The sequence below is a fragment of the Pseudomonas sp. Pse1 genome (genome assembly GCF_024519635.1).
GTDB lineage: Bacteria > Pseudomonadota > Gammaproteobacteria > Pseudomonadales > Pseudomonadaceae > Aquipseudomonas.
Genome location: NZ_JALJRO010000011.1, coordinates 1 through 223,389, shown reverse-complemented (window position 1 = coordinate 223,389; position 223,389 = coordinate 1). Strand labels below are relative to the sequence as shown.

Annotated in this window: 193 protein-coding genes, 1 tRNA gene and 1 pseudogene; 79 read left to right on the top strand and 116 right to left on the bottom strand. The window is 62.2% G+C overall.

The window, feature by feature from the left end; all coding sequences use genetic code 11:
* Positions 1-344 (bottom strand): contractile injection system protein, VgrG/Pvc8 family (locus NR126_RS17955; RefSeq protein ID WP_256830762.1); only part of this gene is annotated, 344 nt, incomplete at its 3' end.
* A 137-nt stretch (positions 345-481) separates the two neighbouring features.
* Here NR126_RS17955 and NR126_RS17950 point away from each other — a divergent pair.
* Entirely contained in the window at positions 482-664 is a 183-nt protein-coding gene (locus tag NR126_RS17950; protein ID WP_256830761.1) for a hypothetical protein, read from the top strand.
* 355 nt (positions 665-1,019) lie between these two features.
* On the opposite strand, the gene NR126_RS17945 is transcribed toward NR126_RS17950, so the two are convergent.
* Entirely contained in the window at positions 1,020-2,183 is a 1,164-nt protein-coding gene (locus NR126_RS17945) for a DUF1624 domain-containing protein (protein WP_218424808.1), read from the bottom strand.
* Positions 2,184-2,372: 189 nt separating this feature from the next.
* Between NR126_RS17945 and NR126_RS17940 the strand changes: the two genes are divergently transcribed.
* Complete coding sequence (locus NR126_RS17940) at positions 2,373-3,710, top strand: OprD family porin (RefSeq protein ID WP_372826785.1); 1,338 nt, start codon at positions 2,373-2,375, stop codon at positions 3,708-3,710.
* A gap of 12 nt (positions 3,711-3,722) precedes the next feature.
* Here the strand turns inward: NR126_RS17940 and NR126_RS17935 are convergent, their stop codons facing one another.
* The 6 genes from NR126_RS17935 to NR126_RS17910 all read right to left on the bottom strand — a co-directional run bounded on the left by NR126_RS17935 (position 3,723) and on the right by NR126_RS17910 (position 11,849).
* Positions 3,723-4,163: a CBS domain-containing protein gene (locus NR126_RS17935; RefSeq protein ID WP_027616257.1), complete on the bottom strand. Its 441-nt coding sequence runs from the start codon at positions 4,161-4,163 to the stop codon at positions 3,723-3,725.
* 183 nt (positions 4,164-4,346) lie between these two features.
* Positions 4,347-4,739: a nitrite reductase small subunit NirD gene (nirD, locus tag NR126_RS17930; RefSeq protein WP_027616256.1), complete on the bottom strand. Its 393-nt coding sequence runs from the start codon at positions 4,737-4,739 to the stop codon at positions 4,347-4,349.
* Positions 4,739-7,300 (bottom strand): nitrite reductase large subunit NirB, encoded by a 2,562-nt coding sequence (nirB, locus tag NR126_RS17925; RefSeq protein ID WP_256830760.1) that lies wholly within the window; start codon positions 7,298-7,300, stop codon positions 4,739-4,741. Before nirB ends, nirD begins: the two co-directional genes overlap by 1 nt.
* 513 nt (positions 7,301-7,813) lie before the next feature.
* Positions 7,814-8,737, bottom strand: coding sequence for a homocysteine S-methyltransferase family protein (locus NR126_RS17920; RefSeq protein WP_027616254.1), 924 nt, complete (start codon positions 8,735-8,737; stop codon positions 7,814-7,816).
* Positions 8,734-9,783 carry a glycine betaine ABC transporter substrate-binding protein gene (locus NR126_RS17915; protein ID WP_372826776.1) on the bottom strand — a complete coding sequence of 350 codons (1,050 nt, stop codon included), beginning with the start codon at positions 9,781-9,783 and terminating at the stop codon, positions 8,734-8,736. The genes NR126_RS17920 and NR126_RS17915 overlap by 4 nt, the downstream gene beginning before the upstream one ends.
* A 14-nt stretch (positions 9,784-9,797) precedes the next feature.
* Positions 9,798-11,849 carry an ATP-binding cassette domain-containing protein gene (locus tag NR126_RS17910; RefSeq protein ID WP_256351139.1) on the bottom strand — a complete coding sequence of 684 codons (2,052 nt, stop codon included), beginning with the start codon at positions 11,847-11,849 and terminating at the stop codon, positions 9,798-9,800.
* A 448-nt stretch (positions 11,850-12,297) separates the two neighbouring features.
* Between NR126_RS17910 and NR126_RS17905 the strand changes: the two genes are divergently transcribed.
* Positions 12,298-12,945: a helix-turn-helix domain-containing protein gene (locus NR126_RS17905; protein ID WP_027616251.1), complete on the top strand. Its 648-nt coding sequence runs from the start codon at positions 12,298-12,300 to the stop codon at positions 12,943-12,945.
* 26 nt (positions 12,946-12,971) lie between these two features.
* On the opposite strand, the gene NR126_RS17900 is transcribed toward NR126_RS17905, so the two are convergent.
* Complete coding sequence (locus tag NR126_RS17900) at positions 12,972-13,472, bottom strand: hypothetical protein (RefSeq protein ID WP_081786271.1); 501 nt, start codon at positions 13,470-13,472, stop codon at positions 12,972-12,974.
* Between the two features lie 457 nt (positions 13,473-13,929).
* Here NR126_RS17900 and NR126_RS17895 point away from each other — a divergent pair, with 457 nt between their 5' ends.
* Positions 13,930-16,080: a TonB-dependent siderophore receptor gene (locus NR126_RS17895; protein ID WP_256830758.1), complete on the top strand. Its 2,151-nt coding sequence runs from the start codon at positions 13,930-13,932 to the stop codon at positions 16,078-16,080.
* Between the two features lies 1 nt (position 16,081).
* On the opposite strand, the gene NR126_RS17890 is transcribed toward NR126_RS17895, so the two are convergent.
* From NR126_RS17890 to NR126_RS17840, 11 genes are all read right to left on the bottom strand, one after another.
* Positions 16,082-17,491, bottom strand: coding sequence for a cytosine permease (locus NR126_RS17890; RefSeq protein WP_256830757.1), 1,410 nt, complete (start codon positions 17,489-17,491; stop codon positions 16,082-16,084).
* A 46-nt stretch (positions 17,492-17,537) separates the two neighbouring features.
* Positions 17,538-18,278, bottom strand: a complete 741-nt coding sequence (locus NR126_RS17885; protein WP_027616248.1) for a TorF family putative porin — start codon at positions 18,276-18,278, stop codon at positions 17,538-17,540.
* Between the two features lie 101 nt (positions 18,279-18,379).
* Positions 18,380-20,122, bottom strand: coding sequence for an amidohydrolase (locus NR126_RS17880; RefSeq protein ID WP_256830755.1), 1,743 nt, complete (start codon positions 20,120-20,122; stop codon positions 18,380-18,382).
* 189 nt (positions 20,123-20,311) lie between these two features.
* Entirely contained in the window at positions 20,312-21,307 is a 996-nt protein-coding gene (locus NR126_RS17875) for a helix-turn-helix transcriptional regulator (RefSeq protein WP_027616246.1), read from the bottom strand.
* 217 nt (positions 21,308-21,524) lie between these two features.
* Positions 21,525-22,430 carry a transporter gene (locus NR126_RS17870; protein ID WP_256830754.1) on the bottom strand — a complete coding sequence of 302 codons (906 nt, stop codon included), beginning with the start codon at positions 22,428-22,430 and terminating at the stop codon, positions 21,525-21,527.
* A 39-nt stretch (positions 22,431-22,469) separates the two neighbouring features.
* A complete protein-coding gene (locus tag NR126_RS17865) occupies positions 22,470-23,531 on the bottom strand; it encodes an NADH:ubiquinone reductase (Na(+)-transporting) subunit F (protein WP_105755941.1) in 1,062 nt (353 codons plus the stop codon).
* Positions 23,532-23,541: 10 nt separating this feature from the next.
* On the bottom strand, positions 23,542-23,901 hold the full coding sequence (locus NR126_RS17860; RefSeq protein ID WP_256830753.1) for a phenol hydroxylase subunit P4: 360 nt from the start codon (positions 23,899-23,901) through the stop codon (positions 23,542-23,544).
* 58 nt (positions 23,902-23,959) lie between these two features.
* On the bottom strand, positions 23,960-25,474 hold the full coding sequence (locus tag NR126_RS17855) for an aromatic/alkene/methane monooxygenase hydroxylase/oxygenase subunit alpha (protein ID WP_027616242.1): 1,515 nt from the start codon (positions 25,472-25,474) through the stop codon (positions 23,960-23,962).
* A gap of 33 nt (positions 25,475-25,507) precedes the next feature.
* A complete protein-coding gene (locus NR126_RS17850; RefSeq protein ID WP_027616241.1) occupies positions 25,508-25,777 on the bottom strand; it encodes an MmoB/DmpM family protein in 270 nt (89 codons plus the stop codon).
* A complete protein-coding gene (locus NR126_RS17845; protein ID WP_256830752.1) occupies positions 25,774-26,769 on the bottom strand; it encodes an aromatic/alkene monooxygenase hydroxylase subunit beta in 996 nt (331 codons plus the stop codon). The genes NR126_RS17850 and NR126_RS17845 overlap by 4 nt, the downstream gene beginning before the upstream one ends.
* Positions 26,770-26,788: 19 nt before the next feature.
* Entirely contained in the window at positions 26,789-27,034 is a 246-nt protein-coding gene (locus tag NR126_RS17840; RefSeq protein ID WP_027616239.1) for a phenol hydroxylase subunit, read from the bottom strand.
* A gap of 361 nt (positions 27,035-27,395) precedes the next feature.
* On the opposite strand from NR126_RS17840, the gene NR126_RS17835 reads away from it, so the two are divergent.
* Positions 27,396-29,081 carry a sigma-54-dependent Fis family transcriptional regulator gene (locus NR126_RS17835; protein ID WP_027616237.1) on the top strand — a complete coding sequence of 562 codons (1,686 nt, stop codon included), beginning with the start codon at positions 27,396-27,398 and terminating at the stop codon, positions 29,079-29,081.
* A 42-nt stretch (positions 29,082-29,123) separates the two neighbouring features.
* Here NR126_RS17835 and NR126_RS17830 read toward each other — a convergent pair whose 3' ends face one another.
* The 3 genes from NR126_RS17830 to NR126_RS17820 form a co-directional block, all read right to left on the bottom strand.
* A complete protein-coding gene (locus tag NR126_RS17830; protein WP_027616236.1) occupies positions 29,124-29,474 on the bottom strand; it encodes a BON domain-containing protein in 351 nt (116 codons plus the stop codon).
* An 81-nt stretch (positions 29,475-29,555) separates the two neighbouring features.
* Complete coding sequence (locus NR126_RS17825; RefSeq protein ID WP_027616235.1) at positions 29,556-30,059, bottom strand: VOC family protein; 504 nt, start codon at positions 30,057-30,059, stop codon at positions 29,556-29,558.
* Between the two features lie 57 nt (positions 30,060-30,116).
* On the bottom strand, positions 30,117-30,521 hold the full coding sequence (locus tag NR126_RS17820; RefSeq protein WP_027616234.1) for a hypothetical protein: 405 nt from the start codon (positions 30,519-30,521) through the stop codon (positions 30,117-30,119).
* Between the two features lie 179 nt (positions 30,522-30,700).
* Here NR126_RS17820 and NR126_RS17815 point away from each other — a divergent pair, with 179 nt between their 5' ends.
* The 4 genes from NR126_RS17815 (at position 30,701) to NR126_RS17800 (ending at position 32,800) form a co-directional block, all read left to right on the top strand.
* Complete coding sequence (locus NR126_RS17815) at positions 30,701-31,234, top strand: AAA family ATPase (RefSeq protein ID WP_027616233.1); 534 nt, start codon at positions 30,701-30,703, stop codon at positions 31,232-31,234.
* Entirely contained in the window at positions 31,231-31,743 is a 513-nt protein-coding gene (locus tag NR126_RS17810; protein WP_256830751.1) for a GNAT family N-acetyltransferase, read from the top strand. The genes NR126_RS17815 and NR126_RS17810 overlap by 4 nt, the downstream gene beginning before the upstream one ends.
* Entirely contained in the window at positions 31,744-32,253 is a 510-nt protein-coding gene (locus tag NR126_RS17805) for an HIT family protein (protein WP_256830750.1), read from the top strand.
* A 100-nt stretch (positions 32,254-32,353) separates the two neighbouring features.
* Positions 32,354-32,800, top strand: coding sequence for a c-type cytochrome (locus tag NR126_RS17800; RefSeq protein WP_256830749.1), 447 nt, complete (start codon positions 32,354-32,356; stop codon positions 32,798-32,800).
* Positions 32,801-32,985: 185 nt separating this feature from the next.
* Here NR126_RS17800 and metC read toward each other — a convergent pair whose 3' ends face one another.
* A complete protein-coding gene (gene metC / locus NR126_RS17795; protein ID WP_256350811.1) occupies positions 32,986-34,161 on the bottom strand; it encodes a cystathionine beta-lyase in 1,176 nt (391 codons plus the stop codon).
* Between the two features lie 133 nt (positions 34,162-34,294).
* Here metC and NR126_RS17790 point away from each other — a divergent pair, with 133 nt between their 5' ends.
* Positions 34,295-35,179 carry a LysR substrate-binding domain-containing protein gene (locus tag NR126_RS17790; RefSeq protein ID WP_256830748.1) on the top strand — a complete coding sequence of 295 codons (885 nt, stop codon included), beginning with the start codon at positions 34,295-34,297 and terminating at the stop codon, positions 35,177-35,179.
* A 143-nt stretch (positions 35,180-35,322) separates the two neighbouring features.
* Entirely contained in the window at positions 35,323-36,249 is a 927-nt protein-coding gene (locus NR126_RS17785; RefSeq protein ID WP_256830747.1) for an AEC family transporter, read from the top strand.
* Here the strand turns inward: NR126_RS17785 and NR126_RS17780 are convergent.
* Genes NR126_RS17780 through NR126_RS17760 form a run of 5 tightly spaced genes read right to left on the bottom strand, consistent with a single transcriptional unit; the run spans position 36,246 to position 38,723 of the window.
* Complete coding sequence (locus NR126_RS17780; protein WP_256830746.1) at positions 36,246-36,806, bottom strand: nucleotidyltransferase family protein; 561 nt, start codon at positions 36,804-36,806, stop codon at positions 36,246-36,248. The two genes, NR126_RS17785 and NR126_RS17780, sit on opposite strands and share 4 nt — an antisense overlap.
* A gap of 2 nt (positions 36,807-36,808) precedes the next feature.
* Positions 36,809-37,516 carry an RES family NAD+ phosphorylase gene (locus NR126_RS17775; protein ID WP_256830744.1) on the bottom strand — a complete coding sequence of 236 codons (708 nt, stop codon included), beginning with the start codon at positions 37,514-37,516 and terminating at the stop codon, positions 36,809-36,811.
* On the bottom strand, positions 37,510-37,914 hold the full coding sequence (locus NR126_RS17770; RefSeq protein WP_027616226.1) for an antitoxin Xre-like helix-turn-helix domain-containing protein: 405 nt from the start codon (positions 37,912-37,914) through the stop codon (positions 37,510-37,512). Before NR126_RS17770 ends, NR126_RS17775 begins: the two co-directional genes overlap by 7 nt.
* A 57-nt stretch (positions 37,915-37,971) precedes the next feature.
* On the bottom strand, positions 37,972-38,406 hold the full coding sequence (locus NR126_RS17765) for an MAPEG family protein (RefSeq protein WP_256830743.1): 435 nt from the start codon (positions 38,404-38,406) through the stop codon (positions 37,972-37,974).
* Positions 38,403-38,723: a DUF2834 domain-containing protein gene (locus NR126_RS17760; RefSeq protein ID WP_256830742.1), complete on the bottom strand. Its 321-nt coding sequence runs from the start codon at positions 38,721-38,723 to the stop codon at positions 38,403-38,405. The genes NR126_RS17765 and NR126_RS17760 overlap by 4 nt, the downstream gene beginning before the upstream one ends.
* Before the next feature lie 121 nt (positions 38,724-38,844).
* Here NR126_RS17760 and NR126_RS17755 point away from each other — a divergent pair, with 121 nt between their 5' ends.
* Positions 38,845-39,654, top strand: coding sequence for a helix-turn-helix domain-containing protein (locus NR126_RS17755; RefSeq protein WP_256830741.1), 810 nt, complete (start codon positions 38,845-38,847; stop codon positions 39,652-39,654).
* Positions 39,655-39,796: 142 nt separating this feature from the next.
* Here NR126_RS17755 and NR126_RS17750 read toward each other — a convergent pair whose 3' ends face one another.
* The 3 genes from NR126_RS17750 to NR126_RS17740 form a co-directional block, all read right to left on the bottom strand.
* Positions 39,797-40,063 carry a pentapeptide MXKDX repeat protein gene (locus tag NR126_RS17750; protein WP_027616222.1) on the bottom strand — a complete coding sequence of 89 codons (267 nt, stop codon included), beginning with the start codon at positions 40,061-40,063 and terminating at the stop codon, positions 39,797-39,799.
* Between the two features lie 62 nt (positions 40,064-40,125).
* Positions 40,126-40,839: a molybdopterin-dependent oxidoreductase gene (locus NR126_RS17745; RefSeq protein ID WP_256830763.1), complete on the bottom strand. Its 714-nt coding sequence runs from the start codon at positions 40,837-40,839 to the stop codon at positions 40,126-40,128.
* Between the two features lie 74 nt (positions 40,840-40,913).
* Entirely contained in the window at positions 40,914-41,549 is a 636-nt protein-coding gene (locus tag NR126_RS17740; protein WP_256830740.1) for a cytochrome b/b6 domain-containing protein, read from the bottom strand.
* 202 nt (positions 41,550-41,751) lie between these two features.
* Between NR126_RS17740 and NR126_RS17735 the strand changes: the two genes are divergently transcribed.
* Positions 41,752-42,147: a PaaI family thioesterase gene (locus NR126_RS17735; RefSeq protein WP_027616219.1), complete on the top strand. Its 396-nt coding sequence runs from the start codon at positions 41,752-41,754 to the stop codon at positions 42,145-42,147.
* A gap of 79 nt (positions 42,148-42,226) precedes the next feature.
* On the opposite strand, the gene NR126_RS17730 is transcribed toward NR126_RS17735, so the two are convergent.
* From NR126_RS17730 to NR126_RS17720, 3 genes are all read right to left on the bottom strand, one after another.
* Positions 42,227-43,513: an ATP-binding protein gene (locus NR126_RS17730; protein ID WP_256830739.1), complete on the bottom strand. Its 1,287-nt coding sequence runs from the start codon at positions 43,511-43,513 to the stop codon at positions 42,227-42,229.
* Complete coding sequence (locus tag NR126_RS17725) at positions 43,514-44,221, bottom strand: response regulator (protein WP_027616217.1); 708 nt, start codon at positions 44,219-44,221, stop codon at positions 43,514-43,516.
* A 155-nt stretch (positions 44,222-44,376) separates the two neighbouring features.
* A complete protein-coding gene (locus tag NR126_RS17720; protein ID WP_027616216.1) occupies positions 44,377-44,985 on the bottom strand; it encodes a tRNA-(ms[2]io[6]A)-hydroxylase in 609 nt (202 codons plus the stop codon).
* A 226-nt stretch (positions 44,986-45,211) separates the two neighbouring features.
* On the opposite strand from NR126_RS17720, the gene NR126_RS17715 reads away from it, so the two are divergent.
* Positions 45,212-46,078, top strand: a complete 867-nt coding sequence (locus tag NR126_RS17715; RefSeq protein WP_256830738.1) for a universal stress protein — start codon at positions 45,212-45,214, stop codon at positions 46,076-46,078.
* A gap of 115 nt (positions 46,079-46,193) precedes the next feature.
* Here the strand turns inward: NR126_RS17715 and NR126_RS17710 are convergent, their stop codons facing one another.
* Positions 46,194-46,664, bottom strand: a complete 471-nt coding sequence (locus tag NR126_RS17710; protein WP_027616214.1) for a DUF1289 domain-containing protein — start codon at positions 46,662-46,664, stop codon at positions 46,194-46,196.
* Positions 46,665-47,140: 476 nt separating this feature from the next.
* Here NR126_RS17710 and acnB point away from each other — a divergent pair, with 476 nt between their 5' ends.
* Positions 47,141-49,741 (top strand): bifunctional aconitate hydratase 2/2-methylisocitrate dehydratase, encoded by a 2,601-nt coding sequence (acnB, locus tag NR126_RS17705; RefSeq protein ID WP_027616213.1) that lies wholly within the window; start codon positions 47,141-47,143, stop codon positions 49,739-49,741.
* Between the two features lie 50 nt (positions 49,742-49,791).
* On the opposite strand, the gene NR126_RS17700 is transcribed toward acnB, so the two are convergent.
* Entirely contained in the window at positions 49,792-51,438 is a 1,647-nt protein-coding gene (locus NR126_RS17700) for a SulP family inorganic anion transporter (protein WP_027616212.1), read from the bottom strand.
* Between the two features lie 118 nt (positions 51,439-51,556).
* Complete coding sequence (locus tag NR126_RS17695) at positions 51,557-52,837, bottom strand: HAAAP family serine/threonine permease (protein WP_027616211.1); 1,281 nt, start codon at positions 52,835-52,837, stop codon at positions 51,557-51,559.
* A 673-nt stretch (positions 52,838-53,510) separates the two neighbouring features.
* On the opposite strand from NR126_RS17695, the gene NR126_RS17690 reads away from it, so the two are divergent.
* The 5 genes from NR126_RS17690 to NR126_RS17670 all read left to right on the top strand — a co-directional run bounded on the left by NR126_RS17690 (position 53,511) and on the right by NR126_RS17670 (position 57,775).
* A complete protein-coding gene (locus NR126_RS17690; RefSeq protein ID WP_256830737.1) occupies positions 53,511-54,035 on the top strand; it encodes a DUF4822 domain-containing protein in 525 nt (174 codons plus the stop codon).
* A 102-nt stretch (positions 54,036-54,137) separates the two neighbouring features.
* Positions 54,138-54,578, top strand: coding sequence for a hypothetical protein (locus NR126_RS17685; RefSeq protein ID WP_081786269.1), 441 nt, complete (start codon positions 54,138-54,140; stop codon positions 54,576-54,578).
* 212 nt (positions 54,579-54,790) lie between these two features.
* On the top strand, positions 54,791-55,756 hold the full coding sequence (locus NR126_RS17680) for a 2-hydroxyacid dehydrogenase (RefSeq protein WP_256830735.1): 966 nt from the start codon (positions 54,791-54,793) through the stop codon (positions 55,754-55,756).
* Positions 55,757-55,901: 145 nt separating this feature from the next.
* Complete coding sequence (locus NR126_RS17675; RefSeq protein WP_027616208.1) at positions 55,902-56,969, top strand: phosphotransferase family protein; 1,068 nt, start codon at positions 55,902-55,904, stop codon at positions 56,967-56,969.
* 38 nt (positions 56,970-57,007) lie between these two features.
* Complete coding sequence (locus NR126_RS17670; RefSeq protein WP_256830733.1) at positions 57,008-57,775, top strand: SDR family oxidoreductase; 768 nt, start codon at positions 57,008-57,010, stop codon at positions 57,773-57,775.
* Positions 57,776-57,910: 135 nt separating this feature from the next.
* Here the strand turns inward: NR126_RS17670 and NR126_RS17660 are convergent, their stop codons facing one another.
* A complete protein-coding gene (locus NR126_RS17660) occupies positions 57,911-58,474 on the bottom strand; it encodes a helix-turn-helix domain-containing protein (RefSeq protein WP_027616206.1) in 564 nt (187 codons plus the stop codon).
* A 227-nt stretch (positions 58,475-58,701) separates the two neighbouring features.
* Here NR126_RS17660 and NR126_RS17655 point away from each other — a divergent pair, with 227 nt between their 5' ends.
* Genes NR126_RS17655 through NR126_RS17630 form a run of 6 tightly spaced genes read left to right on the top strand, consistent with a single transcriptional unit; the run spans position 58,702 to position 64,768 of the window.
* The gene (locus tag NR126_RS17655) at positions 58,702-61,617 is read left to right on the top strand and encodes a monovalent cation/H+ antiporter subunit A (protein WP_027616205.1); all 2,916 of its coding nucleotides are present in this window, start codon (positions 58,702-58,704) and stop codon (positions 61,615-61,617) included.
* The gene (locus NR126_RS17650; RefSeq protein ID WP_003202835.1) at positions 61,617-61,961 is read left to right on the top strand and encodes a Na+/H+ antiporter subunit C; all 345 of its coding nucleotides are present in this window, start codon (positions 61,617-61,619) and stop codon (positions 61,959-61,961) included. The genes NR126_RS17655 and NR126_RS17650 overlap by 1 nt, the downstream gene beginning before the upstream one ends.
* Positions 61,958-63,643 carry a monovalent cation/H+ antiporter subunit D gene (locus tag NR126_RS17645; RefSeq protein ID WP_256830731.1) on the top strand — a complete coding sequence of 562 codons (1,686 nt, stop codon included), beginning with the start codon at positions 61,958-61,960 and terminating at the stop codon, positions 63,641-63,643. Before NR126_RS17650 ends, NR126_RS17645 begins: the two co-directional genes overlap by 4 nt.
* A complete protein-coding gene (locus tag NR126_RS17640) occupies positions 63,640-64,128 on the top strand; it encodes a Na+/H+ antiporter subunit E (RefSeq protein ID WP_027616203.1) in 489 nt (162 codons plus the stop codon). The genes NR126_RS17645 and NR126_RS17640 overlap by 4 nt, the downstream gene beginning before the upstream one ends.
* Positions 64,125-64,403: a K+/H+ antiporter subunit F gene (locus NR126_RS17635; protein WP_027616202.1), complete on the top strand. Its 279-nt coding sequence runs from the start codon at positions 64,125-64,127 to the stop codon at positions 64,401-64,403. Before NR126_RS17640 ends, NR126_RS17635 begins: the two co-directional genes overlap by 4 nt.
* Positions 64,400-64,768: a Na+/H+ antiporter subunit G gene (locus NR126_RS17630; protein ID WP_027616201.1), complete on the top strand. Its 369-nt coding sequence runs from the start codon at positions 64,400-64,402 to the stop codon at positions 64,766-64,768. Before NR126_RS17635 ends, NR126_RS17630 begins: the two co-directional genes overlap by 4 nt.
* A gap of 1 nt (position 64,769) precedes the next feature.
* Here the strand turns inward: NR126_RS17630 and NR126_RS17625 are convergent, their stop codons facing one another.
* The 4 genes from NR126_RS17625 to NR126_RS17610 all read right to left on the bottom strand — a co-directional run bounded on the left by NR126_RS17625 (position 64,770) and on the right by NR126_RS17610 (position 67,091).
* A complete protein-coding gene (locus NR126_RS17625; RefSeq protein ID WP_027616200.1) occupies positions 64,770-65,207 on the bottom strand; it encodes a DUF3995 domain-containing protein in 438 nt (145 codons plus the stop codon).
* A gap of 96 nt (positions 65,208-65,303) precedes the next feature.
* Positions 65,304-66,317, bottom strand: coding sequence for an ABC transporter substrate-binding protein (locus NR126_RS17620; RefSeq protein WP_105754907.1), 1,014 nt, complete (start codon positions 66,315-66,317; stop codon positions 65,304-65,306).
* Positions 66,318-66,437: 120 nt separating this feature from the next.
* On the bottom strand, positions 66,438-66,641 hold the full coding sequence (locus tag NR126_RS17615) for a hypothetical protein (protein WP_027616198.1): 204 nt from the start codon (positions 66,639-66,641) through the stop codon (positions 66,438-66,440).
* On the bottom strand, positions 66,642-67,091 hold the full coding sequence (locus NR126_RS17610; protein ID WP_033865878.1) for a hypothetical protein: 450 nt from the start codon (positions 67,089-67,091) through the stop codon (positions 66,642-66,644). It abuts the gene before it with no gap.
* 429 nt (positions 67,092-67,520) lie between these two features.
* Here NR126_RS17610 and NR126_RS17605 point away from each other — a divergent pair, with 429 nt between their 5' ends.
* Positions 67,521-67,769 carry a hypothetical protein gene (locus tag NR126_RS17605; RefSeq protein ID WP_105754909.1) on the top strand — a complete coding sequence of 83 codons (249 nt, stop codon included), beginning with the start codon at positions 67,521-67,523 and terminating at the stop codon, positions 67,767-67,769.
* An 80-nt stretch (positions 67,770-67,849) separates the two neighbouring features.
* Here the strand turns inward: NR126_RS17605 and NR126_RS17600 are convergent, their stop codons facing one another.
* Both NR126_RS17600 and NR126_RS17595 read right to left on the bottom strand, forming a co-directional pair.
* The gene (locus NR126_RS17600) at positions 67,850-68,065 is read right to left on the bottom strand and encodes a hypothetical protein (protein ID WP_027616195.1); all 216 of its coding nucleotides are present in this window, start codon (positions 68,063-68,065) and stop codon (positions 67,850-67,852) included.
* 245 nt (positions 68,066-68,310) lie between these two features.
* Positions 68,311-68,715, bottom strand: coding sequence for a TraR/DksA C4-type zinc finger protein (locus NR126_RS17595; protein WP_027616194.1), 405 nt, complete (start codon positions 68,713-68,715; stop codon positions 68,311-68,313).
* A gap of 364 nt (positions 68,716-69,079) precedes the next feature.
* On the opposite strand from NR126_RS17595, the gene NR126_RS17590 reads away from it, so the two are divergent.
* On the top strand, positions 69,080-69,691 hold the full coding sequence (locus NR126_RS17590) for a glutathione S-transferase (protein WP_256830730.1): 612 nt from the start codon (positions 69,080-69,082) through the stop codon (positions 69,689-69,691).
* A 53-nt stretch (positions 69,692-69,744) separates the two neighbouring features.
* Here NR126_RS17590 and NR126_RS17585 read toward each other — a convergent pair whose 3' ends face one another.
* Positions 69,745-70,818, bottom strand: a complete 1,074-nt coding sequence (locus NR126_RS17585) for a diguanylate cyclase (protein WP_256830729.1) — start codon at positions 70,816-70,818, stop codon at positions 69,745-69,747.
* Positions 70,819-71,010: 192 nt separating this feature from the next.
* Here NR126_RS17585 and NR126_RS17580 point away from each other — a divergent pair, with 192 nt between their 5' ends.
* The 3 genes from NR126_RS17580 to NR126_RS17570 all read left to right on the top strand — a co-directional run bounded on the left by NR126_RS17580 (position 71,011) and on the right by NR126_RS17570 (position 74,924).
* Complete coding sequence (locus NR126_RS17580) at positions 71,011-72,465, top strand: NAD(P)/FAD-dependent oxidoreductase (RefSeq protein WP_256830728.1); 1,455 nt, start codon at positions 71,011-71,013, stop codon at positions 72,463-72,465.
* 19 nt (positions 72,466-72,484) lie between these two features.
* Positions 72,485-73,414, top strand: coding sequence for an alpha/beta fold hydrolase (locus tag NR126_RS17575; protein ID WP_256830727.1), 930 nt, complete (start codon positions 72,485-72,487; stop codon positions 73,412-73,414).
* A gap of 115 nt (positions 73,415-73,529) precedes the next feature.
* Positions 73,530-74,924, top strand: a complete 1,395-nt coding sequence (locus NR126_RS17570; protein WP_256830726.1) for a VOC family protein — start codon at positions 73,530-73,532, stop codon at positions 74,922-74,924.
* A gap of 265 nt (positions 74,925-75,189) precedes the next feature.
* Here the strand turns inward: NR126_RS17570 and NR126_RS17565 are convergent, their stop codons facing one another.
* From NR126_RS17565 to gabT, 10 genes are all read right to left on the bottom strand, one after another.
* Positions 75,190-75,768: a hypothetical protein gene (locus tag NR126_RS17565; RefSeq protein ID WP_027616188.1), complete on the bottom strand. Its 579-nt coding sequence runs from the start codon at positions 75,766-75,768 to the stop codon at positions 75,190-75,192.
* Between the two features lie 135 nt (positions 75,769-75,903).
* The gene (locus tag NR126_RS17560; RefSeq protein WP_105754914.1) at positions 75,904-76,974 is read right to left on the bottom strand and encodes a lipocalin-like domain-containing protein; all 1,071 of its coding nucleotides are present in this window, start codon (positions 76,972-76,974) and stop codon (positions 75,904-75,906) included.
* A complete protein-coding gene (locus NR126_RS17555) occupies positions 76,964-79,441 on the bottom strand; it encodes an FtsX-like permease family protein (RefSeq protein WP_256830725.1) in 2,478 nt (825 codons plus the stop codon). The genes NR126_RS17560 and NR126_RS17555 overlap by 11 nt, the downstream gene beginning before the upstream one ends.
* Complete coding sequence (locus NR126_RS17550) at positions 79,438-80,109, bottom strand: ABC transporter ATP-binding protein (RefSeq protein WP_027616185.1); 672 nt, start codon at positions 80,107-80,109, stop codon at positions 79,438-79,440. Before NR126_RS17550 ends, NR126_RS17555 begins: the two co-directional genes overlap by 4 nt.
* A 77-nt stretch (positions 80,110-80,186) precedes the next feature.
* Positions 80,187-81,530 carry an OprD family porin gene (locus NR126_RS17545; RefSeq protein WP_027616184.1) on the bottom strand — a complete coding sequence of 448 codons (1,344 nt, stop codon included), beginning with the start codon at positions 81,528-81,530 and terminating at the stop codon, positions 80,187-80,189.
* 66 nt (positions 81,531-81,596) lie between these two features.
* Complete coding sequence (locus tag NR126_RS17540) at positions 81,597-82,802, bottom strand: DUF1624 domain-containing protein (protein WP_105754916.1); 1,206 nt, start codon at positions 82,800-82,802, stop codon at positions 81,597-81,599.
* Between the two features lie 27 nt (positions 82,803-82,829).
* Positions 82,830-83,600: a DUF4198 domain-containing protein gene (locus tag NR126_RS17535; protein ID WP_256830724.1), complete on the bottom strand. Its 771-nt coding sequence runs from the start codon at positions 83,598-83,600 to the stop codon at positions 82,830-82,832.
* A 363-nt stretch (positions 83,601-83,963) separates the two neighbouring features.
* Complete coding sequence (locus NR126_RS17530; protein ID WP_027616181.1) at positions 83,964-84,452, bottom strand: Lrp/AsnC family transcriptional regulator; 489 nt, start codon at positions 84,450-84,452, stop codon at positions 83,964-83,966.
* A 45-nt stretch (positions 84,453-84,497) separates the two neighbouring features.
* Positions 84,498-85,154, bottom strand: a complete 657-nt coding sequence (locus NR126_RS17525) for an HAD family hydrolase (RefSeq protein ID WP_105754950.1) — start codon at positions 85,152-85,154, stop codon at positions 84,498-84,500.
* Between the two features lie 96 nt (positions 85,155-85,250).
* A complete protein-coding gene (gabT, locus tag NR126_RS17520; protein ID WP_256830723.1) occupies positions 85,251-86,543 on the bottom strand; it encodes a 4-aminobutyrate--2-oxoglutarate transaminase in 1,293 nt (430 codons plus the stop codon).
* Between the two features lie 274 nt (positions 86,544-86,817).
* Here gabT and NR126_RS17515 point away from each other — a divergent pair, with 274 nt between their 5' ends.
* Positions 86,818-87,744 (top strand): glyoxylate/hydroxypyruvate reductase A, encoded by a 927-nt coding sequence (locus NR126_RS17515; protein ID WP_105754919.1) that lies wholly within the window; start codon positions 86,818-86,820, stop codon positions 87,742-87,744.
* Positions 87,745-87,865: 121 nt separating this feature from the next.
* Here NR126_RS17515 and NR126_RS17510 read toward each other — a convergent pair whose 3' ends face one another.
* The 12 genes from NR126_RS17510 to NR126_RS17455 all read right to left on the bottom strand — a co-directional run bounded on the left by NR126_RS17510 (position 87,866) and on the right by NR126_RS17455 (position 102,094).
* Positions 87,866-88,945 (bottom strand): tartrate dehydrogenase, encoded by a 1,080-nt coding sequence (locus NR126_RS17510; protein ID WP_027616177.1) that lies wholly within the window; start codon positions 88,943-88,945, stop codon positions 87,866-87,868.
* A 26-nt stretch (positions 88,946-88,971) separates the two neighbouring features.
* Entirely contained in the window at positions 88,972-90,429 is a 1,458-nt protein-coding gene (locus NR126_RS17505) for an NAD-dependent succinate-semialdehyde dehydrogenase (protein WP_256830722.1), read from the bottom strand.
* Positions 90,430-90,674: 245 nt separating this feature from the next.
* The gene (gene argE / locus NR126_RS17500) at positions 90,675-91,832 is read right to left on the bottom strand and encodes an acetylornithine deacetylase (RefSeq protein ID WP_256830721.1); all 1,158 of its coding nucleotides are present in this window, start codon (positions 91,830-91,832) and stop codon (positions 90,675-90,677) included.
* The gene (locus NR126_RS17495) at positions 91,829-92,983 is read right to left on the bottom strand and encodes an FAD-binding oxidoreductase (RefSeq protein WP_027616174.1); all 1,155 of its coding nucleotides are present in this window, start codon (positions 92,981-92,983) and stop codon (positions 91,829-91,831) included. The genes argE and NR126_RS17495 overlap by 4 nt, the downstream gene beginning before the upstream one ends.
* A complete protein-coding gene (locus tag NR126_RS17490; protein WP_027616173.1) occupies positions 92,980-94,371 on the bottom strand; it encodes an NAD(P)/FAD-dependent oxidoreductase in 1,392 nt (463 codons plus the stop codon). Before NR126_RS17490 ends, NR126_RS17495 begins: the two co-directional genes overlap by 4 nt.
* Positions 94,353-94,661 carry a (2Fe-2S)-binding protein gene (locus tag NR126_RS17485; protein ID WP_027616172.1) on the bottom strand — a complete coding sequence of 103 codons (309 nt, stop codon included), beginning with the start codon at positions 94,659-94,661 and terminating at the stop codon, positions 94,353-94,355. The genes NR126_RS17490 and NR126_RS17485 overlap by 19 nt, the downstream gene beginning before the upstream one ends.
* Positions 94,658-96,499: an ABC transporter ATP-binding protein gene (locus NR126_RS17480; protein WP_027616171.1), complete on the bottom strand. Its 1,842-nt coding sequence runs from the start codon at positions 96,497-96,499 to the stop codon at positions 94,658-94,660. Before NR126_RS17480 ends, NR126_RS17485 begins: the two co-directional genes overlap by 4 nt.
* A gap of 1 nt (position 96,500) precedes the next feature.
* Positions 96,501-97,376, bottom strand: coding sequence for an ABC transporter permease (locus tag NR126_RS17475; protein ID WP_027616170.1), 876 nt, complete (start codon positions 97,374-97,376; stop codon positions 96,501-96,503).
* A complete protein-coding gene (locus NR126_RS17470) occupies positions 97,373-98,329 on the bottom strand; it encodes an ABC transporter permease (protein ID WP_027616169.1) in 957 nt (318 codons plus the stop codon). The genes NR126_RS17475 and NR126_RS17470 overlap by 4 nt, the downstream gene beginning before the upstream one ends.
* A 45-nt stretch (positions 98,330-98,374) precedes the next feature.
* Positions 98,375-100,012: an ABC transporter substrate-binding protein gene (locus NR126_RS17465; protein WP_027616168.1), complete on the bottom strand. Its 1,638-nt coding sequence runs from the start codon at positions 100,010-100,012 to the stop codon at positions 98,375-98,377.
* Positions 100,013-100,107: 95 nt separating this feature from the next.
* The gene (locus NR126_RS17460) at positions 100,108-101,382 is read right to left on the bottom strand and encodes an FAD-binding oxidoreductase (protein WP_027616167.1); all 1,275 of its coding nucleotides are present in this window, start codon (positions 101,380-101,382) and stop codon (positions 100,108-100,110) included.
* A gap of 43 nt (positions 101,383-101,425) precedes the next feature.
* Complete coding sequence (locus NR126_RS17455; RefSeq protein ID WP_027616166.1) at positions 101,426-102,094, bottom strand: haloacid dehalogenase type II; 669 nt, start codon at positions 102,092-102,094, stop codon at positions 101,426-101,428.
* 638 nt (positions 102,095-102,732) lie between these two features.
* Between NR126_RS17455 and NR126_RS17450 the strand changes: the two genes are divergently transcribed.
* The 3 genes from NR126_RS17450 to NR126_RS17440 all read left to right on the top strand — a co-directional run bounded on the left by NR126_RS17450 (position 102,733) and on the right by NR126_RS17440 (position 106,062).
* Positions 102,733-103,587 (top strand): GNAT family N-acetyltransferase, encoded by an 855-nt coding sequence (locus NR126_RS17450; protein ID WP_256830720.1) that lies wholly within the window; start codon positions 102,733-102,735, stop codon positions 103,585-103,587.
* A 60-nt stretch (positions 103,588-103,647) separates the two neighbouring features.
* Complete coding sequence (locus NR126_RS17445; RefSeq protein ID WP_256830719.1) at positions 103,648-104,355, top strand: cupin domain-containing protein; 708 nt, start codon at positions 103,648-103,650, stop codon at positions 104,353-104,355.
* A 243-nt stretch (positions 104,356-104,598) separates the two neighbouring features.
* Positions 104,599-106,062 carry an aldehyde dehydrogenase family protein gene (locus NR126_RS17440; protein WP_256830718.1) on the top strand — a complete coding sequence of 488 codons (1,464 nt, stop codon included), beginning with the start codon at positions 104,599-104,601 and terminating at the stop codon, positions 106,060-106,062.
* Between the two features lie 98 nt (positions 106,063-106,160).
* Here the strand turns inward: NR126_RS17440 and NR126_RS17435 are convergent, their stop codons facing one another.
* Together NR126_RS17435 and NR126_RS17430 are read right to left on the bottom strand one after the other, a co-directional pair.
* Positions 106,161-106,787, bottom strand: coding sequence for a response regulator transcription factor (locus NR126_RS17435; RefSeq protein ID WP_256830717.1), 627 nt, complete (start codon positions 106,785-106,787; stop codon positions 106,161-106,163).
* A gap of 4 nt (positions 106,788-106,791) precedes the next feature.
* Complete coding sequence (locus NR126_RS17430) at positions 106,792-108,609, bottom strand: PAS domain S-box protein (protein WP_256830716.1); 1,818 nt, start codon at positions 108,607-108,609, stop codon at positions 106,792-106,794.
* Positions 108,610-108,824: 215 nt separating this feature from the next.
* Between NR126_RS17430 and NR126_RS17425 the strand changes: the two genes are divergently transcribed.
* Together NR126_RS17425 and NR126_RS17420 are read left to right on the top strand one after the other, a co-directional pair.
* Positions 108,825-110,447, top strand: coding sequence for an acyl-CoA synthetase (locus NR126_RS17425; protein WP_105754927.1), 1,623 nt, complete (start codon positions 108,825-108,827; stop codon positions 110,445-110,447).
* An 83-nt stretch (positions 110,448-110,530) separates the two neighbouring features.
* Positions 110,531-112,303, top strand: a complete 1,773-nt coding sequence (locus NR126_RS17420) for an acyl-CoA dehydrogenase C-terminal domain-containing protein (protein ID WP_256830715.1) — start codon at positions 110,531-110,533, stop codon at positions 112,301-112,303.
* Between the two features lie 125 nt (positions 112,304-112,428).
* Here the strand turns inward: NR126_RS17420 and NR126_RS17415 are convergent, their stop codons facing one another.
* The 20 genes from NR126_RS17415 to NR126_RS17320 form a co-directional block, all read right to left on the bottom strand.
* On the bottom strand, positions 112,429-113,286 hold the full coding sequence (locus NR126_RS17415) for a CsgG/HfaB family protein (protein WP_027616158.1): 858 nt from the start codon (positions 113,284-113,286) through the stop codon (positions 112,429-112,431).
* 30 nt (positions 113,287-113,316) lie between these two features.
* The gene (locus NR126_RS17410) at positions 113,317-113,736 is read right to left on the bottom strand and encodes a curli assembly protein CsgF (RefSeq protein ID WP_027616157.1); all 420 of its coding nucleotides are present in this window, start codon (positions 113,734-113,736) and stop codon (positions 113,317-113,319) included.
* Positions 113,733-114,131, bottom strand: coding sequence for a curli production assembly/transport protein CsgE (csgE, locus tag NR126_RS17405; RefSeq protein WP_027616156.1), 399 nt, complete (start codon positions 114,129-114,131; stop codon positions 113,733-113,735). Before csgE ends, NR126_RS17410 begins: the two co-directional genes overlap by 4 nt.
* A gap of 12 nt (positions 114,132-114,143) precedes the next feature.
* Positions 114,144-114,677 carry a type II secretion system protein gene (locus NR126_RS17400; RefSeq protein WP_027616155.1) on the bottom strand — a complete coding sequence of 178 codons (534 nt, stop codon included), beginning with the start codon at positions 114,675-114,677 and terminating at the stop codon, positions 114,144-114,146.
* Entirely contained in the window at positions 114,652-115,026 is a 375-nt protein-coding gene (locus NR126_RS17395; protein WP_027616154.1) for a type II secretion system protein, read from the bottom strand. Before NR126_RS17395 ends, NR126_RS17400 begins: the two co-directional genes overlap by 26 nt.
* 4 nt (positions 115,027-115,030) lie before the next feature.
* Positions 115,031-115,504 (bottom strand): type II secretion system protein, encoded by a 474-nt coding sequence (locus NR126_RS17390; protein ID WP_027616153.1) that lies wholly within the window; start codon positions 115,502-115,504, stop codon positions 115,031-115,033.
* A 3-nt stretch (positions 115,505-115,507) separates the two neighbouring features.
* A complete protein-coding gene (locus NR126_RS17385) occupies positions 115,508-117,331 on the bottom strand; it encodes a secretin N-terminal domain-containing protein (protein ID WP_105754929.1) in 1,824 nt (607 codons plus the stop codon).
* The gene (locus NR126_RS17380) at positions 117,328-117,846 is read right to left on the bottom strand and encodes a hypothetical protein (protein ID WP_256830714.1); all 519 of its coding nucleotides are present in this window, start codon (positions 117,844-117,846) and stop codon (positions 117,328-117,330) included. The genes NR126_RS17385 and NR126_RS17380 overlap by 4 nt, the downstream gene beginning before the upstream one ends.
* Positions 117,846-118,394 (bottom strand): GspMb/PilO family protein, encoded by a 549-nt coding sequence (locus tag NR126_RS17375; RefSeq protein ID WP_256830713.1) that lies wholly within the window; start codon positions 118,392-118,394, stop codon positions 117,846-117,848. Before NR126_RS17375 ends, NR126_RS17380 begins: the two co-directional genes overlap by 1 nt.
* A complete protein-coding gene (locus tag NR126_RS17370; protein ID WP_027616149.1) occupies positions 118,381-118,926 on the bottom strand; it encodes a pilus assembly protein in 546 nt (181 codons plus the stop codon). The genes NR126_RS17375 and NR126_RS17370 overlap by 14 nt, the downstream gene beginning before the upstream one ends.
* A 1-nt stretch (position 118,927) precedes the next feature.
* Entirely contained in the window at positions 118,928-119,731 is an 804-nt protein-coding gene (locus NR126_RS17365) for a hypothetical protein (RefSeq protein ID WP_027616148.1), read from the bottom strand.
* Positions 119,712-121,418 carry a GspE/PulE family protein gene (locus NR126_RS17360; protein ID WP_256830712.1) on the bottom strand — a complete coding sequence of 569 codons (1,707 nt, stop codon included), beginning with the start codon at positions 121,416-121,418 and terminating at the stop codon, positions 119,712-119,714. Before NR126_RS17360 ends, NR126_RS17365 begins: the two co-directional genes overlap by 20 nt.
* A gap of 71 nt (positions 121,419-121,489) precedes the next feature.
* Complete coding sequence (locus tag NR126_RS17355) at positions 121,490-122,026, bottom strand: response regulator (protein WP_027616146.1); 537 nt, start codon at positions 122,024-122,026, stop codon at positions 121,490-121,492.
* Positions 122,027-122,246: 220 nt separating this feature from the next.
* On the bottom strand, positions 122,247-123,215 hold the full coding sequence (locus tag NR126_RS17350) for a peptidylprolyl isomerase (RefSeq protein ID WP_027616145.1): 969 nt from the start codon (positions 123,213-123,215) through the stop codon (positions 122,247-122,249).
* A 14-nt stretch (positions 123,216-123,229) separates the two neighbouring features.
* Positions 123,230-124,789 carry an ABC transporter substrate-binding protein gene (locus tag NR126_RS17345; RefSeq protein ID WP_256830711.1) on the bottom strand — a complete coding sequence of 520 codons (1,560 nt, stop codon included), beginning with the start codon at positions 124,787-124,789 and terminating at the stop codon, positions 123,230-123,232.
* A 9-nt stretch (positions 124,790-124,798) separates the two neighbouring features.
* The gene (locus tag NR126_RS17340; protein ID WP_027616143.1) at positions 124,799-125,437 is read right to left on the bottom strand and encodes an SCO family protein; all 639 of its coding nucleotides are present in this window, start codon (positions 125,435-125,437) and stop codon (positions 124,799-124,801) included.
* On the bottom strand, positions 125,434-126,081 hold the full coding sequence (locus tag NR126_RS17335; protein ID WP_256830710.1) for an SCO family protein: 648 nt from the start codon (positions 126,079-126,081) through the stop codon (positions 125,434-125,436). Before NR126_RS17335 ends, NR126_RS17340 begins: the two co-directional genes overlap by 4 nt.
* Before the next feature lie 14 nt (positions 126,082-126,095).
* Entirely contained in the window at positions 126,096-128,045 is a 1,950-nt protein-coding gene (locus NR126_RS17330; protein WP_256830709.1) for a cytochrome D1 domain-containing protein, read from the bottom strand.
* A gap of 32 nt (positions 128,046-128,077) precedes the next feature.
* Positions 128,078-133,942 (bottom strand): manganese-oxidizing multicopper oxidase MnxG, encoded by a 5,865-nt coding sequence (gene mnxG / locus NR126_RS17325; protein ID WP_306218890.1) that lies wholly within the window; start codon positions 133,940-133,942, stop codon positions 128,078-128,080.
* Positions 133,943-134,150: 208 nt separating this feature from the next.
* Positions 134,151-134,756, bottom strand: coding sequence for a lytic transglycosylase domain-containing protein (locus tag NR126_RS17320; protein WP_027616139.1), 606 nt, complete (start codon positions 134,754-134,756; stop codon positions 134,151-134,153).
* A gap of 196 nt (positions 134,757-134,952) precedes the next feature.
* On the opposite strand from NR126_RS17320, the gene gspG reads away from it, so the two are divergent.
* The 4 genes from gspG (at position 134,953) to NR126_RS17300 (ending at position 137,462) form a co-directional block, all read left to right on the top strand.
* Positions 134,953-135,387, top strand: a complete 435-nt coding sequence (gene gspG, locus NR126_RS17315) for a type II secretion system major pseudopilin GspG (RefSeq protein WP_027616138.1) — start codon at positions 134,953-134,955, stop codon at positions 135,385-135,387.
* A gap of 14 nt (positions 135,388-135,401) precedes the next feature.
* Positions 135,402-136,589, top strand: a complete 1,188-nt coding sequence (locus NR126_RS17310; RefSeq protein WP_105754935.1) for a type II secretion system F family protein — start codon at positions 135,402-135,404, stop codon at positions 136,587-136,589.
* A 99-nt stretch (positions 136,590-136,688) separates the two neighbouring features.
* Positions 136,689-137,144 (top strand): hypothetical protein, encoded by a 456-nt coding sequence (locus NR126_RS17305; RefSeq protein WP_256830707.1) that lies wholly within the window; start codon positions 136,689-136,691, stop codon positions 137,142-137,144.
* Between the two features lie 99 nt (positions 137,145-137,243).
* On the top strand, positions 137,244-137,462 hold the full coding sequence (locus NR126_RS17300) for a DUF2970 domain-containing protein (RefSeq protein ID WP_027616136.1): 219 nt from the start codon (positions 137,244-137,246) through the stop codon (positions 137,460-137,462).
* Between the two features lie 9 nt (positions 137,463-137,471).
* On the opposite strand, the gene NR126_RS17295 is transcribed toward NR126_RS17300, so the two are convergent.
* Complete coding sequence (locus tag NR126_RS17295) at positions 137,472-138,533, bottom strand: ABC transporter substrate-binding protein (protein WP_372826732.1); 1,062 nt, start codon at positions 138,531-138,533, stop codon at positions 137,472-137,474.
* A gap of 547 nt (positions 138,534-139,080) precedes the next feature.
* On the opposite strand from NR126_RS17295, the gene NR126_RS17290 reads away from it, so the two are divergent.
* Together NR126_RS17290 and NR126_RS17285 are read left to right on the top strand one after the other, a co-directional pair.
* Entirely contained in the window at positions 139,081-140,739 is a 1,659-nt protein-coding gene (locus NR126_RS17290) for a nitrite/sulfite reductase (protein WP_027616134.1), read from the top strand.
* On the top strand, positions 140,723-141,217 hold the full coding sequence (locus NR126_RS17285) for a DUF934 domain-containing protein (RefSeq protein ID WP_027616133.1): 495 nt from the start codon (positions 140,723-140,725) through the stop codon (positions 141,215-141,217). Before NR126_RS17290 ends, NR126_RS17285 begins: the two co-directional genes overlap by 17 nt.
* Positions 141,218-141,264: 47 nt before the next feature.
* Here NR126_RS17285 and NR126_RS17280 read toward each other — a convergent pair whose 3' ends face one another.
* Positions 141,265-145,095 carry a dermonecrotic toxin domain-containing protein gene (locus tag NR126_RS17280; RefSeq protein WP_256830705.1) on the bottom strand — a complete coding sequence of 1,277 codons (3,831 nt, stop codon included), beginning with the start codon at positions 145,093-145,095 and terminating at the stop codon, positions 141,265-141,267.
* A 185-nt stretch (positions 145,096-145,280) separates the two neighbouring features.
* Positions 145,281-146,303, bottom strand: a complete 1,023-nt coding sequence (gene sohB, locus NR126_RS17275) for a protease SohB (RefSeq protein ID WP_105754938.1) — start codon at positions 146,301-146,303, stop codon at positions 145,281-145,283.
* A 207-nt stretch (positions 146,304-146,510) separates the two neighbouring features.
* On the opposite strand from sohB, the gene NR126_RS17270 reads away from it, so the two are divergent.
* From NR126_RS17270 to NR126_RS17250, 5 genes are all read left to right on the top strand, one after another.
* A complete protein-coding gene (locus NR126_RS17270) occupies positions 146,511-147,221 on the top strand; it encodes a histidine phosphatase family protein (protein WP_105754939.1) in 711 nt (236 codons plus the stop codon).
* Between the two features lie 51 nt (positions 147,222-147,272).
* On the top strand, positions 147,273-147,587 hold the full coding sequence (locus NR126_RS17265) for an SCP2 sterol-binding domain-containing protein (protein WP_027616129.1): 315 nt from the start codon (positions 147,273-147,275) through the stop codon (positions 147,585-147,587).
* 125 nt (positions 147,588-147,712) lie between these two features.
* The gene (locus tag NR126_RS17260) at positions 147,713-148,573 is read left to right on the top strand and encodes a LysR family transcriptional regulator (protein WP_256830704.1); all 861 of its coding nucleotides are present in this window, start codon (positions 147,713-147,715) and stop codon (positions 148,571-148,573) included.
* Positions 148,574-148,675: 102 nt separating this feature from the next.
* Positions 148,676-149,827, top strand: coding sequence for an SRPBCC family protein (locus NR126_RS17255; RefSeq protein WP_027616127.1), 1,152 nt, complete (start codon positions 148,676-148,678; stop codon positions 149,825-149,827).
* Complete coding sequence (locus NR126_RS17250; RefSeq protein WP_256830703.1) at positions 149,827-150,924, top strand: SMP-30/gluconolactonase/LRE family protein; 1,098 nt, start codon at positions 149,827-149,829, stop codon at positions 150,922-150,924. Before NR126_RS17255 ends, NR126_RS17250 begins: the two co-directional genes overlap by 1 nt.
* A gap of 85 nt (positions 150,925-151,009) precedes the next feature.
* Here NR126_RS17250 and NR126_RS17245 read toward each other — a convergent pair whose 3' ends face one another.
* From NR126_RS17245 to NR126_RS17235, 3 genes are all read right to left on the bottom strand, one after another.
* A complete protein-coding gene (locus NR126_RS17245) occupies positions 151,010-151,249 on the bottom strand; it encodes a DUF465 domain-containing protein (protein WP_027616125.1) in 240 nt (79 codons plus the stop codon).
* 121 nt (positions 151,250-151,370) lie between these two features.
* Positions 151,371-153,485, bottom strand: coding sequence for a PAS domain-containing sensor histidine kinase (locus tag NR126_RS17240; RefSeq protein WP_256830702.1), 2,115 nt, complete (start codon positions 153,483-153,485; stop codon positions 151,371-151,373).
* 143 nt (positions 153,486-153,628) lie between these two features.
* Positions 153,629-154,318: a GntR family transcriptional regulator gene (locus tag NR126_RS17235; protein ID WP_027616123.1), complete on the bottom strand. Its 690-nt coding sequence runs from the start codon at positions 154,316-154,318 to the stop codon at positions 153,629-153,631.
* Between the two features lie 140 nt (positions 154,319-154,458).
* Between NR126_RS17235 and NR126_RS17230 the strand changes: the two genes are divergently transcribed.
* The 7 genes from NR126_RS17230 (at position 154,459) to NR126_RS17200 (ending at position 161,819) form a co-directional block, all read left to right on the top strand.
* Complete coding sequence (locus NR126_RS17230; protein ID WP_027616122.1) at positions 154,459-155,547, top strand: ABC transporter ATP-binding protein; 1,089 nt, start codon at positions 154,459-154,461, stop codon at positions 155,545-155,547.
* A 3-nt stretch (positions 155,548-155,550) separates the two neighbouring features.
* Positions 155,551-156,468, top strand: coding sequence for an ABC transporter permease (locus NR126_RS17225; RefSeq protein WP_027616121.1), 918 nt, complete (start codon positions 155,551-155,553; stop codon positions 156,466-156,468).
* Positions 156,465-157,253, top strand: coding sequence for an ABC transporter permease (locus NR126_RS17220; protein WP_033865875.1), 789 nt, complete (start codon positions 156,465-156,467; stop codon positions 157,251-157,253). Before NR126_RS17225 ends, NR126_RS17220 begins: the two co-directional genes overlap by 4 nt.
* Before the next feature lie 38 nt (positions 157,254-157,291).
* Positions 157,292-158,344, top strand: coding sequence for an extracellular solute-binding protein (locus tag NR126_RS17215; protein ID WP_027616119.1), 1,053 nt, complete (start codon positions 157,292-157,294; stop codon positions 158,342-158,344).
* Between the two features lie 88 nt (positions 158,345-158,432).
* On the top strand, positions 158,433-159,629 hold the full coding sequence (locus NR126_RS17210; protein ID WP_256830701.1) for an amidohydrolase family protein: 1,197 nt from the start codon (positions 158,433-158,435) through the stop codon (positions 159,627-159,629).
* Positions 159,626-161,116, top strand: coding sequence for an amidohydrolase family protein (locus NR126_RS17205; RefSeq protein WP_256830700.1), 1,491 nt, complete (start codon positions 159,626-159,628; stop codon positions 161,114-161,116). The genes NR126_RS17210 and NR126_RS17205 overlap by 4 nt, the downstream gene beginning before the upstream one ends.
* A gap of 19 nt (positions 161,117-161,135) precedes the next feature.
* Positions 161,136-161,819 (top strand): flavin reductase family protein, encoded by a 684-nt coding sequence (locus NR126_RS17200; protein WP_027616116.1) that lies wholly within the window; start codon positions 161,136-161,138, stop codon positions 161,817-161,819.
* Between the two features lie 53 nt (positions 161,820-161,872).
* Here NR126_RS17200 and NR126_RS17195 read toward each other — a convergent pair whose 3' ends face one another.
* The 5 genes from NR126_RS17195 to NR126_RS17175 form a co-directional block, all read right to left on the bottom strand.
* Positions 161,873-164,971: an error-prone DNA polymerase gene (locus NR126_RS17195; RefSeq protein ID WP_256830699.1), complete on the bottom strand. Its 3,099-nt coding sequence runs from the start codon at positions 164,969-164,971 to the stop codon at positions 161,873-161,875.
* Positions 164,947-166,362 carry a DNA polymerase Y family protein gene (locus tag NR126_RS17190; RefSeq protein ID WP_256830698.1) on the bottom strand — a complete coding sequence of 472 codons (1,416 nt, stop codon included), beginning with the start codon at positions 166,360-166,362 and terminating at the stop codon, positions 164,947-164,949. The genes NR126_RS17195 and NR126_RS17190 overlap by 25 nt, the downstream gene beginning before the upstream one ends.
* 7 nt (positions 166,363-166,369) lie before the next feature.
* The gene (imuA, locus tag NR126_RS17185) at positions 166,370-166,987 is read right to left on the bottom strand and encodes a translesion DNA synthesis-associated protein ImuA (RefSeq protein WP_256830697.1); all 618 of its coding nucleotides are present in this window, start codon (positions 166,985-166,987) and stop codon (positions 166,370-166,372) included.
* Entirely contained in the window at positions 166,987-167,604 is a 618-nt protein-coding gene (lexA, locus tag NR126_RS17180; protein ID WP_027616112.1) for a transcriptional repressor LexA, read from the bottom strand. Before lexA ends, imuA begins: the two co-directional genes overlap by 1 nt.
* A gap of 327 nt (positions 167,605-167,931) precedes the next feature.
* Entirely contained in the window at positions 167,932-178,674 is a 10,743-nt protein-coding gene (locus NR126_RS17175; RefSeq protein WP_256830696.1) for a peroxidase family protein, read from the bottom strand.
* A 668-nt stretch (positions 178,675-179,342) separates the two neighbouring features.
* Here NR126_RS17175 and NR126_RS17170 point away from each other — a divergent pair.
* From NR126_RS17170 to NR126_RS17155, 4 genes are all read left to right on the top strand, one after another.
* Positions 179,343-181,079 (top strand): type I secretion system permease/ATPase, encoded by a 1,737-nt coding sequence (locus NR126_RS17170; RefSeq protein WP_027616110.1) that lies wholly within the window; start codon positions 179,343-179,345, stop codon positions 181,077-181,079.
* 6 nt (positions 181,080-181,085) lie between these two features.
* The gene (locus tag NR126_RS17165) at positions 181,086-182,426 is read left to right on the top strand and encodes an HlyD family type I secretion periplasmic adaptor subunit (RefSeq protein WP_105754949.1); all 1,341 of its coding nucleotides are present in this window, start codon (positions 181,086-181,088) and stop codon (positions 182,424-182,426) included.
* A 1-nt stretch (position 182,427) separates the two neighbouring features.
* Positions 182,428-183,756, top strand: coding sequence for a TolC family outer membrane protein (locus NR126_RS17160; RefSeq protein WP_027616108.1), 1,329 nt, complete (start codon positions 182,428-182,430; stop codon positions 183,754-183,756).
* 440 nt (positions 183,757-184,196) lie between these two features.
* Positions 184,197-187,289, top strand: a complete 3,093-nt coding sequence (locus NR126_RS17155) for an Ig-like domain-containing protein (protein ID WP_256350818.1) — start codon at positions 184,197-184,199, stop codon at positions 187,287-187,289.
* Positions 187,290-187,355: 66 nt separating this feature from the next.
* Here NR126_RS17155 and NR126_RS17150 read toward each other — a convergent pair whose 3' ends face one another.
* The 3 genes and pseudogenes from NR126_RS17150 to NR126_RS17140 all read right to left on the bottom strand — a co-directional run.
* Positions 187,356-188,003: a hypothetical protein gene (locus tag NR126_RS17150; protein WP_027616107.1), complete on the bottom strand. Its 648-nt coding sequence runs from the start codon at positions 188,001-188,003 to the stop codon at positions 187,356-187,358.
* Positions 188,004-188,593: 590 nt separating this feature from the next.
* Entirely contained in the window at positions 188,594-189,349 is a 756-nt protein-coding gene (locus tag NR126_RS17145; RefSeq protein WP_256830694.1) for a hypothetical protein, read from the bottom strand.
* Between the two features lie 543 nt (positions 189,350-189,892).
* A pseudogene (locus NR126_RS17140) lies at positions 189,893-190,060 on the bottom strand (OprD family outer membrane porin); the annotation flags it as partial.
* A gap of 249 nt (positions 190,061-190,309) precedes the next feature.
* Between NR126_RS17140 and NR126_RS17135 the strand changes: the two are divergent.
* Complete coding sequence (locus NR126_RS17135) at positions 190,310-190,426, top strand: hypothetical protein (RefSeq protein ID WP_371321422.1); 117 nt, start codon at positions 190,310-190,312, stop codon at positions 190,424-190,426.
* A gap of 106 nt (positions 190,427-190,532) precedes the next feature.
* On the opposite strand, the gene NR126_RS17130 is transcribed toward NR126_RS17135, so the two are convergent.
* Complete coding sequence (locus tag NR126_RS17130) at positions 190,533-191,420, bottom strand: Dyp-type peroxidase (RefSeq protein ID WP_027616105.1); 888 nt, start codon at positions 191,418-191,420, stop codon at positions 190,533-190,535.
* A 53-nt stretch (positions 191,421-191,473) separates the two neighbouring features.
* Positions 191,474-192,517 carry an AraC family transcriptional regulator gene (locus NR126_RS17125; RefSeq protein WP_256830693.1) on the bottom strand — a complete coding sequence of 348 codons (1,044 nt, stop codon included), beginning with the start codon at positions 192,515-192,517 and terminating at the stop codon, positions 191,474-191,476.
* 251 nt (positions 192,518-192,768) lie between these two features.
* Between NR126_RS17125 and NR126_RS17120 the strand changes: the two genes are divergently transcribed.
* Positions 192,769-193,719: a transporter gene (locus NR126_RS17120; protein WP_027616103.1), complete on the top strand. Its 951-nt coding sequence runs from the start codon at positions 192,769-192,771 to the stop codon at positions 193,717-193,719.
* Between the two features lie 9 nt (positions 193,720-193,728).
* Here NR126_RS17120 and NR126_RS17115 read toward each other — a convergent pair whose 3' ends face one another.
* Positions 193,729-193,875 carry a hypothetical protein gene (locus NR126_RS17115; RefSeq protein ID WP_177433293.1) on the bottom strand — a complete coding sequence of 49 codons (147 nt, stop codon included), beginning with the start codon at positions 193,873-193,875 and terminating at the stop codon, positions 193,729-193,731.
* Between the two features lie 130 nt (positions 193,876-194,005).
* Here NR126_RS17115 and NR126_RS17110 point away from each other — a divergent pair, with 130 nt between their 5' ends.
* Positions 194,006-194,362 (top strand): hypothetical protein, encoded by a 357-nt coding sequence (locus tag NR126_RS17110; protein WP_256830692.1) that lies wholly within the window; start codon positions 194,006-194,008, stop codon positions 194,360-194,362.
* Positions 194,363-194,366: 4 nt separating this feature from the next.
* Here the strand turns inward: NR126_RS17110 and NR126_RS17105 are convergent, their stop codons facing one another.
* From NR126_RS17105 to NR126_RS17085, 5 genes are all read right to left on the bottom strand, one after another.
* Positions 194,367-195,797 carry a sigma-54 dependent transcriptional regulator gene (locus NR126_RS17105; RefSeq protein WP_027616102.1) on the bottom strand — a complete coding sequence of 477 codons (1,431 nt, stop codon included), beginning with the start codon at positions 195,795-195,797 and terminating at the stop codon, positions 194,367-194,369.
* A complete protein-coding gene (locus tag NR126_RS17100) occupies positions 195,772-197,259 on the bottom strand; it encodes a HAMP domain-containing sensor histidine kinase (RefSeq protein WP_256830691.1) in 1,488 nt (495 codons plus the stop codon). The genes NR126_RS17105 and NR126_RS17100 overlap by 26 nt, the downstream gene beginning before the upstream one ends.
* A gap of 107 nt (positions 197,260-197,366) precedes the next feature.
* Positions 197,367-198,422, bottom strand: coding sequence for an SCO family protein (locus tag NR126_RS17095; protein ID WP_256830690.1), 1,056 nt, complete (start codon positions 198,420-198,422; stop codon positions 197,367-197,369).
* A gap of 18 nt (positions 198,423-198,440) precedes the next feature.
* Positions 198,441-201,248 carry a multicopper oxidase domain-containing protein gene (locus tag NR126_RS17090; protein WP_256830689.1) on the bottom strand — a complete coding sequence of 936 codons (2,808 nt, stop codon included), beginning with the start codon at positions 201,246-201,248 and terminating at the stop codon, positions 198,441-198,443.
* Positions 201,249-201,421: 173 nt separating this feature from the next.
* Positions 201,422-202,876: a sensor histidine kinase gene (locus NR126_RS17085; protein ID WP_372826781.1), complete on the bottom strand. Its 1,455-nt coding sequence runs from the start codon at positions 202,874-202,876 to the stop codon at positions 201,422-201,424.
* A 333-nt stretch (positions 202,877-203,209) separates the two neighbouring features.
* Here NR126_RS17085 and NR126_RS17080 point away from each other — a divergent pair, with 333 nt between their 5' ends.
* From NR126_RS17080 to NR126_RS17070, 3 genes are all read left to right on the top strand, one after another.
* On the top strand, positions 203,210-203,677 hold the full coding sequence (locus NR126_RS17080) for a curlin (RefSeq protein ID WP_027616098.1): 468 nt from the start codon (positions 203,210-203,212) through the stop codon (positions 203,675-203,677).
* A gap of 31 nt (positions 203,678-203,708) precedes the next feature.
* Positions 203,709-205,160: a curlin gene (locus NR126_RS17075; protein ID WP_027616097.1), complete on the top strand. Its 1,452-nt coding sequence runs from the start codon at positions 203,709-203,711 to the stop codon at positions 205,158-205,160.
* A gap of 73 nt (positions 205,161-205,233) precedes the next feature.
* Positions 205,234-205,542: a hypothetical protein gene (locus NR126_RS17070; protein ID WP_256830688.1), complete on the top strand. Its 309-nt coding sequence runs from the start codon at positions 205,234-205,236 to the stop codon at positions 205,540-205,542.
* Between the two features lie 154 nt (positions 205,543-205,696).
* On the opposite strand, the gene feaR is transcribed toward NR126_RS17070, so the two are convergent.
* Genes feaR through paaY form a run of 3 tightly spaced genes read right to left on the bottom strand, consistent with a single transcriptional unit; the run spans position 205,697 to position 208,243 of the window.
* Positions 205,697-206,614, bottom strand: a complete 918-nt coding sequence (feaR, locus tag NR126_RS17065) for a transcriptional regulator FeaR (RefSeq protein WP_027616095.1) — start codon at positions 206,612-206,614, stop codon at positions 205,697-205,699.
* Positions 206,615-206,668: 54 nt separating this feature from the next.
* Complete coding sequence (paaX, locus tag NR126_RS17060) at positions 206,669-207,592, bottom strand: phenylacetic acid degradation operon negative regulatory protein PaaX (protein WP_027616094.1); 924 nt, start codon at positions 207,590-207,592, stop codon at positions 206,669-206,671.
* 54 nt (positions 207,593-207,646) lie between these two features.
* A complete protein-coding gene (paaY, locus tag NR126_RS17055; RefSeq protein ID WP_027616093.1) occupies positions 207,647-208,243 on the bottom strand; it encodes a phenylacetic acid degradation protein PaaY in 597 nt (198 codons plus the stop codon).
* 349 nt (positions 208,244-208,592) lie between these two features.
* Between paaY and paaF the strand changes: the two genes are divergently transcribed.
* From paaF to paaZ, 14 genes are all read left to right on the top strand, one after another.
* Positions 208,593-209,366, top strand: coding sequence for a 2,3-dehydroadipyl-CoA hydratase PaaF (gene paaF, locus NR126_RS17050; protein ID WP_027616092.1), 774 nt, complete (start codon positions 208,593-208,595; stop codon positions 209,364-209,366).
* 49 nt (positions 209,367-209,415) lie between these two features.
* The gene (paaG, locus tag NR126_RS17045) at positions 209,416-210,207 is read left to right on the top strand and encodes a 2-(1,2-epoxy-1,2-dihydrophenyl)acetyl-CoA isomerase PaaG (RefSeq protein ID WP_256830685.1); all 792 of its coding nucleotides are present in this window, start codon (positions 209,416-209,418) and stop codon (positions 210,205-210,207) included.
* A 3-nt stretch (positions 210,208-210,210) separates the two neighbouring features.
* Positions 210,211-211,728, top strand: a complete 1,518-nt coding sequence (gene paaH / locus NR126_RS17040; RefSeq protein ID WP_256830683.1) for a 3-hydroxyacyl-CoA dehydrogenase PaaH — start codon at positions 210,211-210,213, stop codon at positions 211,726-211,728.
* Positions 211,721-212,170, top strand: coding sequence for a hydroxyphenylacetyl-CoA thioesterase PaaI (gene paaI / locus NR126_RS17035; RefSeq protein WP_027616089.1), 450 nt, complete (start codon positions 211,721-211,723; stop codon positions 212,168-212,170). Before paaH ends, paaI begins: the two co-directional genes overlap by 8 nt.
* The gene (pcaF, locus tag NR126_RS17030; protein WP_256830681.1) at positions 212,163-213,374 is read left to right on the top strand and encodes a 3-oxoadipyl-CoA thiolase; all 1,212 of its coding nucleotides are present in this window, start codon (positions 212,163-212,165) and stop codon (positions 213,372-213,374) included. The genes paaI and pcaF overlap by 8 nt, the downstream gene beginning before the upstream one ends.
* A gap of 101 nt (positions 213,375-213,475) precedes the next feature.
* Complete coding sequence (gene paaK / locus NR126_RS17025; RefSeq protein WP_027616087.1) at positions 213,476-214,801, top strand: phenylacetate--CoA ligase PaaK; 1,326 nt, start codon at positions 213,476-213,478, stop codon at positions 214,799-214,801.
* A gap of 320 nt (positions 214,802-215,121) precedes the next feature.
* On the top strand, positions 215,122-216,111 hold the full coding sequence (gene paaA, locus NR126_RS17020) for a 1,2-phenylacetyl-CoA epoxidase subunit PaaA (RefSeq protein WP_027616086.1): 990 nt from the start codon (positions 215,122-215,124) through the stop codon (positions 216,109-216,111).
* A gap of 28 nt (positions 216,112-216,139) precedes the next feature.
* A complete protein-coding gene (gene paaB, locus NR126_RS17015; protein ID WP_007943393.1) occupies positions 216,140-216,421 on the top strand; it encodes a 1,2-phenylacetyl-CoA epoxidase subunit PaaB in 282 nt (93 codons plus the stop codon).
* A gap of 8 nt (positions 216,422-216,429) precedes the next feature.
* Positions 216,430-217,191 (top strand): 1,2-phenylacetyl-CoA epoxidase subunit PaaC, encoded by a 762-nt coding sequence (paaC, locus tag NR126_RS17010; RefSeq protein ID WP_256830679.1) that lies wholly within the window; start codon positions 216,430-216,432, stop codon positions 217,189-217,191.
* Positions 217,178-217,711, top strand: a complete 534-nt coding sequence (gene paaD, locus NR126_RS17005; protein WP_027616084.1) for a 1,2-phenylacetyl-CoA epoxidase subunit PaaD — start codon at positions 217,178-217,180, stop codon at positions 217,709-217,711. Before paaC ends, paaD begins: the two co-directional genes overlap by 14 nt.
* 33 nt (positions 217,712-217,744) lie before the next feature.
* The gene (gene paaE / locus NR126_RS17000; protein ID WP_256830678.1) at positions 217,745-218,821 is read left to right on the top strand and encodes a 1,2-phenylacetyl-CoA epoxidase subunit PaaE; all 1,077 of its coding nucleotides are present in this window, start codon (positions 217,745-217,747) and stop codon (positions 218,819-218,821) included.
* A gap of 181 nt (positions 218,822-219,002) precedes the next feature.
* Positions 219,003-219,311, top strand: a complete 309-nt coding sequence (locus NR126_RS16995; protein WP_256830677.1) for a DUF485 domain-containing protein — start codon at positions 219,003-219,005, stop codon at positions 219,309-219,311.
* The gene (locus NR126_RS16990; RefSeq protein WP_027616081.1) at positions 219,308-220,948 is read left to right on the top strand and encodes a cation acetate symporter; all 1,641 of its coding nucleotides are present in this window, start codon (positions 219,308-219,310) and stop codon (positions 220,946-220,948) included. The genes NR126_RS16995 and NR126_RS16990 overlap by 4 nt, the downstream gene beginning before the upstream one ends.
* 31 nt (positions 220,949-220,979) lie before the next feature.
* Complete coding sequence (gene paaZ / locus NR126_RS16985; protein ID WP_027616080.1) at positions 220,980-223,034, top strand: phenylacetic acid degradation bifunctional protein PaaZ; 2,055 nt, start codon at positions 220,980-220,982, stop codon at positions 223,032-223,034.
* A 133-nt stretch (positions 223,035-223,167) separates the two neighbouring features.
* On the opposite strand, the gene NR126_RS16980 is transcribed toward paaZ, so the two are convergent.
* Positions 223,168-223,244 (bottom strand) — tRNA-Asp (locus NR126_RS16980).
* Positions 223,245-223,389: the final 145 nt, after the last annotated feature.

Below are 223,389 nucleotides of genomic sequence, written 5' to 3'. Positions count from 1 at the left end.
CGCGGTTGCAGGGTGACCGAATAGCGCGCCTCGTCGCGGCTGGCGGATAGGCGCTGAAAGCCGGTGATCACCCCATAAAAGGTGCGCAAAAGCGTGGACACCGGGGTTTGAAAGAACACGAGATTCTTCACCGGTGGCGCGTGCAAGCTGAACCAGGCACGCTGATTGAGCACCTGCTCGACGCTGATGTCCTGCTCGGTGCTGGTGAATTCGATGGTGTAGAGGAAGGGCTGGCTCAGGCCTTCGACGCCGTCGAAAGTGAGGACGTCGATGGGGGCCTGAAGATTGTTGATTTCGAGGGTGTGGCGGCTGTGGTTGTAAAATACACGCGGACTGCTGGACACAATTCGTACTTCCCTGGACTGGTTTAGAGTGCTCGGGAAGGACGTTTCCCACCCCCGATAAAGCGCTGGAAGGCTTTCACGAAGGGGATAACTGTGGGTATCAGACGATTCGGTTTGGTGTGTAGGATGGCTCTTTAATGGATGTCACAGGATCACGGCATCGTCTTCAATTTGCGCTAAAAGCGCGCTTCGTTGCCTCCACCTCTGCTGTCCATCACTCCGAATTTCGCGCTCATACAGCAATCAATGTCCTGCTTGATGAGGAGCACATTGAATATCATCAGGCACAAGAAGGCTTTGGCTTTGGCTTTGGCTTTTGATCTTGATCTTGATCTTGATCCACCCGCCCCTTTCGGAAGGCTGAGCGCAGGTATTCATCCGGGGGAAGCGCGTAGCGCGCTGCGGCGCAGCCGCAGTCATCGAGAGGAGGTGCCAGCGAAGCCAACCGGCGGCGATGACCCACGGATGGATGCCGGAGCGAAGGGACCCCGAGCCTTAGCGAGCGGCCGGACGCTGGGGCAAGCCTTTTTTGCTTATTTTTTTGCTGGGCCCGCACACAAAAAATCTGACAGTCCCAAAAAAAGTGAGGCGCCGTAAGGGCGCAACCATAAGCGGCCGTTACCCCAGGAATGGATATGTACATAAACGGGATGTACACCGGAAAACCCTACCCTCTCAAAAATACTTCAACCACCGCAAATCCCTGCGCCGCCCCTTCAACCGCGAAAACCACCGCACCGGCAGGTACAACCCCACCGCCAACCCCACCGCCACCAGCCAAACCCACCCCATCGAATCAAAGCCAAAGTAACTCCCCTGATTCAACCCAAACCCCGCCACCGCTGCCAGATAGGCAAACTTCAGCACATACAAATGCAGCAGGTAGAAAAACATCGGCGCCGAGCCGAACACCGTCAGGGCGAGGATCCAGCGGCTGTTCTGGCGGCGCTCGAACCATAGCAACAACAGCAGCCCAAGACTCAAGGTCAAGGTGAGAAACAGCAGCGACGGCGGATACTTGGTGATGTTGAAAAAACTCATCAGCGTCTGCCCCACAGCATCCGCCGACACCCACGGCTTCTCGCCATACCCATTGAGCAGGCGCAAACCGACAAAACCCGCCAACCCGCCCAATCCAGCCACCAGCAAGGCGCGCTGACGCCGCGAGGCATCGACACCCTGGGCAAACCACGGACCGAGGGCATAGCCCAAACCAATCACCCCGATCCACGGCAGCAGCGGATAGGACGTGCGCAAGCGCAAACCGTCGCCCAACTCGATCCAGCCGCGATCATGCAGCACCGCCCACGGTACGTGCATCGCCGACTCAAGACCGAAGTGCAGACCGTCCAACAGGTTGTGCCCGGCGATGATCAGCAGGCTGAGCACCAGCAACACCGCGCGCGGCAGCCAGACCATCGCCGACAAGGCGAGCATGCTCAGGCCGATGGCCCAGATCACTTGCAGGTAGATCACGCTCGGCGGGAACTGGAAGGTCCAGGCGAAGTTGACCAGGGTGATTTCCAGCAGCACCAGGAACAGTCCGCGCTTGAACAGGAAGGTACTGACATCGGCCTTGCCGGCGTATTTCTCGCCATACAGGTAAGCCGACAAACCGGTGAGCAGGACGAACACCGGCGCGCACAAATGCGCCAGGGTGCGGCTGAGGAACAGTTCGGGTTCGGTGCTGGTGATGTCCATCGGGTCGCTGACCTGGCGATGCAGGAAAAACGTTTCGCGCACGTGGTCGAGCAGCATGAACAGAATCACCAATCCCCTCAGGGCATCGATGGACAGCAGCCGGGTGGCGGCAATGGGGCGAAGGACAGCAGAGGTCATGGGCATTTCACAACGCAGAAGGTGAAGGAAGTGGCCTGCAGGCCATAAAGCTTGCAAATTTACGTAATAGTATTACATTACGCAACCTATTCGAAACCCCGTCGATCGCCAACCGGAGGCTCTAGCCCCTGCCCCATGGCGATTCAGAGACTGCCGGCGGGGTCTGCAAGGAATCTCGTTGTGCCCAGAATCAACCGCTTCGCCCTGCCACTCGCCCTGGCTGCTCAAACCACTTCGCTGTCTGCGGCACCCTCCCAGGAACAGAGCCAGGGCTTCATCGAGGACAGCACCTGGAGCCTGCTCAATCGCACCGTCTACGACCACCGCGAATACCGCAACGGCGCGCGCAATAACGCCGCACGCAATACCTACAAACCGCGCAGCGAACGTAACGGTTATGCCGAGGAATGGGGTTACGGATTGATGGGCAGCCTGCAGTCGGGCTTCACCCAGGGCCTGATCGGCGTAGGCCTCGACGCCCATACCTACTACGCCCGCCAACTCGACAGTGGCGGCGGCCGTGCTGGCAAGGCGCGCTTGCTGGGGGTCGACAACGAGGGTTATCCCAAGGACCAGTTCGCCCGAGGCGGCGCAGCATTGAAGTTGCGTGCATCGAAGACCACCCTGAGCTACGGCGAACAACGGGTGAAAACCCCGGTCTTCAGTTCGTCCGACAGCCGCCTGCTGCCGGAGACCGCCACCGGGATTTTCATCAACAGTCAGGAAATCAGCGGGCTGAAAATGGTCGGCGGACACTTCACCGAAAGCACCGACCGCAATGCCTCGAGTCACGACCAGGGGTTCGTGGTCAATTATTCCAATGGCCGACAGGGCAATGACTTCGATCTCGCTGGGGTGGTCTACGACGGTATCGATGGCCTGTCCACCAGCCTCTACACCTCGCGCTATGCCGACAACTGGCGCCAGCATTACCTGGGTAGCAGTTACAGCTACAGCCTGGGAGGCGACCAGTCGCTGTCAGTCGATTTGAATCTGTACCGCACCCAGGACACCGGCCGGGCCTGGTCGGGCACTATCGACAACACCACCTGGAGTTTGCTTTCCAGCTACCGTAACGGCGCCCACACCTTCAGCCTTGGCTACCAGAAGGTCGATGGCGACAGCCCTTTCGACTATGTGACCCGTGGGGCGATTTTTATCACCAATGCCTTGCAACTGTCGGACTTCAACGCGCCGAACGAGCAGTCCTGGCAGGCCCGCTACGACCTCGCCATGCAGGCTTTTGGTTGGCCGGGGCTGGTGCTCAGTGCCGCTTATGTGCGCGGCAGTGGGATCGATGGGCGTCACGTCGACCCGGCCGGCGGCTACGCCTACCTCGGTTACGGCCAGGGCGGCAAGCACTGGGAGCGTGATCTGGAAGCACGTTACGTGGTGCAGAGCGGCCCGGCCAAGGACCTGACCCTGTCGCTGCGGCATAACTTGCACCGCGGCAACACTGCCCAGGCGGAACTCGACACCGATCAGATTCGTTTGGCGGTCGAGTATCCGTTGAGTGGGATGTTTTGATCGCGGTGTCGATCAATCGCCGCGAATGTAATGCTCCAGCTGCTGGATCAGCCTGGCCTGTTCAACGCTGGCTTCCTTGACCAGGTCGCCAATCGACAGCAGGCCGATCAGTTGTCCGGCTTCCAGCACCGGTAGATGACGCAGGTGGCTGTCGGTCATGACCGCCATGCAGCGCTCGATGCTCTGCTGGCTGTCGGCGGTGACCACCGGCGAACTCATGATTGCGCGCACCGGCGTGCCCACTGACGAACGCCCCTGCAACACCACCTTGCGCGCATAGTCGCGTTCGCTGATGACCCCGACCACCTGCCCCGCCTCGATCACCGGCAAGGCCCCGACGTTTTTCTCGGCCATGATTTTCAGCGCATCGAGCACCATCGCCTCGGGGGTAATGCTGTGCACCTGGCGGTTCTGTGCGGCCTTGAGCTTGAGCAGTTGTGCGGCTGTTTTCATACCTGACTCCCGTGTTTTTAGGGCGATGATGCGGGCATTCTGGATGTTCGCGGCGCTCTCTGGTTCATCGCGAGCAGGCTCGCTCCTACAGGGGGTGCAGCGCCCGCACAGCTCGTGTGTCCCCGAAAATCTGTAGGAGCCGCCCGGGCAGCTCCCACAGAAAGCAGAAAGCACTGAGCAGTGTCAGCTTCGCACTGCCCCAACCTGCACCACCCCATCCTGCAACCGTACCGGCCACACACGCAAACGCTGCTGCGGGTGTTCCAGGCAGTGGCCGTCTTCCAGGCGAAAGTGCTGTTTGTACAGCGGCGAGGCGACCACCAGGTCGCCCTTAAGGTTGGCGATCAGGCCGCGGCCGATGACGTTGGCCCCCGACTGCGGGTCGTGGTTGTCGATGGCGTACAGGGTGCGACCCTCGGCATCGGGCAGGTAGAACAGCGCCACCTGGTCGCCATCGAGCCACACCACGACCCCGGAATTGCTCACCAGATCCTGCTCGCGGCACACCGCCTGCCAAGCGGTGGACGGTTCGATCACAGCTAGGGTTTCGACACGCTGGGAAGTGGACAGGCTCATCAGACAGACTCCTCGGTGACAGGGATAAGGTTGAGTTCAGCAGCCATGATCGGCCGACGCTGCCCACGCTCCTCGACAAAATGGATGGCCGGGTCGGCGCGGTCGTCGTTGACGAAGGTGCGGAAACGCTTGAGTTTTTCCGGGTCCTTGAGGGCGTTGGCCCACTCGCATTCGTAGCGGTCGACCACCAGTTGCATCTGCGACTCGAGCTCGTCGCCCAGGCCGAGGCTGTCGTCGAGGATCACCTGCTTGAGGTAGTCGAGACCACCTTCCAGGCTCTCGCGCCAGACCGAGGTGCGCTGCAATTTGTCGGCGGTGCGGATGTAGAACATCAGGAAGCGGTCGATGTAGCGAATCAGGCTGGCGTCATCCAGATCGGTGGCGAACAGCTCGGCATGACGTGGGCGCATGCCGCCGTTGCCGCAGATGTACAGGTTCCAGCCCTTCTCGGTGGCGATCACTCCGACGTCCTTGCTCTGCGCTTCGGCGCACTCGCGAGTGCAGCCCGAGACCGCGAACTTGAGTTTGTGCGGCGAGCGCAGGCCCTTGTAGCGATCCTCGATCAACAAGGCCATGGCCACGCTGTCCTGCACGCCGTAGCGGCACCAGGTGCTGCCGACGCAGGACTTCACCGTGCGGGTCGATTTACCGTAGGCGTGGCCGGTCTCGAAACCGGCCTCGATCAGCTCACTCCAGATTTGCGGCAACTGATGCAACTGGGCGCCGAACAAGTCGATGCGCTGGCCGCCGGTGATTTTGGTGTAGAGGTCGTATTTTTTTGCGACTTGACCGATCACGATCAGCTTGTCGGCGGTGATTTCGCCGCCAGCAATCCGCGGCACCACCGAGTAGGTGCCGTTCTTCTGCATGTTGGCCATGAAGGTGTCGTTGGTGTCCTGCAACGGCACCAGCGAGGCGTCCATGATCGGCTGGTTCCAGCACGACGCGAGGATCGAACCCACCGCCGGCTTGCACACTGTGCAGCCGGTGTGACCACGGCCGTGACGCGCCAGCACTTCTTCGAAACTCAACAGGCCCTCGACCCGCACCAGCCCATAAAGCTCCTGGCGGGTATAGGCGAAATGCTCGCACAGGCTCTTGTCGACACTGACGCCACGGGCGATCAGTTCGTGTTCGAAAACCTGTTTGAGCAGCCCGGCGCAACCACCACAACCGGTGCAGGCCTTGGTCTGTGCCTTGAGTTGGCCGAGGTCGCTGCAACCGCCATCGATGGCCGAGCAGATAGCGCCCTTGCTGACGTTGTGGCAGGAACAGACCATCGCCGCATCGGGTAAGGCGCCGGGGCCGAGGGTCGGTGCGCCGGCCGAGGACGGCAGGATCAGGCTGGCCGGTTCGGCGGGCAAGGCGATGCCGTTCTGCGCGTATTGCAACAAGGTATCGTAGTAGCTGTTGTCGCCCACCAGCACCGCGCCGAGGACGTGCTTGCCGCTGGCGTCGACCACCAGCCGCCGGTAGCTGGCGCTGGCCTCGTCGATGAACTGGTAGCTGCGCGCGCCCGGGGTGTGGGCATGGGCGTCGCCGATGGAACCGACGTCGACGCCGAGCAATTTCAGCTTGGTCGACATGTCCGCGCCGAGGAACGGCTCGGCCGGCTGCTCGCACAACTGCGCGGCAACGTTGCGGGCCATTTGGTAGCCGGGGGCGACCAGGCCGAACAGGCTGCCGTTCCAGGCGGCGCATTCGCCTATCGCGTAGATGTCCGGGTCGCTGCTCAGGCACTGGTCGTCGATCACCACCCCACCGCGCGGGCCGATTTCCAGCGCGCACTGACGGGCCAGATTGTCCTGCGGACGAATCCCGGCGGAGAACACGATCAGGTCGGCTTCCAGGTGCTGCTCGTTGGCAAAATTCATCCGGTAGCGGTACTGCTCGCCGGCAGTGATCGACTGGGTGGCGCAAGACAGGTGCACGCCAACGCCGAGCCGTTCGATCTGCGCTTTGAGCGCCTGGCCACCGAGTTCATCCAGTTGCACCGGCATCAGGCGCGGCGCGAACTCCACCACATGGGCTTCCAGGCCCAGGCTCTTGAGGGCGTTGGCCGCCTCCAGGCCGAGCAGCCCACCGCCAACCACCACGCCACGGCGGGCGTTACGGGCGGCGGCGCGGATCGCGTCGAGGTCGGCCAAGGTGCGATAGACCAGGCGCGAGTCACCGGCAGCACCTTCGACTGGCGGCACGAAGGGAAAGGAGCCGGTGGCGATGATCAGCTTGTCGTAGGCGGTGGCCCCTTGCGCGGTGAGCACCTGGCGGGCGGCGCGGTCGATCTCCAGCACCGGCACGCCCAGGTGCAGGGTCACCCCCGGCGTCTGGTACAGCGCCGCCGCGGACAGCGCCAGCGACTCGGCATCGCGCCCGGTGAAATACTCGGACAGGTGCACGCGGTCGTAAGCGCGCATCGGCTCTTCACTGAAGACGTGCAATTGATAGTGCTCAAGGGCACCGCGCTCGATCAACTGTTCGACACAGTGGTGACCGACCATGCCATTGCCGATCACGATCAGCGTTTGCGAGGAGTTCAACGGGGCAACATTGGGGTTCATAGGTAGCACCAGGTCACTGTTCAAAAGCCAAAAAAAAACGCCTGAAACCTTGCGGTTCCAGGCGTCTTTGCCTGTTCGTCTGCGATGCCGCCGGACTGCTGTGCCCGGCTTGTCGCTGTTGCCCACGACCTCTGCGGCCAATCGATCGTCGTTGACCGAGGGGGCTGCCCACTCGACTGTGTTCGCGGTGGGCCTGCGGGAGGTGTTGCAGCGTTTGTGCCAGTTTTATGAGCGAGTGCTTTCGAACTGGCTGCGAAGCCCGTAGAGCGGCCTTTCCGGGGAATTGGCGGGTGCGCGAAGCGAGTTGCCAATCCCGGCGCTGACCCTGCGGCGTGGCTTGGCTTAGTGCACGGATGAGGGGGGCGGCTTTATAACAGTGCATCCGTAGGGGATTTTGCGGTGACCACAGATCTTAGGATCGACCTAGAATCTAATGGGAGCCTGCTAGCGATTCAGACACCTGGGGGTGTCAGACCCACCGCCTTCGCTGGCAAGCTCCTACAGGGTCGTACATCAATCCGGCACATCACCAGAAAAAGCTCCCTGCAAATGCCGATGCAACTGTTCGATATGCTCCGGCCCGATGCCGCAGCAGCCGCCAACGATACTGGCCCCCGCCGCGACCCAGGTCCGCGACCACTGCAGGTAAGGTTCCGGGCCCAGGTCGGCGCGGATCTCCAGCAAGGTGCTATTGGCCTTGGCGTCTTCAGCCACGGCCGGGAAGGCATTGGCGTAGACCCCAAGCTCGATGTCCAGGCCCAGCGCCTTGACCACCTTGCCGGCCTCGGCCAGTGCCGCGCCCATGACTTCCGGCTGGCTGCAATTGAAGAGCACCGCCGCAGCCCCCAACCCCGCCGCCACCCGCACCGCCTCGGCCACCGGCTCGCCGGAACGCAGGCGCGGCGGTTCGCCGAGGTCATCGCTCAAGGTGAACGACAGCCACAATGGCTTGCTGTCCTCGGACAGAGCTTCGGCCACCGCCTCGACCTCGGCGATGGAGCTCTGGGTTTCCGCCAGCCAGACGTCGACATAGGCCCGTAGGCCGGCGATCAACTGGCGATGGATCGCCACCGATTGCCGGTGATCGAACAAGTCCGGGCGATAGGAACCGAGGGCCGGCGGTAGCGAACCGGCGACACTGACCACCTCGCCACTCTGGGTCGCCGCCTGCCGCGCCAGGCGCCCCGCCCGCTCGGCCAACGCCAGGCCATGTTCGGCGAAACGCTGCTCGCCGATATGAAAGGGCACCACCGCGTAACTGTTGCTGGTGATGATCCGCGCTCCGGCACGGATAAACGCCTGGTGCGCCTGGAGCACGTACTGCGGCGCCTCGATCAAGGCCAGCGCCGACCATTCCGGCTGGCGGAACGGGGCGCCGATGCGCGCCAGTTCCCGGCCCATGCCACCGTCGAGTAACCGCAAGGAAGGCTGGCTCATGGGATCGCACTCACTTTCGGCGCCGCGCCCGACAACCATTGATCCACGGTACTGGCATGGTCCTGGACCCACGCCTTGGCCACCACATCCGCCGGCTGCTGCTCTTTTTCGATCTTGAGGATCAGCTCGTTGAGCTGGGCCGGGTCGATGGCGACATTACGCAGGAACTCGGCAATTTTCGGCGCCCGCTGTTGCAGGGCGGCGGAAGCCAGCACGTGGACCCGAGCATCCGGGAAGGCGCAGGTGATCTGACTCTTGTTCAGCCAATCAGGATCGACCGTCGGGCTGATGAATTTCCAGCAACCGTCAGCCTTGTACAGTGGGTCGCCCTTCTTGTTGTCCTGGGCGTAACCGTCGAACGCCGGCTCTTCGAGGCGACGCAGGTCGTACGCGGAGAAGATCCAGTCCGGGGTGTAGGCATAGAACACCACACCGCGTTCGGCCTTGTAGGCGCTGGCCAGTTTCGAGTAAGTCACCGAGGCTTCCGTGGAGACCGCCTCAAACTTGTCGGCAAAACCATAATCCTTGGCCTTGATCTGCCCGATGTAGGTCGACTCCCAACCGGCTGGGCCCACCAGCAACTGCGCCTTGCCACCGCCCAGCGGCTCGAAGAATTTCGCCACTTCGGGCTTCTTCAGGTCATACACTGACTTGACCCCGTACTTGTCCTGCAAGTAGCCCGGGATGTAGAAGCCCTGCTCGCCCGCATAAGGATGGACGTTGGGCACCAGCGTTGGCTTGGCGCCAGTGACGTATTTGGCCCAGGCTGCCGACTGGTTGGGCAACCAGATGTCGGTCAGCACATCCACCGAACCATCGCCCTTGGCCGCTGCGCTCAACAGCACCGCGACGTCGCCGGCCACGTACGAGACATCGCCATCGAGACGGCTGCTGATGACCTCGCCGAGGATGTTCTGGATCGCGATGGCACCGGTCCAGTTCTGCTCGCCAATGACGATTTTTTCCTTGGCCAGCAACGTCTGTGGAGCCACCAGGGCGGCCAGTAATGCGACGGCACCCAGGGTGCGTGATAAGGGTTTGTTCACGATAAGCCTCACGTTCAGGAGTAGGTCGGGGCTTGCTTGCGCAAGCTCGATTGAATGATTCGATCCGGGATCAGCGCGCACAGGACAATCGCTGCGCCGGCGAGCATGCCCTCGCCGCCCTTGATGTTGCGCAACGCGGTCATCACGTCGTAGCCCAGGCCACCGGCACCGATCAGGGCGGCGACCACCACCATCGACAGGCTCATCACCAGGGTCTGGTTGATGCCCAGCAACAACGAGCGACGCGCCAGCGGCAGTTGCACCTTGATCAGGGTTTGCCAGGGGCTGGCGCCGTGGGCGACCGCCGCCTCGACGGCATCCTTGGGGACTTCCTGAATGCCCAGTGAGGTCAGGCGAATCATCGGCGCCAGGGCGAAGATCACCGTGGCGATCACCGCCGGGGTCTTGCCGACCGAGAAGAACGCCACGGCCGGGATCAGGTACACGAAGGTCGGCAGCGTCTGCATCACGTCCAGCAACGGCGTAATCAGCCGGCGTGCCAACGCGCGTTTCGCCAGCAGGATGCCGGTGGGCACGCCGAGCACCAGGGCAATCAGCACCGAAGAACCGACCAGCGCCAGTGTCGCGATAGTCCTGTCCCAGAAGCCGAACAGGCCGATATAAAGCAGCGCGAGACTGCTGGTCAGCGCCAGTGCCAGGCCCGCCGAGCGCCAGGCGAGGAACACCAGGGCCAGCGCCGCGACCGGCCACGGCAGCCAGCCGAGGACATTTTCGATGCCTTCGATCACCGTGCGCACCGCGACGATGACCCCGACAAACGCGCCCTCGAACGTCACCTGGGACCAACTGATGAATTGATCGATGCTCTGCGCCGTCAGCAGCAGTAGCTGGCGGTTGGCCGGGAACTGAAGTAAGGCGCCACTGGTATCCGGGGTGATCACCCGCCAGACCACCAACGCCTGGCTGACCAGCAGCACCGTTAATGGCAACAGCCAATTGCTCGGACGGGCGCGCAACGGCTGGGCACTCAGCGACAGCGCGGTCCAGCGACTGGCGAGCAGCAGCAATGCGCCGATCAGCACCGGCAACCAGGACCCGGCGACCAGCCCTTGGGCCAGCGTCGCCAATGCCGCGAGTTCGCTGGCAAAGCCCAGCCAGAACAGCCCACCCTTGCCCCGCGACGCGAGCGCCGCCGGCCCCAGCAACAGCGCTTGCCACGCGGGCAGACCTGGGCTGAGGCTGTGGCTCTGAGGTTGATCGGCGACCTTGGTCGGCTTGGCTGCCTGCTGCGCACTGGCGCCCGGCAGGCAATCACGAAAGAAATCCGCCACTTCGGCGTCGGCGGGTTGCTCCAGCAGTTGCTGCGGCGTGCCCAGTTGCACCAGTTGACCCTGGCGCAGCACGGCGATCCGGTCGGCCAGGCGCAAGGCTTCGGCCGGGTCATGGGTGACCAGCAAGGTACTGATCCCGCGCTCGCGGGCCAGGCTGAGGAAATGCTCCTGCAAGTCACGGCGGATGGTCGGGTCGAGGGCGCTGAACGGTTCGTCCATCAGCAGGATGTCCGGCTCGGTCACCAGCGCCCGGGCCAGCCCGACACGTTGGCGCATGCCGCCAGACAACTCGTGGGGATAATGCTCACCCCAGCCTTGCAACCCCACCGCCTGCAGTTGCTGGGCGGCGGCTGCATGCCGGAGCGCTTCCGATTCGCCGCGCAACTCCAAGGGCAAGGCCACGTTGTCCAGCACCGTGCGATGGGGCAGCAGGCCGAAATGCTGGAACACCATGCCGATACGCCGCGAACGCAATTCACGTAATGCCTTGCTGTTTAAGGCACTAATGGCCTGTCCTTCGATCAACACCTCGCCACTGGACGGTTCGATCAGCCGATTGATATGCCGCAGCAAGGTCGACTTGCCGCTGCCGGAGGTGCCCATCAGGCACAGCACTTCACCGCGCCGCACCTTGAGGCTGACATTGCTCACGGCCGGGGCCTTCGACTGCAATGGCCCATAGGCCTTGGTTACATTGCGCAGCTCAAGTACCACGTCGGCGTCACGCGCAGCCAGGGTGTCGATCGAGCCACGGGCGGGAGGGGTTTGAAGAATGGTCACAAGAGTCATCGCCCGATAGGAAAGGAAAAGCTTGGAGCGGGCACGCCTGACGCCAAAACAGCATGGCGTCCCAGGCGCAGTACACCCTGACGACATAAAGCTAATCGATCTTAAAAATCTGAAATAAATACTTTTTTGGAATTAGCTTAGGTCGATGGCCAGTACTGAATGGGAGTGCTTTAAATAACCGAAAGGAATTAACAAATAGATAATCAGTATTTATCGATATAACAGATCGCGAGTAGGCTCAGCCCATCCCGTCATTCATCATCACAGTGAAGTGCCCCATGAAGCCGACAGCCCAACTCATCGATTTCGCCCGCTACCGCACACGCAAACTGGCCCAGCAGCGGGCACGGGCCATGTGGGATATGTACGCACTTCAGGCCACCGGGCCCGCCTTCAGCTGGGCGCCCACGTCCCTCATTCGGACCCATCACGCATGAATGCCTTCGGCCCCCTGCGCTTTCTTGCCAGCGCCGATGAACCGCTGGAGGACCTGAACAATCTGCAAACTGCGCAAGAGGAGCCAATCTGCGATCGGGTCGCGCAGAACCTGCAGCGGCTAAGGGCCAAGCGGCACCTGTCGCTGGACGCCCTTGCCCGCCAGTGTGGCGTCAGCCGGGCGATGCTGGCGCAAATCGAATCCGGACGCAGCGTGCCGTCGATCAAGGTGCTGTGCAAAATTGCCAAGGGCCTGAAAGTCTCGGTCGCGGCTTTTCTTGAGCACCGCGCATTCGAAGGTGTCGCGGTGCTGTCCGCGAGTCAGAGCAAACGTCTGGTCAGTGCCAGTGGCAGCTTCGTCAGCCGCGCGCTGTTCCCGTATGACGTGGCACGCCAATCGGAATTCTATGAGTTGCGCCTGAGCGCCTTGGGAGAGGACCACAGCGAAGGCCATGGTCCGGGGGTCCAGGAGAACCTGGTGGTGGCGCAGGGCGTGTTGGAAATCAGCGTCAATGATGAACGCTACCTGCTATCGACGGGCGACTCGATTCTGTTCTACGCCGACCAGCCCCACCGCTACCGCAACCCCGCCGACAGCGAGGCCGTGGCCTACCTGGTGGTGACCTATCCGGAGCGGCTGGATTAAAACCCAGCCGCTGCCAAACACGTTGATCAGCAGGTGCAGCACATCATCGGCATGCCGTTGCAGCTCATCATCATTGGCATGCCGCAGTCGTTCATCATTTTCATCATCAGCGCGCAGCAGTTCTTCATCATGTCCATGTTCATGCCCGCCATCGGCATGATCTTGCACAGCATGCGGTCGTCTTGAACACTGCACTCCATCACGCATTTCATCGAAGGCATGGGCATGCCCATCACCGGCATCATGGCGCCCATCATCGGCATGCTCATGCTCGATGCCGACATGCACATCATGCTCATGTTGGCGCAGTGCATCATCATCGGCATGCCGCAGTTCATCATCATCTGCATCATTTGCGCGCTGTTGCGGAACATCCCCATGTCCATGCCAGAGGCCGGCATCATGATGCACAGCATGCCGTCGTCCATCATTTCGCAGCTCATGGTCGCCATTATCATTGGCATGCCCATCATCGGCATTTGGCTGTTCATCGGCATCGACATTGGCATCTGCATGGCGTTCATCATGGTGTAGCTCCCTGAAGGATTGGAAAGGCAAGGTGAAGTAGATGGCGCCGATTCTAGGGACTGGCGAACGTACGACAAGAGGCCCATCCAGCAGCGGAAAACACTGCGCCAACCGCGTTAATGCGATGACTTGCGCAGGAGTGGATGCTTTCGCTGCAGGGTGGATGTGATAACGGATAAATTGGTGACTGCGGCAGCGTTTTTGGTGTCGTGGATATGCGTCTTGTGTCTATCCAAATAACCCAGAGAAATAAACGGTCTAATACTGGAGTGGTTTTTTTGTGGGAGCTTGCAAGCGATGTACACAAACAGATCGCCTTCGCGGACAAGCCCGCTCCCACATCAATGATCATCGTCTTGTATGATGCGCCGCGTAAAAAATCAGCCGCATCGCGCAGTGGCTGACCTGTGCCCGGAGGTCGCGTGGCCAGGGATTTCAGTCATCAAGGAGCTTTACATGGATTGGCTTTACCGGACTTCCCCGCTGACTTTCAGCCTGCTGCTGTCCAGCGCCCTGCCCTCGCAGGCCGCTGAAACCCTGCTGCCGGCGGTCACTGTGAACGCCGAGGAGCCGTCCGGTTACCAGGCCAGTGAGGCCTCTGTCAGCGGTTTCGAAGCAGCGCCGTTGCTCGACACGCCGGCCTCGATCACGGTGATTAACGATGCCCTGATCAAGGACCAGCAGGCCCGCCTGCTCAGCGACGTATTGAAAAACGATGCCTCGGTGGGCCAGAGCTATGCGCCGATCGGCTACTACGAAAACTTCGTGGTTCGTGGTTTCTCGCTGAACGCGGCCAGCAGCTACAAGATCAATGGCCGGACCATCGCCGGCGAGCAGAACGTCGGTCTGGAAAACAAACAGCAGGTGGAACTGCTCAAGGGCCTCGCGGGGCTTGAGAGCGGGGTCAGCGAGCCCGGCGGGCTGGTCAATTACGTGACCAAGCGACCGACCGATGTGCGCTCGGTCACGGTCTCCACCGATGATCGCGGCAGCGGTTACCTGGCCACCGACGTCGGCGGGTTCTTCGGCAGCGAACAACAGATCGGCCTGCGCGCCAACCTCGCACACGAGGACATCCACTCTTACGTCGAGCACACCAACGGCCAACGCGACTTTGCCGCGCTGGCCCTGGACTGGACCATCAGCGACGCGGCCCTGCTGCAACTCGACGTCGAATACCAGAACCGTCAGCAGCGTTCGGCGCCGGGCTATCAGTTGCTCGGCGGCACCGAGTTGCCGCACCACGCCTCGCCCAAAAAGCTACTCGCCCACCAGAGCGGCGCCAATCAGGTGACCACTGACGCGCTGAACCTCAACGGCAATTTCGAATACCGCTTCAGCGACACCTGGAAAGCCAACCTCAGCGCCTCGCGCAGTCGCGTGGTGATCGATGACTACAGCTCGTTCGCCTGGGGCTGCTATGGGGCGGCCAGTTGCAGCGATGTGGCCGTGCCCAATCACTTCAGCGCCGAAGGCGATTACGACCTCTACGACTTCCGCAGCCCCGACGACACCCGGCGCAACGACGAAGTGCAGGCCACCCTCAGCGGCCGCTTCGACACGGCAGGCCTCGGTCATCAGCTCACCGTTGGCAGCAGTGCCTTTCGGCGCATCGTTGACAAGCGCGAGCCGATCAACCAGATGATCGGCAGCGCCAACATCGACAGCGAACCCGAGGATTTCCCGCGCTACCAGGGACCGCTCAACGACGCCTACCGCCACCTCGACAGCCGCCAGTACGGGCTGTTTTTCAACGACAGGATCAGTTTCAACGAGCAGTGGCAGACCGTACTCGGCGCCCGCGAAGTGCGCCTCGACGAAGAAACCTTCGACAGCCAGGGTGACACCACGCGCCATACCCAGCGCTATGAGTTCCTGCCCCAGGCCGCATTGATCTACAAACCGCTGCCGGAGCTGGCGCTGTACACCCGTTACAGCAAGGGCTTGTCCTTGGGCAGCGAAGCGCCGTGGTTTGCCAGCAACGCCTTCGAAATTCTCGCGCCCAGCGTGTCGCGGCAGATCGAGGCCGGGATCAAGTACGACTGGCAGCGCATCAGCCTCGGCGCCGCGCTGTTCGAGATCCGCCAGGCCTACCAGTATTCGCGGCCGAATGCCGACGGCAGCTTCACCTTCGTCGAGCAGGGTGACCAGAAAAACACCGGCCTGGAGCTGTCGGCCAATGGTTGGGCAAGCCAGCGCCTGCAGATTTCCGCAACTGTCGCAGCGATCCGTTCACGGGTCAGCGGCAGCGACACGCCCGCCTATGAAGGGCACCAGACGATCAACGTACCGACCCTGCGCGCCAGCCTCTACGGCGACTACGCACTGCCCTGGATCGATGGCCTGGCGTTGCTGGGTGGCGTGCAATACAGCGGCAGCAAATACGCCAGCCAGCAAGGCGAGGCACAAGCCGGAGCCTATGCCGTATTCAACCTTGGCAGCCGCTACAGCACGCGCATCGACGGTTATGAAACGGTGTTTCGCCTGAGCGTCGACAACCTGTTCGACAAGCGTTACTGGCGCGATGCCGGGGAATACATGGGCGACAACTACCTGTTCCAGGGTGCACCGCTGACCGCACGCCTGAGCGCGTCGGTGAACTTCTGATTCAGACACCTCGGTGTGTCAGACCCGCCGCCACACCCGCAGGCCGAGCCAGGCAGTAGTACATCACCCCCGGCACCACCAGCCCGACGATCCAGGAAATGTCCACACCACCCAACTGCGCGACCATCGCTCCGGAATAAAAGTGAGTATCGACAAACGGCAACTGGATCAGCACGCCGATCACGTACACGCTGATGCCCAGCACATTCCAGCCGCCATAGCGCCCCGCCGGGTCGGACAGGGCCGGGATGTCGTAGCGTTCCTTGTTGATGAAGTAATAATCCACCAGGTTGATCGCGCTCCACGGCGTGAAGAAAGTCAGCAGGAACAGGATGAAGTACTTGAACGAGTTGAGGAACGAGTACTGCCCCAGCAGCGCCAGGGTGGTGGACGCGGCGACGATCAGCAGGACGAAGACCATGCGTTGCCCGGCGCTTATTTCCAGGCGCCGGCGCCAGCCGCTGATGATGGTGGCGATGCACATGAAGCTGCCGTAGGCGTTGAGGGTCGAGACCGTGACCTTGCCGAAGACCACGCTCAGGTACAACAGCGACGCCATCACTCCAGTGCTGCCCAGGCCAACGATGGTCGCCACTTCATGGCCACGGAAATTCGCCCCGGCCAAGGCAGCAGCGAACACCCCGAGGACCATCGACGCCTGCGCCCCGAGCACCGTGCCCAGGCCAACGGCGGCGAAGGTTTTCCAGGATGACGTGTTGCTCGGCAAGTAGCGCGAGTAATCGGCCACGTACGGGCCAAAGGCGATCTGCCAGGAAGCCGACAGCGACACCGCCAGCAGGAAGGTGCTCCAGTTGAAGTGGCGATTGTCGAGCAACAGGCCGATATCGTTAAGCGTCAGCAAGCGAGTGAACAGGTAGGCAAAGGCGATGATCCCCAACACGCTGGCGACTCGCCCGACAATGTGAATCACCCGATAACCGAAGATCGTCAGGAAGGCGATGCTGGCGGCGAAGATCAGGATCCCGGTGCTGTCGCTGACGTCGATCAACTGGGCAATCGCCTGCCCGGAAAGCACTGCGCCCGTAGCGCTGAACCCGAGGTACATCAGGCACACCAGGACGATCGGGATCGCCGCGCCATAGACCCCGAACTGCACGCGGCTGGAAATCATCTGCGGCAAGCCGAGCTTCGGCCCTTGCGCGGCGTGCAGCGCGACCACCGCGCCGCCCAGCACCTGGCCAAGCAACAGTCCGATCAGCGACCAGAACACGTCGCCCCCCAGCACTACAGCCAGGGCGCCGGTGACGATGGCAGTGATTTGCAGGTTGGCTCCCAGCCACAGGGTGAATTGGCTCCAGAGGCTGCCATGACGCTCGGCCTCGGGAATAAAATCGATCGAGCGCGACTCGATCAGTGAGTGACGCTTGGGGTTATCGATGACCTTGGTCATGAACGGTATTTCCTGGATTTATTGTTTTGGTGGACCGCAGGCGGCGTTAAAACGCCTTGCTGGCGCTGACCACGACGGTCGCCGAGCACAGGTCGTCGAAGCCGTACCAGTTGGCACATTCGCTTTTTTTCAGGTTGGTGTCGATGTAGCTCAGCCCCCAGTTGACCCCGAGAAAGTCCCGAGTGAGCTTGGCTTCCCACTCGTAGTAGGTGGAACGACTGTCGCCGTTGGGCGAGACGAAAGCTTCGTCTTTGACGTCATTGCGGCCGACCCGCAGGTCGAGGCCAAACTCGGCGGGCAAGGACAGGGTGTAGCCGAGGTAGGCGTAGAAGGTGTCCTGGTCCTCGCCAAACACATTGGGCGTGTCGCTGGAGTAATAGGTGCCGAGCTTCACGCCGTACAGATCGAGAATCGCGTAGACCTCGCTGAGGTTGAATTGGGCTTCCTTGGGATAGTCGTACTTGATGTAGCCCAGGTCCAGGCTGATGGCGTCCGTGGCCTGCCAGAAATAGCCGGCGTAGTACTCCAGTTCCTGGCGGGTCTTGAAGTCATCGCCGAAGTCCACGCTGGAGGTCCAGGCGCCGACATACAGGCCGCTGCTGTGGGTCAGGGTCGCGCCGAATTGCGCCGCCGGATCGCCGAGGCTTTGCGAGATGCCACGGGAGCGATAGTCACTGGTGGCGGTGACGATCATGTCGAGGTTGAAATCGTCGTTGAGCGTCACCGCTTGAGAAGTCAGGGGCGCGAGAACGCAACCGACCAAGGTCAGGACCGAGAATGCTTTCATGGGGAACCCTTGTTGTTATGTGTGTGCGGGTAATTGCGGGCACGGCGTTGCCGGCCCCCGCGTGTTGCACGGGGCCCGGACGAGATGCAGCGATGGCGTGATCAGGAGGCTGGGGCGTAGACCTGCTTGCCGGCGAAGAAGGTCTTGAGCACCTGGGTTTCGAACAGTTCGTCGTCGCTGACCTTGAACACGTCGCGGTCGAGGATGATCAGGTCAGCCTGTTTGCCCGGTGCCAGCGAACCGATCTGCTGTTCCAGGCGCAAGGTCTTGGCGGCGTTGAGGGTGTAGGCCTGGAACATGCTCTGGCGATCGAGGCTTTCCTGGGCATTCAACACACCGAGTGGGCCCTTGCGGGTGCTGGCCTGGGCGATTGCATTGAACGGGTTAGGACTCGACACCGGCCAGTCGCTGCCGCCGGCGATGGTCGCACCGGCGTCATGCAGCGACCGGGCCGGGTACTGGTAGCCATAGGCGAACGCGCTGATGTACGGCTTGACCAGTTCGACGGTGTAGCTTTCGCCAGTGGCCCACAGCAGTTGCATCGAAGCGATGACCCCCAGTTGCTTGAAGCGCGGGAACTCCTTGGGGTTGACCAGTTGCAAGTGGGCGATGCTGTGGGGCACGGGGGTCGGGCTGAGTTTGCGCGCGTATTCGACGCCGTTCAGCACCTCGCGCACCGCACGGTCGCCGACCGCGTGAGTGTGGACGATCCAGCCGCGTTTTTCCGCCGCCACCACCAACTCGCCGAAGTGCGCCGGGTCGATCAGCAACTGGCCGTTCTTGTTGCTGTTCTTGAACGGTACGATGACCGCTGCGGTCTGGCCGGGGAATTCGAGGATGCCGTCGGCAAAGATCTTGATCCCGGGGAAGGTCAGGTTGGGCACGCCCTGGAACTGCTGCATGACCTTGGCCACGACGTCCAGGTCCTTGGGTTGGCTCTTCGGATTGGTCAGCAGCAAGGCGGCGACGTGGGCGTTAAGCTCGCCTTTCTGCGCCAGCGCCTGATAGAGCGGCAACACGCCGACGCTGTCCGGACCAGCCCTGAAGTCGAACAGCGAATCTTCGCTGCCGGCGTTCGCCGCGGCATCCATCCAGGCGGTCACGCCATATTGGTTGTTGACCCGGACCGCTTCGCGGGCGGCTTGCAGCATGGTTTCCTTGCTCGGGGCGGGAATTGCGCCGCGCACGATGTCCCAGCGCGACTCGGCAAAGTAGCCGGTGGGAGTGAAGTCCGCTTCATGCCCGACAAAGCTGCGGTCCTGCTCCGACAGCCCCTTGACCAGCGCAGCGTCGATCTTCAGGCGCTTGAGCATGGCGTTGTTGGCCCAGCCGGTGTGGCCGTCAATGCCGCTGAGTACGATGGGCTCATCGGCCCAACGGCCCTGATTGAAGCGCTGGCCCAGTTCGCGGGACTTTTCCCAGTAGGCTGAACTGGTCCCGGCGATGCTGATCACCTCCCCTGCCCTGGCGCGTCCGGCCTTATCCTGCTCAATGATCCACTTCTCCAGTTCGGCCACCGGCATGACTTCGTCCTGCAAATTGGCGCCCATGCTGTCGTAGGCGGCAACCACCGGATGGCTGTGGGTGTCGATCAGGCCGGGCATCAGCACCTTGCCGGCGAGGTCGATGCGTTGGGTCTTGGCATCCGCCAGGGCGGTGATTTGCGCATCGCTGCCGACCTTGAGGATCTTGCCGTCCTGCACGGCCACGGCCTGCACCAGCGCCTGGCCGGGTTCGGCGGTGTAGACCTTGCCGTTGAACAGCACCAGGTCGGCGGCGGCCATCGCCGGAACGGCGGCCAACGCCAGTGCGGCCGCCATCAGGTTGGGAATGAATCGTTGCATCGCTGCGCTCTCTTGTTGTTATCGGGCGTTCGGCCAATGCCGCTTACCCAGGCAGGCACACCCTAGCGAACATGAGGGCAAAGCGGACCTCTGCAGATGAGGAGGGTCTGGGGTAAATCGATGATCAACACAGACCTGAACTGTAGGAGCGCCGCCCGGGCTGCTCCTACAGGGGGGGGGGTACGGTTTTCAGGAATTCCCGCGCAGCGCCGAGCCCAGCTCAACCTTGCTCTTGACCCCCAACTGCACATAGCAATTGCGCAAATAAGTGCGCACCGTCGCCGGACTCAGGGTGAGGATTTTGGCGATTTCCTTGTACGAGTGCCCGGCTGCAAACAGCATCGCCGCCGTGCGTTCCCGGGGCGCCAGGACCACGCCGGGCGGGGGTGCTTCGAGGGACAGAATGACGTGCTCGGCATTCGGGCTCAGGGTCAGGGCCACACGTCCCAGGCGCATCACGCAGGGCACTGCGGGCAGTTGCGCGATCACTTCCGGCGGCAGCAGCGAGCCATTCCAGCCCGGCACTTCCCGTTCGATCGCCGCGCACAGCCGCGCGCCCACATACAGCAGGCTGCCGTCCTGGCGTGCCACGCCGAAATCGCTGGCGCCGTCGCCGGTGTCGAGGCGGATCATGTCCTGTACCTGGAAGCGCCAGAGTTGCAGCAAGTGCTCGCAAAACGCCGAGAACAAGGCGGCGTCCTGGTCGCAGAACAACGCGCCGTCGACGCCCCGGTACAGGCAGACGAAGAAATACAAACCGCTTTCCGGCAGTTCGAAGGTGATGTTCATCAGGTGGTAAAGGTCATGGCGTCGGGCGAATACGTTGACCGGTTCGTTGGGGTCGGTGAACTCGCTGTCGCGCATGACCTCGCCCAGACGGGTAAAGCTGTCATGGGCGAAACAGTCGAGCCCCGCCACCTCGCGCCATTCGCTGACAAAGGAGTCCGGCAGATCAATGCGCCCGTGCATCCAGTTCAGTGGCGGCGCGCTGGCGTCCGAGGCCGACATTTCGCCCCACCAGGCAGAGGCGAACGGCACCAACTGGCGAAATTCCTGCAAGCCCTCGGCGATGAAATGCGACCCGCCTCGCTCACGAGCCACCCGCGCCAACTGCAAAAGACAGCGATTGAACGCCGCAAGCGTTGCCATCGATATCTGCGCCGCACCCGCCTCACCCACCGCCATTGCCGCAACCTCGACCGCTGTTAGATATTTTTATCACGCGACCATGCCACAGGCGCGGCGGGGACGTCCACTTGTGGCCGAATCTTGTAATCCCCCTCACCCCTTGTAGGAGCGAGCCTGCTCGCGATAGCGGTGTGTCAGTCTCAGGAGTTATGGATGTGCCGCCGTCATCGCGAGCAGGCTCGCTCCTACAGGTTGTCGGCAATGGTTGTCACGCCTAGAACGGCACCGTCAGCTTCACCCAATACGCATCCCCCTGCGCCCGGTTGCGCACCTGGGTTTCCTGCTCCCACTTGGCGGTGACGAACCAGCCGTTGGTGCCGCTGTATTTGACCGAAGGGCCGATGGCCAGCGCCCTGCCTTTGTTGTCGGCAATCCGTTCGCCATCCTGGCGGTCGTCGGTGGTCTGGCGGTAGTAATAACCGCCGATGCCCAGCACCCAGCCATTGCCCAGCCCCCAACCCAGGGCGTAGTCGACATGGAACTCCTGCCCGGAGCGGTAGTCGGTCGCCGGGTTTTCGCGATTGAAGTCGTACATCAACTTGGCGTCGAGGTTCAGCCCGTTCGGATCGATATAGGACATGGCATAGACCGGCTCGATCACCCAGTAATTGCGCCCGGTATTGGCCAGGTCATCGCGGTCGTAGCGACCACTGGGGGCGATCATGTCCAAGGCGAGGGTGCTGTGGAATTTCTCGCTGTGATGAAAACCCAACGCCGGGCCGAAGATGATATCCCCCAGGCCCTGCTTGCTTTGCGACTGGCCATTGAGTTCGACCTTGAGGTCCACCAGCGGCACGATGGCATGCAGCGCGACGCTGGCGCCGAACAGGCTGTAGTCGCTGACCCAGATCAGCCGTGGGGTGATCGCGTTGGCGCGCACGCGAAAATCCACCGGCAGCTTGTCGCCATCGTTGCCGCGCACGTTGTCGGCCTCGTAGTGATTGACGAACAACTGCCCATAGACGCCCGGTGGCGGCATGGCCCCGGACAGGTAGTTCTCCGCGCCCAACGGGTAGGAGGTGCCGCCGCCTTCGGTGGCCTGGCTCACACCGGGCAGGCTCGCGCCGAGGCCGATCAAGGCGACAGCGCTGAGAAGAGTGTTTTGCGGTCTGCGAATCATGGTTCAACCTTTATTGTTGTTATCGGTGGTAACGACTAGTCAGATGCGTTTGAACAGGGCCGAACGTTGTCCATCAGCGGCGCCATCGGCGGCGCTGTAGAAGCGCTCCATGAAGATGTCGCGCTCGAACAGCCGGCCCTGCATCAGGCAGGTGATCGCCGCGTCGATCATTGGCGGCGGCCCGCACAGGTAGGCCTTGTTGGCGCTGAAGCGGGCGTCGAAGTGCTGTTTCGCCGCATCGTGCACGTAGCCGCGAAAGCCCTGCCAAGCCTCGTCATCCGCGGCCTGGCTCAGGGCCGGCACATAGCGGAAGTTGCTGTGGCGCAGCGCGAGTTCCTCGAACAATCCGTGGTTGTACAGTTCGGCGCGATTGCGCGCGCCCTGGAACAGCACCATCGGCCGCTCATCGCCCTGCTCCAGCAAATCGACAATCATCGACTGCGGGCTGGACAGCCCCGAACCGCCAGCGATGAAAATCAACCCGCCCGGTTGCGAGCCGCGCACGAAGAACTGCCCATACGGCCCCGACAATTCCAGCCCGTCGCCGACCTTGAGCGCCTGATGGATATGCCCGGTGACCAACCCGCCCTCCACCAGCCGCACATGCAACTCCAGCTCGTCGGCCCGGCTCGGCGGATTGGCCAGGGAGAACGCCCGGGTGCCCTCGATGCCCGGCAATTGCAGGTTGATGTATTGCCCGGCCTGGAACGCCATGGGCCGATCCAGCTTGAGGTGCACGCCCTTGATGGTTGGCGACAGGTCGACCAGTTGGCTGACCACCGCGCGATAGTCCTCCACCGGAAAAGCCTGGAAATCCGGATCGACGTCGATGTCGGCCTCGATCACCAGATCGCTGGTGGGCATGGCGCAGCAGGCGAGGATCTTGCCCTCCTCGCGCTCCATGTCCATCAGGGCAAAGGTCGAGGCGGCGCCGATATCGACCTCGCCTTCCAGCACCTGGACCTTGCAGGTGGCGCAGGTGCCGTGGCCGCAGGCAAACGGCAGCCACACGCCCTGGCGCAACGCAGCCTGGAGAATGGTCTGGCCCGGCGACACTTCAATCTGCTCGCCGGTGGGTTCGATGGTTACCAGATAGCTCATGATCCTGTCCTCAGTTGCTGCTGCCGGCCAGCCCATTCAGGCCGGGGGTGACCAGGTTGAGCAGGCTCTTGTGAGCAATGCCGTTGGCGATCAGGTTCAGCTGCAGCTCGGGGGTGAACGGCTGGCCGTCGAGGCGCCAGCGGGCCTCGGCGAAGTTCACCTGACGGGCGTCCGGGTGCGGGGCGATGGCTGGCTTGACCACCTGCTCGAGGAAGTCGGCGAAGGCCATGTCCGGCGGCAACGGGAAGGTAAAGGGTGCGCAGAACATCAGGTGCCGGTCCCAGCCCAGGTACACCAGTTGCGCGCCGTTGAAGTGTTGCTGGCTGTCCAGCGGTTGGGCGCTGTACGCGCCAATGGCAGTCACGGGCATGATGAATTTTCCTTGTTATTGTCGGTGGAGGGGAAGCCGCCACGCAGGCGGCGTTCCGTCAGGCCGGGGCCTTGGTCTGCGGGTGCCAGGCTTGCCAGCGCTGATGCTCGGGCGAGTCCTGGTATTCGAAATTGTCCTGCCCGGGGTTGATGTTGTAGTAGTCGCGCACCACCGCCTCGACGTCGGCACCGCCGCAGTTGCCCTGGAGGATCTGGTGCACCGGCAGCCAGGCCTGGATGTACTTCATGGGCTCGTACTGGAAAATCTCGCAGCAGCCGTCGGAGCAGAAGTGGTAGCGCTCGCCCTCATGCTCATGGCTGCGATGGCTGAGGGTGGTCGGGTCATCCGGCTCGGTGAACGCCAGCGGGATCTGGCAGATCTGGCACAGCATCGGCAGGCTCGGGTTGTAGAAACGCTCGCCCTTCTCCTGCAAGGCACGCCAGTGTTCGTAGCGCGGCCGATAGACCGCGTCGAAGGTGTCCGGGTACTTGGCCGACAGCCAGTCCAGCTCTTCGTCGGTGGGCATCCAGGTGTGGAAGTTGGTGGCCTGGCTGTACTGGTAGAAGATCGACCAGGCCTGGTGGCTGATGTGATCCTTGCCGATCTGCGCCTGCTCGACGTACTTCGGCGGACGGATGCCATAACGTTCCAGGTCCTTGAACAGCGCGCCGCCGGCGTCTTCGAAATAGACTTTCCAGGCCTCGGCCCAGGACATGACTTTGTTCGGCAGCATGTAGTCCATCATCATCCCGACCAGGGTCAGCAGGCGGTAGCCGCGCCAGAACCACTTGTCGATCCAGCGCTGGATGATCGGCACGTTGTCCTCATGCTGTTCGAGCATGAACTTGATCACTTCCAGGCCGAGGGTCATGTGCCGGGCCTCATCGGACTGCGCCGAGAAACCGAAGGTGACCGTGGCCATGTCGCCGTTGAACGCGGCGCCGGACATGAACGGTACGAACAGCAGGTTGGTCAGCACGTACTCGAACGAGAACGAAATTGCCGTGAGAAATTCAAACGGCCCGGCACTGCGGGCGTCCTCGAAGAACGACTTGGGCACCGAAAGAAACCACACGCGGTCGTGCATGTGGGCGAAGTCGTGCAGGCCGTTGAAGTGCTTGTTGTAATGACTCATGGCGTGGATCTGGGTCTGCACATGGCGCAGTTCGTCGATCGCCTGCATCTGGCACGCCACCCGCGCGCCGGCGCCGCCGAAGTGCCGGCCGACCCGGGCAAACCCCTGGTAGGCCTGATATTCCAATGGTGTGACGCCGGAGAGGAACAGCTTCAGCGCGTTGACATAACGGGCATCGGAGATGTTGGTGTGGCCATTGTTCTGCGAGAAGGCGTCGAGGATCGCGTAGAGCTTTTTCTCCTTCTCAGCCTGGTACTTCCAGTAGGCATCCATGGTCAGGCGGAACGGGTCTTCCCACTTATCCCAGTCGGTGATCTTGATCCCCTCGAAGCGCTCGTAGGGGAAGATGTCTTCCTTGCTCTGGTAGCTCGGCTCCCAGCCCAGGTCGCGGGTCATGCAGCGGTATTTTTCTTTCTGGTTCAGGCGTTTCGCGGCCATGGTGGCGGCACTCCTATTCTTGTCGTTGTAGAGTCAGTTCCAGTGCAGGGTGAAGCTGTCCTCGTCTTCCTCGACGTTGCCGCCCAGGGTGATGACGTCGATCAGCATTTCCTGCACGTCCCAGGTCCGGCCGATTTTTTCCTCGACCGTGGCGCGCTGGATTTCAAGGCGTTGCTCGGCCTGCACGCGGATCATCGCCGGCTGGTACTGGACCTCGGCATGGGGGTTGTCCTCGGTGATGGCTTCGACGATGTAGCGCGCGTTGTCGTTGTCCTGGAAGGCGATGTAGACGAGGGAGGTCATGCTGCTGCTCCTGTCAGGCCGAGCTTTTTCAGGCGGGAGCCGAACTCGTTGTCCACGGCTTGCAGGGCCTCGTGACCCGGACCGATGGCTGCCAGCGGCGCCAAGGCTTCAAGGGCGCGGCCGCGCCAGGTGGCGATCCAGCGTTCGAGCAACTCGCGGTTGGCCGGGCTTTCTGCCGCCACGGTCTTGACCAGGGCGTCGACCCAACGCTGGGTTTCGCCGAACCACAGGCGCATGAACTCGGTGAGCATGCCGACCTGGCCGTGGCCGGCGGCGCTCAGTTGTTCGTCGAATTTGCCGAACAGCAGCGGGTACAAGAGGCCGTCGCTGACCAGGTTCTGCGCCAGGGTCAGTTCAAACCAGTCCTTGATCACCAGGCTGTCTTCAACGTAACGGCGCACGCCCTGCCAGGCCGGGTCTTCGAGCCATTGCTGTTTGGCCTGGGCCAGCAGCGCCAAGCCGTCGTCTTCCAGCATCAGGCCGATGCGCGACAGGTGCTGGGCGATCGCCAGGCGGTCCATGGCGTGGAACATGTGCATCTGGGTCACGCTGGTGCCGAAGCCATCAGCGGCGATCCCGCTGTTGTTCATGTTGGCGCCCATCTCGGCGTGGCGCAGCGGCAACAGCAGGCGGGCGATCTGCTCGCGGCTGTGCGGGTCGAGGCCAGCCAGCAGGTTGCGTTTCTCGCAGAATACGAAGTCGTGTTCGGCGTTCTCCTGCATCTTCGCCCGGGTCTGCACATAGGGGCCGTAGTAGAACTGGCGCGGGTCGCTGACCGTATACCAGTCGGCCATGACCACGGCGGTACGGCTCGGATCGTTGAGCAACTTGTCCGGCTGCCACAGCGGGCGGTAGTGAAAATTGCGCGCCGATTCGAGGTCGAAACTGGCTTCCTGGTAACGGCTCGCCGGTTTGTCGCCGAAGCGCCGACGGGTGTGGCTGAACGTGTGCCGGATCGGCTCGACGCTGGTGGTCTTGATTTCGATGTTCATCGCTTGCGTCCTGTTGTTGTTATTGGCTGTCGCCGTAACGCCACTTGTGCATGTCGTCGTCCACGGCCTGGGCCATGGCGGCATCCATGTGCCGAACGTGGTTGTGTTGGCAAAACTGCTCGAAGGCCTGCCGGGGCAGCACGAGCTCGACGAACAACTCCGGGTAGCCGATGGCGAAATCGAATTCGACAAAGGTCGCGTCCGGCTCGCTGCGTACCCGGACGTAGCGCGGCAGTTGGTCGAAGGGGGTGCCGGTGTCAGTCATGCTCGAAAACTCCCAGGTGAGGTACCAGGGGCTAGAGCAACAAGGGTGCCAAGGTCTTATTTTTTTAAATTAATTGTTTAGAAACAGATAGTTAACTGAAACCTTCGACTTCCTTGACGTCTGACAGACCGGCCACCGTCCCGCTGGATTTGATCATTTGCTCAACCCGCGACCGGTCGATTGAGCAAATGAGCAATGACGCCGAGATTGACTTTCGGCGCGCTTTCAGGCGCCTTAGAAAAAGGAAACCCGAGCGCGCCTTGCTGTAAAAAACCGCTCGCGGTGACTGATAAAAAAACTCCGCCACCGCCTGGGCGGAACGCGTCAAACCCCACATAACTACAATCAGGGGCGCACCTGCATGATCACCACTTACAAGGCCTCGCAGCGCCCGCCCGCGCTCAAGGACCTGACCGACCAGGTTCGCTTTCTAGGGACAGAGGGCAAGATCTGGCTCGACGAGCAGCGCATGTTGCTGGTTCAGGTCTCGATGATGGCTTCGTGTCGCCGCGAGCTGATCGAGATGCTCGGCGTCGAACGCGCCAAGGGCTTTTTCCTGCGCCTCGGCTACCAGTCCGGGCTCAAGGACGCCGAGCTGGCGCGCAAGCTGCGGCCCCACGGCAGTGACGTCGAGATGTTCTTCACCGGCCCGCAATTGCACTCGCTCAAGGGCATGGTCAATGTGCGTCCGCAAGCCATCGACATCGACCTGGAAAACGGCCAGTTCTATGCCGACATCGAATGGCAGGACTCCTTCGAAGTGGAGAACTGCCACAGTGAAAACCTGCATTCCGAGCAGCCGGTGTGCTGGATGTTGCTCGGCTATGCCATCAGCTACAGCTCGTTTTTCCTCGGCCGGCAGATCATCTACAAGGAAGTCAGTTGCCGTGGCTGCGGCGACGCGCAGTGCCGGATCATCGGCAAGCCGGCGGAACAGTGGGAGGACGCCGACGAGATCATGCGCTACTTCCAGAGCGACCCGATCATCGATGAGTTGCAGGCGCTGCAGGTGCAGGTGGCGAACATGCGCCAGCGCCTGCAGCTCGAGGCCGGCAAGTTCTACGGCATCGGCCAGTCGGCGATCTACCGCAAGACCTGCGGCCTGATCGACAAGGTGGCTGCCGGCAAAGCTTCGGTGTTGCTGCTGGGCGAGACCGGGGTCGGCAAGGAAGTCATCGCCCGCAGCCTGCACTTGCGCAGCGAACGCGCCGGCGGCCCGTTCATCGCCCTGAACTGCGCGGCGATCCCCGCCGACCTGATCGAGGCCGAGCTGTTCGGCGTGGAAAAAGGTGCCTACACCGGCGCCCAACAGTCGCGCATGGGCCGCTTCGAACGGGCCAACGGCGGCACTCTGTTCCTCGATGAAATCATCGAACTAACCCCACGCGCCCAGGCCTCCCTGCTGCGAGTTCTACAGGAACAGGAGCTGGAACGGGTCGGCGATTCGCAGACCCGCCAGGTCAACGTGCGGGTGATTGCCGCCACCCATGAAGACCTGGAAACAGCCGTGCGCGAGGGACGTTTCCGCGCGGACCTGTTCTATCGCCTGAACGTCTTTCCAGTGCGCATCCCGGCCCTGCGCGAGCGCCGCGAGGACATCCCGCTGCTGATCGAACACTTCCTGGAAAAGCTCCACGCCAGCTACAACAAAAAAACCCTCGGCCTCTCCGACCGGGCGTTGGAGGTCTGTCTGAACTATCCCTGGCCGGGCAACATCCGCGAACTGGAAAACCTGATGGAACGCGGGGTGATCATCACCGACGAAAACCAGAGTATCGCCGTCGACGCCCTCTTCCCCCACTCCCCGGAATTGCTCGAAAGCATCAGCGTGACCAGTGACGGCCGCCTGGTGGAATCCCTGCCAGGCAGCGCCAACGGCTGGATCGAGCAGATCGTCGGCAGCGGCATCAGCCTCGATTCGGTGGAAGACGCACTGATCCAGGCCGCGATGCAACGCAGCCAGCAGAACGTTTCAGAAGCCGCGCGCCTGTTAGGTTTGACCCGGCCGGCGCTGGCTTATCGGTTGAAGAAGACCGCGAAATCCTGAGCGTGGCACATCGCCGCGTCGCCGCTCGGGGTGGTCAGCCGGTCAGTGATCATCCTGCTTGCCCGACAACGGCGAGCGATACTCGCTGGCTTCCTCGGCATCGGGCGCCTGGGGCAGGTCGCCGGGATGGAACACGTGGGTCAGCAGGTCCCGGGCATCGACTGCCATGACGCCAGGGACGCTACGGGCCAGTTCGATGGCCCGTTCGCATTGGCGATGGGTCATGACCCGGCCGCTCAAGGTGACCGTGCCGGCGTGGGTCTTGACGTGGATCTGCAGGCTCAGCGCCTTATCGGCCATGGCCAGCGCCGACTTCACCCGGGTGGTGGTCCAGGTATCGTGGACCGCCATGCCCAGGTCCTGGGACAAATGCTGCAAGGTGTGGTTCTTCATGACAAAACCCTCCGTCGCTCGACCTGGCGTACTGAGAGTCAAAGAGCTGTGGAGTACGCGCCACAGCGCTGGCAACACTGATTAAGTATAGTCCTCGCGTGCAACTGCGCCCTTGAGCGCGGCCTCGATGGTGGCGATGTCGATCTTGCTCATGGTCATCATCGCGTTGAAGGCCCGCTGGGCCGCCGCCGGGTCGGGATCGCTGATCGCCGCCATCAGCATCCGCGGGGTGATCTGCCACGACAGCCCCCACTTGTCCTTGCACCAGCCACACTCGCTGGGCGCCCCGCCGTTGTCGATGATCGCGTGCCACAGGCGGTCCGTCTCGGCCTGGTCGTCGGTCGCCACCTGGAACGAAAACGCCTCGCTGTGCTTGAACGCCGGCCCGCCGTTCAGGCCCAGACAGGGGATGCCCATCACGGTGAATTCGACGGTCAGCACATCGCCCTGTTTGCCCGAGGGGTAATCCCCCGGCGCCCGGTGCACCGCGAGCACTTCACTGTCGGCAAAGGTCTTGGCGTAGAAGGTCGCGGCTTCCAGGGCGTTGCTGTCGTACCACAGGCAGATCGTGTTTTTACGGGCCATATCAAAGCTCCTCAATCAAGGAATGACCCGTTCATTCTAGACCCTGTACCCGGTGCCCTAGAGGGTGATGGTCGTGGCGGGATAAAACAGCACATTCAGCACCAAAAGCACGGCCCAGAAGCCGATCTCCAGGGTTTCGCTGAGCGGCTGGATACGTTTAAGCGCGCCGTAGACGTGCACCACGAACATCAGGCTGAACACCACGAAAAGGATGTCGAAGGCGTAGCTGAAACTGGTGCCGGTGGTGGACGAGCGCAGCATGGTGACTTCCACCACCAGAATGAACGCCCCCAGGCAGCGGCCAAAGTAGATTGCCAGGTGCTGGTGCTCGGGAATGGTCCAGCCCATCATCCGCGCCCAGGCAATCGGCGCGAGAAAGATCGGCAAGGCAAAAAACAGCGTGGTGACGATCATCAGGGTGGTGATGTAGTGCTGGCTGTACTGAGCGTAAACACCGAGCATGGCTGAACTCCTTTTCCGTGGGCGAGTCCGAAGCATTGCAGCCGGGTGAACCGGCGTCCAACGTTAACCAAGGATTCGCGACCAAAGAAAATGGGCTTGGGCCAAACGCACTACGACCCAAGTCGCAGGCCGTCGGGCAGATGCTTTAGACTCGCCGGTTTTGAGCAAGGGATCTGCTTATGCAACGCATCGTGATACTGGGCAACTCTGGCAGCGGCAAGTCCACATTGGCCCGCGCCCTCGGCCAGCGCCTGGGCGTGCCGGTGGTGCATCTGGATCGACTGTTCTGGGAACCCGACTGGGTCGAAGCCAACACCACACTGTTTCGCCAGCGCGTGCGCGAGGCCGTGGCCGGCGACGCCTGGGTCTGTGAAGGCAACTACTCGCGCAAGACTTTCGACCTGCGCCTGCCCGCCGCCGACCTGATCATCTGGCTCGACACCCCGCGCCACGCCTGCATGCGCCGGGTCATCCTGCGCAGCGTGTTGAACCGGCCACGGGCGGATAAGCCGGACGGTTGCAGCGAAAAACTCGACCGTGAGTTCCTCAAGTTCCTGCACTACGTCTGGCACTTCGATCGCGTGACTCGTCCCGGTATCGACGCGGTGCGACTGGCGGTCGCGCCGCAGGTTCCGGTGGTCCACTTGCGCAACCGCGACGAGATTGCCGGGTTCCTGCGTGCCCTGCCCGCCGGCGTGGTGCTCAGCTCATGAAGGCCATCAACATTCGCACGCTGCAAGCTGATGACGTCGAGGCGCTGCTGGCGTTCGAGCTGGAAAACCGTGATTGGTTCGAGCGCCACATCGACTCCCGTGACTCGGCGTTCTACTCGGTGCAGGGCATCACCACGCACATCAGCGCCTTTCTGAATGGCTTTGCCACCGGCAACTGGCACCCCTTTGTCATCGAAGACCCGCAGGGCCGGATCATCGGCCGGGCCAATCTTAAGGACATCGACCGCGCCGGATTTCGTGCCGAAGTCGGCTACCGGATCGCCGAGGAGGCCTGCGGCCAAGGTCTGGCGACACGGGCGCTGGAGCACCTGATACGGGTTGCGCAGACCCAATGGAAATTGCGCGAACTGGTGGCCAGCGTGTACGCCAGCAACCTTGGCTCGGCGAAAGTGTTGGAACGCTGCGGGTTCACGCGTGAAGCGCTCGATCGCGAAGACGGCAGCCTGCTCGATTATCGCCTTGATCTGGTTACACAGGGGATCGAATGAATGGATATCCCGCCTCGCTTCATCATTCATGAGACCGCTCACTGGATCCTCAATCATCATATGGGGTCCGCGTTGCCTGGTTATCTGATGCTTGGTTCAAAAGTCCCTGTCCAGTCACTCAGCGACCTGCCCGCCGACGCCCTGGCTGAGCTGGGTGGTCTGCTGGCCCGGACCCAGAACATCCTGGAAAGCCAGCTGAAGCCGAAGTGGCTGTATATCAGTCGTTTTGGTCATGAGCCGGGGTTTGCGATTCATTTTCATTTCATTCCGGTTTATGCCTGGGTCGAGGCGCTGTTCTGGAAGGACCAGCGTTATCGCACGCTGCAGACTTTCGGCTCGATCGCCGATGGCCAGCCGCTGACTGATGGGGCGGAGTTGACGTTGTTTATCTGGCGCGAGTTTGGTGAGAGTCCGACGCCACCGGCGGTGGAAGGGCCTTCGATTGGGGAGGTTATTGAAGGGTTGCGGAGAGCTTTTCGGGGGGGCGGCAATAGTCCCCTAATTGAATGAACCCCTGGCAATTGACACATCCAGAATCAGATGTGAAATTGCGACCCTGGGTGCAACCGCACTCATGGAATTCAATAACTAAAATGCTCAATGGATTGGCATGATTAACAACCCAGCTTCAACCCCGTCTCCATCGATTATCTTTTCCTCAAAGCCACTGCGCACATTACTAAAAACATCGTTGCTGGCTTTAACCGGCCTGACACTCATCACTCAATCAAGCCTGTCCTTGGCCGAAAACATCAACGGGAAAAACCTGTTCACGCAAAGATGCGCCATGTGCCATGGAGCCGATATCAAGGCAACAGGCCCACTGGCCAGGAAAAGCACCCCTCCTACACCCGACCTGACAACACCTGCCTTCAAGAAACGGCTCAATGAGTATCCAGGGGTTATTGTTTCGTCGGTCATTCTCAGACCGAACGGAAACCTAATTCCGAAAACCTTGCAAGAGAATGGCATGAAGATCGCGCCACATGCCTGGAGTGTTAAGGATTTTCGGGATTTGAATCAGTACATGAGTGAGGTGATTTCGAGAGCGCGGTGAGTGCCGTGTCTATTCAGCAAGCGAGCGTTATCGTTGAGGTTTTTCCCGACCAGCTCGCTCCACAGTTTTGCGGTGGATGCTGTTCTTGTGATCAACCACAAACGTGTAGGAGCAAGACGCCAGCGAAGAAGCCCGAACAGTCGACATGAGTTGTCTGCCAGGCCGCCTTCGCGGGCAAGCCAGGCCTACAGGGAGCAAGACGCCAGATTCAATCGGGCAAAGCCGTTTTCCAGGTCGACAATCAGGTCCTGCACATCTTCCAGGCCGATTTGCAGGCGCAGGCTGTAGACACCCGGTTGCCATTGGGTCGCGGTGCGGTAGTCGGCACAGTTGAACGGGATGATCAGGCTTTCAAAGCCGCCCCAGGAAAAGCCCATGCCGAAAATCGCCATGTGATCGAGCATCCGCGCCACGTCCGCTCTTGTGTAATGCGCGTTGAGCACGATGGAAAACAGCCCCGAAGAGCCGGTGAAATCGCGCTTCCAGAATTCATGACCGGGGCAGTCGGCGAATGCCGGGTGCAGCACCCGGTCCACCTCCGGTCGCGCCGCCAGCCATTGGGCAATCTGCAGCGCACGGGCTTCGGCTTCTTTCAAACGCAGGTGCAGGGTGCGCAAGCCGCGCAAGGCGAGGAAGCAGTCTTCGGCGCCGGGCAGCATGGCCATGGCATCGTAGGTACGGCGCAAGGCCGGCCAGTTTTCAGCGTTGGCCGAGACCATGCCCAGTAGCAGATCGGAATGGCCGCCAAGGTACTTGGTGCCTGCTTCTACGGAAATATCCACGCCATGGGCATGGGCCTGAAAGAACAACGGCGTGGCCCAGGTGTTGTCGAGGATGGTCTTGATCTGGTGCCGACGCGCCACGGCGACGATGGCCGGCACGTCCTGCACTTCGAAGCTTTGCGAGCCCGGCGCTTCCATGAAGATCACCCGGGTATTGGCCTTGATCAGCGACTCGATACCGACGCCGATCATCGGATCGTAATAGCTGACTTCCACGCCATAGCGCGCCAGCAGGTTGTCGCAGAAGTTGCGCGCCGGTCGGTAGACGCTGTCGGTCACCAGCACGTGATCACCGGCACGGGTGGTGGCGAACAACGCCAGGGCAATCGCTCCCAACCCGGACGGCGACATCACCGTTCCCGCCGCACCGGTCAGTTGGGTCCAGGCGTTTTCGAGGTTTTCGATGGTCGGCGAACCGGCGGTGCCGTAGGAAAAGCGCGCCCGGCGATGTTCCAGGTCATCGAGCGAACCGTAGACGATGGTCGAGCCGCGATAGACCGGGGCGTTGACGAACCCGGCCTGCTCTTCGGGATTGCGCCCCAGCATCGTGAGTTTTGTACTGATATGGTGACGATCCACGTTTTTCTCCATCACACCCACCGAAAGCCCGAAACAAGCGGCGTAATGTAATGGATTTTACCCACGTCTGTAGGTTTCAAATGCCGGGGTCTGGCACTATCGGCCCTACCCCTCACTGAGCAGCCGTGCCCCTATGTCGATTCGCGCCCTTCGTACCTTGCTGGCCATCGCTCAACACGGCTCGTTCGCCCAGGCGGCGCAGAGCGTGCACCTGACCCAGTCGGCGGTCAGCCTGCAGATCAAGACCCTCGAAGAAACCTTCAACGCCGCACTCTTCGATCGCTCGCGGCGCCTGCCGGTGCTGACCGACGCCGGCCATGTGGCGGTGGAGCGGGCGCGGGAAATCCTCGCGCTGTACGACGGCATCGCGGTGGAGATTGGCGGCGACAATGAACTGCGCGGCCGGCTGAAGATTGGCGTCATCCAGACCGCACTGGCCAGCGTGCTGCCCCCGGCGCTGGTTGCCTTGGGCACCCGGCATCCGCACCTGCGCATCACTATCAACTCGGGCATGTCGGCGGAACTGGCGACCCGGGTCGAGGCCGGCGAACTGGATGTAGCCGTCACCACCGAACCGGTCAAACCCCATCCCTATGGCCTGGTCAGCACCCCGCTGTACGAAGAAGGCTTCTGGATCGTCGCGCCCGCCGCCTTTGCCGGACAGGATGCCCGGCAACTGCTGGAGCAGCAGCCGTTCATTCGCTTCGATCGCCGCGCCTGGGCCGGGCGCACCATCGAGCGCGAACTGCGCCGGCTGCACCTGCGGGTGCAGACCAGCATGGAACTGGACAGCCAGGAGGCGATCATCCAGATGGTCACCCAGGGCCTTGGGGTGGCGGTACTGCCGTTATCCAGGCGCAATCTCGAACAGCTCGGCGAGCTGGCATTGCAGCCCTTCGGCTCACCGCAACGCCTGCGCCGCGTGGTCCTGCTGGAGCGCGAAGACCGCCCGCACGCCAGACTGGCGGCCGCCCTGGCGCAGGTGATCCAGGAGCAGGTGCAGACTGACGATCGATGAGAAAAACTTGTTGGTCAGTGAATTTTTAATCGTTTTTCTTTTGCATTCACAGTTCTTATCGTAAGGCCCATCCCCACCTTGTTGGAAGGCGCCATGCCCTGCTCAATCCTCCCTGCTCATCAACCCTTGATCGAGCTGCATCGATGACCGCCCAGTTGCTGCTCGCCCTGGTGCCCATCGCCCTGCTGATCGGGCTTGGCGCCTGGCTCAAGCACAGCGCGTTTCTCGCCGACTCGTTCTGGGCCCAGGCCGAGCGCCTGGGCTATTACGTGCTGCTGCCCGCGCTGTTCCTGCACAGCCTGGCCACGGCCAAACTGCAAGACGTGCCGGTGCAAGGCATGATCGGTGTGCTGGTGTTTTCGACGGTGACAGTCGCCGCGCTGCTGGTGGGCGTCCGTCCCTTGCTCAAAGGCAACGATCCGGCATTTACCTCAGTGTTCCAGGGCGGTGTGCGCTTCAACAACTACGTCGGCGTCTCGGCGGCGGCCGGCCTGTTCGGCGCCCAGGGTATTGCCTTGGCGGCGGTGGCCAACGCGGCCATCGTGCCGACCGTGAATATCCTCTGCGTGTTGGTGTTCGCCCGCTACGGCGCCGGTGGACGGATGCCGGCGCGTCAGGTGGCCCGGCAAGTAGCCCTCAACCCTTTGGTGCTGGCCTGTTTTGGCGGGATCTTGTTGCAGGCGCTGGGCCTGGGTTTACCGGTGGGTCTCGAACCGATGATCAAGGCGCTGGGTCAGGCTTCGCTGCCGTTGGGTCTGCTGTGTGTCGGCGCGGCACTGGAACTGGGTTCGGTGCGCAGTTGGATGCGGCCGCTGGCCTGGTCGTCGGTGTGCAAGTTCCTGATCATGCCGACGGTGACGCTGCTCGCCTGCCACCTCGCCGGACTGCAAGGCCCGGCCGCCATCACCGCCCTGCTGTTTCAGGCCCTGCCCACCGCCTCGTCTTCGTACATCATGGCCCGTCAATTGGGCGGCGATGCGCCCTTGATGGCCGGGATCATTGCCAGTCAAACCTTGCTCGCGGCGATCGCCCTGCCCGTGGCGGTGATGCTGCTGACACCGTGGATTTAAGGTTCGATGATCTTCAGCCAAGGCCAGCGCGCCTGGTAACTGGCGGCCTTTTGCTGGAACAGCTTCGGTTCGGGATTGATCGGATTGATGCGCAACAGACCCAGCTCGGTGTCTTCCAGGCCAAAGGGCGCATAGACCTCGCCGCTGCTCACATCCAAACCTATGCAGGTGCCGGCGATCAGGTAGCGATCGACGCCGTCGCGGGTTGATTGCAGTTGCGGGTACGAATGATTGAAGCGCTGTTTGTACCAGAGATGAACCCGCGCCTGGTTCTTGAAATCGATCTTCGCGTCGAGGTCGTGGAACAGCTTGCCGGCGGTTTCGATCACTGCATTTTCGGCTTCCCAGGACGTGTCCTCATCGAAGTAGAAAACATCGTAATCCTTCACGCCCCACGCTGGCGGCTGTTGCGCCTGATGGTTCCACACCGCCTGGAACAGGCAACCCGCAGTCAGCATGCATTGGTTCAAACCCAATGCCGGCAAGCGCGAAAAGACCTGCTCATTCAGCGGGTTTTCCATAGCCAGTTCGATCAGGCCTTCGGCAGTCAGCGGCATATTCATTCCTTGAACGTGGGGGTTTGGGTGAAGCGGTTGACGCTGGTGATCTGGCCGTTCCAGATCATCTCGTAATGCTCGGTCTGCACCATCGAGGTCACCGGTTTTGGCGTCAACAGCGCCCAGCAGTGGCTGCCCGGCAGGCGTACCGAGTGGTAGCGAAAACCGGGGCTGGCCGCGTCCCTGGCCGCCTTGCCGAAGATTTGAGCCTGGCTGTAGTCGTCCGGTGCGTAGATCGGATCGGTCAGCGGCAGCGGCGTCGCGTCCTGCATCTGCGCCTGGCTGAAGCTGCAGGACAGCCCACGAAAAACAAAGCGCTCGAAGCCCAGGCCCGGCACTTTCGACCAATACTGGTTCTGGTGATAGCGCACCTCGGCCAGCGCAGTCGGCATCGAATCGGCCAGGTACAGCACCCCGAAACGCCCATCGCTGAAGCGCGAGCCCGCCGGATTGACATGGGTAAAGGGCGCGATGGCGTAAGAACAACCGGGGATGCCGAAGGGGATCTCGCTGCGGCGAATCAATTCAAGTTGGCCAACTTCGTTTTGCAGCCGTGGATTGGTCAGCGCCTGGATCTGATAGAGCAGTTCGAACTCATCGGCGTCGGCCACGTCATCGAACAAAGCGATCGGCGGAAACTTCGAATTGACCAGCCGATAGGCCTGCAGCGATTCGCCTTTGAGCGTCGGCAGACGCTGGGGACTCACCACAACCCGCCCCGCAGCACATCGATACGCCGGTAGGTTTCGTAGAGGGAAATCATGTCGCCCTGGGCCATGATCTCCAGCGGACTGCGGCCGTTGAAGAACTCGTTGTGGTTGGCCAACGCGACGAAACCGTAGACGTTCTGCGGGTTGTCGAACACCAGGCGCAGGGCGGCGTGGATGTTCAGGACAAAACTGATGCGCTGCATCTGGTCGGCATCCAGGGCGACGGTCCAGGCCGGATCGCGCTGCCGGGCGCGGGTGTAGGTGCTGCGGGAAATGCGCAGGATGCGACAGGCCTGCTCGCTGCTGGCTTCCCACTTATCGAGGATCGCCACCGCAGCGCGCAAACCGGTCACACACTGCTGTTTGCTGAAGGCGGGTAAAGGTTGCGCGAGGCTCATGATCGACGGCTCTACTTGAATCTATAGAATCAAATGTAGTCTCGGCGAGTCTATAGATCAAGCTGATGTTTCGGTGAGTTGCAGGGCAATCAGCACCGCCAGCTGTAACAGACTGGCCAGTCCCACGGCATAGGTCAGGGTCCGCCACGGTTGCCGGGCGCTAAGGTACATCAGCGTGTGCAGCACCCGCGCCACGGTGAACAGGCAGAAGCCCGTCACGGTCGGCAGCCAGGCAGTGTGCAAGGCCACACACAAGCCGCCGAGTACGAAGAACAGCGGAATATTTTCCAGATCATTACTCCAGGCCCTGGCAGCGCGGCGCACGACCGGCAGTTCCTCGGCGTTGGCGGCACGGCGGAAAAAGCCGGCGTCCTCGGGGTTGCTGAAAGCCAGGTGGCGCAAGCGGTGGAAACCCTGATAACAGGAGATCGCCAGCATTTTCAGACACAGCACCAGTACGCACAGGGCGTAGATCGACAAGGTGCTGCTCATGCCCGGCCCCTGCTGTCTGTGCTGAAGCCGTTGACCACGATGTACAGCAGTGGGCCGATGGAGACGAAGATCGCAGTAAGCAGCAGGTACGGCAGCACACTGAGGGTCGAGCGGCCTTTGCGGCGCGCATCGCGATACATCCAGACCGCAGCCATGGCGGCGAGTAGATAGAGGTCGATGACCACTTGGGCGGTGTCCGGACGGGACAGCAGATCGAGGCCGAACGCGAGCAGCGATTGCTCGGCGATCAACAGGGACCAGGCGGTGTACAGGGAAAAGCCCAGCAGCGCGGCAAGGGCCAGGTAGGGTCGGTGCATGCGGTCCTCCTTGGACAGCGACAGGTGTGACTGACCCGGCCACGTTAGTGCTATGGTCGCGACGCCAGCAATGACCTGTGAGGTCATGGACGCCTCCCTTTCGCCCTGTCAGAGTCGACGCATGAGCAGCCGCCCCTTCCCCCGCACCACACCCTCGACCAGCACCGGCATGCAACTGCGCCAGTTGCGCCGCCAGGCCAGCCTCAGCCAGCTCGACCTGGCGTTGATCAGCGGGATTTCCCAGCGGCACTTGAGTTGCATCGAAACCGGTCGCGCCACGCCCAGCCCTGGCACGCTGCATAATCTGCTGACAGCCCTGGAGGCGCCGCTGGTGCAGTGCAACCAAGTGTTCCTAGCCGCCGGCTATGCGCCGCGCTATGAAACCACGCCGCTGACTTCTCCGGCGATGGACGTGGTGCGTGACGCCCTGGCCCACGTGCTGCACGCCAACAACCCGGCACCGGCGATTGTGCTGGGCAGTCAGTGGCAGGTACTCGGCGCCAACGCTAGTACTGCGGTGCTGTTCGATGTGTTGGGGTTGCCGGTGGAGGCGACTCAGGGTCTAAATTTGCTGGAGACGCTGCTCAAGCCGGGTGGTCTTGGCGATCACTTGCTCAATGCCGATGAGATTCGTAGCGTGGCCTGGCAGCGTGCAAGCCGCGAAGCCTTGGGTAATCCGGAGTTGGCCGAATTGCTGCAGAACCTGCCGCCGCCCAACAGTCACACGCCCCTCACCAGCGAACTACCACCGCTGATGTTGACCCGGCTGGATTCGCCACAGGGCGAGCTGAATTTCCTCTCGACCTTCACCACCTTCGGCATGCCTCAGGACATCACCCTGACCTCGCTGCGCATCGAACATCTGATTCCGGCGGATGGGCAGACGTGGGGGGTGATGACGCAGGCGTATGAGCGATCGATGACTAGTTGATGTTGTTAGCACCTGTGGGAGCGAGCCTGCTCGCGAAGGATCCAAGGACACCGCGTGCATTCAGGATGTCCGCATTATCGTTGACGCCCTTCGCGAGCAGGCTCGCTCCCACAGGAACAGCACTCCAGTGCAACCGAAAGAGTTATTGCGACATCGCATCCTTCTTCATCCCGTCCTTGGACATCGCGTCTTTCTTCATCCCGTCCTTGCTCATGGAATCCTTGGACATCGCGTCCTTTTTCATCCCATCCTTACTCATCGACTCCTTGGACATCGAATCCTTCTTCATCGCGTCCTTACTCATTGCATCTTTGCTCATGCTGTCATTGCTCATGGTATCGGCGGCGTACACGCTGGCGACGCCCAGAACCAGGCACAAAGACAGAGCAGCAGTAGTGAACTTTTTCATGGTGGAACTCCTTCATCGAATGAACGCAGCGGACGCTGCGCGGTGTTGTAGTGCAGCAGTCGTCAACTGCCACCGAACCAGTTGTAGCCCTGGTCTTCCCAGTAGCCACCGCTGTAGGTGTTGCTGACGAAAATCGCCTGAATATGCTTGGGGTTCTTGTAGCCGAGCTTGGTCGGCATGCGCAGCTTCATCGGGAAGCCGTATTCGCGCGGCAAAACCGCACCGTCGTAGGTCAGGGCCAGCAGGGTTTGCGCATGCAGGGCGGTGGCCATGTCGATGCTGGTGTAGTAGTCGTCGGCGCATTTGAAACCAACGTATTTAGCGTCGGTATCGGCGCCGATGCGCCGCAGGAAGTCGCTGAAACGTACTCCGCCCCAGCGGCCGATCGCACTCCAGCCTTCGACGCAGATGTGCCGGGTGATCTGTTCTTCCTGGGCCATTGCCCGTAACTCGTCCAGGCGCCAGCTGCGCTTGTCGGCCACCAGCCCGGTGACCTCCAGTTGGTAGTCGGCCTCGACCACCACCGGGGCGTCCTCGATGCCGTAGAAGGCGTTGAACGGAAATGGCCGGGTAATCATCGACGCCGGATAGGTGGGCGCCATGGCATTCGGATTGAACAACCAGCCTTGCACCCGATCGTTGAACCGCGACATGCTCGACAACGCGGTTTCGACGCTGTCGCTGTCACTCAGGCTGCATCCGGAAAGCATCGCCACGCCACCCAGGGTCAGCCCCCTGAGCAGAAACGAGCGCCGCGAACGGTCTTCTATCTGCATCTGTGGGGCGAGGATTTTCCGGGCATCGGTGAGGATCGATTGCTCGTCCAGGCCGGTTACGGGATTGCGCTTGTTCATACGGACTCCTTGCGGCCCACGAGCATCGCCCACAGGGTTTTCGGAACCAGCGCCACCATCAACAGATGCACTGCGATGAAGCCGGTCAACAGGCTCATGGCAATGAAGTGCACATGCCGCGCGCTGTCGTAACCGCCGAGCAATTCCCGCAGGATGGGAAACTGCACCGACTTCCACAGGACCAGTCCGGAGATCACCAGCAGCGCCACGTCGAGCATGACGAACAGGTAGGCGACGCGTTGCACCTGGTTGTAGACGCTCAGGTTGGCGTGGCCGAGGCGTCCGCGCAGGGCCGCCCACAGGTCACGGGCGACGCCGCTGGGCGAGACCGGAAAAAAACGCCGGAACAGGCGACCGCTGGCGACATTGAGCAGCAGGTACAGCAGGCCGTTGAGACCCAGCAGCCACATCGCTGCGAAGTGCCATTGCAACGCCCCGCCCAACCAGCCACCGAGGGTGATCGCCTTGGGGAAGCTGAAGTCGTACAGGGGCGAGGCGTTATAGATGCGCCAGCCGCTGCCAATCATCAGCAGCACGGCCAGGGCATTCAGCCAATGGGTCAGGCGCAGCCAGCGTGGATGGCTGCGCCGGGATGCGCGGGAAGCGCGGGGTACGGCAGGCACGGCTGACATGATCGGCTCCTCGCAGGGGGTGTGCGAAGAACTATGCAGGCGTGCTGATCGCCAAATCCTCACGGAAAGTTAAATAAATCGTGATAACCCCGGGCGCGGGTTATTCATCCGTTCGCCTGGGTTGTATCACCGCTACTTATCAACGGTGACGCGGCGGGTGGACAGGCGCATGGTCGGCTTTTCCAGTGGAGGGACAAAGACCATGCTCAACGCACTCAAGCAGATCAACTCGACCTCGGCCTTCAACCGCTGGGCCGGCTTCGAAGTCACCCGCGCCGAAAGCGGCGAGGCCGAACTGAGCATGGCCTTTCGCGAGGCCGACATGGCGCAGTACTCAGGCTTCCTCCACGCCGGCCTGATCGCCGCCCTGCTCGACACCGCCTGCGGCTTTGCCGCCGGTACCGTGGCCGGCAACGTCCTGGCCTCGCACTTCTCGGTGAACTGCCTGGCGCCGGCGGTTGGCGAGGTGTTTATCGCCCGGGGCAAGGTGATCAAGGCGGGGAAAAAGCAAGTGTTCGCGAGGGCGGAGTTGTATGCGCAGAGTGGCGATCAGTTGAAGCTGGTGGCAACCGGTGACGGGATACTTGTTCCCGTGTGAGATGTGCTATGGCAACACCCCCTGTAGGAGCTGGCTTGCCAGCGAAGGCGGCAGGCCTGACACACCGCCCTGCCCGCCTTCACTCCAAATGCGCCCACGTCATCCGAAACGACGCCCCGCCCCACGGTGATTCCGCGACTTCCACCTGCCCGCCATGGGACTGGGAAACCCGTCTGACCAGCGCCAGGCCGAGGCCGAAGCCGCCGGTGCGGCGGTCGCGGCTGGCGTCGAGGCGGGAGAAGGGTTCGAAGATTTTCTCCCGGCCTTCGACGGGCACGCCGGGGCCATCGTCGTTGACCCGCACTTCGTAATGATCGCCGTTGCGCACCAACGACACCTCGACCCGCTGTTCGGCGTAGCGAATGGCGTTGCGCAGCAGGTTGATCACGGCGCGGGCCATGAAGCGTGGTTCGATGCGCACCTGCTCAAGCTGACAGTCGACGATCAGCAATTGCACACCGGCCGCCTCGGCTTCCAGCGCCACGCTGCCGACCACGCTGTCGAGCCAGTGACTGGCCTGGATGTTTTCCCGGGTGATCACCGTGGCGCCGCGCTCGAGGCTGGCGTAGGTCAGCAGCTCAGAAACCATTTCTTCCAGTTCGCCAAGGTCGGCGTACATGTCGGCGATCAGCGCTTTGTCAGCGTCGGGGTCGAGTTGCTGCTTGAGCTGGTCCAGCTCGAATGACAGCCGGGCAATCGGCGTGCGCAGTTCGTGGGATACCGCGTTGGTCAGCTCGCGCTGGTTGGCGATCAGACCCTCGATACGCGCCGCCATCTGGTTGAAGTGCTCGGCCAGGTCGCGGATGTTCGAGCGCTTCGACAGCTGGATGCGCACAGCCAGGTCGTTGTCGCCAAAACGCTGGGCGGCCAGGCGCAGTTTTTCCAGGTCGCGCCAGTGCGGACGAACCCAGAAATACAGGACGATGCCCAGCAGCACGCCGAGCATGGTGTAGGCGAGGATGATGTAGATGTTCGTCCAGCTCGGTTCCTCCGGCATCTGGATGCTCAACAGTTGCTCACCCTCGTCGATCCGCGAAATGAACTGGGTGTACTTCTCGCGGACCACCATCAGGTTGTTCGCCAGCTCGGCCTTTTCGCTGGTGCTGAGGTCCAGGTCGGCCGACTGCAGCAATTGCAGGCGCAAGCCGTAGTGCGGTCGCAGCGCCAGCAACTGCGCTTCACGCCCCGGGCCATCCAGCGCGCGCAACTGTTCCACCAGGGAATAGGCCTGGCCGCGCACAGCCTCGCGGTTGTAGGTTTTCAGCGTGTCGTCCAGGACCGCAGTGAAGGTCCGGTCCACCACCTCGAGGGCCGCCACCAGACCAATTGCCAGCACCAGGAACAACCCCAGGAATAACCGTAGCATCTAGAGCTCCCAGGCGAATGGATTGAACAGGTAACCCTTGCCCCACACGGTCTTGATGCACATCGGCTCGCGCGGGTTGTCGTTGAGCTTGCCACGCAGCTTGCTGATGTACACATCGACGCTGCGATTGAGGCCGTCGAAGGCAATGCCGCGCATTCGACTGAGGATATCGTCCCGGGACAGGGTCTTGCCGGCGGCACTGGCCAGCAACCAGAGCAACTCGAACTCCATCGTGGTCAGTTCGACCAACTCGCCGGCCAGGCGCACTTCGCGGCAACTGCGGTCGATCTGCAGAGTGCCGAACTCCAACGCGCCACGCACAGGACTTTCCGGTGCCTGGCGACGCTGCAAAGCTCGCAGGCGCGCTAACAGCACCGGCGGCTTGATCGGCTTGATCACGTAGTCGTCGGCTCCAGACTCAAGGCCGAGGATATGGTCGAGGTCGTCTTCCTTGGCCGTCAGGATGACGATCGGGGTGTCGGCCAGCGCGCGAATTTCCCGGCACACCTGCAGGCCGCTCTGGCCGGGCAGCATCAGGTCGAGCACGACGATTTTCGGCTGGAATTCGAGGAATGCCGCCAGCGCCAGATCGCCGCGCAGCACCTGGCGCACCTCAAAACCGTGCCGAGTGAGGAATTGCGCGATCAGCCCGGAAAGCTTTTCGTCGTCCTCCACCAGCAGCACTTTGCCAAAACCCAGGTTATCCATAACGACCGTCTGCCCAGCCTTGAGTGGAAGGGCCGGCATTATGCCGCCAATTTCTGGCGGGACGCAGATGGCAGACAACAAAAACCGGCTGCAGGAGCCGGTTTTTGGTGATCTTTCATACTCTTAAGAGTTTTTAACACGTTACCCGACGCGCCTCAGGCCGCAGCCGGAACACCGCTGTGGAAGCGGAACTCAACGTCCGGCGCCTCGATCAGTTCCTGCTCGGCGGCACGTACACGCTCGATCACCTGGGCAATGTCCTTGGCATCGCCATACTGATAGGCCAGCTTCAGGTAACCCTGGAAATGCCGGGCCTCGCTTTTCAGCAGGCCGAAGTAAAACTTGCCGAGCTCTTCGTCGAGATGGGGCACCAGCGCTTCGAAACGCTCGCAACTGCGCGCCTCGATAAAGGCCCCGACCACCAGGGTATCCACCAGTTTCACCGGCTCGTGGCTGCGCACCACCTTGCGCAGTCCCGAAGCATAACGACCGGCGGACAACTGGCGCAGATCAATCTTGCGCTTCTTCATCAAACGCATGACCTGTTCGTGATGCACCAGTTCTTCCCGGGCCAGACGCGACATCATGTTGATCAGATCGACATGGGAGTGATACTTGGCGATCAGGCTCAACGCGGTGCTGGCGGCCTTGAATTCGCAGTTCTTGTGGTCGATCAGCAGGGTTTCCTGGTCGGCCAGCGCCGCCTGAATCCAGCCGTCCGGGGTACGGCAACCGAGGAACTCGTGGATCTCGGGCAGGATCATTGGCTCACGTCCGACAGTTCAACAGGCGCATTGGGCAGCACGGCGACGCATTCAGGGCTAGGCAGCATGGGGCTCACGGGGCAATAGGTGGAAAGCGAGGGCGCGATTATACCGGGCTGCCGGCAGACCACCAGTCACCGGCCTTGATATGCGTCAAGACCCGCGCTTGCGACCAGCATCTATAGTTGTGAAACGACCCTATGTTCATCCAGTGGAGATCCCGACCATGCAAGACGTCCGCAGCATTCTGGTGGTGATTGAGCCCTCGCCCGACGAAAGCCTGGCCCTCAAGCGCGCCAAGCTGATTGCCGGGGTCACCCGGGCCCATCTGCATTTGCTGATCTGCGACAAGAAGCATGATCACGCCTCAATGTTGAGTGTGCTGAAGTCCGGCCTGCTGGCCGACGGTTTCAGCGTCACCACCGAACAGGCGTGGAACGACACCCTGCATGACACCATCATCGAGGTGCAGCAGGCAGAAGGCTGCAACCTGGTGATCAAGCAGCACTTCAACGACAACCCGCTGAAAAAATTCCTGCTCACCCCCGACGACTGGAAGCTCCTGCGCCAGTGCCCAAGTGCGGTGCTGCTGGTAAAAACCAAGAAACCCTGGACAGGCGGCACCATCCTCGCGGCCATCGACGTCGGCAACAGCGACCCTGAGCACCGTCAGTTGCACGCCACCATCATCGATCATGGTTTTGACATCGCTGCTCTGGCCAAGGCGCAGCTGCATGTGGTCACCGCGCACCCCTCGCCGATGCTATCGTCCGCCGACCCGGTGTTCCAGCTCAAGGAAACCATCGAGAAGCGCTACCGCGAACAGTGCATGGCGTTCCAGGCCGAGTTCGATATCGACAACGAACACCTGCATATAGAAGAAGGCCCGGCGGATGTGCTGATTCCGCACATGGCACATAAACTGGAGGCTGCGGTGACGGTGATCGGCACGGTGGCACGCACCGGCTTCTCCGGAACGCTGATTGGCAATACCGCAGAAGTGGTGCTGGATGCGCTGGAGAGTGATGTGCTGGTGCTCAAGACCGATGAAATCATCGATCACCTGGTGGAGTTGGCCAATCGCGAAGGCTGACAGCGCCAACCTAATGTAGGAGCGAGCCTGCTCGCGATAAGGCCTCTAGCAACACCGCATCAACTTCATCGCGAGCAGGCTCGCTCCTACAGGGTTACGGCCGCTGCCCAAGGGCTCAACCCCCAATCCCATCCTTGAGAAACCCCGGCGCGATGTAGCGCTGGTAGTGGGCTTCGGACAGCAGGAAAAATTCCCGATCAATGGCATCGCGCAGTTCCGGCAGGTTCCAGTCGCGAAACTCCGGGAGCAGGACCATGCCGTAAGCTTCCAGGTTGTTGATCACCCGGGCGCCCCGGGCAATCAGCTGGTAGGCCCAGCAATAGGCCGACTGGTGGGGCACGAAACGGATCTTGCGCGACTCCAGTTGCTGGCGCAGGCGCCCGGCATCGAAAATTTCCAGCTTGCCGGCCATTACCTGCACCAACAGTTGCTCAAGACGCAACCACACCGCGGTTTTCTGCTCCTCGTTGTAGCCGTTCCAGTGGATCACTTCATGGTGGAAACGCTTGCAGCCGCGGCACACCAGGTCGCCGTAGACCGTGGAGCAGAGGCCGATGCAAGGGGTCTTGATAGTCTGATTGGGCATAGGTAGGCAGGACGCGAAAAAGCAGAACAGGCCGGCATGTTAGCCCTTTGTCGGGCATTGATCACCCCTCAAACTTCAGGGCCTAAGCCACTCGGGTGCTGTCAGCGGGAAACCTATGCGGCGTCATTCTCCACCAAAGTCCAATAAGCGCCGACTTACCTTTAAATTTTTTTTGCCGTAGAATCAGCCTGCCTTTTTAGGCGCCAATGTCCGTTAGAAGCTGTTTTCAAAGCGTCACGAGCACAGTCGTTCCTTCAGAGCGGTGTTGGCGAAGGGTTTTTCCAGCGGGGAAAAGCCTGACGCCAACCCTCATCAGCTCCCCGTTCTGCAGGCGTAAAACTTTGAAAGCAGCTTCTGTAAGGAATTGTCGGTAATTCTGGCTAAGTGGCCCACAACGTCACGCAGCGCATGAGTACGGCAATTTCGGGATGAGCGTCCCGGACACCCATTTGGGACCACTGATGAGGGTAATAACTGTGCTTGAAGCCTACCGCAAACATATCGAAGAGCGCGCAGCACTGGGTATCGTTCCCCAGCCGCTTAACGCCGAACAAACTGCAGGCCTGGTCGAGCTGCTGAAGAATCCCCCGGCTGGCGAAGAAGCATTCCTCGTTGACCTGATCACCAATCGCGTTCCACCAGGAGTGGACGAAGCGGCCTACGTCAAGGCTGGCTTCCTGTCCGCCATCGCCAAAGGCGAAGCCTCTTCCCCCCTGATCAGCAAGCAGCGCGCCGTTGAACTGCTGGGCACCATGCAGGGCGGCTACAACATCGAGACCCTGGTCAACCTGCTGGACGACGCCGAGCTGGCGCCAGTCGCGGCCCAGGAACTCAAGCACACCCTGCTGATGTTCGATTCGTTCCACGATGTGGCCGAACGCGCCAAAAAAGGCAACGTTCACGCTCAAGGCGTCCTGCAATCCTGGGCTGACGGCGAGTGGTTCCTCAAGCGTCCGACCCTGGCCGACAAGATCAGCCTGCGTGTGTTCAAGGTGACTGGCGAAACCAACACCGACGACCTGTCCCCTGCTCCTGATGCCTGGTCCCGCCCAGACATCCCGCTGCACGCCCTGGCCATGCTGAAAATGGCCCGTGAAGGCATCGTGCCGGACGTTCAAGGCGTCACCGGTCCGATGAAGCAGATCGAAGAAATGCGCGGCCAAGGCTTCCCGATCGCCTACGTGGGCGACGTGGTCGGTACCGGTTCCTCGCGTAAATCGGCCACCAACTCCGTACTGTGGTTCTTCGGCGACGACGTTCCTTACGTGCCGAACAAGCGCGGCGGCGGTTTCTGCTTCGGCAGCAAGATCGCTCCAATCTTCTACAACACCATGGAAGATGCCGGCGCACTGCCAATCGAATTCGACGTATCCAACATGCACATGGGCGACGTGATCGACCTGTACCCGCATGCTGGCAAAGTCTGCAAGCACGGCACTGACGAAGTCCTCACCACCTTCGAAATGAAGACCCCTGTGCTGTTGGACGAAGTCCGTGCTGGCGGCCGTATCCCGCTGATCATCGGCCGCGGCCTGACCGAGAAGGCTCGCGCCGAACTGGGTCTGCCTGCGTTCGACCTGTTCAAGAAGCCGGAAGCTCCGGCTGAAAGCACCAAGGGCTACACCCTGGCGCAGAAAATGGTCGGCAAGGCGTGCGGCGTAGAAGGCGTGCGTCCTGGCACCTACTGCGAACCGAAGATGACCACCGTAGGTTCTCAGGACACCACCGGTCCAATGACCCGTGACGAACTGAAAGACCTGGCGTGCCTGGGCTTCTCGGCTGACCTGGTAATGCAGTCGTTCTGCCACACCGCGGCTTATCCAAAGCCGATCGACGTGACCACCCACCACACCCTGCCTGACTTCATCATGACCCGTGGCGGCGTATCCCTGCGTCCGGGCGACGGCATCATCCACTCGTGGCTGAACCGCATGCTGCTGCCAGACACCGTCGGTACCGGTGGTGACTCCCACACCCGTTTCCCGATGGGCATTTCGTTCCCGGCCGGTTCCGGCCTGGTAGCGTTCGCCGCAGCCACTGGCGTGATGCCACTGGACATGCCGGAATCGATCCTGGTGCGCTTCAAAGGCGAAATGCAACCGGGCGTCACCCTGCGTGACCTGGTTCACGCCATTCCTTACTACGCGATCCAGGCTGGCCTGCTGACCGTAGAGAAGAAAGGCAAGAAGAACGCCTTCTCCGGCCGCATCCTGGAAATCGAAGGCCTGGACAACCTGAGCATCGAGCAAGCCTTCGAGCTGTCCGACGCCTCGGCTGAACGTTCGGCTGCCGGTTGCACCATCAAGCTGTCGAAAGAGTCGATCACCGAGTACCTGCAGTCCAACATCACCCTGCTGCGCTGGATGATCGGCGAAGGCTACGGCGATGTACGTACCCTGGAACGTCGCGCCCAAGCGATGGAAGCCTGGATTGCCAACCCTGAACTGATGGTTGCCGATGCCGACGCGGAATACGCCGAAATCATCGAAATCGACCTGGCCGAGATCAAGGAGCCAGTTCTCTGCGCGCCGAACGATCCGGACGACGCCCGTCTGCTGTCCAGCGTTGCTGGCGAGAAGATCGACGAAGTGTTCATCGGTTCGTGCATGACCAACATCGGTCACTTCCGCGCTGCCGGTAAACTGCTGGATCAGGTCAAAGGTCAGCTGCCAACCCGTCTGTGGCTGTCGCCGCCGACCAAGATGGACGCTCACCAACTGACCGAAGAAGGCTACTACGGCATCTATGGCAAGGCTGGCGCGCGCATGGAAATGCCGGGCTGCTCGCTGTGCATGGGTAACCAGGCACGTGTAGAGCCGAACTCGACAGTTGTGTCGACGTCGACCCGTAACTTCCCGAACCGTCTGGGTGACGGCGCGAACGTCTACCTGGCCTCGGCTGAGCTGGCGTCGGTGGCTTCGATCCTGGGTCGCCTGCCGACCGTCGAGGAGTACATGGAATACGCGGGCAAGATTGACAGCATGGCGGCCGACGTTTACCGCTACCTGTCCTTCGACCAAATCGCCGAGTTCCGTGAAGCTGCAGCGAACGCCAAGATTCCGGTCGTTCAAGCCTAAGGCTGACTCGTTGTAGAAACCCCGCGTATCGCCAGATACGCGGGGTTTTTTTATGCCTGCAGTTTCAGCGCGTGCTCTACCGCCCCATCCACACTCAAACCACTGAGGATCACCCCATTGCCCGCCACCTCTGGCAGCGCCGAAAGTGCCGTCAGCGCATCGTGTTTGAGCCGTGCGAGGATCAGCCGCTGGCCTTGCTGATGCATCTGCTGGAAGAAATCCTGCATCGCCTCGATGCTGGTGCCGTCCAGGTTCGGTGACTCTTCCAGGCTGAGGATGACCGTGTGCAGCGGCACTGCTGAATGACGAACCAGACGCAGGGCGCCACCGAGAATACGTTCGACGTTGGCAAAGAACAGCGCTTCGCTGGGCCGTACAATGAGGATGCCCGGCTCGGTTTTCGCGCTCGGGTGACGCTGCAGGTCGACGAAGTCGTGGCCGTCATCGATGCGACCGAGGATCTGGATATCCGCCGCCGACAGCTGCTTGAGCATCAACAACACGCTGATCGCCACCGATACCAGCAGGCCGTCGAGCACGCCGAGGGTCAAGACCGCCCCCACCGCGCAAATTACCAGCAACCGATCACGACGCCAGACAAAGTAGCGACCCAACGGCTGCAGACTCAAACCGCGTCCCAACGCATGCATGACAATCGCCGCCAGCACCGGCTCGGGCGTCAAGGCGATCCACGGCAACACCGTCAGCACGATGATCAGCACCACCAACGCCGCTACGCCGCCGGCCCAACGCGACATGGCGCCCGCCGCTTCGTTGGCCGAAGTGGCCGAATACCCGGCGCCGGTCGGCATGCCATGGAACAGGCCGGACAGCAGATTGCTGGCGCCGAGCGCCAACAGGTCGCGGTTGGAGGTGACACGGTCGCCATGCTTCAGCGCATAGGCACTGATCGAGCCGTAGGACTCCGCATACAGGATCATCACCAGCGCCAACCCCACCTCCCCCAGCCGCAACCAGTCGGCGAACGGCAACACCGGCAGGTTTGGCACTTCGAGGCTGAGTTCGATCACCCCGATCAGCTTCACGCCGTGAGCAGGCAAGTCCAGCCACTGCCCGGCGGCGATGCCGATCACCACCACCAACAGGCCACCGGGCACCCGTGGGAAGCGTGAAAACAGGCCGAGCAGCAACAGGGCCGAGCCGGCCACCGCCGCAGCCGTCCAGTTCCATTGCGGCAGTTGTTCCAGCAGTTGCGGGGCGAAGCGCACCAGGTTGGCGTCGGTCAAGTGCACGCCGACCACACTCGCCACCTGCTTGAGGATGATGGTCAGTGCCAGGCCGAAGGCAAAGCCGCGCAGCACCGGCTTGGCGATAAACGAGGTGACGCTACCGAAGCGAAAGATCCCGGCCAGCACAAATAACCCGCCCGTCACCAGCACCAGGCCGACCGCCAGGGTTGACCGCAGTTGCGGGTCACCGTTGGCCAGGGTTGCCGTCGCCGCAGCCAGCACCGCCGCCGAGGATGAGGTAGCGGAGACGATGGCAAAGCGGCTGGTGCCCAGCAGGCCGTAACACAGAAGACCGGCAAACAGCGCGATCACCCCGGCCTGGGGTGCCAGCGCGGCAATGGTCGAGTAAGCCACCGCTTCCGGCAGCAGCAGGCCGGCAATCGATAATCCGGCGAGCACATCGCGCCAGCGGTTGGCGGTTTCGATAGTTTGAGGGGGGTTGGACAATCCACTGTCTCCAGACGAAAAAAAACCGCTGCGCGTGTGATACGCGCAGCGGCCACTGTAGCTTAAAGCGCAGGATCGCCTGGAGCGGATCCTGCTCAATAATCGGTATTTGCGCCGATCACGCGGTCAGCGAGTAGATCAGTGCGGTGATCGCCACCAGACCGACTGCGGTGACAAACACGTTGGACGCCTGGCCACGGTACTTGGCCATCGCCGGCACCTTGCGCACCGCGTACATCGGCATCAGGAACAGGATTGCCGCGATCACCGGGCCACCGAGGGTCTCGATCATGCCGAGGATGCTCGGGTTGAGGGTGGCAACGATCCAGCAGACCACCAGCATGAACGCTGCGGTCATGCGATCCAGTGCCTTGGCACCTGGGCGCTTGCCGCTTTTCACGATCAAGCCCTTCAGTCCTTCGCTGGCGCCGATATAGTGGCCGAGGAACGACTTGGAGATCGCCACGAAGGCAATCAACGGCGCCGCGAAGGCAATGGTCGGATTGCTGAAGTGGTTGGCCAGGTACGACAGGATCGACAGGTTCTGTGCCTTGGCTTCAGCCAGTTGTGCCGGCGACAGGGTCAGCACGCAACTGAAGACGAAGAACAGCACCATCGCCACCATCAGCAGATGGGCACGCGAGAGGATCTGCGAACTGCGTTCTTCGGCATGGCCGCCGTAGCGACGCTTCTGGTCCACGGCGAAGGCCGAGATGATCGGCGAGTGGTTGAACGAGAACACCATCACCGGGATCGCCAGCCACAGGGTATGCAGCAGCGCCGAAGGCTCCGGCACAGTGGAGGCGGTGCTGAGGATGCCGCCGTTCCAGTGCGGCACCAGGAACACCGCGAGGAACAGCAGCGCGACGATGAACGGGTAGACCATCAGGCTCATGGCCTTGACGATGACCTGCTCGCCGCAGCGGACCACGGCCAGCAGGCCGAGGATCAGCACAAAGGAGAGCACGGCCCGTGGCGGCGGCATGATGTGCAACTGGTGCTCAAGGAAGCTGCCGACGGTGTTAGTCAGGGCCACGCTGTAGATCAGCAGGATCGGGAAGATCGCGAAGAAATACAGCAGCGTGATCAGGGCACCGGCCTTGATCCCGAAATGCTCTTCGACCACTTCGGTGATGTCGGCGCCTTCGCGACCGGACAACACGAAGCGGGTCAGGCCACGGTGCGCGTAATAGGTCATGGGGAATGCCAGCAGCGCCAGGATCAGTAGCGGCCAGAAACCGCCAAGGCCTGCGTTGATCGGCAAAAACAAGGTACCCGCACCAATCGCCGTGCCAAACAGCCCGAGCATCCACGTGGTGTCCTGACGATTCCAGCCGCTGACACTGACTGGTACCGCCGCTTCATAGCGCTCATCAACGCTATTGGCCTGATCATTCATCCGGTCGGATCTCCGCATTCCGGTATTTGCCACTCGGTCAGGACGAGTCAGAAAATGCTGACAGGCAGCGCCCTGGCCGAAACAGGGCGCGATTGTCCGGTATTAATCAACAGAAGCAAAGACTTAGCTGAGGAGCGGTGGTGCGGATCAGATCAATGACAGGGGTTCTATTCTGCGGAAGCGGAGGCGTTGGCGTTGGCGTTGGCGTTGGCGTTGGCGTTGATACTGAAATTTGTAGCAGCGGCGTTTAAATGCTGGGCTCAGCCAATAGCTGCACATTTCTGGCTCGTTGCTGGCAATCGGCGACGACGTTCAGGATCGACAGCAGGCGCTGATAAAGTATTCGCCAATGCTAATTGCAACCACCTTGGCCCGAGCCACTCAGGGGAAACCGTTATTCGATGAAATCCTTGAGCAACACGATGCTTTCTAAATCGGGACTGAACGAATTACAACGCAACATCATCTATCAATTTATATAGACAGGGACAACCCGACAATCCGAACACAACTAAAACAAGACAAAACATTACTTAAAATAAAAAGCACTTATTTGTTACAAGCCACCACCCCACTATTGAGCAACAGGTCTTCCAGGACTATATTTTTTGCGCTTTTAATGCTGACAGCTAATAAACAGCAATCTGCAAAATCCTGAGAAGGCGATAACCTCATGCAAAAAAACAAGATGACGTTTAAATGCCTGCTTCTCGCGGCGCTGCTATGTCCACTTAGTAGCTTTGCGCAGCAACCCCCGGCCACTGCTGATATCCAGGAACTGGCCTCCTCTGCTCGATGGCTGACAACCAAGGTGTATATCGAGGGCGCCCCTCAAACGGACGTGAAAGAGCATTATCCAGGCGCGGTTGGAATATCGACGTGGGACCCGAAACTAAATCGCTACGAGTTTTTTTACACTGACACAGGCGAATCCAAGTACAGCAATGGCGGCGGCGGGTACTTTTTCATCACCGGCGATCATAAGACCCACATCCTGGTACCCGATGTCGGGCCAACCAAGACAGTGGTCAGGCGCTTGGAAACCTTGAATCGAAGTGAGTTCACTTACTCTCGTGAAGTCCCCCACGACACGGGAAAAGACACCCCCCCTGTGCGCATCTATGTCGTTCATGCCCCTTACACTGGCTCAGTAGAAACTAAATCCGCGCTTAAGCCAGGCACACCTGCCACCAACTAATATCAATCGATCACCTTTGTGCTATCGACCTGAGAGCCCCCAGCCGAATTGCAACTTCCTTTGAAATTTCTCAACTACCAAAACAAAACATGGAGAGTCACCGTGCAGAAAACAATCAGAGCACTGCTGGTACCCACACTACTTGTTACTTCGGTCTTCTGCAGTGCGGCCAGCGCACAGCCCACAACAACTCCCGCCGCAAAACATGCCGCTGCTACGCCAGAAAATGCAGTTATGCTGACTGTTTTTTTAAAACATGATCAATCAAGACCCTTGGGCGAACTGAAAGCTCAGCTTGCCAGCCAAGGATTTTACAAGACATTTCCACCTGCGGGAGTCGAAGTTGTCAGTTGGAACATCATGATGGGCATCGGGCAAGTGGTCACAATACGACTTCCAGCCTCTCGCTTGGCTGAAGTAAATCTCGCACTCGAAAATACGGCGTGGGGAGCATACAGGACCGAGTTTTATCCGACCTATGATTTCAAAGCCATTGCACTGGCGGAGCAAAACAGGGCAAACCAGTCGCCAACAGCCCAGTGACATTGCAGCAGCACACTGCCTTTGCAGTGTGCTGCGCATAGACGTCACTGCGCTTGCGGTAGACCAGCGTCATGAATTTGCTTCTTGCGCGAAGCAGGCCAGACTGGAAAACACCGCAACTGCGATTAACCACCATTGCCAAGTGGTTCTGGAATCAGCACTCTGAAACGACGCATGACGCCCGCCACGCAGCCGACTACAGGAGTAAAGCAATGCCCGCAACCGTCCTGGTACTGGTTGAAACCATCAACGACTACCTGCCGATTCTCGAACACCAAGGCTTTCACCTGATCCTCGCCCCCACCCCCACCGAACGCACCCAGGCCATCAGCACCTACGGCGGGCAAATCGATGCCGTGCTGACTCGCGGGCCATTGGGGCTGTATGCCGAAGAAATCGCCGCCCTGCCCAACCTGAAGATCATCTGCGTGATCGGCGCCGGCTACGAGCAGGTCGATCTGCAGGCCGCCAGCAACCGGGGCATTCGCGTGACCAATGGTGCGGGGGTCAACGCCTCATCGGTGGCAGACCATGCCATGGCCCTGTTGTTGGCACTGGTGCGTGACATTCCCCGGGCCGATTCGGCAGTGCGCCGCGGTGAATGGCCGAAAATCATGCGCCCGTCCCTCGCTGGCAAGCGCCTGGGCATACTCGGGCTCGGTGCGGTAGGCATGGCTATCGCCAAGCGCGCGGCCAGCGGTTTTGACATGAGCGTCAGTTATCACAACCGCCAGGTACGCAACGACGTGCCCTATGACTTCTGCTCCACTCCCACCGAACTGGCGCGGGCTTCGGACTTTCTGATGGTCTGCACCCCGGGCGGCCTCGGCACCCAGCACCTGATCAACAAGCAGGCGCTGGACGCCCTCGGCCCCCACGGTTTTATCGTCAACATCGCCCGCGCCAGCGTGATCGTCACCAGCGACTTGATCAGCGCCCTGGAACACCGCCGGATCGCCGGCGCCGCCCTGGATGTGTTCGATGACGAACCCCAGGTACCGGATGCGCTCAAGGTCCTGAGCAATGTGATTCTCACGCCCCACGTCGCCGGCCTGTCGCCCGAAGCGACCCAGGGCACCGTGGAATTGGTGGGGCAGAACCTGCAGGCGTTCTTCTCCAATCGCCCGCTGCCGACCCCCATAGAACTACCGCCGGCGATTCGGCGCGCGATGCGCTGAAGCAGTTTTCAAACGCCTGTATCAAAAACAATGATTAACCGGCAACACGCTCACCTATAACGGGACGCCATGGTTGTGGGTGCCGGGTGGGCGCATTAGATTAGCCAATAATTCCTGCCATCCAGAATAAGCAGAAGGGATAAGCATGGCGCTTAACGACCAGTCCACCCGTATTCGCGAAGGCGAAGAACTCGATGCCAGCCTGATCGATCCGTATCTCAAGGCTCAGATCCCGGGTTTGAGCGGCTTGCCGCGGATCAGTCAGTTTCCCGGCGGCGCGTCGAACCTGACGTACCTGCTCGAATACCCGGAGCAGGAGTTCGTCCTGCGCCGCCCACCGTTTGGCCACAAGGCCAAGTCCGCCCACGACATGGGCCGCGAGTTCCGCATTCTCAACCAGCTCAAGGATGGCTTCCCGTATTGCCCGAAGGCTTACGTGCACTGCACCGATGAATCGGTGATCGGCGCCGAGTTCTACGTGATGGAACGGGTCAAGGGCATCATCCTGCGCTCGGAGTTGCCGCCGGAGTTGGGCCTGGATGCACCGCGCACCGAGGCGCTGTGCAAGAGTTTCATCGACAAGTTGGTGGAGCTGCACCGTGTCGATTACAGCGCCTGCGGCCTGGCCGACCTGGGCAAGCCTGAAGGGTATGTGGCGCGGCAGATCCGTGGCTGGAGCGAACGTTACGACAAGGCCCTGACCCCGGATGCGCCGAGCTGGGAGGCGGTCAAGGCCTGGCTCAACGACAAGATGCCGGCCGATCACCCGACCTCGAGCATCGTGCACAACGACTACCGTTTCGATAACGTGATCCTCGACCCGAACAACCCGATGCAAATCATTGGGGTGCTGGACTGGGAGTTGACCACCCTCGGCGATCCGTTGATGGACCTGGGCAACAGCCTCGCCTACTGGATCGAAGCCGGCGACCCGCCACCGGTGCAACTGATGCGCCGCCAGCCAAGCCATGCCCCGGGCATGCTCAGCCGCCAGGAATTCGTCGACTACTACGCCGAACGCTCGGGTATTCGCATCGATAATTTCGATTTCTACTACACCTACGGGCTGTTCCGCCTGGCCGGTATCGTGCAGCAGATCTATTACCGCTTCTTCCATGGCCAGACCCAGGACAAACGCTTCGCGCAGTTCATCTCGATGAACAAACTGCTGGAGCAGATGAGCCTGCAAGTGATCCACAAATCCAGCCTCTGACTGCACTCCCGGCGCCACGCCCCTCACAAGGAAACACCATGTCCAAGACTCAGTTGTTCGACCTCGACGGCAAGATCGCATTTGTCTCCGGTGCCAGCCGCGGTATCGGTGAGGCCATTGCCCGACTGCTGGCCCAGCAAGGCGCCCATGTGATTGTCTCGAGCCGCAAGCTCGACGGTTGCCAGCACGTGGCCGACGCGATCATCGCCGAGGGCGGCAAAGCCACCGCCATTGCGTGCCACATCGGTGAAATGGAGCAGATCAGCCAGGTCTTCGCCGGCATTCGCGAGCAGTTCGGCCGCCTCGACATCCTGGTCAACAACGCGGCGACCAACCCGCAGTTCTGCAACGTACTGGACACCGACCTCAGCGCGTTCCAGAAGACCGTCGACGTGAACATTCGCGGCTACTTCTTCATGTCGGTGGAAGCTGGCAAGCTGATGCGTGAAAACGGTGGCGGCAGCATCATCAACGTGGCGTCGATCAATGGCATCTCACCAGGGATCTTCCAGGGCATCTACTCGGTGACCAAGGCTGCGGTGATCAACATGACCAAGGTATTCGCCAAAGAGTGCGCGCAGTTCGGCATTCGCTGCAACGCCCTGCTGCCAGGCCTGACCGACACCAAGTTCGCCTCGGCGCTGGTCAAGAACGACGCCATCCTCAATACCGCCCTGCAACAGATCCCGCTCAAGCGCGTCGCCGCACCGAGTGAAATGGCCGGCGCGGTGCTGTACCTGGCCAGTGATGCATCCAGCTATACCACTGGGATATCACTGAATGTGGATGGTGGTTTTTTGTCTTAAGGAAGCGCCATACCGCTTTTTTAGGGGCAAGCCTGCTCGCGATGAACGTTAACGATAATGCGGGCATCCTGAATGTTCGCGGAGCTCTCAGGTTCTTCGCGAGCAAGCTCGCTACAGGGGATGCGCTGTGCCCTTTCAAATCACCACATTACGCACAAACCGCACCGCCTCATCCCCATCATTGCGATACACATGGGTGAAGTTGCTGGCGAAGCTGATGAACTCGCCACAGCCCAGCACTCGCACCTCATCCCCCAGCACCAGGGTCAGGCTGCCCTGGAAGACATACACCTGCTCGCTCCAGCCTTCGGCATCGGCGGCAGACAGGTAGACCTCGCCCGGCTCCAGTTGCCACTGCCACAACTCGACCTCACGGCTGGCGTTGGCCTTGGCCAGCAGCACCGCATGGCTGCCGGGAATGGTCCCGGCCCAGGCCAGTTCGTTGATTCGGCCTGGGTCCCGTGAGTCGGGGGCCTGGATCAGATCGCTGAAGGCCACGTCCAGCGCTTCGGCCACCCGGTCGAGGGTGGTCAGGCTGACATTTTTCTCGCCGGCCTCAATCGCCACCAGCATCCGCCGGCTGACCCCGGAGATTTCTGCCAGCGCGCCCTGGCTCAGCCCGGCGGCATGGCGCAGGCGGCGGACGTTGAGGCTGACGTGTTGCAGGACCGAGGCGCGCTGGCCATTTTCTTTGTGCACTATATTGCTCATCTATAAGGATTGCCCAGTGTAGCGCTTTCCCGGAAGCCGTTGATCACTGTCTTTATGCGACGACCCCCGACGGATTCTTCACCTGTCAAATTGGCATCACCCCGCCCAATTCGGCTTTTTCCTTCTACTTTGTAGGATTCTGCCATAGCTTGGCAGTTGGTGATCGCTGGCACGGCACGTATGATCCCTTACAAACTTCCGCAGATTAGAAGCCTATGTCCCTGATAGTTCTACTGCTTCTGCCTTTTATTGGCAGCTGTCTGGCGGCCTTGCTGCCGCACAATGCACGCAATGCTGAATCACTTCTGGCTGGTTTGGTCGCCCTCGCGGGTACCGTCCAGGTAGCCTTGCTGTACCCGCAAATCGCCGACGGCGGGGTGATTCGAGAAGAATTCGCCTGGCTGCCCAGCCTGGGGTTGAACTTTGTCCTGCGCATGGACGGCTTCGCCTGGCTGTTTTCCATGCTCGTGCTGGGCATCGGTACCCTGGTGTCGCTGTACGCCCGCTACTACATGTCGCCGGACGACCCGGTGCCGCGCTTCTTCGCATTTTTCCTGGCGTTCATGGGCGCCATGCTCGGGCTGGTGATTTCCGGCAACCTGATTCAGATCGTATTTTTCTGGGAACTGACCAGCCTCTTCTCATTCCTGTTGATTGGCTATTGGCACCACCGCGCCGACGCCCGACGTGGCGCCTACATGGCGTTGATGGTGACCGGTGCCGGTGGCTTGTGCCTGCTGGCGGGGGTCATGCTGCTTGGCCATGTCGTCGGCAGCTATGACCTGGACCAGGTCCTGGCCGCCGGCGATATGATTCGCGCCCATGCCCTCTACCCCATCCTGCTACCCCTGATCCTGATCGGCGCCCTGAGCAAAAGTGCGCAATTCCCCTTCCACTTCTGGCTTCCCCACGCCATGGCCGCACCGACACCGGTGTCGGCGTACCTGCACTCGGCGACCATGGTCAAGGCCGGGGTGTTTCTCCTGGCGCGGCTGTGGCCGTCGCTGTCCGGCAGCGAAGAATGGTTCTACATCGTCAGCGGCGCCGGCGCCTGCACCCTGTTGCTCGGCGCCTACTGCGCGATGTTCCAGAACGACCTCAAGGGCCTGCTGGCCTACTCGACCATCAGCCACCTCGGCCTGATCACCCTGCTGCTCGGCCTGAACAGCCCGCTGGCTGCCGTCGCCGCGGTGTTCCACATCCTCAACCACGCCACATTCAAGGCTTCGCTGTTCATGGCGGCGGGGATCATCGACCACGAAAGCGGCACCCGTGACATTCGCAAGCTCAGCGGTTTGATCCGCCTGGTCCCGTTCACCGCCACCCTGGCCATGGTCGCCAGCGCCTCGATGGCCGGCGTGCCACTGCTCAACGGTTTCCTCTCGAAAGAAATGTTCTTCGCCGAAACCGTGTTCATCAACGCCACTGCCTGGGTCGAGACCAGCCTGCCGATCATCGCCACCATCGCCGGCACCTTCAGCGTCGCCTACTCCCTGCGTTTCACCGTCGACGTGTTCTTCGGCCCAACCGCCACCGACTTGCCCCACACGCCCCACGAGCCGCCACGCTGGATGCGCGCACCGGTCGAGTTGCTGGTGTTCACCTGCCTGCTGGTGGGAATTTTCCCGGCCCAGGTGGTCGGCCCGCTGCTCGCTGCCGCCGCATTGCCGGTGGTGGGCGGAACCCTGCCTGAATACAGCCTGGCGATCTGGCACGGCTTGAATGCGCCGATGATCATGAGCCTGATCGCCATGTCCGGCGGCATCGTCCTCTACCTGCTACTGCGCAATCAGTTCCGCCACGGACGCTTCAAGTACCCGCCGCTGGTGGGCCGATTCAATGGCAAACGCCTGTTCGAGCGTGGCCTGGTACTGCTGATGCGCCTGGCGCGACGCCTGGAACGCCGGGTCAGCACCAAGCGCCTGCAGGCACAGTTGTTCCTGCTGGTGCTGGCGGCAGTGGCCGCCGGGCTGATCCCGATGCTGCACAGCAGCCTGACCTGGGGCGACCGGCCGAAGATTCCTGGCTCGATCGTCTTCGTTACCCTGTGGCTGCTGGCGATTGCCTGCGCCCTGGGTGCCGCCTGGCAGGCCAAGTACCACCGGCTGGCGGCCCTGACCATGGTCAGCGTCTGCGGCCTGATGACCTGCATCACCTTCGTCTGGTTCTCGGCGCCGGACCTGGCCCTGACCCAATTGGTGGTCGAAGTGGTGACCACCGTGCTGATCCTGCTCGGCTTGCGCTGGCTGCCACGGCGGATCGAGGAAGTCTCGCCACTGCCCGGCAGCGAAACCCGGGCAAGGGTGCGGCGCCTGCGCGACCTGGCGTTGTCGATTGCCGTCGGCCTGGGCATGGCGCTGCTGTCCTATGCCATGCTGACCCGCCAGACCCCCAACGATATCTCGTCGTTCTACCTCAGCCGCGCGCTCCCCGAAGGCGGCGGCAGCAACGTGGTCAACGTGATGCTGGTGGACTTCCGTGGCTTCGACACCCTCGGGGAAATCACCGTCCTGGCGGCGGTGGCTCTGACGGTGTTCGCCCTGCTGCGGCGCTTCCGCCCGCCGAAAGAAAGCATGCAACTGCCGGCGCAACAACGCTTGCTGGCACCGGACGTGGTCACCGACCTGGTGAACCCGCGCCAGGCCAGCGACACCGCATTGGGCTTCATGATGGTCCCGGCGGTGCTGGTGCGCCTGCTGCTGCCGATCGCCCTGGTGGTGTCGTTCTACCTGTTCATGCGCGGGCACAACCAGCCGGGTGGCGGTTTCGTCGCCGGGCTGGTGATGTCGGTGGCATTCATCCTGCAATACATGGTGGCCGGCACCCAGTGGGTCGAGGCCCAGATGAGTTTGCGGCCGTTGCGCTGGATGGGCGTAGGCCTGTTGTTCGCCACCGTCACCGGGCTGGGGGCGATGGCCGTCGGCTATCCGTTCCTGACCACCCACACCTGGCACTTCAGCCTGCCGCTGCTGGGTGACATCCATATCGCCAGCGCGCTGTTCTTCGACGTCGGTGTGTACGCCGTGGTGGTGGGTTCGACGCTGCTGATCCTGACCGCCCTGGCGCACCAATCGGTGCGTGGCCACAAGCCAAGCCAGAGCAAACCCGTAATCGCGCCAGGAGCCGCCTGATGGAAGAAGTCATCGCAATTGCCATTGGCGTACTCGCGGCCTCCGGGGTCTGGCTGGTGCTGCGGCCCCGGACATTCCAGGTGGTCATGGGCCTGTGCCTGCTGTCCTACGGGGTCAACCTGTTCATCTTCAGCATGGGCAGCCTGTTTATTGGCAAGGAGCCGATCATCAAGGACGGCGTGCCCCAGGACCTGCTGCACTACACCGACCCGTTGCCCCAGGCGCTGGTGCTCACCGCCATCGTCATCAGCTTCGCCATGACCGCGCTGTTTCTGGTGGTGCTGCTGGCGTCCCGGGGCCTGACCGGTACCGACCATGTCGACGGCCGGGAGCCTAAAGAATGAACTGGATGCAACATCTGATCGCCGCCCCCATCCTCCTGCCGTTGCTGACCGCCGCGCTGATGCTGTTGCTGGGCGAGAAACACCGGCCGCTGAAGGCCCGGCTGAACCTGTTCTCCAGCCTGATCGGCCTGGGTATTTCGGTGATGCTGCTGATCTGGACCCAGAAAACCGGCGAGCCAGGCTCGATTGGCGTGTACCTGCCGGGCAACTGGCAGGTGCCGTTCGGCATCGTGCTGGTGGTCGATCGCCTGTCAGCCTTGATGCTGGTGCTGACCGGGATCATCGGCGTGAGCGCGCTGCTGTTCGCCATGGCCCGCTGGGACGGTGCTGGCGCCAGTTTCCACGCGCTGTTCCAGATTCAGTTGATGGGCCTGTACGGCGCCTTCCTCACCGCCGACCTGTTTAACCTGTTCGTGTTCTTCGAAGTGCTGCTCGCCGCCTCTTACGGGCTGATGCTGCATGGTTCGGGGCGCACCCGGGTGTCCGCCGGCCTGCACTACATTGCGATCAACCTGCTGGCCTCCTCATTGTTCCTGATTGGCGCGGCGCTGATCTACGGCGTCACCGGCACCTTGAACATGGCCGACCTGGCGCTGAAGATCCCGTTGGTACCGGAAGCCGATCGCGGCCTGCTGCATGCCGGCGCCGGGATTCTCGCGGTGGCCTTTTTGGCCAAGGCCGGGATGTGGCCGCTGAACTTCTGGCTGGTGCCGGCCTACTCCTCGGTCAGCGCGCCGGTGGCGGCGATGTTCGCGATCATGACCAAGGTTGGCGTCTACACACTGCTGCGCCTGTGGACCCTGCTGTTCTCCGGCCAAGCCGGGGCCTCGGCGTATTTTGGCGGCGACTGGCTGATCTACGGCGGCATGGCGACCATCGTCTGCGCGGCGCTGGCGATCCTCTCGGCGCGGCGCCTGGAGCGCATGGCCAGCCTGAGCATCCTGGTCTCGGCAGGGATCCTGCTGTCGGCCATCGGCTTTGCCCAGCCCAACCTGGTGGCAGCGGCGCTGTTCTACCTGGTCAGCTCGACACTGGCGTTGAGCGCGCTGTTCCTTCTGGCGGAACTGATCGAACGCTCACGCAACGCCGTGGAACCGCCTCTGGACGACGAAAACGAAGCCCTGCCGCAGCCTCTGCCTGGCGCTCCATTGACCAAGGGCATCAACCTCGACGACGAGCAGCAGGCGGTGGTCGGCCAGGTGATTCCCTGGACGATGGCCTTCCTCGGCCTGAGCTTCATCGCCTGCGCCCTGCTGATCATCGGCATGCCGCCGCTTTCAGGCTTTATCGGCAAGCTCAGCCTGCTCGGCGCCCTGCTCAACCCGCTGGGGCTTGGCGCCTCGTCGACCCAGCCGGTGTCGGCCGCCGCCTGGAGCCTGCTGGTGTTGTTGATTGTCTCCGGGCTGACCTCGCTGATCGCCTTCTCGCGCCTGGGCATCCAGCGCTTCTGGTCGCCGGAAGAACGCCCGTCACCCGTGCTGCGACGTCTGGAATGCGTGCCGATCTTCGCCCTGCTGGGCCTGAGCATCCTGCTGACGTTCAAGGCCGAACCGCTGATGCGCTTCACCCAGGCCGCGGCCAATAGCCTGAACGATCCCCAGCAGTACGTGATGGCGGTGCTCGGCACCCGCGCCGTGCCCAGCCCCGAAGCCCGGGCCGCGTTGCAGGAGGTGCAACCATGAGACGCCTGTTTCCTGCCCCGTGGTTTTCCCTGGCGCTGTGGCTGCTGTGGCTGCTGCTGAATCTGTCGGTCAGCCCCGGCAACCTGCTGCTCGGGGCGCTGCTGGCGTTCTGTGCGCCGCTGATGATGCGCAAACTGCGGCCGTTGCCTGTGCGCATTCGCCGGCCCGGGGTGATTCTGCGCCTGTTCCTGCTGGTCGGCCGTGATGTGCTGGTGTCCAATGTAGCCGTGGCCTGGGGCGTGCTCAACGCCGGGCGCCGGGCGCCACGCTCGGCCTTCGTCAAAGTGCCGCTGGACCTGCGTGACGCCAACGGTCTGGCGGCCTTGTCGATGATCACCACGGTGGTGCCGGGCACAGTCTGGTCGGAGCTGGCGCTAGACCGTAGCATCCTGCTGTTGCACGTGTTCGACCTGGATGACGAAGCGCTGTTTATCGAGCACTTCAAGACCACTTACGAGCGCCCCCTGATGGAGATCTTCGAATGAGCGCCCTGCTCTCCAACGCGATCCTCTGCAGCCTGTTCCTGTTCTCGCTGGCGATGATCCTGACCCTGATCCGCCTGTTTAAGGGCCCGTCGGCCCAGGACCGCGTCCTCGCCCTCGACTACCTGTACATCATCGCCATGCTGATGATGTTGGTGCTGGGCATCCGCTATGCCAGTGACACCTACTTCGAGGCTGCGCTGTTGATTGCACTGTTCGGCTTCGTCGGCTCGTTTGCCCTGGCGAAATTCCTTCTGCGTGGCGAGGTGATCGAATGAATGCGCTTGAGCAACTGCCGCTCTGGGTCGAATTGACGGTGGCCATCCTGCTGGTGCTCAGCAGCCTGTTTGCCTTGATCGGCGCTATCGGCTTGCTGCGTTTGAAAGAGTTTTTCCGGCGCATGCACCCACCGGCACTGGCCTCCACACTGGGTGCCTGGTGCGTGGCGCTGGCCTCAATCATTTATTTTTCCGCGCTCAAGTCCAGCCCCGTGCTGCACGCGTGGCTGATCCCGATTTTGCTGGCGATCACCATGCCTGTGACCACCCTGCTATTGGCCCGCGCTGCGCTGTTCCGCAAGCGCATGGCGGGCGATGATGTACCGGCTGAAATCAGCAGCCGACGCAGCGAAAGCGGCAGTTGACTTAAACCCAGGCAACCGCCAGCAGACCGGCCCCCAGCACCACGCACAGGGGCGAGTAGGCCCAGGTGTCGAGGCGGGCGAACTTCGAGCCCGCCCGCTCCTTGAAAAAGCCCACCAGTTCCGAATCGCCAATGGCCCTGGCGAACATCAGCAAGGCCATGGCGCTGATCAGCCATTGCAGCGACCAGTGCTCTATCTGCGGCACGAACAGCCCGACCCGCAGGCTGACAATCAGTGCCACCAGCAGCAGCCCGACGGCCACTGCCAGGGTCAGCAGTGCGGAAGGTTTGAACGCCGGGCGCAACCCCTGCCCTTCTCGTCCCGGTATCTGCGGTATGACGACGTCTGTCGCCCATTGCCCACCCAAGGCCCAATACACGTGGATCAAGCTGATCAGCACCAGGGCAGCAGCGATCCACTGAGCAAGCACGAAGGTCATGATCGAAATTCCTCGCAACGTTGGCAGAGCAAACAGCCTAGTCCAGTGCGAATGTCGTCGCCTTGCGCTTTGTCAATGTTCGGTGCCGGTCGTCGGCTAAAGAGCGATCGCCACTTTGTCGGCGATGTCCTTGGGCAGCCAGGCCTTCCACACGTCCGGATGCGCCTTCATAAAGGTTTCGGCGGCCTGGCGCGGAGTGCTGTGTTGTTCGCTCATCTGTGCCAGCGCCTTGTTCAGCGGATCGATGGGCAGGTCGACCTTGCTGAAGAACTCGGCCAGGTGCGGGTACTGTTTCTGGAACGGTGTAGACACACCGATCGACAGCTTGGAGGCCAGCGAACGGGTCGGTTGGGGATTGGGGTTATCGGCGTCGGTCAGGGTCTTCCAGGCCTCGGCGTCGAATGGCGGCTCTTCCAGTTGGATCAGCTTGAAACGCCCCAGCAAGGGCGTCGGTGACCAGTAGTAGAACAGCACCGGCTTGCCGCGCCGGATCGACGAGGTGATTTCCGCATCCAGCGCCGCGCCCGAGCCGCTGCGGAAATTCACATAGCTATCGCTCAGGCCATAGGCCTTGAGTTTTTGCTGGTTGACCACTTCCGAGGTCCAGCCGATCGGGCTATTGAGGAAGCGCCCCTTGCCGGGGGTTTCCGGATCGGCGAACACATCCTTGTAACGCTTCAGGTCCGCGACGCTGCGCAGGTCGGGCGCCAGGGGCTTGATGCCTTTGGCAGGGTCACCCTTGACCACGTACTCCGGCACCCACCAACCCTCGGTGGCGCCCTTGACGGGATCGCCCAGGCTCACCACCTTGCCTTCTGCCTCGGCCTTGACCCACACCGGACTGCGCCCGGCCCACTCCTCGCCAATCACCTGGATGTCGTTGTTGGCCAGGGCGGTTTCCAGGGTAATGGTGGTGCCTGGAAGGGTGTCGGTTGGCAGGTCGTAACCCTTCTCGACAATGATCCGCAAAATGTCGGTAATCAGACTGCCGCTTTCCCAATTCAGGTCGGCGAAATGGATCGGCGCCTGGGCAGCACTGGCCGCAGCGGGCGTGCCCAGCAGCCCCATGGCGGTCAGCGTACTGGCCAGTAGCAGTCGAAATCCTTTCATGCCTTGCACCTCGTTCTGTTCACAGCGATGACAGGACGGCTTGGCGAAGAACAATCGCCAACCTCTGCTTGTTCAGTCAGTGGACTGTAGTAGAGGTTCCTGACATCGATGCAACGAGGCTTACTCGGCTGACGGTTCCTGCAAGCGCTGCAACTCTCTGCGGACCATGCTCGCGTATTCCGGCGGCCGCAGCAGGTAGAGCTGTGCGGCCACCCAGTTCAGCCAGGCGCCCTGCATCTGCGCCTTTTGCGCGAACAACTCGACTGCCTTGGCGCGTGCGCCCTGCAGGTTCTGTTCGTGGAATTCGGCGCGGGACAGGCTCATTTATTCGCTGGCCTTGAACGATACCAACTCACCCTTGCGGAACTTCGCGGCCTTGGCCGTTACCGCTTTGAGGGTCTTGGTCAGGCCTTCCTGCAATTGCTGGTTGGCGGCGAACACAGTGACCACGCTGTGGCCTTCCTTGAATACAATCGCATGACCATCGGCGGTGGAGACAAAGGCGTAATCGCCAAGACCATAAACGGTCAACTTGATCTCGCGAAACTTGATTTCCATCTTGCCACCTTCACGGCTGGGTAATACCGCCGCGCGAAAGTGATCGCCTACCTTGAGTTCAAGTCGTTGCTTGTCGTCCACCACCAGCGCCGACTCGGTGTCGATCTCGGCGACGTATATACCTTCGGGGGTTTGTTCGGTGATGTAGACGAAGCGCGATTGGAACTGTTTAACCAGCTTTGCGCGCAGATCACCGAGCACAAACAAAGCGTGCATATCGAGATTACTTACTGCCAACGAAATATCCCCAATTCTGAAAATGACACTGTCCGTGAAAAAAACGGGCAATCAATAACGGCCATACCGAACTGTTGCAGCCATGACCAGGCTCTAACCTTGAAGTCGCAGGGCGATCACTTCAGTGCGTAACGGGAGCAGGCTACTGGATTGCCTGTCCTTGCGTCTTGCCCGACTGTCGTCAGATGTTGAAGGAATTTATCCCTCTAACAGTCAGAAAAACTAGAAATATCAACTTTAGGGAGAAAACCCTACGTAAAAAACACCTTCTCTGACATATCGCCGGAAAAAAATTGCTTTAGATAAGCAGCGGCCTCCGTCAGTGGAGGCAATTCTAGAGCAGCCATGCACTTCTCGACTACCGAAAGTGTTGTGCAACCGTCGGCAACCCATGGAAAAGGAATTCATATGCGCCCACAAACCACTTCAAGTCATAACCCGCCAATCGCACTCTATCGGCCCCACACTCCGCAACACGGGAGCTGCAACGAACAGCAAGCGGACGTTGAACCGTCGGTTCAACTGCGTTATCAGGTGACCTTGGCGGGGAATAGTTTCTTTCATATCACAGAAATCGCCACGGGTCGCGTAAGAGGATTCCGCGCCAATCACAACGAAGCCTGCGCACTCGCCCGTCAACTCGAAGTCAATCATTGAATAACGGCCCACACCTTCGGCGCAGTCCACTCGTCAATCAAACGACCTGACTGCGCCCACTGCGGCGCTTTATCGAAGACCTACCGACCCGCCTGCTGTTGCCATGCCGTTGGCTCGACGTTCAATTGCGCCAGCCACGCGGACCTGCATTCCTGCGCTTCACTGCGACTGGCAAATGCGGTACCGCATTGCTCGCCATTGAGCAGCACGACCCAACACACCCGCTTTCCCAGCGCGCGCATTCCGGCCGGCACACCACTGCCTATCATGACCGCGACATCAACCTTGCATTGCATGGATCTACCTCAGGATATTCATTAGCCTGCTAACTATTTTAATGAACTCACAGAGAGATAAATAGCCATATGCCTGCACTATTCAGTTGCGCAGTCGGTAACAATGCCGTGGCAGCGCGCCTGCAAAATCGGCCCACGACGAAACGCAAAGATCGCAGCCCACCCTTACGCCCGGGGTTCATTCACCGGACGATGGGGCAGGCTGCGATCTTTGTGCGACAGCCCAGACGGGCTGAGACAGCGAATCAGGCTTGACGCTGGTGCTTGTCGATTTGCTCGTGACGCTCTTGAGCTTCGATGCAGTACTTGGTGGTCGGGCTGATCAGCAGGCGCTTCAGGCCAATCGGCTCGCCGCTGTCGTCACACCAGCCAAAGCTGTCGTCGCCGATACGCTCCAGGGCGCGCTCGAGTTGTGGCAGCATGCGCTGGTCACGGTCGATGGCGTTCACCAGCCAGGTGCGTTCTTCTTCGACCGAAGCCGCGTCAGCCGGGTCTGCCGGGGAGTCCAGGCTTTCAATGGCGATACGGTTCTGCTCGATACGCTCGTGGGTTTCCACCTTCATGTTTTGCAGCAGCTCTGTGAAATAAGCCTGTTGCTCGGCATTCATGTAGTCATCCGCCGGCATGGCCAGCAACTTATCCTTTGTCATTGATTTCTCTATAAAAAATACGTGCATTAAGGCGAATCAGGGAGCGTTCCGGTCGACCTGCAACGGTCTCGGAAAGGCGCCATACATTCCAAGCGCCACCCGGCACTCAATTTACGAGGGGCGGCAGTCTAAGGCCGAGTGACAGCCTCAGCAACTGAAAAGACAGGGAATTTGTCAGACAAAGCCCGGAAATTGCTCTGCGGCAAGCTTTGGGGCGGTTATCGGAGTGTGTTTATAGCAAGAAATTCCCTGCAATGGCTGTATATAGAAGACCAACGGCTGCCAGCCCCGAAAGGCCCTTTGGATCACCGTGGATTTAGCGCTAGAGTCAGACACTCGCCACCCAACGTCCAAGGAGCTGCACATGAAATTGATCGGAATGCTCGACTCACCCTACGTAAGGCGCGTCGCCATCAGCCTCAAGACGCTGGACATCCCATTCGAGCACGCGGCGATCTCGGTATTTCGCGGCTTCGAGGCATTTCAGGCAATCAACCCGGTGGTCAAGGCGCCCACCCTGGTGCTGGATGATGGCGAAGTACTGATGGATTCCAGCCTGATCATCGAGTACCTGGAAGCCTTGAGCGGTCCTGGCAACAGCCTGTTGCCCAGCGCCCTGCCCCAACGCCTGCGCGCACTGCGCCTGATTGGCCTGGCGCTGGCGGCGTGCGAAAAGTCGGTGCAGATTTATTACGAACGCAACCTGCGTCCCGAAGAGAAACAACACGCGCCTTGGCTCGAGCGCGTCAGTGGCCAATTGCACGCGGCGTATTCGGCGCTGGAGCAGGAGCTTGAGAAGCAGCCGCTGAGGATGGATGGTCGCCTGGAGCAGGACGGTATCACCCTGGCCGTGGCCTGGAGCTTTACGCAGTTGGTGGTGGCGGATCAGGTGGATGTGGTGCAATTTCCGAGGATCAGTGAGTTCACGGCCTATGCGGAGCAGTTGCCGGCGTTTATTGAGGCGCCGTTGGACTGATTTTTTGGCCTGTATGCTCGGACCTCACCGCTGTCAAGCCAGCACCCCCCAACTCAAACCGTCCCCGCAGTCACCCGCTGCACCAACCCGTCAGCATGGCAGATAACCCGATTACGCCCGGTGGTCTTGGCCGCGTACAGCGCCAGGTCGGCGTCGCTCAGCCATTGGGTGGCGTCGCTGTGCATCGGATTGAAGGCGGCCAGGCCGATGCTCAGGCTGACTTGCAGCGCAGGATTGTGCTCATAGCCAAGGCCGGCAAAACGATCGCGCAGCGCGTCCATGGCTTGCACGGCACGGGCCAGCGGTACATCGGGGAGGATCACGCAGAACTCGTCGCCGCCATAACGTCCGGCGATGTCGGTGGCACGCAGGTTCTGTTTGAGGATTTTGCTCAACTGGCGCAGCACGATGTCACCGGCGACGTGACCGTAGGTGTCATTGATGGCTTTGAAGTGGTCGATATCGATCAGCGCGATCGCCCCGCCACTCTGTTGGCGCTGGCAACGCTGGAACTCTATTTCCAGGGCATCTTTCCACGCCCCGTGATTCAACAGGCCGGTCAGGCTGTCGGTGCGACTCAGGGCGAGCAGTTGGCGCCGGCTTTGACTCAGCGCGTGGGTCTGACGAAAGCACACCCAACCCAGCGCCAGTGGGTAAAGCGTCAGCAATGGCAGGCAGGCGTAAAGCTGCAGGGGGCTGGTGGCCGGTATCGAGGCCGGAAAAAACAGCAGCAGCCCAACACCCAGGCCGAGCAACTGGGCCAAGGTACCAAGCAGCAGAAAGCGCACGCCCCCAAGGGCCACATTGCCCATGGCCATCATCGACAAGGTCACGACACTGGGTAGCGGATTGAACTGCATGGCTGCCACCCAGAAGCCGCCCATCAGCGAATCGATCAGCAGACTGCGCTTTTCCGCGTGAAACACTGACGCCGAACGACGAGCCCATTGATAGGCCAGGTGCGGCCACAACAGGCCGTTGAACAGCATCAGCGCCACCAGCCAGTTGGGCGGGTCGAGCGGCAGGACTGCCGCACCTACGCACAGCAGGCCCAGCAGCACCCCCAGGGTGCGCGAGCGGTATTGCCTCCTGGCCAGTAACAGTCCCTTGCCGACAACAGATTGCATGGGCCCAACGCTCCTTTTGGCTGCAGCAGGGAATCCACCAGCAACGGCTCACCCACTCGGGAATAGCATCGAGTCTATCAGGGCAACGGCAAATAGCCATCACCGGCGACCAGGCGAAAGATTGACTATAAATGAAAGGGAATGATTGCACCCTGGGCCCGTAGGCAGTCTGCACATTGAGCGAGGAGGCGCATGCACAGCTATCAGGTGCTGATCATCGGCAGCGGGTTTGGCGGCCAGTGTGCGGCAGTCAACCTGCTGAAGGCGGGAATCAGTGATTTCCGCCTGCTGGAACGACGGGATTTTTTTGGCGGTACCTGGTGCCAGAACACCTACCCCGGTGCCGCAGTGGATGTACCTTCGCCTCTCTACTCGCTGTCGTTCGCCTCCTGGCGCTGGACGCAGATGTTTGCCGAACAGGCCGAACTGCAGCAATACACCCAGTACGTCGTCGATCACTTCCAATTGCGCGACAAGGTCGAATTGCAGGCCAATGTCGAGCGCGTCGAGTGGGATCAGGATGCCCGGCAATGGCAGGTCTTCACCCGCGACAAAGGTATTTTCCGTGGGCAGTTCCTGATTAATGCCTCCGGGCCGTTGAGCCAACCGGTTGTCCCGCCCTTCAAGGGCCTGCAGCGCTTTGCCGGCAAGAGCTTTCACAGCAACGCCTGGGATCACAACTACGACTATCGCAACCGACGCGTGGCCATTGTCGGCAGCGGCGCCAGTGCCGCACAGATCATTCCCGCGCTGGCGCCGCAGGTGGCGCAGCTGCATGTCTTCCAGCGCAGCGCCCACTGGGTGCTGCCCCGCGCCGACCGCCGCTTCGGCCGCTTTCAGCGCTGGCTACTGGGTATCAAGCCGGCCTACACCCTGTTGCGCTGGCTGATTTACTGGCAATTCGAAACCCGGGTGATTGCCTTCAAGTACTCCACCAGCGCCTTGAGACTGGTCCAGGGCCAGGCGTTGCGCCACCTCAAGCGCCAGGTGCCGGACGCCGAGTTGCGCAGGAAACTCACCCCGGATTTCACCATCGGCTGCAAGCGGGTGATCCTCTCCAGCACCCTGTACCCGGCCCTGAGCCGCAGCAACGTCACGTTGCATGGCCGTGACCAGGGCATCGCCGCCCTGGATGAGCGCGGCATCCAGACTCTCGACGGCCAGCACATCGACCTCGACCTGATCGTCTGGGCCACCGGTTACGACGCCACTGACGGTGTGATCGCCTACCCTGTACTGGGCAAACACGGCGCCCGCCTGAGTGACGCCTGGGCGCAGTACCCGCGCGCCTACCTGGGCACCAGCCTGCCGGACTTCCCCAACCTGTTCATCGTCACCGGCCCCAACACCGGCATCGGCCATACTTCAGCGCTGTTTATCATCGAGTCGCAGATGAACTACATCCTCGACTGCATCCGCACCCTCAAGGATCAGGGGTTGCGCAGCATCGAGGTGCGCCGGGAGGCCGAGCAGGCCTATACGCAGATGATTCACCAGGAGATGGCACGCACCGTGTGGCAATCCGGCGGCTGCCACAGTTGGTACCAAAGCAAAAGCGGCCACGTGATCGCCATGTTTCCCGGCTTCAGTTTCAGCTACCACCAATTGACCCGACGGCTGAAACCGGCCGACCATATTTTGTCCTGAGTGTTTTAGGGAGAAGTCGATGTTCGTCGTGCTGATCGTTGTCGCACTGCTTGTGTTATGGACCTGGCGCACCTGGCCGCGACTCGGCCACCTCATCTACGACGCGAGCATCGCTCTGGAGGCGCGCTTGTATCGCCTGGACAAAATCACCATGCCGATCGCCGAGATGGGCATGGTGACCTACCAGGCCGGCCCCGACACGCCCGACCGAACCATCCTGATGCTCCACGGTTTCAGTGCCGACAAAAGCATCTGGCTGCGCTTCGCCAAGCATTTTGTCGACGATTGCCGGGTGATCATTCCGGACCTCGCCGGGCATGGCGAAACCGGGTTCAAGGCGGGTGGCGGCTACAACATCCCGGTCCAGGCCGAGCGGATGATCCAGTTGCTCGACGTCTGCGGCATCGGCAAGGTGCACCTGATCGGCAACTCCATGGGCGGCTACATCGCCGCCTGGCTGGCCGCTACCCATCCCGGGCGCGTCGCCTCGCTGACCCTGCTCGATGCCGCCGGCCTCCCTTCGCCCGAGCCCAGCGACATGGGGCGCATGCTGGAGGCCGGGCGCAATCCGTTCCTGGTCAATTCAGCGGCCGACTTCCGGCAACTCTACGGCATGACCATGGCTTCCCCGCCCTGGGTGCCGCGCATTGTCCTGGCCGCGATTGCCGAGCGCTATCAGGAGCGGCGCGAGGAACTGGCGGAAATCTTCGACGACTTCCACGCCAGCGAACCCATGACCGCACGCCTGTCAGCGATCCTCGCGCCGACCCTGGTGGTCTGGGGACGCAAGGACCGCCTGCTGCATGTCAGCAGCGCGCAACTCTGGGCCAATGGCATTCCTGGGGCGCGCCTGGAAATCCTCGAGGGCATCGGCCACATGCCGATGGTCGAACGCCCGCGAGACATGGCCGCCCTTTACCGGGAGTTTCTCGAGCGGCCACGCCGATAAGCGCCAGGCACCAGTCATTTGCAGAATGAAGTTCTGAAGAAACTTCGTTTGCCAGCCCGCACAGTGCCGAACAGAATCGGCCTACTCCACTGTCACCGTGCCGGGATGCAAATTGATGAACACGCCGAACCTCGTCAGCCCTGACCTGATCCGCCAACGCTTCTCGCGGGCAATGTCAGACATGTACCGCGAAGAAGTGCCGCTGTACGGCGCACTGATGGAACTGGTGGCGCAGACCAACGCCCAGTTGCTGGAACAGCAGCCGGCGATCGCCCGGCAATTGCACAGCACCGGCGAAATCCAACGCCTGGACCTGGAACGCCATGGCGCGATCCGCGTCGGCACCGCCGAAGAACTGGCCACCCTGTGCCGGCTGTTCGCGGTCATGGGCATGCAGCCGGTGGGTTACTACGACCTTACGCCGGCCGGGGTCCCGGTGCATTCCACGGCATTCCGCGCAGTGCATGAAAGTGCCTTGCAGGTCAGCCCGTTCCGGGTGTTCACCTCGCTGCTGCGCCTGGAACTGATTGAAAATTCCGAACTGCGCCACTTTGCCGAGTCGGTGCTGGCGCAACGTTCGATCTTCACCACCAAGGCCCTCGAACTGATCGCCCACGCCGAACAGCATGGCGGTCTCGACGAGCAGCAGGTCGAACAGTTTGTCGAGCAGGCCCTGGAAACCTTCCGCTGGCACCACCGCGCCACGGTCACGGCCGAGCAATACCAGCAGCTCAGCGCCCAGCATCGCTTGATCGCCGACGTGGTCGCATTCAAGGGCCCGCACATCAATCACCTGACCCCGCGCACCCTGGACATCGATATCGTGCAGGCGCAAATGCCGGTCCACGGCATCACACCCAAGGCGGTGATCGAAGGCCCACCGCGTCGGCAATGCCCGATCCTGTTGCGCCAGACCAGCTTCAAGGCGCTGGACGAAGCCATTGCCTTCACCGACCAGCAACAGGCCAGCGGCAGCCACAGCGCACGCTTCGGCGAAATCGAACAACGTGGCGCAGCCCTCACCCCCCAAGGTCGCGCCCTCTACGACCGCCTGCTCAATGCCGCCCGCGATGAACTCAAGGCGTTCCCCAACGAGGCCAATGCTCAGCGCTACAACCGCCTGATGCAGCAGCACTTCGAGGCCTTCCCGGACACCTGGGCCGAGTTGCGCGAGCAAGGCCTCGCGTACTTTCGCTACTTCGTCAGCGAGCAGGGCCAGACCGCGTCCGCCGCCGAGTTGCAGGGCCTGGACCTGGACGCCCTGCTCGACGCCGGTTACCTGTACATGGAGCCGCTGGTGTATGAGGACTTTTTGCCGGTCAGTGCCGCAGGGATATTCCAGTCGAATCTGGGGGACGCCGCACAAAGTCACTACGCCCAACACGCCAACCAGGCCGCATTCGAGCAGGCCCTGGGGCGCAGGACTATCGACGAGTTGGGTTTGTATGCGCAGACGCAACAGCGTTCGATAGACGACTGTCTATCCGCGTTGAAATCATCAGGAATGTAGTCCGGACATTCGAGTCAATAGTACTTTCGAATGTTGTTTGTCGAACGTTGGGAGGAAGTTCGCCCAGTATTCTGGCCTCGGCAATCCTTGCACTGGTAAAGAGCCAAAATACTGGGCGAACGGCGGTAATATTAATGCAAACTGGCAGATATGTCCGTTGTAAATTTCTGAACATTTCTCACAACCTATTTCACCAATGCCCATAAACGAAAAAAAGCGAAACCCGGCCTCGGCGGGTGTCGCTTTTTTTTTCGTAGCGCAGCGTTTAACGCAGGGTCGTCACCTTCAACACATCGGTGTAAACCACGTTCACGCTCTGATCGACCTTGAGGTCTTTCAGCTTGGCTTGCAGCTCGGGTTTTTCCACGACCACCGTCTTTTTCAGGCCCTCAGGATTTTGCAGCGTCACTTCATTTTTCTTCACGTCGATGGCGGTGATTTTCAACTGCACCTTGACCTGACGATAAGCGGTGCCACCTGGATTAGGGTTGTCCGCCGTGGCACGGATTTCGCCAACGCGCTCGACCGTGCCGGGCAAGCCTTTATCGATATCGGTGTCGAGCAGCGCGACGACCGAGCGCACGACATCCAGTCTCACCGTGTCGCCCGCCTTCAAATTACCCAGGTCCTTGGCCTGCTCACTGAGTTGGATCGAGACCGGCTTGCCCCCGTTACCTTCAAGCACCACGAGGTGATTGGCCGCATCGACGGAGACCACCTTGGTCTCTATCTGATTGGCGACCACCACTTCGGAAAATGGAATTTCGGCAGCGTAGGCACACAGGCTGCCGGTGGACAGCAGCGTCGCGAGGGTAATGGCTTTGGTCAGTGCATGAAGCTTCATGGTGATACCTTCCCTGTACTAAGAAATGGGGACATTGACTGTCAGCTCTAGCCTAAAGTCTGGTGTGCTGAGTGAGCATAGACATAGATCAGTAGATTTCCTGAAACATCCGGCGCTTGCGTGCAATTGGCGCATTCAGTAGCCGGTCATTTCCAGATAACCGCTGCCGCCGTGGCTCCCGTTCAACTGCACCGGCCCTTCCCAGTAAGGAATCCGCAAGTCCATCCAGGCATTCGGGTTCAACGCGGAGGCGCTGATGTCCAGGCCATGTGCCGCAATCCTCAACTGCCAGCGCGTCGGCAGGGTGCGGCCCGCAACCGTTGTGTTGGCCAGCGGCGTCAGGCTCACATCGGCGCCAGTCAACGGGCTGGCCTGCCCCTGGGGGTCGATCCAGGTGCCGCTCACGTACGCCTGACCGTCCGTTTGCCGCACGCGGAACAGCATCACCTGCGCGCCACTGTCCAGGTGCAGGGAAAACCAGTCCCAACCGCTTTGCCCGGCGCTGAGCGGCTGGCTGCTCCACTCACGGTCGAGCCAGGCCGGGCCGCCGACCTCATACACGGTGCCGTCGATTTCCAGGCTGCCGCTGGCGGCCAGAAATGGCTGGCTGTAGTAATACGACGCCTGGCCCTGCGCGGATTTGCGGCTGTAGCCCTGATCCCCTTGCAACACCAACGGACGGTTGGAAGTCAGCTGCAAGCGGTAGCTGAAACCCTTGCCGCTGGCCTCGACCCGTAACGCGGCCAAGGGATCGCCAGACGCGGATTGGCTGCTCAGGCGCCAGTCATCGATCCATGCGGCAAAGGGCACGGTGCTCACCCCCGCCTGGCCGATGCCGCCTCGGGCATAGCGTTCGGCGGCATGTTGGGTGGTGGCCGAAGTCACTGCGGCGTGGCCCAGCCAGACCACCTGGCTGGCCCAGCCGGGTTGCTCCGCAGCGGCCTTCAGGGCATTACGGAACAAGGTCCACTGCACGCCGAATTCGCGGCCTTCGGCATCCTTGAGGTTGGCGGTGAGGTACCACCATTCGACGCGGTAACCGTCATGCGCACCGTGGTCGGCGGGGAAGCTAAACACCCGCCCCGGCGTGACCTGACTGAATGCCGCCGCTTCGCTGCCCAGCCCGGCGAAGCCTTGCCCGGTGTCGGCGGGCTGATCACAGCCGCTCAACAGCAGCAATACCGTCAGCAGCCACTTAATCCTCATGGGCGAAGCTCCTGAGCAGGTCCGCAGGCTGGGTGCGGTACAGGCTGAACAGCGGCCAGGCCGAGGCCAACAGGGTCGCCAACATGGCCAATCCCAGCAGTTGCGCCAACTGCCACGGGAACACCCGCATCGGCAAGCGCCAGCCGAAGGCCTGCACGTTGATCACCGTGTTCAGGCACCAGGCCAGGACCCATCCCAAGGGTACCGCGAGAAGCAGGGTCAAGAGTGCCAACAGCCAGGTCTGGCCAAGGTTGAGCAACATCAGTTGCCGCCGCGTGACGCCCATCGCCCACAACGGCGCCAACTGCCCCAGGCGACTTTGGCTCTGGGTCAACAGGCTGATGAACAATGCGACGCCCGCCACGCCCAGGGTCAGGCTGTTGAGCGCGGCGGTGGCGGCAAAGGTGCGCTCGAACACCTGGCTCGACCAGCCCTTGAGACGGGCTTGATCGACTATTCGGCTGTCGTCGATGGCCACGTTGGCGTGCAGGGCCGTCAGCAATGCCGGTATCGCGCTCGGCTCCAGGTACAGGTTGAAGCGATTGGGGCTAAGCGTGGGCCAGTGCTGCAGCAAGTGCTCGGCACTCACCAGCAGGTGGCCCTTGGGGTTGCCATAGTCGGCGTAGATGCCAATCAATTGCGGCGACCATTGCCCTTGGGGTGTGGTGATGGTCAGCCGGTCGCCCAGGCGCAGCTTGAGGCGCCGCGCCAGTTGCTCACTGAGCATCAGCGTGTCCTGCGTTGCCAGTTGGTCCCAGGGGGCGTCGCCCAGGGCTTCGAGCAATGGCCAATGCTGACGATAGGTCGGATGGTCGATCACCCCGTACAGGTCCGCCGGCCAGCCCTGCAGCGTCAGCGAGGCCTGCCAATTGGGCAGTACGGTCGCGAGGCTCTGTTGCGCCAACCATTGCTGCACCTGTAGCGCCTGCGCCGGGTTCTGCGGGCTGATGTACAACTCGGCACTCAGGCGTTGCTCCAGCCAGTCGCTGAAGGTCTGGCGAAAACCGGCGGTCATGCTCCCGGCACCGATGTTGGCGGCCAGCGCCAGCAGCAGCGCCATCAACGCCAGGCTCAACGCCGGCAACTGCTGCCGGCAATCGGCGACAAACCATTGGCCGAGCACCGAGCGAGTGTGGCGTCTGGCGCGGTGCAGCAGCGCATCGAGCAGCACCGGCAAGCCCAGTGCCGCCGCCAACAACAGCGCTGCCAGCAGGACAAATCCACTGCCCAGGCTGTCGCCCCAACCCCAGGACAGCAACCCAATCAGTGCCGCAATCGAAGCCACCAGAGCCTGACGCCGCAACCAGCGGCCATGGGCCTGACGCCAGGCCTGGGGATCGGCCAGGGCCAACAGCGGCAAGCGCGCCGCACGCAATAAACTGTCGACCCCGGCCAGCAACGCACCGAACAGGCTGACGCCAAGGCCACCGAGCCACCACCAGGGACTGAGACTCAACTGCCCCGCCACTTCAGCGCCGTACAATCCACGCAGACTGGCAGCGACATCCGGCAGCAACACGCTGGCCAACAGGTAGCCGCTGACCACACCGAACAGCCCGCCCAGCAGGGCCAGGGCGCCCAACTCCAGACTCAGGCACAGCACCAGCATCGGCACGCTGACGCCGCAGGCGCGCAGGGTTCTGAACAGGCCACGGCGCTGCTCCAGCGCCAGGCCAATGGCGGCATGGACGATGAACAAACCGACGACAAAGGAAAGGAACCCCAGGGCGTCGAGATTCAGATGAAAACTTTCGGTGAGACGCGCCAGGTTGTTTTCATCACTGCCGTGATTCAACTGCAAGCGCGTATGAAAGGCTTCAGGTAAGGGCCGGTCGCTGGTGGCAAATTCCTTGGACAGCAACAGACGTGAAACCTGCCCGGGCAAAGCCAGAACCTGCTGCGCGACGCCGATGTCCACCAGCAGCACACCGGGGGCCATATCCGCCTGACTGTGCAGTGCAGGCAGCGCCTGGCCGTTGCTGGCCTGGGGTTGATCGCCCTCGCGCAGCCCCAACGCCTGCAGGGTTTGCGGGGCGATCCAGGTGCGCCCCGGCGGGCTGATGAAGTCAACCATTTGTGGCAGATCCAGAGACTGACCGGCGAGTGCCGAGCCCACCGGCAGCGACAAGGGTTCGATGCCCAGCAGTTGCAAGCGCTGCCCTTCGTGCCCCTTGAGCGACAGCCGCCCCTGCAACGTCGGCGATACCGGCCAGCCGGCCTGACGCAGTGCGACAAACCAGTCCTGGGAAAAATTCGCCCCATCCGGCGCACTCAAACTGGCCTGGGGCTCGCCGCCAATCAACTGATTGGCCCGCGCGTAACTGTCGCGCGCCTGAGTGTTCAGGGCTTGCACCCCGGTCAACAATCCGGTGGCCAGCCACAGGCCGGTCAGCACGCTGAAAAACTGCACCGGGTGCTGGCGCCAATGACTGAGCAGTGCGCGCAGGGTTTCGCGCAGAACGTTCATGACGGCGGGCCAGGGTCGACCAGGCGGCCACCTTGTAGCATCACGCGCTGGGCCAATCGCGCCGCCACCCGCGGACTGTGGGTGACCATCAGCAAGCGCGTCGAGGTGCCGGCCAGCAATTCCAGCATCAAGTCGAGCACTTCGTCGCTGCTGTGCTCATCGAGGCTGCCGGTAGGCTCATCGGCCAGCAACAAGCACGGGCGCGACGCCAAGGCCCGCCCCAATGCCACCCGCTGCTGCTGACCACCGGACAACTGCTCGGGATAACGCTGGAGCAAATCCCCCAGCCCCAGACGCTCCACCAGTTGCGCCAGCCACCCCTGATCCAGGCGCCCGGCCAACCGCGCCTGAAACGCCAGATTGTCCTCGACCCGCAAACTGCCAATCAGGTTGAACTGCTGGAACACCAGGCCAATCTGCAGCCGCCGCCAATTCGCCAACTGACGCTCGCTCATCAACGCCAGCGCCTGCCCATCCAGTGTAATCTCGCCGCGATCCACCCGATCGAGCCCCGCCACCAGGTGCAGCAAGGTACTCTTGCCGCTCCCCGACTCCCCCATCAACGCCAGACTGCTCCCCGCCTCCAGTCGCAGATCGACACCCTGCAAGACCGGCAGCGGGCCTTGGGCCGTGGAGTAGCTTTTGAAGACGTCTCGGACCTCAAGCATTGGCGTAGTTCGCAGAGTGGAGGCGGAGAAGTCAGCATAGGAGCTGCACGCCGCACGCCGCAAGCTTGTCGCTTACTTCAGAACTTCCCCCCAAGCGGATACTCGACTGCCAGGCGAATCTGGTTGGCATCCAGCTCCGCTTGCGCGGCGTTGCCACGATGCACCGCGTGACGCAGGGTAAACGCCAAGTTCTTCGCCACCCCGGACTGCACCACGTACTTGGCCTGCACGTCGCGCTCCCAGTGTTTGCCTCCCTTGCCGTATCCCAGCCAGCTGTAACCGCCATTGGGGTCCATGTGACTGCCGTCGATGCCACTGCCGCGCACGTAGAGTGCACCGAACGTCAGACCGGGCACGCCATAGCCGGCCAGGTTCAGATCGTAACGGGCTTGCCAGGACGCTTCCTGCGGGGCGTTGAAGTCCGACAACGCCACGGCATTGCTCAGGTAGATCGCACCGCGAGTGACATAGTCGTAGGGCGTGTCGCCGTCGACCTTTTGATACCCCACGCCAAAGCTGTGGGCACCGAACCTGTAGGTCGTCAGCAAACTCCAGGTGGTGTTGTCGATCCGCCCTGACAACGCTTTGCCGGTGTCCTGCGTGTGGTACAGATTCAGGTCGAAGGTGAGGTCCTGACCCTGTGCCGTGGGCAGGGTGTAGAGCGCACCCAGGTACTGTTGACGCCAGGTGTCGTCGTAGACGGCGCTGAACAGACTGGCATTGAGCCCTTTGATTGCCGTGTTGCGTACCCCGACCAGGTCAAAGCTGTTGCCCTGCCTGGCGTTGGAGTAATTGACCACAAAGCCCTGGTCGTGGCTGCTGGCATTGCGGTCCGTGCTTTCGGTGAAGTGCCCGCCGTACAAGGTAGTCGCGGGCAATTCGCGACTGGTCAACAGCCAGCCGGTGGCGGTTTCGGGCAACAGGCGGCTGTCGGATGAACCGAACACCGGGGTTTTCACCCGCTGCTCGCCATAACGCAATTCCGTCGAGGAGAAACGCAACTTGGCCACGGCGCCGCCGCGACTGAATTCATCCTTCGGATGGCCCTCATTGTCGACGCCCAGCAGCCGCGCCTTGCCTGCTCGCCCGCCGCCGCTGTCCAGTTCCCACCCGGAGTAGGCGTGAGCGTCAACACCGAAGCCTACCGTCCCTCTAGTGAAACCCGAGGTGAAGTCGGCCATCAGCCCGTAGGCCCATTCTTCGGCAAGGTCACTGCGTTCGGCGCGGGGTTTGTAGGCGTTGCGCGCGCCGTTGCTCAGCGAGCCATGTTCGTAGTCGCGACGGTCATAGACACTGCGGTTGAGCAGATTCCACTGACTGTCCTCGACGAATCCCTTGGCGGTGTCTTGTTCTGACGCGCAGGCGAGCAGCGACTGCCCGCCCAATGCTAATAGCAGGGTGTGTGTCGATAAAGTTTTCAAGGTGCAACTCCACAGAACCAGGATCTGCAAGGTGTCCCGCCGGCCGGCGGGACACCGTTGGGTGCCTCAGAGGTATTTGAGGATCGCAATGTCGCGACGGCGCTGCTTCAGCGCCGCGAACCAGCGCGTCGGGAAGAACAGCAAGACCCCGAGAATCGCACTCCACAACCAGACCATGGGCAGATCATCGAAGCCGTAGTACTGGCCCTGGTTGGCACCCCAGATGGCGACTGCGACCAGGTACATGGCCTTGAGCACGTACAAATGCAGGAGGTAGAAGAACATCGGCGCCCCGCCATAAATCGCCAGCGTCGAGGTCGTCCAGCGATCCTGGAGCTTCTCGAACAGTGCAAGCAGAAGCAGACTCAACCCCAGGGTCGGCATCAGGAACATCAGCGAAGGTGGATACTTCTTGGCGCTCATGAAGCTCATGAACGTGCGCAACGAATCACCGGTCTGCACCCAAGGCTTCTCGCCATAAACGTTCAGGTAACGGATGAACACAAACGCCACGAGCAGGCCCGCGCCAAGTTTGAGCAGACGGGACAAACGCTCGCTGGGATCCATGTCCTTGCCAAACCACGGCCCGATGGCCCAGCCCAGCACGATCACACCAATCCACGGCAATACCGGGTAGGTGGTGCGAGCACGGGTGAACTCGGTGATGTCGATAAATACGCGCTGATGCAGAATCGACCACGGCACAAAGAACGGCGACTCAGGCCCCACCGTGACGTTATCGAACAGGTTGTGCCCTGCGACAATCGCCACCCCGAGCACGATCAGCCAACTGCGCTTGAAGTGCAGCAGTCCGGCCAGCACGATCATGCAGATGCCGATGCACCAGATCACCTGCAACCAGAGGGTCTTGGGCGGAAACTCAGCGTTCCAGGCAAAACACACGAAGGTGATTTCCAGAAACACCAGGAACAATCCGCGCTTGAGCAGAAACACCGAGGTTTCACTGGCGGTGTGTTTCTGGCTGTAGAGCCACGCCGACAGACCGGTCAGGAAGATAAACGCCGGGGCGCAAATCTCGCTGAGCATCCGGGTGAAATACAGGTCCGGCGTCACGCTTAACGCGTCAATCGGATCGGTGACCTGACGGTGCAGCAGGAAGGTTTCCCGTACATGGTCAATCAACATCAACAGCATGACAAAACCGCGCAGCGCGTCGATCGCCAACATCCGCGTGTTGGCCTTTACAGCGGGGGTAGCCAGCGCCGGGGAAATACTTCCCGCCTGCCCGGCCAATCCTGAAGATTGGGACATAGTGCTCACTCCTGGAGGAACGTGGGGTCAGGCCTGTTTTTTCAACCGGGCGATCTCGGAGGCTGGCAGCTGCGACGGTGCCCGCGGCAACGATGGCTGACCCTGGGTGCGATAGAACGACAGCGTCGAGCTGAAGCTCTTCAGGTCAAACGGCTCGGTTTTACCATCGGGGCCGACCCGCTCACCGGCGCTGCGATCCTTGTATTCGACGGCGACCACATAGGTCCCTTGCCATGGCAAATCGAAACTGACCTTGCCGTTCTTGTCGGTGCGCCGAGTGACCACTTCACCCGACCCGACTTCCAGCACCACGTCCTGCTCGGCGAGCGGTTTGTGTGCATAGAACACCTGGAATTGCGCGGTGTTGCCGTCGACCTGGCCGGTGGGCACGATGTCCAGCGCCAGCTCCGGTACCCGGGCACGCAAGTCACCGACCCAGCGCGTGGCGGGTGTCCAGTAGGTCTTCAGGGACTTGCCCGCTTCATGCAGATCGAAGATCGGATAATGCGCGTCCTGAGCCAGCAGTGAATCATCGCCGGCGCCCTGATGGGCCACCGCGAAGGCCTGACGCTGCAAGGTCAGGGGCAGTGCCCGGGAGGGAGTACCTGCCGGCCAACCCTGAAGTTGCACGAACCGGTCCATCCCGCCCGGTGTGACTTCCAGCACGTTTTTCTCATACTCGCCGTAGTACAACGACAGCGGTTGCCCCGGTGGTTGTTCGTACCAGATCTGGTGTGCTTCGCTGCTGGCGGCCAGCAGGAAGACGCCGTAACCCAATAGTGCTTTTGCGTTGCTCATTCGCATTTTTTTCGCTCCGATTGGTGTTATTCAACGATTCGTTGCTGGCGCTTCATCCTTGCGGAATCAGCGACTTTCACAAACCGCGCCCCACTTCCTGCAAGCATTACAACGCAGGGACTTTGACGATTTGTTCCGTAATGGGCGGGTGCGGGGCGATCGGAAACTGTTTTTGCCGGTCGAAACAGATGTTTATGCGGCTTGCGCGAGGATGAGGCGGGTTTGCGGGTTTGCGCGGCGAGATGTCCAAACACGGTGCATTGCGCGCCGCAGCACTAATTGCAGGAGCCAGCCTGCTGGCGATGAAGTTGATGCGGTGTGACTGATGGCCCCATCGCTGACAGGGCTCACAGAGAGGATGCTTCAGTGCCGCAGCAACTTGCGCAGCGGTACACCGTCCTTGAGCACGGGGGATTTGATGACGATGTAGCTGAAGTATTTGGAGATGCCGATGTTCTTGTCCAGCAGGCTTTCGATCACTTCCTGATAGTGCTGGATACTGCGGGTCATGAAGCGCACCAGATAATCGTAGCCACCGCTGATCAGATGGCATTCGAGCACTTCATCCACCAGGCGAATGTTCGACTCGAACTTGGCGAAGTCTTCGCGCTTGTGGTCGCTCAAGGTGATTTCCGTGAAGACCGTCACCGACTCGGTGATCTTCGCCAGGTTCAAGTGCGCCTTGTAGCTGGAGATGTAGCCGGCCGACTCCAGCCGCTTGACCCGTTGCAGACAGGGGCTGGCCGATAACCCCACGGCATCGGCCAAGCTGACATTGGTCATGCGCCCGTCTTTCTGCAGCTCTACCAGGATGCTGATGTCGATGCGGTCCAGTTTGACTAAACCTTCCATTGCGTACCTCGTGACTGCCATTTGTAAGACAATCTTCTAGCAAAATCAGCGCCGTAAAGACAGCTGATGCTGAGCGACCAGATCAGCCATGCTGTTAATGCAATACGCCGTGGCACACGGCTTGGGTTGCTGGCGCCGTCCGCGACAGATCAGGCACACGTCGGTATCCACCGCGTCGCTGGCGGGAGGCCGGGTCACCAGCAGAATTCCGGCCGGCTCGAGATCGTTGGCCTGCAACCAATCCGGGTCCTTCAGCGGGTCGCTGGCCAGGGAAATGAAATCGTCGGCCATGATCCCCAGGCGCTCGCAGAGTACACCGCGATCCTCGGCATCCCGGTCACCCTTGACCAGCAGCCGGTAGAACTTGCGCAAGTACAACATCGCGCCCGGTGCATCTTCGAACAGCGACCAGCCAGCCGCCGAGCGGGCGAAGCTCATGCCCTCTTCCCAACTGGCTTTGAGCCCCCAGCGCTCGGCCAACTGGCGATGGGCGAAACACAGCAATCCACTGAAGCCTAGCTCACCAAAGCGTGGATACAGCGCCCGCACCACCTCATTGTATTCAGCCAGCACCTGCTCCTTGTCCGGCTGCCCGCCCCGACTGTCCAGCAGCGGTTGCAACGCGGCCCAGACGCCTGAGTCGCGGTCGACCAGGACTTCATCGCAGTCAATGAGCAGCGCTTGATAATCAGTCAGCCCCATGGTGTACACAGCCTCCAATGATGCATTCCATCAACCCATGCTCCATAAACGCTCACGGGCGATGCCTGACGACACCGTCCCGGAGCGGGTAGCACGTCAGTTCAATACCCGTGCCAAAGCCGTTTGCAGAATCTGCAGCGCTTCCTCGACCTGGGCCGGAGTCGCCACCAAGGGTGCGAGGAACCGCATCACGTTGCGATGCACGCCACACTTGATCACCAGCAAGCCACCCTTGCGCGCTTCGTCGATCAGCCGCTGATTGAGGTCGGCGTCGGGTGTGCGCGCTTCGTCGTTCTTGATCAGCTCAATCGCCAACATGAAGCCGGTGCCGCGCACGTCGCCGATCTGTGGGTAGCGCCCTTGCAAGCCCAGCAACCCCTGGCGCAACTGCTCACCCAGCGCTTCACCGCGCACCAGCAATTGCTCTTCTTCATAAGCCTCGATGACCGCCAATGCCGCCGCGCAGGACAACGCATTACCACCATAGGTGCCGCCCAGGCCGCCAGGCAACGGAGCGTCCATGATCTCGGCCTTGCCGACCACGCCGGATAACGGCAGACCACCTGCCAGGCTCTTGGCCACGGTCACCAGGTCGGGCTGAATGTCCGCATGCTGGAAGCCGAACCATTTGCCGGTACGCCCGAACCCGGTCTGGATTTCATCGAGAATCAACACAATGCCGTGCTTCTGCGTCAGGGCGCGCAGCTTCTGCAGAAACTCCTTCGGCGCCGTGAGAAAGCCACCGTCGCCCTGCACCGGCTCGATGATGATGGCGGCCACTCGCTCGGGTGCGACTTGCGTGGCGAACAATTCGTCCAGCGCCTGAAGCGCCATCTCGCCGCTGACGCCACGGTAGGCGTTGGGGTACGGCGTGTGGAAGACCTCCGGCGCGAAGGGGCCGAAGTTCTGTTTGTACGGCTGGCTCATGCCGGTGAGGGTGGTGCCCAGCAACGTGCGGCCGTGAAAACCGCCACGAAAGGCAATGACTGCGGAACGGTTGGTGTGTGCCCGGGCGATTTTCACCGCGTTTTCCACGGCTTCGGCGCCGGAGGTGAAGAACGCAGCCTTGTAGGGTTCTTGACCGCCGATCATTTCGCACAGGCGCTGGGCCAGATTCAGGTACGGCTTATAGGCAACGACCTGGAAGCAGGCATGGGAAACCTTCTGCAGTTGCGACTGCACCGCCGCGACCACTTTGGGGTGGTTATGCCCGATATTCAACACGCCGATGCCGCCGACAAAATCCAGGTAACGCTTGCCGTCCACGTCCCACAGCTCGGCACCTTGGGCACGATCGATCACCAAAGGATGAGCGGTCACCAGGCCCCGCGGCACGAATTGTTCGCGCTGACGGAGCAAATGAGGGGTTTGGTCGACTTGGCTGTTCATGGCATTTCCCATCGTGAGTCCGGCAGCCCGGAGGTGATTGCAGATGGTGTTCAGATTACGTGCTGCGCGGAACGAACTACGCCGAACTTGCGTCCTGAGAAATTCGGATCGACTGTTTTCACCCTGCCAAACGGCAGATTCCATCACCCCGCCGAATCTGCTGCGATGCGGCCGATCTGGCGTGGCGCGAACCGTTTGAATCAATGCTTTCGACAGATCCTGCGCTGCCATTTGCGCGATCATGAGATCACTTTCATACCTCCAGGAACTGACCATGGCCCTGCTTTACAAAGCTGACCCGGTGCGCGGCGAACAATGGAAAGCGCTGTTCGCCGAACACGCCCCGGATATCGAATGGCGCGCCTGGCCGGACATCGGCAATCCCGACGACATCGAGTACCTGGCCGCATGGCAGGCACCGGACGATCTGGAAACCAGGTTGCCGAATCTACGGGTGCTGTTCGCGTTGTCCGCCGGCGTCGATCAACTCGACCTCGCGAGCCTGCCAGCGCATTTACCCGTGGTGCGCCTGCTGGATCCCGGCATAACCCGCGGCATGTGCGAGTACGCCAGCTTTGCCGTACTCAGCCTGCACCGGGACATGCTGCGTTATCGCCAGCAGCAGGTGGCTCGCTGTTGGCAGGCGCACATGCTGCAGCCCGCGCACACACGTCGGGTTGGCGTGATGGGGCTCGGTGCGCAGGCCCAACAGATTCTCACGACCTTGCAACCGCTGGGGTTCAAACTCAAAGGCTGGGCTCGCAGCGCTCATCACATCCCGGGTGTGGAGTGCTATGCCGGTAGCGAGCAACTGCCGGCGTTTCTCAGCCAATGCGACATTCTGTTGTGCGTGCTGCCATTGACCGAGCAGACCCAGGGTATTCTCGATCGCCAGCTGTTCCAACAACTGCCGCGCGGCGCGGCGTTGATCAACATGGGCCGTGGCGGACATCTCGTAGAAAGTGATCTGCTGGAAGCGCTGGACAGCGGCCAACTTGGCGGCGCGGTACTGGATGTATTGCAGGAAGAACCGGCGCCGGCCGATCACCCGTTCTGGGACCATCCACAGATTCTGCTGACGCCGCATATCGCGGCGATGACTCAGCCTGAGAGCGCGTTTGGGGTGTTGCTGGACAATATCCGACGCTTCGAGCGGGGTGAGCCAATGGTCGGCCAGATTGACCGTGAGCAGGGTTATTGAGTTAAACCATGATCCCCCTGTAGGAGCGAGCCTGCTCGCGATTGCAACCTGTCAGCCAACATTGATGCAACTGACAGACCGCTATCGCGAGCAGGCTCGCTCCTACAAGGGTTGTGGTGGATCAGAGCAGATCGGCGATGGCTTTGCCCACATCCTGTGTCGAGCCCTTCCCGCCCAGATCCGGGGTGATCGGCCCGTCAGCGATGACCCGCTCGATCGCCTGCAAAATCCCGTCATGCGCCGCGCGATAACGCTCGTCGCCATTGCCGAGGAAATCGAGCATCAGCGCTCCGGACCAGATCATCGCGATCGGATTGGCGATGTTCTGCCCGTAGATGTCCGGTGCCGAACCATGCACCGGCTCGAACAGCGACGGGAACCGCCGCTCGGGATCGAGGTTGGCCGATGGCGCGATGCCGATGGTCCCGGCGCAGGCCGGACCGAGGTCAGAGAGGATGTCGCCGAACAGGTTCGACGCCACCACCACATCGAAGCGATCCGGCTGCAGAACGAAGCGCGCACACAAGATATCGATGTGCTGCTTGTCCCAGGTGATTTGCGGGTACTTGGCCGCCATCAGTGCGGTGCGCTCATCCCAATACGGCATGCTGATGGAAATCCCGTTGGACTTGGTCGCCGCCGTCAGCCGCTTGCGTGGCCGGGTCTGGGCCAGATCGAAAGCGAACTTGAGAATCCGGTCGACACCACGGCGGGTAAACACCGACTCTTGCAGCACGAATTCATGCTCGGTGCCTTCGAACATCTTGCCGCCGACCGACGAATACTCGCCTTCGGTGTTTTCGCGGATCACCACGAAGTCGATGTCCCCCGGCGCGCGGCCGGCCAACGGGCACGGCACCCCGGGAAACAGCCGCACCGGACGAATGTTCACGTACTGGTCGAAGTCACGCCGGAACTTGAGCAACGAGCCCCACAGGGAAATATGGTCGGGCACCTTGTCCGGCCAACCGACGGCGCCGAAGTAAATGGCGTCGAAACCCTTGAGCTGTTCGAACCAGTCCTCGGGCATCATCTGCCCATGTTCCAGGTAGTAATCGCAGTGCGCCCAGTCGAGCACTTCGATGCTCAACTCCAGCTGCCATTTCTTCGCCGCCTGCTCCAGCACCCGCAACCCTTCCGGCAGGACTTCCTTGCCAATACCATCGCCAGCAATCGCGGCGATCTTGAATACCTTGCTCATCAGTTGTGCTTCCCCGTGTCAGTGAATTACAAGCCGCCGATGTGGAAGGCTTTGACTTCAAGGTATTCGTCCAGGCCGTATTTGCTGCCCTCGCGACCCAGGCCCGATTGCTTGATGCCGCCGAACGGCGCGACCTCCATGGAAATGATCCCGGTATTGAGGCCGACCATGCCGAACTCAAGCGCCTCGCCGAACCGCCAGGAGCGCCGCAGATCCTGAGTGAAATAGTAGGCACCCAGACCGTAAGGCGTGGCATTGGCCAGCGCGAGGGCTTCGGCTTCGTCGGTGAAACGCATCAACGGCGCCACCGGGCCGAAGGTTTCCTCATTGGCCAGGAGCATGCCGGCATGGGCATCGCCCAACACCGTCGGCTGCACGAATTGACCGTCGCCGCGTGGAATACCGCCGCACAGCAATTGCGCGCCCTGGCTCAGGGCATCGTCGATGTGCCGCGCGACTTTGCTCACGGCGGCCTGATTGATCAGCGGGCCGATGGTCACATCGGCTTCCAGGCCATTGCCGACACGCAGCTTGCCGACTTCCTCGACCAGCCGTTGGGCGAAGCGCTCATAGATTCCGTCCTGCACCAGGATCCGATTGGCGCAGACACAGGTCTGCCCGGCGTTGCGAAACTTGCTGAGCATGATCCCGGCCACGGCCTGTTCAAGGTCCGCATCGTCAAAGACAATGAACGGCGCGTTGCCGCCCAGCTCCAGGCTCAAGCGCTTGATGTGTTCTGCGCTCTGACGCATCAGCAAGCGGCCCACGGCGGTGGAGCCGGTGAACGAAATCTTACGCACGGTCGGGTTGCCGGTCAGCTCTTCGCCAATGCCGACGGGCATGCCGCTCAGCACGTTGAACACCCCGGCCGGAATCCCGACGCGTTCGGCCAGTACCGCCAGCGCGAGCGCCGAGAGCGGCGTCAGGTCAGACGGCTTGACGATGATCGGGCAGCCGGCAGCCAGTGCCGGAGCGCACTTGCGAGTGATCATCGCGTTGGGGAAGTTCCACGGGGTGATTGCCGCGCAGACACCCACCGGTTGCTTGAGGGTCAACAATCGACGGTCGCCACTGGGGGCCGGCATGGTTTCGCCGTAGACCCGCCGAGCCTCTTCGGCAAACCATTTGACGAAGCCGGCGCCATAACGAATCTCGCCCTTGGCCTCGTTCAACGGCTTGCCCTGTTCACTGGTCATGATCAGCGCCAGGTCATCGAGGTTGTCGATCATGGCTTGATACCAGCGCTCCAGCAGCGCCGCGCGCTCCGCCGCCGGACGTGCACGCCAGGCAGGCCAGGCCTTGTCCGCCGCCTCAATGGCACGCCGGGTTTCCCCGCCTTGCATCGCCGGCACGCGAGCGAGCAGTTCGCCGCTGGCCGGGTCGATGACATCCAGAGTCGCACCGTCATCGGCGCCAATCCACTGCCCGTCGACATAGGCGAGCTCCGCCAAAAGGCTGGGGTCTTTCAAACGATTCTTGAGCATGGTCGCGTCCTGATCCGAAACAGACTTTCAGTCTAGGGAGACGTGACAGATAAGGATGCCGAAAGCGCCTGGCGGACGGTGTTGGATGCTGAAATTGGCGGAGCAACGGCAGATTTGCATGTCCCATCCAATCCCTTGCAGGCGCTGGCTTGTCGCGCCGCCGCATCGCAGTGAAGATCGTCAACGATGACGCTGCTGTCCTGAATGCACGCGGCGGTCTCAGGTTTTTTGCGGCGGGGGATCTCCTACAGTTTCAGCGAACCGAGCAATCCACCCAGGAAACGCTCCCCGGCCTGCATCTGGCTGATTTCGATAAACTCGTCCGGCTTGTGTGCCTGCTCGATCGAACCCGGGCCACAGACCACCACCGGCACATCCAGACGCTGCCGGAACAAGCCGCCTTCGGTGCCGAAAGAGACCTTGGACGTCGCGGTATCCGGCGCCGCGAAGTTTTTCAGGAAGCGCACTGCTTCGACGCTCGGGTGAGTGTCCAGGCCGGGATAGACATTGAGGGTTTCAATCTCGATGGCCGCCACGCTGGAGAGCTTTTTGGCTTCGCGCACAATCATCTCGGCGCCTTCCTGCATCTGCGCCAGAATCTGCTCCAGGTCATCGCCCGGCAAGTTGCGCACCTCGAAATCCAGGGTGCACAGGTTGGGCACGATGTTCAGCGCACGACCGCCGCCGATCTGCCCGACATGCACCGTGCTGTAAGGCACATCGTAATCGCCATCCCGCGCGCCCTCGGCTTGCAACTGCTGCTGGCTCTGGCGCAACAGCGCGATAAAGTCGCTGGCCACGTGAATCGCGTTGACCGACAGCGGCGCCAGCGAGGAATGCGCCTCCAGGCCCCGACAGTAGGTTCGGTACGAGCCCTTGCCCTTGTGCCCGAGGACGAACTGCATGTTGGTCGGCTCACCGATCAAACACAAAAACGGCCGCACCGGTGCCAGGTGCAGCACGTCCAGCAAGCGCCGCACACCCACACAGCCGATCTCTTCGTCGTGGGACAACGCCAGTTGCAGCGGTCGGCTCAGGGAATGGTCGGCCGCCTCGAGCATGGCGTCGATGGCCAGGGAAATGAAGCCCTTCATGTCGCAACTGCCACGCCCGTAAATCCGTCCATCCTGCACCGTCGCTGCAAAGGCGGGAAAGGTCCAGGCCTGGCCGGCCGCCGGCACCACGTCGGTGTGTCCGGAGAGCAGTATCCCCGGCTTGTCCTGCGGGCCGGTACTGGCGAACAGGTTGGCCTTCTTCGCGGTGGCATCCTTGACGATCAGCGACTCGATGCCCTTGCTCAGCAGCAGATCGCGCACATACTCGATCAGGGCCATGTTCGACTCCGAAGAGACCGTGTCGAAGGCCATCAGGCGTGTGAGAATTTCCAGTACACGGGGTTTCATGAGGCTTGGCTCCGCTGCTCGGCTAAGTGGGCAAATCGGCGAATCGAGAACGGCTCGATCAAGGTGCTGGTACTGCCCGTGCTGATCAGCTCAGCCATCACGTCACCCACCCCCGGGCCCAGCTGGAAGCCGTGTCCGCAGAAGCCGAAGGCGTAGTACAAACCATCGACCTTGCCACTGGGGCCCATGATCGGCAGCGAGTCCGGCAGATAGCTTTCGATGCCGCTCCAGACCCGGATGATGTTGAGGTTCTCGGCGCCTGGCAGCAGGCGACGCATCTGCCGGATCTGGTTGAGGATGCTGCGCGGCTCGACGTATGCCCGACGATTGAGCATGTCCGGTTTACTGCGATAGCCGCCGCCGATGACGATGTTGCCACGGGCAATCTGGCGGAAATAAATCACTTCCTCGGGAATTTTGGTGTACACCCCGATCACCGTCGGCAAGGCATAGGGCACCGGTTCGGTGACCGCCATCTGTGGGCCGTGGGTGTCGAGCGGCACCGGTTCGCCGAACTGCTCGGACAGTTTCTGCCCCCACGCACCAGCGGTGATCAGCAACTGGGCAGCGCAGAACTGACGACCATCGGTGGTGCTCACGCGGAACTCGCCGCCGACCTTCTGCACTTCGGCCACTTCCGTCTGCTCTTCGATGCGTGCGCCGAGTCGCCGTGCCGCCCGGGCGAACGCCGGGGCGGCCAGACGTGGATTGGCGTGACCATCGTGGGGGGCATAGGAGCCACCCTTGACGTCCGGCCCGAGGAACGGAAAACGCTGGTGCAACTCGGCGCCGCGATAGATTTTCAGGTCTAGCTGCGCCGCTTCCGGTGCAGCGGCATAGGCCTCCAGCTCAGGGATTTCGTCTTCGCGATAACACACCCGCATGTGGCCGCTGGCGATGAATTCCAGGTCATCGTCGATCAGTTCCGGCAAGCGCTTCCACAGCGCCCAGGAACGGTTGGCCAATTCCAGTTGCCCCAGGTAGCGCCCCTGGCGCCGGACATTGCCGAAGTTCACACCGCTGGCGTACTGACCGATCTGGTCGCGCTCCAGCAGGGTCACGGACTGTCCGCGTTGGCGCAGGAAAAACGCCGAGGCCGCGCCCATGAGGCCACCGCCGATAATCAGCACATCGCTTTTTTGCGGACTCATGAAGGCTCCTCGATAATCACCATCGGCAAGGGTTTGACCGGGGCTTGGCCGCGTTGCCGGCCGACCTGCTGGACACTGACGCCCGCCGCCGCGGCGATGACTTCGGCCCCGGCCTGAGAGCAGTAACGCCCCTGGCAGCGGCCCATGCCGACCCGGCTGAAGGCTTTCGCCCGGTTGACCTCGCAAGCGCCCTTCTCACTGACGGTGCGGCGCAATTCACCGGCGCTGATCATCTCGCAACGACAAACGATGGCGCTGTCGGGCAAGGCCTTGGCTTGCTCGGCGGGCCAGGGAAACGCCTGGGCCAGGCCGAGGCGGAACTGGTCCATTGCTGCCAGGGCCTGACGCTGCTGATCACGCACGCCGGCGTTGACCGGTTGCTGCAGATCTTCCAGCAGCGCCATCGCCACCAGCCGCCCGGCATGTTCGGCGGCGTCCGCACCGCGAATTTTCGAGCCGTCACCGGCAGCGTAGACACCGTTGACCGTGGTCCGGCCTTCTTCGTCCACCGACAGCCACCATTGGCCGGACGCCTCGTCGAAGCGCATGCGGCAACCGGCCAGATCCGCCAACTGGGTTTCCGGACGCAAGTGGTAACCGAGGGCCACCGCGTCGCAGTCAAGGTTCAATGTCTCGCCGCGCGCGGTGAGCACCCGCACGCCGCTGACGCCATTGGCCGCATCGCCCAGTACCTGCTGCGGGCGAACGCCCAGGTGCACCGGGATCTTCGCCCGGTACAACTGCGCCAGCAGTTTCATGCCGGTGAACAGCACGCCGGGGCGAGCCAGCAATTTTGGCAACGCGCCGATGCGTTTGCTCAGCGCCGACGTGTCGAGCACCGCCGCCACCTTGGCCCCCGCCTTGAGGTATTGGCTGGCGACCAGGTACAGCAACGGCCCGCTGCCCATGAACACCACACTGTGACCAATCGACACCGCCTGCGACTTGAGCGCAATCTGCGCCCCGCCAAGGCTGTAGGTGCCCGCCAACTGCCAGCCTTCGATCGGCATCAAGCGGTCGGTGGCGCCGGTGCAGAGGATCAGCGCGTCGTAGTCCACCGTCGAGTGGTGCCCCTGGCTGACGCAGTACAGTTGCCCCGGCGTCAGGTTCCACACCAGCGTGTCCGGGCGATAGTCAATACGCTCGCGCAAACGGTCGAAGCTTTCGTGGAGGTTTTGCGCCTTTGCGGCTTCGCTGCCATACAGGGCGCTGTAGTCGCGGGTAAAACCCTGGGGTTGACGGCGGTAGATCTGTCCGCCATCGCGGCGATTTTCATCGATCAGGATCGGCGTGATTCCCGCCGCCAGCAGGGTCTCGGCGCAGCGAACCCCGGCCGGCCCGGCACCGACGATGACAACTTTCCTGGAGCTCAACCGCGCAGTGGCCATGTCGCCTCCGGTTGTGTGGTGACAATATCCAGCCCTTCGCGGACTTCGTTGGAGCAGGCTCGCAGACGTTCACCGGCGCGAGTCCAGACCCAGCAATCCTGGCAGGCGCCCATCAGGCAGAAGCCGGCGCGGCGGCCCGAGTCGAACTCCGACTGGCGCAACGCATTGCCCTGGGTCAGCAACGCGACCATCAGGGTGTCGCCTTGCAGCGCCTCGACCGGCGCGCCGTCGACCTTCAAGCTGACGGTCGGTCTGCCCTGCTCCGCCAGCCTCACAAAACGCCCCTTCATGCGTAGGCTCCCTGGGTCATGGTGATCAAATTCTGCTGGGTCCTGCTCAACTCGGCGCCATCGTGGTGACAGAGAATTTCACTGCCGCCGTCGATGTTGCGTCGGTTTGGCGCCGTTCGATTGCACAGGCCGTCGACTCGCACCGGGCAACGATTGAGGAAGGTGCAAAGCTCCGCCACGTTGGCCTTCGGGCCGATCGGTGGCAACGCCTCGCAGGCGGTGCCGCAGTTTTCCAGCCAGCCCTGCCGCAGTTCCGGCACCGAATGTATCAACAGGTCGGTGTACGGATGGAACGGCGCCTGGGTAAACGATTGCCGGCTGCCGGCTTCGACTTTGTGCCCGCTGTACATCACCACGATGTCGTCGCACAGCGCCCGCACGGTGGAAATGTCATGGCTGATGAACAGGTAGGAAACCCCCAGTTGCTGGCGCAGGTCGCGCAGCAGCTCGAGAATCGCCGCACCCACCACGGTATCCAGCGCCGAGGTCACTTCATCGCAGAGGATCAGATCCGGCTTGGCGGCCAGCGCGCGCGCCAGGTTGACCCGTTGTTTTTGCCCGCCCGACAGCTCGTTCGGCCGGCGTTCGGCCAGGGTCCGGGGCAAGCGCACCAGATCCAGCAATTCGCCGACGCGCTCGCGCAATGCCGCGCCCTTGAGACCGAAATACATCTTCAGTGGCCGGCTCAGGATAGTGCTGATGCTGTGCATCGGGTTCAGCGCCGTGTCGGCGTTCTGGAAGACCATCTGGATCCGCCGGAACTGATCATCGGTACGCGTCGACAGGCTGCCGCCCAGAGGTTTGCCATCAAAGGTCAAGCCGCCCAGGGCCGGCGTCAGCAACCCCGCCACCACCCGCGCCAGGGTCGATTTGCCCGAGCCCGACTCACCGATCACACCGATGGCCTGGCCCCGGCGGACCGTCAGATCGATGTCTTCCAGCACCCGAATCGACGGCATGCCCTGGGCATTCTTGTTGCCGTAACCGGCGGTCAGGCCCTTGATAGTCAGCAGCGGTTCGTCTTCGGCAACGTCGCTCGGCGGACGAATTGTGGTGTCCGGCCGCGCCGCCGCCAACAGGCTGCGGGTGTATTCGTGGGCCGGCCCTTTGAGCAACGGCGCGGTGGCGCTCTGCTCGAAAATCCGCCCACCGTTGAGCACGACGATCTGATCGGCCATTTGCGCGACGACCGCCAGATCGTGGGACACGTAGACCGCCGTCGCGCCACGCTCGCGCACCACACGCTTGAACGCGCGGAGCACGTCGATCTGGGTCGTCACGTCGAGGGCCGTGGTCGGTTCGTCGAGCACCACCAGCAACGGATCGCTGATCAGCGCCATGGCTGCCATCACCCGTTGCAACTGTCCGCCAGACACCTGGTGCGGGTAGCGCTGACCGATGTTGTCCGGATCCGGCAGGGCCAGGTCGCGGAACAGTTCGATGGCCTTGGCTTCGAGCACGGCGCGGGTGCCCAGGTCATGGATCAACGCCCCTTCCACCACCTGATCGATCAGTTTTTTCGCCGGGTTGAATGCCGCCGCCGCACTTTGCGCGATGTACGACACCCGATTGCCGCGCAGGCCCTGCAACTCATGCTCACTCAACGCAAGCATATTGTGCTCGCCGACCTGCACCACGCCACCGGACAGCCGGCAACCACGCCGGGCGTAACCCAGCAGGGCCAGGGCAATGGTGGTCTTGCCGGATCCGGACTCGCCGATCAGCGCCAGCACTTCACCTTTTTTCAGGGCGAAGCTTACGCCTTTGACGATTTCCGTTTCACCGCGCTCGCCACAGGCGACCACACGCAGGTCTTCAACTCGAATCAATTCACTCATTTCAATGCCCTCCCGTACGGCGACTACGTCGGGACGACAGTCTGTCGATAAACAGATTCACACCGATGGTCAGGGTGCCGATGGCCAGCGCCGGAATCACGATGGCCGGGGCGCCCTGGTTGAGGCCGCCGATGTTTTCCCGCACCAGCGAGCCGAGATCGGCATCCGGCGGTTGCACGCCGAGGCCGAGGAAGCTCATGCCGCTGAGCAGCAAGACGATGAAGCCAAAACGCAGGCCCAGGTCAGTCAGCACCGGGTTGAGCATGTTCGGCAGGATTTCCACACAGGCAATGTACAACCGACGTTCGCCACGGGTACGGGCGACTTGCACGTACTCCAGCGCTTCAATGTTCACCGCCATGCTGCGGGCGATGCGGAACGCGCCAGGGGTGAAACTCAGCACCGCGGTGCAGACCAGCAAGGTCACCGAAGAGCCAAACGCGGAGACCATGATCAGCGCCAGCATCTTGCTCGGAATCGAGATAAAGGCATCCATCAAGCGACTGATGACTTCGTCCAGCCACTTCGGTGACACCACCGACAGCAGCGCACAACCGGTGCCCAGGCCGCTGGCCAGGACGGCTGCGATCAGCGCCAGACCCACGGTGAAGCGGGCGCCGACCAGCACACGGCTGAGCATGTCGCGGCCCAGATAGTCGGTGCCGAATGGGTAAAGGGCGCTGATGCTGTCAAAGACATTGTCGGAGACCACTTCGCCCACCGGGTGCGGCGCCAGCCACGGCCCGAGAAACGCCACCAGCAGCCAGATGACGCACATAGCAGCCCCGATCAGGCCCAGCCACGCCGGGCCATGAGACACCTTGCCCACCGACAGGTCGGGCGCTGCAGGCGTCGATTTCACAATGAGATTGTTCATTGGTTTCTCAGCCTCGGATTGGACAGAATCGCGCACAGGTCGGCAATCAACACCAACCCCAGGTACGCCGTGCAAAACAGCATGGTGCAGGCCTGGACCAGCGCCATGTCACGATTGGTCACGGCATCGACCATCAAGCTGGCGATACCGGGATAGTTGAAGATCGTTTCGACAATCACCACCCCGCCCAGCAGGTACGACAGGCTCAGGGCAATTGCGTTGGCAATCGGGCCGATGGCGTTGGGCAGCGCATGGCGCAGCACAATGCGCATCGGACTGACACCTTTGAGCCTGGCCATTTCCACGTATGGACTGTCGAGCTGGTCGATCACCGCCGCCCGGGTCATGCGCGCCATTTGCGCGACGATGACGCAACACAGGGTCATCACCGGCAGTGCGTAAGTGCGCAGGAATTGCCAGGGCGAGGTGATGTCGCTGGCATAGGACAGCGCCGACAACCAGCCCAGGTTCACCGCGAAAATCAGCACTGCCAGGGTCGCCACCAGGAACTCCGGAACGGCGACCATGGCCAGGGTGAAGAAGCTCAGGAAGCTGTCGATACGCCCGCCGCGGCCCATCGCCGAGCCGATGCCCAGGATCAGCGCCACCGGCACCGAGACCAGCGCCGTGGCAGCAGCCAACATCAGCGTGTTGGGCACCCGACCGGCCATCAGTTCGCCGACCGGCATGGCGTTGGAGACCGACAGCCCCATGTCGCCACTGAGCAGGTTCATCAACCAGTGCAGGTAACGCACCACACCCGGTTGATCGAGCCCCAGTTTCAGGCGCAATGCCGCCACCTGTTCCGGCGTGGCGAACTGCCCGAGCGATTGCTGCGCCGCGTCTCCGGGAAGGACTGCCGTGATCGCGAACACGACCATCGACACGATCAACAAAGTCACGATCGCGGCGCCCAGACGCCGGCCGATCAACCACAGTGTGTTGCTATTCATCGCCTACCCTCCTGCACTGTCCCTGACGTACTACCTGACCACCCATCAAGCATCCAGCCAGACCTGTTCGGCGAACATGTAGCCCATGAAACCACCCAGCGGGTTGCTGCCGTAGCCCTTGATACGCTGGTCCACCCCATCGATGTTGCTGATGAACACCGGAACGCCGATACCACAGTGGTCATGCACCAGCGTCTGCATGTCCGCGTACATTTTGCTGCGCTTGGCATCGTCGGTTTCACCGCGCGCCAGCATCAGCAACTGATCGAACTGCTCGTTCTGCCAGCCGGACTCGTTCCAGGGGGCCTTGGACTGGAAGAACTGCGAGAACATCACGTCGGCATTCGGCCGCGGGTTAATGTTGCCGAAGCTCAACGGGTGCTTCATCCAGTGATTGGACCAGTAGCCGTCGCTCGGCAACCGGTTGACGTCGAGCTTGAGCCCGGCCTGCTTCGCCGATTGCTGCAACAGCACGGCGATGTCCACCGAGCCGGTGGCAGCTGGGGAAGCGACCAGCGGCATGCTGATGTTTTCCATGCCGGCTTTCTTCAGCAGGAATTTGGCTTTTTCCGGGTCATAGACGGTCTGCGGCAGGTCGGCGTTGTAGTAACGCGAACCGGGCGCGATCGGATGGTCGTTACCCACGACGGCGAAACCACGGAAGACCGCCGACTTGACCTGCTCGCGGTCCAGAAGGTGCTTCATGGCCTGGGTAAATTCGGCACTTTTGCCCGGCATCTGATCCTGACGAATGATCAAATCAGTGTAGTTGCCCGACGGTGCATCGACGACTCGGTGCTTGGCGCTGGCCTTGATCCGGCTGGTGGAACGCGGGTTAACCTCGTTGATCATATGCACGTCGCCGGACAGCAACGCGTTGACTCGCGAAGGCTCGTCGGAAATCGCGATGAACTCGATCTCGTCGAGGTACGGCAGGCCCGGTTTCCAGTAGCCGGTGTTGCGCGCTGCAATCGAACGTACGCCCGGCTTGAATTCCTTGACCTTGAACGGCCCGGTGCCGATGCCCTGATTGAAGTCGGTGGTGCCTTCCGGAACGATCAGCAAATGCGACACGGCGAGGATCGACGGCAGTTCGGAGTTCGGCGCGCTCAGGCGGATCTGCACTTCGTTGGTGCCCGTCGCCTTGATCTCGGCAAACTGCTCCATCAACGGCATGATCTTGGAGCCGGTCAGCGGATCCTTGTGGCGCGACAGCGAGAACACCACGTCGGCAGCGCTCAGGGTTTTGCCGTTGTGGAAGGTCACGTCCTTGCGCAGGGTGATGGTCCACAGCGTGGCATCGGTGTTGTCGATGCGCTCGGCCAGCTCCAGTTGGGGCACCAGGTGCGAATCGAAACGGGTCAGACCGTTGTAGAACATGAAGTGGCGCACGTAGTCGGTCGACAACGCACCTTTAGCCGGATCGAGGGTGTCGGCGGTCGAGCTGGACATCCCGGCAACGCGAATTCGTCCACCCGGCTTGCCTTTTCCAGCCGGCGTGGCTTCCTCAGCGAAGAGCTTGCCGGCGGCACTGAACAGGCTGCCGGTACCCGCTGCGGCGACACCCGCTACCCCGAGCATCTGCAGCGCACTGCGACGCGACATGCCGCGGTTGAGGCCCTCGAACACGCGCAGGCTTTCCTGGCCGGAGATCAGTTTGGGGTCGTTATTGTTGTCAGTCATCACTGTTGTACCTGTCGAAAAAGAGAAGGTTCGAGTGCTCGCGGATGTCCGGAGCGTCCTGGAAACGCAAACGACGGTGGCGCCACAACATCAACTCAATGCAAATAGTCCTGGAAGCGGTAGTAAGCGCCCACGAACGGCAGGAACCACGGCTTGCCGAAATGCCCGGGGATCGCCGGCCAGTCGAGTTCCCGCCAGGGGTTGGCCTCGGCCTTCCCGGCCATCACGTCGGCCATGACCTGGCCCATGTGCACCGACATCTGCACGCCATGGCCGCTGTAGCCCATGGAGTGAAAAACACCGCCGTGCTGGCCGGCCCGAGGCAAGCGGTCGGACGTCATGTCCACCAGCCCGCCCCAGCAATAATCGATCTTGACGCTGGCCAATTGCGGGAACATCTGCACCATCGCCGCCTGCAGCACTTTGCCGCTCTTGGCATCGTTGACGCTGTCGGACATGGCAAACCGCGCACGACCGCCGAACAGCAGACGGTTGTCCGGCGTCAGGCGGAAGTAGTTGCCGATCATCCGGCTGGTGACATAGGCACGATGGCCGGGCAGCATTTGGTCAATCAGCGCTTGCGGCAGCACTTCGGTGGCAATCACGAAACTGCCCACCGGCACGATCCGCCGCCGATACCAACCCAGGCCTCCGTGCTGACAGGCACCGGTGGCCAGCAGCACTTGCCCGGCGTGCAGCGAACCCTTGCTGGTATTGACCTGATAGCCACCAGCCCGGGCTTTCCAATCCAGCACCGAAGTGCCTTGATGGACCAGCGCGCCGTGACGCACCGCGGCCTCGGCCAGACCCACGCCGAAGCGCCCGACGTGCATTTGCACACCGTTGCGCTGCAGCAAGGCGCCATGGAACTGCGCCGAATTGACTTCGGCGCGGGTCTGCTCGGCGGACAGCAACTCGACATCGGCATCGACTTCCCGGCGAATCAATTCGCAGGTCCGTGCCAGGCCTTCGTAGTGCATCGGCTTGGCGGCCAACTTGAGCTTGCCGTTGCGCACCAGGTCACAAGCGATCTGCTCCTGCTGCACCAACGACACCACGCTCTGCACTGCGCTCTCATAGGCCTGGTAGTAGGCTCGGGCCTTGTCGGCACCGAGACTGGCACTCAGGCCGGCGTAATCCTGGGCAACCCCGGTATTGCACTGGCCACCATTGCGGCCAGAGGCTTCGCCGATCACCCGCCCCGCTTCCAGGACCACCACACTGGCCCCCTGCAGGGCCAATGCCCGAGCCGCCGCCAAGCCGGTGAAACCACCACCGACGATGGCCACGTCGACCTGCCCGGGCAATGCGCCGAGCTGTGCGCCGGTGAAGGCCGGTGCCGTGTCGAGCCAGTAGGATTCGCTGCCCATGTTTAATCCCTATGCCAATAAGCCAATGCCAGAAAGAGTGCCGTTACAGACCGACCAGCCCGGCCAGACCACCAATATCCGCAATCTGCTGGTAGCCATAGAAGGCATTGCCCGGCACTTCATGACCGCGCGCGACGAAGGCCTTGTTCTTGATCTTCATATCGTGAGCCGGCATCAAGTCGTAACGGAAGCTGGAGGACACATGCAAGATGTCTTCCGGACCGCAGTTGAGGTTGTCGAGCATGAATTCGAACGCGGCCAGACGTGGCTTGTAGGCCTGTGCCTGCTCGGCGGTGAAGACTTTGTGGAACGGCGCGCCGAGCTTGTCGACGTTGGACATGATCTGGCTGTCGCTGGCGTTGGAGAAAATCACCAGAGGGATCTTGTCGGCGATTTTCGACAGGCCGGCTGGCACGTCCGGGTGCGGGCCCCAGGTTGGCACGGCGTCGTAATACAGCTGACCTTCGTCGCGGTATTCGACGCCCCAGCGCTTGCAGGTCCGTGCCAGGGCAGTCTTGAGAATTTCGTCATAAGGCCTCCAGTCACCCATGACCTGGTCCAGGCGATAGGCCGAGAAATCCTTGACGAACTGATCCATCTGCTCCGCAGGGACGCGATCGGCGAACAGCTCGCGGGTCATCGTGCCCATGTGGAAATTGGTCAGCGTACCGTAGCAGTCGAACGTAATGAATTTGGGGCGAAGAAAGCTCATTGAGTGCGGTCCTGAAGTTCGTTGAGGTCATGGCGCGACAAGCATTCGCTTCGATTGCGAAGCAGTGATGCAACGCTGCAGCACACCGTCATTACAACACTGTGAAATCAGCAGATGGCGTTAAAAGCGATCTGCGTTCGATACAAATCACCGTTTTAGCCGCCCCCCTCAGCAGACTTTGCGGTGCGCACAAGCCTTGGGCAAACCCCATATTTATGCGCACTTATTGGGCCCTCACAACCCATTTATACGCGCGCGCGTGGTCCATCACCGCAGAAACTGCGCCGAGCGCCGGGATTGTTGGTGCACCTGCCGGCACATCACTGTTTCGCTGCGGCGCACGGCAGATCCAGCTGAGCAACCGCATCCGAAGCGCAGCATTTTCAACTGCAGAAAACCCTGCCTGGACGATGGGTCTCACTGCCTGGCAAACAGCCTTTTAACGGCGCTGATTCGTCCGAGCATTTGCTGCCGACAGCGCCGGGCAATTTAGTAGTAACTGTCGTCTGGCGGCCTGCGCTTCGCGGAATCTACCGAATACTTCTGCCCCCCTTGCCATGCCGTCATTCAGATGGGATACAGGCGTCATCACGCCGGACAACCGGTTGCTCGCGCACACTTTTCATCGGAGATTCGTCATGTCCGCCCCGCTTCCTTCATACAGCTATCGCCCAATGACCACCGCCGACCTGCCTGCCGCCCATGCACTGTCCGTGCAATTGAAGTGGCCCCATCGCCTGGATGACTGGGCCATGCTGCACCGAGTCAGCAAAGGCTTTGTCGTGCTGGATGGCGAGCGCCTGATTGGGTCGGCCTTCGCTTGCCCACAAGGGGATTTCACCACCATTGGCCTGGTGATCGTCAGTGACGACTATCAAGGCAAGGGCATCGGTCGCAAGCTGATGGAACTGGCGCTGGACGCCTGCCAGTCGAGCACGCCGATGCTCAACGCGACGCTGGCCGGCGCACCGCTGTACAGCAGCCAGGGCTTTGTCGAGTTCGGCCGGATCCAGCAGCATCAAGGCCAGGTCCAGGCCCCCACGCCAGCGCCCCTGGCTGATGGCGAAGAGTGCCGCCCACTGAGTACAGCGGATCAGCCTCGGCTGCTGGAATTGGCCAATGCCGGTAGCGGACTGGATCGGCAGGCAGTACTCGCCGACCTGTTCCCCGTCGTCGAGCAGTCGGTGGGCATTGTGCGCGACGGGCAACTGCAGGCTTTCGCATTGATGCGCCCCTTCGGCCGTGGCCGCTGCATCGGCCCGGTGATCGCGCAGAACCTCGCCCAGGCCCAGCACCTGATCGCCACGTTGCTGAGCCAGGTGCCGGATGCCTTCGTGCGCATCGACATTCCGGCCGACTGTGGCTTGAGTGACTGGCTGGAAGCCGCCGGACTGAAAAAGGTCGATACCGTCGCGCAGATGGCGCGCGGCACGCCACCGCAAACCATCAGCGGCGTGCAGCAGTTTGCCCTGGTCACTCAAGCCATCGGCTGAGCCTCTGCTCGCCTCGTATCACGCCTCTCAATTCTCGTGTTTACCCGGAGCGCTACCCCTATGTCCCAACCTTCCATTCTGCTGCTGGCTCGCGCCGATGGCCGTCGCGTCGACACACCTTTCAGCCAACAGGCATTGAGTGCGGCGGACCCATTCGCGGCAAGCCGCCAGGTCGCCTGGTCAGGCTCTGACGGCGTGTCGGCGGGCATCATCGACGGGCGTCACGCGGTTGCCAGCGATGACTATCCGCACAGCGAAACCATCGTCGTGCACAGCGGCCAGGTGACACTGAAAACCCCGGACCAGACACTGCAACTGACGGTCGGTGGCAGCGCAGTCATCGGTCGCGGCACCGTCGTGTACATCGAGGCACAGGAGGGAACGCAGTGGGCGTTCTGCAGCGTCACCACAGCGTTGCCCACCCCAGGCCTGACACTCCTCGACCCGCTGGCGCTGCTGTCACCTTCGGCCGCCCCGGAGCCACAGATACTGATTGGCCCGACACCCCAATGCCGCTCTCGCAACGCCTTCGAAGACAACGCCACCGACCTGCGCGTCGGCGTCTGGGACTCGACGCCCTACACCCGTCACGGCCGTGGGCACAAACTCAACGAGTTGATGCACTTGATCGAAGGCAGCGTGACCTTGACGGCTGACGACGGGGCAAGCGTGACCGTCGATACCGGTGACAGCGTGTTCGTTGCCCAGGGTGCACCCTGCGCCTGGCAAAGCACCCGGTACGTGCGCAAGGTGTATGCCGTCAAGTAAATGAGCGGGTGCAGACGCGCGGCCTGATCCCGCGCTGGATCGAGTGCCGCGTTTTCGTCCTGCATACAGCAGATTCTCCTTTGCCGAGCTGAACAACGGCATCGTTGACCGAGATCGTTTTGTTAATTTATGGCCAGGACAGGGCCCTGGGGAATACCTCGCAAGCCAGCGCGTTGCCCTGCTTCGCAGTCTCTTGTGCCCTGCTGTTCACAGCGCCCATTACCGCTCCAAGGAGCTCGTTTGATGACTACACACGCTTCGAATAGCTACCGCGTTGATCCGCACATGTCGCAGCGGTTTTACATCAACGGACAGTGGTCGGAACCGGTCAGCCCGGCGAGCTTGCCGGTGGTCAATCCTGCGACTGAAACCGTGGTTGCCGAAGTTGCACGCGGAATGGCCGAGGATGTCGATCTGGCGGTGGCTGCCGCACGGGCGGCCTTTCCAGGCTGGTCCGCTTCCAGTGCTGCGTCACGGGCGGCGTTTCTTGGAAAGATCCATGAGCTCATCCTGGAGCGCAAAGAGGAGTTGGCACAGGCGCTCTCGCTGGAGATGGGCGCAGCGATCGGCTTCGCCCGGGCGATGCAAGTGCCCCTGGCAGCCGAACACGTGCGGGTCGCACGGGATCTGCTGACCAGCTATCGCTTCCAGACACTCGAAGGCAGCACCGCGATTGAACGCGAACCCATCGGCGTCTGCGGTCTGATTACGCCGTGGAACTGGCCGCTGTATCAGATCACCGCGAAGGTCGCCCCGGCGATCGCGGCTGGGTGCACGGTGGTGCTCAAACCCAGCGAACTGTCACCGCTGAGCGCCCTGCTCTTCGCTCAACTGGTACACGACGCAGGGCTGCCGCCGGGGGTCTTCAACCTGGTCAATGGCAGTGGTCCGGAGGTCGGTGAAGCGATTGCTGCGCACGCCGACATCGACATGATTTCGATTACCGGCTCAAACCGCGCCGGCGCGCTCGTCGCGCAAGCAGCCGCACCGACCGTCAAGCGCGTCACTCAGGAGCTGGGCGGCAAGTCGCCGAACCTGTTGCTCCCCGATGCCGACTTCGCCAAGGCCGTTCCACTGGGCGTAATGTCGGCGTTTCGCAACGTCGGCCAATCGTGCAGCGCCCCGACCCGAATGATCGTGCCCAGGGACAGGCTGGCGGAGGTCGAGGCACTGGCCGCCGCCACGGCCAATGCAATCATCGTCGGTGACCCCCAATCCGAAGATACGGTCCTGGGCCCGATTGCCAACGAGGCTCAGTTCAAGCGCGTGCAAGTCATGATCGAAGCGGGTCTGAATGAAGGCGCCAAACTGGTGTGCGGCGGCCTGGGTCGGGTAGCGGGTCACGCCAAGGGGTTTTACGCCCGGCCGACGATTTTCTCCGAGGTCGACTCGTCCCTGCGCATCGCCCAGGAAGAAATCTTTGGACCGGTGCTGTGCATCATTGCCTATGACACCCTCGATGAGGCCATCGCGATTGCCAACGACACGGTGTATGGCCTCAGTGCCCACGTCCAGTCCCAGGACCTCGCTCAGGCACGAGCAGTCGCCTCGCGTATTCGCGCAGGACAAGTGCTGCTCAACTACCCCGCCTGGAACCCCATGGCGCCTTTCGGTGGCTACAAACGCTCCGGCAATGGCCGTGAATTTGGTGTGTACGGTTTTGAGGAGTATCTGGAAACCAAAGCCATTGTCGGGTTTGGTGAGTAACTGCAGGGTTGAGGCGGTGCGGCCAAAGGCCTCATCGCCAGCAGGCTCCTACAGGTTTTGGGGTCGATCACCGGATCTTCGAACAACCCAGTCCAGTCTCAACGCAACCGCAACGCATCCACCACCCCCGCCGCAATCGCCATCCCCACCAGATCCGGCAAGGTCTGCGCCTGCATTCGCTTCATCACCCGCGCGCGGTACAGGTCGACCGTCTTCGCACTGACCCCCAACTGCTCGGCAATTTCCCGAGTGGTGTAGCCCTGTACCAGCGGCAACAGCACATCGCGCTCACGCGGGGTCAGGGAAGCGAGCCGGTCCTGCAGGTGCTGCTGGCCCTGACTGTGGGTCTGGCTCAGGGAGCACTTGCTCAGCGCCTGCTGCACACTGTCGAGCAGTAACTGCTCGTTGTAGGGCTTCTCGATAAAGTCATGGGCGCCAGCCTTGAAGGCGCGGACCACGATGGGCACATCGGCGTGCGCGCTGACAAAAATGACCGGCAGATTCAGCTCGCGCAGGCGCATTTCTTCCTGCACGTTCAACCCGCCCATGCCGGGCATGCGCACGTCCAACAGGACACAGGCATCGCGACCGGCCTCGCAGGCGTTGAGAAATTCACTGCCGCTGGTGAACGGCAAGGCCGTCAGCCCTACCGACTCGAGCAGCCAGACTGTCGATTCGAGCATCCCCTGGTCGTCATCGACCACGTACACCACCTGCTCCGTCATTGCCTTATTCCTGTGCTTTTCGGGTTGCGCCGGCCAATGGCAAACGGCAGCTCATCAACAGTCCGACCGCCTGGCGCCGCGCCTGCAACTCGCCGCCGAAGCCTTCGATCAAGCTGCGACTCATGGACAGGCCCAGTCCAAGGCCATCGGCCTTGCTGGTGTAGAACGGGGTAAACAGCTGCGCCAGTTGCTCCTCGCTGACGCCCGGGCCCTGGTCCTGTACCTGGATCTCGACACTGGCGGCCCCCACCTGCCCAGCCGTCATGACGACTAACGAAGGCTCGGCGGGATGCTGTTCGCGGTTGGCATCGATGGCGTTGCGCAGCAGGTTCAACAGCACCTGCTCCAGCAACACCCGGTCGGCATACACCGGCGGCAGATTATCCGGGAGTCGATCCTCGATTGTCACTTGGCAATTGGCCGCCTGCCAGGCACACAAACGCACGGCCTCGCGGGCCACCTCGCTGAAGTCCAGCGCCTGCATACGTCGCTGGCCCTTGCGCAGGAACCCACGCAGGCGACTGATCACCTGCGCGGCATGGGTGGCCTGGTGGCTGATGCGTTGCAGGCCCTGAGCGACCTTTTCCGCCGCCTGGGGATTGCTGCCCAGGGTCTGCAAATAACGCTGGCTGGCATTCGCGTAATTGACCACCGCCGCCAGCGGCTGATTGATTTCATGGGCGATGCCCGAAGCCAGTTCGCCCAGGGTCACCAGGCGCGCGGTGTGCGCCAGTTCGTCCTGATGCCGGCGCTGCTGGGCTTCACGCAGTTCGCGCTCGGTCATGTCCCGCGCCACCAGCGAGTAATAGCGCTCGCCGGCAGCCGCCCGATGCGCCAGCAACACCAGCGACACCGGCACCGAACGACCACCGCCGGACGGTTGCAGGCGCGCGTCGGTGCTCCACACGCCCTCGCGCTCGGCACTGGGCCAGCCATCGCGTTGCAGACGCGCCAGGTCGTCACTGGCGAACAATTCAGCGAGATCGGGCATCGGCTGTTCAGCGCCGATTCCGAGGATGCGCCGCGCGGCGGGGTTGAGGTAGGTGACCTGTCCCAGCGGGTCGATGAACAACACTGGATCGGTATTGGCCTCGACCACTTCGGCCAGGCGTCGCTTATTTTCCTCGGCCTGCACCCGTGCCGTGATATCCCGCGACACGCTGACCACCTCCACCACGGCACCGGTGTAGGTTTCGCGGATTGCCCGGCAGGCGGTTTCGAACCACAGGTAATGCCCGTCGCGGTGACGGATGCGGTAGGTCATGGTGTGGTAACCGTCCTGCGCCAGCGCTTCCTGCGCACGCTGCATCAGACTGGCCAGACCCTGGACATGGAACAGGCCCTGGGCCGGTTGCCGGCGCAGCTCTTCGGGCCAGTAGCCGAGCAGGGTCCAGGACGCCGGCGAGGCATCGAGAAACAGCCCGTCCGGGGTGTGCCGGGAGATCAGGTCGGTGGTGTTTTCGATGATCAGCCGGTACAGCCGGCGTGCCGTGGCCGCTTCACGCCGGGCGACAATCTGCGCGGTGGCGTCGTGGCATCGGGCGAGCACACGCTTGGCCTGCGGATCGGGGATGAAGGTCCAGGTGAGGATCCGCGCCTGCAACTGCACCTCGACCTCTTCGATGGCCCGCTGCTGATCAAGACAGGCGCGTACCAGCATCAGGTAATTCACTGGCAGCAGCTCCTCCACCTGCGCCGGAGAACGCTCGCCAAGTAACGCCAGCAACGCCGGGTTGAACGCCAGCGGCTGGCCTTGCGGGTCAAGCAACAGGCTGGGCTGCGGGTCGTGGGGTAGCAGCGGCGATTCAGGCGTCTGGCTCATGGGCGGTCCAGGGATTCAAAGTCGCCCAGCATATACCGGGACGCGACTGATTAGGCTTCGAGAGAAGCAAATATAGTAGATATACTATACGTCTTAGGTTGTACTTCCATATCTATCGCCAAATGTATATAAAGCACACCGGACATTTAAAGATGACCTCGGCGCACACGCCGGGTCACCGATCAGAGCTAACAATCAGCCACCGGGTACCGTACATGTCGATCTATGAACAAGGGCTCAGCCCTGCGCCTGTCAATCACATCGCCTTGTCTCCGCTCAGCTTCATCGAGCGCACGGCCAGTGTTTATCCCCACTACCCCGCCGTGATCCACGGCTCGATCCGCCGCACCTGGGCGCAGACTTATGCCCGCTGCCGGCGCCTGGCCTCGGCCCTGGCCGGACGCGGGATCGGCAAGGACGACACGGTGGCGGTGATGCTGCCGAATATTCCCGAGATGCTCGAAGTGCATTTCGGCGTGCCGATGATCGGCGCCGTGCTCAACCCGCTCAACGTGCGCCTGGATGCCGAAGCCATCGCCTTCATGCTGCAGCATGGCGAAGCCAAGGTGCTGATCACCGACCGCGAGTTCCACGCCGTGATCCACGCCGCCCTGGGCATGCTTGATCACCCGCCGCTGGTGATCGATGTCAACGACCCGGAGTATGGCGAAGGACAGGCCGTAAGCGAACTGGACTACGAGGCGCTGCTGGCCGAGGGCGATCCGGACTTCGCCTGGCAGTGGCCGGCGGACGAGTGGCAGGCGATCTCGCTGAATTACACCTCGGGCACCACCGGCAATCCCAAGGGTGTGGTTTATCACCATCGCGGCGCCTATTTGAACGCGCTGGGCAACCAGATGACCTGGGCCATGGGCAATCATCCGGTGTACCTCTGGACCCTGCCGATGTTCCACTGCAATGGCTGGTGCTACCCCTGGACCATCACCGCGCTGGCCGGGGTCCACGTGTTCCTGCGCCGCGTTGATCCGCAGAAGATCCTGACCCTGATTCGCGAACACCAGATCACTCATTTGTGTGGTGCGCCGATCGTGCTCAATGCGCTGGTGAACATGCCGGAATCGGCCAAGGCGGCGATCGATCATCCGGTCAACGCCATGGTTGCCGGTGCCGCGCCACCGGCCAAGGTGATCGGTGCGGTGGAGCAGATGGGCATCAAGGTCACCCACGTCTACGGCCTGACCGAAACCTACGGCCCGGTGACTATTTGTGCCTGGCATGCCGAGTGGGACGCCTTGCCCCTCGACGAGCGAGCCCAGGTCAAGGCGCGCCAGGGCGTGCGCTACGCCACCCTGGAAGGAGTGATGGTCGCCGACTCCAGCACCCTCGAACCGACCCCGCGTGACGGCCAAACCATCGGCGAGGTCTTCATGCGCGGCAACACGGTGATGAAGGGCTACCTGAAGAATCCCAGCGCCACCGCCGAAGCCTTCGAAGGCGGCTGGTTCCACACCGGCGACCTGGCGGTTTGTCATCCGGACGGTTACGTCGAGATCAAGGACCGCCTCAAGGACATCATCATTTCCGGCGGCGAGAACATTTCCACCATCGAACTCGAAGGCGTGCTGTACCGCCACCCGGGCGTGATGGAGGCGGCGGTGGTCGCCCGTCCCGACGAAAAATGGGGCGAAACTCCCTGCGCCTTCGTCACCCTGAAGGCCGATCACCAGGACGTGCGCGAGGCCGACATCATCAGCTTCTGCCGCGAACACCTGGCCGGCTTCAAGGTACCGCGCACGGTGGTCTTCACCCTGCTGCCGAAGACCTCCACCGGCAAGATCCAGAAGTACGTCCTGCGCGAACGGGCCGAAGCGCTCTAGGCCAACCACGACCACTCGCCAGCCGGCGACGGGACCGCTGCCCGTCGCCGCACCAGAACAACCGTCCTTGTGAGGTTTACCCGATGCCCGAATTCAACGCCCCGTTGCGCGACATGCGCTTTGTCCTGCACGAAGTGTTCGACGCCCCTGCCCTGTGGGCGCGCCTGCCAGCGTTGGCGGAAACGGTCGATGCTGACACCGCCGATGCGATTCTCGAAGAAGCGGCGAAAGTCACGTCGCAATTGATTGCCCCGCTCAATCGCAGCGGCGACGAAGAAGGCGCGCAATGGCGCGACGGCCAGGTCAGCACCCCGAGCGGTTTCCAGCAGGCCTATGCGACCTACATCGAAGGCGGCTGGGTCGGTCTGGCAGGCAATGCCGAATACGGTGGCATGGGCATGCCGAAGATGCTCGCGGTGCAGGTCGAGGAAATGCTCTACGGCGCCAACTCCAGCTTCGCCCTGTATTCGGCCCTGAGTTCCGGCGCCTGCCTGGCCCTGGATGCGCACGCCAGCGAGGCGCTGAAAAATATCTACCTGCCACCGATGTATGAGGGGCGCTGGGCCGGTTCCATGTGCCTCACCGAAGCCCACGCCGGCACCGACCTGGGGCTGATCCGCAGTCGCGCCGAACCTCAGGCCGATGGCAGCTACCGGATCAGCGGCAGCAAGATTTTCATCACCGGTGGCGAGCAGGACCTGACCGAGAACATCATCCATTTGGTGCTGGCCAAGTTGCCGGACGCACCTGCGGGTCCCAAGGGCATCTCGCTTTTCGTGGTGCCCAAGGTGCTGGTCAACCCGGACGGTTCCCTCGGCGCAGCGAACGCCGTGAGCTGTGGTTCGCTGGAACACAAAATGGGCATCAAGGCCTCGGCCACCTGCGTGATGAACTTCGACGGCGCCAGCGGCTGGCTGGTGGGCGAAGCCAACAAGGGCCTGGCGGCGATGTTCACCATGATGAACTACGAACGTCTGTCGATCGGCATCCAGGGCATAGGCTGCGCTGCCGCGTCCTATCAAAGCGCGGTGGCCTACGCTCGCGAACGGGTGCAAAGCCGTGCGCCGAGCGGTGCCGTGGCTCCAGAGAAGGCCGCCGATCCGATCATCGTGCATCCGGATGTGCGCCGCATGTTGCTGACCATGAAGGCCATGACCGAAGGCGGTCGGGCGTTTGCCTGCTATGTCGGGCAGCAACTGGACCTGGCGAAATATGCCGATGAGCCGGCCGAGCGCAACAACGCTCAGGCGCTGGTGGCCCTGCTGACGCCGGTGGCCAAGGCGTTCTTTACCGACAGCGGGCTGGAAAGCTGCATCCACGGCCAGCAGGTGTTCGGCGGCCATGGTTATATTCGCGAGTGGGGTCAGGAGCAGTTGGTGCGTGACGTGCGCATCGCGCAGATCTACGAAGGCACCAATGGCATCCAGGCGCTGGACCTGCTGGGACGCAAGGTGCTTGCCGACAACGGCCAGGCGCTGCGCCAGTTCACCGCCGAGATCCGCCGCTTCGCCGATCAGCCGGGCGCGCCGTTTGCCGGAGAACTGTTCGAGGCGGTGCAACGCCTTGAGGATGTCAGCGATTGGCTGCAAACGCGGGCCGCGGACAATCGCAATGAAATTGGCGCGGCGTCGGTGGAGTACCTGCACCTGTTTGGCTACCTGGCCTATGCCTGGCTGTGGGCACGCATGGCCCAGGTGGCGGAGCAGAATCTGCCTGAAGATCCGGCTTTCTACGGCGGTAAACTGGCCACCGCGAACTTCTACATGCAGCGCCTGCTGCCGCGCATGGCCAGCCTGGAACAGTCGATCCGCGCCGGCAGCGAGTCGTTGTTCGGGTTGAGTGCGGAGCAGTTTTGAAGCGCCCCCCCAAACTGTAGGAGCGAGCCTGCTCGCGATGGGGCCATCAGCCGCACCGCATCAACTTCATCGCGAGCAGGCTCGCTCCTACAAGGTTTTGTGGTGCTCGAAGGTCCCGTGCCCCCTCACTCCTCATCCTTCTGCACATTGTTATGCTGCGCCAGGTAGCGATCCAGGGTCGGGTTTGCCTGGGCGGGGTCGCCGGCCACTTGCCACAGGCGGCGTTCGATGCCCTGGGCCAGCAAGTGGCCGACTGCCGATTCGATGGCCGACAGCACGCAGAGTTGCGCCGGTTCGTTGGTGGTGTAGCCGACTTCAGCTTCCAGCAACTTCTTGAACTCGATGAACTTGAACACCCCGGCGCTGCGGGCAACCGAGTAGATGGTTTTGCTGGTCATCACGTTGGCCAGCACCTGGCCGCTGCGCACATCCACCGCCCGCAGGTTGATCGAGACCTGGTCGACCCGGTACTCGCGAGAGATATCAATGCCCAGGTAGCGCGCCCCTTCCCCGCCACTCTTGACGTTGGTGTCATAGGCGATGATGCCGCCTTCGAGCATCAGGTTCGCCGCTTGCAACGGTGGCAACTCCGACTGGATATTCACCGGCGTGTTGGGTTTTTTCTGCGAAGCGCGGATGATTTTGCGCTCGGTCAGCAGATTCTGCAGACCTTCACGCTCCAGTACCACGAACCAGCCACTGGCCTGCAGCGCGTCCATCAGCATGCTCGCCGCGCCCTGGGTGACGCTGGTGGAAAACGAACTGGCCGGGGTCGGTTTGTACTGCCCGGTCTGGTCACGGAAGCCATACACCACCGCCATCAGGCGCCCCTTGGGACGCGGCATGTTCAGCAGGTCGTAATAAGTCGAGGCACGCGGTGTCAGCGTCGGCGTCTCGCCTTCCTGCTCAGCGCCCACCGGTTCGCGCAGTGCGCAGCCCTGCAAGGTGAACAGCAGCGTCATCATCAGGATTATTGTTTTCATGTCCGTCCCTCCCCATCGTCCCGAATCCCCTTAAGGGGCCAGGCCATTCACTTGGATTTCCGAAATTTCGCCGGTCGCGCGGTCGGTCACCTGAATACTCAGAGCCCCCGAGTCGTCGATGACGTCGACGATGAACGAGTCGGTGGACAGGCTCCCGGTATTGCCCGTGGAGATGTTGTCCAGCAACTGCGACAGCAGCCGCGACTGCAACTGGCTGGTGAAGCGATCCAGGGCCGAGGTGCCAGTGGTGGTGGCCCGCGACTTGATGTCCGGGTCGTCGTAGTCGTTCTGTGCCTGGGCGTTATTGAGCAGCCAGGTGCCGTTCAGCGGATTGCCGCCGAACGATGGGTTGATCGGGGTGTAGACCAGTTCCGTGGCCTGGACCAGGCCGCAGCTGCCCAGACCTAGCAACAACAGGCCGGCACGCCGTGAGAGGCTTGTGCTGTTCATAGTTCGTCCTTCTCCAGGTCGGTGGTGTCTTGTAGCAGCGTTTCGAGCCTGCGCTGGGAGATCTGCGCCTTGACCAGGTCGGCGGCCTCGACGGCGGTGTCTTTCAGTTCGGTGGTATTGGGGGCCAGGAAGCGCCGGTAAACCAGGCGCCGCTCATACTCCACCGTCACCAGGCTGCCCCAGCGTGCGTCCGGGCGTTCGCGCACCACCAGGTTGAAGTCCATGCGGCTGATGGCGCGCATGCGGTCGGCGAAGTAGTAGTAAAAATCGTGGCCGACGTGGGAGATGGTGTTGTCGATGATGAAGCCCGCCATTTCGTCTTCGTCGTCACCGCGCGCGGCGCTGGTGGCAAGCGTCAGCATCAGGGCCAGGGATGTCAGGAACAGACCATTCATGAGTACGCCTCCTTAGCGATCTGCCGTGGCGGACGGGGTTTTCACCTGTCCCGCCGGGCCGTCGAGAAATGCCTTTTCGGCGACAAACTGCCAATCCGAATACTGCGTCATGCCGTTGAAGTCGACCCACTGGGCGGGGAAGTCCGCCTGCTTGAGCGGCAGCTCGTGGGACTGGCTGTAAACCCCGGTAATGCGCCCGTCTATGCCGCGGGTGAAGCCCCATTCCTCGGTATTGCCAATCGGGTCCGGGTACAAGCGGCGAATGTGCGACCGAGGTGTCGGGAAACGCTGATCCACCAGCAGGTCCGCCAGCTCCTGCGGGTACAGCGCCACGCCGGGCGAACTGCGGTAGTAGCTGCGCAAGGCCTGGGCATACTGGGTGCCGACCCACAGCAGCTGGCGTTCGCGATCACGCCGGGCGCTGGTCGACCACAGCTCGCCGGCACTGGCCAGGGCCATGCCCATGACCACGATCAGGAACAGCACGCCCAGGTAGGTGAAGCCGCCTTCGGCGTGGGGGCTACCACTCGGAATACAGGCTGCCATCACGCGCCCTCCCGGTAGCACCACTCTTCACATCGGCGACTCCGCCGGCCACTCCATCCGGTGGCGCGACCAGTACCCACAAATCGCTGCGCTCGCTGATCGGGTCCATGGGCGCGTTGCGCAGGTAGCGTTGCTCGACCAGTTGATCGAGGGAATCTGGGTAGTGACCGGTGTCGCCGTAGTAGTGATCCAGGGCTTCGCGCATGGCCGACAGACTCTGGCGCAGCGTGGTTTCCTTGGAGGTTTCCAGGCTGTTGAAGTAGCGCGGCAGTGCGATCGTCATCAGGGTCGCGATGATCGCCATCACCACCATCAGTTCCAGCAGGGTAAAACCCTTTTCCCGGCGCATAAGCTCACCACTCACTGTAAGCGATACCGTTGAGGCCCTTGCCGCGGGCGTGGGAGTACACGTCGTAGACGTCCTCGCCTTCACGCGGGCTCTGGGCCGTGCTGTCGTAGGAGCGCAGGCCCCAGCCACCCTGATCGTCACGCTTGGCCGTGGCGAACGGGTCACGCGGGATGCGCCGCAGGAAGTAAAACTTGGCGCCCTTGGCACTGCGCACATCCCGTACTCCGTCCACCAACACTTGCAGGCTTGGCGGGTAGCCGCTGCTGTTCAACGACTTCTCGATGTAGCCGGCGTCGAAGGCGCGCTTGTAGGCATCGAGGGCATCGCGAATCTGGTACAGCGCGGTGCGCAGATCCTGCTCCTTGCCCCGGCGCACAATGGTCTCAGTGAGCGGCGCGGCCATGCCGGCGAGCAAGCCGATCAGGGCCAGGGTCACCACCACTTCAATCAGGGTGAAACCGCGCACCGAGCGTTTCATGACTCAAGGCCTCTCGATTGGGTGATTGGAGGCAACAGGCTGGGACGGCAGCTCGATCGAGACGTTGGCGTCACGGCGCGGCGCCGGTACGTGCATGCTGGTCTCGGTGCCGGTCTGGAACTCCATGTCCGACGGGCTCTGGTACGGCAGGTTGCGCACGATCCGCGGGGTGATCGACAGCACCAGTTCGGATTTGCCAACAGTGTCCTTGTTGCTGCCGAACAGCCGGCCCAACCCTGGGATATCGCCGAGGCCGGGGATCTTGTTGCCGGTGGCCAGGTGGTCGTTGCGCACCAGACCGGCAAGGATCTGGGTTTCGCCATCATGCAGGCGCAGGGTGGTTTGCGCGTTGCGGGTATCGACCTGAACCGGGATGGTGCCCTGGCGAGTCGGCTCCAGCGGTGTGGCGTTACTCACTTCAAGGGCAATCTTGATCGCCACTTCGTTGTTCAGGTGAACGATTGGTTGCACTTCCAACTTCAGACCGACGTCGAGGTAGGTCACGCTTTCGGTGATCACCGGGCCCTGGGTCGACGGCACCGAAGTGGCGCTGATGATCGGCACCCGCTGGCCGATGTGGATCCGTGCCTGCTCACGATTGGTCACGCGGATCACCGGGCTGGCCAGGGTGTTGATGTCGTTGTCCTGGGCGTTGATCTTGGCCTGCGGCGACGGGTTGATGCTGATGCGGCTGGAGTTAAGACCTTTGAGCTGGTCAAGAATGGTCACCGGGTTGCCGTCCTCGGTGAGCACGCCGAAAGTGTTGGGCCATTGCAGGCCGAGGTCGAGAATGCGCTGGCGGGCGACCTCCATCACTTCCACTTCAAGCACCACTTCCGGGTTCGACTGATCCTGGGATTGCAGGAGCTTCTCGGCCATCCGCACCGCGTCTTCGGTGTCGCGCATGGTCAGGGTGTTGAGGCGTTCATCGACAAACACGTCGCGGGTCTTGAGCATGGTCTTGATCATGTTCAACGCAGTGTTGGAATCGATGCTGGTCAGGTAGAAGGTGCGCATCACCAGCTCCTGGTAATCCTTGAGCTTCTGCGGTGAGTCCGGGTAGATCAGGATGGTGTTGTCGTTCACCACTTTCTGGTGCAACTGGTTCTGCTGCAGCAGCAATTCGACGGCGTCTTCGATGCGCACTTCACGGACGAAGATGGTCGCCTTCATGTCGGGGCGCAGGTCCTTGTCGAAGATGAAGTTGAGTCCGGCGACCTGAGACAGCACTTCGAAGATGGTCTTCAGGTTGGCGTCACGAAACTCCAGGGTGACCGGCCGGTCCAGGCGAGTGCGCAGTTGCGGATTGCTCACTACGTTGCGGCTTTTCACCAGTTGGATGTTGCTGTTCAACTCCAGCGCGCCTTCGTTCTTCGGATCGAGGTCGAGGATCTGTTTGACCTGGCGATCGGCGCCATAGATGTCACCACGGCGCAGGTCGCCACGGGCCAGTTCGAGCTTGGCGTCGAGGCTGCGCATGTACTCCAGCTGACGCAGGGCTTCCTGGGCGCGGCGGTTGTTCGGCTCGATGACCAGCACCCGGGAGTAGTTGATCCGCGCCGAGGCGAAATCCCGTTGCGAACGGTCCGAATCGCCCTGTACCAGCAAGGCTTCCACCGCCCGCGCACGGCCGCTGGTCAGCGCCAGGTGCAGTTCGGTGTCGCGAGGGTTTTCCCGCAAGCCTTCCTCGATCCGCGCCAATCCTGCTTCGTACTGACCTTGCTCGATCAGTTCCTGCCCTTCCTTATTGGCGAGTTGCGCCGAGCTGCACGCGGCGAGGCCAACGCACAGGCAAATCAGGGACATCAGCTTACGGGGGTGGTTCATGGCGCGCTCCCCACAGACAGGGTCTGGGATAAATGCATAGGCAGGTAGACCAGGTTCAGTTCCTTGTCGGAAATGCCCACGATCCGCCAGTTGTCGTCGATCACATCCCCTTTACGGACGACGTAGATTTTCTCGCCGCTCTGCAGGAACACCTGCAGGTCACGCTGATCAGCCAGCCTGCCGACAAACTGGAACGGCAGCGGTGGCGCCGTCGGGGCTTGCACCACCGGGGCTTGCACAATCGGGGTTTCGGTGACGGTGGCGAGCTTGACGGCCGGCTTCCAGCTGCGTGAGCTGAACAGATCGCCCGCCGGTGCCAGGTCCTTGATCGCCACCCCCTTCACCCCTTCACTGGCGGAGGGGGTGGCGCCGGACCTGGCTTTTCCGGACGACAGGGCCACGCCGCCGGCCGAATTGCCGCCGTCGTCCTTGTCACTGAACAGTTCCGGCAGCCAGGCCAGCGCCACCGCAACCCCGAAGAACGCCACCCAACCGATGAGTTTTTTGTTGTTCATCATGACCTCGACAGGTAAAGGGTCATGCGGATCCGACCGGTTATGTCGGTGTCGGCGATGCGTTTGCGTTGCAGCTCGAGGTCTTCGAGTACCACCGCCGGCAACTGCGCCAGCAAGGCGTGCATGAAGCGCCGCAGTTGCGGGTAGCTGCCGCGTACCGGCAAGAGAATCTGATAGCGCGCCAGGTGGGTCTTGGGATCGATGCCCAGGGCGTATTCACCGCGCGACAGGGTGATGTGTTCCAGGGCCGCGAGGGCATAGATCTTGTCGATGGCCACGGTCGCCTGGGGCTGCGACGGCAGCTTGCTGCGGAAATCATCGAGCTGGCGCTGCGGCACCACCGGCGCGGCGACACTACCGTCCTCGACCCTGGCCAGGTACGCGCTGGCTTCGCGGGTTTGCTGATTGAGGTCTTCCAGCGCGCGCCAGTCCGGCAGCAGCGCGAGGGTGGCGTAGCCGAGCGCGAGGATTAGCCCCGCCAACCCCACCAGGCCGGGTACGCCGAGGGTTTGCAGGTACTCGTGGACGATCAGTCTAGGGATTCGCATCGCCCATCTCCCAGGTTGCCGACAGGTTGAATTGCACCGGGTGTTCCGCCGACTGCGCGACGATTTCGTGATTGAGCAGCGACACGTCGCTGAGTTCGTCACTGGTTTCGAGCAGGCGGTGGAACTCCAGCATCGCCTCCAGATTCCGCGCTTCGGCACTGATCCGTAGCAGGCCCTTGCGTGCATCGGGGGTCAGGGTCAGCAGCGCGACGTCATCCTTGGGCATGGCTTCGAGCATGGCGAACAAACGTTCCCAGGGCCGGCGCAGTTGCTGCGAGACCTTGCGCATCTCCGCCAGGTTCTGCGCCTGCTCGCGGGTTTCGGCAGGGGTCAGGCCGGGCTTGCCAGCACTGTCGCCGGTCAGCACGCGCTGGGTGTTTTGCAGGTGACCCTGTTGTTGTTCGGCTTGCTGGCTGAGGTGTTGTTGCAGGGCCACGCAGCCCAGCACCAGGACACTGCCGGCAAGCAACAGGCTCCAGCCCAGGGGACTGGAGCGCCGAGGGGGCTGGAAGTCGAGCATTAGCGGGCGCATGTCAGGCCACCGCCAGGGACATGACATACAGCCCGTCGTGCACGCTCGCGGCCCCCTCTTCGAGGGTGCGCAACTGCACATCGTCCAACTCGGGCAGCGCGTCCAGGCGCGCCGGGGCATGCAGGTAGACACTCAAAGGCCGTTCGCTGGTGGAGGCCTGAAGCTGCCGTTCACGACCGATCAGGGCACTCAGCGCTGCGTCACTGTCATTGCTGCCCACCGAGCGCACCGCCACCCAGCGCCCTTCGCGAGCCAGCAGCAACACGCTGCGTACCGGCTCGGCGACGACGAACAGGAAGTCGCCGTTGCCCAAGCTCTTGTCGAAGCGGTTGTAGGCCGCCATCAGGTAGGGCTGCACCGAGCTCAGGCGCAGGTTGCGTGCACTGACCAGGCTGCGCAGGCGTTCCAGCAACTCCTGGGGCAAGGCACTGGCGATGCGGTCATGGCCGGCGGCTTCTGCCGAGAGCACGATGTTCCAGGGTTGGTTGGCTGCCCCATACAAGTCCTCGAAGCACAGCTGGGCAAACCCGAGCAGTTCATTCGGGCTGCTGATTTCCTCGCTCCAGGGCACCAGGCAGTAGCGACTGAAATGCCCCGACACCAGCACCGTGACTTCCGAGCGCGGGCGAGCATGTTCACCCAGCAGCCGATCGAGGGTTTCCAGGGCGACGGACCAGGCGGTGTAGCCTTCGTCGATAAAACCGACGCTGCCCAGCCAGTGGATCTGCCCGGCCCGGCGCTGACCCAGCCCGACGCCGCTGGCGCCGAGTACGGCGACAAATTGATCACGCGATAAAAGTGACACGATTGATCTCCTCCAGCGTGGTCCGACCATCACGCACCAGCTCCAGCGCCGATTCGCGCAGCAGGCGCAGGCCACGGCTGCACGCCAGGGCCTTGATTTTCGCAATGGGTTGGCGTTCGACGATCATCTGCCGCAGCTCGTCGTCCAGGTGCAGCAATTCGGCAATGGCACTGCGACCGCGGTAACCGGTGCCCCGGCAATGGCCGCAGCCACGGCCGTGAACAAAGTGGTAATGGCCGACCTGCAACGGGTCGAGGCCGGAGTCGTGCAGTTCTTCATCGGTGGGTGTCACGGGGCTGGAGCAGCTGCTGCACACCAGGCGAATCAGGCGCTGGGCCAGCACCGCGTTGAGCGCCGAGACCAGGCTGTAGGGGTCGATTTCCATCTGGGTAAAGCGGCCGATCACGTCGAACACGTTGTTGGCGTGGATGGTGGTGAACACCAGGTGACCGGTGAGGGCCGATTGCACGGCGATCTGCGCGGTATCGGGGTCACGGATTTCGCCGACCATGATCTTGTCCGGGTCGTGACGCAGGATCGAGCGCAGGCCGCGGGCGAAGGTCAGGCCTTTTTTCTCGTTGACCGGGATCTGCAGCACGCCCGGCAGTTGGTACTCGACCGGGTCTTCGATGGTGATGATCTTGTCCACGCCGTGGTTGATCTCGGTGATCATCGCGTAGAGCGTGGTGGTTTTGCCGCTGCCGGTCGGCCCGGTCACCAGCACCATGCCGTAGGGTTCGGCCGCCAGCCGGCGCAGGCTGCGCAGGGTTTCGTCCTCAAAGCCCAGGGCCTGCAGCTGCACGCCACTGACCTTGTCCGCCAGGTCCTGCTTGTCGAGGACCCGCAGCACCGCGTCTTCGCCGAAGATGCTCGGCATGATCGAGACCCGGAAGTCGATCTGCCGGCCACTGATGCCGATCTTGAAGCGCCCGTCCTGGGGCACGCGTTTCTCGCCGATGTCCAGCTCGGCCATGACCTTGACCCGCGAGATCACCTGTTCAGCGAACTCGGCACCCTGGATCTTGCTGATGTTGTTGAGCACCCCGTCGATCCGGTACTTGATCACCAGGCCACTGCCGGTGGTGCCCAGGTGGATGTCGCTGGCGTGCATTTTCAGCGCGTCGTAGAGGGTCGAGTTGACCAGCTTGACCACCACGCTGGCGTCTTCACTGATGCTGGTCAGGGACAGGCTTTGCAGGTTGTCGATCTCGACGCTGGCATCGGCCTGGGCGTTCAGCGACTCGACGGCGTGGAAGCTCTCTTCGTGACGCGCCAGGTAGGCCTTGAGGTCTTCGAAGTGCACCAGGTACAGGGGCGCGCCGTGCAGGCAGTCGTCAATCCAGGCCAGGCGACTGGTGTCGAAGGGGTCGGCGAACACGCCAATCACCGTATCGGCATGGCGCAGCAGGATGAATTCGCGTTTCAGGCATTGGGCCAGGGTGACCCGGTCGAACACCGGGGTAGCCTCGAACAGTTGGGCGGTATCGAGCACCGGATAATGCAGGGTAGTGCCCAGGCACTGGATGAAGGCCATGGGCTCGAGGCCGCTCTGGCTCTGCAGGGTTTCGAGCAGCCGCTCGCCGGTGCTGGAGGCCTGATGCCGGGCATGCGCCAGTTGCTCACTGGTGAAACGGGTAGGTAGCGATGCCGCTTGGGCCGGTTCGACGGCCAGTGACAAACGTTCCATGGCTTGCTCTCCAACGCCTGGGGTTCAGAACCCGGGCGGTGCGGCAGGCCATTTCAGTCTGTTCGCACCGCCTACTCCCCGGTGAGCAATTGTTCGTCGTCCGGTGCCGGTGGCCGCGATCCCTTTTGTCGGCGATCCGCCAGCACCCAACTGCCATCGTACAATTGCAGCGGGAATTTCTCGGTCCTGCTCTGGCGTCGTTCGACGAATCCTTCGGCTTGAGCGGCCCCGGCCTTTGGCTCCCGTTTGACCCCCAACAGATCGCAGACTGCACGAGCCAATTCCGCCAGTGGAAAAGGTTTGAACAGGATATGACTGATTCCCAGCTGAGCCGCGCGCTCACGGACCTCACTGGTCGGATGCGCGGTGATCAGCACGAAATGACAGTCCCCGCTCTGGCGGACAGCATCGAGCACCTGAAAACCTTCCATATCGGGCAAACGGTAATCAAGTACCACTACATCGGGTAAAAAGGTCTTCGCTTCTGCGATGGCCTTGGCACCGTCATGGGCAACCCGGACTTCCAGGCCCTGGGCCCCGAGGTAAACCTCGAGATTTTTCGCCAGGATCTCTTCGTCTTCGACAACCAGTACTTTGTTGTTTAACAAGGTCGACTCCTTGAACCGTGCAGATCCGTTGTTCGGACCTGGGAGTGCGTGCCTTGAATAGGCTTACGCACACTTCATGCCAGGCTTATCGGCGGTTTTTGACCGCGCTATCTATTTGATTTTCCGGGGTTTGTATTTTACTCACGGCCACCCGTCCCCCAAAGACGGGGAAGCCTCTTGTATTACCCCTGACACTTGCCCCACTTGTGGGGACAGCGGGTCATTCATCGTCGATACGTTCAATCCGGTTGCGCTCCCTTAATTGCGCCAGAGCCTGCTGTCCTGCCTGAATCTGCTGCTGGCGGGCGAGATAGCCCCTGACCAATGCGAGCCCCTGGGCTTCTTCGACCTCGCTGGCGGCCAAGTGGTTCTGTACTTGAATCAAATGCCAGCCAAATACTGTGCGAACCGGCTGGCTCACTTCACCAGTCTGCATCGCAAAGGCAACTGTTTCAAATTCGGACACCATCTTTCCATGTGAAAAATAGCCCAAATCACCGCCCTCGCCCGCGGTGCTGTCCTGAGATTGACTCTTGGCCAGGGTGGCGAAGTCCGCGCCCTGGACGATCTGCGCCCGCAGGCCGAGTAATTGCTGACGACTGGCCTCTACCGTCGCGGCGTCGGCATCGGGGGCGAGCTTCAGGAGAATATGCCGGGCCTGGATCTGCTCGGGGCGAGCCATGGCCGCGCGCTGGGCCTCGAAGAACTCGCGCACTTGCTTTTCATCCGGGTCCTTGACCGTCACCAGCTCGGTGTACATCTGCTGCGCAGCGAGCTCCTTGCGGGTGTAGTCGGCGAAGCAGTCTTCGTCGAACCCGGCATCTTCCAAGCGCCGAGCGAAGACTTCGTTGCCGCCGATGGCCGTGCGCAACTCGTCGATGTGCGCCCTGACCAACTCATCACTGATCTTCAGGCCACGACGGGTCGCCTCCTGCCAGAGCAGTTCCTTGTCGATCAGGTCGCTCAGCGCGGCTTGGCGCAATTGTTTATAGGCCTTGGGGTTGCGGATGCTGCCCACGGCACGGCCCTGTGCCTGCAGGTACTCGGTGAAGTAGCGTTCAAGGCGAAATTCGGAAATGGCCTGGCCATTGACCCGCGCAGCAGCGGGGCCATTGTCGTCGTTGTCAGTGTTGGCCTGGACCTCGGCCACCACGATGAGCAAAGTGATGAGCAGACAACTGAACTTCATGATCGCTCCTCGCATCAGGGTGCCGTCGCTATCGGCTGATAGCGCGCGACAGGAAAGAAACGTTGGTCAGGCAACTCCACGGTGACGATATGCGCCCCGCGCAGGCCCATGCGCTGGCCGGGGCCGAAGCTCATGGGTGGGGTCAGGCCGGTGGAAAAATCGTGCAGGCCTTCCAGCGCCGCCAGCAGTTTTTCCCGGCTGGCGTCGCGCCCGGCCTGCTTGATGCCTTCGCTGAGCAGCAGCATCGAGCTGTAGGCGCCGACCTGCTGCACCGCGTGGCGCCCGCCCAGGCCGGTGCGCTGGCGCAGTTGCTGCAGCGCAGCGCGGCCCTCGTCGGTCCAGTCCCCGGGGACAAATGGATAGGCGAGGAACACCCGCCGCGATAATTCACTGGGTAACTGGCGGACATCCCCGGCCACCTGGCTCGACGCGGCGAACAGCTGGGGCCTGGCGCCCGTCGCCTGCAACTGCGCGCCGAGCTGGCCAAAGCCGGCGCCGCTACCGAGATAGAACAGCGCCTGAATGCCGGTCAGTTGCGGCTCGAGCAACTGCGCTTGGGCCGGATCGAACGCCTGCATCCGCACCTGGGTCCAGCCATGGGCCTGCAGGTAGCCGTTCAGCTGTTGGGCCACCGCGCCCTGCCCGCCCTGCTCCTGATAGACGATCAAAGTCGGCTGCTGATTGGCCTGCAGGTCACGCGCGGCGAAATCCGCCAAGGCCATCAACTGTTCTGCCAGCCCGGGCAAGGGTTCGAAGATCTGCCGACTGCGCGGGCTCGCGCCGAGCAAGGAAACCCCGCCCACCAGCGGCACCCCGGTCTCTTCCAGCACTGCCGGCAAGCCATCCCCCAATGCTGGGGCCAGTGGCGCGACCAGGGCAAACACCGGGGTATCGATCAACTGCCGCAGCGCCGCCAGCGCACTGGCCAGGTCCGGCCCCGGATCAACAATGCTCAGTTGCAGCTTGCGGCCATGAATCCCGCCCTCCTCGTTGATCCGCGCGATGCTCGCCCGAAGTACCGCCGCCACCGTGCGCGCCTCTTCGGCCAACGGCCCGCTGCCGGGCAGCAGCGTGCCCAGGTGCAGGGTGTCGGGCTCGAGGCCGGGGTCGCGGTCATCGGCGAGGCGCTTGAGGTAGGCGGTCAGGTTGCGCTGGTCGGCCATGCTCAGGACAAAGCGTGGCATCGCCGGGTCGAGCCGCTGGTTGGCCGGATCGCGCCCTTCCTGCACCGCCCGCGCCACCCCGGCGTCACTGTAGGCTGGGTAATCGCGGCCGTTGACCTGCTGCTGCCCGTAGGGCGCACTGAGCCGTGACCAGGTGATATCCGGCGGACGTATCCCGCCTTCCGGACGCCCCTGGCCATCGTTGCCGTGACAGTTGGCACAGGGCATGGATTTCGCCGGCAACAGGATATCCGCCGCGCCGACGCGCGCCATCACCACCTCGCCACTGCTCGACAGCCCCTCGCGATACAGGCGTTTACCGGCGCTCTCTTGCGGTGTCAGGGTCAGGGCGTTGGCCGCCAGGCTCAAGCATCCGAGCAGGAGCAGGCTGGCAATCGGCAGGCTCTTCATGATCGAGACTCAACGACCGGCGATTGGCATGGTCAGCAGCTTCAGGCGCTCGGCGATGGCGCTGGGCGGCGCATCGGGGCGAATCTTGCTCCAGCGTTTGTTGGCCACATCGCCGACGATCAGTTGCGTCGAGTGTTGCTCCGGCGACGGGATGATCTGACCGATGCGTCCCAGCACCAGGTCCATCTGCGCCTTGTCGCCGGTGAGGAACAGCCAGTTCGGGTCGTCGGCGCCCTGTTTGAGGGTGTAGGCCTTGAGCACCGCCGGGGTATCGCGCAGCGGGTCGCTGGTCAGGGAGACGAAGGTGACCTGGTCAGCCATGTCGCCCAGTGCTTCGCGCACTTCACGCAGTTTGCGGGTGATCAGCGGGCAGGCGTCGTTGCAACTGGTGAAGATCACGTTGATCAGCACCACCTTGTTTTCCAGGGCGTCGCTGTAGAAGCGCAGGGTCTCGCCGTTCTGATTCTGCAACTCGGTATCGGTGAACCAGGTCCGTGCGTCGCGAGTACCTGCAGGCGCTGCGGTGGCTGCTGGCTGAGGCGCGGCATCCGGCGCCGGCTCGCTCATCTGATGGCCTTCGTGGGCAAAGGCCAGGGTGCTGAAGATGAAATAGCAGATCGTCAGGGCAATCCAGTCAATGGCTCTCATGGCTGACTCTCCAGGGCAATCGCGGTGTGTTTGGCGTGCACCCGCAGGCCGCTGAGTTTGTTGATTTCAGTGATCAGCACTTGCGGGTCGGTAAAGCCGTAATAGCGGGTCCAGTGGCTGCTGTTGCCGTCGCCAACCATGATCAGCGGCGCATGGTTCTTCAGGTCCGGACTCTGCGCGCCGAGGCCCTTGAGGGTGTCGCTGATCGACGGCGCCGAGCCGGTCAGCCAGCTCCAGCCTGGCCCGTTCTGGAATTGCCGGGCGTAGTCGGCGAGGCGCTTGGGATCGTCGCGCAGTGGATCGACGCTGATCGACACCAGTTGCACGTCGCTGCCGACCCGCCCGCCCAGCTGTTTCTGGACCTTGCCCATGATCGAGGACACCACCGGGCAGACCGTGGTGCAACTGGTGTAGATGAAGCCCATGACCACGATCTTGTCGTTCAGCAGGTCTTTTTCCAGACGCACCGACTTGCCGTCCTGGTCCACCAGCGGCACGTCGACGATTTCCACCCGGGTGCTCTCCAGGCGTGCTGCCGGAGCCTGGTGTTGTGAATGATCCTCGGCACTGTGGGCGTACGCCTGGTTGACCGAGGCGGCCAGCACACAGACAGTCAACAGCCGTTGCAGATTGAATCGGTTCATGTCCAGCTCCTTGATCATTGGGCAGCGCCGGGAACGACCCGCACGCTGGCAAAGGATTTGGTGTCGAAATTCGCGCCCAGCGAAGCGGCCCGTACGTGCACATACCAGGCGCCGCTCTTGTCCAGGGTCAGCGGTGCTTCGTACACGCCATCGCTGACCTCTTTGGCGGCAACCACCTGCACCCGTGACGTGGGTGCGAGGAAGTAGCGCACCTCGACGTCCTTGACGCCGATACGCGGCAACTTGCCGGCGTCCTGGGCGATGCGGAACCGGGCGACAAAGGGGCTGCCCAGTGGCACCGAGCTTTTCTCCAGGAGAAAGTCGACACTGGGCGCGCCGAGGTGCCGGGCCACCTGGCTGTCGGCCTGCACCTGCACGCTGAAGCAGTGGACGATGCTCGGCTGGTTGAGCAGGAAGGCGACGTCGAAAGCCCCCGCTGGCGGCAGCTTGATCCGCGAGCTGTAGACCCCCGGTTCGACCTCGCGCAGGCTGCGGTCGATGACCATTGCCGCCCGCGCCACCTGGCCACGATTGGGGTAGCCGGACATCGGCGCGTTCATGCCCTCGGCATAGAAGTAGGTGGTGTTGTCCGCCGGGTTGACCACGAACACCGAGTTCTCGTCCCGGGAAATCGCCAGCCCCGAAGCCAGCGGCAAGTCACCGGCCAGACGCGGCGCCGAGGAGCCGGCCTCGAAGCCCTGGACGATCGGCGTGCGGCCCTGCCCCAGGGACGACAGGTTGATCATGGTCACCTTGGACGACGCCAGTCCACGGATGTAGGCGTAGGCCTTGCTGAACACCACCTGGTAAGGCTCGGCAGAGACCTCGACTTCGTGAATCAGGCTGTCGGTGGCGGCGTCGATGATCGCGACCCGATTTTCCAGGGTGTTGAGCACAATACCGAAGCGCCCGTCCGTGGAAAAACCCATGGGCCCAAGACCCTGGCGGCTCTTGATGACCTTGCGCAGCGCCGGGTTCTGGCCGTCGATCACCGTGATGGTGCCGTCCTTGCCATCGGCCACGTACACCGCCTGAGACAGCGCCGAATAGGCGACTGACAAGGGGTGGGAACCGGTCTTGAGCTGTTGTTTGATGCTCAGGCTGGCGACGTCGATGACGCTCAAAGTGCCGTCGTCGCGGTTGCTGACAAAGGCAAAGCGCGAGTCCTGACTGAAGCTGATTTCGTGGTGACCACGGCCGGTGACCAGGTGTTTGAGGGGTTCAAGCGTCTGCACGTCGATCACCGTGACCCCGGCCTCGGCTGCATCGCTGGCATTGTTGCCGACCCACAGCAGGCGCTCGTCAGGCTGCAAGGCGACCCGCACCGGCTGCTTGCCGGCCGGGATCGAGTCGATCAGCTGGAATTTTTCCGCATCGATCACCGCCACTTCGCCGGCGGTCGGCATCGACACGAAAATGCGCTTGTTGTCCTTGCGGCTGACCCAGTCCATCGGCGGCTGCTTGAGATCAATGCGCCCCAGGGTGCTGGTGATGCCGCCCACCGACACCGAGGGGTCGACAATCGAGACGCTGGCGTCCTGGTTCATGATGAACACGTAGTAGCTGTTGAGGTCGAGCATCGGCCGCGCACCGACGCTGCTTTTCAGAAACGCGCCGACCCGCGACTTGCAACTGCGGTCGCGGCCCTGGGCCTGATCGGCGGCGGTCTGCTGCGGATCGACCCAGGCCCCTGGTGCGACGCCGGCCAGGGGTTGGCCGGACGCACTGTCGGTGAGGCTGAAGCGCACGTCGGCGAAGCTGCCTTCGACTAATTGCCCGCCGGGCTGCGCCGGGCGCAACTGGAACTCCACGGCCACGCCGTCGCGCTCCAGACGCTGCCCACCCGTTGCGTCCTTGGGCGGTGCCTGGGTCTCGGCGTGACAGGCGCTGACCCAGGCCCCGCCACCGCTCAACAGCAGCCCGGCCAGCAACGCATACCCGGCGACTCTGGTTTGCATGTTCATGACGCGTCCCCCTCCATGTTGTCGCTCGTCGCTCAAGGTGCCGGTGCCGGCGCCGGTTCCGCCTCGTTGGTGACCCGCAGCAAGCCCCACAAACCGGAGGTGTTGCCGTAGGCCGCGTAATCACGGAACAGGTAGTCGCCCGGGATCGCGTTGCTGCCGCCGGCACTCGGGTGCATGAAGCTGAAGTGCGCCGCCGGCAGGATGCTTTCGTGAGCGCCGATGTACATCGACATCGGGTTGTAGCCAAAGCGCACCGATCCCACTCCTGGTGAACTCATCGGATAGCTGCCGGTGTCGCTCTTCTCGGCCTGGAACGGGTTGACCGACCAGACGTGTCCATCGAGCTGGAAGGTGGTACCGCGGCTGCCACCGGTGGGCATCATGATGTGGGTGCGGAACGGTTGCCCCGGTTTCACATAGAGCACCGGCGTCTGCGGATCACCGCCCACCAGCGCGTTGCTGTAGGCCATGTGCGCGTTCGGCAGGTCACCGAAGCCGTGACCGTCGGCATGCCCGAATGGCGCATCCGGGGCCAGGCCGAAGCGGTACCACAGCGGCTCGCTCTTGTAGTTGATGGCCATGCCCGAGTTGTCCTGCGGATCGGTCGGCACGCCGGTGCCTTCGGCGGCAATCGCTTCCACCGGCCGCCCACCCGCCCAGCGCATGTTCAGGGCTTTCTGCCAGACCATCGCAAAGTCGCGATAGATCGCCTGGCCCGGCGCGGTGACGGTGGCCGTGACCCGACGCACATCGTCAACCCAGGTGGCGCCGATCGGCAGGATGCTCATCGCGCCGCCCAGGCCTTTCTGTGGCTGCTTGATCACGTCCGCCGGGGTGAAGTTCAGGCCGCCGAACTCCACGGCGGTGGCGTTGATGTTGTCGATAGTGCGCCCGAGTTGGGTGATCGGCTTGCCTTCACGCTCCAGGTGCCCGGCGTAGTACTGGTAGGTCCGGGTTGGGTAGGCACCACTGTTGCCGACCCGTGGCGGAACGGTCTGCACCGGGTTGGCACCGACGTTGACGCCATCGGACTTGGTGATGTCATAGGCCAGCAGTTGCGCGTGCAGGCCGACATGACTGGAGGGACGCATCAGGTTGTTGCTGAAGGTGGTCACCCCCAGGCCGCTGTTGCGATCGCGCTTGACGATGCCCTGCATCACGGCGGTCTGGGTCAGGTCCGGCATGACCATCGGCAGGCGGTTTTCCAGGGTGACGTTGATGCAGTCGCCGGCGGCGGCGCGCAGTACCAGCGGTTCCACCGGGATACCGGGTTTCAGCTTGCCGGTGACCGGGTCGAGGTCAGCCTTGCGCACATAGAGGATCGCGGTCGGGTCGTGCAGCGGCCCGCTTTGCCCGCCGATGGTGAAGGTCTCGCCATCTTCGGGATCGGTCACGGTGACTTGTGGAATGCTCACCGTCCGCGAGTTGTAGACCAGGGTGCCGCCCGCCGGATTCAACGGCCCGCCGACGTGCTGGCCAATCCCCGCCGAGTCGTCCATGGCCAGGCCCAGGGAGTTGCCGAGGATGTCGTTGGCCAGCGCCGCGACCACTTCATAGTTGCGCTGTACGGTCGGCCGGGTGCCGATGCCGTTGGGGTTGGCGCCGGTCCGTGGGCAAGTGCCATCGAACGCCACGGTGTTGCGCATGCCCACCGGCTTGGCGTTGTTCGGCAGGGCGAACAGGTCGTTGCGTTGCGCGGTGTAGTTGCGCATCACGCCCCAGATGCCGCTCCAGTAGCCTTCGATCGACGCGTCCATCGAGTACAGGTAGTCACCGGTGGTGGCCGCGGAACTGGAGAGCATCGACACCGGCGCGATGAAGCCCATCTGCTCGGAGATGCCGATCATCTGCGAGGCGCGCCAGCCGGAGTTGGAACTGTTGCCGAAACCGGAACCGCTCTGCAGCCACTTGACGCCGTGCAGGGTCACGTTGTGCTCTTCCTCGTGACCACCGGCATGCACCCGCAGCCGCACGTTGTCACCGGTGTAGGTGCGCAGCATCGGGGTGAACGGGTCACCCGCCTCGGCACCGCCACGGTTGATGTGGGGCGGGAACAGGGTGGTGCCGCCGGTGGGGCCGGTGGCCGAGGTGATCAGGTTGGGCGCCAGGTTCATCGCCGGGATCGCCCGGTCGGTGCGGCTGTGCAGGGCGAACGCGAGGTCACCGCCCATGCCGTCGGCCTGCATCCCGCGCTTGCCGTCAGGGCCGACCTTGTTCGGGTCATAGACCCGCAGGGCCAGCGGCTCGTTGCGGTAATTGACCACGAACATCCCTGGGTCATCGACCGAGATCGCCTGTGGGCATGGCCGGCTAGGGCAACCCGGCAGTTGTCCGCCCTGCACTTCCATCACACCTTCGAGCAGGTTGCTGGCGTTGTCGCGCACCGGCGGGTTGATCGCGTAGCGGAAGCTGTCGGCGGTGGCCGGGAAGGCCTGCGCATTGGGCACGCCATTGGGCCCGGCACCGACATACACACCGGCTTCATAGGCGTGCTGGAAGTCGCTGTACTCGAGGAAGAACTCGCGGAAGCTGTCGTTCTTGCCGTCGCCATCGAGGTCGCCGGTGTTGATCACCGCCTGCCACGACGTCGGCCCGCCGTCCTGGCGCGCACCGCTGTACAGCGGCTCGCCGGTCTCGGCATGGAACCAGGTGGAACCGGCTGGCTCGGCCAGCACGGTGGCGTACAGGCCGATCTGCTGGTGAGTCGATGGGCCGAGGTGGTCGTGGGTGAAGATGGTCCCCAGGCCACGGTCGACGCCCTTGGTGTTGACCACCGGGTCGACGAACCAGCGTTGCATGGCCGTCCGTGCCCCCAGCCAATCAGCCCGGCCGTATTGGCCGAAGTACGGGTGGTTTTTCGCTTGCGGGCAGGCCGGCGTGCCGTCACGTGGATCGGCGGCGGCGCACTGGTTGAACTCGCGGATCGCGTGGATGCGCTCTTGCACCGCGCCTGGAGAAAGCACGCCGTCCTCGTAGTTCCAGCCGTTGGACGAGCCGTCGGCAGAAGTCAGGTCCCATTTCGGCAGGTGGATGTGCTGGCCGATCACGTCGGTCGGCGTGCGCACCTGATAGTCGTCCATCTCGTAGGTGGCCGGCACCAGGTTGGTCTGCTGGTACTGCACGCAGTCGAAGGTGTTCATGCGCATCACCAGCGGCTCTGGTGGACGCTGCTTGGTGATCACCGGCCAGGCGTCTTCCCACAGCGCGAGGATGCGCGCTTGCGGGAAGTGGTAGCCGACTTTGTTGTAGACCGCGTCGAACTGGATGTTGGCGGCTTTGTAGATGCGCGGCCGGTCGGCGGTGTAGGTCGAGGCGCCGATGAACGTCATGCCGTCGACGCGTTCGCCGCTGTTGAACTCACCGGTGCCGGCGCTGCTGGTCAGGCGTTTCTGCCGGTCGTCCATGCACGGTTCGTAAAAAGGCGCACCCGCCACCGGCAAGGCGCCGTTGGTGCGGAAGTTGCGCGGCACGATCTGGTTGCCGGGCAGCAGCGCGTAGCTGGGGTGGTCTTTCTTGGCGTGGAAAGCCATCGCCGCCTGTTCGACCTCGGTGCCCTCTTCCGGCAGGTAGATCGGTTTGGCGCGCGTGACTTCCTTGGAGAAGTCCAGCGAGGTGGTCACGGTGTGCGCCTCGCCACCGGCGGAGACGCCATCCAGAGTATGGCGGCCAAGACCGCCGTCCCAACCACCGGAAGAATTCGGGTCGAGGTTGGCCCACAGCGCATTGCCGCTGCTTTTCAGAGACTGCGCCTTGGCGGCGTCGAGCATGTCCAGCGGCGGGGTCGGCGGACGTTGGCCGACCGAACTTTCCATGCCGCCGATCCAGAACGGATAGCCGGGGTTTTTCAGACTGCCGTCGGCGTTGCGGTTGGCCTCGCTGCGGTCCACCAGCGCCAGGGAGCCGATGGCCTGGGTGCCACTGCCGCCGCCATGGTGCTCGCCGTCGTCATCATCGTCGTCATCGTCATCGTTGGCGGCCACCAGGGTCTCGCCGATTTTCGGCACGATGGCGACCTTGCCTGGCATCGGCGCCATGGCTTTGCCGGGCAGCGGCACGACCGCAGGAATCGGCGTACCGGCAATGATCTCGCCATCGGGCAGAGCCCGCGCGCCGCTGGCAGGTTTGCCGCTGCGCAAGGCGAAGGGTTGGTTGTGAAAGCCGTCGTCACCCTGCTGCGAAACTTCCAGCCTGGTGCCTTCCTCGAACACATCGTGGACCCGCCACATGGCCCACATCCCCTGGGCGAAGTGCGGGTAGAAGTGGCAGTGATAAATCGCGTCGCCGGCCACCCGGTTGCGGTTGCCCGAACCGCCGTTGGCGATTTCATAGGTGTAGCCGGCGCCCGGGCCAATGCCCTGGGCGTCGACGTAGTCGGAGTTGTCGTCGTTGGGGTTGAACAGCCACTGGTGACCGTGCAGGTGGAAGATATGCTGCTCGTGACCGTTGTGGGTGTTGCGGAATTTGACGAAGTCACCGATGTAGCTGTGGTTGACGTTCGACGGCTCGGACGGGTACAGCGCCATGGTTGCCTTGACGCCAATCTGGTCGGCGCGTGGCACTTCACCGGGACGGATGTTTTCCAGGCCGGCGTTGGCCGGCACGTCCACCAGCATCGCCACGTCGCCGACGGTGTGCGAGCTGAGGAAGAATTCTTCATAAGCGCAGGACAGGCAATCGTGCATCGGCCCCACGCCCAGGCGGTTGGCGACCACTTCGGCGCCCATGCCGCCGGAACCGTAGTTGATCATGAACGAGTCGCGGGTCGGCTCCAGCACGTGGGCCATCACCGGGTCGGCCCAGTAGGCGGGGAACGCCTGGGTGACCGCGGTTTCATCCTGGAACTGCGAAGCGAAATCGCGGAACGGTTCGAGCCGGTTGGGAATCGCCGGGTTGCGTTTGCCGATGGACTCCAGCGGATAGGTGGCGGCCGGGAAGCTGCCATCGGCGTTGCTGCCCATGACAATCGCGTCGCTTTCGCTGGAGATGATTTCGTTGCCATCGACCATGTTGATGATCGGGGTACCGGCCTTGCCTTCACGGATCCACGGCTCGCGCTGCGGGTAGCGCGCCTGGTAGTCGACGATGGGCTGGCCGGTGGGCGCGCGGCCGCTGCTGGCCAGGCGCATTTCCTCTTCGGTAATGGTGTTGCGGTAGCTGCGACCGCCCTTGGGCACCACCACCACTTCGCCGAACAGGCCGTTGGCGACGTTACCGGCGTTGCCTTCACCGCCGAAGCTGGCGCCACGGCTGCTGACTGCAAAACCGCCTTCACGCTCGGCATACAGGGTGTAGGAACGGGACGCGCCCGGTGGAATCAGGCTGTTGCCATTGCGCCCGGTGAACGAGGCAATGTCATCGATGCTGTTGACCGCTTGCAGGCCGTTGACCTGAAAGCCGACGTGGCGGTCGGTGACCTGCTCGTCGACCTTGAACTGGTCCGGCATGTCGGCTTCGACGCCGTCGTTCTCTTCGCCTTCGTTCTCTTCGCCTTCCTCGCCCTCCACTTCCGGCTCTTCGAAATGCTTGTTCGGGTTGGCCTGGTACGCCAGCAGGTTCTGCAGGTTGATGGTCAGGCAGTCGCCGGCGGCCACGCGCAACACCAGCGGCCGTGGACGCTTGTCCGGACGCAGCGAGACTTTGCCCGGCACCGCGGCACCGCCCTGGGCCAGTGACATTTCGCGGTCATCGACTACGTCGCGGCGCAAGGCGAACATCATGCCGTTGGCGTTCTGCGCACCGAGGCGGTTGAACATCAGCGGCTGGTCGAGGGCCACAACGTTGGCCACCAGGTTGCGCTCGCAGCGCACCGCCGCCTCGACCTGGGATTCGAGGCCGAACATCGAGCAGGCCAGCAGTAGAAAGTTGAGTGCAGAGCGGGTCGGGAGTCTGGCTGACATGGTGGGCGGCCTCGAAGTGGTGCTCATGGGAGCGATTCTCGATAGAGCGGCGAGTGCAATTCCTGAGCCAAAAAAAATAGTGTTTATTTTCAACGCGTTATAAAAATTATCTGAAGCCACAGGGGACTATCCCCCACTTTTTCCCCACTTTGCGGGCCTGCCCCGCTTGCCCCACTTTTGGGGCAACCCGCCCCAACGGCTGGTTTGCCTAGAGCGGCGCATCCACTGCCAGACCCTGCAAATGCCGGTAGTGGCGCAGGACGTTGGGCACATAACGCTGGGTTTCGGCGAACGGTGGAATCACTCGTCCGCGACTCATCACCGCGTCTGGACCGGCGTTGTAGGCGGCGACGGCGAGGGAAATATCGTTGTCGAACAGGTTCATCAGGCGCTTGAGGTAACGCGCGCCGCCCTGGATGTTGTCCTTGGGGTCGTAGACGTCGGTCACTCCCAGCTCGCGGGCGGTATCGGGCATCAGCTGCATCAGACCGCCCGCGCCTTTGGGTGAACGCGCCTTGGAGTTGTAGTGGGATTCGGTCTGGATCACCGCGTGCAGCAGGGCTTCCGGCAACTGGTTGGCGCTGGCCGCCTCGGCGACCAGTTCGGCGAACGGCCGGTCGGCAATCATCTGCGGCATTTCGGCGGGAACGCTGGTCCCGGCTACCTCCGGCACGACCCGTTCATAGTGCCGGCCAGGGCGGTGGACGTTGGACAGCACGTAGCCACCGTTGGCATCGATCGAGACGTAAACGTCTGCTTGAGCAACACCCACCAGCGCCAGGGCGCCCCACAGTCCTGCGATAATTCTTTGCATGATCGCTCTCCCCTTGCCGGCCCCGGAAAGTGGGGCTTATGCCCCACAAATCGGAGGCTGCAGGGGTATACGCAAGCAGTGTGCCGACTCGGTGAAGCCCATGGCCTGCGGGGCTTGCAACGAAATTGGCGGGCTGTGCATGGCAATTGCATAGCGCTGTGTACCGTCCCTTGTTGCTCACTCCAGTGAGGTCATCATGAAAGGCTTTCTGTTTAATGCACCGCGACGCCAAGGTGGGTTCACCCTCCTCGAACTGTTGGTGGTGCTGGTGGTGCTCGGCTTGCTGGCCGGGATCGTCGCACCCAAGTATTTCGCCCAGTTGGGCCGTTCCGAAGCCAAGGTCGCCAAGGCGCAGATCGAAGGCCTGGGCAAGGCTCTGGACCTGTATCGCCTGGAGGTCGGCCACTACCCCTCGACCGAACAGGGTTTGCAGGCACTGGTCACCGCGCCCAGCGACGAGACCCACTGGACCGGCCCCTACCTGCAGAAAAAGCTGCCGCAGGATCCTTGGGGCCGTAACTACACCTACCGCTACCCCGGGGAAAACGGCGAGTACGACCTGCTGTCCCTGGGCAAGGACGGTCAGCCCGGCGGCGAAGGTGAAAACGCCGAAGTCACCAGTTGGCAGTGAGACAGGGGTGAACCATGCGCTTTCTTCTTAAAGCAGTGGGCAAAGGTGCGGTGGTGTCGATGACCGTCGACGCGCCGGGGCAGAGCGAGGCCCGGCGGATTGTCGAGGAACAGGGCCTGCGCGTCGTCAGCCTGCGAGCCGAACGGCATTGGCGGTCGCTGCGCCTGCAGGGCAAGGAACACTTCAACCTGGTGCTGTTCAGCCAAGAGCTGACCACCCTGCTCAACGCCGGCCTGCCGCTGATCGATGCGCTGGAAAGCCTGGCAGAAAAAGAAACCGCACCCCAGGCCCGCAAGACGCTGAGCGAACTGGTGCGCCTGTTGTACGAAGGCAAATCCTTCTCCCAGGCACTGGGTCAGATGTCAGCGGTGTTCCCGCCGCTGTACGTGGCGCTGGTGCAATCGAGTGAAAAGACCGGCGCGGTCGGCGAGGCCTTGGCGCGCTACGTTTCCTATCGCCAGCGCATGGATGAGGTGAAGCAGAAGATCATCAGCGCCTCGATCTACCCCTTGCTGTTGCTGGTGGTGGGCGGCGGCGTGGTGCTGTTTTTGATGGGCTACGTGGTGCCGCGCTTCAGCCTGGTATTTGAAGGCCTGGGCTCCAATTTGCCGTGGCTGTCCCAGGTGTTGATGAGTACCGGGATGTTCCTGCATGCCCATCAGATGGAGTTTTTCGGCGGCATCGGCGCGACGGTGGTCGGCATCAGCATCCTGCAGCGCCAACCGGCGTTCCGGCGGGCCGTGGATCGTCTGCTGGAAAAACTGCCGGCCGTGCATCAACGCATTTTCATGTACGAGCTGGCGCGCTTCTACCGCTCCCTGGGCATCCTGCTGCAAGGCGGGATCCCGATTCTGACCGCCATGGGCATGGTCCGCGGCCTGCTCACCGTCGGCTCGCGGACACGCCTGGACCAGGCCGCCGAACGGGTCCGCGAAGGCCTGGCGCTGTCCAATGCGCTGGAAGCCAATCAGCTGGTGACCCCGGTGTCCCTGCGCCTGCTGCGGGCCGGCGAACAGTCCGGCAACCTGGGGCAAATGATGGAACGCAGCGCCGATTTCTACGACGAAGAAATCAGCCGCTGGATCGAGTGGTTCGTGCGCCTGTTCGAACCGCTGCTGATGACATTTATCGGCCTGTTGATCGGGGTCATCGTGATCCTGATGTACATGCCGATTTTCGAACTGGCGTCGAGCATTCACTGAATCATTGAGTCGTGGATGCGGCGCGGTGTACCAGGTGCGTAAGCACCCCACCGGTTGTATGTCTCCAGTCGGCACGATGGAGCATTTGCGGGAGGTCCCATGCAATTCACAAAACCTTTGCTGGCGGTGGCGCTGGGCGCGATTTTGTCGGCTTCATTTGTGCTGATCCCTGACAGCGTTTCGGGGGTTTCGACTGTGCACGCCAAGGAGGGAGGCGGTGGCGGCGGCCATGGTGGAGGTGGTGGCAATGGCGGTGGTCACGGGGGTGGCAGCGGCAATGGCGGTGGGCACAGCGGCGGCTCGGGGTCGAGCGGCAGTGGGCACGGCGATAGCGGCGGCCATTCCAGCGCATCCAGTTCAGGCCGCAGCGGCAGCCACTCCGAGGCTGGCGACGATCATGGGGTGCATGCGGGTGGCGAGCCTGGGGATGACCATGGTGTGCACGCGGCGGGTGAGCCGGGAGATGATCGCGGGCTGCATGCAGCGGGTGAGCCCGGGGATGATCGCGGGGTGCATGTGGGTGGTGAGCCGGGGGATGACAAGCGGGTTAATTGAGGGGTGAACACACAGCCTCTGTGGGAGCGCCGACCCGGCAGGCCCGCAGGGGCATTTTTGACTATGCTTGACCCACACCCCCCAGGTGACGAGGGATTTATGGACGATCCAATCGACAACAAGCCCCCCAGCTTCTGGCAGATGTTGCACAGCGTGATGGCCGCGGCCTTTGGCGTGCAGAGCGGCAAGAACCGCGCGCGGGATTTCACTCACGGCAAGCCGAGTCATTTCGTGGTGTTGGGCATTTTGTTTACGGCAGTGTTTGCCTTGGGCCTGTTTGCCATCGTCAAGCTGGTGGTGTATCTGGCTGGGGTTTGAACGCCGGCTTCAGTGCATCAGGGTTTGCAGGTTGAACGGGTAGCGGTAGGTCAGCGGGCGGCCCTTGGCCGACAGGCTGCGAAAGTTCACCCCATAGTCCTGGCTGTCACGCAGTGCCAGCATGCGCCTGGCCTGTTCGCGATCGATCAGTTGCAGCAAGGGGATCTGCCGGTCCCGACCGCCATATTGGGCAACGGGCACGCCCTGCTCGTAGTCGTGCAACTCCACCAGCGCCCAGCCCCCGAGGCTGAAATGCCCGCCCAGCAATACGCTGAGGCGTCCGTCGAGCAATGCCTGCAGGGCTGCCGGCGAGGTGTTGACGGCACTGAACAGCACGCCCCTGCCCGGTTTGCCACCGGCCTCTGTATAGGCCTGCATGGCGCCAAACGCCATTTCGTCGTTGGCCGACCACACCAGCGACACCCGTGGGTAGCGTTTGAAGAGTTGCACGGCCTGCTCATGGGCGCGGGCGCGGGTCCATTCGCCATAGACCAACTGCCGCAACTGCACCTCGGGATGCTCACGCAAGGCACGCTGCATGCCCTTCTCGCGAAATTGCGCGGAGGGGGTGATTTTCAGACCGGAAAAAGCCAGCAGTTCGATTTTCTCTCCGGGCGCGACAGGCGGATGTTGGCGAATCAACTCCTTCAGCATCCGGTAGCCGCCCTCCTCGTCGTTGGGCACCAGGCTACCGAGCAAATCGGGGTATTTTTCTCCAGGATCGCCCAGCAGACTCACCTGGTCGGCGGTCAGCGCATTGTTGACCATGAACAGCTTGACCCCGCTGCCCCGGGACAGACGCAGGATCTCTGGCGCCACATACTGTTCATTGACGAACACCAGGTAGTCCGGGCGGTTGTCGCCCAACAACACTTCACGCGCCTGTTCGATGGTGGTATGCACTTGCCGCTCGGCATAGCGCACTTTGAGGTCGATACCCAGGTCTCGCGCCGCCGCCTGCATGAACTGGCTGTAGCTGACCCAGAACACTTCGTTGCTCGTGCCAGGATTGAGGAACACCACCGACGTCGCCTGCACCACCGATCCATAGATCGCGCATAGCGTCAGCATGCCTCTTTGGAGAAACCTGAACATTGAACAACCGAGCCCCGAAAATTTAGCCGCGCATTATAGCCAGCCAATCCAGGTGCACCCGCGGTTAATTCGCGTTTTTTGTCCGACAATCGTCGGAAAATGGCTCGGTTACGCGTGTTTACTGATGGCTGACCCAATACACCGCCGTGCCTACCACCAGAATGATCAAGAACAGAATCGCCCACGCGTCGACGCTGCTGTCGCTTTTCGTTGCCTTGGTCGGATTGCTCATTGCATCGCCTCTTGTCGGTTTTATCGGTGATTGCAGGAAGACTCGATCACAGTTAAGACGACGATTGCCCGCACGACAAATGTGGGTAAGACAATAATCAGTCTCAATAGTCGATTTGGTTCTTTCCATATACTCAAACATCACTTTTACGCATAAACGCAAACTGCTATCTTGCCCCGGCTCCGTGGGGAGTGCGCGGCCGTGCGCGCAGAATTACCAAGGCATTTCGGAACATCAGCGAGCGAGAAACGCAGCGGATTCCGATCAGCCCAGCCTGAGAACAGGACTTATATGTACGTATACGACGAGTACGATCAGCGGATCATCGAGGACCGCGTCAAGCAGTTCCGAGATCAGACCCGACGCTATCTGGCAGGCGAGCTGAGCGAAGAAGAATTCCGCCCCCTGCGCCTGCAAAATGGCCTTTACATCCAGCGCTTCGCCCCGATGCTGCGGGTTGCCGTGCCTTATGGCCAACTGACTTCGCGGCAGACGCGAATGATGGCCAAAATCGCTCGCGACTATGACAAGGGCTATGCCCACATCAGTACCCGCCAGAACGTCCAGTTCAACTGGCCGGCCCTGGAAGACATCCCGGACATCCTGGCCGAACTGGCCACGGTGCAGATGCATGCGATCCAGACCAGCGGCAACTGCCTGCGCAACGTCACCACCGACCAGTTCGCCGGTGTCGCAGCAGACGAGTTGATCGACCCGCGCCCATGGTGCGAAATCGTCCGTCAATGGACCACCTTCCACCCGGAATTTGCCTACCTGCCGCGTAAATTCAAGATTGCGATCAACGGTTCGACGTCCGACCGTGCCGCCATCGAAGTCCACGACATTGGCCTGGAGCCGGTGCACAACGCTGCTGGCGAACTGGGCTTCCGTGTGTTGGTCGGCGGTGGCCTGGGCCGGACCCCGGTGGTCGGCGCCTTCATCAACGAGTTCCTGCCGTGGCAAGACCTGTTGAGCTACCTCGACGCCATCCTGCGGGTGTACAACCGCTATGGCCGTCGCGACAACAAGTACAAAGCGCGGATCAAGATCCTGGTCAAGGCCCTGACGCCTGAAGTCTTCGCGCAGAAAGTCGACGCGGAAATGGAGCACCTGCGCGGTGGCCAAACCACCTTGACCGAAGCCGAAGTGCATCGCGTTGCCAAGCATTTCGTCGATCCGGACTACAAGGCGCTGGACAACCAGCACGCCGCCCTGGCCGAGCTCGACGCCCAGCACCCGGGCTTTGCCCGCTGGCGCACGCGCAACACCGTGGCCCACAAGAAGCCGGGCTATGTAGCCGTGACCCTGTCGCTCAAGCCCACCGGCGTTGCCCCGGGCGACCTGACCGACAAGCAGCTCGACGCCGTCGCCGACCTGGCCGAGCGTTACAGCTATGGCCAGTTGCGCACCTCCCACGAGCAGAACATCATCCTCGCCGATGTCGAGCAGGCGCAGTTGTTCACCCTCTGGGGCGAATTGCGCGAGCATGGCTTTGCCACGCCGAACATCGGTCTGCTGACCGACATCATCTGCTGCCCGGGTGGCGACTTCTGCTCCCTGGCCAACGCCAAGTCGATCCCGATCGCCGAGTCGATCCAGCGCCGTTTCGACGATCTGGACTACCTGTTCGACATCGGTGAGCTGGACCTGAACATCTCCGGCTGCATGAACGCCTGCGGTCACCACCACGTTGGCCACATCGGCATCCTCGGGGTGGACAAAAAAGGTGAAGAGTTCTACCAGGTGTCCCTCGGTGGCAGCGCCAGCCGCGACGCCAGCCTGGGCAAGATCCTCGGCCCATCGTTTGCCCAGGACGCCATGCCGGATGTGATCTCGAAGCTGATCGACGTGTACGTGGAACAACGCACCGAAGACGAGCGCTTCATCGACACCTACCAACGTATCGGCATCGACCTCTTCAAGGAACGCGTCTATGCAGCGAATCATTAAGAACAACGAAGTCATCGACGAAACCTGGCACCTGCTGCCCAAGGATTTCAACATCGATGAAATCAGCAACTGCGACGACTACATCGTGCCGTTGCAGCTGTGGCGTGAACACGGGCGCATGCTCCAGGCCCGCGATGGCGGCCTGGGCGTGTGGCTGGACGCTGACGAAGAAGCCGAGGAAATTGGCGATGACGTGCAGCACTTCCAGGTGATTGCCCTGAACTTCCCGGCGTTCACCGATGGCCGCAACTACTCCAACGCCCGCCTGCTGCGTGACCGTTACGGCTTCAAGGGCGAGCTGCGAGCGATTGGCGACATCCTGCGCGACCAACTGTTCTACCTGCGCCGCTGCGGCTTTGACGCCTTTGCGCTGCGGGCCGACAAGGACCCGTATGAAGCCCTTGAAAGCCTCAAGGACTTCTCGGTGACCTACCAGGCCGCCACCGACGAGCCGCTACCGCTGTTCCGTCGCCGCTGATCGACCGGCCTTGAGCCCCGCCCGGGGTTCAAGGCCAGCCAGTGCTCTCACTGCAATTGCAGCTCGCCTATCGGGAATGGCCTGCCCATCCTCACCCAATCCATGTACAAGCGCATCCGGTGTTCCAGCCGTGTCAGGCTGACGAACGGGTTTTGTACATCCAGCGCCGACAGCAGCACCTCAGTGCTCAACAGCTCCCACAGCTCCTGTGACGCGTCCACCTCCTCCAACAGGTGCCAGACCCGCGCCTGAAGCCCTGAGTAATTCACCCGGAAATCGGCGGTACGGCTGAGGGGTTCGATCTGGCGCAGGAAACGTCCACCCTGAGGCTTGGCCAGCAGCCGCTGCCAGATCTGCTGCCTGAGTTCGACGTCCGCATCGGCCAAGCGCTCAAGCCAGACCTGCGGCTGGCTGACGCTGGCGTCGGCGGTGCCGAGCCACAGGTTCAAGCCGGTCTGCTGCCGATGGCTGACAATGCGCCGCAACGTGTCCTCATCCGTCAACGGGTTACCCCACAGTTGCACGCGGTCCCTGGCCACTGCCTGCGCCAACACGGCAGGCGGAACGCGATTGATCTGGTTGTTGCTGAGGTCGAGCAGTTCCAGGGTGGGCTGCTCGGCAATGCCGATCGGGCAATAGCGGATGCCCGTGGCATGCAGGTTGAGGCGCCGCAGCGCCTGCATCCCCGACACCAGCGGCGGCACCGCCAACGGGTTCTCACTCAGGTCCAGCGTATGCAAATGTACCAGCCCCGCCAGCCGACCTGCGGCCTGTTCGTTCAGCGCCAGGCGGGTCGACTTGAGGTTCAGCTCCCGTAGCTGGCTCATGTTCCAGATTCCACGGGGAACGCCCGCCTCTAGCACGCCCTCGGGGTTGATCCGGCGCAGGTCGACACCCTCAAGGTTCAACCGACGCAGATTGGGAAAACATTCCAGAAAGCTGTCCAGGTCCCCTGCACGCTTGACGGCAAACCCCTTCATCGACAACTCGACAACATTGGGAAACTTCGTGTTCAGTGCCGGCAGCGACAGGTAGCGCTCGAGGTCCATGTCCAGCTTGTAACCGACCATCTGACCGTCGACCAGCACGTGATGGCGGGCATCACCCATGTACTGCCAGAAGTTGATCAACTCAGCCCCCAGCTCCACTCTCACCTGGCGCTCGAAAAACAACGTCTGCTCGAGACGCTCGAGGTTCTCCTCCTCGATCTGTGCGGCGTCCATGCCCAGGGCATCCTCTTGCCCTTCACGCAAAAACAGCTCGTCCAGGGCCTGCACGTCATACACAGCGCCATAGACCCACTGACTGAGATCAGCATCCAGTTGATACAGCTGGGTTTCCAGACGTGCCAGCTCCGCCATCGCCCTGGCGCCCAGGCCGTCAAGCAGCTCGATACCCTGCTGGCTGTTCAGCCCGGGATAGACCAATCGCAACTGAAACAGCTGCACATTGCGCGATAACGTCGCCCCCTGTGCGGTGTTCGGGTAGCCGCCGCCCCGCAGCCCGAGCGCCTCGAACGTCAGCCCGCCGTCCATGCGCTGCAGGCCATGGATGAGTTGCGCACGAGGCAATGCATGGTGGCGAATTTTCTCCTGCAAGTCCTCGACCGCTGCCAGCGGATCGAGTCCAAGGGCCTCGCGTTGCGCCGGGCTCAGCAGATCGTGAAGCGCCTGGTACAGATTGCTCGCGCCTTGCGCGCCGAAGCCAGTGCCGACCTTGATCAAGCGCCGCACATCCGTGGATTCGAGCGCGCCCACGCGATCGACGATTCGTCCGCTGAGGGGACCGTCGAGCACTTCGATGCTCAGGGTCTGCGGCCAGCCGGGCAAGCGCGTCAGTGAATGCAGGGCCAGAACCTGGGTCTGCGGGTTGTCCAGCGATTGCAGGTAGAGCCCCTCATAGGCACGGCCCAGACGCACGTGTTGCTGGTATTCGCTGAACTTGCCATCCAGCTGACCCAGCAAACGCAGACTCTCCTGGGTTGAAGGGCTGGCGGCGAGGTCGACTCCCGTACGATCCAGCACATGTTCGATGGCGTTTTTCGGCAAGCCCGGGTACTGCTTCTGGAACAGCTTCACCCATCTGGAGTCGCTGTGTTGCTGCGCGGCGTAGCGTGCGTTGAATGCATCGGTGCGGGCCGGGCCGACGGGCATGGTGGCCAGCTCCTGGTCGATCCGAAAACGCTCCAGGGTGTCGGCCAATTGCGGGGTCGGAGCGCGTTGCCCAGCCTGCATCAGGCGCAGCATGTCGTCGTCGACCGGGCTGATGCGGGCGATTTGCGCCAGCACCTCATCGCTCAAGGTCGCGACCGGCGCGCCAATCCCGCGCAACAATTGCACACGGGTGAGGGGCGCAACGGCAGCAGGGGTTTCGGCGGGGAGTTCGGGACCTGGCACCACGGCATCGGTCGGGGCAGCGTGCTCCGCCACCGCCTCAAGCGCACCCTCGCCATGCAGTGCCGCCGTCGCCCGCAACAGCGGCAGAGCGTTGAGCAGACCGAACACCGTGCGGGTCAGCCCCGCCGCCTGATCACCCGGCTCGCGACCATTGACGGCCTGGTCCAGGCCGTACCCGGCATCGATCAGGCCAGCCAACGCCAACAGCCCTTCTCCGCCCGGGACAAACAGGGCCAACGGCGCATAGCGATTGATCCATTGCACAACGGGCTCGACCAGGGCACTGAGGTTATCGCGGTTGACCTGGGCGTCGTCGCGAATCGTCTGAATGCTGAAAACTGCGGCCTGCTTCATGCTCAGGACCAGTTGCGCGAACGGATCGCAGCTCGCAGGAACTGTCTGCAGATGAATGTAGTCCGCCGGATCCCAATATCCATCGTTGTTGAAAAAACCATGGCCCTTTTTCAGTTGATGTTGGCGCGGGTATTGGCGCATGCCGTCCAGGGCGGTGAGCACCCCGGCGTGGAAGGTGCCGTCATCGCGGTCGTCCTCGGCAAAATTCGCGGCCAGGGCTTGCTTGCAATCGTCGTCGGCGGCCTGCTGGACGATCCAGCGGCGCATGGCCGCGATATCGGCAAACTCATGCAGCGGTGAGGCGTTGCCCGGCACATAAAGCAGGATTGTCGAGGCAGAGACATGGCGAAAGACCCACAGATCGCGACTGGTGTAGCGGTAGATCGCAAGACGTGCGGCTTCGACCTGGCTTCGAGTCGGCGCCGCCAGTTGTTCGAGTGTTAGCTGCGCCCATTGCTGGTCCGCAGGCAAACCGGCGGCTTGCAGCGCCAGTTCAAGCCCGTCTTGCGTGAGGCTGTTCTCCTGACGCTGCAGATATGCGGCCATGACCAGGGCCAGCTTGACCGAGGTGCGCAGCGGATAGGTTTGCGGGGCCATGATCGTGTCGTCTGCGGGCCAGGCCTTATCGACGTAGGCACTGAACCGATCCTTCAGATCGAGGCGCCAGACCCACGCCTTGAAGTCGGCGGGAGTGATAGGCAGTTGGGTCTGCGGGTCGTAGGTTTGCGGGGTGGTCTTGCGGTAGATCCCCTCATAACTGGCGTGATTGCCAGCCCCGACATAGGCAAACTCATCGACCTTGTCGATGATCTGCACGGCGGGGCCGATAGCCGGCGGCGTATAGAGGCCGAAGGCGGTTTCGCCAAAGCGTCCGTCGCCGATCGTCTGGTCATTGTCCAATACCACCTGAGTCAGGCTCAGGGAACTTGCCACTTGCCCTTGTTCAACGCCATCAATCGCGGGGTGGCCGTGATAGCCGTAGTGGAGGTTGACCAGCAAGGCACTTTGCGGATCGATGTCCTGGCCCCATCGCTGCTCAATGAGTTGGTTGGCAAATTGCGCGGGGGTCTGGGGAAGCGCGGTACTGACCAGCGCCTGGAAGTCTTCGCGTGGCTGCGGGGTGTTCATGGTGCAATTCCTTTGCAGTGGGTCTTGAGGCACTGAGCCTATGCCAATTGCCCCACTGAGCTACGCCGGAAAGCACTGCCACGCTGTATTGAAATTACCTCGCCTTGCGTCAGAAAGCAGCGCTTACAAAAAAGCCCTGGCACCTTAGCGAACGCAGGTGTCAGGGCTTGAAATCAATCGCGGACTTACCAGAAGCGTTGTTGCGTCAGTCGGCTCCACCAGGTCAGCAGCAGGCGATCCACCGAGCCGCTGGCCGCCAGCCCGATCCGCTCCTGCAGGCTCTTGCGCTCGGCATAGTGCAGGTGGAACAACTCGGCGCCCTTGGCCCGCTCGGCGAGGTATTCGTCGCTGGTTTTCAGCTCATCGACCAGCTGTTTTTCCAGCGCCGCGATACCCAGCCAGACTTCGCCGGTGGCCACTTCATCAATGGCCAGTTGCGGGCGATAGCGCGCCACGAAGTTCTTGAACAGTTCATGGGTGACGTCCAGGTCTTCCTGGAACTTTTCCCGGCCCTTCTCGGTGTTTTCACCGAACACGGTCAGGGTGCGTTTGTATTCGCCGGCCGTCAGCACTTCGAAGTCGATGTCGTGTTTTTTCAGCAGGCGATTGACGTTGGGCAACTGCGCCACCACCCCAATCGAACCGAGCACGGCAAAGGGCGCGCTGATGATCTTCTCGCCGATGCAAGCCATCATGTAGCCACCGCTGGCCGCGACCTTGTCGATGCACACCGTCAGCGGCACCCCGGCCTGGCGGATGCGCGCCAGCTGCGAGGACGCCAGGCCGTAGCTGTGGACCATGCCACCGCCGCTTTCCAGGCGCAGCACCACTTCATCCTTGGGCGTGGCCAGGGTCAGCAGTGCGGTGATTTCGTGACGCAGGCTTTCGGTGGCCGAGGCCTTGATGTCGCCATCGAAGTCCAGCACGAACACCCGGGGCTTGGCCTCGGGCTTTTTCTTCTGTTTCTTGTCGGACTTGGCTTCGGATTTGCGCAGGGCCTTGAGCTGATCCTTGTCGAGCAAGGTCTGCTCCAGACGCTCGCGCAGCCCCTTGTAGAAATCATTGAGCTTGCTGACCTGCAACTGACCGGCGGCCTTGCGCCGACCTTTGCTGCGCAACGAGGCAAAACTCACCAGCACCACCAGGATGGCGATCACCAGGGTAACGGTCTTGGCGAGAAAACTGGCGTACTCGGACAAAAACTCCACATGGACTCCTTAACGACGGTGCGCCGCTGATAAACACGGGCGCGGGATGTCCCCAGCATACCCATGCGCTTGACTTGCGGCCAGCCGGGAAACAGTCTGTCAGCGGCCTCCAACCTACATTTCAAACAAGCGTATGTTTTTTCATTGACAGCTCTTCGCCATCCTCATAACCTCGCCAAACCTTCAACGTACCGGGACGACGCGGACGTGGGCAGCATCTATCTGATACGACATGGCCAAGCCTCCTTTGGTGCAGACGACTACGACGTGTTGTCGCCGACCGGTGTTCGCCAGGCAGAAGTCCTCGGCAGCCACCTGGCTGAACTGGGCCTGAGCTTCGATCGCTGCCTGGCCGGCGACCTGCGCCGCCAGCAACACACCGCCACCAGCGCCCTGGCCCAATTCGGCGCCGTGGGCCTGCCGGTGCCGGTCCTGGAAACCGATCCGGCGTTCAACGAATTCGATGCCGACGCGGTGATCCGGGCGCTGCTCCCCGAACTGCTGCCGCAAGAGCCAGAAGCCCTGAACATCCTGCGCAACGCGGCGCAGAACCGTGGCGAGTTCCAGCGCATCTTCGCCCTGATCATCGAGCGCTGGCTGGCCGGCACCTATGATCCGCCGGGCCTGGAAAGCTGGCTGGGCTTTGTCGAACGGGTACAGGCCGGTTTGCAACGGATTCTCGAGCAGGCCGACAACACCCAGAAGATCGCCGTGTTCACCTCCGGCGGGACCATCACCGCCCTGCTCCACCTGATCACCCAAATGCCCGCCAAACAGGCTTTCGAGCTGAACTGGCAAATCGTCAACACCTCGCTCAACCACCTGAAATTTCGGGGTCGCGAGGTGGCCCTGGCTTCCTTCAACAGTCATGCCCACCTGCAACTGTTGAAGGCCCCGGAACTCATCACTTTCCGCTGAGTCCGGATAACTGTGACCCTTGCTGTAACACCCCAAGAAAAGGATCGAACCATGACCAACGTAGCTGACGCCGTACAAGCAATGAAAGCCAAGTTCAACCCAGCCGCTGCTGCCGGCCTGGACCTGGTCTTCGGTTTCCGTATCGACGACGACAAGCACTTTTCGCTGATCGTTAAAGACAGCACCTGCGAGCTGAAAGAAGGCGAGAACCCGGACGCCCAGGTGACTCTGGTCATGGACGCTGAAACCCTGCAAGGCATCGTCAGCGGCGAAACCGACGGCATGCAAGCCTTCATGGGCGGCAAACTGCGCGCTGAAGGCGACATGATGCTGGCGATGAAACTGTCCGAGCTGTTCCCGGCCTAAGACCACGGCTTCCCCCCTGGAGGCCCTGTTGGCTGCACACGAATCCCGCCGTCCTGGCGGGATTCGTCGTTCAAGGACCCGCCCCTTGCCTTACACTGCATGCCCCTTACGTTAGCGATTGGCCCATGGACATCGATCTCGCCCGCACTTTCCTGGAAATCGTCCGTTGTGGCAGCCTCGCCGCCGCCGCGGAAAAACTGCATGTCACCCAGACCGCCATCACCGCGCGGGTGCAAAAGCTCGAAAGCCAGCTGGCCAGTACCCTGTTCGTGCGCAACCGTGCCGGTGCTCGCCTGACCGCCGATGGCGAGGCCTTCGTGGTTTACGCCAATCACATGGTCCAGGCCTGGGAAGCGGCGCGCCGCGATTTGCCGCTGCCGGACGGTTACCGCAATGTGCTGCACATCGGCGGCGAAACCAGTTTGTGCAATCCCCTGATGCTCAGTTGGACCCGGGAGATCCGCGCCCGAATTCCCACCTATGCCCTGCGCACCGAAATCGACACTGGCGAAAGCCTGCTCAAGCAGTTGGAAGTGGGCGTACTGGATGCGGCGCTGGTGTATCAACCCGAATACTGGCCGCGCCTGCAAGTCGAGCAACTGTTGGAAGAAAAGCTGATCCAGGTGCGCCTGCGCGCGCAACCCGAGCCTTACGTGTACATCGACTGGGGCAGCGACTTTCGCCGTCAGCACGATGCCGCCTTGCCCGACAAGGCCCGCGCCGCGCTGACCTTCAACCTCGGCCCGCTGGCCTTGCAATACATTCTGCAAAACGGTGGTACCGGCTATTTTCGGACCCGGGTGGTGCAGTCCTATCTCGACAGCGGCGTGCTGGAACGGGTGCCCAAGGCCCCGGAATTCAGCTACCCGACCTTCCTCGTGTACTCGCGCGATCGCGACTCCCAGGTGCTGCAGCAGGCGTTCGATTTGCTGCGTGCACTGGTCAGGGCTGACTGCGACTGGTCGCAGCGCTGGGATCCGTTTTAACGCATTCAGCGCTTCAATAGCTGCCGATCACGCAGATCCATTGGCCGGATAAATTGGCCGCGACTAATCTGCTGTCAATAACAACGACAACAGGTGATCGCGGTGAGGCAAACCACGCAGGCATTTCGCAGCCGTTACCGGGCGGACATCCATCGTTTCTACAATCCCTGGCTGCATGCGGGGTTTGTGCTGATCTTCGGCATCGGCGCCATCGGCCTGTTCTGCTCTTCCCTGGATCAGGTCAGCGCGGCGCAATGGCTGACGGTTCCACTGACATTGCTGCTGTTCAATTTCGCGGTCTACGGGGTGCACCGCCATCTTGGGCATCACAAGCATGCCTTCGCCCGCCTGTTCTACGCACGGCACACCGGCGATCACCACAGCTTCTTCGCTCCCGGACACATGGCTTACGACAGCGCACGGGACTGGCGTGTGATCCTCTTTCCAGCCTGGCTGATCGTGCTGCACACTCTGCTGTTCGCCCTGCCCGCCTGGTGGCTGCTGAAACAGCTCGATAGCAACGTCGCCGCGCTGTTTGCCAGCTGCCTGGTGCTCGGCTACCTGATCTACGAGGTGTTTCACGCCTGTGAACACCTGCCCGCCGACCATCCCCTGAGCCAGATGCCGTGGATCCGCCAGATGCGCCGCCTGCATGAACTGCATCATCGGCGCGAATTGATGCAGGCGCGCAATTTTAATATCGTTCTGCCACTGGCCGACTACCTGTTCGGCACCCTGTATTGGGAAGACGAACCGGACCACGCCCATCCCTCATCGAGAATGCCCATGACCCGTCTGCAGCATCAGATCGACATTGCCCGCGAGCCCATTGCCGTCCTGGCCTATGCCAGTACCGTCAGCCGCTGGCCGGAGTGGCACCCGTCCTCGCTGCGCGTCGCCGGCCCTCCGGGGCCTTTGCATGCCGGGGCGCGATTCGAGGAAGACATTCATGCCGGAGGCCGTGCCGGACACTTGAGCTGGGAGGTCAGTGAGTACCTGCCGGGACGCCGCTGGAGCGCCCGGGCCCAGGGCGATCACGGACTGGAACTGCAATTGACCTATGAATGCACCGGCGACAGCGCTGACACCCGCTTCGTGCGCACCCTGGAATATCGCTTCAGCAGCCTGTGGATGCGCCTGGTCAATCAGTTACTGCTCAAGCGGCGGATCGAGCGTGAGTCGGCAGTTTCGATGCTGGCCCTGCGCGACATGGCACTGCTACCCCAGTCAATCAATGCCGGAGTCCTCGCCTGATGCGCCGTGAACCCCGTCGCATCAGCGTCAGTCGCTTTTTGCTGGTGGTGATCGTGTTGATCGGCCTGTTCCTGCTACTGGCGCCGACCAAGGTGCAACCGGTGGCCTGGAAACCCGAGCCGGCGCCATCGCTGCAAACCGGAACCTACGCCGAGAACCAGAAGCTGCGTGATCTGGAGCATGTCGGCTCAACCAATATCGACGGGCCGGAAGCGCTGTTGCTGGAGGAAGGTTTCCTGATCAGCGGCCTCAATGACGGCAAGATTATCCGCAGCAGTCTCGATGGCCAGTCGCGCAAGGTGTTGATCGACACCGGAGGACGCCCCTTGGGCCTGGCTCGCCACCCGGACGGCCGGCTGATCATTGCCGACGCGAAAAAGGGGTTGCTGGCCCTCGATGCGCAAGGTCAGTTGATCGTCCTGACCAAAGAAGCCAACAGCCTGCCGTTCGGTTTTACCGACGATGTGGTGATCGACAAGACCGGTCACTACGCCTATTTCAGCGACGCTTCCAGCCGCTGGGGCTACGGCCATGACGGCGAAGCGATCATCGAACATGGTGGCGACGGCCGGTTGCTGCGCTATGACTTTCAAACCGGCAAGACCGAAGTGCTGCTGGATCACCTGCAGTTCGCCAATGGCGTCGCCCTTGGACCGCAGGACAGCTACGTGCTGGTCAATGAAACCGGGGCGTATCGCATCAGTCGTTATTGGTTGAGCGGGCCTATGGCTGGCACCCATGACGTGTTCATCGACAACCTGCCAGGCATGCCCGACAACCTCAGTTTCAATGGCCATGAGCGTTTCTGGGTGGCGCTGTACACGCCGCGCAATGCCTTGCTCGACGCCACTGCCGGGCAACCCTTCGTGCGCAAGATGATTGTCCGGGCCTTGATGGTCCTGCCCAAGCCCGCGGAGCGCCGGGCCTTTGTGGTGGGGGTGGATCTGCAGGGCAAGGTGATCGCCAATCTGCAGGATGCCGGCAGTGGCAATTACTCGCCGATCACCACCGTGCGTGAGTACGGCGACTGGCTGTATTTCGGTTCGTTGAAGGCCAGCCACATGACGCGATTGCCGCTGGGCAAAGCGCTGCAATAGGCACGTAGGATGGGGGGCGCCTGAGAACCCTGTGGGAGCGAGCAGGCTCGCTCCCACAAAAGCTATAGCACTAGCGGCGCGAGGCTCAGGCCTTGCCTGCTCCGTTGAGCCTATCCCTGATTTTATCCTTGATCGAAAGGCGTTCCGTCTTGAGCCTGGTCAGTTGGTCATCCGCCTTGGCGGCGGCTTCCGCGTCGAGCACCTGGGTGTCGATATTGGAATACTTGTCCAGCAGCGCATGCAAATGCGGATCGCTGGCACGCAGTTTCTGAACCTCGTCTCTGGTATGGCTCAAGTCTGCATACAGGTCATGTTTCACCGGCATGGAACACCTCCGTTTGTTGATCGGCGGCGAACACCTTTGGCGTGCTCGCCAGTTGGCAGAATGGCCTTGTCCAGCGGTGGCTGTCGACCGTCAATCAGACCAGCGGCATGGCAAACGGCCGTCAGTCGCCACCGAGGACATGGTGAATCATCGACATCAAGGCATCCGGACTGTAAGGCTTGCTGAGCAAATGGGTGTCCGGACTCAATTGATGGTTGCGGGAAATGATGTCCCGGGTGTGGCCGGAGGTGAACAGCACCGCCACCGGCGGCACCTGGACTTTGGCCCAGGCCGCCAGGTCCGAGCTCTTGATCAGTCCGGGCATCACCACGTCGGTAAATATCAGGTCCACTTTGGTTCCGTCCTGCAACACCTGCATGGCGCTGTCACCGTTGGCGGCGACCAGCACCTGGTAACCCGCCGCCTGCAGGAACTCGACCGTCGTATCGCGTACTTCCTCATGATCCTCCACCACCAGAATAGTCTCGTGGCCGCCATCGTGCTGCGCCCGGCGCACCGGTTGCTCACGGGTCTGGATACGCATGCTGCGGGGGAAATACATCCGCACCACTGTGCCCTCGCCCGGGGTGCTGGTCATATCGATGTGGCCGCCGCTCTGCTTGACGAAACCGAACACCATGCTCAGGCCCAGGCCCGTGCCGTGACCATCGGCCTTGGTGGTGAAGAAGGGTTCGAACGCCTGCTTGAGGGTCTCGCTGTCCATGCCATCGCCGGTATCGTGCACCGACAGCTGCACGTAGTCCCCGGCACTGATGCCCTTGCCCAGGCAAAACTGCCGATCAAGGGTCAGGTTTTTCCCACTGATGGTAATGGTGCCCTCGCCATGCATCGCGTCGCGGGCATTGATCGCCAGGTTGAGCAAGGCGTTTTCCAGTTGATTGCGGTCGACATGGACGGACCAGGGATCGGCGGGCATCTGCACATCGATGTCGATGTTTTCACCCAGTGCCCGCTGCAGCATTTCACCCAACCCCTGGTAAATCTGCCGGGTGTCGAACACCGCGGGTGACAAGGGTTGGCGCCGGGCGAAGGCGAGCAGTTGCGCCGACAGCATGGCGCCGCGTTCCACTGCCGCAAGCGCGGCGCCGACTCGGCGCTGGACATTCGGGTTCTCACTTTCATGACGGGCCAGCAAGTGCAGATTGCCGGCGATCACCTGCAGTAGGTTGTTGAAGTCATGCGCCACGCCACCGGTCAGCCCGCCAATGGCTTCGAGCTTCTGCGATTGGCGCAACTGTTCTTCAGCCGCCAGTCGTGCATCCACTTCCGCGACGACCCGTTGTTCGAGGTCGCGGGTGAACTTGAGCAACGACTCCTCGGCGCTCTTACGCTCGTGAATATCAATCAGCACCCCGGGGAACCGGAACGCCTCGCCCTGCTCGTTCAGTTCGCAACAACCACTGGCCAGCACCCATGAGTAGCTGCCATCGGGACGGAGAATCCGGTACTCGGCATTGAACGCCCCGCCATTTTTCAGCGCCTGTTGCACTTGCTGCTCGACTTGAGGCAGGTCGTAGGGGTGAATCCGCGCACTGGCGGCGTCTGGCGACATGTGTTGCAGCGACTGCTCGGCGGGAAAACAAAACGTACGGGCAAAACGCTCATCGCCCGACAACAGGTTGGCCTTGATGTCCCAGACGAACGAACCGAGCAAGGCCCCGGCGTTCAGCGCCAGGCGCACGCGTTCGTTTTCTGCACGGTAGGCCGCTTGCGCTTGCTCGCGCAGGCGTTCGGAGAGCATGTGCGCCGTGGTTTCCACGACAATCGCCAGAACCCCGCCTGGGCGGCCGTCGTCATCGGCCACCGGACTGTAGGACAGGTCCATGAACACCGCTTCGGGCTGGCCGTTACGCGACAGTTCCAGTTCCTTGTTGCGATAGGACAGGGTTCCGCCAGCCAGGCAGGTGTCGACCACATTGCGATTGAATTCGGCGATTTCCGGCCAGCCCAGCTCCACCGGCGTACCCAGCAAGTACGGATGCCGGCCACCGGCAAATACCGAGTAGGCGTCGTTGTAGATCATGTAGCCGGGCTTGCCCCAGAGCATGACCAGCGGCACGGGGGACGCCAGCAACATTTGCACGTTGCAGCGCAGGCTTTTGCTCCAGGTATCGAAGGGCCCCAGTTCGGTACGGCTCCAGTCGAACGCACGAATGCGTCCGGCCATTTCACCTTTCCAACCCCGACATCCATGGCTTTGCGTTAGAAACTGCATCGATAGACTCTGTGCGCATTTCGCAAAAGTTAAACAACAGTTCGACGCAGGCAGGCCCACGCTCAAGGCTTTGAGCACGGCCGACGCTGATCGTTTCATTGTTATACAACTTCAGCCGATTGTCACAGTGGCTGGCGAGCGGACTACACCTCGATCAGATGTTTGAGCGGGTGGTAGCCGTTCTTCAAACTGGCGGCGCCATCAAGAATCGCCTTCTCGATGCCGTTCAGGTGCATGCAGATCAATTCGATAGCCGCGCTCTGGTTGCCCGCCTCGATGTATTCAATCAGCCGCAGGTGTTCATCGTCGCGGCAGGTCTGGTGACTGTCGTCGTCCAGCGCCACGGCATACAGCGAAGCTCGAGAGATCAGTTTGCAGAACCAGTCGAGCAGCACCGGATTGTTCAGGCTGCGCGCCAGCTTGATGTGGAACTCACCCAACAAATGAATCAGCCGCTCGTGGTCGCCGGCATGCGCCGCCTCGTGCTCCAGCAGCAAGTGATCGCGCAGGTCACGGGTCACCGCAGTGTCGCGGCGTCGGCACAGTTCGCTGACGATGCCGATCTCGATCAGGCGCCGGGTTTCGAATAGTGAACGGATTTCTTCATCACTGGGCAGGGACACCGATGCACCTTTATTGGGCTCGGTCGTGACCAGGCCATCGGCCTCCAACTGCTTGAGTGCCGCCCGCACCGAGGTGCGACTGACATTGAAAAGCTCGGCCAACGATGCCTCTCCCAGCTTCATTCCGGGACGCAAGGTGTGCTTGCTGATCGCCAGGTAAACCCCTTGGTAGACACGGTCTACCGTGGTTTCCAGCTTTTTGTCGGCCATGGGAAAACTCCTTCATCGAAAAACAACCGCCCCGGGCATTCAGCGCCCTCGTGAAAAAGGCGCTTGCATGGGCAGATTAAACGGGGTATTTCTAAATTGCATCCAGATTTTGCATACAATAATTAGAGGAATGCACCATTATGGGTCATCCAGCAGCCATCGAAGTGCGTAACGTCTCAAAACGCTATTCCGAAGACCCGGACCAGGCGCCCGCCCTGGACAACGTGTCGGTGGACATCGCCGATAACGAGTTCTTCACCCTGCTGGGCCCCTCCGGATGCGGTAAAACCACCTTGTTGCGCACCATCGCCGGCTTCGAGCATGTCAGCGATGGCGAGATCCGCCTGGATGGCGAAACGGTCAATCACTTGCCGCCGTTCCAGCGCCGGGTCAACACGGTGTTCCAGAGCTACGCGCTGTTTCCCCATATGAGCGTCGCGCAGAATATCGCCTTCGGCCTCGAGATGCAGGGTCTTGATCGCACGGCGGCGGCGCGACGGGTCGACGAGATGCTGGCGCTGGTGCAAATGCAGCACCTGGCACGGCGCAAGCCCTCCGAGCTGTCCGGTGGTCAACAACAACGGGTGGCCCTGGCCCGCGCCCTGGCCCCCAAGCCCAAGGTGCTGTTGCTGGATGAACCGCTGTCGGCGCTGGACCTCAAGCTGCGTAAGGAAATGCAGGTCGAACTCAAGCGTGTGCAGAAGGAAGCCGGGATCACCTTTATCTTTGTCACCCATGACCAGGAAGAGGCCCTGACCCTTTCCGACCGGATCGCCGTGATGTCCGCCGGCAAAATCCTGCAGATCGGCAGCCCCACCGATATCTACGAACGCCCGCAACATCAGTTTGTCGCCCAGTTCATCGGCGACATCAACTTCCTCCCCGGTCGCCTCAAGCGCGGCCAGGACAACAATAGCCTGTTCCTGCCCAGCGGCATGCCGGTGGAAATCCCCTGTACCCACCCGCTCGGCTTCGACTCACCGGCGGTGCAACTGGCCTTTCGTCCGGAACGCTCGCAACTGGTCGACCCGACACAGCCCCATCACCTGCGCGGGATCATCGAGGCGGTGTTGTATGTCGGCACGGCCACCCTTTATCAGTGCCGGCTGAACAACGACATCAAGGTCATGCTGCGGGAAAACAACGAGGGCCTGAATCGTCCCCGCGCCGTCGGTGAAGGAGTCGCGGTGCACCTGCCGCCCCATGCCTGCCTGCTGATGGAGGCCTGAGCCATGAGCGTCAGTCGCACTTCCCCCGCCCTCAGCCGGGCCCTGCTGCTCAGCCCGGTGGTCCTGACCCTGCTGGGCCTGATTGCGATCCCGCTGGGGATCATGGGTTATATCAGCCTGTTGCCACGCAACGTCTACGGTGGCGTCGACTGGCAGGCCGACTGGCAATTGCAAAGCTACGTGCAGCTGTTTTTCCAGGAAGGTTTCGACGGCGACCTGGAGCTGAACTGGGTCTATGCCCAGGCGTTGCTGCGCTCCATCGGCCAAGCCGGTGGCACCACCCTGCTGTGCTTTTTGTTCGGCTTCCCGGTGGCCCTGTGGATGAGCAGCCTGACCCCACGGCGGCGCAACCTGATGGTGCTGCTGATCACTATTCCGTTCTGGACCAACCTGCTGATCCGCAACTACGCCTGGCTGATCATCCTGCGCGAGCAGGGCTGGGTCGCCCAGAGCCTCAACGCGCTGCTGCCCCAGGCCGGCGGCATTACCCTGCTGTACAACGATTTCGCGGTCAGTGTCGGACTGGTCTACAGCTTCCTGCCATTCATGATCCTGCCGATCTATTCGACCCTGGAAAAACTCGACTGGCGCCTGGTGGAAGCGGCCTATGACCTGGGCGCCAACCGCTGGCTGGCCTTGCGCCGAGTGATCCTGCCGCTGTCGATGCCAGGTGTGATTGCCGGTGCCCTGCTGGTATTTGTGCCGAGCCTCGGCGCGTTCATCACCCCGGCGATCCTCGGCGGCGGCAAGACCCTGATGATCGGCAATCTTATCCAGCAACAGTTCGGCACCGCGCGCAATTGGCCGCTGGGCAGTTCGCTGTCGTTCCTGCTGCTGGGCATCCTGCTGGTGTCCCTGGTGTTCTACGCGCTGTACAGCCGCAAGTCCGCCAACAAACTGAATCGGGGAGCGCAAGCATGATCGCCCTGCACCTGAAGAAATTACCGCTGACCCGCGAAGTCAGCCTGCTGATCCTGGCCTACCTGTACCTGCCGATCTTCGTGCTGATCGCCTACAGCTTCAACGCCAACCGCAGTGCCACGGTGTGGACCGAGTTTTCCTTCGCCTGGTACGGACGCATCATCGCCAACCCGTCGATCCAGACGGCGGCGCTGAACTCGATCATCGTCGCCAGCATCGCCACGGTCTGCGCCACCACCATCGCCCTGCTAGCGGCCCTGGCGACCTATCGGCCGTTCTACGGACAGAAGATGGTCGAGGGCGGAATCAACCTGCCGCTGATCCTGCCGGAGATCGTCACCGCCGTCGCCACCCTGCTGCTGTTCATGGCGCTGGGGATCAAGCTCGGGTTGTTCACGGTGATCATCGCCCACATCGGTTTCTGCATCCCCTTCGCCTACCTGCCGATCCGCGCCCGCCTGAATGACCTGGACAAAAGCCTGCTGGAAGCGGCCAACGACCTGTACGCCAACCCCTGGCAGGTGTTTCGCCGGGTGACCCTGCCGTTGCTGTGGCCGGCGGTGCTGTCCGGTTCGGTGCTGGCATTCGTGGTCAGCCTCGATGATTTCATCATGACCTTCTTCGTCGCCGGCCCCGGCTCCACCACCCTGCCGGTGTACATCTTCTCGGCGATCAAGGCCGGGGTTACCCCGGAGATCAACGCAATTTCGACCCTGATGCTGCTGATTTCCATAGTGCTGGTGGTGCTGGCCTTCTGGCTGGGACAACGTGGCAAGACTGAGTGAGCCCTTTTCCTTCGCGGTACTTCTGGAGCGTGAAAACCATGATATCGAAAAGCCTGCGTTACGCTGTTGCCGGTCTTGCCCTCGGTTGTTCGGCGGCCATGACCGCCCAGGCCGCAGAACCCAAGGAGCTGTTTTTCTACAACTGGACCGACTACTACCCGGTGCCGCTGCTGGCCAAGTTCGAGAAGGAAACCGGGATCAAGGTCACCATGGACGGCTACGACAGCAACGAGACCCTGCTCGCCAAGTTACAGGCCGGCGGCGCAGCGTATGACGTTATCGTGCCGTCGCAATCGATCATGAAAACCCTGATCAACCAGGACCTGCTGCTGGCCATCGACGCCCCCAGCCTGCCGAACTTCCAGTACGTCAAACCGGCGTTCCGCGACCCGTCGTTCGACCCTGGCCGCAAATTTTCCGCGCCCTACCTGTGGGGTTCCACCGGGTTCTCCTACGACAGCGCGCGGGTGCCCGGCGGCAAACTCGACGACTCGTGGAAAGAGTTCTTTGAGCCGCGCAAGGAACTGCAGGGCCAACTGGCCGCCCTCGACACCTCCAGCAGCCTGATCAACGCCGCCAGCCACTACCTGGGCGTCGACGAGTGCAGCGAAAATCCGCAGGACGCGAAGAAGGTGCTGGAACTGCTGCAGAAGCAGAAACCCTTCCTGAAGATGTACAGCTCGGACAACACCGTCGACCGCATGGCCTCCGGCGAAGTGATCATGATGCAGAACTGGAACGGCTCGACCGCACGCGCCACCCTGCAAAAGAGCAGCATCAAGTACGTCTACCCCCGTGAAGGCCTGGCGATGTTTCAGGACAACTTCGCCGTGCCGAAAAGCGCGCCGCATCCGGAGAACGCGAAGATCTTCATCGACTGGATGATGAAGCCGGAAAACGCCGCCGCCGTGTCCAACGCCATCGCCTACGCCAACGGCATCGAGAGCGACCAGTTGCTCGACGCCAAGTGGAAAGTCATGGACGCGATCAACATGCCCGAAGAATTAGCCTCGCGCCTGCGCCCGGAAAAAGAGTGCAGCAACAAGGCGCGGGAGCTGCAGGACCGGATCTGGTCGAAGCTCAAGGGTTGATCCAAGACCGCGTCGCGGCCTTCGCGAGCCTGCTCGCGAAGAGGCCCAACTGGGCAATACAAAACTCAAAGACCTGAACGAGGTTTCCATGACCCCCTCCCACTGGCTCCGCAACGTCCGCCCCTACGGCGCTCCCGCCGAAGACCTGCTGATTGCCAACGGCCTGTTCACCGAACGCCGCCCGGCCTCCACGGCACCGCTTGCACCCAGCGACATCGACGGCCAGTACCAACTGCTGACCCCGGCACTGGTGGAAAGCCATGTGCACCTGGACAAGACCCTCTGGGGTCAGGACTGGCGTCCCAACAGCGCCGGCCCGACCCTCAAGGACTACATCAGCAACGAACGCCAGGTGTTGCGCGACATAACCACGCCGATCGCCGAGCGCGCCGGCGCATTGCTGGAAAATTGCATCGCCCGGGGCTCCCTGACGATGCGCTGCCACGTCGATATCGACCCGGAATTCGGCCTGCGCCACGTCGAAGCCATGCAGCAACTGCGCGAGCGCTATCGCGACCTGATCGACCTCGAACTGGTGGTGTTCCCACAGACCGGCCTGATCAGTCGTCCCGGCACCGCCGAGCTGATGCGCGAGGCCATGGCCCTGGGCGTGGAAAACGTTGGCGGGCTTGACCCCTGCGGCATCGACAACGACCCGATTGCCCAGCTCGACTTCGTGTTCAAGCTGGCCAGCGAATTCGACCGGGGCATCGATATCCATCTGCATGACAAGGGCGAGCTGGGCCTGTGGCAGATTGCGCGGATCGCCGATTACACCGAGCGCTTCGCCCGTCAGGGCCGGGTGATGATCAGCCACGCCTACTGCCTGGGCATGTTGCCCTGGACCCAGGTCAAGCCAGTGGCCGAGCGCCTGGCGGCGTTGGGTATCTCGCTGATGAGTTCGGCACCGGCCGACTGTGCAGTACCGCCCTTCCTCGCTCTGCGCGAAGTGGGGGTCAATGTTTGCCTGGGCTCGGACGGGATCCGCGACGCCTGGTCGCCCATGGGCAATGGCGACATGCTGGAGCGAGCGATGTTGCTGGCGTTGCGCTTCGACCTCAACAAGGACGAAGAACTGGCGGCAGCTTTCGCCGCAGCCACGATCAACGGCGCGCAGGCGTTGGGACGCAAAGGTTACGGCGTGGCGCTGGGGCAACCCGCAGACTTCCTCCTGATGAACGTGCAAACCCTCGGTGAAGCCGTGGTTGCCCGCCCACCGCGCCAGGTCTATCGCGGCGGCCGGTTGATCGCCGCCAATGGCCAACTGCTGGACAGTCACCTGTGACCATCATCGGCCTGAAGGCCAGTTGTGTGGTCGGTTTCGACGGGCGCCAGCACGTGCTGTGGCGCGACGGCCAGGTGGTGTTCGAGGGCTCGCGCATCCTGTTTGTCGGCCGCGATTACTCGGGGCCGGTGGACCAATGGATCGACCATGGCAACGCCCTGATCGGCCCCGGCTTTATCGACCTCGATGCCCTCGGCGATCTTGACTCCACGGTGCTGACCCTGGACAACGGCGATGAATCGCAGATGGGCCGCATGTGGTCCGAGCAATACCTGGCCGCCGGTCCGCGGGAGAGCTACAGCGCCGAAGAAGAAGTCTTCAAGTACCGCTATGCCTTCACCCAGTTGATCCGCAACGGCATCACCACCGCCATGCCGATCACCTCGATGTACTACCGCGAGTGGGCCGAAACCTACGAGGAATTTGCCGCCGTGGCCGAAGTCGCCGTCGACCTCGGGCTGCGCACCTACCTCGGGCCGTGCTACATGAGCGGCATGGCCTATTGGCGGGCCGACGGCCAACTGGACCATCACTGGGACGAGGCCCGGGGCCTGGCGGGGCTGGCGGCGGCCGAACGGTTTTTTGCCGACTTCAATGGCCGCCACGGCGATCTGATTCGCGGCGCGCTGCTGCCCGATCGGATCCAGACCTGTACCCCGGCGCTGCTGCAACGCACCGCGCAGTTGAGCCGCGAACTGAATGCGCCGATGCGCCTGCATTGCTGCCAATCCCCCAGCGAATACGCGATGGTCCAACAACGACGGGGTGCCTCGCCGCTGGCCTGGCTGCAGCAACTCGACCTGCTCACCCCGCGCAGCCTGCTGCCCCACGGCATTTACACCAGTGGCGACGACGACCTGCAGCGGGTGCTCGACGGCGGTGCCAGCCTGGTGCATTGCCCGGTGGTGTTCGCCCGCGATGGCGAGGCGCTGAATTCGTTTGGCCGCTACCGGGCCAAGGGCATCAACCTGGCCCTGGGCACCGACACCTGGCCGGCGGACCTGCTGGACAACATGCGCCAGGGCCTGAACATCGCCCGCCTCATGGAACGCGGCGGCCATCTGACCAGCGCGCTGGACCTGTATAACGCCGCCACCCTTGGGGGCGCCAAAGCCCTGGGACGCGATGACCTGGGACGCCTGGCGCCCGGGGCCAAGGCCGACATTACAGTGTTCAGCCTCGAGGGCCTGCACCTGGGGCCGCTGTTCGATCCGCTGAAAAACCTGGTCCTCGCCGGACGCGGCGACGACTGCATCGCCAGTTACATCGACGGCCGCTGCGTGATGCGCGACGGCCAGGTGCAGGGCATCGACTACCCCGCCCTGCAACGCCAGGCGCAAAAACAGTACGCCAAGCTGATGCGCAGCCACAGCCAGCGCGCCGCCGACCAGCCCGCTTGGCAAACCTTGTTCAAGCCGGCCATCCCGTTTGCCGACGACTACAGCGCGCAGGCGCCGCTCTGCACAATCGACCCCCTTCGCGATTGATCCCCGGAGTTCAAAGCCCATGCACAGTTTCGACTTCAGCTCTCTCAGTCCACGGGACAAATACAAGATCCTGATCGGCAGTGTGGTCCCGCGCCCGATTGCCCTGGTCACCACCATCGACGGCGAAGGCCGGGTCAATGCCGCACCGTTTAGCTTCTTCAACGCGCTGTCGGCCGATCCGCCGATCCTCGCCCTCGGGGTGGAAAACTACGGCGACCTGAGCCCGAAAGACACCACGCGCAATATCCAGCTCAACCAGGAATTCACCGTCAACATCGTCAGCGATGCACTGGTGGAAGCGATGAATATCTGCGCCGTGCCCTTCGCCCCCGGCTTTGACGAACTGACCGCCGCTGGCCTGACGGCAATCCCCGGCACCCGGGTCAGTTGCCCACGCATCGGCGAAGCCCCGGTAGCGCTGGAGTGCCGGCGGATGATGGCGCTGAACATCGGCCAGTCGCGGGAAATCATTTTCGGCGAGGTGTTGATGGCCCATGTCCGCGACGAACTGATCGACCCCAAGACCCTGTACATCGACCAACTCGGTCTCGACGCCATTGGCCGCATGGGCGGTCACGGCTACGCCCGCACCCGCGACTACTTCGACCTGCCCACTCGCACGCTGCAAGCCTGGAACGAGGCGCCGGGGGGTGGGGAGCGGAGTTGGCCGGGTGGAGTGGCTGGCGATGGGCGACAGCGATGACGCGGGGCGTGTCAGGCGCTGCAATTGTGCCTGGCACCCCACCCACCAACGGTTCAACGAAAATCCCGGCTGAACACGCTGATGCCATTGAGCAGCGGGCTCAGGTCGCTCAGCCGGCCGGCGATCAGGTGGCGGACTTCGCCGACCTGTTCCCAGCGGCCATCGACCCTGAGCAATTGCGAGCCGACCAGAGCCTTGCGCTGGCGCTCGGCCAGGTCGCGCCAGACCACCACATTGATGTTGCCGAACTCGTCCTCGAGGGTGACGAAGGTCACGCCACTGGCGGTGCCCGGGCGCTGGCGGCCGGTGACCAGGCCGGCCACGCTGACATTGCGCCCATGTTCGACGTCCAGCAGTTCCTGCGAGCTGCGGCAGCGCAGGCCGCGCAATTGCGTGCGCAACAATGCCAGCGGATGCGGGCCCAGGGTGGTGCCGACGCTGTGATAATCGGCGTGCAGGTCTTCGCTGACGCTGGGCGTGGGCAGGCATACCGCGGGTTCATCCTGGCTGGGCAAACCGGCGAACAATCCCAGTTGCTGCTGCACCCCCGCCACTTCCCAGCGCGCCCGGTGCCGATCCCCGGCCAGTTGGCGCAGGGCGCCAGCGTCGGCCAGTAACGCCTGGGCCCGGGCATCGAGCTGGGCGCGCCGGCCGAGGTCCGCGACGTCGACAAAGTCGCCCTGCAAGCGGACGACTTCGATTCGCCGGGCATCCTCCTCGCGAAATCCCTTGATCATCCGCAGCCCCAGGCGAATCGCCGGTTGCTGGCCGTCGGTCGGCTCCAGGCTGCAATCCCAGTCGCTGGCACAGACGTCCACTGCGCGCACGTGCAGATGATGCCGGCGCACATCCTGGAGAATCTGATCCGGACTGTAAAAACCCATCGGCCAGCTATTGATCAGGGCACAGGCGAAGGCCGCCGGTTCATGGCATTTGAGCCAGCAACTGGCGTAGGTCAACAGGGCGAAGCTGGCAGCGTGGGACTCGGGAAAACCGTAGCTGCCAAAGCCTTTGATCTGTTCGAAGATCTGCGCGGCAAAGGCCTCTGAGTAGCCATTTCTGAGCATGCCTTCGCGCAGGCGGACCTGGTGCGAGTCCAGCCCGCCGTGACGTTTCCAGGCGGCCATGGCCCGGCGCAACTGGTCGGCCTCGCCGGGGCTGTAGTCGGCGGCGACAATGGCGATCTGCATCACCTGCTCCTGGAACAACGGCACCCCCAGGGTGCGCTTGAGCACGGCTTCCAACGCCGTGGACGGATAGGTCTCCGGCTCCTCCTTGTTGCGCCGTCGCAGGTACGGATGGACCATGCCGCCCTGGATCGGCCCGGGGCGGACAATGGCCACTTCGATCACCAGGTCATAGAATTTGCGCGGCTGCAGGCGCGGCAGCATCGACATCTGCGCCCGCGATTCGATCTGGAACACGCCGATGGTGTCGGCGCGGCAAATCATGTCGTAGGTGGCCGGGTCCTCGGCCGGGATCTTCGACAGGCTCAACTCCAATCCACGGTAGTAGCGCACCAGGTCGAAACAGCGGCGAATCGCGCTGAGCATGCCCAGGGCGAGAATATCGACCTTGAGCAGGCCAACCATGTCCAGGTCATCCTTGTCCCACTGGATGATCGTGCGTTCGGCCATGGCGGCGTTTTCCACCGGCACCAGGCTGTCCAGTGGCTGCTCGGAAATCACGAAGCCACCGGGATGCTGGGACAGGTGGCGGGGAAAACCGATCAGTTGCCGGGTCAACCCCAGCACCCGGCGCAGCACCGGGCTGTCGGGATCGAACCCGCCCTCGCGCAGGCGATCCAGTGGTGGCGCTTCGTCGCTCCAGCGTGCGCAGCAATCGGCCAGGGCATTGATCTGGTCCGCTGGCAAACCCAGGGCCTTGGCCACATCGCGGATCGCACCGGCCCCGTGGTAAGTGCTGACCACCGCGGTCAGCGCGGCGCGGCGACGTCCGTAACGCTGGAACACGTACTGCAGGACTTCTTCACGACGCTCATGCTCGAAATCGACGTCGATGTCCGGCGGCTCGTTACGCTCGCGGGACAGAAACCGTTCGAACAACATGTTCATCCGGCTCGGGTCGATCTCGGTGATGCCCAGGGCGTAGCACACCGCCGAGTTGGCGGCCGAGCCTCGACCCTGGCAGAGGATGCGCTGGCGCCGAGCAAAGCTGACGATGTCCTCCACCGTCAGGAAATAACTTTCGTAGCCGAGTTCGGCAATCAGTTGCAGCTCTTTATCGATCAGCGCCAGTACCTGGCTGCTCGGTCCCTCGGGCCAGCGCCGGCACAGACCCTGTTCGGTCAGGCGGCGCAGCCAGGACGTCGGCGTCTGTCCCTCGGGCACCAGTTCGCGCGGGTACTGGTAGCGCAACTGGCCAAGGTCGAAGCTACAGCGCCGGGCGATCACCAGGCTCTGCTCGAGCAAGGCCGCCGGGTACAGCGCGCGCAGGGTTTCAAGACTGCGCAGGTGGCGCTCGCCATTGGGGTGCAGGCGTTGGCCGGCAGCCGCCACCGGCACATGCAGGCGAATCGCGGTCATGGTGTCCTGCAGGGCTCGCCGGCCCCGGGCATGCATGTGCACATCGCCGCTGGCCACCGCCGGGATCTGCAAGCCCACCGCCAGCGCCTGCAGTTCGGCCAGGCGCCGGGCATCGTCCTGCCCGCAATGCAATTCGACCGCCAGCCACAGGCGCCCGGCGAAGCGCTGCTGCAACCAGGCGCCATGGGCCTCAACCTCAGTACTGTCCGGCAGCCACAGGACCAATAGCCCCGGCATGGGCTCGTCGAAGTCTTCGCGCAGGACCCGGTACTGGCCTTTCTCGCTGCGCCTCCGGGCATGGGTGATCAAGCGGCACAACGCCTGGTAACCGTCGAGGTTTTCCACCAGCAGCACCAGTTTCGGGCCGTCCTCGATGCGCAACTCACTGCCGATGATCAGTGGCAGGCCCAACACCCTGGACGCCTGCCAGGCGCGGACGATACCGGCCAGGGTGCATTCGTCGGTGATTGCCAGGGCCTGGTAGCCCTGGGCCTTGGCCCGTTCAAATAGCTCATGGGCACTGGAGGCCCCGCGCTGGAAACTGAAGTTCGACAGGCAGTGCAGTTCGGCATAACCGGCGCTCATGCGAACCAGCCTTGCAGCCACAGCGGCCCGCCCTCGCCCACCTCGCGATACGCCCAGCCCTGCTGCCCGGAGCGGGTTTCGATCAGGTAGTAGTCACGGCGTACGTCGGCGCCATCCCACCAGCCGGACTCAATGCGCTCCGGCCCCATGAGGATCTGCGCCACACCCTCCTGCACCGGCAACGGTTCACTGAGCAACCAACCCGGGCGCCGCACGTCCGATAGCAACTCGGTCAACTGGCTCTGGCTGCGGGGCTGCCAGGCACACTCCGGCCGATGATCGGCCTGGAAACCCAGGCCTTGCACCGTATCGTCACCCAGCCGGGCACGCAGGCGCTCGCGCAGTTGCTCCCAGGGCAAGGATTGCTGGGGGCGTTCGTCGAACAGTTCGCGGCGCTGCGGCACGAAGCTTGGCAAATCCCGAGCCGACAGGCGCAAACCGCGCACCGGCGCCTCGACCTGGACTTGCTCCAGGCGCCCACGGGCCAGCTCGAACAGCATGCCCGGGTCGCGCTCGGCGCTGAGCAGTCCAACCTTGACCAGGGTATCGGGCAGGCCGGCATGTTCCAGGTGCAGGTCGAAGCGCTGGACGCCACTGTCGCGACCGCAGAGAAATGCGGCCAGGTCAGCGGTCAGGCGACGCAATGGAAACAGCAGGGCCTGGTGTGATTGCACATCGAAATTCAGTTCGATGCGCACATCGAAGCAGTCCGGCGGCAAGTAAAACCCCAGGGCCAGTGGGCGCTCGCCAAGCAAGGTATCGAGGTGCTTGAGCAGCGCAGCTTCAAAGCGCCGGGCCAGGGTCTGGCGCGGCAGTGCGCGGACCTGAGCGAGGGTGCGCAAGCCCATCCGCGACAGGGCCGTGGCGTCTGAGGGTGGCAGGCCGATGCGCTCGACCGACATTTGCCCGAGCAAACATTCCAGGCTGGACTGATCAGACACCGCCAGGCCGTCGTGGGCATTGGCGAGAATCCGCGCGGCCAGTGGATTGGGCGCGGCCACCAGGCGATGGCGAAAACCCAATGCCGTCAGCTCGGCGCGCAACCGCGCCTCGAACTGCGGCCAGGGCCCGAACAGCCCCAGGCTCGACTCGATTTCAAAGAGTACGGTGCGCGGGAAATGCACGCTGACCTGGGAACTGAAACCATAGGCCCAGGCGGCGAGAAACTGCTGCCAATGCTCGACACCGGCGACGTCATAGTCGGCACTGACAAAGGCCTTGCTCAGGGCCTGGGCGGCCGTCATCGACTGGCCCGCACGCAACCCCAGGGCCCGCGCCGGCTCATTGACCGCCTGCAACACCCGCCGCTGGGCCGGACCGCTAAGCAATACCAGCGGTTCATCGGGATCGCTGCGCTGGCGCATGACCGCGTCCAGCGCCAACTGCGGGAAAACAATACAGACCCAGCGCATCGCAACCTCAATGCCGGGTGGCGAAGGCGATCGGTGCCGGACGGGCCAACCCACCCCGGCACTTGAGCACCCGCAACTGCGCCGGCCGTGCATCGATGGCAATGCGCAGGGCGGCCGGCGAAGGGTTGAGCGCCTCCTGGCTGGCACGGTAGGCGAACGCCAGGGTCTGACCGGTTTCGGCCGCCACCTGCAAACGCCGCAAGACCCGGTCGTCGGCCTGCTTCGGCCAGCACAGCACGGCGCCGCAGCTGCCCGAGCGCAGGCATTGCTCGGCGGCCCATAGTGCTTCGCGGTCAGAGGCCTGGATGATCGATAACTGGCGCAGGTCGATCCCGGCGTTCTGCCACGCCTGGGGATAGGGAATAGCAGGCGGCGCGACCAGCACCACCCGCTCGCCAGCAGCGGTCAATCGGGCCAGGGTCGGCCAGACCAGTTGCAGCTCGCCGACGCCCTGGCCGGCAATCAGAATTTCCGTCAGCGCCGCCTCCGGCCAGCCGCCAGCGGGCAATGCCGCGTCCAGCCCTGGGTGACCGGTGGGTTGGGTGCTGACATTGGCTGGCGCAGGCCGGCCTTTCCAGACCTGGCCGCCATTGAACAGGGTATCCAGCGCAACGACGGCGCCCATCAGCCTTGCCTCACCAGGCCACAGAACACCCCTTCGATCGCCAGGTCCTGATCGGCGCCGACCACAATCGGGCTGTAGGCCGGGTTGCGCGGCAGCAGGTGCACACTGTCGGCGTGACGTTCGAAACGCTTGATGGTGACCTCGCCTTCCAGCCGCGCGACCACGATCTGGCCATTTTCCACCTGGGCACTGCGACGTACGCCTACCAGGTCACCGTCGAGGATGCCGTCGCCAATCATCGAATCACCCTGGACCCGCAGCAGGTAGTCAGGGATACGGGAAAACAGCGCCGGGTCGAGCCACAAACGGCTGTGCACCTCGGCATCGACACCGATCGGCGCACCGGCGGCGACCCGCCCGAGCACCGGGATGTCGAGCAGTTCCGGGCGGCGCGGCTGATTGAGCAGGCGAATGCCTCGGGCCTGATGGGGATTGACCTCGATGAAGCCGGCTTCGGTCAGCGCAATCACATGCTTGCGCGCCACGCTGCGCGAGGCAAAACCGAAGGCCTCGCTGATTTCAGCGAGGCTCGGGGGCTGGCCTTGTTGAGCGATACGGTCGCTGATGAAGGTCAGGATGGCGGCACGACGGGGAGTTAATGTAGTCATGGAGTACATTTGTACTCCTGTCGGGTTTTTCTGACAAGAACCGCCAGTCGCGATGATTGGGAAGACGACACAATGTGCCCCCTCCAGCGGGAGCGGGCCTGCCCACGATTGGGCCTATCAATTCAAGGAAAAGATTCCATGGGACATCGTCATCGCCGGCAAGCCGGTTCCCACAGAGGGCATGTCATCCTTCAATTCAACATGCACCACAGAACCCATGGGAACTGGCCTGTCAGGTCGACGCAGCGCAGCGACGGCGGTGGCACAGTCGGCATTAAAGCTGGCTGGTACACCGCCATCGCAAGCAGGCTCGCGCCTACAGGGGCGTCACTGCCCTCATGTTGCCAGGATGAAATCGCCAGCCGTCACAGTCCCTGCGTTGGCCACCCCGACCAGGCGAATCGAGTCCGTTGCTCCGATGCTGACCAGGGTGTCGGCACCGACATCGGTGATGACCACGCTGGCGACAAAGTTCGCCGCGGTGATGTTGAGGGCGGTGATGTCGATACGGTCCTGTCCGCCTGCCGCGTTGGCGTCGAAGTTGAGAACCCGGTCAACCCCGAAGCCGGCGCCGAACAGGAAGGTATCGTTGCCGATGCCGGCATCCATCGTATCGTTGCCGGCACCCCCGGTGACGATGTCGTTGCCGGCACCACCATCGATCGTGTCATTGCCGATACCGCCGAGCAAGGTATCGTTGCCGACCCCGCCCTGCATGATGTCGTTGCCATCGCCACCCTGGAGCAGATCGTTGCCGATACCGCCATCGAGGTTGTCGTTGCCCAGTCCGCCGAGCAAGGTGTCGTTGCCTGCGCCGCCGTTCAATATGTCGACCCCGTCACCGCCGTCCAGGCTGTCATCACCCGCGCCACCATTAAGGGTATCGTTGCCGATGCCGCCCAGCAGCGTGTCGTTGCCGACATCACCGTTGAGGGTGTCGTTGCCGCCGTTACCGGTCAGGGTGTCGTTGCCGCCGCCGCCATTGAGGGTGTCATTACCGGCTCCAGAGGTGATGACGTTGTTCAAGGCGTTGCCGGTGCCGTTGAAGGCGCCGACGCCGGTGTAGCTGAGGTTCTCGAGATTGCCGCCCAGGGTGTAGTTGGCCAGCGAGGTCTGCACCGTATCGGTACCGCCGTTCGCCGCCTCGACCACCACATCGCCGATGTTATCGACCACGTAGGTGTCGTTGCCGCCCAGCCCGATCAAACGGTCAGCCCCTGCCCCGCCATTGAGCAGATCATTGCCGGCACCACCGGTGATGGTGTTGGCCAGGGCATTACCATTACCGGTGAAATTGCCCGCCCCGATGTAGGTCAGGTTCTCGACGTTCGACCCAAGCAGGTAGGCGGTCAAACTGGTTTGCACCAGGTCGGTCCCGCCACCCGCCGCCTCGATCACGCTGTCACCGACGTTGTCGACCACGTAGGTGTCATTGCCGGCACCACCCGTCATGACATCCACGCCGAGCCCGCCATTGAGGGTGTCGTTGCCGGCATCCCCTATGAGCGTGTCGTTGTCGTCACCGCCATTGAGCACGTCGTTGCCGATGCCGCCGTTGAGCACGTCGTTACCCGCCAGGCCGTTGAGCACGTCGTTGCCACCCAGACCCGACAGGACGTCGTTGCCCAGGCCACCGGTGAGGGTGTTGGCCAGCCCGTTACCGGTCAGCACCAGGCCAGCCGGTACGGTGACGGCCGCGGTGGCCACCGAGGTCACGGTTTCCAGGGTGCCGAAGGCATCGGTGTAGCGCACGATTACCCGCAGCTGCAGGTTGCCCTGATTGATGCCGGGGACGAAGGTCTGCGCGGTCGCACCATTGATGTTGGTGAAGGACGTGCCAGTGCCCTGCTGCCATTGATAGCTGAAGGTGCCCAGGCCATCGACGTCGGCGATCGCCCCGGTCAGCGCAGTCAGTACCTGGCCTTGATCCGGCGTGGTGTCGCTGATCAGCAACGCACCGGTCGGTGCATCGTTGACGTTCTCGACCGGATCGGACGGGTCGGACGCGATGCTTTCGGTAACGCCGAAGGCATCGACGTAACTGACCACCACCCGCACCTGATTACCGACCTGGGCCTGGCCCAGGGTGAAGGTGCTGTTGGTGGCGCCAGGGATGTTGACGAACTGCACCCCGTTGGTGGCCTGCCACTGGTAGGTGAACTGCGGATTACTGATGCCATCGGGATCGACGATGCTCGATGGGTCAGCGGTCAGCACCTGGTTCTGCACCAGCAGACCATTGACGGTCGGTCCTGCGGTCGGCGTGCTGTTGGCCGACGAGTCGACGATTTCCAGGGTGCCCTTGGCATCCTGATACACCGCCCGCACGCGGATGTTCGAGCCCGCCACATCGTCCGTCACCCGGTAGGTAGTGCCGGTTGCCCGCGAGGCCTCGCCCGCTGCGACAACCGTGATGTCCTCATAGACCCCTGACCCAGCGATGGTTTCCACCTGCCAGTAGTACGCTACCGGACCGCTCAACGCGCCGTTGGCATTGGTCGCCGAGACGTTGTCCGCGTCCAGTACCGCCTGGGCGCTGACCCGCAGCAGTTGCCCGGCCACCGGCGTATCGTCACGCAGGCCGCTGGCATCATCGAGAATCGCCAGGTGCCCGGTCGGGCCGCCGTTCAAGGCAGTGCCGACGCCGCTCTCCTGAGCCTGATCAGCGAACTGCAGGCGCTCGATACCGGTCAACCGATCGACCCCATCGCGGCCTGCCACCAGGTCGGTGACGATGACCGTGTTGCCCTGGACTTCGACGGTGTATTCCCCGGCATTGCCGGAGAACAGCGCGGTGTCATAGGCATCGGTACCACTGAGAATCTCCCGCACGATCACCAACTGGCCGGGATTGTAGGTGCCGTTCAACATGAACGGTACCATCGGTTCCATGCTGGTGAACGAGGCGATTTCCGGGCCGGTGCCGTCGTTGTTGGTGCGCACGCTGATGCGCACGTTCAGCCACTTGTCACCGTCGATGATGTCGTCGCCGCCACGCCCTTCGATCAGGTCGCTGCCGCTGCCACCGAGGATGATGTTGCCGCCGTCGAACGAGGTCGCCCCGGCGGACAGCAGGCTCGACAGGCCGTTGATCAGCGTGATGTTGGTCAACACGCTGCCGGTGGCCCCGGCGGTAGGCAGCGAGGTCGCATCCTCGTTGTCGCCACGCAGGAAGTCACCGTGGGCCGAACCCGACAGGCCTTCCATGATGTCGAAGCGCACCAGCGCCGAGGCGCCTGAACCGGGGACCGGCGGTACGTCGAAGAAGCGGTCGGTGTAATCGATGCTCACGCCCTGGGCCAGGTCCTTGAAGGTGGCCCAGTCATAACCGGAACCACCGATGTAGCGGTCACCAAAGCCGAGACTGCCGACCATGATGTCGTCACCGCCTTCACCGTTGAACTTGTCGTTCTCGTTGCCGCCGATGAACACGTCGTTGCCGATGATCGGGTCGTTACCCAAAGGATCGAAGTTGTCGCCAGGCGCACCGTCCGAGGTGCCCTTCTCGATCCAGTCGTCGCCTTCGTTGCCCATGTCCTGTTCGTTGGCCTTGCTGCCGAGGATGAAGTCATTGCCCTGGCCGCCGATGGCCTCGGAGGCGTCTTCACCGGTGACGATGAAGTCGTTGCCGAAACCGCCAATGATCAGGTTGACCCCATTGCCGCCGTGCAGCACGTCGTTGCCGTCGCCGCCCTGGATGTTATCGTCGCCACCGGTGTCGGTGATGATGTCGTCGCCGGTGCCGCCACGCAGTTGGTCGTTGCCGTCGCCACCCTCGATGCGATCGTTGCCGGCATCGCCCCAGACGGTGTCGTCGCCCTCACTGGCGATCAGGATATCGTTGCCGTTGCTGCCGCCGAGCACGATGTGCTCATCACCCGAGTAACGGATGTAGTTGGCGTCCGGGCCAACGGTCAGTGGGTTGTCACGCGATACGCCATCCGGATCGGCGCTGCCCAGGCCATCGTTGTACTGCTTGGACGGGTCGACTTCGAGGTAGAACCCAGGGTCGGAGAACACCAGGCCCGGCAAGTGAGTGGCCGAGGTGTTGGCCATGATCAGCTTGGCGAACGAGTTGCTTTCAAGTTCCGCGTTCATCGACAGCCCGGAGGTGCGCTCCAGGTAGTAGAAGCGGTCGGCGTCCTGGAGTTTCTCCATCTGGTTCTCGAACACGAAGTTGAAGGTCGAGCCGAGCATGCCGCCAAACGGCGTGATCGCTTCGGCCAGGCCGCCGATCCACAGGTCGATGGCATCGACCCCGGTGATCGTCACGCCCGCCCTGCCGTTCACGGTGATGTTGGCATAGGCCCCGGTGCTGTTGAGGAAGTCCAGGCGGTCTTCCGGTGCTCCCTCTCCACCGAGCACCAGTGCCAGGGCCGCAGCACGCTTGCCGTCCAGGGTGGTCGCCGCGGTGATGGTGTCGTGGACACCATAGGCCGCGATGAAGTTGATCAACGACTCCGGATGCTTGAGGTGCTGCACCAGGTCGACCCAGCTGCTGTACGGCTTGAGTTGGGTATCGCCGGTCTGGCTGAAGATGTCGCGGCGGATCGCGTTGAGGGAAGGAATGCCCGCGTCGCGGCCACGGGCGATGTTGATCGCCGGCAGGTCGAGTGGCAGGCCCAGCAGGTTGTTGCGCAGCGCCTCGGTGACGAACTCGTCGATTTCGTTACCGGCCTGGCGGGTGAGCCCGCGCACAATGGCACTGGTTGCATCTTCCGGCGTCAGGCCGCTGGCGGCGTACGCCAGCGGGTTGAGGAACGCCGCGATCAGGCCCAGTTGCTGATTCGGATTGCTACCGTCGCTGATGACGTTGTAGTTGGCGTCGAAACGATCGACGGTTTCGGTCAGCATCGAGTGGCCAAACCGGTACACGGTATGGGCGAACTCGGCGACGATCGACGGGTCGAGGTCGACGTCGTAGACCTGGGTCGGGGCGAAGAACAGGTCCACCCTTGGCTGGATGGTCCGCGCAAATTCCTCGAACACCAGGTGCTGGTACTGCATTTCCGTACCAAACTTGGCGGCCTGGAACAGCCGCTCGCCATCCCACACCAGGGCGGCAATGCCGGCGGCATCCGTCGGTACGGCAGCCACATCGACCAGCAGCCATTCGTTGAGGAAGGTCACGTCGGTCGAGTCGAGCAAGGTGTCCTTGGTCTGTGCCACCAGCCGATTGTGCTCGGCGTGGAAGATCGCATGCACGGCAGTCAGGCCGATGTTCTCGTTGACCCGGCCGTCGCCGGCGATGTAGTGCGCGTCGAGCAGTTCGTTGTCGTAGGTGAGGTTGTTGCCGCCAAGGCCAACGTCCTGTGGATTGCCGACCAGGTCGTCGGCATCGGCTGCCAGAACCCCACCGACCACCACCGGTACGGCGTTATGGGCGATGTCATTGAGGAACGCATGGCCGGTGCGTACGGCGTTGACCAGGCTGACCGGACTGGCAGGATTGCCTTCGACCAGCGTGGTGACGTCGTCGTTGGTGCCGGCAATGCCATCCACGCCGTTACTGAGCCGTATGACCACTTGCGGGAAGCCGTTCGGCCCCTTGATGAAGTTGCCATAAGCGTCGGTCGCCAGCAGCGGGCCGCTGTCGATATCGGCGTCGGTGAGGTCAATACCGAGAATGTCCCGGGCCTGGGCCTTGACCACTTTCCAGGTGGCCATGCCGCCGATTGGCGTATCGTCGCCGGTGCCGAACTTGCCGTCGTCACCCAGATCGCGATTGGTGATCAACTCGCCAGTGGCGATCGGGCCGCCAGCCGTCATCACATAGGCGCGCAGGAACACCTGGTGCGCCGGATGGGAGCTATAGGTCTGGTTCTGATCGACAAAGGGCGTCGTGGTGTTGGTGTGTTCGTGAATGTCATCGGCCGTGCCGAGCACACCATCTGCGCCAGGCAGGTTGGTGGCGCGGGTCAGGACCATGAAGTTGGTCGGGCTATCGGGGTTGAAGAGCGGGTCATCCTCATTCAGCGGAATGAACACCGTGCCCGAGCCGCCCTTGGTCACCAGGTCCAGGCCATGATCGAAGAACTGCCCGAAGAAGGTCATCCAACTGTTAAAGGGTGCCGACAGCCCGGCATCCGGTGCGGTGTTCTCGAACAGATACACATCACGGTCGTCGGCCGTGCCGAACTGCCCGTCCAGGCCTGGGCTGGCGACAATGCGCACGCCGTCCTTGAGCACGTCGTCGTTGCCTGTTTGACCAGCCGGAATGCCGAAGTTGAGTACACCGTCCGCACCCGGGTCGTACGCCGTGGCATAGGCTGCCGGGTTGTTCGAGGTCTGGTCGACGATCAGGTTGCTGATGGTGCGCGGTTGCGAGTCGATCACCAGGCCGCCGTTCTGGGTATACGAAGTTCCCTGCTCAGCCTGATTGAACACCGGATCGCTGATGCGCGGGAACACCTGGTCGGCCGAACCATATTGGGTGTTGTCGATGCCGTTGAGGTTCAACAGGTTGTTGTTCGAGCCGTCGACCGCCCGCAGCCCCAGCGGCGCGCGGATGTTCGGGATCAGCGAGAGGATGTTCTGGCCGTCAGCCTCGGCCTCGGCAATCTTGATTTGCGCGAGGATGAAGTCGAGGTCGGAACGCACCATGTGCATGCCTTCGCCACCGGCGGTGGCGTCGGCGACGAGGGGCGGCGTCGGTGGCGTCACGGGTGCGCCGGGTGCGACCACGGTCGTCGGGTTGGAGAAGAGGATTTCCGTGGTGCCATGGGCATCCTGGTAGATCGCCTTGACCCGCAACGACAATCCTTCAAGGTCGGGAGAAACCTTGAACGAGGTGCCGTCGGCGCTTTGGAACGCCAGGTCACCGGCTGGCAACAGGATGATGTCCTCAAACACGCCGCTGCCAGGATCGGCTTCGAACTGCCAGTAGTAGGACACCGACGAGTTGTTCAGGTTACCCTGCGGGTTGCTGACGCTGACGTTGTTGCCATCGGTCACTCCAGCGACGCTGACCGTCAGCATATCGCCGACGGTGATCGCCCCGCCGTTGTTATCGGTGATGGCCGGGCTGCCAGTCGGCTGCAGATTGCCTGCTGCCAGAATGCGTTGGCTATCGGCAAACTGCAGGCGCTCGATGTGCAACAGGGTATCGGTGCCATCGCGTCCGGCGACGGTATCCGTGACGGTCCACACGTCATCCGAGGTATCAGCGGTGCCGCGGGTGTTCTGGACAAAGGTGTATTCGTCCTGGGCGCCGGAGTAAATCGCCGTGTCGTAGGCCGCCCCACCCGTCGAAGTCCCGGGCAGGATTTCCCGCACGGCCTTGAGTTGCCCTGGGTTGTAGGTGCCGTTGAGCATGAACGGGATCATGTCGACCATGCTGTTGAAGCTGGCGATTTCCGGACCGGTGTGGTTGACGTCGCCCGGGTTGTAGACGGCAATCCTGACGTTGAGCCATTTGTCGCCATCGATCAGGTCATCGCCGCCACGGCCCTCGATCAGGTCACTGCCATTGCCGCCGAGGATGATGTTGCCGGTGGCAAAACCGGTGGTCGGCAAACCGGCCTCGGTGAGGAACGCACGCAGGCCCTTGATCAAATCGACGTTGGTCAGCGCACTGCCGGTGGCGCCACCGTGGTTGATAATGGTATCGGCATCGACGTCATCGCCCCTGAGCACGTCGGCAAAAGCCGAACCGGATATACCCTCGACCTCGGCAAAACGGTCGAGGATCGAGGCCGGCGAAGCGCCGACCGGGTTGAACACCCCGGCGTTCTGGTTTGGCGCGTTGCCGTGTGGCTGCGCCAGCGCGGCCAGGCTCAGGTCGGCCGTTACGCCGAAATTGTCATTCTTGTAGGTGATCCAGTCGAAACCGGACATGCCTTCCATCTTGTCCTGGGCATCGCTGCCGACAAAGATGTCATCACCACCCTCGCCGATCATTTCATCGAAGCCACCGCCACCGACGAAGATGTCGTTACCCAGCACATCGTCAGTCAGCAATGGCGCGGCGTTGTCGCCAGGCGCACCGTCCTGGGTGCCCTTCTCGATCCAGTCGTCGCCTTCGTTGCCGGTCGGCGGCAGGTTGGTCTTGGCGCCGAGGATGAAGTCGTCGCCCTGGCCGCCGAAGGTGGTGGTGATGTCTTCGGTGGTGACGATGAAGTCCTGGCCGTCGCCGCCAAGGATCAGGTTGCCAGCGGCCAGCATGCTGCCGGCGATGATCACGTCATTGCCGGCGTTGCCTTCCAGGCGGTTGTCGCCGAACGAGTCGGTGATGATGTCGTCGCCTGCGCCGCCCAGTACCGCGTCGTTGCCGGCGCCGCCTTCGAGACGGTCGTTACCGCCGTCGCCGTAGACCGTGTCGTCGCCGTCACCGGAAATGATGATGTCATTGCCGGCGGTGCCGCCGAGCACCACGTGGTCTTCACCGGTGTAGTGCAGGTAGTTGGCGTCCGCGCCCACGGTGTCGGGATTGTCGCGAATCACCAGCGGCACGATTTCCACGCCGTTGATCATGATGCCGCCGGTTGGGTCGGCATTGCCGTTCGGCCCCAGGTTGGTGAACTGGTTGGCCTGGTTGACTTCGAGGGTGAAGGTCGGGGTCAGGAACACCGTGTTCGACAGGTGGGTCACGTCGCTGTTGAGCATGATCAGCTTGGCGAAGGAGTTGTTCTCCAGCTCCGTGCCGAAGTTCAGGCCCGCAACACGTGACAGATAGTAGAAGCGGTCGCCGTTCTGCAGCGCTTCCATCTGGGTTTCGAAGACGAAGTTGAAGGTCGAGCCGAGCATGCCGCCGAACGGCATTTTTTGCTCGGCGAGGCCGCCGATCCAGAAGTCGATATCGTCGACGCCGGTGGTGGTCACGCCATTGACCATGGCGTAGTCGCCAGCGCTATTGAGGAAGTCCAGGCGATCGAGATCATCGGCGACGAACGTACGCTGTTCAGGGGTGTCGGCATTGATCACTGCGCTGCCGCCAAACACCAGGGCAGCGGCGATGGCACGCATTTCCACCATGGTATCGACATCGGCTGCCAGCAAGGCGCTGTGGCTACCGAAGGCGGCGATGAAGTTGACCAGCGACTCGGGGTGCTTGAGATGGTCGGCCAGGTCAGCCCAACTGATGTAGGGCCTGAGCTGGCTGTCGCCAGTGGCGGCGTACATCTCGCGGCGTGCTTCGTTCAAGGTCGGAATGCCGGTGTCGCGACCCCGTGCCAGGTTCAGCGCCGGCAGGTCGAGGGGCAGGCCCAGCAGGTTGTTGCGCAGGGCTTCGGTGACGAACTCGTCGATCTCGTTGCCGACCTGGCGCGTTGCCCCGCGAATGATCGCCCCTGCCGCGGCATCTGCGTCCGCCCCGCTGCTGGCGAATGCCAGTGGGTTGAGGAAGGCGGCGATCAGGCCCATTTGCGAGCCGGAGGTGAGCAGCGGATTGAACTCGGGGTCGAAGCGATCGACGGTCTCGGTCAGCATCGAGTGGCCGAAGCGATACACCACATGGGCGAACTCGGCGAGGATCGCCGGGTTGATCGAGGTGTCGTAGCCGTTGGGCGCGAGGAACTCGTCGATCTGCGGCTGGATGGTCCGCGCGAACTCTTCGAACACCAGGTGCTGGTACTGCATCTCGGTGCCGAACTTGGCAGCCTGGAACAGTCGTTCGCCGTCCCATACCAGCGCGGCGATGTCGGCCGGCGAAGTCGGGAAGGTCGCGACGTCAACCGCCAGCCATTCATTGAGAAAGACCAGGTCGCCGGCGGCCAGCAAGGTCTCCTTGGTTTGCTGGACCAGGCGGTTGTGCTCGGAGTGGAACACATGGTGCACCGCCGTCAGGCCAATGTTCTCGTTGGCCCGGCCGTCGCCGGCAATATAGTGGGCGTCGAGCAATTCGTTGTCGTAGGTCAGGTTGGTGCCCCCGGGACCCGGTGGCTGTGCATTGCCGACGTCGGTATCAGCGTCCGCCTGCAGCACGCCGCCGACTACCACCGGCGCCGCGTTGTGCGCGATGTCGTCGAGGAAGCCATGCCCGGCGCTGACCGCATTGGCCAGGCTGATGGGCGCCGCAAGGTTGCCTTCGACCAGTTGGGTGAGGTCATCGGAGGTGCCGGAAATCCCGTCGTCACCGTTGCCGATGCGCATCACCACCTGCGGCATGCCACTGGGGCCGCGAATGAAATTGCCATAGGCATCGGTGGCCAGCAGCGGCACGTTGTGCACGTCGGCGTCGGTCAGGTCGATGCCGAGAATGTCCCGGGCCTGGGCCTTGACCACCTTCCAGGTGGCCATGCCGCCGCTCTCGCTGCCGCTGTCATCGGCAGTGCCGAACAGGCCGTCATCACCCAGGTTGCGGTTGGTAATCAAGCGTCCGGTGGCTACCGGGTCACCGTCGGCGTTGAGTGCATATTCACGCAGGAACACTTGGTGCGAAGGGTGCGAGCTGTAGGTCTGGCTTTGATCGACGAAGGGCGAAGTGGTGTTGAGCTGGGAATCGTCGGCGGTACCGGCGATGCCGTCCGCGCCAGCGCTTTGCACGGCCCGTGACAAAATCATGAAGTTGGTCGGGCTGTTCGGGTTGAACAATGGGTCGTCGGGTTGCAGCGGGATAAACACCACGTCCGTGCTGCTCTTGGTCACCAGGTCGAGGCCATGGTCAAAGAACTGCCCGAAGAAGGTCATCCAGGCGTTGAAGCTGGCAGTCAGGCCGGCGTCCGGCGAGGTGTTGGGGATGAAGAACACCGGCTTGTCGTCACCGGTGCCGAACACGCCATCGAGGCCGGGGCTGAGCGCCGGGGCGGCCCCACCGTTCGCCGCGACGGCGGCCGGGTTGCTGCCCGTCTGGTCGGAAATCAGGTTACTGATCACCCGTGGCTGCCCGTCGACCACGTTGCCCGAAGCGGCATAGGCCGCTCGATACTGGGCATCGAGCAGACGCAGGAACGAGTTGTCCGCAGCGCCGTACTCGCTCTGTCCGGCCACCAGGTTGTTGAAGCTGCCATCGACCGTGCGCAGGCCGAACGGCACCTGGCTGTTGGGCAGCAAGTCAGCGAGGCTGGCGCCATTGGCGTGGGCTTCGGCGATGAAGATTTGCTTGAGGATGAATTCCAGGTCCGACTTGTTGAAATTGGCCATTTTGGGTTCCTCGATCAATCTGGGACGGGCACGGGACGACCGAAGCCATCGCGCACTCAGGTGCTGGCTGACGCGATTTTTTGGGCGATATCAGACGGGGGGAACGGCAAGGCCATTCCCCAGGCTACGCACCTGGAATTCGCGGAAAACGGGTGGCTCGCCGAGTGATCAGGCAGAGCGCATTCGGACCCTCGGTGGGCCGTGGAAGCGGGAAGTGAAGGTGAACCGGCTACACCGGCCCTTCACGGGATAGTGGATCGAAAAGATCGTCATGTCTGCTCCTCGGGAACATCAACACCACGCCGTGCGTTGCCAAAGAAATGGCAGGCTCGCGACGTACACCTCTCCCCCGTATAAGCAAGACTAAAGTCCTATACCAAACGAATGTCAATTTCGCGTCGCTCGAACTGACGACCGGCATCTGTCTTCACAACTAATTGTTTTTTATAGATATATGAAAATAGCGACTCAGCTATAGAGCGAAATGTTATTTCAGAGTAATTCGCCGCGACCTACGCTCCAGCAAGGGAGATCAACGCCGTTTTTTTCCAAGAATCGCCAGCTCCACCGAGCGATCCGACAGCGTGTTTTTCCACCTGCCCAGTGCACGAAACCGACTAGCTGACGCGCCGAAAGGGATACCGGCTTTTTGACGAGGGGAGCTGCTCATGCCCAATCAGTCGAACACCCGATCCGAACTCGCCAGCGTGTTGGTTCGCTTGCGCCACAGTTTCTATTTGCTGGGCGGTTTCAGCGGGGTGATCAACGTCATGATGTTGACGCCCGCCGTGTACATGCTGCAGGTCTACGATCGGGCCCTGGTCAGCCGCAATGTCACCACCCTGGCGATGCTGACGGTGCTGGTGATCGGTCTGTTCCTGCTGATGTCGGCACTGGAGATGATCCGCACGCGGATGCTGATTCGGGTCGGCAACTGCATGGACATGGAGCTCAACCGCCGCATCTTCACCGCCGCTTTCGAGCGCAACCTGAGTCGCGCCGGCGGCAACCCGGCCCAGGCCCTGCAGGATCTCGCGCAGGTCCGCCAGTTCCTCACCGGCAACGCGTTGTTTGCGTTCTTCGATGCGCCCTGGACACCGATCTACCTGTTGGTGTCGTACCTGATTCACCCGCTGCTCGGCCTGATGACGCTGATCGGTTCGCTGATCCTGGTGGCGCTGGCCTGGCTCACCGAAAAGGCCACGCAAAAACCCCTGGCCGAAGCCAACCAGGCGGCGCTGTCGTCCGCCACCTATGCCAACAACAACCTGCGCAACGCCGAGGTCATCGAGGCGATGGGCATGCTGCCGTCGATCAGCAAGCGCTGGTACCACAGCCATTTGCGCATTCTCGAAATGCAGACCCTGGCCTCCGACCGTGCGGCGCTGATCAGCAGCACCGGGCGCTTTGTGCGCATCACCTTGCAGTCGCTAATCCTCGGCGCCGGCGCGCTGCTGGCGATCGAAGGCAAAATCACCCCGGGGATGATGATCGCCTGCTCGATCCTCACCGGTCGTGCATTGGGGCCGGTGGAACAGGTGATCGGCTCGTGGAAGCAACTGCTCGGCTGCCGCTCGGCCTGGGGCCGGTTGAACCAGATGCTCAGCGACTATCCACTGCGCCCACCGAGCATGTCGCTGCAACGGCCGATGGGCATGATTGCGGTGGAGAATGTCTACGCCGGCGCGCCCGGCACCAACAACACCATCGTGCGCGGGGTCAGCTTCAGCCTGGTGCCTGGCGAAAGCCTGGGGATTATCGGCCCATCGGCCTCGGGCAAATCCACCCTCGCCCGCCTGTTGGTAGGCGTGTGGCCGGCACAGGCGGGCAAGGTGCGTCTCGACGGCGCCGACATGTTCACCTGGAACAAAGCCGAACTGGGACCCTGGCTCGGCTACTTGCCGCAGGATGTGGAGCTGTTCGAGGGGACCATCGCCGACAACATCGCACGCTTCGGCGAAGTCGACAGCGACGCGGTGATTCGTGCCGCCAAGGCCACCGGCGTGCATGACATGATCCTGCGTTTCCCGCAGGGCTACGACACCCGCCTGGACACCGACGGCAGCCCGCTGTCCGGTGGCCAGAAACAGCGGATCGCCCTCGCCCGTGCACTCTACGGCGAACCCAATCTGATCGTTCTCGACGAGCCCAACGCCAACCTCGATGACGTTGGCGAAAAAGCCCTGGTCGATGCCCTGGCCGAACTCAAGGCCCGCGGTGCCACGGTAGTGATGATCTCCCACCGGCCCAACGTGCTCTGCGCGGTGGACAAGGTACTGATGCTGCGCGACGGCGCGGTGCAAATGCTTGGCACCCGCGAAGAAGTCTTTACCGCGCTGCGCAAAGCCGCAGTGATGCCCGCCGGGGCGCCGACACCATTGGCCTCGGTCAAGGCCAGGGAGTGAGCGATCATGTCCACCAGTCAACACACCGAGATGATCCTCAACCAGCCGAAAAGCCTGGTCGACCTCGACGTCGGCAAGCCCGCTCGATGGGGCAAGTGGCTGGTGCTCGCCGGCTTCGGCGGCTTCCTGCTGTGGTCATGGCTGGCGCCGCTGGATGCCGGCGTGGTCGCCACCGGTACGGTCAAGGTCACCAGTAATCGCAAGGCGGTGCAGCACCTGAGCGGCGGCACCGTCGAGGCGATCCTGGTGCGCGAAGGTGACGTGGTCAGCAAGGGCCAGGAGGTGGTGCGCCTCGACTCCCTGCGGGCGGTCGCCGAACGCGGAGCAGTCAGTGCCCAGTACATCGTCAGCAAGACCGTGGAGAATCGCCTCGAAGCAGAACGCGACGATCAGGCGGTGATCAACTTCGATCCCGATCTGCTGGAGCGCTTTGCCGGCGACCGCCGCCTGTTGTCCGCCATGGAGTTGCAACAGCGCCTGCTCGATACCCGGCGCGCCGGCCTGGCGGGCGAGATCAGCATCCTCGAGGAAAACCTCGCGGCCTCGGCGGTGCAACTCAAAGGCCTGCAGCAGGTGTACGGCGCCCGCGCCTCGCAGATCAATTTCCTCAACCAGGAACTGCAAGGCACGCGGATTCTTGCCGCCGAAGGTTATGTGCCGCGCAACCGCCTGCTGGAACTGGAACGCAACAACGCCGAGTTGTCCGCAGGCCAGGCGGAGAACCTCAACAACATCGCCCGCACCCGCAGCCAGGCCACCGAAATCAAATTGCGCATCCTCCAGCGCCAGCACGACTACCTGAAGGAAGTCGAGTCGATGCTCACCGATACGGCCAAGGAAAACACCACCCTGACCGACCGCTTGCGTGCACTTGATTACGAAGTGACCCACACGGTGATTCGCTCGCCCATCGACGGCATGGTCCAGTCCCTGAGCATTGCCACGGTCGGCGGGATCATTCAGCCGGGCTTCAAGATCATGGAGATCGTGCCGGTCAACGAACCGCTGCAGGTCGACGCGATGATTCCGGTGCAGGCCATCGACAAGATGGTCCCGGGGCTGCCGGTGGATATTTCCTTCCCGGCCTTCAACCACGCACAGACGCCGAACATCCCCGGGCGGGTCAAGACCGTGTCCGCCGACCGCCTGCTCGATGAAGAGAGCAAGCAACCGTTCTACCTCGCCCAGGTGGAGGTGACTCCCGACGGCATGGGCCTGCTGGGCAGCAACCACATTCGCCCCGGCATGCCCGCCAGCGTCACCATCAAGACCGGTGAACGCAACCTGCTCAGCTACCTGCTCAAGCCGATGCTCGAACGCGTCGACAGTTCATTCAAGGAGCAATGACATGGCCCCTCGATGCCTGATTGCCTGCCTGCTGGGGCTGTCGCTGCCGGCCAGCGCCATGGACCTGAAGCAGGCCTGGGACCTGCTGCAGTACCAGGGCCCGGTGTACCGCGCCGCCGTGCATGAGAAAGAGGCCGGCGCGGAAAACCGCGCGATTGGTCTGGCCGGCCTGCTACCGCAGATCAGCGCTTCGGCCTACGACAACAAGGTCAACGGCACTCAGCGCCAGAACGGCATCGACCGCGACCTTGACTACGACTCCAAGGGCGCCAACGTGCGCCTGCGCCAACCGCTGTTCAACAAACAGAAAATGTCCGAGTACCGCCAGGGCAAGCAACGCGCCGACTACAGCGTCGCGGTGTTCGATGCCAAAAGCCAGGACGCCGCCGTGCGCCTGGCCGAGAGCTATTTCGACGTGCTGCTGGCCAGCGAAACCATTGCTCTGGCCAGGGCCAAGCTGAGTGCCTTCGATGAACAATTGGCCTCGGCCAAACGCCGCACCGAGTTGGGTGCCGGCACCATCACCGACATCGATGAGTCGGCCGCGCGACGTGACCTCGCCGAGGCCGAACTGATCGAAGCTCAGGACAACCTGATCAACGCCCGGCGCAAGCTGGAGGAGTACATCGGTGAAACCCCGGAATCGCTGACCACCCTGCAACCAGGCTTCATCACTCCGCCGCTGCTGCCAGCCAACCTGCAGGAGTGGCTGATCAAGGCCCAGGCCGACAGCCCGTTGATTCATGCGCGACGCTACAGCAGTGACCTGGCCGATGAGGAGGTCAAGCGTGCCAAGTCCGGGCACTGGCCGACCCTGGATTTCGTCGCCGGCTACACCGCGGGTGACAGTCAGTCGATCTCCGAACTCAATCAACGCAACCGCTACGGCTCGATTGGCCTGGAAGTGAACATCCCGCTGTACAGCGGCGGTGGGGTCAGCGCCCTGACGCGCCAGGCCAGCGCCAACAGCGCCAAGGCCAACGACGAGCTGGATGCCACGCGCCAGGAGGTCATCTCCGGCACCACCCGCGAGTTCAACGGGGTGCAGAGCGGGGCCAAGCGGGTTCGTGCGCTGGAGAAGGCCGTGGAGTCCAACGAACGGTCGTTGCTGTCGACCCGCAAGGGCTTCAAGGAAGGCGGCACCACCACCAACTCCGACGTGCTGAATGCCGAAGAATTGCTCTTCGTCGCCCGCCACGATCTGTTCGAGGCCAAGTTGCGCTACCTGATGTCACGCCTGCGCCTGGCGTCTTCGGTGGGCAGCCTGGGCGACGATGATATCGACCAGATCAACGATTACCTGGGGCCGGAATTGTTGGTGACCAATTGAGGTTTGGCTCGATGGTTGGTCATACGATCTGGCTGATGGACCCTTCGCGAGCAGGCTTGCTCCTGCAAAAGCCCCAGCTTCTGGCTGAGCGGGTTTTTTCGCGCGCCTGAAAATCTGTCAATTCAAACTATTTTTCAATCAAGAGTTCGCATCGGTTCACTTTTTGCCATGTGATCGATAACTGCGGATTTAGAGTGCTATACGGGAAGATTATGGGGATCAGAACCCAGTTATTGGGGAAATAATCCCCATTAATGAGTGAAATTCCCCACTTCTTGTTATCAGCCGTGAAACACTCGGCTTATCCACGTTATAACTCATTGATCAATTTGCACTTTTTACCCCTCAAATAGTGGCTCATTAGTTGCTCGGTTTTCAGTACCCGCAACAGCTGGCGTCCCGAATCAGGAGACGGCGGGACCTCACGTGAGGGGTGACCCATGAAACGCTCGACGCAACGATTGCATTGCATCCACTTGCTGCGCAGGTCCGGCCTCTCCTGCGCCCTGCTGTTGACCCTCAACAGCGCCGAGGCCGCGCCGATCGACGACGTCAACCCGCCGCCTCCCACCGATCCCTCGGCCTATACCAATCTTCCCGCCGACCCCAAGGCCGCGCTGGACGCTTTGAAAACTCTGCCACCGACCAACCAGGGCGCGATTGCTCTGCCCAACGGTGTGTTCGGAACGCGCAACACGCCGCGCGCCGAAAACGTCCTGCCACCGAGCCAACAGACTTCGTTCAAAGTCCCCACCAACGGCAAGCCGAGCCCGTTGTTCGGCGCCCAGCCCTTCACCCAGCAACTGCTGTTGTTCGAAGAATTCGGCACGGAAAAACTCGACCCGACATTGCCGCCACCGCCCATCACCTTCCCCGTGCCATTGGCCGGCGTGGCGCCGCAACAGGACCCGGACAACATCGCCCGCAGCGGCCCGTCGAAGACTGCCCTGGAGAAATTCCTGCTGCAGCCTGGGCTGTACCCCTTCCCCTCGCAGTTCTCCAACGTGCTCGACCGCAACCCGTGGAAAGCACAGATCGAAGCCTTCCTCAATCGCCATCCGGTGGGCTCGCCAGCCGAGGGTCGGCCGCCTGGAAAAGGCTGGTCCCATCAGCGCTGGAACGAGTTCTATCCGCAGACTGCGTTCAAGACGGCGCAAGCGGGTGCGCGGATCAACGGCGGTATCCGTGACCGGCGCCAGTTGCATAACTACGCGGTCGGCGAGTTCGGCCCCGGCGGGCTGTACTATCAAACCTCGGACATCCCGACCACCACCGGCACCACCAAGGGCATCGACACCCGTTTTCACCCCAACATGCCGATCCAGAACCACAAGGCGTTGTGGACCTTCGACGGCACCTTTCCGGTGAAGCTGCTGATGGTGCGTTACGGCCAGCCAGTGCTGATGCGTCATTACAACGCACTACCGATCGACCCGTCGGCCAACATGGGCTTCGGTCTGCACACCCTCAGCACCCACGAACACAACGGCCATAACCCGGCTGAAAGCGATGGCTACACCAATGCGTTTTTCTTTCCCGGGCAGTACTACGACTATCGCTGGCCAATGCAACTGGCCGGCTATGACACCATCAACACCAAGGCCGAAGACCCGCGTGCCGCGTTCCCCTGCGCCCCGGGCGAAACCCTGTGGGTCAACGACACCAGCCCGGGCCTGAAACCCTGCGTCAACGGCAGCATCAAGATCCGTGGCGACTGGCGCGAGACCATGAGCACTCATTGGTTTCACGACCACATGCTCGATTTCACCGCGCAGAACGTCTACAAGGGCAACGCGGTGATGATGAACTACTACAGCGCCCTCGACCGGGGCAACGAAGCGCTGGAGGACGGCGTCAACCTGCGCCTGCCCAGCGGCTCGGCCCTGCCCTGGGGCAACCGCGACTACGACGTCAACCTGATGATCGCCGACAAGGCCTGGGACAAGAACGGCCAGCTGTGGTTTAACCCGTTCAACACCGACGGCTTCCTCGGCGACCAGATCCTGGTCAACTGGCAGTACCAGCCACGCCTGAAAGTACGCGCACGCAGCTATCGTTTCCGCATTCTCAATGGCTCGGTGTCGCGCTACTTCAGGATCGCCCTGGTGCGGGAAATCGCCGGTAGCGGTGGCGAGTTTCCGGGGCCGGCGGGGTCCAACCTGTCCTATGCCCGCGTGCCGTTCCACCTGATTGCCAATGACGGCAACATCATGGAGCACGCCGTGCCATTCGACGGCAGCATGGACCTCGACGGTGACGGCGACCTGCAGGACCACAACGCCATCCTGCCGACCCAGGGCATCGCCGAGCGGATGGACATCATCGTCAACTTCGCGAAAAACGGCATCAGCGTCGGCGACAAGCTGTACTTCGTTAACCTGATGGAGCACCAGAACGGCAAGGGCCCGGAAGCCATACCGCTGAGCCTCGCCGATGTGCTGTCCGGCAAGTACAAAGCGGTGCTCAAGCTGGGCAGCAAAGGCCTGGAATGGGATCAGGGCGACCCGGTGGTGGGTAAATTCCTGCAACTGGTCGTGCAGCCTTACTCCGGTCAGGACGTCAGCATGAACCCGGCTGACTACGAGCCGGCGAAACCGGGCAAGCCGATGGGCAAGGTGATGATCCCGCTTACGCTCAACCGTGACGATCCGACGGTCCAGGCCAAGCTGCAACAGGCACGCCATCGCGAATTCATTTTCGGCCGCTCCGACGGCACCGATGAAGCGCCCTGGACCATCAAGACTGACGGCAGCATCGGTTACGCTGCTGACGCGCGGCGAATCGATGCCGCGGCGCAACTGGCCAACGGCCCGACCGATGCCGGTTACAGTGGCGACGGCACCCTGGAAGTGTGGAAAATCAGGAACGGCGGCAACGGCTGGAGCCATCCAGTGCACGTGCACTTTGAGGAAGGCATCATCCTCAACCGCGACGGCAAGGCGCCGCCGGAATGGGAAAAATGGGCGCGCAAGGACGTCTATCGCATCGGCGAAGGCATCGACAGTTCGGTGGACGTGGAAATAGCGATCCACTTCCGCGAGTTCGCCGGGACCTACATGGAGCACTGTCACAACACCCAGCACGAGGACACTTCGATGCTGCTGCGCTGGGATATCGAGCACCCAGGGCAGTTCCAGCTGATGCCCACTCCCCTGCCCGGATGGGACGGCGTCACCTACGTGAACTCGGCTGCGCTGCCGACCTTCCGCACCGGTGCCAGGGAGAGCAATCAGGGCAACAACCTGAAACCGGTGGCCAATGCCGACACCGCCGTCAGCAACAATGGCAAGGCGCTGACTATCAACGTCCTGGCCAACGACAGCGACCCTGACGGCAATGTACCGCTGAAAGTGGTGGGCCTGGCGCAACCGGATTCCGGCAAAGGCAAAGTCAGTACCGACGGTTTGCGGGTGGTCTACACGCCACCGGCGACGATCGCCGCGCCGTTTACCGCGAGCTTTACCTACCAGGCCAGCGATACCAAGGGAGCGGTGTCGGCGCAGGCCACGGTGAATGTGGCGGTATCACGCTGAGGAGGGGAGAGAAAACGGCAATGCTTCGCGGTGCCGGTCACGACCTGCACCGCGAAGCTCATCGACTTAACAGGCGCCTGCCAGTGTCTGCCCAGGCATGGCGGTGGAGCTTTGCTGATTGGCCCGTTGGGTCAATGCCAGCATCACCAGGAAGCCGAGGACAATCAGTACCGGGTAAGCCATCAACAATTCACTCAGGCTGTATTTCCAGGCCAGTGGACGTCCGACCCCGAGCATCGCGGCATACATCCAGGACACCGCCGACAGCGAGCCGCAGAACAACGCCAGCATCCGCGCACTGAACTCCAGCTTGAGCAGCGACCCGGCCTTCTGCAGCGCCGGCAGTACCTTGCTGTGCAACAACATGCCGTTGTAAGTCAGTAATAGAACAATAATCACCTTGGCTTGAAGTTTCGGATTCATGAAGTACTGAGTGCCTTTCTCCAGATAATCAATACCAATAATCGCCGCCCCGGTAACCCATAAGCCTATCAATGCAAAAACGACAGACTTCTGCAGACTTTCCATGTGCGCATTATCATGCTCGGTAAAAGTCTTTCGTTTTAACAAGTCCCTGACCATGGCGATATCGCTGGTCAGTACTAAGCCGAGGGCTACGCAACAAGCGAGCAAGTGCATATAAACAACACCCAGCCGGGCAAACTCAATGAACTCTTTATTTTCAAGCAGGCTCATAATTGTATTTATCGCCACGGTAAAATCTCCACCTAATTCGACAGTAAACAGGGCGTTTTAATGGGGGACCCTGTGAGAACTTACTGGTACAAGACACACCAAATCATCGACTTGGCACTGTTAAGTTCATTGATTCGGTTGGCAAATCAATGGTCGGGATGTTGCTCGGCTCCTGACTTTCGGGTAAAAAAATCCTCATCTGCATGGGATGCATATGAGGTTGAATGTCCACTTCTGGTATGGCGTGTGCGAGAGCAGGTCGTGAATGACGTGCTGGATTATATGACGCACAAAACGTTCAGGTGTTCATTTTTTGAGCGGGTTACTGACCAGCGGTAGTTAGGTGTATATACACTTAAAGTTAAACGTTCCTGCAATCGCCCGAGATAGACATTCATGTCGCTGAAATAGCGATTAATGGATCCACTAGTTGGATCCATTATAGCGTTGACACCTGTAGCTGTGCCTGCACCTGCACATGAACCTGTGGGAGCGAGCCTGCTCGCGAAGAACCAGAGAACACCGCGTGTTTTCAGAATGCACGCGTTATCGTTGACGTTATTCGCGAGCAGGCTCGCTCCCACAGAAGATCGAGGTCTGCCTTCTAATCATTGCTGAACCGGCGCCGCACGACTGGCCTGAGCCTTCGCCGCATCCCGCGTCGTATTGGCTTGCGCCTTGGCCGCATCGCGCGTCGCATCTGCCTGGTTGCGGCTGGCGTCGCGAGCGGCATCAGCGGCGTTGCGCGCCGCGTCGCGAGCAGCGTCGGCATCGGCGCGGGAAACGCCGGCCGCCCTGGCGGCATTGCGATCCGCATCCGCCTGGGCACGGGCGGCATCGCGGGTGGCATCCGCATTGGCCCGGGTGGCATCGCGAGCGGCATCGGCATCATTGCGGGCTGCATCGCGAGCCGAATCAGCGGCGTTGTCGTTATCGGCCGCATCGTGATCACGGGCATTGCCTCGGCCACTGTTGCCGGCCAGACCGCCATGATCATCACCCGCTCCGTCATCACCACGGCTGCTGTGACCACCACCGTCGCCGCTGTGACCACTGCCGCTACCACCGGAGCCACCGCCGCCTGAGCCGCTTCCACCACCGGAACCGGAACCACCGTGACCACCGCCACCGGAACCGCCATTGCCGGAACCACCGCCACTGTGGCCGCCACCGTCACCGCCGTGGCCACTGCCGCCGGAACCACCATTACCGGAGCCACCGCCGCCGCCATGACCGCCACCACCGCTGCCGCCATCTCTGGCATACGCACTGGAGAATCCACTGATCTGATCCGGCACCAGCACCGTCGATGCCGAAATCACCGCACCGATGGCCAACGCCAACACACATTTTCTGAGCAGCATGATGCACCTCCGTTGGGCCTTGCGACGTCATGACGCGCAAGGTCCCTTGAGTGTCCAGCCCCCCGTCGCAGCGGCCCAGCAAAGGCAACAGTAGCGGGTGACTGAGATTTACACGCGATCCTGCAAAACGGGTCTTTTTATTCGTGGGATATTTTCCCACGCACATCTCAGAGGGACAGAATACGCCCAAGTTCAATCAGCGGGGGAGTTTTTTTGCGATCGTGCCTGCAGGGCACAGCCCAGAGCGATGGCACGCGAACGGCGGTCAGTGGTGGGACAGGGATCCAGCGGGAGCGCTTCGATGGACCAGGCCGATCGAGTGATCGGCCTGGTGTTTTATTGCACAGCTAGCGGTTACTTGAAGCAGTACTCATAGCGGCAGGTCTGGAACCCATACTTGAGGTCGAACGTGCCGTCCAGCACGTTGTTCTGCTTCACGTATTGCTCCCAGGCCACCAGCATTTCCTGCATTTTCACCGGCTCCTTCGCGGCCAGGTCGCGGCTTTCGGTGGGGTCGCGCTTGAGGTCGTAGAGCTGCCACTAGTCGTAGCGCGCCTGCCAGGAGCTTTCGTTGGGCTTGATGAAGGCCACCGCCGACCAGTTCACCAGGTACGACTGCGGCGCAAAGCCGTTGAGGGTCGGGAAGGTGCTGTCGCCGAGCATCCGCTGATAGCCGACGCCGGAACCGTGCCCGCCCTTGCGCAAGGTGGTCTAGGACAACCTCGCACAGCCCATCGCTGCGCGACCTCCATAACAATAAGGTTGGCCTCTCATGCACTACCCCCTCCCCCGCTGCACCTCCCTTTCACTCGGCGCCGCGCTGTTGCTCGCCGGCAGTACGACCCAGGTCCTGGCCACCGAAGGCGGCGTCTCGTCGTGGCCGCTGGGCATTGAAATCTATGGCATGGGTATCCTGCCGCCGATGGCAACCGTGGCCGTTCGTTTTCCATCGGTCCGGCGGTGCAATACGCCAGCCAGGGCGGCTGGTTATTCAGCGCCAAATGGCAGGATGAATCCGGCGTGCGCAACCGCGCGGATGGGCAGGCGTATTGGCTGAAGTTCACCTTGCCGCTTTGAGGTTTGCGGTTTACCTGGCTACTGCGTCGGCCCCCAAAATTGTGCATGACTCAGCTCCCACAGGCGTGGTGTTCAGTCAACAGTATCTGGGGGCGGCCGGTGCTTTTCAGCCGCCGTTCAACGCCCGTAAATCAAGCCGACCGTCCTGCAGTGGCGGGCACCAGTAGTAGCCACCGGTGATCGGCCGGCTCATGCGGTACAGGCCGTCGACGATGCCGTCTTCCAGGCCGCTCATGCGTCGCAACTGGGCTTCGAAGGCGTTGAAGGAATGACCGAAGGCGGTGAACATCAGGCCGGCGCGGTCGCCTTCGATCCACGGCATCGAGCGGCGCACGATGAAGGCCTCGGGGCTGAAGCTTTCCTGGGCGGTGCGCTTGACGTGGGCCGAGAGCGGCGCGTCGTCGAGTTCTTCGTTGTCGCTTTTGCGCCGGCCCATGATGTGGTCCTGTTCCTCGGACGGCATCGCATTGAAACCTTTGAGGTCGTGCTGCCACTGCTGGATTGCGACGAAGCTGGCGCCGACTTCACCGTCCGCGCCTTCTGCCACCAAAGCAGCCGCCACCGCTGCATCATCATGAGGATTTTCGGTGCCGTCTTCATAGCCGGTCAGGTCGTGCCCGGTCATGTGGCGGAAGGCTTCATTCATTTGCACCAGGCGCAATGCCGGGGCCAGCGCGGCCTCAATCGCCTGGCTGCGATTGAGCAGCTCGCCGCGGTCCTCACCGTGCAGCCACAGCCACAGCGCGTGCTGGGTCGAAGGGTTTTCCACACCCACGCCAATCATCGCCGGGAACGGGCGCAGGCCGGCGATTTTCGCCCCCAGCGCATTGACCAGCGACTTGCCAAAGCCCACCACCGCCGACTTGCCGTCGACCCATTGCACCAGTTGATCGAGTGCCGCCGGCAGGGCTTCTACCGATTCAAGGGCAAAAAACAGGTGCCGCGCCTGGGACGGAACGGGGGTCGCGAGGATGCCGGGCTGGTAGTTACTCATGGGAACTCCTTGGGAAAGGCGGGAATTCTACTACGCCAAGTAAGGAATTGTGACTAGTGCGCGGGTATTTGCGCCTCGCCTCGGTAGGCACTCGGGCTTTGGCCGGTCCAGCGCTTGAATGCTCGCCGGAAACTGCGCACGTCGCTGTAGCCGACTTCCTCGGTGATGCGCTCGATGGACATCTCCGGGTTAGCCAGCAGGCTCATGGTCCGCGCCTGGCGCACCTGCTCCAGCAGCGCCTCGAAGGTCAGGGCGTGCTCGGTCAGGCGACGGCGCAAGGTGCGACCACTCATGTTCAGGTCGCCGGCAATTTTTTCCAGGTGACTGCCACGGGTCAGGTCGCGGGAAATGGCGCGTTCGACGGCCTGGATCAAGTCCAGTTTCTGATGCACCTGGGCACCTTCCAGCTCCAGCAGCTTGACCGCCTGGCGCAGCGCCAACGAATGATGATTGGGCAGGCACACATCCAGCCAGTGCGCCTCCAGCACCAACCGATTGTGCAGGCAGCCGAAGCGCACATCGGCGCCGAGCAGGCGATGATACTGCGCCACGTAGTCCGGCGCGGCGTGCATGAATTCGACCCGCAGGCAGTGAAAATCGGCACCCACCAGCGCGCGACCATAAACCAGCAGACTGGCGAAAAACTCCTCCACGGCAAACTGCTGCACGTCGGCAAACGGCAAGCGACATTCAGCGTCGACATACACCTGACCGGGCACTTCCTGCACGCTGGAAACCACTATCCCGCCCGTGGTGTGCTGATGGCGAATACCCAGTTCAAAGGCATCGCGCAGGGTCTTGCACAGCGACAACACGTGCCCCAGCAAACCGAGGGTGCCCAACACATTCTGATTACCGACCCACAGCCCGAGCCCCTGGTTGGGGATGACCTTGAGCGCACGCTGGATCATCGCCACCGCCTGACGGTAGGAAATCCGCTGCGCGGGATCGTCGAGGTCGTCAAGGGTAAATCCCAGGCCACGGCACAGGCTGTGGGGGTCGATGCCTTTGTCAGCAACCACTTCGGCCAGGGTTTGCAGCAAAAAGGGAGACACCAGCGCCAGTTCATAATGGGGATCGATGACTTTGATAGGCATGACGACGGTTCCGCACCTGTTCTTATTTTTGTAACCGGTTATGTCAGCAAACGTTAACACGCCTGGCCGCCTGACTGCCAACCTGCTGCCAATGCCGCCGGCCAGGTGCCACGGCAGGCCACAGGCTGTCCGCAGAAGTCCGCTCTGTGTCCGCCAATACCCTGCCCCGGCAAGCGCCGAGCGCTTATTTCTATAGCAAGGCCTGCGTGAAGGTCGACGGTGCCTCCAACCACAAGAACAAGAGCCCAGACATGAACCTGAACCCTGTGTTTTCTCCCCTGCGCCTGGCCGCCAGCGTGGCCCTATTGGCGAGTGTCTGTGCCACGGCCCAGGCTACCGAATCCGGGGTCGACAATATCGGTCCCGGCACCGATGGCTTCTTCATGCTGCCACTGGACGTCAACAGCCTTCCGGACAACATGGTTGCGTTCAACCTCTACTACAACTACTACAAGGCCCGGGAGCTGAATATCAGCTCATTGGGCGGCAAGGTGCCGGGGGTGGAGATCAAGTCCGAGGCGGTGATTCCGCGCCTGGACTATCTCAGCCCGTTGCGTATCGCCGGTGGTCGCCTGGGGTTCTATATCGCGCAGCCGTGGATCAAACAGGAAGTGCAGGCTTTCGGACTTTCCGATGACCGCGAAAGCATGGGCGACACCACGGTGGCGCCGATCATCCTGTGGGATATGGGAAAAAACCTGACACTGGGCGCGGCGGTGGAAATCACCATTCCCACCGGCGAGTACGACGCGACCCGCCTGGCCAATACCAGTAACAACTTCTACACCTACAAACCGCTGTTTTCCTTCACCTGGCTGCCCAGCGCAAGAACCGAACTGTCGGTCAAGACCACCTACAGTTTCAATCAGGAAAACCACGACACCGACTATCGTTCGGGGCAGATTTTCCACTTCGATTATTCCGCCAGCTACAAGGTCACCGACAACCTGAACCTCGGCCTCAACGGTTACTACCTGAAGCAGACCACCGACGATAAACAGTTCGGCAGGACCGTGCAGTTCAACGGCCAGGATGTCAACGACGGGGTGCGCGGCGAAGTGTTCGCCATCGGGCCGGCGCTGTATTTCACCTTTCTCAAGTACGCCAGCGCCGAGCTGCGCTGGGCCAAGGAGTTTGACGTAGAGAACCGTCCGGAAGGCCAGATGCTCTGGGCCAAGGTCAGTATTCCCTACGCCTTTTGATGCGCAGGTTCAGGGCTTGAGCGGCCATTCCTGATCCAGATCAGACAGTTCCCGGCTGTCGTCATGTTTCCAGGTTTGCGGCGGCGGATTTTCTTCCGGTCGGGCCTCGTCCGGCGTCTGCTCGTCGCCCTGCTCGCGTGGTTGTTCTTTTGCCATTGCGCCTTCTCCTGAAGTGAATGTGTACCTTGAAGAATAGAGCACGCCGGGCATGGCGGCCGGCGAAGTTGCGCACGACTGCTATAGTTAACCGTTGGGGATTCGCGCAGGTCAGGCAGAAGGTGGTGCGATGAAAAACACTGGAACGCTGTTGCTATTGTTGCTCTGTCTGCCCGCCGCCGCCGATGATCTCAACGGCCCCCAAGGGCCGCTGTTCATCAACTCCGAAACCCAAACGCTGTACTCCACGCCGGCCAAGTCGTTTAACGATACAGCGCCGCAGGATTTTGAGCTGATCTCCGACTCCCACAGCTTCAACAACTCGCAATTGCCCAGGGTAGGCGACACCCGGCCGCAATTGCTGCGCCGCACCTACAACCCGGAACTGGGGGTCTACGTCGACAACACTGTGCCAATCGGACGCTGCCCCAACAACTGCGAGCCTGTCGACAGCGATGCCGAGAGCCAGGCACCCGCAACCGAATGACGCTTTACCACTGGCGTTTGTCGGGTCTTTCCAGGCCCAGCTTTTCGATGCGATAGCGCAACATGTCGCGACTCAACCCCAGCAGGCGTGCCGATTTGGTAACGTTCCAGTCGGTCTTGTCGAGCATCTTGCGCACCATGTCCCGCTCCACTTCCGGCAGGTTCATACTGTCGCTGCCATTGAATGCCGGCCGCGGCTCGTTGAATGATGAGGACTCGAACTGGGGCAGGGATTCTTCCACCAGGCTGTGGCAGACGTTCAACTGTGCCGCACCGACACTGTCGTGAGGCGCCAGCAGCACGGTCTGTTCCAGCATATTGCGCAACTCACGCACATTGCCCGGCCAACTGTAGCTGAGCAGCAGTTCTTCGGCCTGGGGGCTGAAATACAGGTTCGGCTTGCCGTAGCGCTTGCCGTGCAGGCTGAGGAAATGCCGGGCCAGCAACAGCACGTCGTCGACCCGCGCATACAGACGCGGCACCTTGATCGAAATGATCCGCAGACGGAAGAACAGGTCCCGACGGAACTTGCCCTGTTGCACCATCTGTTCAAGGTTGCAATTGGTTGCGCTGATGATCCGCAGGTCGACCTTGCGCTCTTTCACCGAGCCGACGCGGCGGATGGTTCGGTCCTCGAGCAACTTGAGCAGCTTGGCCTGGAGCAGCAGGTCCATTTCCCCGACTTCATCGAGAAACAGGGTGCCGCCATCAGCCGCTTCCACCAGGCCCAGGCGGCGGTCCTTGGCATCAGTGAACGCGCCCTTTTCGTGACCGAACAATTCCGATTCCAGCAGATTGGACGGAATCGACGCACAGTTGAACTCGACGAACGGCCCTTTGCTGCGCGGACCGTCGAAATGCAGGGCTCGCGCCACCAGTTCTTTGCCGGTACCGGTCTCGCCTTCCACCAATACGGGTGGCAGGTCGGAGTTGGACATCCGGCGCTCGGCATCGAGCAACTGACAGATGGTATTTTTCAGCTCCAGCATCGGTCCGGACTCGCCGATCAGTGCCTGCACCCCGGATTTCTGCGCCTCGCGCTCCTGATAGAACGACAGCGTGCGTTCCATCCGCTCTGTCGCCAGCGCCTTGTCCAGCAACAACTTGAGCTCCGGCAACGCGACAGGCTTGGTCACGTAGTGAAACGCACCCTCCTTCATCGCCGTGACCGCGTCCTCGACGTTGCCATAACCGGTCATCATGATCACTTTCAGATCCGGCGCGCTGACGCGCAGCTTCTGGATCAGGTCGTGACCACTCATGCCCGGCAACGAGTTGTCCGTCAACACCGCATCGGGAGCGAAGGTACTCAATTGTTCCAGCGCCTCTTCGGCGCTGTGACAGACGGTCACCTCGAATCCCTTGCGCTCCAGATAGGTCTGGATGTTTTCGGCGAGCAACTCGTCGTCCTCAACCAGCAGTATGCTGTGCTCCATATTCCCCTCCCGCAGCCACTTTAAAGGTCAGACATACACGGGTTCCTTCCTGCTCCTGGCTGGTCAGTTCGACCGAACCCTCAAAGCGCTCCATTATTCGCTTGACCAACGCCAGGCCAACCCCGAGGCCGCCCTGCTTGGTGGTAAAAAAAGGTTTGAAAACCATCTGTTCCTGCTGCTTGCTCATGCCTTTGCCGGTGTCGGTGAGGGTCATCTGCAAGCGCCCGTCTTCTATCTGCGCGATATCGAGGCTGAGCACGCCGCCCTTGGGCATGGCCTCCAGGGCATTGGCGAACAGGCTGTTGAGAATCTGCGTCAGCAGCACCCGCTGGCTGACCACTGACGGATAACTGCCCGGGGTAAAACGCACCTCGACATTCGAACGCTTGATCAGCGCATCGAAGGCACTCAGGGTGTCATCCAGGGCCAGCACCAGGTCGACGGCTTCGTGATCGTCATGCATTGGCCGCAGGGACACCAGCAGCTCGCGGACCCAACGCGACATACGGTCGACCTGGCTGATGATGTCGCCAATGTTCTTCTGTGCCGGCGCACTGGCGACATCCTGGGCCAGTTCGGCGCTGGAGCGAATGGTCGCCAGCGGGTTGCGCAGACTGTGAGCCACCGCCGAGGACATCTCCCCCAGCGCGACAAAGGTTTCGTTGGTCACCAATTGCTGTTGCTGGGTCTGCAGCAACAGCGCGGCGCGGCGCACGATCCAGTACAGACCCAGATAAATCAGCAAGCCACCGAAAATCGTCGCCACCCAGATCGCGGTAAAGCCACGCCGGATACGCTCCACCAGGTCGCCCGGCTCCTTGTAAATCTCGACCATGGCGATGACCTTGGTCTGGTCGGCGTTGAACATCGGGATGTAGTTTTCGATGAACAGGTACTTGGGCTCGCGCAGCAGGCGTTGTTCCGGCTTTTCATCATCGATTTCGTGGTAACTGGCGGACACCGGCACCTTCATGGCGAAGGATTCGTCGAGTTCATCATCGTCCTCGATGCGCACCCCGATCAGGTCCGGATTGGTTGACCAGACCACGGTGCGGTCCAGTGCATAGACGGTGGCCAGCAAAATATCCGGCAGATGCTCGACATGATCGAGAAATTCGTTACGTGCCGCGGCCCGCGACAACGGGTCGACATCGGGATAGGCGTAGTCCTGGCGCGGGTCAAGCAACTCGCCCATGGCCCGGGCTTCGCTGATCGAGGCGTGACGCCGTTCGGCGGCGCCGATGGCCTGGATGAACTGGGCAGTGAGCAAGGCATCGCGCTCGATGCTTTCGGTGACCACGAAGCGCGTCGAGACATACCCCAGGCCCAGCGCCACCGCAGCGATGATGAAAAAACTGGCGAGGGAAAACCAGCGCAGCAGATTGAACTGCCCGCCCCAGCCTTTGCGCTCGCCCGATGGAAAGGCTTGCTCAGGTATTTTTGTAGTTTCCAGCGTCTGCATAAGAGACGTTCCTGATTGCAATCCGGTTGTATAACTATGCGGTTAATACATCACACCAGTGTAGAAGCCATTGGCCAAAACAGCAGACCAATGATGTTATTAAGCCGCTACTGCGTAAGACTGATCTCCGGTGGCATCGGCCCCGGTCGATGGCCGTGTTCCTCGCTGTTGACCACCGGTGTGCCGAGCGCTTGCTGGCGTTCGGTTTCGTCCTGGAGAAAACGCAGGATGGCCACGGTCGCGTTGTCGTCCAGGCGCAGGTTGGGCATCGAGATGCGGTCATATTGCTCATACAATTTCAGTGCCAGCGGATCTTTCTCGGCGAGCATGCGGTCCGGTTCCTTGATCCAGCGCCGCAGCCAGACCGGATCGCGCTGCTGAGTCACACCGATCAGATCCGGGCCGATGCTGCGCATGCCGATCCCCTGGCCATCCTGCGGGCCGAGGCTGTGGCAGGAGGCGCAGCGCGTGCGGAACAGTTCCTCGCCATTGCTCGGCGGTCGCAGCACCGGCGCGTCGGCATAGCTTTGCTCGTTGCTGGCGTGCTTCCAGTTCTGCAAGGTATTGGCCAACTGATCGGCGAGAATCCATGGATTTTCGAAAGGCGAGGCCTTCATCCAGCGCCCGCTGGCCTGGTTGCCGACGATCAGGCTGAGGTTGTGGTCCTTGGTGCGGCCGTTGTCGACACCCTCGATGAACAGCCCCAGCTTGCGCCGCAGATCGGCGATTTCCTGGATGTCCCCGGTGAGAAATTGCCAGCCCGGGCCGACCTTGAATTTTTCCGCGTACTGCTTGAGCACGGCGGGCGTATCACTCAATGGGTCGATGCTGATGGAGTAGAAGAACACGTCCTTGCCGACCCGATCGCCTAACAGGTTCTGCACCTGGCGCAAGCGCGCGGTTTCCAGCGGGCAGGAATCCCCACAACCGGTGAAGATGAAGTTGATCACCACCACCTTGCCCTTGATCAGGTCATCGAAGAAACGCAAGTTCTGACCGTCCTGATTGGTCAGCACCGTATTGGGAAAATAGTCGGCGCCCCACGGCGTTGCAGTGGCTTCGGCCGGGGTCGCCTGCTCGCCGGCCCAAACCCCCCCGCCACTCAACAGGCAGGCCACGGCGGTCAGGATCAACAGACTCGTGCGGGGGCTTGGGCGTTTCATGGTCGGCTCCTCGACAGGTTATTTTTTCACAGCCACTTGTGGGCCCTTGCCGTCACCGCTGCGGAAGGTCGGCAGCGCGGCAGAGTTCACATAGCGCACGCCATCCCAGCTTGGCAGCGGCGTTGGCATCAACTGGAATTGCCCGGGGTGTTCGATGTCCCAACGCAGCAGCATCGAGTTGTCCTCGTGCTGGGTGTTGTGACAGTGCTCCATGTAGGTCCCGGCAAATTCGCGGAAGTTGATCGCCATTTCGACGCTGTCCAGCCCATCGGCTTCCGAACCGATGCGATAGACGTCCTTGCGTGCCCACTTCTCCCACTCTGGCGGCGCCTTGCCACCGCGGCTGAGAATGATGCCCTCCTCGAAGTGCACGTGAACCGGATGGCTCCAGCCCTTGCCGCCAGCCTTGATATTCCACACCTCAAGGGTGCCGAAACCGTTGACCCCGGCATCGGTGGGGCCACTGGCCAACTGCGTCGAAGCGTTGAGCCGGCGCGGATCCATGTGATAGCCGAAGCCGCCATCGGTTTTCACCGTCCAGGGTGCTTCATCGGTGCCGTCGGAGCGGCCGAAGATGAACGTGCGGTGCCGGGCGTTGGCCAGCAGGGCCTGGTCAGCCGGGTTGTCGCGGTGGATCTTCAGCGGGATCATCACCTTGCCCTCGGCCTTGCCGGGCTTGGCCGGTTCGTAGGCCGTCGGATCCATGGCCAAGTCTTGTCCAGTGTAGGCCTTGACGTTGAGCTGCAGGACTTTACCCACCGCCGGATCGCCCTTGTCCCACTGCGGACCCTTGCTGGTCTGTTTGATCACTGCCAGGTATTTTTCCGACAGCACGTCGCCCAGGGGGATGACCTCTTTCGGCCCCTTGCCGTCGTCCTGGGCCTGCAGGTTGACCACAAACAGTTTGTCGCCTGGCTTGACGCCGTTTTTCGCGAAGTTGACGATGATGTCGAAGCGTTCAGCGATGCCCTGGGTCGGCAGGATCGCGTTGTGATTCTGCTTATCGCCATCGGCGTCGAGGTCCATGCTGCCGTCGAACGGCACGCTGTGCTCCATGATGTTGCCGTCGTTGGCAATCATGTGGAACGGTACGCGGCTGTAGGACAGGCCGGAATTTTTCGGCCCCTGGAACTCGCCACTGCTGCCCTTGATTTCGCGCACGATCGCCAGCTTGAAGTAGCGCGACACCGAGCCATTGAGGATACGGAAGCGGTAACTGCGCGCCCGCACGTCCAGGGTCGGTTTGTATTGCCAGTTGACCAGCACCTGGTCGCCGATAAAGCCATCGGTATTGAACGGGTTGAACCACAGTTGGCCGTTCTGATCCCACGCCTTGTCAGCAAACAACAGGTTAATGTCGTAGTCGCGGTTCCCCCATGCCAGGGCGTTGCCGCTGGGGAATCGCAGGTTAACGCCGTCGTCCACCGACTCGTTGCCACGGTCCAGGGCGCTGTAGTAATTCATCATCGCCGCATTGCCCTTGTAGACGTTCTGCGCGGTGAAATCGAGCATGTGGTCGTGGAACCAGTGGGTGCTCATGGTCTCGCGATAGTCGCCACGAATCTTGATGGTGCCGTGGTCGCAGGTCTTGCGCCCGGGGTTGGCGTCGTTGACCCACAGGGTCTCGCCCGGCGAGCAGGGAAACGCCGCGCGCGGGTCCTGGGCGCTGGTGTTGATGCTGTCATAGCCGGCCAACTGCACCGGCCAGCGGTAGTCGTAGTACTGCCCGGGGAAAAAGAACGAGTTGGCATAGCCGTCACTTTCGGCCGGGTTGTGGCCGTTGTGCTCATGGGTGGAAATGGTGTGCAGGCCGAATCCGGCGTTGGCCGAGGGATCGATCGGCAAGCCGTTGTAGTGGCGCATCATCACCGGCTGGCCATAGCGCACCATCAGCAGCTTGGGCGGCAGGGTGCCATCGAACGTCCACACCGAGTTGTGGTTCTGCGCCGGCATATTGGGGTGAATCCGCGGGTCGACGCCTTTGGAAGTGCCATTGGTCGCGGGAACGCCGGCTACGTTGTGGTACAGCCCGCCAGGGCCGAACTCGCCCAACGCGTAGCCATGCATTTGCCGCGCATCACGCAAGCCGCGATTGACCCGGATCCCGGTTTGCACGGTCTTGTAGGCCGCCTGCGGGTAGAACTCGTTCCAGCGCTGGTGTGACCAGCCTTTTCCCGGCGGCCGGCCCTCGGCGGAGGAGCCAATGTGGCGGTTGAGGAAATACTCGATCTGCGCCTGCCAGGGGTTGCGGTCGACCGTGTTCGACACCTGGCTGGGGAACGGCGTCAGGCCGGGCTGACGCAGAAAGGCGTCCAGTTCGGCACTGGGCGGCCCACTGCGAGCTGCGCTGACGGGGTCCTGCTCCGGTGCCGGGCCGATGGCCGCCACCGGAAAGCCCAAGGGTGCGGCCGGCGTGGTGGGATCGAGTTTTTCCGGGCCGAATTCTTCGAACAGCAGCAACTGCTGGGTAAACGGCAACGCACCGAACAACGGGCTGGGCTTGCCATTGGTGGGGTAGTTGAAACTGGTCTGCGCCGCCGGCGGCAGCACGTTTTCCACCCGCAGATCGGTCTTGGTGCCTTTGACGTAGTTGGGCAAATCGAAGGAATCTTCGTTGGCCTCTGGCATGGTCAGGATACTGCTGAGGGCCGCCGGTTCGTCGGACGGCTCGTCCTGATAGGCCGAGGGGTCAGACGCTTCGGGCTGGTTTTCGTCATCGATGGGGCTGGCCTGAAGCTCGAAGGAACCCACAGCCAACGCCACGCAGACGCTCAACGGCGTCAGCAGGCCAATCCACTTGAACGGGTGCCGCGTATTTCTAGTCATTGCCAACCACCTCGAGTTTTTTGGAGAGGTAATGGCTATGAGCAATTACCTCGCCACACTGGAGATGGCATCTCGCGAAAGTATTAACCCTTAAAAAAACAAGATGTTACAAAATATGTCAAAACATCACAGGTGGGAAAAACCGGGGAATGACACCCGCTTGCGGGGAAAGTTCACACCCGATCACCGGGGACAGCCTTGAAGTTCAAGCGCACCGAGGTGCCCTCGCCTTCGTGACTGTCGAGGCTCACGCTGCCAGAAAAACGCTCCATGATGCGTTTGACCAGCACCAGTCCCACCCCCAGCCCGCCTTGTTTGGTGGTGAAAAATGGACGAAAGGCCATGCTGCGCTGTTCCTCGTTCATGCCCTTGCCGGTATCGCTGATCACCACACTCACCCGCTGCCCTTCCTCCGCCTGCACACTGATGCCAAGCGTGCCATCACGGCCCATGGCTTCCAGCGCATTGGCAATCAGGCTGTTGAGTATTTGCGTGAGTTGCACCTGCTGACTGAGGACCATGGGGGTGATCTGCGGAGTGAACAGCACCTGGGTTCGGGACCGGGTGATCTGCTGTTCGAACGCCGCCAGGCTGTCCTGGATAGTCGCCACCAGATTCACCGCCTCGGCATCGTCGGTCAGCGGGCGCAGGGACTGCAGCAGCTCGCGCACCCACTTCGACATGCGATCGACCTGGGCAATGATGTCGTTGATATTTTTATGTGCCGCCCCGTCGTCGAACTCCAGCGCCAGTTCGGCACTGGAGCGAATGGTCGCCAACGGGTTGCGCAGGCTGTGGGCCACCGCCGAGGACATTTCCCCCAGCGCCACAAAGGTTTCGTTGGTCACCAACTGGCGCTGCTGTTGCGCCAGCAGCATGGCCGCGCGCCGCACGATCCAGTACAGGCCGAGGTAGATCAGCCCGCCCCCCAGCGCGGTGGCCAGCCAGATCATCACCAACCCGCGCTCGATCCGATTGATCAGGTCCTTGGGTTCCTTATAGATCTCGACCATCGCCGAGACGTTCTTGCCATCGACATCGAACAGCGGGATGTAATTTTCGATGAACAGGAAATCCGGCGGATTGAGGAATTTCTGCTCCAGGCGCGTGCGATCCACGTCGTGATAACTGGCCGAGACCGGCACCTTGTTATCGAAGGCGTAGTCGAGGTCTTCATCGGTATGAATCCGCGTGCCGATCAGCTCCGGATTGGTCGACCAGATCACCGTGCGATCGGGGGCGTAAATGTTCGCCAGCAGCACATCGGGCAAGTGCGCGACATGATCGAGGAATTCGCCCCTGGCCGCGGCACGGGCCAATGGATCAACGTCGGGAAATTGATGGTCCTGACGCGGGTCGAGCAATTCACCCATGGTCCGCACGTTGGCAATCGACACATGCCGCACTTCGGCCGAAGCAATCGCCTGAATGAATTGCGCGGTCAGCAGTGCATCGCGCTGGACGCTTTCGGTGATCACAAAACGCGTGGAAACCGCACCGAGGCCAACCGCCACGGTTCCGATGATTCCCAGGCTGACGAAGGAGAACCACCGCAACAGATTGAAGGTCACCTGTGGCGACCCCGAGGCGGCGTCCTGGTTTTTTTGCCGGCCGAGTTTTATGGGCATATTCATCCAGTTGGCTTCCGGCTCCGGGCTCCGGCACCCGTATATGGGTTATAGCGCACTGCCATGTTTTTGCTCGGCGGCGGGCGATGTTTAGCCGCTAAACCACCCACCCCCCGCATCCCCGCCCCCCCAAACCTGGGGGTAAACGCCCTCCCCGCTTGACCACCGGACACCCCAATCTTTCGCTTAAACCGCTCTGGCACGGTCATCACAGGGCTTTTTCAGGCTGTTGGCATGGGAGTTGCCGAAGACCCTGTAACTCGAACTGAGCCACTGAGCCCATCCCCACCGGTTTGCCACCGGTGGATCTGGCCAGGTCTCCAGGAGCTTGCCATGAAACCGTTGACCCTCACCGCGCTCTGCCTGTCGTTGCTCCTGAACCTGCCGGGTTCGGGCGCATGGGCCGACGACCTGATGGACAACGACGACCTGGCAGCCGCCACCGATCTGGGTGAACTGCCACCACCGGTTGGCCAGCAAGCGCTGATCAACCAGAACGGCATGAGCAACCAGGCCGGCATTCAACAGAGCGGCCAGTCACTGCTGGGCAATATCGTCCAGTCGGGAAGTAATCAGGAGGCCTGGATTCTGCAGCAGGGCAACGACCTGATGGCCTTGATCACGCAACAGGGCTACGGCAACGCGGCCTCGATCACCCAGACCGGCAGCAGCAATCGGGCACAGATTTCACAAAACGGCAGCAACAACAACGCAAGCATCGATCAGGCCGGTACGGGGCTGCAAAGCGCCGTGACGCAGTCGGGCAACGGTATGAGCGTTTCGGTTCAGCAGTATCGCTAGACCAGGCACCAATCCCTTAGGAGGTAATACCATGTTCTCTTTGAAACCCCTCAGCGCCGCGATTCTGATCGTCCTCAGCGCCCAGGCAATGGCCGCCAACAGCATTTCCAACCAGACTCAGGACGGTACCGAAAACATCGCCGATGTCCTGCAGATCCAGGCTTCGGCCAGCACCACCACCCAGAACCAGACCGGCACGGGCAACGATGTGGCCGCCAAGCAGCAACTGGCCAGCAGTACCATCGAGCAAACCCAGAACGGCGACTACAACGCCAGCTATGCCGAACAGATCGACGACAACAACAGCACCATCAGCGTGACCCAGGAAGGCAGCTTCAACTCCGCCCATGCCAGCCAGTCAATCGGCGGCGGGGGCAACGAAGCCGTGCAGGAACAGAACGGCAGCGGCAACCTCTCGTTCGTCTATCAGGAACGTCAATCGGACAGCAAGGGCACGACCCAGCAGCTCGGCGACTATAACGAAGCGAATATCGAACAGCTGGAGGACGGCGGCGCCCGGAACAGTGCCCTGGTGATCCAGACCGGTAACGGCAACTATGGCACCAGCGAGCACATCAATCACCAGGACGGCCAGATCGAGATCCGTCAGACCGGCGATAACAACTATGCCTACAGCGACCAGCGCTATGGCAGCGGCAGCAAATCGAACGTCAACCAGAACGGTGAGGGTCACGGCGTTGAAGTCTGGCAAGAGGGGCAGACCAACAGCCAGTCCACGATCAATCAATACGGCGTCGCCAACGAAACCGGGATCGACCAGAGCTTTGGTGAAAACAACACCGCCCTGGTGGGCCAATCCGGCGACACCAACGCCGTGTATGCCGACCAGTACGAGGCCAACCAGGCGAAACTGTCGATCTACCAGGATGGCACCTCCAACCTGCATTACACCTACCAGACCGGTGACAACCAGACCCTCAACGTGTCGTCCGTGGGCCAGGACAACAAGGTCTACGCCAGCAACTGGAAAGGCCCGCAGTTGGGTGGCCAGTTCGGCAGCAACCAAACGGCCAATATCAATCAATCGGGTAACGGCAACACCGCCAACTTCACCCAGAAAGACAGCGGCCATGTGCTGAACCTGAACCAGCATCTGGACGGCAACACCGCCACCGTGGTCCAGGCCGATACCAACAACGAACTGTGGTTCGACCAGAACGGCACCGACAACATCCTCATCGCCGACCAGCGCGGCACCGGCAACCTGGCGCAAGGCACCACCGAAGGTACCCGCAACAAAGTCGAGCTCGACCAGTCGGGCGGCGACAACCAGGCCTACACCACCCAGCTGTACGGTGAAGACAACACCATCACCATCACCCAGACCGACAACCTCAACCTGGCCTACGTGACCCAGGGCGGCAACAACAACAGCGCCACCATCAACCAGAGCGGCAATTCGCAATACAGCAACGTGCAACAGACCGGCGACGGCAACAAAGCCAATGTGGTGCAACAGTAAGGAGGAGGATGCTTGCGTTGCATCGAAGGGTTGAAACGGAAAAACCTGCGAGGGGGGAGCTTCGCAGGTTTTTTTGTTTTACCCGGATTTGCGTTTCTTCGTGACCGGCCTGGCCTTGGCCCCCTCCTGCAAAAACACCTCAGTCGGCAATTCAAACCCGCGTAGTTTCAGCAACTCCAGCGGCCCGGTACCCAGCTCGGTGCGTAAATTCCACCTGGGCCACCAACTTCGGATCGGTCTCGAGGCGCCACTCCGGATGGGCTGGCAGTTGCTCGGCGTAGAACTTCCAGAGTTCGGGCGTCAGCGCTTGCCAGATGCCGGTCGAGATGCCGTCGCGCTCGGTTTCGGCGGCAATGAGGGTCTTGGCGAGAAAGGCGCTTAAGCCTTGAGCTGATCGTAGGCCTGGGCCGAGAGTCTGGTGCGTTACGGGCTGTCAGCCGGCAGCTTGATCAGGCGATTCAGCGCGGCTTGCAGGTTGGCCGCCGCCGGGTCGCCCTGCTCCGCCGTTTATAGGCGGCACACCTCGGACGCCACTCTCACCCCGCATGCTGCTTGCGATACTCCCCCGGCGCGATGCCGAACCTGGACTTGAACGCCGTGGAAAAATGGCTGGAGTCGGAGAAGCCCCATGAATAGCCCAGCACCGAGAGCTTTTGCTCGCTGGATGATTTGCGCAGGGACTCGGCACACAGGTCGAGGCGGCGATTCTTGATGTAGCGCGCAACCACCAGACCTTTTCTGGAGAAGATCCGGTACAGCCCGCGTACTGACATGCCGACTTCCCTGGCCAGCCATTCGGGGCACAACTCCTCGGACTGGATGTGCCGGTCGATGCACTCCAGGGTCTTGCGAAACACCCGTTCGTGGACGTCGTTGCTGTCATCGGCCGCGCAGAGCGCCGGGCGTAGCAGGCTGATGATCGCCTCCAGGGTCGCTTCGCTCTCCTGCAGGGTCAGGTTGTCCTGGCGCGTCGCCTCCAGGATCAGTTGCCGCGACAGCCGGGCCAGCGGCGTGGTGCCGGCGATGCGCCGGGCGCAGGCCACCGGGTTGAACTGCAGGGCCTGACGCAGCGCTTCCGATGGCAGGATCAGCGACAACTGTCGGGAGTTACCGGTGTAGGTGAAGTCGCTGGGCCGGGAAGCGTCGATCAGGGTGATGTCGCCGGTTCGCAGCAGCGCTTTGCTGTCGCCCTGGGCCATGTCGGCTTCGCCGTCGAGCTGGAACACGGCGAAGAATTTGCTGCCCTCGCCTGCGGCGATTTGCGCCGGGGTGCGGAACAACCTTGCCTGACAGGCATCGACCACGCTGAGTTTCAGCGCACCACTCTGGTAGGGGCGAATCTGTCCACTGAAGCCGCCGCCCAATGTTTGTGCATCGAAGGCGCCGCAGACTTGATTGATCTGATGGATCCACTGCTCGAATCCATCAGCACGCTGTGCACTTGAAGGCATCATTTCCAGACCTCACGCAGGCTTGTTTTTATTGTCTACGCCAGTACCCGTCACTCCTTACTTCAGGCCTCCGAAGCGGCGGTAGAAGCTGTCACCCACATCCGGCAAGGGGCCGTCGGCGGTTTCCAGTGCACTGTTGAGCCACTCTTCGGCCTTGGCGTAGATCAGCCGATAGATATTGCGGCACAACTGGCGCGCGGCGCGGCCTTCCCAGTCGCCGGGCAAGAGTTCGTCCGGCAACTGCGGGTCACGCAGAAGCAGTTTGCGGTATTCATGGATAAGCAGGACACGTGCCAGGAAACAGTCCTCCGGTTGCAGGGTCTCCTGCTCGCGCAGTGCTTGCCAGAGCGGTCGGAACAACTGGATGAACTCACTGTAATGCGCCGCCAACTCCTCGATACTCCAGCTCTCGCGCACTTGCATGCGTAACGCCTTCGACGCCAGCACGTCCTGCGCGGTGGTTTCGAAGACGATGGTCTCCTCCAGCACGCCCAGATCCAGCAGGGTCGCGTTGACGTCACCACGGTCACTGCGCGGGCTGGCCAGCACCACCGGCGAGATCGCGCCGAAGCCTTGCCACTCCAGCTCTTCGCGCACTTGCTTGCGTTTGTCCTGGCTCAGTTGCGAGAGCATCACCAGGCACCAGGAGCCGTCCCAGGCCGGCATGCTGGTGCTGTAGACCCGCTTGAAGGCCTTGTCGAAACGCCGGCGACCGGTGCCGGTGAGGCTGTAGTAGCTGCGCCGACCGACTTTCTCGGCGGTCAGCCAGCCTTCTTTGGTCAAACGGAAAATCGAGGTGCGGATCAGCCGTTCGTTGATCCCTATCGGTTCCAGCAATTGAATCAGGCTGCCCAGCCAGACGGTGCCGCCATGGGGCTCGATGGCATCACCGTACAGGGTGATGATCAGGGAGCTGGCGCGGATGGGCGTCTGTTCCTGGAAGCGGGTAATCAGGTGATTCAAGGGAGTCAGGGACGACATGGGCGTACCGAGCGAAAAAAGAAAGGGAATATACCGAAAGCCAGTCAGTGCTGCTTATGAAGCAGCACCCTTGGGCCGTAACCCGCTGTCGCTGATCCGTGGGCGATCCGCTTCCGGCTCGGTCAACGGCTCGCAGACCTGCATCTGTTCCAGGCAACGCTTGGCCAATTGCTGATACTCGCGGGTGCCGGCCTGTTTCCAGGCCACTTCCTGATCGCTGAGGCTGCGTTTGATGCTGGCCGGCGCGCCCATCACCAGTGACTGCTCGGGGCACTCGAAGCCGGCCTTGACGAAGGCGGCCGCCGAGACGAATGAGCGCGCGCCGATCCGCGCGTTGTCCATCACCACCGCATTCATGCCCACCAGCGCGTCGGCGCCGATCCGGCAACCGTGCAACACCGCGCCGTGGCCGATATGGCCATTGCGCTCGACCACCGTGTCGCTGTCGGGAAAGCCGTGCATCACGCAGGTGTCCTGCAGATTGGCGCCCTCCTCCAGGACGATCCGCCCGAAGTCGCCGCGCAGGCTGGCCAGCGGCCCGACATAGCAATGGGGGCCGATGATCACGTCACCGATCAATACGGCGGACGGATGCACATAGGCGCTGGGATCAACCACCGGGGTCAGGCCGTCGAGGCTGTAGCAGGTCATAGCAGCTTCCTTCACAAAGCGATGCAGATATTGACTTATTTTGTATCACATCGCTTTTAACATCACAAAGGCTAAAAAGCGTATCACTTGAAACGGCACTTTCCGACGACCTGTCCCGCTCTCCAAAAACCGCGATAAAAGCCAATAAAAACGGCGGAAAACCCTATACACAGGAGCCCAACTACACATCAACTGGACTCATAAATCGAGCAAATAGGACACGCTAATTAACTTTTAGTATTGCATTTGCGTATCACGTTGTAGGTATACTCGGCGAAAACCGACCCCCAGCGGTCGATCCAATAACAAGCCGGCGCACCGCCGAGCGTGCACCGTGAGGGCACCCACCATGCCGCTAACCCTTGCCGTCGAGCTGATCGAGCCCGGCGTCCGCCTGATTACCCTGCAGCGCCCGCAAGCCTTGAATGCCTTGAACACCCAGTTGCTGGGCGAGTTGGCAGACGCGTTGAGCGTTGCCCAGGCCGATCTCGATACCCGTGCTGTAGTCATTACCGGCAGCCGCAAGGCGTTTGCCGCCGGTGCCGATATCAAGGAAATGGCCGAGCGTGACCTGGTCGGCATCCTCGACGATCCGCGCCAGGCGTCCTGGCAAGCCATCACTCGTTTCAACAAACCACTGATCGCGGCGGTCAACGGCTTCGCCCTGGGTGGCGGCTGCGAGCTGGCGATGCATGCCGACATCATCATTGCCGGCGAAGACGCACGCTTCGGTCAGCCGGAAATCAACCTCGGGATCATGCCTGGCGCAGGTGGCACCCAACGCCTGCTACGTGCCGTCGGTAAATCCATGGCGATGCAGATGGTCCTCACCGGCGAGCCGATCGACGCACGCCTGGCGCAACGTGCCGGGCTGGTCAGCGAAGTGACCCAGCCGGAGTTCACCGTCGAGCGCGCCCTGCACATTGCCCGCAGCATCGCCAGCAAGGCGCCGTTGGCGGTGCGTCTGGCCAAGGAAGCCCTGCTCAAGGCCATGGACACCGACCTGGCCAGTGGCCTGCGCTTTGAGCGCCATGCCTTCACCGTGCTGGCCGGCACCCGCGATCGCGAGGAAGGCATTGCTGCCTTCCAGGAAAAACGCGCGCCGTCCTTCACCGGCCAGTAACGCCCCGAATACCTGAACAGCGAACGACCTCCCAGAGAGCGCCTAGACCATGAATTTCGAACACATCCTGTTTTCCATCGACGCCGGCGTCGCCCTGCTCAGTCTCAATCGCCCGGAGCAACTGAACAGCTTCAACACGCAGATGCATGGCGAAGTGAAGGAAGCGCTGAAACAGGTGCGCAACAACCCGGACGTCCGTGTACTGCTGCTAACCGGCGAAGGTCGCGGCTTCTGTGCAGGCCAGGACTTGAGCGACCGCAACGTCGCACCGGGCAGTGCCGCACCGGACCTGGGCGAGTCGATCGAGAAGTTCTACAACCCGCTGATCCGCCAATTGCGCGACCTGCCGTTGCCGGTGATCTGCGCGGTCAACGGCGTGGCCGCCGGTGCCGGCGCGAATATTCCGCTCTCCTGCGACCTGGTGCTGGCGGCACGTTCGGCCAGCTTCATCCAGGCGTTCTGCAAGATCGGCCTGATCCCCGATTCCGGCGGCACCTGGACCTTGCCACGGCTGGTCGGCATGGCCCGCGCCAAGGCCCTGGCCCTGCTCGGCAACCGCCTGACGGCAGAACAGGCTGAACAATGGGGCCTGATCTACCGTTGCGTGGACGACGCCGAGCTGCGCGCCGAAGCGCTGAAGCTGGCGCAACACCTGGCCACCCAGCCGACCTATGGCCTGGCACTGATCAAACGCAGCCTGAACGCCAGCCTGAGCAACAGCTTTGACGAACAACTCGACCTGGAACGCGACCTGCAGCGCCTGGCCGGGCGCAGCGAGGATTACCGCGAAGGCGTCGGTGCCTTCATGGAAAAACGCACCCCGACCTTCAAGGGACGCTGAGTCATGACCGCACTGAACACCACTGCACGCATCGCCGTGATCGGCGCCGGGGCCATGGGCGCCGGGATTGCCCAGGTCGCGGCGCAGGCCGGTCATCCGGTACTGCTGCTGGACAACCGCCCGGGCGCTGCCGCCCAGGCCATCGAAGGCATTGATCGGCAACTGGGCAAGCGCGTCGACAACGGCAAACTGTCTGCCGAGTCGCGCAGCGCCACCGTTGCCCGCCTGCAAGCGGTAGAAGCCATCGACGCCCTGGCGGATTGCGAGCTGATCATCGAGGCCATCGTCGAGAACCTAGAGGTCAAGCGCGTGCTGTTCCGTCAGCTTGAGGAGATTTGCGGCGAGCACTGCATCCTCGCCAGCAATACCTCGTCGCTGTCGATCACCAGCATTGCCGCGCAACTGCGCCATCCACAGCGCCTGCTCGGCCTGCACTTCTTCAACCCGGCGCCAGTCATGGCGTTGGTGGAAATCGTTTCGGGGCTGGCCAGCGCTCCGGCCTTGGCCGATTGCCTGTACGACACCGCCAGGGCCTGGGGCAAAAAACCGGTGCACACCCGCTCCACCCCGGGTTTTATTGTCAACCGCGTGGCCCGGCCGTTCTACGCCGAAAGCCTGCGCCTGTTGCAGGAAGGCGCTGCCGATTGCCCGACCCTGGACGCCCTGATGCGCGAGGCCGGTGGCTTTGCCATGGGCGCCTTCGAGTTGACCGACCTGATCGGTCACGACGTCAACTACGCCGTCACCTGCTCGGTATTCGATGCCTACTACCAGGACAGCCGTTTCCTGCCGTCGCTGATCCAGAAGGAACTGGTGGATGGCGGACGCTTGGGCCGCAAGAGCGGTCAGGGTTTCTATAGCTATGCCGAAGGTGCGGTGCGTCCGCTACCGCAGCACATCTCCAGCGCTGCCAGCGCGGCGGTCTGCGTGGTCGAAGGCGAGCTGGGCATTGCCCGCGAGCTCCTGCCACGCCTGCGCGAACACGGCGTCGAAGTCATTCAGCGTGACGGCTCGGGCCTGCTGCGGGTCGGCGATGCGGTGCTGGCCCTGAGCGACGGGCGCATGGCCTGCCAACGCGCCCGCGAAGACGGCTTGCGCAACCTGATCCTGCTGGATCTGGCACACGACTACCGCAGCGCCAAGCGCATCGCCATTAGCCACGCGGCCGGGATCGATCCGCTGGCCCTGGAACAAGGCGTGGCGCTGCTGCAACGCGCCGGCCTCACGATCAGCCTGCTCAGCGACAGCCCGGCGCTGGCGGTATTGCGCACCGTGGCCATGCTCGCCAATGAAGCCGCCGACGCCCTGCTGCAAGGCGTGGCCTCGGCTGCCGACATCGATCTGGCGATGCGCGCCGGGGTCAACTACCCGCAAGGCCCGCTGGCTTGGGCCGATGCCATTGGCCTGGGGCACGTAGTCAGGACCCTGGACAACCTGCAAGCCAGCTATGGCGAAGAACGCTACCGGCCGTCGCTGTTGCTGCGTCGTCGGCTGGCCGAAGGGAGAACATTGCATGATTGATCATGACGCCATGAAACTCGCCAGCGATTGCGCGCAGACACTGCTCAGTCGCGACAACGCCAGCCTCGGCATGGGCATGCGCTTGCTGTCCGCCGGCCCCGGCAGTGCACGCGTCGGCATGACGGTCCGCGCCGACATGTTGCAGGGCCACGGCACCTGCCATGGCGGCTACCTGTTCGCGCTCGCCGATTCGGCGTTCGCCTTCGCCTGCAACAGTTACAACGAAGCCACCGTGGCCATCGGCTGCAGCATCGACTACATCGCCCCGGCCCGCCTGGGCGACACCCTGAATGCCGACTGCAGCGAGCAAAGCCGCTCAGGCCGCACCGGCAACTACGACGTCCGTATTGAAAACCAGCAGGGTCAGTTGATCGCCCTGTTCCATGGCAAATCCTACAAAGTGCGCGGCCCGGTGCTGACGCCGGAGAACTCAAATGAATGACGCCCTGATCATTGATGCGGTGCGCACCCCGATCGGCCGCTACGCCGGCGTCCTGAGCAGCGTGCGTGCCGACGACCTCGGCGCGGTGCCGCTACGCGAACTGCTGCGCCGTTATCCGCAGGTGGACTGGAGCCACGTCGACGACGTGATATACGGCTGCGCCAACCAGGCCGGCGAAGACAACCGCAACGTCGCCCGCATGTCGGCGCTGCTGGCCGGGTTGCCGGTCAGCGTGCCCGGCACCACCCTCAACCGCCTGTGCGGTTCGGGGCTGGATGCGATCGGCACGGCAGCGCGGGCGATTCGCAGCGGCGAAGCCGGGTTGATGCTGGTGGGTGGCGTCGAGTCGATGTCCCGTGCACCACTGGTGATGGGCAAGGCCGAGCAGGCGTTTTCCCGTCAGGCCGAGATCTTCGACACCACCATCGGCTGGCGTTTCGTCAATCCGCTGATGAAAAAAGCCTTCGGCATCGATTCGATGCCGGAAACCGCCGAGAACGTCGCCGCTCAGTTCAACATTTCCCGCGCCGACCAGGACGCCTTTGCCCTGCGCAGCCAGCAACGTGCAGCAGCGGCCCAGGCCAATGGACGCCTGGCCAAGGAAATCGTCGCGGTGACAATCCCGCAGCGCAAAGGCCCGGCCAAAGTGATCGAGCACGATGAGCACCCGCGCGGCGACACCACCCTTGAGCAATTGGCCAAACTGGGTACGCCATTTCGCGAAGGCGGCAGCGTCACCGCCGGAAACGCTTCCGGGGTCAATGACGGTGCCTGCGCCCTGCTGCTGGCCAGCCCTGAAGTCGCCAAGCGCCACGGCCTGACGGCTCGCGGACGCGTGGTAGCAATGGCCACCGCCGGCGTCGAACCACGGATCATGGGCATCGGCCCGGTGCCGGCGACGCGCAAGGTGCTGGAGCTGGCCAACCTGAGCCTGGCGGACATGGACGTCATCGAACTCAACGAGGCGTTCGCCGCCCAGGGCCTGGCCGTGCTGCGCGAACTGGGCCTGGACGATACCGATCCAAGGATCAACCCCAACGGTGGCGCGATTGCCCTGGGTCACCCCTTGGGCATGAGCGGCGCGCGCCTTGTGACCACCGCCCTGCAGGAGCTGGAAGAACGCAATGGCCGGTATGCCCTGTGCACCATGTGCATCGGCGTCGGCCAAGGGATCGCGCTGGTCATCGAGCGGCTGTCCCACTAAAGAAACGCGATTCCCGGGGAGCCGACAGCGGTATCCTTGGGGCATGCACTCAAGCCCCCTGTGTGCGGGGGCTGAAACACAAAAACAATTCGAGTGAAACCATGAACATGCCAATAGCCAAAGCCGTGCTCGACCCACAGCTGGACCCGCTGGAAACCGCCAGTGTCGACGAGTTGCGCCAGCACCAGCTGGAGCGTATGCGCTGGAGCCTGTCCCACGCCTACCAAAACGTGCCGCTGTACCGTCAGCGCTTCGATGCCCTGGGCGTGCACCCGGATGACATCAAGTCCCTTGAGGACCTGGCGAAATTCCCCTTCACCACCAAGTCCGACCTGCGCGACAACTACCCCTACGGCATGTTTGCCGTGCCGATGAACGACGTCGTGCGCCTGCACGCCTCCAGCGGCACCACCGGCAAACCGACCGTGGTCGGCTACACCCAGAACGATATCGACACCTGGGCCAACGTGGTTGCCCGTTCGATCCGCGCGGCAGGTGGGCGACGTGGCGACAAGGTGCATATTTCCTATGGCTACGGCCTGTTCACCGGCGGCCTTGGCGCGCACTACGGTGCCGAACGCCTGGGTTGCACGGTGATCCCGATGTCCGGCGGCCAGACCGAGAAGCAGGTGCAACTGATCAAGGACTTCCAGCCGGACATCATCATGGTCACCCCGTCCTACATGCTGAACCTGGCTGATGAGATCGAGCGCCAGGGCATCGACCCGCACAAACTGGCCCTGCGCCTGGGCATCTTCGGCGCCGAGCCGTGGACCGCCGAACTGCGCCGCGCCATCGAGGAGCGCCTGGGCATCACCGCCCTGGACATCTACGGCCTCTCGGAAATCATGGGCCCGGGCGTCGCCATGGAATGTGCCGAGACCAAGGACGGCCCGACCATCTGGGAAGACCACTTTTACCCGGAAATCATCGACCCGATCACCGGCGAAGTGCTGCCGGACGGACAGATGGGCGAACTGGTGTTCACCTCCCTGAGCAAAGAAGCCCTGCCGATGATCCGCTACCGCACCCGCGACCTGACGCGCCTGCTGCCGGGCACCGCGCGGCCGATGCGCCGTATCGACAAAATCACCGGCCGCAGCGATGACATGCTGATCATCCGCGGGGTCAACGTGTTCCCGACGCAAATCGAGGAGCAGGTGCTGAAAGTCAAACAGCTTGCCGAGTGCTACGAGATCCATCTGTATCGCAACGGCAACCTCGACAGCGTCGATGTGCATGTCGAACTCAAGGCCGACCACCAGCACTTGGGCGATGACCAGCAAAAGGCCGTGTGCAACGAACTGAGCAAGCACATCAAGACCTACATCGGCATCAGCTCGCGGATCGTCCTGCAGCCGTTCCACTCGATCAAGCGTTCCGAAGGCAAGGCCTGCCACGTGGTGGACAAACGCCCTAAAGCATGACTGCTGCACCTTTTATAGCCCCGCCATTGCGGGGTTTTTTTTGGCCGGTTTTTTGGTCACCAACCACCGCCCCCCCTGTAGGAGCGAGCCTGCTCGCGATGGTCGTCAACGATGACGCGTGTGGCCTGACACAACCAGGCGATCTCTGGTTCATCGCGAGCAGGCTCGCTCCAACAGGGGAAATAGGTCCCATAAACCCACCACTCATCCCAAAGCGATACAAAAAACAATGCGACACGTCATTTTGCGTTTGATATTAATTTCTGTATCGCTTATAAAGTTCCCATGCCAAAGAACAGTGCCCAGGCGGGAGAATAAGAATGTACGCACAGCTTGTAGAAACCGGCGTCAAGCGGATCAAGGAACTCTCGGAGATGTCCGCAGAGGAACGCGCCTTTCAGGAAAAAATCGATGCTGAAATCAAGATCGAAGCCAAGAACTGGATGCCAGATGCCTACCGCCAGACTTTGATCCGGCAGATTTCGCAGCACGCCCACTCCGAAATCGTCGGCATGCTGCCCGAGGGCAACTGGGTCACCCGCGCGCCATCGCTCAAACGCAAACTGCAATTGATGGCCAAGATTCAGGACGAAGCCGGTCACGGTCTGTATCTGTACAGCGCCATGGAAACCCTGGGCGCCGATCGCGATACAGAAATCGACAAGCTGCACAGCGGCAAGGCGAAGTATTCGAGCATCTTCAATTACCCGACGCTGAACTGGGCCGACATGGGCGCGGTGGGCTGGCTGGTGGATGGTGCGGCGATCGTCAACCAGGTGGTGCTGCAACGCACCTCCTACGGCCCGTACTCGCGGGCGATGATCCGCATCTGCAAGGAAGAGAGCTTCCACCAGCGCCAGGGCTACGAAATCCTCCTGACCATGATGCGCCACGGTACCCAGGCGCAAAAAGACATGGTCCAGGACGCGATCAACCGTCTGTGGTGGCCGTCGTTGATGATGTTCGGCCCAAGCGACGAACACTCGCCCAACAGCGCCCAGTCCATGGCCTGGAAAATCAAACGCCAGAGCAACGACGAACTGCGCCAGCGCTTCATCGACCAGACCATCCCGCAGCTGGAATTGCTGGGCTGCACCTGCCCCGACCCGGACCTGAAATGGAACGCCGAGCGCGGCCATTACGATTTCGGCGAGATCCAGTGGAACGAATTCTACGAAGTGTTGAAGGGCAACGGCCCGTGCAACCAGGAACGCGTCGCCACCCGCCGCAAGGCGATTGAAGACGGTGCCTGGGTACGCGAAGCCGCCGTCGCCCACGCCCGCAAAAAACAAAACAAGAACGCCGCCTGATTCGGCCACCTGATGTGGAGTAATTGAAATGTCCGAGTGGACCCTCTTCGAAGTCTTCGTGCGCAGCAAGCACGGCCTCAACCACAAGCACGTCGGCAGCGTGCATGCCGCCGACACCACCATGGCCATCGAGAACGCCCGCGAGCTGTACACCCGTCGCAGCGAAGGCGTGAGCCTGTGGGTGGTGCCGTCAGCGCTGATCACCGCCTCCTCGCCGGATGAAAAAGACCCGCTGTTCGACCCGTCGGACGACAAGGTTTACCGCCACGCCAGCTTCTACGAGCTGCCGGCCGAAGTCGGGCACATGTGAGGTCGACCATGGACAACAAGACTGATCTGATCGAATACCTGCTGCGCCTCGGCGACAGCGCCCTGATCCAGGGCCAGCGCCTGTGCCAATGGTGCGGCAAGGCGCCGGCGCTGGAAGAAGAGTTGGCACTGATGAACGTCGGCCTCGACCTCGTCGGCCAGGCGCGCAACTGGCTGGAATACGCTGCAGAACTGCTGAATGACGGCCGCGACGCCGATCACCTGGCGTTCCGCCGCGATGAGCGCGCCTACCGCAACCTGCTGCTGGTGGAACAACCCAACGGCGACTACGCGGTGACCATCCTCAAGCAATTCCTCTACGACGCCTGGCACCTGCAAGTGCTCAAGAGCCTGAGCCAATCCAGCGATGAACGAATCGCCGCGATTGCCGCCAAGGCCGTGAAGGAAGTGACCTATCACCTGCGTCGTTCCAGCGAATGGGTCGAGCGCCTGGGCGACGGCACCGAGGAAAGCCACCAGCGCATGCTCGCGGCGATCCCTGAAGTCTGGCGCTTCACCATCGAGCTGCTCGCCGCCGATGACAGCGAACAGCGCCTGTGCGATGCCGGTATCACCCCAGCCACCGCGCAAGTCGCCACCGCCTGGCAAGCCAAGGTCGAAGCGATTTTCGCCAGCGCCACCCTGCCGGTCCCGGCGGCAGCGAGCTTCTTCTACCTGAATGCACGCAAGGGCCTGCACACCGAGCACCTGGGCATCCTGCTGGCCGAAATGCAGTTCCTGCCACGAGCGTACCCCGATGCAACCTGGTGAGTTGATCGCCAGCGACCTCGGCGCCCGGGCGGCCCAACCGACCGACCTGGCGGCGGCCTGGGCGATCCTCGCCGAGGTCATGGACCCGGAAGTCCCAGTGGTCAGCGTGGTCGACCTGGGGATTGTCCGCGACCTCGACTGGCAGGCTGGGCACCTGCACGTGGTGGTCACCCCGACCTACTCCGGTTGCCCGGCCACCGAAGTGATCGAAAGCGATATCCGCCAGGCCCTGGAGCTGGGCGGTTTCCAGGCACCACTGCTGGAACGCAAGTTGACCCCGGCCTGGACCACCGACTGGATCAGCGCCAGCGGCCGCGAACGCCTGCGGGCCTACGGCATTGCGCCGCCCGAGGGCAGTACCAGCAAGCGCAGCCTGCTGGGTGAAAGCCCGCAGGTTGTGTGCCCGCAATGCGGCAGCGCCCACACCGAGGTGCTCAGCGAGTTCGGCTCCACCGCGTGCAAGGCCCTGTACCGCTGCGTCGATTGCCGGGAACCGTTCGACTATTTCAAGTGCATCTGAGCGGCGTTTGACCGTCTCAGCTGGAGAATAACAATGAGCAAATTTCACAGCCTGACCATCAAGGACGTGCGCACCGAGACCCGTGACGCGGTGTCCATCGCCTTCGAGATTCCCCAGGATCTGCAGGACAGCTTCCACTTCACCCAGGGCCAGCACCTGGTGATGCGCACCCTGATGGACGGCGAAGAAGTGCGCCGCTCCTACTCGATCTGCACCGGCATCCACGACGGCGAACTGCGCGTGGCCATCAAGCGGGTGGCGGGCGGGCGTTTTTCCGCCTTTGCCAACGAACAGCTGAAAGCCGGTCACAGCCTCGAAGTGATGCCACCCGCCGGACATTTCAGCGTCGAGCTGGACCCGGCACGCCACGGCAACTATCTGGCCGTCGCGGCCGGCAGCGGCATCACGCCGATCCTGTCGATCATCAAGACCACCCTGGAAACCGAGCCCCACAGCCGCGTCACCCTGCTGTATGGCAACCGCTCCAGCTCCGGCGCGCTGTTTCGTGAACAGCTCGAAGACCTGAAGAATCGCTACCTGCAACGCCTGAACCTGATCTTCGTGTTCAGCCGCGAGCAACAGGATGTCGACCTCTACAACGGACGGATCAACGCCGAGAAATGCGAGCAGCTGTTCAGCCGCTGGCTCGACGTCAAGGCCCTCGACGCCGCCTTCATCTGCGGCCCACAGGAAATGACCGAAACCGTGCGCGACAGCCTCAAGGCCAAGGGCATGGCACCCGAGCGCATTCACTTCGAACTGTTCGCCGCCGCCGGCAGCCAGCAGAAACGCGAAGCCCGCGAGGCGGCCCGCCAGGTGGATTCGGCGGTCAGCCAGATCACCGTGATCAGCGACGGCCGCGCCCTCGCCTTCGACCTGCCGCGCAACAGCCAGAGCATCCTCGACGCCGGCAACGCCCAGGGCGCTGAACTGCCCTACTCGTGCAAGGCCGGCGTGTGCTCGACCTGCAAGTGCAAGGTCATCGAGGGCGAAGTGGAAATGGACAGCAACCACGCCCTGGAAGACTACGAAGTGGCTGCCGGTTACGTGCTGTCGTGCCAGGCCTTCCCGATCAGCGACAAGGTGGTGCTGGATTTCGATCAGCTCTAAAAGCAGCACCAAACCCTTGTAGGAGCGAGCCTGCTCGCGATGGTCGTCAACGATAACGCTGGATGCCTGATACCCCGCGGCGATCTCGGGTCCATCGCGAGCAGGCTCGCTCCTACAGGGGGCCGGTTCCAACCCGAATACACCGTTTCACCCACAACAAAAACAACAAAGGAGAGTCACCATGAGCCCGCAAGACCTGGAACTCATCCGCCAGCACCCCGACTTCATCACCCTCGTGCGGCGCAAACAGAAGCTCTACTGGCCACTGTCGCTGATCATGCTGGTGATCTACTTCGGTTTCGTGTTGCTGGTGGCGTTTTCCCCGGCCACCCTCGGCCAATCCCTGAGCGGCGGCGTGACCACCGTGGGCATGCTGGTGGGTGTGGTGATCGTCCTGCTGGCCTTCGCCCTGACCGGTTTCTACGTCTATCGCGCCAACCACCTGATCGATCCACTGAACGACAAACTCAAGCAGGAGTGCGCCCGATGAGCCGTCTGTTTGCTGTGTTGTCGCTGGCAGCGGTCAGCGATCTGGCGTTGGCCGCTGAAAGCGCGACCCGCCCCCTGAACTGGAACGCCATCGGCATGTTCCTGGTGTTCGTCCTGTTCACCCTCGGCGTGACCCGCTGGGCGGCCATGCGCACCCGTTCGGCCAGCGATTTCTACACCGCCGGCGGCGGCATGACCGGCTTTCAGAACGGCCTGGCGATTGCCGGCGACATGATCTCGGCAGCCTCGTTCCTCGGCATCTCGGCGATGATGTTCCTCAACGGCTACGACGGCCTGCTCTACGCCCTCGGCGTGTTGGCCGGCTGGCCGATCATCCTGTTCCTGATCGCCGAACGCCTGCGCAACCTGGGCAAATACACCTTTGCCGACGTGGTCTCCTATCGCCTCGAACAGACCCCGGTGCGCCTGACCTCGGCCTTCGGCACGCTCACCGTGGCGCTGATGTACCTGGTGGCGCAAATGGTCGGCGCCGGCAAACTGATCGAACTGCTGTTCGGCATCGACTACCTCTACGCAGTGATGCTGGTGGGTGTGCTGATGGTGTTCTACGTCACCTTCGGCGGCATGCTCGCCACCACCTGGGTGCAGATCATCAAGGCGGTGATGCTGCTGTTCGGCACCAGCTTCATGGCGTTCATGGTGCTCAAGCATTTCGGTTTCAGCACCGAAGCGATGTTTGCCGGCGCCACCGCCGTGCACGCCAAAGGCAGCGCGATCATGGCCCCAGGTGCCTTGCTGTCCAACCCGATTGACGCGATTTCCCTGGGCCTGGGCATGATTTTCGGTACCGCCGGCCTGCCGCACATCCTGATGCGCTTCTTCACCGTCAGCGATGCCAAGGAAGCGCGCAAAAGCGTGTTCTACGCCACCGGTTTCATTGGCTATTTCTACCTGCTGCTGATCGTGGTCGGCTTCGGCGCGATCGTCATGGTCGGCACCGATCCGAGCTTCCGCGACGCCAGCGGCGCGATCATCGGCGGCGGCAATATGGTCGCGGTGCACCTGGCGCAAGCGGTGGGCGGCAATCTGTTCCTCGGCTTCATCTCGGCGGTGGCCTTCGCGACGATTCTGGCGGTGGTCGCCGGGCTGGCGCTGTCCGGCGCCTCGGCAGTGTCCCACGACCTGTATGCCTGTGTGATACGCAAGGGTCAGGCCAGCGAGAAACAAGAGATGCGCGTGTCCCGTATCGCCACCCTGTGCATCGGCGTGCTGGCGATCATCCTCGGCCTGCTGTTCGAATCGCAGAACATCGCCTTCCTCTCCGGCCTGGTACTGGCCATCGCTGCCTCGGTGAATTTCCCGGTGCTCTTCCTTTCCATGTACTGGAAAGGCCTGACCACCCGCGGCGCGGTGCTGGGCAGCCTGGCGGGCCTGGTCTCGGCGATCGTCCTGCTGGTGCTGAGCCCGGCGGTGTGGGTCAACGTCATGCATCACGACAAGGCGCTGTTCCCGTACTCCAACCCGGCGCTGTTTTCCATGAGCCTGGCGTTCTTCAGTGCCTGGCTGTTCTCCGTCACCGACCGCTCGCCACGGGCTGTCCTCGAGCGCGGCCGCTACCTGGCGCAGTTCATTCGTTCCATGACTGGCATCGGCGCTTCGGGCGCCAGCCAGCACTAATCCACTGTTTATCTGACACCGAGGACTCGTGATGTCTCACGCCCCTACCCTGCAAAGTTTCATCGCCGGTCGCTGGATCGGCCAACAAGGTGCGCAGATCCTGCGCAGCGCCATCGACGGCCATGAAATCGCCCGCACCCACGAAGAGCGCCCGGATTTCGCCGAAGCCATCGAGCACGGCCGTCGCCAGGGCGTCAGCGGCCTGATGGCCCTGGACTTCCAACAACGCGCCCAGCGCCTCAAGGCCCTGGCCCTGTACCTCGCCGAGCGCAAGGAACAGCTGTACGCCATCTCCCACCACAGCGGCGCCACCCGGGCCGACAGCTGGATCGATATCGAGGGCGGCAACAGCACCCTGTTCACCTACGCCGGCCTCGGCTCCCGCGAGCTGCCATCGGGCAACGTGGTCCACGAAGGCCCGGCGCTGCAACTGAGCAAACTCGGCAGCTTCGCCGGCACCCACATCCTCGTACCGCGCGGTGGCGTGGCGGTGCACATCAATGCGTTCAACTTCCCGATCTGGGGCATGCTGGAAAAATTCGCCCCGAGCTTCCTCGCCGGCATGCCATGCATTGTCAAGCCGGCCAGTGCCACCAGCTACCTGACCGAAGCCGTGGTGCGCCTGATGGACGAATCGGGCCTGTTGCCAGCGGGCAGCCTGCAACTGATCATCGGCGGCACCGGCGACCTGCTCGACCGCCTGCAGGGCCAGGACGTGGTGACCTTCACCGGGTCCGCCGACACCGCGGCCAAGCTGCGGGTCAATCCGAACCTGATCCGCAACTCGGTTCCGTTCACCGCCGAAGCCGACTCGCTGAACTGCGCCATTCTGGCGCCGGACGTCAGCCCGGATGACGAAGAATTCGAGCTGTTCATCAAGGAAGTGGCGCGGGAAATGACCACCAAGGCCGGGCAGAAATGCACCGCCATCCGCCGCGCCATCGTCCCGGCCAAGCACATCGATGCCGTGGCCAGCCGTCTGCGCGATCGCCTGGCGAAAGTCGTCGTCGGCGATCCGTCGGTGGAGGGCGTGCGCATGGGCGCCCTGGCCTCCCACGATCAGCAGAAAGACGTGGCCGAGCGCCTGGAAGCCCTGCTGCAGAGCAGTGACCTGCTGTTCGGTGCCCGCGACGGTTTTGAGCCTCGTGGCGAAAATGTCGACAAAGGTGCGTTCTTCGCCCCGACCCTGCTGCAGGCCCGTGACCCGCATGCCGAAGGTGGCGCCCATGACATCGAGGCGTTCGGCCCGGTCAGCACCCTGATGGCCTACGATGACCTGGACGAAGCCCTGGCCCTGGCCGCACGCGGCAAAGGCAGCCTGGTAGCCAGCCTGGTGACCAAGGACCCACAGATCGCCGCCAAGGCCATCCCGGTCGCCGCCGCCCTGCACGGCCGCCTGCTGGTGCTGGATCGCAACTGCGCCGGCGAATCCACCGGTCATGGCTCACCATTGCCGCAACTCAAGCATGGCGGTCCGGGTCGTGCCGGTGGCGGCGAAGAGCTCGGCGGCCTGCGCGCGGTGAAACACTACCTGCAACGTGCAGCGGTTCAAGGTTCGCCCACCATGCTCGCCGCCGTGACTGGCGAATATGTGCGTGGCGCCAAGGTCATCGAGACCGAAGTGCATCCGTTCCGCCGCTACTTCCAGGACCTGCAGATCGGCGAGTCGCTGCTGACTCACCGCCGCACCGTGACCGAGGCCGACCTGGTGAACTTCGGCTGCCTGTCGGGCGACCACTTCTACATGCACTTCGACGACATTGCGGCCAAGGAATCGCAATTCGGCAAGCGCATCGCCCACGGCTACTTCGTGCTATCGGCCGCGGCCGGTCTGTTCGTATCCCCCGGCGTCGGCCCGGTACTCGCCAACTACGGCCTGGACACCCTGCGCTTCATCAACCCGGTGGGCATCGGCGACACCATCCAGGCGCGCCTGACCTGCAAGCGCAAGATCGATCAGGGCAAGAAGAGCCCGCAAGGCGTCCCACAAGGCGTGGTGGCGTGGGACGTGGAAGTGACCAACCAACTGGGTGAGTTGGTGGCCAGTTATGACATCCTGACCCTGGTGGTCAAACGCGAAGACTGAAGCTGAAAGACTGGGCCGGTCATCAACCTGATGACCGGCCCTTTGCGTTGAGGGGCTGGATTCCAGCGAAAGGCAGAAACGCAAAAAGCGGCCAATGGCCGCTTTTTGCGTGGCTTCCAGAGGGAAGCAGATATGGCGCAGCGGACGGGACTCGAACCCGCGACCCCCGGCGTGACAGGCCGGTATTCTAACCGACTGAACTACCGCTGCGTATCGCTGTGGACTTGCGTCCGATGAACTCGTCTGACTGTAAAGCCTTGAGGCTCTGCAATCGCAAACCGGTGTCAGCCGATCTGGAAAATATGGCGCAGCGGACGGGACTCGAACCCGCGACCCCCGGCGTGACAGGCCGGTA

Coding starts and splice junctions, on each gene's coding strand:
- NR126_RS17460 (WP_027616167.1), bottom strand. CDS start 101,382: ATGGGCAGCGAATCCTACTGGCTCGACACGGCACCGGCCTTCACCGGC.
- NR126_RS17485 (WP_027616172.1), bottom strand. CDS start 94,661: ATGAAGGGGCGTTTTGTGAGGCTGGCGGAGCAGGGCAGACCGACCGTC.
- NR126_RS17830 (WP_027616236.1), bottom strand. CDS start 29,474: ATGAAGAACCACACCTTGCAGCATTTGTCCCAGGACCTGGGCATGGCG.
- NR126_RS17595 (WP_027616194.1), bottom strand. CDS start 68,715: ATGACAAAGGATAAGTTGCTGGCCATGCCGGCGGATGACTACATGAAT.
- paaK (WP_027616087.1), top strand. CDS start 213,476: ATGAACATGCCAATAGCCAAAGCCGTGCTCGACCCACAGCTGGACCCG.
- paaA (WP_027616086.1), top strand. CDS start 215,122: ATGTACGCACAGCTTGTAGAAACCGGCGTCAAGCGGATCAAGGAACTC.
- paaD (WP_027616084.1), top strand. CDS start 217,178: ATGCAACCTGGTGAGTTGATCGCCAGCGACCTCGGCGCCCGGGCGGCC.
- NR126_RS17530 (WP_027616181.1), bottom strand. CDS start 84,452: ATGGAAGGTTTAGTCAAACTGGACCGCATCGACATCAGCATCCTGGTA.
- argE (WP_256830721.1), bottom strand. CDS start 91,832: ATGAAACCCCGTGTACTGGAAATTCTCACACGCCTGATGGCCTTCGAC.
- NR126_RS17300 (WP_027616136.1), top strand. CDS start 137,244: ATGGACGATCCAATCGACAACAAGCCCCCCAGCTTCTGGCAGATGTTG.
- NR126_RS17640 (WP_027616203.1), top strand. CDS start 63,640: ATGAGACGCCTGTTTCCTGCCCCGTGGTTTTCCCTGGCGCTGTGGCTG.
- NR126_RS17645 (WP_256830731.1), top strand. CDS start 61,958: ATGAACTGGATGCAACATCTGATCGCCGCCCCCATCCTCCTGCCGTTG.
- NR126_RS17655 (WP_027616205.1), top strand. CDS start 58,702: ATGTCCCTGATAGTTCTACTGCTTCTGCCTTTTATTGGCAGCTGTCTG.
- paaC (WP_256830679.1), top strand. CDS start 216,430: ATGGACAACAAGACTGATCTGATCGAATACCTGCTGCGCCTCGGCGAC.
- NR126_RS17155 (WP_256350818.1), top strand. CDS start 184,197: ATGAAACGCTCGACGCAACGATTGCATTGCATCCACTTGCTGCGCAGG.
- NR126_RS17565 (WP_027616188.1), bottom strand. CDS start 75,768: ATGAAGCTTCATGCACTGACCAAAGCCATTACCCTCGCGACGCTGCTG.
- NR126_RS17585 (WP_256830729.1), bottom strand. CDS start 70,818: ATGCAATCTGTTGTCGGCAAGGGACTGTTACTGGCCAGGAGGCAATAC.
- NR126_RS17375 (WP_256830713.1), bottom strand. CDS start 118,394: ATGCGAATCCCTAGACTGATCGTCCACGAGTACCTGCAAACCCTCGGC.
- NR126_RS17280 (WP_256830705.1), bottom strand. CDS start 145,095: ATGAACACCCCGCAGCCACGCGAAGACTTCCAGGCGCTGGTCAGTACC.
- NR126_RS17895 (WP_256830758.1), top strand. CDS start 13,930: ATGGATTGGCTTTACCGGACTTCCCCGCTGACTTTCAGCCTGCTGCTG.
- NR126_RS17820 (WP_027616234.1), bottom strand. CDS start 30,521: ATGCTCGGTGTTTACGCTCAGTACAGCCAGCACTACATCACCACCCTG.
- NR126_RS17320 (WP_027616139.1), bottom strand. CDS start 134,756: ATGCAAAGAATTATCGCAGGACTGTGGGGCGCCCTGGCGCTGGTGGGT.
- NR126_RS17095 (WP_256830690.1), bottom strand. CDS start 198,422: ATGAAACGCCCAAGCCCCCGCACGAGTCTGTTGATCCTGACCGCCGTG.
- NR126_RS17345 (WP_256830711.1), bottom strand. CDS start 124,789: ATGAAGAGCCTGCCGATTGCCAGCCTGCTCCTGCTCGGATGCTTGAGC.
- NR126_RS17615 (WP_027616198.1), bottom strand. CDS start 66,641: ATGAGCCTGTCCCGCGCCGAATTCCACGAACAGAACCTGCAGGGCGCA.
- NR126_RS17125 (WP_256830693.1), bottom strand. CDS start 192,517: ATGCCTATCAAAGTCATCGATCCCCATTATGAACTGGCGCTGGTGTCT.
- NR126_RS17465 (WP_027616168.1), bottom strand. CDS start 100,012: ATGACTGACAACAATAACGACCCCAAACTGATCTCCGGCCAGGAAAGC.
- NR126_RS17145 (WP_256830694.1), bottom strand. CDS start 189,349: ATGCTGCTCAGAAAATGTGTGTTGGCGTTGGCCATCGGTGCGGTGATT.
- NR126_RS17515 (WP_105754919.1), top strand. CDS start 86,818: ATGGCCCTGCTTTACAAAGCTGACCCGGTGCGCGGCGAACAATGGAAA.
- NR126_RS17410 (WP_027616157.1), bottom strand. CDS start 113,736: ATGAACAGCACAAGCCTCTCACGGCGTGCCGGCCTGTTGTTGCTAGGT.
- NR126_RS17695 (WP_027616211.1), bottom strand. CDS start 52,837: ATGAATGATCAGGCCAATAGCGTTGATGAGCGCTATGAAGCGGCGGTA.
- NR126_RS17890 (WP_256830757.1), bottom strand. CDS start 17,491: ATGACCAAGGTCATCGATAACCCCAAGCGTCACTCACTGATCGAGTCG.
- NR126_RS17825 (WP_027616235.1), bottom strand. CDS start 30,059: ATGGCCCGTAAAAACACGATCTGCCTGTGGTACGACAGCAACGCCCTG.
- NR126_RS17560 (WP_105754914.1), bottom strand. CDS start 76,974: ATGAGGATTAAGTGGCTGCTGACGGTATTGCTGCTGTTGAGCGGCTGT.
- gspG (WP_027616138.1), top strand. CDS start 134,953: ATGAAAGGCTTTCTGTTTAATGCACCGCGACGCCAAGGTGGGTTCACC.
- NR126_RS17650 (WP_003202835.1), top strand. CDS start 61,617: ATGGAAGAAGTCATCGCAATTGCCATTGGCGTACTCGCGGCCTCCGGG.
- NR126_RS17490 (WP_027616173.1), bottom strand. CDS start 94,371: ATGGCCACTGCGCGGTTGAGCTCCAGGAAAGTTGTCATCGTCGGTGCC.
- NR126_RS17115 (WP_177433293.1), bottom strand. CDS start 193,875: ATGGCAAAAGAACAACCACGCGAGCAGGGCGACGAGCAGACGCCGGAC.
- paaH (WP_256830683.1), top strand. CDS start 210,211: ATGACCGCACTGAACACCACTGCACGCATCGCCGTGATCGGCGCCGGG.
- lexA (WP_027616112.1), bottom strand. CDS start 167,604: ATGTACTCCATGACTACATTAACTCCCCGTCGTGCCGCCATCCTGACC.
- paaB (WP_007943393.1), top strand. CDS start 216,140: ATGTCCGAGTGGACCCTCTTCGAAGTCTTCGTGCGCAGCAAGCACGGC.
- NR126_RS17105 (WP_027616102.1), bottom strand. CDS start 195,797: ATGGAGCACAGCATACTGCTGGTTGAGGACGACGAGTTGCTCGCCGAA.
- NR126_RS17765 (WP_256830743.1), bottom strand. CDS start 38,406: ATGAGCAGCACCTTGTCGATCTACGCCCTGTGCGTACTGGTGCTGTGT.
- NR126_RS17580 (WP_256830728.1), top strand. CDS start 71,011: ATGCACAGCTATCAGGTGCTGATCATCGGCAGCGGGTTTGGCGGCCAG.
- NR126_RS17935 (WP_027616257.1), bottom strand. CDS start 4,163: ATGAAAACAGCCGCACAACTGCTCAAGCTCAAGGCCGCACAGAACCGC.
- NR126_RS17435 (WP_256830717.1), bottom strand. CDS start 106,787: ATGACGGAGCAGGTGGTGTACGTGGTCGATGACGACCAGGGGATGCTC.
- NR126_RS17835 (WP_027616237.1), top strand. CDS start 27,396: ATGATCACCACTTACAAGGCCTCGCAGCGCCCGCCCGCGCTCAAGGAC.
- NR126_RS17745 (WP_256830763.1), bottom strand. CDS start 40,839: ATGCAGATAGAAGACCGTTCGCGGCGCTCGTTTCTGCTCAGGGGGCTG.
- NR126_RS17815 (WP_027616233.1), top strand. CDS start 30,701: ATGCAACGCATCGTGATACTGGGCAACTCTGGCAGCGGCAAGTCCACA.
- NR126_RS17845 (WP_256830752.1), bottom strand. CDS start 26,769: ATGAACATCGAAATCAAGACCACCAGCGTCGAGCCGATCCGGCACACG.
- NR126_RS17875 (WP_027616246.1), bottom strand. CDS start 21,307: ATGGCGGTGGGTGAGGCGGGTGCGGCGCAGATATCGATGGCAACGCTT.
- NR126_RS17210 (WP_256830701.1), top strand. CDS start 158,433: ATGACCCCCTCCCACTGGCTCCGCAACGTCCGCCCCTACGGCGCTCCC.
- NR126_RS17160 (WP_027616108.1), top strand. CDS start 182,428: ATGGCCCCTCGATGCCTGATTGCCTGCCTGCTGGGGCTGTCGCTGCCG.
- paaF (WP_027616092.1), top strand. CDS start 208,593: ATGCCGCTAACCCTTGCCGTCGAGCTGATCGAGCCCGGCGTCCGCCTG.
- NR126_RS17090 (WP_256830689.1), bottom strand. CDS start 201,248: ATGACTAGAAATACGCGGCACCCGTTCAAGTGGATTGGCCTGCTGACG.
- NR126_RS17740 (WP_256830740.1), bottom strand. CDS start 41,549: ATGTCAGCCGTGCCTGCCGTACCCCGCGCTTCCCGCGCATCCCGGCGC.
- NR126_RS17505 (WP_256830722.1), bottom strand. CDS start 90,429: ATGCTCAAGAATCGTTTGAAAGACCCCAGCCTTTTGGCGGAGCTCGCC.
- NR126_RS17605 (WP_105754909.1), top strand. CDS start 67,521: ATGCGCCCACAAACCACTTCAAGTCATAACCCGCCAATCGCACTCTAT.
- paaX (WP_027616094.1), bottom strand. CDS start 207,592: ATGTCGTCCCTGACTCCCTTGAATCACCTGATTACCCGCTTCCAGGAA.
- NR126_RS17535 (WP_256830724.1), bottom strand. CDS start 83,600: ATGAGCAACGCAAAAGCACTATTGGGTTACGGCGTCTTCCTGCTGGCC.
- NR126_RS17750 (WP_027616222.1), bottom strand. CDS start 40,063: ATGAAAAAGTTCACTACTGCTGCTCTGTCTTTGTGCCTGGTTCTGGGC.
- NR126_RS17445 (WP_256830719.1), top strand. CDS start 103,648: ATGTCCCAACCTTCCATTCTGCTGCTGGCTCGCGCCGATGGCCGTCGC.
- NR126_RS17630 (WP_027616201.1), top strand. CDS start 64,400: ATGAATGCGCTTGAGCAACTGCCGCTCTGGGTCGAATTGACGGTGGCC.
- paaE (WP_256830678.1), top strand. CDS start 217,745: ATGAGCAAATTTCACAGCCTGACCATCAAGGACGTGCGCACCGAGACC.
- NR126_RS17900 (WP_081786271.1), bottom strand. CDS start 13,472: ATGATGAACGCCATGCAGATGCCAATGTCGATGCCGATGAACAGCCAA.
- NR126_RS17950 (WP_256830761.1), top strand. CDS start 482: ATGGATGTCACAGGATCACGGCATCGTCTTCAATTTGCGCTAAAAGCG.
- NR126_RS17555 (WP_256830725.1), bottom strand. CDS start 79,441: ATGAACGTTCTGCGCGAAACCCTGCGCGCACTGCTCAGTCATTGGCGC.
- NR126_RS17085 (WP_372826781.1), bottom strand. CDS start 202,876: ATGCCCATAAAACTCGGCCGGCAAAAAAACCAGGACGCCGCCTCGGGG.
- NR126_RS17855 (WP_027616242.1), bottom strand. CDS start 25,474: ATGGCCGCGAAACGCCTGAACCAGAAAGAAAAATACCGCTGCATGACC.
- NR126_RS17905 (WP_027616251.1), top strand. CDS start 12,298: ATGAATGCCTTCGGCCCCCTGCGCTTTCTTGCCAGCGCCGATGAACCG.
- NR126_RS17770 (WP_027616226.1), bottom strand. CDS start 37,914: ATGAGCCTCGCGCAACCTTTACCCGCCTTCAGCAAACAGCAGTGTGTG.
- NR126_RS17710 (WP_027616214.1), bottom strand. CDS start 46,664: ATGCCCAATCAGACTATCAAGACCCCTTGCATCGGCCTCTGCTCCACG.
- NR126_RS17295 (WP_372826732.1), bottom strand. CDS start 138,533: ATGCTGACGCTATGCGCGATCTATGGATCGGTGGTGCAGGCGACGTCG.
- NR126_RS17860 (WP_256830753.1), bottom strand. CDS start 23,901: ATGCCCGTGACTGCCATTGGCGCGTACAGCGCCCAACCGCTGGACAGC.
- NR126_RS17370 (WP_027616149.1), bottom strand. CDS start 118,926: ATGCGCCCGCTAATGCTCGACTTCCAGCCCCCTCGGCGCTCCAGTCCC.
- NR126_RS17420 (WP_256830715.1), top strand. CDS start 110,531: ATGCCCGAATTCAACGCCCCGTTGCGCGACATGCGCTTTGTCCTGCAC.
- NR126_RS17340 (WP_027616143.1), bottom strand. CDS start 125,437: ATGAGAGCCATTGACTGGATTGCCCTGACGATCTGCTATTTCATCTTC.
- NR126_RS17305 (WP_256830707.1), top strand. CDS start 136,689: ATGCAATTCACAAAACCTTTGCTGGCGGTGGCGCTGGGCGCGATTTTG.
- NR126_RS17610 (WP_033865878.1), bottom strand. CDS start 67,091: ATGCACGCTTTGTTTGTGCTCGGTGATCTGCGCGCAAAGCTGGTTAAA.
- NR126_RS17165 (WP_105754949.1), top strand. CDS start 181,086: ATGTCCACCAGTCAACACACCGAGATGATCCTCAACCAGCCGAAAAGC.
- paaG (WP_256830685.1), top strand. CDS start 209,416: ATGAATTTCGAACACATCCTGTTTTCCATCGACGCCGGCGTCGCCCTG.
- NR126_RS17475 (WP_027616170.1), bottom strand. CDS start 97,376: ATGAACAATCTCATTGTGAAATCGACGCCTGCAGCGCCCGACCTGTCG.
- NR126_RS17625 (WP_027616200.1), bottom strand. CDS start 65,207: ATGACCTTCGTGCTTGCTCAGTGGATCGCTGCTGCCCTGGTGCTGATC.
- NR126_RS17730 (WP_256830739.1), bottom strand. CDS start 43,513: ATGCTACGGTTATTCCTGGGGTTGTTCCTGGTGCTGGCAATTGGTCTG.
- NR126_RS17175 (WP_256830696.1), bottom strand. CDS start 178,674: ATGGCCAATTTCAACAAGTCGGACCTGGAATTCATCCTCAAGCAAATC.
- NR126_RS17350 (WP_027616145.1), bottom strand. CDS start 123,215: ATGAAGTTCAGTTGTCTGCTCATCACTTTGCTCATCGTGGTGGCCGAG.
- NR126_RS17540 (WP_105754916.1), bottom strand. CDS start 82,802: ATGTCCCAATCTTCAGGATTGGCCGGGCAGGCGGGAAGTATTTCCCCG.
- NR126_RS17480 (WP_027616171.1), bottom strand. CDS start 96,499: ATGAGTGAATTGATTCGAGTTGAAGACCTGCGTGTGGTCGCCTGTGGC.
- NR126_RS17380 (WP_256830714.1), bottom strand. CDS start 117,846: ATGAACAACAAAAAACTCATCGGTTGGGTGGCGTTCTTCGGGGTTGCG.
- NR126_RS17870 (WP_256830754.1), bottom strand. CDS start 22,430: ATGATTCGCAGACCGCAAAACACTCTTCTCAGCGCTGTCGCCTTGATC.
- NR126_RS16990 (WP_027616081.1), top strand. CDS start 219,308: ATGAGCCGTCTGTTTGCTGTGTTGTCGCTGGCAGCGGTCAGCGATCTG.
- NR126_RS17800 (WP_256830749.1), top strand. CDS start 32,354: ATGATTAACAACCCAGCTTCAACCCCGTCTCCATCGATTATCTTTTCC.
- NR126_RS17220 (WP_033865875.1), top strand. CDS start 156,465: ATGATCGCCCTGCACCTGAAGAAATTACCGCTGACCCGCGAAGTCAGC.
- nirB (WP_256830760.1), bottom strand. CDS start 7,300: ATGAACCCCAATGTTGCCCCGTTGAACTCCTCGCAAACGCTGATCGTG.
- paaZ (WP_027616080.1), top strand. CDS start 220,980: ATGTCTCACGCCCCTACCCTGCAAAGTTTCATCGCCGGTCGCTGGATC.
- NR126_RS17470 (WP_027616169.1), bottom strand. CDS start 98,329: ATGAATAGCAACACACTGTGGTTGATCGGCCGGCGTCTGGGCGCCGCG.
- NR126_RS17880 (WP_256830755.1), bottom strand. CDS start 20,122: ATGCAACGATTCATTCCCAACCTGATGGCGGCCGCACTGGCGTTGGCC.
- NR126_RS17440 (WP_256830718.1), top strand. CDS start 104,599: ATGACTACACACGCTTCGAATAGCTACCGCGTTGATCCGCACATGTCG.
- NR126_RS17310 (WP_105754935.1), top strand. CDS start 135,402: ATGCGCTTTCTTCTTAAAGCAGTGGGCAAAGGTGCGGTGGTGTCGATG.
- NR126_RS17725 (WP_027616217.1), bottom strand. CDS start 44,221: ATGGATAACCTGGGTTTTGGCAAAGTGCTGCTGGTGGAGGACGACGAA.
- NR126_RS17575 (WP_256830727.1), top strand. CDS start 72,485: ATGTTCGTCGTGCTGATCGTTGTCGCACTGCTTGTGTTATGGACCTGG.
- NR126_RS16995 (WP_256830677.1), top strand. CDS start 219,003: ATGAGCCCGCAAGACCTGGAACTCATCCGCCAGCACCCCGACTTCATC.
- mnxG (WP_306218890.1), bottom strand. CDS start 133,942: ATGTCAGCCAGACTCCCGACCCGCTCTGCACTCAACTTTCTACTGCTG.
- NR126_RS17680 (WP_256830735.1), top strand. CDS start 54,791: ATGCCCGCAACCGTCCTGGTACTGGTTGAAACCATCAACGACTACCTG.
- paaI (WP_027616089.1), top strand. CDS start 211,721: ATGATTGATCATGACGCCATGAAACTCGCCAGCGATTGCGCGCAGACA.
- NR126_RS17285 (WP_027616133.1), top strand. CDS start 140,723: ATGCAGCGAATCATTAAGAACAACGAAGTCATCGACGAAACCTGGCAC.
- NR126_RS17390 (WP_027616153.1), bottom strand. CDS start 115,504: ATGAAACGCTCGGTGCGCGGTTTCACCCTGATTGAAGTGGTGGTGACC.
- NR126_RS17250 (WP_256830703.1), top strand. CDS start 149,827: ATGCGCCGTGAACCCCGTCGCATCAGCGTCAGTCGCTTTTTGCTGGTG.
- NR126_RS17635 (WP_027616202.1), top strand. CDS start 64,125: ATGAGCGCCCTGCTCTCCAACGCGATCCTCTGCAGCCTGTTCCTGTTC.
- NR126_RS17335 (WP_256830710.1), bottom strand. CDS start 126,081: ATGAACCGATTCAATCTGCAACGGCTGTTGACTGTCTGTGTGCTGGCC.
- gabT (WP_256830723.1), bottom strand. CDS start 86,543: ATGAACAGCCAAGTCGACCAAACCCCTCATTTGCTCCGTCAGCGCGAA.
- nirD (WP_027616256.1), bottom strand. CDS start 4,739: ATGAGCCTGTCCACTTCCCAGCGTGTCGAAACCCTAGCTGTGATCGAA.
- csgE (WP_027616156.1), bottom strand. CDS start 114,131: ATGAATGGTCTGTTCCTGACATCCCTGGCCCTGATGCTGACGCTTGCC.
- NR126_RS17525 (WP_105754950.1), bottom strand. CDS start 85,154: ATGGGGCTGACTGATTATCAAGCGCTGCTCATTGACTGCGATGAAGTC.
- NR126_RS17690 (WP_256830737.1), top strand. CDS start 53,511: ATGCAAAAAAACAAGATGACGTTTAAATGCCTGCTTCTCGCGGCGCTG.
- NR126_RS17885 (WP_027616248.1), bottom strand. CDS start 18,278: ATGAAAGCATTCTCGGTCCTGACCTTGGTCGGTTGCGTTCTCGCGCCC.
- feaR (WP_027616095.1), bottom strand. CDS start 206,614: ATGATGCCTTCAAGTGCACAGCGTGCTGATGGATTCGAGCAGTGGATC.
- NR126_RS17120 (WP_027616103.1), top strand. CDS start 192,769: ATGAACCTGAACCCTGTGTTTTCTCCCCTGCGCCTGGCCGCCAGCGTG.
- NR126_RS17495 (WP_027616174.1), bottom strand. CDS start 92,983: ATGAGTCCGCAAAAAAGCGATGTGCTGATTATCGGCGGTGGCCTCATG.
- NR126_RS17190 (WP_256830698.1), bottom strand. CDS start 166,362: ATGCGCTGGGTCTGTATTGTTTTCCCGCAGTTGGCGCTGGACGCGGTC.
- NR126_RS17225 (WP_027616121.1), top strand. CDS start 155,551: ATGAGCGTCAGTCGCACTTCCCCCGCCCTCAGCCGGGCCCTGCTGCTC.
- NR126_RS17670 (WP_256830733.1), top strand. CDS start 57,008: ATGTCCAAGACTCAGTTGTTCGACCTCGACGGCAAGATCGCATTTGTC.
- NR126_RS17760 (WP_256830742.1), bottom strand. CDS start 38,723: ATGCACCGACCCTACCTGGCCCTTGCCGCGCTGCTGGGCTTTTCCCTG.
- NR126_RS17455 (WP_027616166.1), bottom strand. CDS start 102,094: ATGAGCTTTCTTCGCCCCAAATTCATTACGTTCGACTGCTACGGTACG.
- NR126_RS17415 (WP_027616158.1), bottom strand. CDS start 113,286: ATGAAAACAATAATCCTGATGATGACGCTGCTGTTCACCTTGCAGGGC.
- NR126_RS17620 (WP_105754907.1), bottom strand. CDS start 66,317: ATGAAAGGATTTCGACTGCTACTGGCCAGTACGCTGACCGCCATGGGG.
- NR126_RS17550 (WP_027616185.1), bottom strand. CDS start 80,109: ATGCTTGAGGTCCGAGACGTCTTCAAAAGCTACTCCACGGCCCAAGGC.
- NR126_RS17240 (WP_256830702.1), bottom strand. CDS start 153,485: ATGCAGTTTCTAACGCAAAGCCATGGATGTCGGGGTTGGAAAGGTGAA.
- NR126_RS17510 (WP_027616177.1), bottom strand. CDS start 88,945: ATGAGCAAGGTATTCAAGATCGCCGCGATTGCTGGCGATGGTATTGGC.
- NR126_RS17755 (WP_256830741.1), top strand. CDS start 38,845: ATGAGCAGCCGCCCCTTCCCCCGCACCACACCCTCGACCAGCACCGGC.
- NR126_RS17715 (WP_256830738.1), top strand. CDS start 45,212: ATGCAAGACGTCCGCAGCATTCTGGTGGTGATTGAGCCCTCGCCCGAC.
- NR126_RS17600 (WP_027616195.1), bottom strand. CDS start 68,065: ATGCAATGCAAGGTTGATGTCGCGGTCATGATAGGCAGTGGTGTGCCG.
- NR126_RS17840 (WP_027616239.1), bottom strand. CDS start 27,034: ATGACTGACACCGGCACCCCCTTCGACCAACTGCCGCGCTACGTCCGG.
- NR126_RS17590 (WP_256830730.1), top strand. CDS start 69,080: ATGAAATTGATCGGAATGCTCGACTCACCCTACGTAAGGCGCGTCGCC.
- NR126_RS17395 (WP_027616154.1), bottom strand. CDS start 115,026: ATGCGCCGGGAAAAGGGTTTTACCCTGCTGGAACTGATGGTGGTGATG.
- NR126_RS17810 (WP_256830751.1), top strand. CDS start 31,231: ATGAAGGCCATCAACATTCGCACGCTGCAAGCTGATGACGTCGAGGCG.
- NR126_RS17720 (WP_027616216.1), bottom strand. CDS start 44,985: ATGATCCTGCCCGAGATCCACGAGTTCCTCGGTTGCCGTACCCCGGAC.
- NR126_RS17805 (WP_256830750.1), top strand. CDS start 31,744: ATGGATATCCCGCCTCGCTTCATCATTCATGAGACCGCTCACTGGATC.
- NR126_RS17290 (WP_027616134.1), top strand. CDS start 139,081: ATGTACGTATACGACGAGTACGATCAGCGGATCATCGAGGACCGCGTC.
- NR126_RS17330 (WP_256830709.1), bottom strand. CDS start 128,045: ATGAACATGCAAACCAGAGTCGCCGGGTATGCGTTGCTGGCCGGGCTG.
- NR126_RS17080 (WP_027616098.1), top strand. CDS start 203,210: ATGAAACCGTTGACCCTCACCGCGCTCTGCCTGTCGTTGCTCCTGAAC.
- NR126_RS17265 (WP_027616129.1), top strand. CDS start 147,273: ATGACCAACGTAGCTGACGCCGTACAAGCAATGAAAGCCAAGTTCAAC.
- NR126_RS17230 (WP_027616122.1), top strand. CDS start 154,459: ATGGGTCATCCAGCAGCCATCGAAGTGCGTAACGTCTCAAAACGCTAT.
- NR126_RS17200 (WP_027616116.1), top strand. CDS start 161,136: ATGCACAGTTTCGACTTCAGCTCTCTCAGTCCACGGGACAAATACAAG.
- NR126_RS17865 (WP_105755941.1), bottom strand. CDS start 23,531: ATGAGCTATCTGGTAACCATCGAACCCACCGGCGAGCAGATTGAAGTG.
- NR126_RS17785 (WP_256830747.1), top strand. CDS start 35,323: ATGACCGCCCAGTTGCTGCTCGCCCTGGTGCCCATCGCCCTGCTGATC.
- pcaF (WP_256830681.1), top strand. CDS start 212,163: ATGAATGACGCCCTGATCATTGATGCGGTGCGCACCCCGATCGGCCGC.
- NR126_RS17570 (WP_256830726.1), top strand. CDS start 73,530: ATGAACACGCCGAACCTCGTCAGCCCTGACCTGATCCGCCAACGCTTC.
- NR126_RS17850 (WP_027616241.1), bottom strand. CDS start 25,777: ATGACCTCCCTCGTCTACATCGCCTTCCAGGACAACGACAACGCGCGC.
- NR126_RS17920 (WP_027616254.1), bottom strand. CDS start 8,737: ATGAGCCAGCCTTCCTTGCGGTTACTCGACGGTGGCATGGGCCGGGAA.
- NR126_RS17260 (WP_256830704.1), top strand. CDS start 147,713: ATGGACATCGATCTCGCCCGCACTTTCCTGGAAATCGTCCGTTGTGGC.
- NR126_RS17215 (WP_027616119.1), top strand. CDS start 157,292: ATGATATCGAAAAGCCTGCGTTACGCTGTTGCCGGTCTTGCCCTCGGT.
- NR126_RS17430 (WP_256830716.1), bottom strand. CDS start 108,609: ATGAGCCAGACGCCTGAATCGCCGCTGCTACCCCACGACCCGCAGCCC.
- NR126_RS17400 (WP_027616155.1), bottom strand. CDS start 114,677: ATGGCAGCCTGTATTCCGAGTGGTAGCCCCCACGCCGAAGGCGGCTTC.
- NR126_RS17385 (WP_105754929.1), bottom strand. CDS start 117,331: ATGAACCACCCCCGTAAGCTGATGTCCCTGATTTGCCTGTGCGTTGGC.
- NR126_RS17170 (WP_027616110.1), top strand. CDS start 179,343: ATGCCCAATCAGTCGAACACCCGATCCGAACTCGCCAGCGTGTTGGTT.
- NR126_RS17735 (WP_027616219.1), top strand. CDS start 41,752: ATGCTCAACGCACTCAAGCAGATCAACTCGACCTCGGCCTTCAACCGC.
- NR126_RS17100 (WP_256830691.1), bottom strand. CDS start 197,259: ATGCAGACGCTGGAAACTACAAAAATACCTGAGCAAGCCTTTCCATCG.
- paaY (WP_027616093.1), bottom strand. CDS start 208,243: ATGACCTGCTACAGCCTCGACGGCCTGACCCCGGTGGTTGATCCCAGC.
- NR126_RS17360 (WP_256830712.1), bottom strand. CDS start 121,418: ATGGAACGTTTGTCACTGGCCGTCGAACCGGCCCAAGCGGCATCGCTA.
- NR126_RS17450 (WP_256830720.1), top strand. CDS start 102,733: ATGTCCGCCCCGCTTCCTTCATACAGCTATCGCCCAATGACCACCGCC.
- NR126_RS17780 (WP_256830746.1), bottom strand. CDS start 36,806: ATGCCGCTGACTGCCGAAGGCCTGATCGAACTGGCTATGGAAAACCCG.
- NR126_RS17425 (WP_105754927.1), top strand. CDS start 108,825: ATGTCGATCTATGAACAAGGGCTCAGCCCTGCGCCTGTCAATCACATC.
- NR126_RS17945 (WP_218424808.1), bottom strand. CDS start 2,183: ATGACCTCTGCTGTCCTTCGCCCCATTGCCGCCACCCGGCTGCTGTCC.
- NR126_RS17790 (WP_256830748.1), top strand. CDS start 34,295: ATGTCGATTCGCGCCCTTCGTACCTTGCTGGCCATCGCTCAACACGGC.
- NR126_RS17245 (WP_027616125.1), bottom strand. CDS start 151,249: ATGCCGGTGAAACATGACCTGTATGCAGACTTGAGCCATACCAGAGAC.
- NR126_RS17130 (WP_027616105.1), bottom strand. CDS start 191,420: ATGAGTAACTACCAGCCCGGCATCCTCGCGACCCCCGTTCCGTCCCAG.
- NR126_RS17675 (WP_027616208.1), top strand. CDS start 55,902: ATGGCGCTTAACGACCAGTCCACCCGTATTCGCGAAGGCGAAGAACTC.
- NR126_RS17075 (WP_027616097.1), top strand. CDS start 203,709: ATGTTCTCTTTGAAACCCCTCAGCGCCGCGATTCTGATCGTCCTCAGC.
- NR126_RS17235 (WP_027616123.1), bottom strand. CDS start 154,318: ATGGCCGACAAAAAGCTGGAAACCACGGTAGACCGTGTCTACCAAGGG.
- imuA (WP_256830697.1), bottom strand. CDS start 166,987: ATGGGCGCCGTCGTTGCGCTGGATACCCTGTTCAATGGCGGCCAGGTC.
- NR126_RS17110 (WP_256830692.1), top strand. CDS start 194,006: ATGAAAAACACTGGAACGCTGTTGCTATTGTTGCTCTGTCTGCCCGCC.